General features: G+C 27.0%; 222 protein-coding genes, 10 tRNA genes, 1 rRNA gene and 8 pseudogenes (2 of these 241 only partly in view). 123 read left to right on the forward strand and 118 right to left on the reverse strand.

Features of this window, described 5'->3' with window-relative positions; genetic code table 11:
• Positions 1-239: the end of a hypothetical protein gene (locus CCANL266_RS06895; protein ID WP_172233266.1), read on the forward strand. 940 nt of this gene lie to the left of the window's left edge; the window shows 239 of its 1179 coding nt (coding positions 941-1179); its start codon lies off the left edge, out of view; it ends in the stop codon at positions 237-239.
• Between the two features lie 3 nt (positions 240-242).
• Here the strand turns inward: CCANL266_RS06895 and CCANL266_RS06900 are convergent, their stop codons facing one another.
• The 6 genes from CCANL266_RS06900 to CCANL266_RS06925 all read right to left on the reverse strand — a co-directional run bounded on the left by CCANL266_RS06900 (position 243) and on the right by CCANL266_RS06925 (position 5500).
• On the reverse strand, positions 243-1307 hold the full coding sequence (locus tag CCANL266_RS06900) for a GGDEF domain-containing protein (protein ID WP_172233268.1): 1065 nt from the start codon (positions 1305-1307) through the stop codon (positions 243-245).
• Positions 1304-2404: a GGDEF domain-containing protein gene (locus tag CCANL266_RS06905; RefSeq protein WP_172233269.1), complete on the reverse strand. Its 1101-nt coding sequence runs from the start codon at positions 2402-2404 to the stop codon at positions 1304-1306. The genes CCANL266_RS06900 and CCANL266_RS06905 overlap by 4 nt, the downstream gene beginning before the upstream one ends.
• Positions 2388-3464, reverse strand: coding sequence for a GGDEF domain-containing protein (locus CCANL266_RS06910; RefSeq protein WP_172233270.1), 1077 nt, complete (start codon positions 3462-3464; stop codon positions 2388-2390). The genes CCANL266_RS06905 and CCANL266_RS06910 overlap by 17 nt, the downstream gene beginning before the upstream one ends.
• A 10-nt stretch (positions 3465-3474) precedes the next feature.
• The gene (locus CCANL266_RS06915) at positions 3475-4527 is read right to left on the reverse strand and encodes a GGDEF domain-containing protein (RefSeq protein WP_172233271.1); all 1053 of its coding nucleotides are present in this window, start codon (positions 4525-4527) and stop codon (positions 3475-3477) included.
• A 14-nt stretch (positions 4528-4541) separates the two neighbouring features.
• Positions 4542-4640, reverse strand: a tRNA-Sec gene (locus CCANL266_RS06920).
• A 17-nt stretch (positions 4641-4657) separates the two neighbouring features.
• On the reverse strand, positions 4658-5500 hold the full coding sequence (locus CCANL266_RS06925) for a Ppx/GppA phosphatase family protein (protein ID WP_172233272.1): 843 nt from the start codon (positions 5498-5500) through the stop codon (positions 4658-4660).
• Between the two features lie 72 nt (positions 5501-5572).
• Here CCANL266_RS06925 and CCANL266_RS06930 point away from each other — a divergent pair, with 72 nt between their 5' ends.
• The gene (locus CCANL266_RS06930) at positions 5573-7069 is read left to right on the forward strand and encodes an inorganic phosphate transporter (protein ID WP_172233274.1); all 1497 of its coding nucleotides are present in this window, start codon (positions 5573-5575) and stop codon (positions 7067-7069) included.
• 210 nt (positions 7070-7279) lie between these two features.
• Positions 7280-8602 (forward strand): Na+/H+ antiporter NhaC family protein, encoded by a 1323-nt coding sequence (locus CCANL266_RS06935; protein ID WP_224316020.1) that lies wholly within the window; start codon positions 7280-7282, stop codon positions 8600-8602.
• Positions 8603-8622: 20 nt separating this feature from the next.
• On the opposite strand, the pseudogene CCANL266_RS06940 reads toward CCANL266_RS06935, so the two are convergent.
• Positions 8623-8826: pseudogene (locus CCANL266_RS06940) on the reverse strand (Rdx family protein); the annotation flags it as partial.
• Positions 8827-8975: 149 nt separating this feature from the next.
• Between CCANL266_RS06940 and CCANL266_RS06945 the strand changes: the two are divergent.
• The 8 genes from CCANL266_RS06945 to CCANL266_RS06980 are packed head-to-tail and all read left to right on the forward strand — an operon-like array spanning position 8976 to position 15749.
• Positions 8976-9383 (forward strand): Fur family transcriptional regulator, encoded by a 408-nt coding sequence (locus CCANL266_RS06945; RefSeq protein WP_172233278.1) that lies wholly within the window; start codon positions 8976-8978, stop codon positions 9381-9383.
• Between the two features lie 24 nt (positions 9384-9407).
• Entirely contained in the window at positions 9408-10190 is a 783-nt protein-coding gene (locus CCANL266_RS06950; RefSeq protein ID WP_172233280.1) for a hypothetical protein, read from the forward strand.
• 2 nt (positions 10191-10192) lie between these two features.
• Entirely contained in the window at positions 10193-10879 is a 687-nt protein-coding gene (ubiE, locus tag CCANL266_RS06955) for a bifunctional demethylmenaquinone methyltransferase/2-methoxy-6-polyprenyl-1,4-benzoquinol methylase UbiE (RefSeq protein ID WP_172233283.1), read from the forward strand.
• A complete protein-coding gene (gene xseA, locus CCANL266_RS06960) occupies positions 10879-12306 on the forward strand; it encodes an exodeoxyribonuclease VII large subunit (RefSeq protein ID WP_172233286.1) in 1428 nt (475 codons plus the stop codon). The genes ubiE and xseA overlap by 1 nt, the downstream gene beginning before the upstream one ends.
• A complete protein-coding gene (serC, locus tag CCANL266_RS06965; RefSeq protein WP_172233289.1) occupies positions 12293-13366 on the forward strand; it encodes a 3-phosphoserine/phosphohydroxythreonine transaminase in 1074 nt (357 codons plus the stop codon). The genes xseA and serC overlap by 14 nt, the downstream gene beginning before the upstream one ends.
• The gene (locus tag CCANL266_RS06970) at positions 13363-14313 is read left to right on the forward strand and encodes a type II secretion system protein (protein WP_172233292.1); all 951 of its coding nucleotides are present in this window, start codon (positions 13363-13365) and stop codon (positions 14311-14313) included. The genes serC and CCANL266_RS06970 overlap by 4 nt, the downstream gene beginning before the upstream one ends.
• A gap of 9 nt (positions 14314-14322) precedes the next feature.
• A complete protein-coding gene (locus CCANL266_RS06975) occupies positions 14323-15315 on the forward strand; it encodes a type II secretion system protein (RefSeq protein WP_172233295.1) in 993 nt (330 codons plus the stop codon).
• Positions 15312-15749: a hypothetical protein gene (locus CCANL266_RS06980; protein WP_172233298.1), complete on the forward strand. Its 438-nt coding sequence runs from the start codon at positions 15312-15314 to the stop codon at positions 15747-15749. Before CCANL266_RS06975 ends, CCANL266_RS06980 begins: the two co-directional genes overlap by 4 nt.
• Positions 15750-15754: 5 nt before the next feature.
• Here the strand turns inward: CCANL266_RS06980 and rdgB are convergent, their stop codons facing one another.
• A complete protein-coding gene (gene rdgB / locus CCANL266_RS06985) occupies positions 15755-16360 on the reverse strand; it encodes an RdgB/HAM1 family non-canonical purine NTP pyrophosphatase (RefSeq protein WP_172233301.1) in 606 nt (201 codons plus the stop codon).
• Between rdgB and CCANL266_RS06990 the strand changes: the two genes are divergently transcribed.
• The gene (locus CCANL266_RS06990; RefSeq protein WP_172233304.1) at positions 16336-17520 is read left to right on the forward strand and encodes an aminoacetone oxidase family FAD-binding enzyme; all 1185 of its coding nucleotides are present in this window, start codon (positions 16336-16338) and stop codon (positions 17518-17520) included. The genes rdgB and CCANL266_RS06990 overlap by 25 nt on opposite strands.
• A gap of 27 nt (positions 17521-17547) precedes the next feature.
• On the opposite strand, the gene copM is transcribed toward CCANL266_RS06990, so the two are convergent.
• Entirely contained in the window at positions 17548-17994 is a 447-nt protein-coding gene (gene copM, locus CCANL266_RS06995; RefSeq protein WP_172233307.1) for a CopM family metallochaperone, read from the reverse strand.
• A gap of 121 nt (positions 17995-18115) precedes the next feature.
• Between copM and traT the strand changes: the two genes are divergently transcribed.
• A complete protein-coding gene (gene traT / locus CCANL266_RS07000) occupies positions 18116-18766 on the forward strand; it encodes a complement resistance protein TraT (protein ID WP_172233310.1) in 651 nt (216 codons plus the stop codon).
• A 22-nt stretch (positions 18767-18788) separates the two neighbouring features.
• On the opposite strand, the gene gpmI is transcribed toward traT, so the two are convergent.
• Entirely contained in the window at positions 18789-20219 is a 1431-nt protein-coding gene (gene gpmI, locus CCANL266_RS07005; RefSeq protein WP_172233313.1) for a 2,3-bisphosphoglycerate-independent phosphoglycerate mutase, read from the reverse strand.
• Positions 20220-20322: 103 nt separating this feature from the next.
• Between gpmI and CCANL266_RS07010 the strand changes: the two genes are divergently transcribed.
• From CCANL266_RS07010 to fliS, 8 genes are read left to right on the forward strand one after another with little or no spacing between them, the layout of a single operon-like run.
• A complete protein-coding gene (locus tag CCANL266_RS07010) occupies positions 20323-21117 on the forward strand; it encodes a DnaJ domain-containing protein (RefSeq protein WP_172233316.1) in 795 nt (264 codons plus the stop codon).
• Between the two features lie 10 nt (positions 21118-21127).
• Positions 21128-21466, forward strand: a complete 339-nt coding sequence (locus CCANL266_RS07015) for a heat shock protein transcriptional repressor HspR (protein ID WP_172233319.1) — start codon at positions 21128-21130, stop codon at positions 21464-21466.
• Positions 21463-23064 carry a cation:proton antiporter gene (locus tag CCANL266_RS07020; RefSeq protein ID WP_172233322.1) on the forward strand — a complete coding sequence of 534 codons (1602 nt, stop codon included), beginning with the start codon at positions 21463-21465 and terminating at the stop codon, positions 23062-23064. Before CCANL266_RS07015 ends, CCANL266_RS07020 begins: the two co-directional genes overlap by 4 nt.
• 9 nt (positions 23065-23073) lie before the next feature.
• Positions 23074-24015, forward strand: a complete 942-nt coding sequence (gene hemC / locus CCANL266_RS07025) for a hydroxymethylbilane synthase (protein WP_172233325.1) — start codon at positions 23074-23076, stop codon at positions 24013-24015.
• A complete protein-coding gene (locus tag CCANL266_RS07030) occupies positions 24012-25832 on the forward strand; it encodes a menaquinone biosynthesis decarboxylase (protein ID WP_172233328.1) in 1821 nt (606 codons plus the stop codon). Before hemC ends, CCANL266_RS07030 begins: the two co-directional genes overlap by 4 nt.
• A 44-nt stretch (positions 25833-25876) precedes the next feature.
• On the forward strand, positions 25877-26236 hold the full coding sequence (locus CCANL266_RS07035; protein WP_172233331.1) for a flagellar protein FlaG: 360 nt from the start codon (positions 25877-25879) through the stop codon (positions 26234-26236).
• 15 nt (positions 26237-26251) lie between these two features.
• The gene (fliD, locus tag CCANL266_RS07040) at positions 26252-28528 is read left to right on the forward strand and encodes a flagellar filament capping protein FliD (protein WP_172233334.1); all 2277 of its coding nucleotides are present in this window, start codon (positions 26252-26254) and stop codon (positions 28526-28528) included.
• Between the two features lie 8 nt (positions 28529-28536).
• Positions 28537-28914 carry a flagellar export chaperone FliS gene (gene fliS / locus CCANL266_RS07045; RefSeq protein ID WP_172233337.1) on the forward strand — a complete coding sequence of 126 codons (378 nt, stop codon included), beginning with the start codon at positions 28537-28539 and terminating at the stop codon, positions 28912-28914.
• 167 nt (positions 28915-29081) lie between these two features.
• Here fliS and CCANL266_RS07050 read toward each other — a convergent pair whose 3' ends face one another.
• Positions 29082-29741 (reverse strand): hypothetical protein, encoded by a 660-nt coding sequence (locus CCANL266_RS07050; protein ID WP_172233340.1) that lies wholly within the window; start codon positions 29739-29741, stop codon positions 29082-29084.
• Positions 29742-29913: 172 nt separating this feature from the next.
• On the opposite strand from CCANL266_RS07050, the gene CCANL266_RS07055 reads away from it, so the two are divergent.
• Positions 29914-31362: a DASS family sodium-coupled anion symporter gene (locus tag CCANL266_RS07055; protein ID WP_172233343.1), complete on the forward strand. Its 1449-nt coding sequence runs from the start codon at positions 29914-29916 to the stop codon at positions 31360-31362.
• A gap of 9 nt (positions 31363-31371) precedes the next feature.
• Here CCANL266_RS07055 and CCANL266_RS07060 read toward each other — a convergent pair whose 3' ends face one another.
• The 8 genes from CCANL266_RS07060 to modA are packed head-to-tail and all read right to left on the reverse strand — an operon-like array spanning position 31372 to position 37996.
• Entirely contained in the window at positions 31372-32313 is a 942-nt protein-coding gene (locus tag CCANL266_RS07060; RefSeq protein ID WP_172233346.1) for an asparaginase, read from the reverse strand.
• The gene (gene hemE / locus CCANL266_RS07065; protein ID WP_172233349.1) at positions 32306-33313 is read right to left on the reverse strand and encodes a uroporphyrinogen decarboxylase; all 1008 of its coding nucleotides are present in this window, start codon (positions 33311-33313) and stop codon (positions 32306-32308) included. Before hemE ends, CCANL266_RS07060 begins: the two co-directional genes overlap by 8 nt.
• Before the next feature lie 16 nt (positions 33314-33329).
• Positions 33330-33857 (reverse strand): YqhA family protein, encoded by a 528-nt coding sequence (locus CCANL266_RS07070; protein ID WP_172233352.1) that lies wholly within the window; start codon positions 33855-33857, stop codon positions 33330-33332.
• 43 nt (positions 33858-33900) lie between these two features.
• Positions 33901-34683 (reverse strand): YihY family inner membrane protein, encoded by a 783-nt coding sequence (locus CCANL266_RS07075; protein WP_172233355.1) that lies wholly within the window; start codon positions 34681-34683, stop codon positions 33901-33903.
• Positions 34680-35963 carry an MFS transporter gene (locus CCANL266_RS07080; RefSeq protein WP_172233358.1) on the reverse strand — a complete coding sequence of 428 codons (1284 nt, stop codon included), beginning with the start codon at positions 35961-35963 and terminating at the stop codon, positions 34680-34682. Before CCANL266_RS07080 ends, CCANL266_RS07075 begins: the two co-directional genes overlap by 4 nt.
• A gap of 38 nt (positions 35964-36001) precedes the next feature.
• Positions 36002-36643, reverse strand: a complete 642-nt coding sequence (gene modB, locus CCANL266_RS07085; RefSeq protein WP_172233361.1) for a molybdate ABC transporter permease subunit — start codon at positions 36641-36643, stop codon at positions 36002-36004.
• The gene (locus tag CCANL266_RS07090) at positions 36643-37311 is read right to left on the reverse strand and encodes an ATP-binding cassette domain-containing protein (protein WP_172233364.1); all 669 of its coding nucleotides are present in this window, start codon (positions 37309-37311) and stop codon (positions 36643-36645) included. The genes modB and CCANL266_RS07090 overlap by 1 nt, the downstream gene beginning before the upstream one ends.
• A complete protein-coding gene (gene modA, locus CCANL266_RS07095) occupies positions 37298-37996 on the reverse strand; it encodes a molybdate ABC transporter substrate-binding protein (protein WP_172233367.1) in 699 nt (232 codons plus the stop codon). The genes CCANL266_RS07090 and modA overlap by 14 nt, the downstream gene beginning before the upstream one ends.
• Before the next feature lie 141 nt (positions 37997-38137).
• On the opposite strand from modA, the gene CCANL266_RS07100 reads away from it, so the two are divergent.
• The 19 genes from CCANL266_RS07100 to CCANL266_RS07190 all read left to right on the forward strand — a co-directional run bounded on the left by CCANL266_RS07100 (position 38138) and on the right by CCANL266_RS07190 (position 55101).
• On the forward strand, positions 38138-39307 hold the full coding sequence (locus CCANL266_RS07100) for a glutathionylspermidine synthase family protein (RefSeq protein WP_224316012.1): 1170 nt from the start codon (positions 38138-38140) through the stop codon (positions 39305-39307).
• Between the two features lie 2 nt (positions 39308-39309).
• Positions 39310-40242, forward strand: coding sequence for a D-2-hydroxyacid dehydrogenase (locus tag CCANL266_RS07105; RefSeq protein ID WP_172233373.1), 933 nt, complete (start codon positions 39310-39312; stop codon positions 40240-40242).
• Entirely contained in the window at positions 40239-40700 is a 462-nt protein-coding gene (locus CCANL266_RS07110) for a hypothetical protein (protein ID WP_172233376.1), read from the forward strand. The genes CCANL266_RS07105 and CCANL266_RS07110 overlap by 4 nt, the downstream gene beginning before the upstream one ends.
• A 54-nt stretch (positions 40701-40754) precedes the next feature.
• Positions 40755-41024 (forward strand): NifU family protein, encoded by a 270-nt coding sequence (locus CCANL266_RS07115; RefSeq protein WP_172233379.1) that lies wholly within the window; start codon positions 40755-40757, stop codon positions 41022-41024.
• Positions 41021-42358 carry a UDP-N-acetylmuramoyl-L-alanyl-D-glutamate--2,6-diaminopimelate ligase gene (locus CCANL266_RS07120; RefSeq protein WP_172233381.1) on the forward strand — a complete coding sequence of 446 codons (1338 nt, stop codon included), beginning with the start codon at positions 41021-41023 and terminating at the stop codon, positions 42356-42358. Before CCANL266_RS07115 ends, CCANL266_RS07120 begins: the two co-directional genes overlap by 4 nt.
• The gene (locus CCANL266_RS07125; protein ID WP_172233383.1) at positions 42351-42653 is read left to right on the forward strand and encodes a YbaB/EbfC family nucleoid-associated protein; all 303 of its coding nucleotides are present in this window, start codon (positions 42351-42353) and stop codon (positions 42651-42653) included. Before CCANL266_RS07120 ends, CCANL266_RS07125 begins: the two co-directional genes overlap by 8 nt.
• Complete coding sequence (locus CCANL266_RS07130) at positions 42650-43681, forward strand: DUF7488 domain-containing protein (RefSeq protein ID WP_172233385.1); 1032 nt, start codon at positions 42650-42652, stop codon at positions 43679-43681. The genes CCANL266_RS07125 and CCANL266_RS07130 overlap by 4 nt, the downstream gene beginning before the upstream one ends.
• A 1-nt stretch (position 43682) precedes the next feature.
• Positions 43683-45548 carry a transketolase family protein gene (locus tag CCANL266_RS07135; RefSeq protein ID WP_172233387.1) on the forward strand — a complete coding sequence of 622 codons (1866 nt, stop codon included), beginning with the start codon at positions 43683-43685 and terminating at the stop codon, positions 45546-45548.
• Position 45549: 1 nt separating this feature from the next.
• Positions 45550-45972 carry a ribose 5-phosphate isomerase B gene (rpiB, locus tag CCANL266_RS07140; RefSeq protein WP_172233389.1) on the forward strand — a complete coding sequence of 141 codons (423 nt, stop codon included), beginning with the start codon at positions 45550-45552 and terminating at the stop codon, positions 45970-45972.
• Entirely contained in the window at positions 45969-46301 is a 333-nt protein-coding gene (locus CCANL266_RS07145; RefSeq protein WP_172233391.1) for a hypothetical protein, read from the forward strand. Before rpiB ends, CCANL266_RS07145 begins: the two co-directional genes overlap by 4 nt.
• A 9-nt stretch (positions 46302-46310) precedes the next feature.
• Positions 46311-46841, forward strand: a complete 531-nt coding sequence (locus tag CCANL266_RS07150; RefSeq protein ID WP_172233393.1) for an adenine phosphoribosyltransferase — start codon at positions 46311-46313, stop codon at positions 46839-46841.
• Between the two features lies 1 nt (position 46842).
• On the forward strand, positions 46843-47496 hold the full coding sequence (locus tag CCANL266_RS07155) for a DedA family protein (protein WP_172233397.1): 654 nt from the start codon (positions 46843-46845) through the stop codon (positions 47494-47496).
• On the forward strand, positions 47480-48889 hold the full coding sequence (locus tag CCANL266_RS07160; RefSeq protein ID WP_172233400.1) for a leucyl aminopeptidase: 1410 nt from the start codon (positions 47480-47482) through the stop codon (positions 48887-48889). Before CCANL266_RS07155 ends, CCANL266_RS07160 begins: the two co-directional genes overlap by 17 nt.
• The gene (gene ychF, locus CCANL266_RS07165) at positions 48889-49992 is read left to right on the forward strand and encodes a redox-regulated ATPase YchF (protein ID WP_172233404.1); all 1104 of its coding nucleotides are present in this window, start codon (positions 48889-48891) and stop codon (positions 49990-49992) included. The genes CCANL266_RS07160 and ychF overlap by 1 nt, the downstream gene beginning before the upstream one ends.
• Positions 49993-50003: 11 nt before the next feature.
• Positions 50004-50828 (forward strand): NAD(+)/NADH kinase, encoded by an 825-nt coding sequence (locus CCANL266_RS07170; protein ID WP_172233408.1) that lies wholly within the window; start codon positions 50004-50006, stop codon positions 50826-50828.
• Positions 50821-52338, forward strand: coding sequence for an AAA family ATPase (locus CCANL266_RS07175; RefSeq protein WP_172233411.1), 1518 nt, complete (start codon positions 50821-50823; stop codon positions 52336-52338). Before CCANL266_RS07170 ends, CCANL266_RS07175 begins: the two co-directional genes overlap by 8 nt.
• 108 nt (positions 52339-52446) lie before the next feature.
• Positions 52447-53166 carry a gamma-glutamyl-gamma-aminobutyrate hydrolase family protein gene (locus CCANL266_RS07180; RefSeq protein WP_172233414.1) on the forward strand — a complete coding sequence of 240 codons (720 nt, stop codon included), beginning with the start codon at positions 52447-52449 and terminating at the stop codon, positions 53164-53166.
• The gene (locus CCANL266_RS07185) at positions 53163-54551 is read left to right on the forward strand and encodes an APC family permease (protein ID WP_172233417.1); all 1389 of its coding nucleotides are present in this window, start codon (positions 53163-53165) and stop codon (positions 54549-54551) included. The genes CCANL266_RS07180 and CCANL266_RS07185 overlap by 4 nt, the downstream gene beginning before the upstream one ends.
• A gap of 31 nt (positions 54552-54582) precedes the next feature.
• Positions 54583-55101, forward strand: a complete 519-nt coding sequence (locus tag CCANL266_RS07190) for a hypothetical protein (protein ID WP_172233420.1) — start codon at positions 54583-54585, stop codon at positions 55099-55101.
• 33 nt (positions 55102-55134) lie between these two features.
• Here CCANL266_RS07190 and miaA read toward each other — a convergent pair whose 3' ends face one another.
• Entirely contained in the window at positions 55135-55995 is an 861-nt protein-coding gene (gene miaA / locus CCANL266_RS07195) for a tRNA (adenosine(37)-N6)-dimethylallyltransferase MiaA (RefSeq protein ID WP_172233423.1), read from the reverse strand.
• Between the two features lie 52 nt (positions 55996-56047).
• Between miaA and CCANL266_RS07200 the strand changes: the two genes are divergently transcribed.
• The 11 genes from CCANL266_RS07200 (at position 56048) to CCANL266_RS07250 (ending at position 64405) form a co-directional block, all read left to right on the forward strand.
• Entirely contained in the window at positions 56048-56917 is an 870-nt protein-coding gene (locus CCANL266_RS07200) for a UbiA-like polyprenyltransferase (protein WP_172233426.1), read from the forward strand.
• Entirely contained in the window at positions 56910-57377 is a 468-nt protein-coding gene (locus tag CCANL266_RS07205; RefSeq protein WP_172233429.1) for a hypothetical protein, read from the forward strand. Before CCANL266_RS07200 ends, CCANL266_RS07205 begins: the two co-directional genes overlap by 8 nt.
• Entirely contained in the window at positions 57374-57892 is a 519-nt protein-coding gene (locus tag CCANL266_RS07210) for a helix-turn-helix domain-containing protein (protein WP_172233432.1), read from the forward strand. Before CCANL266_RS07205 ends, CCANL266_RS07210 begins: the two co-directional genes overlap by 4 nt.
• A 9-nt stretch (positions 57893-57901) precedes the next feature.
• Complete coding sequence (gene moaA, locus CCANL266_RS07215; protein WP_172233435.1) at positions 57902-58861, forward strand: GTP 3',8-cyclase MoaA; 960 nt, start codon at positions 57902-57904, stop codon at positions 58859-58861.
• Entirely contained in the window at positions 58861-59571 is a 711-nt protein-coding gene (locus CCANL266_RS07220; RefSeq protein WP_172233438.1) for a 7-carboxy-7-deazaguanine synthase QueE, read from the forward strand. The genes moaA and CCANL266_RS07220 overlap by 1 nt, the downstream gene beginning before the upstream one ends.
• On the forward strand, positions 59568-60146 hold the full coding sequence (locus CCANL266_RS07225; protein WP_172233441.1) for a 6-pyruvoyl trahydropterin synthase family protein: 579 nt from the start codon (positions 59568-59570) through the stop codon (positions 60144-60146). The genes CCANL266_RS07220 and CCANL266_RS07225 overlap by 4 nt, the downstream gene beginning before the upstream one ends.
• Positions 60147-60521, forward strand: coding sequence for a hypothetical protein (locus CCANL266_RS07230; RefSeq protein WP_172233444.1), 375 nt, complete (start codon positions 60147-60149; stop codon positions 60519-60521).
• Positions 60505-61164 (forward strand): RsmE family RNA methyltransferase, encoded by a 660-nt coding sequence (locus CCANL266_RS07235; protein ID WP_172233446.1) that lies wholly within the window; start codon positions 60505-60507, stop codon positions 61162-61164. The genes CCANL266_RS07230 and CCANL266_RS07235 overlap by 17 nt, the downstream gene beginning before the upstream one ends.
• 172 nt (positions 61165-61336) lie before the next feature.
• Positions 61337-62590: a coproporphyrinogen III oxidase family protein gene (locus CCANL266_RS07240; protein ID WP_172233448.1), complete on the forward strand. Its 1254-nt coding sequence runs from the start codon at positions 61337-61339 to the stop codon at positions 62588-62590.
• The gene (locus CCANL266_RS07245; RefSeq protein WP_172233450.1) at positions 62587-63285 is read left to right on the forward strand and encodes an AMIN domain-containing protein; all 699 of its coding nucleotides are present in this window, start codon (positions 62587-62589) and stop codon (positions 63283-63285) included. Before CCANL266_RS07240 ends, CCANL266_RS07245 begins: the two co-directional genes overlap by 4 nt.
• Before the next feature lie 10 nt (positions 63286-63295).
• Positions 63296-64405, forward strand: a complete 1110-nt coding sequence (locus tag CCANL266_RS07250) for an NAD(P)/FAD-dependent oxidoreductase (RefSeq protein ID WP_172233452.1) — start codon at positions 63296-63298, stop codon at positions 64403-64405.
• A 100-nt stretch (positions 64406-64505) separates the two neighbouring features.
• On the opposite strand, the gene CCANL266_RS07255 is transcribed toward CCANL266_RS07250, so the two are convergent.
• The 4 genes from CCANL266_RS07255 to CCANL266_RS07270 all read right to left on the reverse strand — a co-directional run bounded on the left by CCANL266_RS07255 (position 64506) and on the right by CCANL266_RS07270 (position 65305).
• Positions 64506-64582: transfer RNA gene (locus CCANL266_RS07255), tRNA-Asp, on the reverse strand.
• Positions 64583-64598: 16 nt separating this feature from the next.
• A tRNA-Val gene (locus tag CCANL266_RS07260) sits at positions 64599-64674 on the reverse strand.
• Positions 64675-64678: 4 nt separating this feature from the next.
• Positions 64679-64754 (reverse strand) — tRNA-Lys (locus CCANL266_RS07265).
• 41 nt (positions 64755-64795) lie between these two features.
• Positions 64796-65305 carry a rhomboid family intramembrane serine protease gene (locus tag CCANL266_RS07270; RefSeq protein WP_172233454.1) on the reverse strand — a complete coding sequence of 170 codons (510 nt, stop codon included), beginning with the start codon at positions 65303-65305 and terminating at the stop codon, positions 64796-64798.
• 74 nt (positions 65306-65379) lie between these two features.
• On the opposite strand from CCANL266_RS07270, the gene CCANL266_RS07275 reads away from it, so the two are divergent.
• Genes CCANL266_RS07275 through CCANL266_RS07285 form a run of 3 tightly spaced genes read left to right on the forward strand, consistent with a single transcriptional unit; the run spans position 65380 to position 68193 of the window.
• Entirely contained in the window at positions 65380-66120 is a 741-nt protein-coding gene (locus CCANL266_RS07275) for a (Fe-S)-binding protein (RefSeq protein WP_172233456.1), read from the forward strand.
• Positions 66117-67547: a LutB/LldF family L-lactate oxidation iron-sulfur protein gene (locus tag CCANL266_RS07280; RefSeq protein WP_172233458.1), complete on the forward strand. Its 1431-nt coding sequence runs from the start codon at positions 66117-66119 to the stop codon at positions 67545-67547. The genes CCANL266_RS07275 and CCANL266_RS07280 overlap by 4 nt, the downstream gene beginning before the upstream one ends.
• Positions 67540-68193 carry a LutC/YkgG family protein gene (locus CCANL266_RS07285; protein WP_172233460.1) on the forward strand — a complete coding sequence of 218 codons (654 nt, stop codon included), beginning with the start codon at positions 67540-67542 and terminating at the stop codon, positions 68191-68193. Before CCANL266_RS07280 ends, CCANL266_RS07285 begins: the two co-directional genes overlap by 8 nt.
• Positions 68194-68207: 14 nt before the next feature.
• Here the strand turns inward: CCANL266_RS07285 and CCANL266_RS07290 are convergent, their stop codons facing one another.
• Positions 68208-68720, reverse strand: a complete 513-nt coding sequence (locus CCANL266_RS07290; protein WP_172233462.1) for a YagU family protein — start codon at positions 68718-68720, stop codon at positions 68208-68210.
• A 146-nt stretch (positions 68721-68866) separates the two neighbouring features.
• On the opposite strand from CCANL266_RS07290, the gene ilvA reads away from it, so the two are divergent.
• The 6 genes from ilvA to CCANL266_RS07320 are packed head-to-tail and all read left to right on the forward strand — an operon-like array spanning position 68867 to position 75082.
• Complete coding sequence (ilvA, locus tag CCANL266_RS07295) at positions 68867-70063, forward strand: threonine ammonia-lyase (RefSeq protein WP_172233465.1); 1197 nt, start codon at positions 68867-68869, stop codon at positions 70061-70063.
• Positions 70063-72060, forward strand: coding sequence for a glycine--tRNA ligase subunit beta (gene glyS / locus CCANL266_RS07300; RefSeq protein WP_172233468.1), 1998 nt, complete (start codon positions 70063-70065; stop codon positions 72058-72060). The genes ilvA and glyS overlap by 1 nt, the downstream gene beginning before the upstream one ends.
• The gene (locus tag CCANL266_RS07305; protein ID WP_172233471.1) at positions 72053-72775 is read left to right on the forward strand and encodes a DUF815 domain-containing protein; all 723 of its coding nucleotides are present in this window, start codon (positions 72053-72055) and stop codon (positions 72773-72775) included. Before glyS ends, CCANL266_RS07305 begins: the two co-directional genes overlap by 8 nt.
• 9 nt (positions 72776-72784) lie before the next feature.
• Positions 72785-73429 (forward strand): endonuclease III, encoded by a 645-nt coding sequence (locus tag CCANL266_RS07310; RefSeq protein WP_172233474.1) that lies wholly within the window; start codon positions 72785-72787, stop codon positions 73427-73429.
• Positions 73425-73991 carry an NUDIX hydrolase gene (locus CCANL266_RS07315; protein ID WP_396021582.1) on the forward strand — a complete coding sequence of 189 codons (567 nt, stop codon included), beginning with the start codon at positions 73425-73427 and terminating at the stop codon, positions 73989-73991. Before CCANL266_RS07310 ends, CCANL266_RS07315 begins: the two co-directional genes overlap by 5 nt.
• 8 nt (positions 73992-73999) lie before the next feature.
• Positions 74000-75082, forward strand: a complete 1083-nt coding sequence (locus tag CCANL266_RS07320) for a linear amide C-N hydrolase (RefSeq protein ID WP_172233480.1) — start codon at positions 74000-74002, stop codon at positions 75080-75082.
• Between the two features lie 747 nt (positions 75083-75829).
• Here the strand turns inward: CCANL266_RS07320 and CCANL266_RS07325 are convergent.
• The 15 genes and pseudogenes from CCANL266_RS07325 to CCANL266_RS07385 all read right to left on the reverse strand — a co-directional run bounded on the left by CCANL266_RS07325 (position 75830) and on the right by CCANL266_RS07385 (position 93804).
• A complete protein-coding gene (locus CCANL266_RS07325; protein WP_172233483.1) occupies positions 75830-76849 on the reverse strand; it encodes a lysozyme inhibitor LprI family protein in 1020 nt (339 codons plus the stop codon).
• Positions 76850-76862: 13 nt separating this feature from the next.
• Positions 76863-77816: a lysozyme inhibitor LprI family protein gene (locus CCANL266_RS07330; protein ID WP_172233486.1), complete on the reverse strand. Its 954-nt coding sequence runs from the start codon at positions 77814-77816 to the stop codon at positions 76863-76865.
• Positions 77816-78796 (reverse strand): lysozyme inhibitor LprI family protein, encoded by a 981-nt coding sequence (locus CCANL266_RS07335; RefSeq protein ID WP_172233489.1) that lies wholly within the window; start codon positions 78794-78796, stop codon positions 77816-77818. The genes CCANL266_RS07330 and CCANL266_RS07335 overlap by 1 nt, the downstream gene beginning before the upstream one ends.
• A 172-nt stretch (positions 78797-78968) precedes the next feature.
• The gene (locus tag CCANL266_RS07340; protein WP_172233492.1) at positions 78969-81794 is read right to left on the reverse strand and encodes a VWA domain-containing protein; all 2826 of its coding nucleotides are present in this window, start codon (positions 81792-81794) and stop codon (positions 78969-78971) included.
• Positions 81791-82822 carry a lysozyme inhibitor LprI family protein gene (locus CCANL266_RS07345; protein WP_172233495.1) on the reverse strand — a complete coding sequence of 344 codons (1032 nt, stop codon included), beginning with the start codon at positions 82820-82822 and terminating at the stop codon, positions 81791-81793. The genes CCANL266_RS07340 and CCANL266_RS07345 overlap by 4 nt, the downstream gene beginning before the upstream one ends.
• A gap of 144 nt (positions 82823-82966) precedes the next feature.
• A complete protein-coding gene (locus CCANL266_RS09695) occupies positions 82967-83089 on the reverse strand; it encodes a hypothetical protein (protein WP_263450553.1) in 123 nt (40 codons plus the stop codon).
• 20 nt (positions 83090-83109) lie between these two features.
• Positions 83110-84138, reverse strand: a complete 1029-nt coding sequence (locus CCANL266_RS07350) for a hypothetical protein (RefSeq protein WP_172231725.1) — start codon at positions 84136-84138, stop codon at positions 83110-83112.
• A gap of 199 nt (positions 84139-84337) precedes the next feature.
• Complete coding sequence (locus CCANL266_RS07355; protein ID WP_172231718.1) at positions 84338-85399, reverse strand: hypothetical protein; 1062 nt, start codon at positions 85397-85399, stop codon at positions 84338-84340.
• A 312-nt stretch (positions 85400-85711) separates the two neighbouring features.
• Entirely contained in the window at positions 85712-86731 is a 1020-nt protein-coding gene (locus CCANL266_RS07360) for a lysozyme inhibitor LprI family protein (protein WP_172229934.1), read from the reverse strand.
• Between the two features lie 399 nt (positions 86732-87130).
• Positions 87131-87207: transfer RNA gene (locus CCANL266_RS07365), tRNA-Ile, on the reverse strand.
• Positions 87208-87328: 121 nt separating this feature from the next.
• Positions 87329-88837: ribosomal RNA gene (locus tag CCANL266_RS07370) — 16S ribosomal RNA — on the reverse strand.
• Positions 88838-89366: 529 nt separating this feature from the next.
• Positions 89367-89864 (reverse strand): annotated as a pseudogene (locus CCANL266_RS09855) (methyl-accepting chemotaxis protein); the annotation flags it as partial.
• A 408-nt stretch (positions 89865-90272) separates the two neighbouring features.
• Positions 90273-91046, reverse strand: a pseudogene (locus tag CCANL266_RS09815) (cache domain-containing protein); the annotation flags it as partial.
• A 230-nt stretch (positions 91047-91276) separates the two neighbouring features.
• Entirely contained in the window at positions 91277-92632 is a 1356-nt protein-coding gene (gene mgtE, locus CCANL266_RS07380) for a magnesium transporter (RefSeq protein WP_172233501.1), read from the reverse strand.
• The gene (locus CCANL266_RS07385) at positions 92632-93804 is read right to left on the reverse strand and encodes a peptidoglycan DD-metalloendopeptidase family protein (protein WP_172233504.1); all 1173 of its coding nucleotides are present in this window, start codon (positions 93802-93804) and stop codon (positions 92632-92634) included. Before CCANL266_RS07385 ends, mgtE begins: the two co-directional genes overlap by 1 nt.
• 95 nt (positions 93805-93899) lie before the next feature.
• Between CCANL266_RS07385 and CCANL266_RS07390 the strand changes: the two genes are divergently transcribed.
• From CCANL266_RS07390 to asd, 5 genes are read left to right on the forward strand one after another with little or no spacing between them, the layout of a single operon-like run.
• Positions 93900-94565: a plasminogen-binding N-terminal domain-containing protein gene (locus tag CCANL266_RS07390; protein WP_172233507.1), complete on the forward strand. Its 666-nt coding sequence runs from the start codon at positions 93900-93902 to the stop codon at positions 94563-94565.
• 42 nt (positions 94566-94607) lie between these two features.
• Positions 94608-95081: an LPP20 family lipoprotein gene (locus CCANL266_RS07395; protein WP_396021585.1), complete on the forward strand. Its 474-nt coding sequence runs from the start codon at positions 94608-94610 to the stop codon at positions 95079-95081.
• The gene (locus tag CCANL266_RS07400; protein ID WP_172233510.1) at positions 95057-95449 is read left to right on the forward strand and encodes a hypothetical protein; all 393 of its coding nucleotides are present in this window, start codon (positions 95057-95059) and stop codon (positions 95447-95449) included. The genes CCANL266_RS07395 and CCANL266_RS07400 overlap by 25 nt, the downstream gene beginning before the upstream one ends.
• The gene (locus tag CCANL266_RS07405; protein ID WP_172233513.1) at positions 95446-96741 is read left to right on the forward strand and encodes a sigma-54-dependent transcriptional regulator; all 1296 of its coding nucleotides are present in this window, start codon (positions 95446-95448) and stop codon (positions 96739-96741) included. Before CCANL266_RS07400 ends, CCANL266_RS07405 begins: the two co-directional genes overlap by 4 nt.
• On the forward strand, positions 96738-97769 hold the full coding sequence (asd, locus tag CCANL266_RS07410; protein ID WP_172233516.1) for an aspartate-semialdehyde dehydrogenase: 1032 nt from the start codon (positions 96738-96740) through the stop codon (positions 97767-97769). Before CCANL266_RS07405 ends, asd begins: the two co-directional genes overlap by 4 nt.
• Positions 97770-97795: 26 nt before the next feature.
• On the opposite strand, the gene CCANL266_RS07415 is transcribed toward asd, so the two are convergent.
• The 3 genes from CCANL266_RS07415 to CCANL266_RS07425 are packed head-to-tail and all read right to left on the reverse strand — an operon-like array spanning position 97796 to position 100457.
• Entirely contained in the window at positions 97796-99130 is a 1335-nt protein-coding gene (locus CCANL266_RS07415) for an alanine/glycine:cation symporter family protein (protein WP_172233519.1), read from the reverse strand.
• Positions 99127-99564: an SsrA-binding protein SmpB gene (smpB, locus tag CCANL266_RS07420; protein ID WP_172233522.1), complete on the reverse strand. Its 438-nt coding sequence runs from the start codon at positions 99562-99564 to the stop codon at positions 99127-99129. Before smpB ends, CCANL266_RS07415 begins: the two co-directional genes overlap by 4 nt.
• 8 nt (positions 99565-99572) lie before the next feature.
• Positions 99573-100457: a hypothetical protein gene (locus CCANL266_RS07425; RefSeq protein ID WP_172233525.1), complete on the reverse strand. Its 885-nt coding sequence runs from the start codon at positions 100455-100457 to the stop codon at positions 99573-99575.
• A gap of 51 nt (positions 100458-100508) precedes the next feature.
• On the opposite strand from CCANL266_RS07425, the gene CCANL266_RS07430 reads away from it, so the two are divergent.
• Positions 100509-101570 carry an Mrp/NBP35 family ATP-binding protein gene (locus CCANL266_RS07430; RefSeq protein WP_172233528.1) on the forward strand — a complete coding sequence of 354 codons (1062 nt, stop codon included), beginning with the start codon at positions 100509-100511 and terminating at the stop codon, positions 101568-101570.
• Between the two features lie 12 nt (positions 101571-101582).
• Here the strand turns inward: CCANL266_RS07430 and der are convergent, their stop codons facing one another.
• From der to CCANL266_RS07470, 8 genes are all read right to left on the reverse strand, one after another.
• Positions 101583-102962: a ribosome biogenesis GTPase Der gene (der, locus tag CCANL266_RS07435; RefSeq protein WP_172233531.1), complete on the reverse strand. Its 1380-nt coding sequence runs from the start codon at positions 102960-102962 to the stop codon at positions 101583-101585.
• A gap of 8 nt (positions 102963-102970) precedes the next feature.
• Entirely contained in the window at positions 102971-104821 is a 1851-nt protein-coding gene (gene flgK, locus CCANL266_RS07440; RefSeq protein WP_172233534.1) for a flagellar hook-associated protein FlgK, read from the reverse strand.
• Positions 104822-104891: 70 nt separating this feature from the next.
• A complete protein-coding gene (locus CCANL266_RS07445; RefSeq protein WP_172233537.1) occupies positions 104892-105998 on the reverse strand; it encodes an SLC13 family permease in 1107 nt (368 codons plus the stop codon).
• Positions 105985-107178: a UDP-N-acetylmuramoyl-L-alanine--D-glutamate ligase gene (gene murD, locus CCANL266_RS07450; protein ID WP_172233540.1), complete on the reverse strand. Its 1194-nt coding sequence runs from the start codon at positions 107176-107178 to the stop codon at positions 105985-105987. Before murD ends, CCANL266_RS07445 begins: the two co-directional genes overlap by 14 nt.
• Before the next feature lie 4 nt (positions 107179-107182).
• The gene (mraY, locus tag CCANL266_RS07455; protein WP_172233543.1) at positions 107183-108220 is read right to left on the reverse strand and encodes a phospho-N-acetylmuramoyl-pentapeptide-transferase; all 1038 of its coding nucleotides are present in this window, start codon (positions 108218-108220) and stop codon (positions 107183-107185) included.
• A gap of 27 nt (positions 108221-108247) precedes the next feature.
• The gene (locus CCANL266_RS07460) at positions 108248-109402 is read right to left on the reverse strand and encodes a hypothetical protein (protein WP_172233546.1); all 1155 of its coding nucleotides are present in this window, start codon (positions 109400-109402) and stop codon (positions 108248-108250) included.
• Positions 109399-109767 carry a YbgC/FadM family acyl-CoA thioesterase gene (locus CCANL266_RS07465; RefSeq protein ID WP_172233549.1) on the reverse strand — a complete coding sequence of 123 codons (369 nt, stop codon included), beginning with the start codon at positions 109765-109767 and terminating at the stop codon, positions 109399-109401. Before CCANL266_RS07465 ends, CCANL266_RS07460 begins: the two co-directional genes overlap by 4 nt.
• A 95-nt stretch (positions 109768-109862) precedes the next feature.
• Complete coding sequence (locus CCANL266_RS07470; RefSeq protein WP_172233552.1) at positions 109863-111290, reverse strand: alanine/glycine:cation symporter family protein; 1428 nt, start codon at positions 111288-111290, stop codon at positions 109863-109865.
• A gap of 293 nt (positions 111291-111583) precedes the next feature.
• Here CCANL266_RS07470 and CCANL266_RS07475 point away from each other — a divergent pair, with 293 nt between their 5' ends.
• A complete protein-coding gene (locus CCANL266_RS07475; RefSeq protein WP_172233555.1) occupies positions 111584-112327 on the forward strand; it encodes a TSUP family transporter in 744 nt (247 codons plus the stop codon).
• Between the two features lie 27 nt (positions 112328-112354).
• On the opposite strand, the gene CCANL266_RS07480 is transcribed toward CCANL266_RS07475, so the two are convergent.
• The 12 genes from CCANL266_RS07480 to CCANL266_RS07535 all read right to left on the reverse strand — a co-directional run bounded on the left by CCANL266_RS07480 (position 112355) and on the right by CCANL266_RS07535 (position 121125).
• On the reverse strand, positions 112355-113287 hold the full coding sequence (locus CCANL266_RS07480) for a tetratricopeptide repeat protein (RefSeq protein ID WP_172233558.1): 933 nt from the start codon (positions 113285-113287) through the stop codon (positions 112355-112357).
• A gap of 42 nt (positions 113288-113329) precedes the next feature.
• On the reverse strand, positions 113330-114085 hold the full coding sequence (locus CCANL266_RS07485; protein WP_172233561.1) for a rod shape-determining protein MreC: 756 nt from the start codon (positions 114083-114085) through the stop codon (positions 113330-113332).
• Positions 114075-115112, reverse strand: coding sequence for a rod shape-determining protein (locus tag CCANL266_RS07490; protein WP_172233564.1), 1038 nt, complete (start codon positions 115110-115112; stop codon positions 114075-114077). Before CCANL266_RS07490 ends, CCANL266_RS07485 begins: the two co-directional genes overlap by 11 nt.
• Positions 115109-116326 (reverse strand): ATP-dependent Clp protease ATP-binding subunit ClpX, encoded by a 1218-nt coding sequence (clpX, locus tag CCANL266_RS07495; protein WP_172233567.1) that lies wholly within the window; start codon positions 116324-116326, stop codon positions 115109-115111. Before clpX ends, CCANL266_RS07490 begins: the two co-directional genes overlap by 4 nt.
• Positions 116316-117107, reverse strand: a complete 792-nt coding sequence (lpxA, locus tag CCANL266_RS07500; RefSeq protein WP_172233570.1) for an acyl-ACP--UDP-N-acetylglucosamine O-acyltransferase — start codon at positions 117105-117107, stop codon at positions 116316-116318. The genes clpX and lpxA overlap by 11 nt, the downstream gene beginning before the upstream one ends.
• Positions 117107-117550 (reverse strand): 3-hydroxyacyl-ACP dehydratase FabZ, encoded by a 444-nt coding sequence (gene fabZ / locus CCANL266_RS07505; protein WP_172233573.1) that lies wholly within the window; start codon positions 117548-117550, stop codon positions 117107-117109. Before fabZ ends, lpxA begins: the two co-directional genes overlap by 1 nt.
• 133 nt (positions 117551-117683) lie before the next feature.
• The gene (gene rplS / locus CCANL266_RS07510; protein ID WP_172233576.1) at positions 117684-118040 is read right to left on the reverse strand and encodes a 50S ribosomal protein L19; all 357 of its coding nucleotides are present in this window, start codon (positions 118038-118040) and stop codon (positions 117684-117686) included.
• Complete coding sequence (gene trmD / locus CCANL266_RS07515) at positions 118040-118741, reverse strand: tRNA (guanosine(37)-N1)-methyltransferase TrmD (RefSeq protein ID WP_172233579.1); 702 nt, start codon at positions 118739-118741, stop codon at positions 118040-118042. The genes rplS and trmD overlap by 1 nt, the downstream gene beginning before the upstream one ends.
• Positions 118738-119247 carry a ribosome maturation factor RimM gene (rimM, locus tag CCANL266_RS07520; protein ID WP_172233582.1) on the reverse strand — a complete coding sequence of 170 codons (510 nt, stop codon included), beginning with the start codon at positions 119245-119247 and terminating at the stop codon, positions 118738-118740. The genes trmD and rimM overlap by 4 nt, the downstream gene beginning before the upstream one ends.
• A complete protein-coding gene (locus tag CCANL266_RS07525; protein ID WP_172233585.1) occupies positions 119240-119479 on the reverse strand; it encodes a KH domain-containing protein in 240 nt (79 codons plus the stop codon). Before CCANL266_RS07525 ends, rimM begins: the two co-directional genes overlap by 8 nt.
• Entirely contained in the window at positions 119479-119703 is a 225-nt protein-coding gene (rpsP, locus tag CCANL266_RS07530; protein WP_172233588.1) for a 30S ribosomal protein S16, read from the reverse strand. Before rpsP ends, CCANL266_RS07525 begins: the two co-directional genes overlap by 1 nt.
• A gap of 87 nt (positions 119704-119790) precedes the next feature.
• The gene (locus tag CCANL266_RS07535; protein WP_172233590.1) at positions 119791-121125 is read right to left on the reverse strand and encodes a signal recognition particle protein; all 1335 of its coding nucleotides are present in this window, start codon (positions 121123-121125) and stop codon (positions 119791-119793) included.
• Positions 121126-121202: 77 nt separating this feature from the next.
• On the opposite strand from CCANL266_RS07535, the gene CCANL266_RS07540 reads away from it, so the two are divergent.
• The 3 genes from CCANL266_RS07540 (at position 121203) to rplT (ending at position 123042) form a co-directional block, all read left to right on the forward strand.
• Positions 121203-122351 carry an MFS transporter gene (locus CCANL266_RS07540; RefSeq protein ID WP_172233592.1) on the forward strand — a complete coding sequence of 383 codons (1149 nt, stop codon included), beginning with the start codon at positions 121203-121205 and terminating at the stop codon, positions 122349-122351.
• 52 nt (positions 122352-122403) lie between these two features.
• The gene (rpmI, locus tag CCANL266_RS07545) at positions 122404-122598 is read left to right on the forward strand and encodes a 50S ribosomal protein L35 (protein WP_172233594.1); all 195 of its coding nucleotides are present in this window, start codon (positions 122404-122406) and stop codon (positions 122596-122598) included.
• 87 nt (positions 122599-122685) lie between these two features.
• The gene (gene rplT, locus CCANL266_RS07550) at positions 122686-123042 is read left to right on the forward strand and encodes a 50S ribosomal protein L20 (RefSeq protein WP_172233596.1); all 357 of its coding nucleotides are present in this window, start codon (positions 122686-122688) and stop codon (positions 123040-123042) included.
• Between the two features lie 28 nt (positions 123043-123070).
• Here the strand turns inward: rplT and CCANL266_RS07555 are convergent, their stop codons facing one another.
• From CCANL266_RS07555 to CCANL266_RS07565, 3 genes are all read right to left on the reverse strand, one after another.
• The gene (locus CCANL266_RS07555; protein ID WP_172233598.1) at positions 123071-123358 is read right to left on the reverse strand and encodes a hypothetical protein; all 288 of its coding nucleotides are present in this window, start codon (positions 123356-123358) and stop codon (positions 123071-123073) included.
• Positions 123359-123430: 72 nt separating this feature from the next.
• Positions 123431-125377 (reverse strand): LTA synthase family protein, encoded by a 1947-nt coding sequence (locus CCANL266_RS07560; RefSeq protein WP_172233600.1) that lies wholly within the window; start codon positions 125375-125377, stop codon positions 123431-123433.
• Between the two features lie 72 nt (positions 125378-125449).
• A complete protein-coding gene (locus CCANL266_RS07565) occupies positions 125450-128017 on the reverse strand; it encodes an ATP-dependent Clp protease ATP-binding subunit (RefSeq protein WP_172233602.1) in 2568 nt (855 codons plus the stop codon).
• A 173-nt stretch (positions 128018-128190) separates the two neighbouring features.
• On the opposite strand from CCANL266_RS07565, the gene CCANL266_RS07570 reads away from it, so the two are divergent.
• Genes CCANL266_RS07570 through CCANL266_RS07590 form a run of 5 tightly spaced genes read left to right on the forward strand, consistent with a single transcriptional unit; the run spans position 128191 to position 132923 of the window.
• Entirely contained in the window at positions 128191-129447 is a 1257-nt protein-coding gene (locus CCANL266_RS07570) for a S41 family peptidase (RefSeq protein ID WP_396021584.1), read from the forward strand.
• A gap of 32 nt (positions 129448-129479) precedes the next feature.
• Positions 129480-130592, forward strand: coding sequence for an SH3 domain-containing protein (locus CCANL266_RS07575; protein WP_216657291.1), 1113 nt, complete (start codon positions 129480-129482; stop codon positions 130590-130592).
• Positions 130576-131244 carry a lysophospholipid acyltransferase family protein gene (locus CCANL266_RS07580; RefSeq protein WP_172233606.1) on the forward strand — a complete coding sequence of 223 codons (669 nt, stop codon included), beginning with the start codon at positions 130576-130578 and terminating at the stop codon, positions 131242-131244. The genes CCANL266_RS07575 and CCANL266_RS07580 overlap by 17 nt, the downstream gene beginning before the upstream one ends.
• Before the next feature lie 6 nt (positions 131245-131250).
• A complete protein-coding gene (locus CCANL266_RS07585) occupies positions 131251-132357 on the forward strand; it encodes an exo-alpha-sialidase (RefSeq protein WP_172233608.1) in 1107 nt (368 codons plus the stop codon).
• Positions 132357-132923 (forward strand): hypothetical protein, encoded by a 567-nt coding sequence (locus CCANL266_RS07590; RefSeq protein WP_172233611.1) that lies wholly within the window; start codon positions 132357-132359, stop codon positions 132921-132923. Before CCANL266_RS07585 ends, CCANL266_RS07590 begins: the two co-directional genes overlap by 1 nt.
• Here CCANL266_RS07590 and CCANL266_RS07595 read toward each other — a convergent pair.
• From CCANL266_RS07595 to nadD, 8 genes are read right to left on the reverse strand one after another with little or no spacing between them, the layout of a single operon-like run.
• The gene (locus CCANL266_RS07595) at positions 132892-134658 is read right to left on the reverse strand and encodes an N-acetylmuramoyl-L-alanine amidase family protein (protein WP_224316044.1); all 1767 of its coding nucleotides are present in this window, start codon (positions 134656-134658) and stop codon (positions 132892-132894) included. The two genes, CCANL266_RS07590 and CCANL266_RS07595, sit on opposite strands and share 32 nt — an antisense overlap.
• Positions 134651-135742 carry a nitronate monooxygenase gene (locus CCANL266_RS07600; RefSeq protein ID WP_172233614.1) on the reverse strand — a complete coding sequence of 364 codons (1092 nt, stop codon included), beginning with the start codon at positions 135740-135742 and terminating at the stop codon, positions 134651-134653. Before CCANL266_RS07600 ends, CCANL266_RS07595 begins: the two co-directional genes overlap by 8 nt.
• A 2-nt stretch (positions 135743-135744) precedes the next feature.
• Complete coding sequence (tyrS, locus tag CCANL266_RS07605) at positions 135745-136953, reverse strand: tyrosine--tRNA ligase (RefSeq protein ID WP_172233617.1); 1209 nt, start codon at positions 136951-136953, stop codon at positions 135745-135747.
• Between the two features lie 10 nt (positions 136954-136963).
• Entirely contained in the window at positions 136964-139135 is a 2172-nt protein-coding gene (locus tag CCANL266_RS07610; protein ID WP_172233620.1) for a RelA/SpoT family protein, read from the reverse strand.
• A 15-nt stretch (positions 139136-139150) separates the two neighbouring features.
• The gene (locus CCANL266_RS07615; protein ID WP_172233623.1) at positions 139151-139363 is read right to left on the reverse strand and encodes a DNA-directed RNA polymerase subunit omega; all 213 of its coding nucleotides are present in this window, start codon (positions 139361-139363) and stop codon (positions 139151-139153) included.
• A gap of 15 nt (positions 139364-139378) precedes the next feature.
• On the reverse strand, positions 139379-140092 hold the full coding sequence (pyrH, locus tag CCANL266_RS07620; RefSeq protein ID WP_172233626.1) for a UMP kinase: 714 nt from the start codon (positions 140090-140092) through the stop codon (positions 139379-139381).
• A 34-nt stretch (positions 140093-140126) separates the two neighbouring features.
• Complete coding sequence (gene rsfS, locus CCANL266_RS07625) at positions 140127-140435, reverse strand: ribosome silencing factor (protein WP_172233629.1); 309 nt, start codon at positions 140433-140435, stop codon at positions 140127-140129.
• Positions 140425-140970, reverse strand: a complete 546-nt coding sequence (gene nadD / locus CCANL266_RS07630) for a nicotinate (nicotinamide) nucleotide adenylyltransferase (RefSeq protein WP_172233636.1) — start codon at positions 140968-140970, stop codon at positions 140425-140427. Before nadD ends, rsfS begins: the two co-directional genes overlap by 11 nt.
• Before the next feature lie 58 nt (positions 140971-141028).
• Between nadD and gap the strand changes: the two genes are divergently transcribed.
• The 5 genes from gap to CCANL266_RS07655 are packed head-to-tail and all read left to right on the forward strand — an operon-like array spanning position 141029 to position 146319.
• Positions 141029-142030: a type I glyceraldehyde-3-phosphate dehydrogenase gene (gap, locus tag CCANL266_RS07635; RefSeq protein WP_172233639.1), complete on the forward strand. Its 1002-nt coding sequence runs from the start codon at positions 141029-141031 to the stop codon at positions 142028-142030.
• Positions 142027-143220 carry a phosphoglycerate kinase gene (locus CCANL266_RS07640; protein ID WP_172233642.1) on the forward strand — a complete coding sequence of 398 codons (1194 nt, stop codon included), beginning with the start codon at positions 142027-142029 and terminating at the stop codon, positions 143218-143220. Before gap ends, CCANL266_RS07640 begins: the two co-directional genes overlap by 4 nt.
• On the forward strand, positions 143217-143897 hold the full coding sequence (locus CCANL266_RS07645) for a triose-phosphate isomerase (protein WP_172233645.1): 681 nt from the start codon (positions 143217-143219) through the stop codon (positions 143895-143897). Before CCANL266_RS07640 ends, CCANL266_RS07645 begins: the two co-directional genes overlap by 4 nt.
• Positions 143894-145672: a bifunctional tRNA (5-methylaminomethyl-2-thiouridine)(34)-methyltransferase MnmC2/FAD-dependent 5-carboxymethylaminomethyl-2-thiouridine(34) oxidoreductase MnmC1 gene (mnmC, locus tag CCANL266_RS07650; protein ID WP_172233648.1), complete on the forward strand. Its 1779-nt coding sequence runs from the start codon at positions 143894-143896 to the stop codon at positions 145670-145672. Before CCANL266_RS07645 ends, mnmC begins: the two co-directional genes overlap by 4 nt.
• The gene (locus CCANL266_RS07655) at positions 145669-146319 is read left to right on the forward strand and encodes a nitroreductase family protein (protein WP_172233651.1); all 651 of its coding nucleotides are present in this window, start codon (positions 145669-145671) and stop codon (positions 146317-146319) included. The genes mnmC and CCANL266_RS07655 overlap by 4 nt, the downstream gene beginning before the upstream one ends.
• Before the next feature lie 24 nt (positions 146320-146343).
• Here CCANL266_RS07655 and CCANL266_RS07660 read toward each other — a convergent pair whose 3' ends face one another.
• Positions 146344-147273 (reverse strand): ribose-phosphate pyrophosphokinase, encoded by a 930-nt coding sequence (locus tag CCANL266_RS07660; RefSeq protein WP_172233654.1) that lies wholly within the window; start codon positions 147271-147273, stop codon positions 146344-146346.
• A gap of 172 nt (positions 147274-147445) precedes the next feature.
• Between CCANL266_RS07660 and CCANL266_RS07665 the strand changes: the two genes are divergently transcribed.
• From CCANL266_RS07665 to CCANL266_RS07690, 6 genes and pseudogenes are all read left to right on the forward strand, one after another.
• On the forward strand, positions 147446-149113 hold the full coding sequence (locus CCANL266_RS07665) for an L-lactate permease (RefSeq protein ID WP_172233657.1): 1668 nt from the start codon (positions 147446-147448) through the stop codon (positions 149111-149113).
• Positions 149110-150031 (forward strand): annotated as a pseudogene (locus CCANL266_RS07670) (DMT family transporter). The gene CCANL266_RS07665 and the pseudogene CCANL266_RS07670 overlap by 4 nt, the downstream one beginning before the upstream one ends.
• Complete coding sequence (kdsA, locus tag CCANL266_RS07675) at positions 150028-150912, forward strand: 3-deoxy-8-phosphooctulonate synthase (RefSeq protein ID WP_172233663.1); 885 nt, start codon at positions 150028-150030, stop codon at positions 150910-150912. The pseudogene CCANL266_RS07670 and the gene kdsA overlap by 4 nt, the downstream one beginning before the upstream one ends.
• Positions 150913-150914: 2 nt before the next feature.
• Positions 150915-151373: a 6,7-dimethyl-8-ribityllumazine synthase gene (ribH, locus tag CCANL266_RS07680; protein ID WP_172233666.1), complete on the forward strand. Its 459-nt coding sequence runs from the start codon at positions 150915-150917 to the stop codon at positions 151371-151373.
• The gene (nusB, locus tag CCANL266_RS07685; RefSeq protein WP_172233669.1) at positions 151373-151753 is read left to right on the forward strand and encodes a transcription antitermination factor NusB; all 381 of its coding nucleotides are present in this window, start codon (positions 151373-151375) and stop codon (positions 151751-151753) included. Before ribH ends, nusB begins: the two co-directional genes overlap by 1 nt.
• 122 nt (positions 151754-151875) lie before the next feature.
• Positions 151876-152640, forward strand: coding sequence for a 5'-methylthioadenosine/S-adenosylhomocysteine nucleosidase family protein (locus CCANL266_RS07690; RefSeq protein ID WP_172233672.1), 765 nt, complete (start codon positions 151876-151878; stop codon positions 152638-152640).
• A gap of 552 nt (positions 152641-153192) precedes the next feature.
• Here CCANL266_RS07690 and CCANL266_RS07695 read toward each other — a convergent pair.
• From CCANL266_RS07695 to CCANL266_RS07705, 3 genes are all read right to left on the reverse strand, one after another.
• Positions 153193-153269: transfer RNA gene (locus CCANL266_RS07695), tRNA-His, on the reverse strand.
• Between the two features lie 23 nt (positions 153270-153292).
• Positions 153293-153370 (reverse strand) — tRNA-Pro (locus CCANL266_RS07700).
• Complete coding sequence (locus CCANL266_RS07705; protein WP_172233675.1) at positions 153347-154471, reverse strand: tyrosine-type recombinase/integrase; 1125 nt, start codon at positions 154469-154471, stop codon at positions 153347-153349. The genes CCANL266_RS07700 and CCANL266_RS07705 overlap by 24 nt, the downstream gene beginning before the upstream one ends.
• Before the next feature lie 93 nt (positions 154472-154564).
• On the opposite strand from CCANL266_RS07705, the gene CCANL266_RS07710 reads away from it, so the two are divergent.
• Positions 154565-154655 (forward strand) — tRNA-Ser (locus CCANL266_RS07710).
• 21 nt (positions 154656-154676) lie between these two features.
• Positions 154677-154753 (forward strand) — tRNA-Arg (locus CCANL266_RS07715).
• Between the two features lie 597 nt (positions 154754-155350).
• Here CCANL266_RS07715 and CCANL266_RS07720 read toward each other — a convergent pair.
• The 7 genes and pseudogenes from CCANL266_RS07720 to CCANL266_RS07750 all read right to left on the reverse strand — a co-directional run bounded on the left by CCANL266_RS07720 (position 155351) and on the right by CCANL266_RS07750 (position 165694).
• Positions 155351-155542 (reverse strand): hypothetical protein, encoded by a 192-nt coding sequence (locus CCANL266_RS07720; RefSeq protein ID WP_172233678.1) that lies wholly within the window; start codon positions 155540-155542, stop codon positions 155351-155353.
• 94 nt (positions 155543-155636) lie between these two features.
• Positions 155637-155972, reverse strand: a complete 336-nt coding sequence (locus CCANL266_RS07725; RefSeq protein WP_216657292.1) for a hypothetical protein — start codon at positions 155970-155972, stop codon at positions 155637-155639.
• 2051 nt (positions 155973-158023) lie between these two features.
• Positions 158024-161101: a carbamoyl-phosphate synthase large subunit gene (gene carB / locus CCANL266_RS07730; protein WP_172233681.1), complete on the reverse strand. Its 3078-nt coding sequence runs from the start codon at positions 161099-161101 to the stop codon at positions 158024-158026.
• Positions 161098-162363, reverse strand: coding sequence for a dihydroorotase (locus tag CCANL266_RS07735; RefSeq protein WP_172233684.1), 1266 nt, complete (start codon positions 162361-162363; stop codon positions 161098-161100). Before CCANL266_RS07735 ends, carB begins: the two co-directional genes overlap by 4 nt.
• Before the next feature lies 1 nt (position 162364).
• Positions 162365-163216: an aspartate carbamoyltransferase catalytic subunit gene (locus CCANL266_RS07740; protein ID WP_172233687.1), complete on the reverse strand. Its 852-nt coding sequence runs from the start codon at positions 163214-163216 to the stop codon at positions 162365-162367.
• A 124-nt stretch (positions 163217-163340) separates the two neighbouring features.
• Positions 163341-164138: pseudogene (locus CCANL266_RS09860) on the reverse strand (mechanosensitive ion channel family protein); the annotation flags it as partial.
• A 917-nt stretch (positions 164139-165055) separates the two neighbouring features.
• Positions 165056-165694: a carbonic anhydrase gene (locus tag CCANL266_RS07750; RefSeq protein ID WP_172233693.1), complete on the reverse strand. Its 639-nt coding sequence runs from the start codon at positions 165692-165694 to the stop codon at positions 165056-165058.
• A 111-nt stretch (positions 165695-165805) separates the two neighbouring features.
• Here CCANL266_RS07750 and CCANL266_RS07755 point away from each other — a divergent pair, with 111 nt between their 5' ends.
• The 13 genes from CCANL266_RS07755 (at position 165806) to CCANL266_RS07815 (ending at position 175318) form a co-directional block, all read left to right on the forward strand.
• The gene (locus CCANL266_RS07755; RefSeq protein ID WP_172233696.1) at positions 165806-166480 is read left to right on the forward strand and encodes a Bax inhibitor-1/YccA family protein; all 675 of its coding nucleotides are present in this window, start codon (positions 165806-165808) and stop codon (positions 166478-166480) included.
• Between the two features lie 86 nt (positions 166481-166566).
• Positions 166567-166887 (forward strand): preprotein translocase subunit SecG, encoded by a 321-nt coding sequence (secG, locus tag CCANL266_RS07760; protein WP_172233699.1) that lies wholly within the window; start codon positions 166567-166569, stop codon positions 166885-166887.
• Positions 166887-167444 carry a ribosome recycling factor gene (gene frr / locus CCANL266_RS07765; RefSeq protein WP_172233702.1) on the forward strand — a complete coding sequence of 186 codons (558 nt, stop codon included), beginning with the start codon at positions 166887-166889 and terminating at the stop codon, positions 167442-167444. The genes secG and frr overlap by 1 nt, the downstream gene beginning before the upstream one ends.
• A gap of 3 nt (positions 167445-167447) precedes the next feature.
• Positions 167448-167858, forward strand: coding sequence for an RDD family protein (locus tag CCANL266_RS07770; protein WP_172233705.1), 411 nt, complete (start codon positions 167448-167450; stop codon positions 167856-167858).
• Positions 167855-168877, forward strand: coding sequence for a ribonucleotide-diphosphate reductase subunit beta (locus CCANL266_RS07775; protein ID WP_172233708.1), 1023 nt, complete (start codon positions 167855-167857; stop codon positions 168875-168877). Before CCANL266_RS07770 ends, CCANL266_RS07775 begins: the two co-directional genes overlap by 4 nt.
• On the forward strand, positions 168867-169502 hold the full coding sequence (locus CCANL266_RS07780) for a protein-L-isoaspartate(D-aspartate) O-methyltransferase (protein ID WP_172234433.1): 636 nt from the start codon (positions 168867-168869) through the stop codon (positions 169500-169502). The genes CCANL266_RS07775 and CCANL266_RS07780 overlap by 11 nt, the downstream gene beginning before the upstream one ends.
• A complete protein-coding gene (gene lgt / locus CCANL266_RS07785) occupies positions 169503-170309 on the forward strand; it encodes a prolipoprotein diacylglyceryl transferase (RefSeq protein ID WP_172233711.1) in 807 nt (268 codons plus the stop codon).
• Positions 170296-171699, forward strand: a complete 1404-nt coding sequence (locus CCANL266_RS07790; protein ID WP_172233714.1) for a PepSY-associated TM helix domain-containing protein — start codon at positions 170296-170298, stop codon at positions 171697-171699. Before lgt ends, CCANL266_RS07790 begins: the two co-directional genes overlap by 14 nt.
• Positions 171683-171874, forward strand: coding sequence for a hypothetical protein (locus CCANL266_RS07795; RefSeq protein ID WP_172233717.1), 192 nt, complete (start codon positions 171683-171685; stop codon positions 171872-171874). Before CCANL266_RS07790 ends, CCANL266_RS07795 begins: the two co-directional genes overlap by 17 nt.
• A complete protein-coding gene (locus CCANL266_RS07800) occupies positions 171871-172092 on the forward strand; it encodes a type II toxin-antitoxin system Phd/YefM family antitoxin (RefSeq protein WP_172233720.1) in 222 nt (73 codons plus the stop codon). The genes CCANL266_RS07795 and CCANL266_RS07800 overlap by 4 nt, the downstream gene beginning before the upstream one ends.
• Positions 172079-172825 (forward strand): alpha/beta fold hydrolase, encoded by a 747-nt coding sequence (locus CCANL266_RS07805; RefSeq protein ID WP_172233723.1) that lies wholly within the window; start codon positions 172079-172081, stop codon positions 172823-172825. The genes CCANL266_RS07800 and CCANL266_RS07805 overlap by 14 nt, the downstream gene beginning before the upstream one ends.
• 7 nt (positions 172826-172832) lie before the next feature.
• The gene (locus CCANL266_RS07810) at positions 172833-173996 is read left to right on the forward strand and encodes a cation:proton antiporter (RefSeq protein WP_172233726.1); all 1164 of its coding nucleotides are present in this window, start codon (positions 172833-172835) and stop codon (positions 173994-173996) included.
• 74 nt (positions 173997-174070) lie between these two features.
• Positions 174071-175318: a citrate synthase gene (locus tag CCANL266_RS07815; protein WP_172233730.1), complete on the forward strand. Its 1248-nt coding sequence runs from the start codon at positions 174071-174073 to the stop codon at positions 175316-175318.
• A gap of 290 nt (positions 175319-175608) precedes the next feature.
• On the opposite strand, the gene CCANL266_RS07820 is transcribed toward CCANL266_RS07815, so the two are convergent.
• Positions 175609-175959, reverse strand: a complete 351-nt coding sequence (locus tag CCANL266_RS07820) for a hydrogenase maturation nickel metallochaperone HypA/HybF (protein WP_172233733.1) — start codon at positions 175957-175959, stop codon at positions 175609-175611.
• Positions 175959-176942: a hydrogenase expression/formation protein HypE gene (gene hypE, locus CCANL266_RS07825; RefSeq protein WP_172233736.1), complete on the reverse strand. Its 984-nt coding sequence runs from the start codon at positions 176940-176942 to the stop codon at positions 175959-175961. Before hypE ends, CCANL266_RS07820 begins: the two co-directional genes overlap by 1 nt.
• A gap of 117 nt (positions 176943-177059) precedes the next feature.
• Here hypE and CCANL266_RS07830 point away from each other — a divergent pair, with 117 nt between their 5' ends.
• Both CCANL266_RS07830 and CCANL266_RS07835 read left to right on the forward strand, forming a co-directional pair.
• The gene (locus CCANL266_RS07830) at positions 177060-177458 is read left to right on the forward strand and encodes a MarR family winged helix-turn-helix transcriptional regulator (RefSeq protein WP_172233739.1); all 399 of its coding nucleotides are present in this window, start codon (positions 177060-177062) and stop codon (positions 177456-177458) included.
• Between the two features lie 15 nt (positions 177459-177473).
• Positions 177474-178673, forward strand: a complete 1200-nt coding sequence (locus tag CCANL266_RS07835; RefSeq protein ID WP_172233742.1) for an MFS transporter — start codon at positions 177474-177476, stop codon at positions 178671-178673.
• Between the two features lie 9 nt (positions 178674-178682).
• Here the strand turns inward: CCANL266_RS07835 and CCANL266_RS07840 are convergent, their stop codons facing one another.
• Positions 178683-179084, reverse strand: coding sequence for a DUF1090 family protein (locus CCANL266_RS07840; RefSeq protein WP_172233745.1), 402 nt, complete (start codon positions 179082-179084; stop codon positions 178683-178685).
• A complete protein-coding gene (locus CCANL266_RS07845; RefSeq protein WP_172233748.1) occupies positions 179081-180070 on the reverse strand; it encodes a PLP-dependent cysteine synthase family protein in 990 nt (329 codons plus the stop codon). Before CCANL266_RS07845 ends, CCANL266_RS07840 begins: the two co-directional genes overlap by 4 nt.
• 99 nt (positions 180071-180169) lie before the next feature.
• On the opposite strand from CCANL266_RS07845, the gene CCANL266_RS07850 reads away from it, so the two are divergent.
• The 8 genes and pseudogenes from CCANL266_RS07850 to CCANL266_RS07880 all read left to right on the forward strand — a co-directional run bounded on the left by CCANL266_RS07850 (position 180170) and on the right by CCANL266_RS07880 (position 188391).
• Entirely contained in the window at positions 180170-180391 is a 222-nt protein-coding gene (locus tag CCANL266_RS07850; RefSeq protein WP_172233751.1) for a hypothetical protein, read from the forward strand.
• A 35-nt stretch (positions 180392-180426) separates the two neighbouring features.
• The gene (locus CCANL266_RS07855; protein WP_172233754.1) at positions 180427-181530 is read left to right on the forward strand and encodes an AAA family ATPase; all 1104 of its coding nucleotides are present in this window, start codon (positions 180427-180429) and stop codon (positions 181528-181530) included.
• Entirely contained in the window at positions 181524-183245 is a 1722-nt protein-coding gene (locus tag CCANL266_RS07860; RefSeq protein ID WP_172233757.1) for a selenocysteine-specific translation elongation factor, read from the forward strand. Before CCANL266_RS07855 ends, CCANL266_RS07860 begins: the two co-directional genes overlap by 7 nt.
• Positions 183246-183278: 33 nt before the next feature.
• Positions 183279-184010: a thioredoxin domain-containing protein gene (locus CCANL266_RS07865; RefSeq protein ID WP_172233760.1), complete on the forward strand. Its 732-nt coding sequence runs from the start codon at positions 183279-183281 to the stop codon at positions 184008-184010.
• A 330-nt stretch (positions 184011-184340) separates the two neighbouring features.
• A pseudogene (locus CCANL266_RS09820) lies at positions 184341-184958 on the forward strand (PDC sensor domain-containing protein); the annotation flags it as partial.
• A gap of 735 nt (positions 184959-185693) precedes the next feature.
• Complete coding sequence (locus CCANL266_RS09825; protein ID WP_425321184.1) at positions 185694-186134, forward strand: methyl-accepting chemotaxis protein; 441 nt, start codon at positions 185694-185696, stop codon at positions 186132-186134.
• An 888-nt stretch (positions 186135-187022) separates the two neighbouring features.
• Positions 187023-187313 carry a hypothetical protein gene (locus CCANL266_RS07875; protein ID WP_172233766.1) on the forward strand — a complete coding sequence of 97 codons (291 nt, stop codon included), beginning with the start codon at positions 187023-187025 and terminating at the stop codon, positions 187311-187313.
• Complete coding sequence (locus CCANL266_RS07880) at positions 187306-188391, forward strand: restriction endonuclease subunit S (protein WP_172233769.1); 1086 nt, start codon at positions 187306-187308, stop codon at positions 188389-188391. Before CCANL266_RS07875 ends, CCANL266_RS07880 begins: the two co-directional genes overlap by 8 nt.
• Positions 188392-188454: 63 nt before the next feature.
• On the opposite strand, the gene CCANL266_RS07885 is transcribed toward CCANL266_RS07880, so the two are convergent.
• The 6 genes from CCANL266_RS07885 to CCANL266_RS07910 all read right to left on the reverse strand — a co-directional run bounded on the left by CCANL266_RS07885 (position 188455) and on the right by CCANL266_RS07910 (position 194640).
• On the reverse strand, positions 188455-189036 hold the full coding sequence (locus CCANL266_RS07885) for a LysE family transporter (protein ID WP_172233772.1): 582 nt from the start codon (positions 189034-189036) through the stop codon (positions 188455-188457).
• A 2-nt stretch (positions 189037-189038) separates the two neighbouring features.
• Positions 189039-191099 carry a polyribonucleotide nucleotidyltransferase gene (locus CCANL266_RS07890; protein ID WP_172233775.1) on the reverse strand — a complete coding sequence of 687 codons (2061 nt, stop codon included), beginning with the start codon at positions 191097-191099 and terminating at the stop codon, positions 189039-189041.
• Positions 191077-191772, reverse strand: coding sequence for a phosphoribosyltransferase family protein (locus CCANL266_RS07895; protein WP_172233778.1), 696 nt, complete (start codon positions 191770-191772; stop codon positions 191077-191079). Before CCANL266_RS07895 ends, CCANL266_RS07890 begins: the two co-directional genes overlap by 23 nt.
• Positions 191750-193732, reverse strand: a complete 1983-nt coding sequence (locus tag CCANL266_RS07900; RefSeq protein WP_172233781.1) for an LPS-assembly protein LptD — start codon at positions 193730-193732, stop codon at positions 191750-191752. The genes CCANL266_RS07895 and CCANL266_RS07900 overlap by 23 nt, the downstream gene beginning before the upstream one ends.
• A 62-nt stretch (positions 193733-193794) precedes the next feature.
• On the reverse strand, positions 193795-194310 hold the full coding sequence (locus CCANL266_RS07905; RefSeq protein ID WP_172233784.1) for an RDD family protein: 516 nt from the start codon (positions 194308-194310) through the stop codon (positions 193795-193797).
• A gap of 254 nt (positions 194311-194564) precedes the next feature.
• Positions 194565-194640, reverse strand: a tRNA-Phe gene (locus CCANL266_RS07910).
• A gap of 252 nt (positions 194641-194892) precedes the next feature.
• Here CCANL266_RS07910 and CCANL266_RS09830 point away from each other — a divergent pair.
• The 3 genes and pseudogenes from CCANL266_RS09830 to CCANL266_RS07920 form a co-directional block, all read left to right on the forward strand.
• Positions 194893-195564, forward strand: a pseudogene (locus CCANL266_RS09830) (cache domain-containing protein); the annotation flags it as partial.
• A 402-nt stretch (positions 195565-195966) separates the two neighbouring features.
• Positions 195967-196470: pseudogene (locus tag CCANL266_RS09865) on the forward strand (methyl-accepting chemotaxis protein); the annotation flags it as partial.
• 134 nt (positions 196471-196604) lie between these two features.
• On the forward strand, positions 196605-197465 hold the full coding sequence (locus tag CCANL266_RS07920; RefSeq protein ID WP_172233790.1) for an EamA family transporter: 861 nt from the start codon (positions 196605-196607) through the stop codon (positions 197463-197465).
• Here the strand turns inward: CCANL266_RS07920 and CCANL266_RS07925 are convergent.
• The 21 genes from CCANL266_RS07925 to topA form a co-directional block, all read right to left on the reverse strand.
• Positions 197454-198449, reverse strand: a complete 996-nt coding sequence (locus CCANL266_RS07925) for a DNA adenine methylase (RefSeq protein WP_172233793.1) — start codon at positions 198447-198449, stop codon at positions 197454-197456. The genes CCANL266_RS07920 and CCANL266_RS07925 overlap by 12 nt on opposite strands.
• A complete protein-coding gene (locus CCANL266_RS07930) occupies positions 198446-199132 on the reverse strand; it encodes a restriction endonuclease (protein ID WP_172233796.1) in 687 nt (228 codons plus the stop codon). The genes CCANL266_RS07925 and CCANL266_RS07930 overlap by 4 nt, the downstream gene beginning before the upstream one ends.
• Entirely contained in the window at positions 199129-199926 is a 798-nt protein-coding gene (locus CCANL266_RS07935) for a TRM11 family SAM-dependent methyltransferase (protein ID WP_172233799.1), read from the reverse strand. The genes CCANL266_RS07930 and CCANL266_RS07935 overlap by 4 nt, the downstream gene beginning before the upstream one ends.
• A 5-nt stretch (positions 199927-199931) precedes the next feature.
• Complete coding sequence (locus CCANL266_RS07940) at positions 199932-201872, reverse strand: BCCT family transporter (protein ID WP_172233802.1); 1941 nt, start codon at positions 201870-201872, stop codon at positions 199932-199934.
• A gap of 75 nt (positions 201873-201947) precedes the next feature.
• Positions 201948-202799, reverse strand: coding sequence for a pyridoxal-phosphate dependent enzyme (locus tag CCANL266_RS07945; protein WP_172233805.1), 852 nt, complete (start codon positions 202797-202799; stop codon positions 201948-201950).
• Complete coding sequence (locus CCANL266_RS07950; protein ID WP_172233807.1) at positions 202796-203632, reverse strand: GHMP family kinase ATP-binding protein; 837 nt, start codon at positions 203630-203632, stop codon at positions 202796-202798. Before CCANL266_RS07950 ends, CCANL266_RS07945 begins: the two co-directional genes overlap by 4 nt.
• Complete coding sequence (gene csrA, locus CCANL266_RS07955) at positions 203629-203859, reverse strand: carbon storage regulator CsrA (RefSeq protein ID WP_172233810.1); 231 nt, start codon at positions 203857-203859, stop codon at positions 203629-203631. Before csrA ends, CCANL266_RS07950 begins: the two co-directional genes overlap by 4 nt.
• A complete protein-coding gene (locus CCANL266_RS07960; RefSeq protein WP_172233813.1) occupies positions 203853-204653 on the reverse strand; it encodes a pseudouridine synthase family protein in 801 nt (266 codons plus the stop codon). Before CCANL266_RS07960 ends, csrA begins: the two co-directional genes overlap by 7 nt.
• The gene (locus CCANL266_RS07965; RefSeq protein WP_172233816.1) at positions 204650-205030 is read right to left on the reverse strand and encodes an META domain-containing protein; all 381 of its coding nucleotides are present in this window, start codon (positions 205028-205030) and stop codon (positions 204650-204652) included. Before CCANL266_RS07965 ends, CCANL266_RS07960 begins: the two co-directional genes overlap by 4 nt.
• Positions 205027-205581, reverse strand: a complete 555-nt coding sequence (locus tag CCANL266_RS07970) for a TlpA family protein disulfide reductase (RefSeq protein WP_172233819.1) — start codon at positions 205579-205581, stop codon at positions 205027-205029. Before CCANL266_RS07970 ends, CCANL266_RS07965 begins: the two co-directional genes overlap by 4 nt.
• Entirely contained in the window at positions 205578-205907 is a 330-nt protein-coding gene (locus CCANL266_RS07975; protein ID WP_172233822.1) for a hypothetical protein, read from the reverse strand. Before CCANL266_RS07975 ends, CCANL266_RS07970 begins: the two co-directional genes overlap by 4 nt.
• Position 205908: 1 nt before the next feature.
• The gene (murC, locus tag CCANL266_RS07980) at positions 205909-207213 is read right to left on the reverse strand and encodes a UDP-N-acetylmuramate--L-alanine ligase (RefSeq protein WP_172233825.1); all 1305 of its coding nucleotides are present in this window, start codon (positions 207211-207213) and stop codon (positions 205909-205911) included.
• 7 nt (positions 207214-207220) lie between these two features.
• A complete protein-coding gene (locus CCANL266_RS07985) occupies positions 207221-208054 on the reverse strand; it encodes a DMT family transporter (protein WP_172233828.1) in 834 nt (277 codons plus the stop codon).
• On the reverse strand, positions 208051-208704 hold the full coding sequence (locus tag CCANL266_RS07990) for a HesA/MoeB/ThiF family protein (RefSeq protein ID WP_172233831.1): 654 nt from the start codon (positions 208702-208704) through the stop codon (positions 208051-208053). The genes CCANL266_RS07985 and CCANL266_RS07990 overlap by 4 nt, the downstream gene beginning before the upstream one ends.
• Positions 208701-209471, reverse strand: coding sequence for a carbon-nitrogen hydrolase family protein (locus CCANL266_RS07995; protein ID WP_224316081.1), 771 nt, complete (start codon positions 209469-209471; stop codon positions 208701-208703). The genes CCANL266_RS07990 and CCANL266_RS07995 overlap by 4 nt, the downstream gene beginning before the upstream one ends.
• Entirely contained in the window at positions 209468-209692 is a 225-nt protein-coding gene (locus tag CCANL266_RS08000) for an exodeoxyribonuclease VII small subunit (protein ID WP_172233834.1), read from the reverse strand. Before CCANL266_RS08000 ends, CCANL266_RS07995 begins: the two co-directional genes overlap by 4 nt.
• Positions 209689-211140 carry an IMP dehydrogenase gene (guaB, locus tag CCANL266_RS08005; RefSeq protein ID WP_172233837.1) on the reverse strand — a complete coding sequence of 484 codons (1452 nt, stop codon included), beginning with the start codon at positions 211138-211140 and terminating at the stop codon, positions 209689-209691. Before guaB ends, CCANL266_RS08000 begins: the two co-directional genes overlap by 4 nt.
• Positions 211141-211149: 9 nt before the next feature.
• On the reverse strand, positions 211150-212814 hold the full coding sequence (locus CCANL266_RS08010; protein ID WP_172233841.1) for an ATP-binding protein: 1665 nt from the start codon (positions 212812-212814) through the stop codon (positions 211150-211152).
• Between the two features lies 1 nt (position 212815).
• Positions 212816-214288 carry a long-chain-fatty-acid--CoA ligase gene (locus tag CCANL266_RS08015; protein ID WP_172233844.1) on the reverse strand — a complete coding sequence of 491 codons (1473 nt, stop codon included), beginning with the start codon at positions 214286-214288 and terminating at the stop codon, positions 212816-212818.
• 11 nt (positions 214289-214299) lie between these two features.
• Positions 214300-215955 (reverse strand): OmpP1/FadL family transporter, encoded by a 1656-nt coding sequence (locus CCANL266_RS08020; protein WP_172233847.1) that lies wholly within the window; start codon positions 215953-215955, stop codon positions 214300-214302.
• Positions 215956-216050: 95 nt separating this feature from the next.
• Positions 216051-218249 (reverse strand): type I DNA topoisomerase, encoded by a 2199-nt coding sequence (gene topA, locus CCANL266_RS08025; RefSeq protein ID WP_172233850.1) that lies wholly within the window; start codon positions 218247-218249, stop codon positions 216051-216053.
• Between the two features lie 85 nt (positions 218250-218334).
• On the opposite strand from topA, the gene CCANL266_RS08030 reads away from it, so the two are divergent.
• Both CCANL266_RS08030 and CCANL266_RS08035 read left to right on the forward strand, forming a co-directional pair.
• On the forward strand, positions 218335-219180 hold the full coding sequence (locus CCANL266_RS08030; RefSeq protein ID WP_172233853.1) for a flagellar hook capping FlgD N-terminal domain-containing protein: 846 nt from the start codon (positions 218335-218337) through the stop codon (positions 219178-219180).
• Complete coding sequence (locus CCANL266_RS08035; RefSeq protein ID WP_172233856.1) at positions 219177-220721, forward strand: flagellar hook-basal body complex protein; 1545 nt, start codon at positions 219177-219179, stop codon at positions 220719-220721. The genes CCANL266_RS08030 and CCANL266_RS08035 overlap by 4 nt, the downstream gene beginning before the upstream one ends.
• A 29-nt stretch (positions 220722-220750) precedes the next feature.
• Here CCANL266_RS08035 and groL read toward each other — a convergent pair whose 3' ends face one another.
• Positions 220751-222391, reverse strand: a complete 1641-nt coding sequence (groL, locus tag CCANL266_RS08040; RefSeq protein ID WP_172233859.1) for a chaperonin GroEL — start codon at positions 222389-222391, stop codon at positions 220751-220753.
• Between the two features lie 10 nt (positions 222392-222401).
• The gene (gene groES, locus CCANL266_RS08045) at positions 222402-222659 is read right to left on the reverse strand and encodes a co-chaperone GroES (protein ID WP_172233863.1); all 258 of its coding nucleotides are present in this window, start codon (positions 222657-222659) and stop codon (positions 222402-222404) included.
• Between the two features lie 145 nt (positions 222660-222804).
• Here groES and CCANL266_RS08050 point away from each other — a divergent pair, with 145 nt between their 5' ends.
• The 6 genes from CCANL266_RS08050 to CCANL266_RS08075 form a co-directional block, all read left to right on the forward strand.
• Positions 222805-224970 (forward strand): hypothetical protein, encoded by a 2166-nt coding sequence (locus CCANL266_RS08050; RefSeq protein WP_172233867.1) that lies wholly within the window; start codon positions 222805-222807, stop codon positions 224968-224970.
• Entirely contained in the window at positions 224967-226259 is a 1293-nt protein-coding gene (purB, locus tag CCANL266_RS08055; RefSeq protein WP_172233870.1) for an adenylosuccinate lyase, read from the forward strand. The genes CCANL266_RS08050 and purB overlap by 4 nt, the downstream gene beginning before the upstream one ends.
• A 167-nt stretch (positions 226260-226426) precedes the next feature.
• The gene (locus CCANL266_RS08060) at positions 226427-228394 is read left to right on the forward strand and encodes a dynamin family protein (protein WP_172233872.1); all 1968 of its coding nucleotides are present in this window, start codon (positions 226427-226429) and stop codon (positions 228392-228394) included.
• On the forward strand, positions 228391-230163 hold the full coding sequence (locus CCANL266_RS08065; protein ID WP_172233874.1) for a dynamin family protein: 1773 nt from the start codon (positions 228391-228393) through the stop codon (positions 230161-230163). The genes CCANL266_RS08060 and CCANL266_RS08065 overlap by 4 nt, the downstream gene beginning before the upstream one ends.
• Before the next feature lie 163 nt (positions 230164-230326).
• Positions 230327-230515 carry a hypothetical protein gene (locus CCANL266_RS08070; protein ID WP_172233876.1) on the forward strand — a complete coding sequence of 63 codons (189 nt, stop codon included), beginning with the start codon at positions 230327-230329 and terminating at the stop codon, positions 230513-230515.
• A 142-nt stretch (positions 230516-230657) separates the two neighbouring features.
• Positions 230658-230686: the 5' portion of a hypothetical protein gene (locus CCANL266_RS08075; protein ID WP_172233878.1), read on the forward strand. 763 nt of this gene lie beyond the right edge of the window; only the first 29 of its 792 coding nucleotides appear in the window; its start codon is at positions 230658-230660; its stop codon lies beyond the right edge, outside the window.

Raw genomic sequence — 230686 nt, forward strand, 5'->3', positions numbered from 1 at the left:
ACTTTGCAAATTCAATTGGAAAAATTGAGCCTATCTTAGAATACTATAATAATTTACTAGGGCAAAATATAGCTTATAACTGGATAGCTTATTCTACTAGCGTTGGGCTTGATTATTTATTTAATGAAACATACAATAGTGATAAAAAATATTTTGATGAAGACTTTATAAACAACCAAATATATTACAAAATAAATATTATGAATGCTAAAAATTCAAAATTTACACAAGTAAGATAGCAACTACATCTTACTTGCGTTTAATTCATCTTTGTGTTGCTTTGATAAATATAAATTTTTATTGATTTCTGTAATTATATTTTCAAGCTGTAAAATAGAAAATTCTCCAATAATACCAACACAACCAATTGAAACCGTTGCTCTATAAAAATTATCTTTTAACTTAAAATTAAAAGCCTTAAAATAATTTCTAAATTCATCAGCTTTATTCACAAAATCTTGATTATTTAGCGTTGTATTAAAAATAATAAATTGCTCTGATGACCATCTACAAACTAGGCTGTTATGAAAGGTTTTTTTAAGTAAATTTGCGCTTTTAATCAAAAAATCATCTCCACATTCAAAACCAAAATTACTATTTACATACTTAAAATTATCAATATCAATTAAAGCAAAATTAACATTAATTTGAGTATTATATTTTTCCAGTTCTGCTAAAAAGCCCCAGCGGTTAAAAAGCCCTGTTAGATAGTCTTTTGAAATATTTTCTTTTAATAAAATTTGAGTAAAGTGCTTTTGTTCTATATTTGTAATAATCTTTTTTCTCATAAACAATAAAGCACCGATAAAATTTAAACATAAAAAGGCAAGATTGAAAATTAAAAAATATAAACGGTATTGCTCAACTTTTTCATAATAAATTGCATTAAAAACTTCAAATAACTCTGCATAATATAATAACAAATAAATAAAAGTACTAATTCCCAATAAATAAAAAATTGATAATTTTCTTTTAAAATTACCAACATAACAATAAGAAATATTTATAAGCAAAAATAACTCAAAACCAAAGCCATTAGAAAAAAATATATTAGCTAAAATAGCAATGGCGATATTGTTAAAATGAAAGAAAAAAATACATAAATTAACATATCTTAAAATAGAAATAAGTAAAGCAGCACAATAAGATAAAAGCAAGGCAAAAAAAACATAAAATGCTACATAGCAATCAAATGCTAAAACCAGTAAAATTAAAAAAGATAAATAAATACTATTTATTAAAAACAATCTTTTAAAAAATACTATATTTGAATTTGCTATTTTTAAATTACTTGTTTTTGCAATCATTCTATAACCTCGCTAGTTATTTGATTTTTACCATTTTGTTTGCTTTTTAGCAAATTATCTGTTGTCTTACTAAGAAGAGTGTCAATATCAACAATACCATTAGCATAGCATAAACCAACAGAGATTGTACATTTTTGCAAATGATATCCATCTGAATGTGAATAATTTGCTATATGATTTTTAATAAGCTCTAGTGTACTTTCTACTTCTTTCATAGATGAATTTGTAAAGAATAATAAAAATTCATTTCCACCCCATCTTGAAATAAAAACATTTTTATTATTATCTAAACTTTCTTGTAAAATATTTGCAATATTTTTTATAACCGTATCACCAAAATTATAACCATACTTTGTATTTACATCATAAAAATTATCTATATCAATTAAGGCTGCTGATATTGATAAATCTCCAATATTATCTACTTCTTGAATTTTATAGGCAATTATATTTATCATTGCTTGTCTGTTTAAAAGCTGCGTTAAATGGTCGTATTTATTTTCTTGATTTAAAACTAAATTCATATCTTCAGCACTTCTTTCTTGAATAATATGAATACTATCGGTAATAATCGCATAAAAAATAACAATTATTACTAAAAATATAAAACCACTTACATAAATTATTTGCGCAAAAACACCATCAGGAATTTGCGTATCTCCAAAAATATAAACTCCAAGCGTAATAGCAATACTTTCAAAAATAGACAATATTATAGGTACAGCTTGATTTTTATAATTGTGAATATAACCTAAAGAAAGCATTAATATCATTATACATAAAAAGCCATAGTTAAAGCCAAAAATATTCATACAGTTAAAACAAGCAAACATAATATTAAAATGAATATAAGCAACGAAAAAATTATAAAATTTCTTAGTAGAAGTCCAAATGATAAACATACTAATAGAAATAAATAATTCTACTACCTTAACCTCAAATATCTCACTTTTATTGAAAAAATAAAAAACAATGCAATAAAATATATGTCCTAAAATCGCAACCATTAAGGTAATAGTAATTAGGGTATCAAAATTACCAATCTCTTTTAAACTTGCGTCTTTTTTTGATAATAAATTCTTAATTTTGATATTCATATTCTTTAATTAATACAGAATTTTTGCCATTATTTTTTACATAATACAAATTATTGTCTATAAGCTGTATGTATTTATCAAAATCGTTGTAATTAAATACAAGTTTAAATACAGCAGCACCTATTGAAACACTTGATAAAAATTGCCCTTGATAAAATGGGTATTTTGCAAATTCTTTTCTAAAATTATCACATTTTTCATAAAAGTTTTCTTTATCAAAACGAGTAGAAAAAACAATAAATTCCTCTCCACCCCATCTACAAACAATATCATCACTAAAATTTTTATTAAGCAATGTTGCACATACTTTTAATACCTCATCTCCTGCGTTATGTCCATAATTATCATTAATTTTTTTAAAAAAATCTATATCCATAATTGCAAAGCAAAAATTATTTATATCTTTTTGCTTTTTTATTTTTTCAATAAAGGCTCTTCTATTTAATAAAGCAGTTAGCGAATCTATTGAGGCATTGTATTCTAAAACCAAATTAGTTTCTTCTTTATCTTTAATAGAAATTGTAAGTCTAATTCTTAATAAATACATAGCTAAAAATATAATTGAAGTAGCAATAAATGAATGTCCTATGTAAAAGATTTCATCTAAATTCTTACCATTTACAACAAAGTTATAATTAAAACCTATATTTTTTACTTCAATTAAATAATATAATAATTCAAAAACAAAGGTTTGAATAAAGGCGATTAAATATACAATCTTACTACTTTTATAATCACCAACATAACAAAACGCAATACAAGGCAATAAAAAGTATTCCGCACCAAAATCCCAGCCAAAATAAAAATTCATACTACAAGCATACAAAATACAAGCTGTGTGAATAGCAAAGGCTATTACATTTATATTATCTTTTCTAACTGCTTTAAGTACAATAATATACATAGCACTTATAAAATATGAAACCATAGCAGGAATTACAAAACTATAATGCCATAAAATAATACCTAAAATAATGTGTAGAACACAAAATAAAACACAAATAGCCTTACCTATTTTTAATGCCATTTCTAAATCTTGCTTGTTCAAAAAAGTTCCCATCCTACTGCTCTTAAATATTTACAAATATTGCTTGATTTTTTCCATTATTCTTGCCATTATACAAAGCACCATCAGCCTTAGTTAACATACTATCAACATTAAAAATACTGTGAGTAAAAGCTACTCCTAATGTGATTGTTGCACTTATATTATTTTTTAAATCTTTGTGCTTGTATAAAGAATAATTTTTCACAAAATTATCACTCATTTTTTTTACATCATCAAAAGAATAATTAATAAAAGCAATTAAAAATTCTTCTCCGCCCCATCTTGAAATATAAATATTTTTTTTGTTTAAATGCTGCTTAAAAACATTAGCAGAATTTTGCAATACTACATCTCCAAAATTATGTCCATAAGTATCATTTATATTTTTAAAATTATCAATATCAGCTATTGCAATCGCAAAAGAATTAATTTTTGAATTTTTAAATTTATTTGAGCTTTCTTCTAAAATAATATTCATAGCTCTACGATTTAAAAGACCTGTAAGATAGTCGTTTTCAGCTTTGTATCTTAATATATTTTGTTGTTCGTTTAAATCATCTAAAATTTGAATATTTTGTCTTTCATAAAATTTAGTATAAATTACTATTACAATAAACATTCCTAAACTATTTAAAATGTTAATATAAACCATATAAGGGCTTGGATAATTTGGAGTATCTTTTGTAAAATAAAATGTTATAAAAAACAAAATCATCTCAGTTATTCCAACTACAAGCGGTAAAGTAGATGAGCGTATATCTTGCATATAACCTAAAGAAAGTAATAAGACAATAATAACGCTAAAACCGTAACCCCAACCTAATTTATAAGTGCAATAACAGCAAGTGAGCATAATTACAATATGTGCAAAAATTGTTGCTAAGTTATAAAGTATCTTTTTTATAAATACAAAATAATATAAACTTGCACAAATAAAAATTTGCATTATAAAAAAATCTTGTAAAATATAAATTCCAAAAAAATAAAAACCACACAAATATGCAATATGAGTTACCAATAACATTACAACGGTATATTTTACAAAACTATCTACATCATTAATTTTACCTTGCAACTCATCTCCTTTTTTGGCTAGAGAGTAGAGGAATCGAACCTCTCGCAACATAGTCAACTATCCTGCCTAATGATTTGAAGTCATCGGGCTACACCAGTAGGCCAAACTCTCCATTAAAATTAAAAAAATCTTATTTTAAAATATTATGTTTAATAAGCAAAGCTTCTTTTATTGAAAATGAACTTATTATAAAAGTATCTTCTTTAAATAAAAAATTTAGCAAATAACAAGCAATTAAAACAGCGAATTTTCTGTTCTTTCCAATTATAAATTCAATTTGTTCTTCGTTACTTGTTTCTAAAAAATTACTTAGATTTATAATTTCATCTTTATTTATTAATTGTTTATGATAAAGAGTATCATCAACATCTTTATAATATTTATTTTCCTTTAAACTTTTTGCAAAAATAGCACTTTTGCTTGTTAAAACTATTTTTAAGCCTTCTTTTAATTTAAAATTATTTATTTTTTTATTTAAAAATTCTTGCACAAAATCTCTTAAATTCGCTTTACTTTTTTTATATTCTTCATAAATACTAAGTAAGCCAAAATCAAAATAAATTTTTTCATCATTTGAAGTAATTTCACAAGAATTTCCGCCAATATCAACTAAATAAAAATCATCATAGCCTAAATTTTTATTAGCTAATCTTGTTAAAGCAGCTTCTTCTTCTTGAGTTAATATTTGCACCTTTAAATTAAATTTTTTATATAAAAGCTCTAAAATCTCTTTTGCATTATTTATTCTTCTAAAAACTGCTGTACTAAGCGCAAAAGCATTCTTTAAATCAAAAATAGTGCTTAAATAAGTAAATTCATTTATTAAAACTTTAATTCCATCAGCATTTAAACAATTATTTTGCACAAACAAAGCAAGGTTTAAAACCTTTTCATAATTTTTTAATTTATTATTTTTTAAATATGCTATTTTTAAAGTATTTGAGCCTATATCAATGGCTGCATTTTTAATCATTTTTTTCCTTTTTAAAAATAATTTAAGCTAATTTTATAACAATTTCACTTCAATTTTAATAAAAGGTGATAAATGTCAAAAGATAATATTTTTATAGGTATTGCATACGCTTTAGTCTGCATTGCTTTTTTATATTGGGGTTATTCTTACACAAACGCATATATTTTTTTCATAATAGCTGCAATTTTTGGATTTTTCCTAGCTTTTAATATTGGTGCAAATGATGTAGCAAACGCTTTTGGAACCAGTGTTGGAGCAAAAACTCTTACAATAAAACAAGCTTTAATAATAGCTGCGATTTTTGAATTTAGCGGTGCTTTTTTTGCTGGCGGAGAAGTAACATCAACAATTAAAAGTGGAATAATTACAAATGGTGAGAGTATGCAAGCAAAGTATTTTGCCTTTGTAATGATGAGTGCTTTAATATCTTCTAGTATTTGGATTTTTATAGCAACTTTTAAAAGCCTTCCAGTAAGCTCAACTCACTCAATAATTGGTGGTATTTTAGGAGCTGCTTTATGTTTAAATGCAATAAACATAAATCCATCAGCAAACATAGATTGGAATGTTATTTTAACTATTGTTTCAAGCTGGGTTATTTCTCCTTTAATGGGTGGAATTTTAAGTTATATTATTTATGCTTTAATTTTTAAATTTATTCTAGTTCCAATCAAACAAAAAACAATAGAATTAAAAAATATTAAAAAAGATAAAGAAAATTACAAAAAAGATTACATTGATACTTTTATGCAAAGCGATAAATCCTATCAGCATAGCGAACTTTATGGAATTTTACTTAATCAAAACTCTACTTACAACGAAAAAATGAAAGAATTTAACAAAGCAGAAAAAAACCTAAATATAAATAAACTTTTATCATCAAGAATCCCGCTTTTAGCATCTTTAATTGCTTTGGTAATCAGCACAATGCTATTTTATAAAGCTTTAAAAAATGTAAATACAGGACTTAGCAATTTTAGTACTATTTTAGTTATTTTAATAATTTGCGTAAGTGCTTATATTTTAAGCAGTGGGATTATAAATATTATGAAAAAAGGAGAGCCAAAAAAGGCTGTAAATCGTATTTTTTCTTGGTTTCAAATATTTACTGCTTGTACTTTTGCCTTTTCTCACGGTGCAAATGATATTTCAAATGCTGTAGGTCCTTTTGTTGCAATTTTAGACTACTTGCACGAAAATACTATAAACGCAAAGGCTGCTGTGCCTACTTTTGTTATGCTTGTTTTTTCTTTTTCTTTAGTTTTAGGACTTTGGTATTTAGGTAAAAGTGTGATTAAAACCGTAGGAAAAAATCTAGCAAAGATTAAACCAACTACAGGTTTTAGTGCTGAATTTGGTGCAGCAATAGTTATTTTACTTGCAACTGCATTTGGAATTCCAATTAGCTCAACTCATGTTTTAATAGGTGCTGTTCTTGGGATTGGTGTATTTAATAAAAATGCTAATTTTAAAACTATGAAGCCAATAGCTCTTGCTTGGGTTGTAACCCTACCTGCTAGTGCTTTTATTAGTGCAATTGCCTTTGTGCTTTTATATAACTTTTTATAATTTTATAAAAATAAGCTTATTTTAAGTATAATTTAAGCTTATTTTTCATAATATAAAACTTTTAAATTCAAAAAAAGGAAATGCAATGAAAAAGATTTTTCAATTCTCATTTAAATACTCAAACTTTTTCTTGCATCTACATTAATTCTTAAAACTTATTTAATTTTTTCAATTTTTTTATTTTTATTTTTATAAATTATTTTTAAAAGGATAACTATGTTAAGTAACCCTGTTTTAATAAGCGTTTTTATAATGCTTTTACTTTGTGTTTTAAGATTTAATGTTTTTTTAGCGGTCTTGGTTTCAGGACTTTTAGCTGGAATGATGAGTGCAAAATTTTCTAATTTTAGTGAATTTTTTTCAAGCTTAAATGATGTTATGAATAATTTTATTACAGGAATGCACGCTAATTTAGAAACCTCACTTTCTTATGTTTTAGTTGGTGCTTTGGCTATTGCGGTTGGTAATAGCAATTTAACTGCTTATTTAGTGAAAATAATTAGCAAATATTTATCAAACAAAAAAGCATTATTATTAATAACAATTGCGTTTTTTTCTTGCTTTTCGCAGAATTTAATACCAATTCACATAGCATTTATACCAATTTTAATACCACCACTTTTAAGCTTATTTAATAAACTTAAAATAGATAGAAGAGCAGTTGCTTGTGCTATTACTTTTGGTATTACAACTCCTTATATGACTATGCCACTTGGTTTTGGACTAATATTTGCTAATATAATTACAAAAGAATTAAATAATTCAGGTGTAACAACTGTTTTAAGTGAGGTAACAAGCGTAACTCCTTATTTATTTATACCTATGATTTTTGGTTTAATTTGCTCTTTAGCTTTTTATTACAAACCTAGAGAATATAAGCAATTAGAAGTAAAATATAAGGATTTAAGCAATATTCAATTTACAAAAAAAGAGCTAAGTGTTAGTTTTGGTCTTATAATAACTCTTATTATGCAATTATTAATAGGCTCTTTACCATTATCAGCACTTTTAGGATTTTTAGCAATTTGCCTTACTAAAGGAATTGATTATAAAGAAATTAATAATATTTTTAAACAAGGTTTTGAATTAATGGGCTATGTAGCATTTATAATGTTAATTGCTGCTGGTTTTGGAAGTATTTTAAGAGCTAGTGGTGGTATTAGTCAAATTGTAGAATTAGCAACAATACTAACTCAAAATAAAATTATTATTGCCTTTATAATGATGTGTGTTGGTTTGTTAATTACCTTAGGAATTGGTTCATCTTTTGGAACTATACCTATTATTGCTACTTTATTTATACCAATTTGTGTTGAATTTGGCTTTAGTAAAGAGGCTATTATTTTCTTAATTGCTGCTGCTGGTGCTGTTGGGGATACTGGTTCTCCTGCTAGTGAGGCTACTTTGGGTGTTGATGTTGGGCTTAATGCTGATGGGCAAAACGACCACATAAAAGATGTTTGCATACCTACTTTTATATTTTATAACATACCTTTAGTTGTAATTGGGACAATAATTACTGTCTTATTGTAAGAAAAAAAGGATTTAAGAAATTAAATCCTTTTATAAGCTTTAATAAGCGATGTGATTTCATTTTCATAAGGAAATCTTTCGCTATCACAAGCGATTAAATCCTTTTTAGAATAAATAACCTCTGAATCAAGCATAATTATAAAATCACCCTTAGAACCAATTTGAAATTCAACGCTTATTCCATCAAAAGAACCTATGAGTTCGTCTGCAAGCCTTGCAGCATGCGGTTCATAATTTCAAGCGTTACAATAAATAATTTTTGCTTTCATTTTTTCTCCTTTTACTTAATTTATGAAAAAAATGTAAATATTTATTTTCATCATGTATTATTTTCTAATAAAAAATATTATCTAATAAAAAGGATTTTAAAAATATGGATTGTCTTGAATTATTAAAAGAAAAAAAATTAAAAGCAACACCACAAAGACTTAGTATCTTAAACATATTGCTAAAACACGAGCATCCAAATATTGATGAATTGTACGAGCAAATAAAGGCTAAAAACCCTACAATATCTTTAGCAACCGTTTATAAAAATTTAAATACTATGATTGAAGAAGGACTAGTAATTGAAATAGCAGTTGCAAATAAAAAAACAAGATATGATATTTATGAATACGAGCATATTCATTTAATTTGCAAAAATTGTGGGCATATTTATGACTTAAATAAAGAAAAAGCCTTTTTAAAAGAGTACGAGCAAATGCTTGCAAAAGAAGTAAAAAGTAAAATTAATGAAATAAAAGTTGTAACATATCTTGAAAATTGCTCTAATTGCTAATAAAATACAAGCAAAGGAGATTTTATGAATCATTATTTACAATTATCGTTTAACGATGAAGAATTTAAAAATATTAAAGAGTATTTTATTAAAGATGAAAAAGAATTTTACAAAATTGATATTTGCGATGATAAAATTACTTTTTTACAGGCAAATTGCGATAATTGTAATGATATAAATTACAAAGAATTTAATTATAATAGCCCTACTTTTAAAGAAAAATCTCTTAAAATAAAAAGAAGTATAAATGATGATTATATGCTTGAAAAAATAAATAATATTTATTTAAAAAGCACCTTTTTAAAAGATGAAAATTTATTTATTTTTAACGAATATGAAAGATTAAAAATTACTAGCATTTATGGTTTAAAAAGTCTAAATTACGGTATTAAACTAAGCACCGCTTTTAGAATTTATTTATATTTTTTACTTGAGCAAAATTCTTTATTAAAAGCAAGAATTTTATTAGATATTTTTGCTTTTTTACTTGATGAGAACATAATAAATAGCTTAAAAAACAAACAAGATAGCGATGATTTATATTTAATAGCCTTTGATAATTGCAATTTTTATTTAAAAAAAGATAATTTATTCTTTTTTACACTTGCAAAATTATTAAGATTTTATATTTTAAAAAGTTATAAAAATAAAGATTTTATTGAATATTGCATACTTTTATGCGATTTTATAGACTTTTTTAAAAGCCACAAAAAAATAAAAAAAATTAAAGAAAAAATATGTAAAATCTCAACTTTAAAAGATATTAAAAATCTAAGCTTAATTAGCAAAAAATATTATTTAGGATAAATATGCAAAAACAAGAAAAAATAGTACAAATGTTTAATGAGATTGCTCCAAGCTATGATAAAGCAAATAGAATTTTAAGCTTTGGAATAGATACAAAATGGAGACAAGATGCAATAAAAAGAGTGCAAAAGCACATAAATAAAGACGATTTAGTAATTGTTGATGTTGCTTGTGGTACTGCTGATATGTGTGCTTTATTAAAAAATATAAAACATACAAAATTAATAGGAATTGACCCAAGTGAAGGTATGCTAAAAATAGCAAAACAAAGATTTAGCGATATAGATTTTAAACAAGCTTACGCTACTGCTTTAGGACTTGATGATGAAAGCGTTGATTTAATCACAATTAGCTTTGGTTTTAGAAATGTAGTTGAAAAAGAACAAGCTTTAAAAGAATTTAAAAGAGTGCTTAAAAAAGATGGAATTTTATTAATATTAGAATTTTTTAAAAGAGAAAAAGGTGGTTTTATAGCAAAAATTAGAGATTTTTATTTAAAAAATATCCTACCTAGCATTGGGGCTTTAATTAGCAAAAACAAACAAGCTTATGAATATTTACCAAATTCTATTGATGATTTTTACTCAAATAACGAGTTTAAAGAAGAGTTAAAGCAACTTGATTTAGAGCTTTTAGAATTTAAAACTTATTCTTTTGGTGTAAGTTCTTTGTTTATAATTAAAAAATAATGCAAGTTTTAAACCAAGATTTAAATAATTCATACTCGGTAAGCCAAATAAATGATTTAGTTAAAAACTATCTTGAAAGAGACTTTTTAAACATCTATATTCAAGGCGAAATTGATGAATTAAAATCTTATGCAAGTGGGCATTGGTATTTTAAATTAAAAGAAAGTAAAAATAATGTTATTTATTCTATTTCTTGTGTTATGTTTGCAAACGCAAACCAATTTGCACCAAAAATATCAAATAACAATTCAGTAATTTTAAAAGGAAAATTAAGCCTATATTCTCAAAGCGGCACATATCAATTTATATGTACTCAAATAATAATTAAAGATATTTTAGGCTTATTGCAACAGCAATTTGAGCAACTTTATAAAAAGCTAAATCAAGAAAATCTTTTTAATAAACAAATACCATTAAAAAAATTTATTAATAAAATAGCTATTGTAAGTGCTTTAAATAGTGCTGCAATGCAAGATATGCTAAAAGTTTATCGTAATAAAAAAGCCTTCTTAAGCCAACTTTATTTATTTGATTGTTTAGTTCAAGGCGATATGGCAGCAAAAAGCATAATAAAAGCCTTAAATAAGGCAATTAGCATTAATCCTTGTGTAATTATAATTGCGAGGGGTGGTGGCTCTAAACAAGATTTATTTTGCTTTAATGATGAAGAATTAGTGCGTTTTATAGCTAGTGTAAATATCCCAATAATAACAGGAATTGGACATCAAATTGATACTCATTTAAGCGATTATGCTGCTAGTTATCATTGCGCAACCCCTACTGCTGCTATGGAATTTGTACTTTACGATAAGGCTAACTTAATACAAAATTTAGATGATAAAAAAGAAAAGCTAAAAAATATTTTTAGCAAAAAAATAGCTTATTTTGAAAATCAGCTACTTTTTTATCAATCAAAATTTTCAAAAACTCAAATTATGAAAAACTATGAAAACTATGAAAAGGGCTTAAATGCCTTTATTCAACTTTTCAAAAAAGAATTTAACAATAAAATAAACACTTATTCAAAAGACTTATTAAATAAAGAAGAAAAATTAAAGCAAAAAATACAAGCATTTTTTGAATCAAAAAATAATCAATTACAAAAACAAGAAAGTAACATAAATATTAAAAATCTATTAACCAAAATAGAAAAATCCTTCCTTCATCTAAGCTCTCAAGAAGAAAAATTAAAACAAAGTTTTGCCTTTAAAATGCAAAAAGAAGAGCAAAAGCTAAATTATTTTATAAAAATATTAAATTCTCAAAAAGAATTTTTTGAAAATGTCGCTTATTATGTTAAAATCACAAAAGACAATAAAATAACAAAATTACAAGATTTAAAAGAAAATGATTTTATAACTCTAAGCAATAACGAGTGTGTAAAATACGCCCAAATCTTAAAAAGGAGCAAAAATGAGAATTCATAATTTTAGTGCAGGTCCAAGCCAATTACCCTTAGAAGTATTAAAACAAGCCCAAGATGAGCTTTTAAGCTATCAAAACAATGGTTTTTCAATTATGGAGATTTCTCATCGTAGCAAATATTTTGAAGACTTATTAAACGAAGCAAAAGAAGATGTAAAACAATTATATAAATTAGATGATAATTATGATGTTATTTTCATTCAAGGCGGAGCTAGTATGCAATTTAGCTTAATTGCTATGAATTATAGTCTTGATAATCTTAGTTGTGCTTATGTAGATACCGATGTTTGGACACAAAAAGCATTAAATGAAGCAAAATTAGCAAAAATAAATGCTCAATTTGTAGCATCATCAAAAGACAGTGGCTACAAATTTATTCCTAAAATACCTGAAGATATTAATGCAAGTTATCTTTATATTTGCTCAAACAATACCGTTCAAGGCACACAATACAAACAATTACCAAAAAGTAAAAGTCCGCTAGTAGTTGATGCTAGTTCTGATTTTTTTTCAAAAGAGCTTGATTTTTCAAATATAGCGGTATTATTTGGTGGGGTGCAAAAAAATGCTGGTATTGCTGGTATTGCTTGTATGATTGTAAGAAAAGATTTTTATGAAAGAAGCAAACAAAAAGAACTTCCTTTAATGTTTAAATACTCAACCTATGTTGATAATAATTCTTTATACAACACTCCATCAAGCTTTGCAATTTATATTTTTGCCTTACAAATGAAATGGCTAAAAAAACAAGGTGGCTTAAACAAAATAAACGAATTAAACACGCAAAAAGCAAAAATAATTTATGATATTTTAGATAATAGTAATTTTTACACTTGCAAAGCAGCTAAAGAAGATAGGTCTTTAATGAATGTTTGCTTTAAAACTCCTAACGAAGAGCTTGATTTAAAATTTCATACCCAAGCAGCAAAAGAAGGTTTAATAGGCTTAAAAGGTCATAAAATAGTTGGTGGTTTAAGGGCAAGTTTATATAATTCTTGTGATTTTGATAAAATAAATGCTTTAGCAAATTATCTAATTAAATTTGAAAAGGAAAATAGATGAAAAAGGCTTTTTCATTAATAGAACTGGTTTTTTCTATTGTGATTATAGGATTTTGTATAGCAGCCATTCCTAGAGTTTTAAATATGGCAGTTTTAGCTGATGCAACAAGTATTAAACAAGAGCAAACAAATGCTTTAAAATACTTTTACGGGATTTTAAGTGCTTATCCTTACGATATGAGCGCTAATGGAAATTACTGCAAAGATGATTATAGAAAAAATAGCTGGTATTCTCAATTTTGTGCTACAGAAAGCTTAGCAAACCTAGATACAACCACAGCAGCTTTAACATCAGCAAGTGCATCAGTATCTACAACAACACCATCTACAAGGGCTAAAACAACTCAATTAAAAGATATTTTAAAAGATGTTTCGGAATTAAATATCACAAATAGATTAGGAAATATGAACCATCAAATTTTAAATAGTGGTAATAAATTATATTTAAACACAGCAATAGGTACAAATACTAGCTTTAAAACACCAAGTGCAAGCTCTATTAGAATTAATCTTAAAGATATTTACACAGGTAGCAATATAAATACAGGTTCTTATAATCCACAAGATTATAGCGATTTAACAAAACTTAGTCATTTTGAAATCGCTTGTGAAGATAATTATTTTAACGGCTTTAAAGCAGAAACTAAAGTGTTAGCAACAAATGAAGGCATTGCTTCTACTTACACATCACAAGCAATTGACACAGAAGGCTTTTTACAACGCTCTATGGTTTTATGCCGTGTAGCAGTATTTAGAGCTAATGAATTAATCACATCTTTTTATACTTCATTTCCTTTATACGGTAGGGTTGAGAGTGCTTTTTCTCCATATTTATTAAAGGTTCCTAGCGGCGCTTCAATTAGCAATGAAGATATTATGAAAAAACTAAAAAACATTTCTGGCTTAAGTAAGACTACAATCAACACTAATTATAGTGATTGGCAATAAGGATAATTAATGAATAAAAAAGCTTTTACGATGATAGAATTAACCTTAGTAATAGTTGTTTTAGCTATTGTGAGTGTGGTTGGGGTGCAAGTAATTCGCTTTACCTACGAACAAAGAGTTAGAACTCAAATCTTAAACGATTTAGAAGTGCAATCTCAAGTTGCAATTGATTATATTAGCAAAAATACAAAAAATGCGATAAGAAATTCAATTAGAGTAAAAAAAGACTACACATCAAATTGTAAAAATTCAACTGATTGTAAATTTGTATATAACATAAACAACGATTTTAAAACATACAAGGTTTTAGAATGGGCAAATATTGATATTGATAAAAAAAGAGCGGGATGGTGGGATGGTATAAATAGAACCAAATGTGTGATAGCACAAACTTTAAGAGCTGATACAACAGGAGTTTCCAAAGATTTTAGCACTGCAACAGGTGGTACTGCTACGCCTGAACCAAAATGTTTTGATGGTTCAGATAGTGGTCAATTTTTATGTTTTGCTTTTAGGCACGATGTGAGAACTTGCAATAAATATATGTTAAAACCAGGTAGAAAATACAATAGAGGAATATACTTTTTAGGAGATAATATTACAAACTCAAATGCCTTTATTGAAAACGACTTATTAAATCTTGAAGTAAAGGACGATACAAAAACTTCAAAAATTTCTTTTGATACAAAGGTTAAGAATTTTACAATTACAAATGCCTATGTTTTGGTAGATAGAATAAATGGTGTAAAACTAGACAATAATGAATTAAAATTTTATACACTTGAGTGGGATAAAGACATTTGGAGTGGAACAGGTAAAAAAAGTATCAGTGTAACAAATAAATATACCTTAGTAAAAAATGTAAAAAACTTTAATATTCAATCTTTAGGAGATAGCATAGCCTTTACCTTGTGTTTGGAATCTAAAAAAGAAGTTAGCACCTCTTTATTTGGTACTAGCAAAACAAAAATTAGCGTTTGCAAAAGTGGGGTAATGTTATGAAAAAGGCCTTTTCAATGATTACAGCAATTATTTTTATAATAGTTTTAGGACTTTCATCTACGGTTATTTTAAGCACTTCTTTATCTACGCTTTCTTTGTCTCAAAGAACATATATTAAAGACCAAGCAGAGATATTTTTAAAAAGTGCTAGTCAATACGCAATAGCTTATTGGCTAAGCAAAAACGATAAAGTAAGTGATTTAAATAATAAAGTTATTACCCTTTATTATCCTGATGAAACAAATCCATCTTATAAAGCAAAAATAATGTATAAATGGGTAGACAAAGATTTTACAGGTCTATCAAACAATAGCGGCGGAATGCTAAATTATGATGATAATACAGTAAGGGTTATTGTAGTTCTTGAAACAAGCGGAGTTGTTAAAGACTTAGCAAATATTAGATTAGTAGATGATTTTACCTTAGGCAACTAAGCTTTTTAAAAGCCTAGTTGTTTAATTAAATCGCTTAAAGCTAAATATCTATGAGAAATTTTATTTTTTTCTAAAAGACTAAGCTCGGCAAAACTTTTAGAAAAATTATTTGCATAAAACATACTATCGTATCCAAAACCATTCATTCCACTTTCTTCTTTGCTAATAACCCCATCGCAAACTCCTTTTGCAAAAAGAATTTTATCTTTATTTATAAAGCATAAAACACAAATAAAAGCAGCCTTAGAATAATCAATTTTTAATCTTTTAAACTCATCTTTAATTTTTTGTCTATTAGCTGCATCTATATCGCCGCTACTTGCATTTGCGTATCTTGCACTATAAATACCAGGTAAATTATCTAAGGCTTCAACACACAAACCGCTATCATCGGCTAAGATACAATATTCATCTTTAATTTTTTCATCTAAGCTATCATAAAGTGCTTTTGCCTTTATTTTTGCATTTTGTTTAAAAGAATTTCCATCTTCAATAGGATTAAAATTATCAACAAAATCGCTTGCTAAATGTACGCTTATATTAAACTCATTAAAAAAAGAAGAAAATTCTATTAATTTTTTCTTATTTGAACTTGCTAAAATTATTTTCATATTTCACCTCGTTTTTTAAGGATATTATTATTAAAGTATTTGACATTTTAGTAATTGGCGCTGGAGCTAGCGGACTTTTTTTAGCAAATCAAGTAAAAAATACAAATATAGCAATTCTTGAACAAAATGAAAGCATTGCAAAAAAATTATTAATTAGCGGTGGAAATAAGTGTAATTTTAGCAATGATAATATAAATAAAAACAATTATTTATGCGATGATTACGAGTTTTTAGATGAAGTGTTAAAAAGCTTTGATACTAAAAAATCTTTAGAATTTTTTTCACAAATCCCCTTTGTAAAAATTAGAAAACAACAATATTTTGCAAGAAGTTCAAAAGATGTTTTAATGCAAATTACAAAAAATATAAAAGCAAAAATATTTTTAAATCAAAAAGTTTTACAAGTAAGTAAGCAAAATGATATTTATAAAATAAATACGAACAAGGCTGAATTTTTTGCTAAAAATCTTGTCTTTGCAAGTGGGGCTATTTCTTTTAGCGAACTTGGCGTAAGCGATATTGCTTTAAATATTGCAAAAGAATTTAATATTAAATATTTAGACTTTAGCCCTGCTTTAGTGCCTTTTACCTTGCAAAAAGATGAATTTTTTATGAAAAATCTTAGTGGAATTAGCCTTGATGTAATTATGAAAGTTAATGATAAAAGCTTTTGCAATTCTTTGTTATTTACACATAAAAGCATTAGTGGTCCTGCGGTTTTAAGTGCATCATTATTTTGGAAAAAAGGTAAAATTAGTATTGATTTTTTAAATTCTAAAAAGATTGATTTTAAGAGCAATACTAGCTTTATAAATTCATCATTACTTGCAAAAAATATGGCTAAAGAATTTTTAAAAGCCTTTAATTTAGAAAACAAAGCTTTAAATAAATATACAAAAGATGAGCAAGATATTTTAAAGCGTTTAAGCGATTATTCTTTTGCACCAGCAGGAACTCTTGGCTTTAATAAAGCTGAGATTTGCAAAGGTGGAATTTTATTAAAAGAATTAAATACTAACTTTGAAAGCAAGGCTCATAAGGGTTTGTTTTTTATAGGAGAATGTCTTAATGTGGGTGGAATTTTAGGTGGTTTTAATATTCATTTTGCCTTTGCAAGTGCCTTTGTTTTAGCAAAATATTTTAATAAAGATTATATTTAAGCTTAAATTAATAAGCTTAAATATTTATTATTCTTCTACTTTGTGTTTAGGATCGTGTTTAGATTCGTGCTTAGGTTCGTGCTTAGGTTCGTGCTTATGCTCGTGTTTAGGATCGTGTTTAGGATCGTGTTTAGGATCGTGTTTTTTAGGCTCATCTTTTGGATATTTAAAGCCTTTTTTATCTAAATACGCTTGCATAAATTTAATTTCTGCTTCTTGCGCCTTTATGATTTGCTTAGCTAATTTTTTAAGCTCTTCATCTTTTCCGTATTTAAGCTCAATTTGCGCCATTTCAACCGCACCAATATGATGAGGCAACATACCTGCTACAAAGGCTAAATCAGCATCTTTTTGTTTAATGCCATAATCCATATCTTTGTGCATTTTATGCATACTTTTATTAAGCTCATCGTGCATTAAATCATTTGCACTTAAAGCTAAACTTAATGCTAGTAAAGAAAATATTTTTTTCATTCTTTCTCCTTATAAAAAAAGAAAAATCATATTTGCTTTTAGTAAATCAAAGTTATTTTAAGATTAGTTTAAGTCCCCCCCCCCAATTATAATTAAAAATATTTTTTTTTAAAGGATTATTATGAAAAAATTTTATTATTTAACATTATTTTTTGCACTATTTTTTAGTGCTTGTAGCACTACCCATGTAGTTCAGGATAGTTTTTCTTCTAAAATATCTAAAGCTATTTTTCTTGAGCCAGTTTCAAATAATGACAAAATTATTTATATATCTTCTCGTAACTCTAGTGATTGCAATATAGATATAAGCAATTGGTTAAAAGATAACCTATCACAAAAAGGCTATAGCTTTACAACAGATGCTACAAAAGCAAATTTTGTTTTAACAGCAAATATAACTAAATGTAGCAGATTAACAGACCAAGAAATAAAAGTAGCAGATTTAGAAGCATTATCTGGTAATTTAGGTGGTTTAGGAGCTTTAATGACATTAAACCAAGCAAACTCAAGCACTTCTTACATTGATAGAATAACTGGTATTTATTACACTATTCGCACAGTAATTGATATAAATATAAGACAAAAAAATGCAGGCAGGGTAACAGTAAATAACTCGGAAAATATGACAAAAACACAAAATTATCAAAGTGATTATATAAATAACAATACCACATTAACACTAAGTGTAAGAGGAAAAAATATTACTTTTGAAGATGTTAAGGATAAATTAGAAAAAAATATTTCACTTAAAATTAGTGAATTTTTCTTTTAACAATTATATAAATGCAAAAAGCTTAAAATAAAGCTTCTTGCATTTGTTCTGGTTTTGGAATTTGCATTATTTTTAAAATGCTTGCTGCAATATTTGCTAAAGAACCATCTTTTAAATTAACATCTTTTTCATAATTATAAAGCCAACAACCAACATCAAAAGTTGTGTGATTTGTTAAAATATTGTTATTTTTATCCATCATAGCTTCACAATTTCCGTGGTCTGAACATAAAAGCATTGCATAATTTTTATCCTTGCAAGCCTTAATTATTTTTCCAAGACATAAATCAACACATTCAACTGCTTTTATACTAGCATTAAAATCACCTGTATGCCCTACCATATCGCCATTTGCAAAATTTACAACAATAAAATCATAATCTAAATTAATAGCATTAAGCACCTCATCGCAAACCTTAAAAGCACTCATACAAGGTTCTTGATTGTAACTTTCAACCTTTGGACTTGGTACTAAAATTCTTGTTTCGTTTTTAAATTCTTTTTCAACTCCACCATTAAAAAAGAAAGAAACATGGGCGTATTTTTCGGTTTCTGCGGTGTGAAATTGAGTTTTATTGTGTTTTGCTAAAACTTCGGCTAAAACATTATCTAAACTTTCTTTTTCAAATATCACATCAAGTTCTAGTTTTTCATCATATTCACACATACATAAAACATTTTTACCTAATTTTTCTTTTAAACTTTGTGCTAATTGCCTTGCTCTATCTGCTCTAAAATTTACAATTATTACACCGTCTTCGCTGCTAATTCCATCAAATTCACTTGAGACTGGCTTTAAGAATTCATCAAAAACATTATTTTCATAATTATTTTTTATATACTCGTTAAAAGATAATTTATTTGTATTTTTACTAAAAAGCATATTTATGTATTCATTTGTTCTATCATAATTTTTATCCCTATCCATAGCCCAAAATCTACCTGCAATTGAACTAATTTTTGCTAAAGGTGGATTTTTGCTTATGAAGTCTAAAAAGTCTTTTTGCCCAACATCTCTTCCATCGCTAATTAAGTGAGTAAATAGCTTGTTATTATTTTGTAAAACAATTTTTTCTAAAGCTTGTAAATGTAAATATGATGAATGCACACCGCCATTACTGTAAAGACCGATTAAATGGATATTTTTACATCTTTTTAAAAGGCTTTGTAAATTTTTGTTATTTTCTAATTCTTTATTTTTGATTGCATTATCAATTTTTACAAGGTTTTGATAAATAACTCTACCACTACCAATACACATATGCCCTACTTCTGAATTACCCATTTGCCCATCAGGCAAACCAACTGCAAGACCTGAAGTTTTTAATTTGCAAAATTTAGCATTTTTATTTAAAAAATCATAATTATCTTTTTTTGCATGAAAAAAAGCATTATAAAAACTATCATTATTTATTCCTATTCCATCGGTAATTACCAAAACACATTTTTGCATTTTTTCTCCTTTAAGGTTTTTTTAAGACTTGATACTCTATGTTATAACTTTATTAAACAAAGCTAGTTAAGATTTTTAAAAAAAATATTATAGGATTTTAAAGATGACAAAAGATTATTATGAAATTTTAGGTGTGAAAAAAAATGCAAGTGCAGAAGCTATCAAAAAAGCTTACAGAACCCTTGCAAGAAAGTATCATCCTGATGTTAATAAAGAAAAAAATGCAGAAGAAAAATTCAAAGAAATTACAGAAGCTTATGAAGTTTTAAGCGATGAGAAAAAAAGAAAAATGTATGATATGGGCGGCTTTAGTGGCTTTAACTCAAGTTCGTTTAACGCTGGTGCTGATTTTGATATAAATGATATTTTTGGCTCATTTTTTGGAAATAAAAGCTCATTTAATTCTTCTTTTAGCTCTTCTAATAATTTTCATCAAAGCAGAAATAATAACGATATTCAAGAATTAGAGCTTAGCTTTTTAGAAAGTATGTACGGCAAAGATATTCAAGTAAATTATAATTCTACACCTATTTTAATAAGAATTAAAGCAGGTGTAAAAGACAATCAAATAATAAATGAAAAAAATGTAAAACTAAAAATAAAGGTAAAAAAAGATAATGTTTATACAAGAGATGAAGATGATTTAATTAAAGAACTAGAAGTACCTTTAAAAATAGCCTTACTTGGTGGCAAGGTTGAGTTTGATACACTAAATGCAAAGGGTAAAAAAATAACCATTAAAGAAAATACACAAAATGGAATTTTATTAAGGGTTAAAAATGAAGGTGTAAATAATGAATATACAAATAACAAAGGCGATTTATATTTAAAAATAAAGGTTGTTTTACCAACTAGCATAAACGAAGAATTAAAACAAGCCTTAGAAAAATATTTATAAAGGAGAAAAAATGAATTACGATGAGCCTGTCTTTTTAATTTCAGTAGTATCAAAGCAATTAAACATTCATCCACAAACCCTAAGGCAGTATGAAAGAGAAGGCTTAATAGAGCCAAATAGAACTGGTGGTAAGGTTAGAATGTATTCTCAAAAAGATATTGATAGAATTAAGATGATTTTAAGATTTACAAGGGATTTAGGGGTTAATCTTGCTGGTGTTAGCATTATTTTAGAGCTAAAAGGGCAAATTGCAAAATACGAAGAGCAATTAAATAAAGGTAAAAAAAATGCACTTATAAAGCAAGTTAGCAAATTTGATGTAGCTATTTATGATAAGGCAAAAAGGTGAAGGGATTTTTAGAAATATTTTTAATTACAGCTGCTATTGCTATTGTGTTAAATGTTGTGCTAAAAAAATTTAGCATTCCAACAATAATAGGATATATTTTTACTGGCTTAATAGTGGGCTTGTCTTTTAACATTCACACAAACCCTGAAATAAACCACATTGCTGAATTTGGAATTGTGTTTTTAATGTTTAGTATAGGGCTTGAGTTTTCTATTAAACACTTAATGACTATGAAGACTGAAGTATTCTTAAACGGTGCTTTGCAAATGTGCTTAAGCGGCTTAATTTTTGCTGCATTAATTAATTATTTTTTTAATATCAATGAAAATACTTCTTTAATTTTAGGCTTTACCTTAGGTCTTAGCTCTACTGCTATTGTGTTAAAAATTCTTAATGAAACAAGCGAGATAAATCAAGTATTTGGTAGAAAGACTTTAGGGATTTTACTATTTCAAGACATTGCTGTAATCCCACTTTTATTGATGATTGATATTTTTAATTCAAGCGATTCAGCTTCAAGCTTAATTATAAAAACCCTAGTTTCAGCTATTATTGTTTTAAGTTTGTTATTTTTTATTGGAAAATATGTTTTTAACAGAGTTCTTTATTATGTAATCAAAACAAAATCTCAAGAAATCTTCATTGCAACAATTTTATTTACAATAGTAGGAGCGTCTTATTTAGCACATATTTTTGGCTTTTCATATTCACTAGGAGCATTTATTGCAGGAATGCTAATAGCAGAAACAGAGTATAAACATCAAATTGAAGCAGACTTAATACCTTTTAGAGATTTATTACTAGGCTTTTTCTTTGTAACTGTGGGCTTACAAATAGATGTATTTTTAATAATTAAATATTGGTATATAGTAATAATTTTAACCTTTGTTATTATGAGCATTAAAGCAGCTGTTGTTTATATGTTTTTACAATTTACAAATACAAAAAGCAATTCTTTTAAAACTGCACTTTGTCTTTGTCAAATAGGAGAATTTGCACTTGCCGTTTTTGGGCTTTTAAGCTCACATAAAATGATTGATGATGTTAATTCTCAGTTATTTACCTTAAGTGTAATTTTATCTATGATTATTGCACCATTTATAATTAAAAACAATAAAAAGCTATCATCTTGGGCAAATGACGAAGTTAGCACCGTAGCACCTAAAATACAAAGCCTTAGCAATCATTTTGTAATTTTTGGTTATGGCACATTGGGTCAAGAAGTGGTTTTAAAATTAAAAAATCAAGGAATTCCTTATTTAGTAATTGATTCTGATATAAATTTAGTAGAACTTGGACAAAAAAGAGGAGAAAATGTTTATCAAGGAAATGTTGAGCAAGATTACACCTTGCAAGCTGCAAATATTAAAACCTGTGCTGCAGTAATAATAACTGTTAGCAACGAAACAAGATTAGAATTAATAAGCAAAAAGGTTGTAGCTTACTCGCCTGAAACTAATGTAATTATGAGATTTAGCAAAGATGAGCATAAAATTTTTGATGACTTTTCTCAAAAAGTTGTACTCATAAAAGAAGAAAAAGTAGTAGCAAAAACAATGCTACAAGAAGCATTAAAATGTAGAATAGCAAATTCATAAGGAGAAAAAATGACTTTAACAATAGCAACTAGAAAATCGCTTTTAGCACTGTGGCAAAGCGAATTTGTAAAAAACGAATTAAAAAAAATTGATAATACTTTAAATATAAATTTACTTGAACTAAATACAAAAGGAGATATTATTTTAGATACTCCCTTAGCAAAAATTGGTGGTAAAAACTTATTTATAAAAGAACTTGAAAATGCAATGTATGAAAAAAAAGCTCAAATTAGCGTACATTCTTTAAAAGATGTTGGTGCAAACCTTGCTTACGATTTTAAATTATCAGCAATTTTAAAAAGAGAAGTTTGTAATGATGTTTGTGTATTTGCAGGCAAAGAAAAATCATTAAGCGAATTAAAAAAGGGTGCTGTTATAGGAACTACGAGTTTAAGAAGACAAATGCAGCTTAATTTGCTTAGAGATGATTTTAATATTAAAAGTCTAAGGGGCAATCTTCAAACTAGGTTAAATAAGCTAAAAAATAAAGAATTTGATGCAATAATCTTAGCTTATGCAGGACTTAAAAGATTAAATATTTTAGACGAATTAAATTATGTATTATTAGATACAAAAGAAATGATTCCAGCAGCAGGACAAGGTGCAGTAGCCATTGAAAGTATTAATGATGAAAATATTTTATCTTTAACAAAAAAGTTAAATTGTGAAAAAACAGCTATGCTGTGTAAGATTGAAAGAGATTTTACAAAGACTTTAAATGGTGGTTGTGGCGCTCCTATTGGAATAAATGCAGCTTTTATAAATGAAAATGAAATAAGAATTAATGCAATAGTAGGCTTAGTAAATGCAAAAAAAATAATAAAAATGCAAAAAACAATTAAAATACAAAATGCTGATGATTATGGCGAAATTTTAGCTAAAGAATTTATAAAAGAAGGTGCTTTAAATCTTTTAGCAGAAAATGAAGAATTATTAAAGACAATGCAATGAAAAATTATATAGAAAAATTAAAAAAACACGATTTAATAAAAATAATTGATGATGAGCTTGATGTTGATTTGCAAATAGCTCATTTAGCCTACATTGAAGCAAAAAAAGAAGATTCAAAGGTTTTATTATTTACAAATCCTATCAAAAATAAAGAAAAGTTAAACATTCCGGTAATTATGAATATTTTCGCTAATAAAAAGGCCTTAGAATTAGTTTTAGGAAAAAGTGCTGATGAGATTGCAGATGAAATTCAAAGCCTTTTAAATATGCATATTCCAAAAAATTTTAGTGCAAAACTTGACTTATTTTCAAAATTATTTAAACTAAAAAACATAGCACCAAAAAGAGTTATAAACAAAAACGCAGCTTGCAAGCAAAGGCAGTATTCATTAAGCGAACTTCCTATTTTAAAAACTTGGCAATATGATGCAGCAGCATTTATTACAATGGGGCAAGTTTATACAAAAAGTCTTGATAATAAATCAAATAATCTTGGTATGTATCGTTTGCAAGTTTTAGATGAAAATCATTTAATAATGCACTTTCAACTGCACAAAGATGCAAATAATTTCTTTTACGAATACAAAAAAGCAAATAAGAAAATGCCTGTTGCAATAGCAATAGGAGACGACCCTTTACATATTTTATGCGCTCAAGCACCACTACCTAAAGGGATTTTTGAATTAATGCTTTATGGTTTTATAAAAAAGCAAGGTGCAAAATTAGTAAAATGCGATACAAATGATTTATATGTGCCGCAAAATAGTGATTTTGTAATTGAAGGCGAGATTGATGTAAATAATTTTGCTGTAGAAGGACCTTTTGGAGACCATACAGGTTTTTATACCCCACAAGGCTATTTTCCTGTGATGACAATTACAAAAATAACAGGAAAAAATGATGCAATTTATAATGCAACTGTAGTTGGTAAGCCACCTTTAGAAGATAAATTAATGGGCTATGCTACTGAAAGGATTTTTTTACCTTTACTAAAAACAAGTGCTGCGAATTTAATTGATTATAAAATGCCTGAAAATGGAGTTTTTCATAATTTAATCTTAGCAAAGATTAAAAATGATTATGCAGGTTGTGCTTTAGCCTTAGCTCATACTTTTTGGGGAGTTGGTCAAATGGCTTTTGTAAAAAATGCTATTTTTGTTGATGAAAATGCACCTAATTTAGATGATTATGAAAATTTATCTAAGTATATTTTAAATAATTTTAATCCTAAAAATATTTTAAAAAGTTATGGTTTAATTGATGAGCTTGACCATTCAACTGAAAAAATTGGTTTAGGCGGAAAACTCGCCCTTGATGCTTGTAAAGATATATCTTATAAAGCTCATACTTTTAAAAACGAAAATAATTTTATTGAAAAAAAATCTTTTAAGGTTGATATTCAAAAAATTTTAGCTTTAAAAGAAGAAATTGGATATGTAAATCACAAAACATATTTTGATGAATGCTCAAGTAATATTTGTATTGTTCAAATTAAAAAAGATAAAAGTAATGCTAAATTAATAGAACTTTTAAAAGATATTCTTAGTGGAATTTTAATATTAATTGATACAGATACTAGCTTAGATAATGCTTATATGCTTGTATGGAGAATTACAAATAATTTTGATGCTAAAAGCGATGTATTTATAAACGATGATGGTATTTTAATAATAGCTTGTAAAAAAGATGAAAAAGATGGCTATTTAGATAAATGGCCAATGGATACAAAATGCAATGAAGAGGTGATTAAGCACTTAATTTCGCTTAATTTAGTAGAAAATAATGAAGAATTTTTTAAAAAGTATGAAATTTTTTAAAAAATTGCCGATTTAAGTACAAAAGTTTTTTAAAGGAGTAAAAAATGGAAATTTTTAAGGCAGCAAGTGCGCATTTTGACAATCAAATAAGAACCCATCAAAATGAAACTGCAAGAGTGCGTCCTGTTGAGCAAACACAAATTGAAACTAACAACGCAAAGGAAAGCAATAAAGAAGTTTCAAAAGAGCAACTAGATGATGCAATCAAAAAACTAAACGAACATATGAAAGAACTAGGTACTGATATTAGATTTGGCTACAACGACAAAATCAATACAATGTATGTAAGTGTTATTGCAACTAAAACAGGTCAAGTAATTAGAAAATTCCCAACCGATGAAGCAATGAGACTTAGTGAAAGTATGAAAGAAGCAATTGGAATTATTTTTGATAAAAAAAGCTAAGAAAGGAGTTTAATAATGGCAAGTAATTTAGGTTTAATTGGCTTTGGCAGTTCTAGTACTTGGGATTTTAAAGGAATCTCTGATAAGCTAAAAGCAGCTGAACAAGGTTCTAGACTTTCTTTACCTAAAAAACAATTAAGTACAGCTCAAAATCAACAAAAAGATATAACAACTTTAGTTACTTTATTAAACACATTTAAAGCGAGTGTAAAAAATTCAATTGAGCAAACCACAGTTGGCAAACAAACAATTAAAACAAATGGAGAAAGTGCTAGTTTAAGCTTAGTTGATGGTGCAAAGCTTGATGATTTTACCATTGATGTAAAAAAACTTGCTACAAAAGACGCCTTTCAAAGTAAAGCTGTAAAAAGTGATTCACAAAGCTTATTTTCAGATATTAAAATAAAAAATAAAGATAATGAAGAGCAAGTATTTAAAGAAGGTTCTTTTAAAATTATGATTGGCAAAGAAGAATTTAATATAAAAGTAAATTCTAACGATACAATGCAAAGTTTAAAAGAAAAGTTAAATGAAGCTACAAGCACAAATTCAAAAAAACTTTCATCTTTAATTAATGTAAAGGTGCTTGATGTTGGTAATAATAGTAGCTCATTAATGATTACAAGCAAAAAAACAGGGCTTGATAATGCGATTTCATTTGATATTGTTAGCGATGAAAATAATGAAGATGCAGCAAAATTTTCAAATGCAATTTTAGAAAAATTAGGCTTTTTAGAAAATAAAAAGGTAAATGACTTAAAAAAAGATTTGCAAACAAATAAAGATAATTTAGAAAATATAAATCAGCAATTAGCAAATAATGCTTATGATGTTAAATCTTGGATTAGCTCATTAGAAAAAGAAATCAGCCTAGATGATGGTACTAAAATTAACAAAGATAGCAAGCTATCAAGTTTAAGCACTGAGCAGCTTGATAAATTATTTGATAAATTTAAAAGTGAAACTTCAAAAAACCAAGAAGAAGATGTTAAAAATTGGTTAGATGCTTTAAAATCAGGCTTTACAAAAGTAGAAATAACTTATAAAGATGGTGAAGAAAATAAAACAATTGATTTATCAAAAATAAGCGAAGAAGATTTAGCTAAAGAAGAGGTAAAAAAAGCAATTAATGATAAATTTAACGAATTACAAAAGTCAAGCTTTAACACTCAAGCTAAAATTGATAGTCTTGATGATAGTATAAAAAATAATGTTGATGTAAATCATGTTCAATATGCTCAAGATGCTTTATTTATTTATGATGGTGTAGAAGTTAGCAGAAGTTCAAATGAGATTGATGATATTAGCGTGGGTGCTACAATCAACCTTAAAAAAGAAGGAAAAACCGATTTTAGAATGGTAAATGATAATTCATCTTTACTAGAAGCTTTAAAAGATTTTGCGGATAATTACAATACCATTATAAATAATATGTCTACTTTAACAAGCTATGATGAAGAAACAAAAGAAGCAGGAGCTTTGCAAGGAATTTCAGAAGTAACAAATCTTAAAAATCAACTTTCTGCTTTAATTACCGATGTTGATTCAAAAACAAATCTTAGCCTGTCAAATCTAGGTTTTACAGTAAATAGAAGCGGGATTTTAGAATTTGATGAAAGTGTATTTAAAAAGGCTTATACTGCAAACGAAGATACTATTAAAAACTTTTTAATGGGCGAAGATGTTTATCAAAAAAACACAGTTTTAAGTCAAGAAATTAGCTTAAAACCTGATTTAAGTGATGGCGATTTAATAATAAATGGCAAAAGTATTGTTTTTAGCGATGACTTTAAAAAAAGATTAGAAGATAAAGAAAAGCCAGTTGAGCAAAAAGAATATCTTGAAGAATTAGTAAAAAGTATTAATGATGCAAAGATTGAAGGAGTTAATGCTAGTTTAATTGAAAAAGACAATAAATTTTATTTAAGTATAGCTTCTAATGGAAAAACTGATTTTACAATAAGTGGAGATTCATCAAAACTAGCTAATTTAGGCTTAAAAGAAGAAAAATTCATTTCATCAAAAACAACAAATATAGGTGTCTTTGAAAAAATCAAAAATAGCCTTGATTTACTTATTGGAAACGATGGAACCTTTACAACCTTAGAAAAAGATTATAAAGATAAAATTGACAAATTAAATAAAGAAATTGAAAAAACAACTAAAGATATAGATACGAAATTTGAAACTCTAAATAATAGATTTTCGCAATATGATGCTATGATGGCTAAATTAAGCTTACAAGAAAATCAAATTAAACAAATTATAGAGCAATCAAATAAAAAAAGTTAAGGATTAAAATGACAAGTAACGCATATTCAACTTATTCAGCAAATCATCTAGCAATAGAAAACAATGAAAAAATGATAGAAATGTTATATGAGGGCATATTAAGATTTTGTTCTCGTGCAAAAAAAGCTATTGAAAAAGATGATGTGGAACAAAAATGTATAAATATCCACAAAGCTAGTGTTATCTTTGTGGAATTATTAAATTATATTGACTTTTCTCAAGGAGATGTAAGCTATTATTTACAAGGCTTGTATTCTCATCAAATATCAACATTAAGTAAATGTATGATAGACGCAGATACTGCAAAACTAGATGAAGTTATGAAGGTTGCAAGCGGACTTTTAGAAGCTTGGCGTGAAGTAAATAATCTAAACTTAAACAACTAAAATAATCTAAGTACTACACTTAGATTATTTTGCAAATTCTAAAATATTATTTATGTTTAAAATATACAATTTAAAATAAATTATCTTAAAAATTAAAAATAAAATTACACCTATTTGCATAAAATAAAAATATTTTTACCCAAAACTTTTAAAAGCTTGGGTAAATTTTAAAATTTATAGCTTAAGGCAAGTCCTGCACTACCGCCTTTTACAATATCATTAATATAAGCAATTTTTAACCCTGTATAAATATTATTTGCAAAAGTATAACCTAAAGAAATATCAAATTCTGAAATCAACTTTTCATCTATGATGTTATTAAAATAATATTTTAAATACACACCGCCACTCATTGTAAAATTATTCTCAAACTGTTTTCTAGCAGCAAGACCTGTCTTTAAAAGCATTGAATTATTGCTGTCGTTACTTTTATCTATAATGGTATTATAGTATTTAGCTTTAGAATTTATACTAGCATAACCAAAACCAGCTAAAAATGATAAAGATACATCATTGCCAAGCAGCATTCCATAACCACCAAGAGCTGAAAAAGAATTAAAATTAGTTTTAATTCTTCCATTAATTTTTTGTAATTTAACATACATATCAAAATCACTATCAAATTCAGTATGAATAAATCTAACATCATACACAAAATGACTTTCTTCGTTTGTATAAAATTTATTTACATACAAATCAGCTCTACTAGCAAAGCTATCATCTAAATTAAGTGTATCATCAGCCACCCTACTTCCATAAATATCCAAACCAACAAAAGAACTCGCAAAAGCATTTACACAAATTAACGAAAAAGCTAATTTTTTCATAATATCTCCTAAAATAAAATAATTTGAATAATACCCCCCCAATTCTTAATAACTGCTTAAAAATAAAAATAAATATTATTAAATGGGATTAAAAGATATTAAAATTTTAATAATTATTAATTTAATCTTAAAAAAAATATATTATTTTTCTTTTTAAGAAAGTGAGGGAAAAATGCTTAAAAAATACTATAAATTTATTTTACCTATTTTAGTTGCATTAATCATATTAATAATACCTGCACCGCAAGGTTTAAGCATTAATGCGTGGATATATTTTGCTGTTTTTATGATGGTTGTTATTGGCTTAATTTTAGAGCCAATTCCTGGTGCTTTAGTTGGCTTGATTGGAGTTGGAATTTTAATTTGGTTAAAAATTGGCCCTAAGGGTTCAGGCGATGTAAATCATATTATTAGTTCAAAAGAAGCGGTAAATTGGGGTCTTGCTGGTTTTTCAAATTCTACTGTGTGGCTTATTTTTGCAGCTTTTATGCTAGGGCTTGGATACGAAAAAAGTAATCTTGGAAGAAGAATAGCATTGCTATTAGTAAAATATCTTGGCAAAATCACTCTAGGGCTTGGCTATGCTGTAGCTATTGCTGATTTAATTTTATCGCCATTTATTCCATCAAATTCAGCAAGAAGCGCGGGGATAATTTATCCTATTGTTTCAAGTATTCCACCTATGATGGGTTCTTATCCTAATGATGGAGCAAGAAAGATTGGCTCTTATTTAGTTTGGGTTGCACTAGCAAGCACTTGTGTAACAAGTTCAATGTTTTTTACTGCACTTGCACCAAATTTATTAGCTATGGAAAGTGCTGTAAAAAGTGGTTTTAGCGGAGTTACTTGGCTTGGTTGGTTTATAGCATTTGCTCCTTGTGGAATAATCTTGTTTTTGCTAACTCCGTATTTAACTTATGTTATTTATCCACCACAAATAAAAGGCTCAAAAGAAGCATCAAAATGGGCAAGTTTAGAACTTGATAAAATGGGAAAAATGAGTAAAAAAGAATACTTAATGCTCTTTTTAGCATTATTTGCTTTATTGTTTTGGATTTTTTCTAGCGTTGATGCTTGTGCTGTAGCTTTAAGTGTAATGATTGCTTTGGTTATTTTTAATATCATAACTTGGAACGATTTACTATCAAATAAAGCAGCTTGGAATATACTTGCTTGGTTTGGCTCACTGATAACTCTTGCTGGTGGCTTGAGCAATGTTGGATTTTTATCTTATATTAGTTCTATTTGTGCTGATGTTTTATCTCATTTTAATAGCAATATTGCCTTTGCTGGTATTATAATTTTATTTTATTTGTTACATTATTTCTTTGCTAGTACAACTGCTCACGTTAGTGCTTTATTGGCTTTATTTATTGCACTTAGTGCAAATATTAGCGCTATTAATCTTGATGAGATTGTTTTACTTATGTTACTTTCTTTAGGAATTATGGGAATTATTAGCCCTTATGGAACTGGACCTAGTCCTGTTTGGTTTGGAAGTGCTTACATTAGTAGTAAAGACTTTTGGAAGCTTGGCTTTATTTTTGGAATGATTTATTTAATTATATTTTTAATTATTTGCATTCCTTGGGTTAGTTTTGCGCATTCTATTATTTTTTAAGCTTTATGCTTAAAAAATAATATTATCTTTAGTAAATAACTCTTTTAAATCTATGTTATTTTCTAGTGCTAAAAGAGTTAGAATTCTTGCTTTAACATCACTTATAAAAGCACTCATAATAACCCCATTTTCTCTTAAAGATATCTCAGCACCCAAATAAGCGTAAGTATTAAAGCCTGTCTTTCCACTCTCGCAGCGACTTGCCATTATTAAAGGTTTTTTAATATTTTTTATATATTTCATATGTCTTTGCATAAGATGCCCTGCTCCATAACCGCTAAAAACTAAAGCATCATAATTATTTAAATAATATTCTAAAATATCATCATCACAATCAAGGCATAGCTTTAAAAGCCCTACTTTTTTGCTAATTTTTTTAGGGCTATTAAATAAATATCTTTTAATATTATCCTTATAAAAATAAGCCTTACCCTCAATAACCTTCCCAACTAAACCAAAATCAAAAGAGGTAAAGGTATCAAGGCTAAAAGTATTACTTTTGTGTATAAAATTTGCTGAATGTATGCAAGAATTTAAAACACAAAGCACACCTAAATCTTTATTTATAGCGCTTTTTGCAGTTATAATTGCATCATTTATATTTGCTAAACAATCACTTCCAAGTTGGCTTGAATGCTTCATTGCAGCACAAAAAACAATAGGAATTTTACTTTTCCAAAGTGATTGTATAAAAAATGCACTCTCTTCAAGGGTATCAGTACCTTGAGTTATAATAATTGCCTTTGAACCTTTATTTACTTCTTCTTTAGCAAGTTCTAAAAGCTCTAAAAGCATAGAAAAAGTTATATTAGGACTTGCTATATTGCTAAAAGTAATTGCTCTTATATCTTTGAATTCTTTTGCTAAATCTTGAGCATTTAGGCTTGGCAAAGCACCATTTTTATCACTTGTCATTGAAATGGTGCCACCTAAAGAAATTAAACTAAGCATTTCTTACTTGCTCTATTAAATAATGCACATTTTCAATAGGGATATCAGGTAAAATTCCATGACCTAAATTAAAAATATGTGCTTTATTTTGTTCTTTTAAAGCATTTTTAATAGCTAAAACTCCATCTTTAATTGCTTGTTTGCTATAAAGTCTGCAAGGCTCTAAATTGCCTTGTAAAACACAGTCTTTTTTAAATGCAAGTTGTAATGGTGTACTCCAGTCAATTCCTAAAACATCAATATAAGCAGTATTTAAGCATTCAATAAAGCCTCCAACTCCTTTTGGAAAGGCTATTATTGGTATTGATGGATTTTTTTGCTTTAGGCTTTTTGCTATTTTTTCAATGTAAGCCCAAGAAAATTCTAAATAAGCACTAGGCTCAAGCGCACTTGCCCAGCTATCAAAAATCTGAATCGCATTAGCACCAGCGTCAATTTGCTTTTGTAAATATTCACATAAAACAATACTTATTCTCTCAAGTAAGGAGTGCATTAATTCTGGGTTTTGATAAAGCATTTTTTTACTTTTTGTATAAGTTTTACTTCCTTTTGCTTCTATCATATAAGTTGCTAAGGTCCAAGGTGCGCCACAAAAACCTATTAATGCTTTATCTTTTGCTAGGGTATCTCTTGTAAGTTTTATTGCATCATAAACATAAGTTAATTTATTTGCAGCGTTTAAATCAAGCTTATTTACATCATTAATATCAGTAATTACATCATTAAATACAGGTCCTTCACCAGCTTGAAATTCCAAAGAAAGTCCCATTTCATTAGGTACAACTAAGATATCAGAAAATATAATAGCAGCATCAAAGTCAAAACGAGTTATAGGTTGAATTGTAACCTCACTAGCCTTTTTATAATCTTTACATAATGATAAAAAATCTCCTGCTAAATTGCGTACTTGCATATATTCAGGTAAATATCTTCCTGCTTGACGCATAAGCCATATTGGCATAATTTGTTCTTCATTAAAACAAGCTTTAATAAAACGCATTTTCTCTCCTTTTTAATTATTTATGCTTTTCTTCTTTTTTATGGTCGCTTTTGTGTAATGCCCATAAACCAACGCATACTACTAAAATACTTAAAGCTAAATATAGCATATCCATTGTTGATGCAAATTTCAAATTTAAAGCGTGTTGAAAAAAATTAACTATTAAAACCATAATAATTACTTTGCCAAGCTTATCTTTTAACTCATCTAAACTATGAACTTCTAGTACTCTGCTTTGCTTGTATTGTTTAAATTCTTCAACCTCGCTAATAAATAATTCGTAAATCCCAAAAGAAAAAATATAAAAAACTAAAGCCATTAAATACAAATCCACAGCTCCAACAATCTTACTTACAGCAACTTCATGTATATCCATATCAGCAGGATGTTTTGTGTAATAAACAATAACATCTTTAATTACAGAATAAACATCAAAAGATGCAATAAAAAACAAAACAAAGGCTCCAATTAAACCAAATATTACTGGTAAAATAGTAATAAGCCTACTTTTAATTAGTAATTTTTCAAAGTATTTTTCAATCATTTTCTTCCTTAAAAGTTATTAAAAAAACACATTATAAAAACTTTTATTTAACATTTTGACTAAAAATACTACATACTTTTATGCCATTTAAATAAATAATCCAAGAAAAATAAACCCAAATAAAAAAGAATAATAATGCTGCAAAACCACCGTATAAACTAGTATAAACTTTATTGTATGAAACATAAATAATAAAGGCATTTTTAAAAATATACCAAATGCTTGAAGTTGCCAAGCTAACAATTAAACTTACTTTAATTTTAATTTGTTTATTTATTGAAATATGAAAACACAAAAAAAACATAAACCATATAATCAAAAAAGGCAAAAAAGATAAAAAATTAAAAGAAATATTTAATATATCTAAATAATTTTGAATTTTATAAGAAAGAAAAAAAGAAGCAAATAATGCAAGTGGAGCAAGGGTTATTAAACTCCAATAAATGCTAAGACAAGCAAAAAAGCTTCTTTTTGTACTATTTGAAATTTTTGAAATAATGTTTTCATAAGAATTAAAAAAAACAAATAAAGCAAAAACCATAGCAATGATACCAAAGGCATCAAGCTTATTAGAATTTGCTAAAAATTCTTGCAAATAGGCTATATTTACATTTTGTTCATTAGGTAAAATTAACTTTATTAAAAAAGTGCTAATTTGTGTGCTTTGTTCTTTGTAATTTGGTAAATTTGCAAAAATAAAAAAACTCAAACTAAGCAAAGGAACAATATTTAAAATAGTATAAAAAGATAAAGAACTTGCATAAGTTAAAATGCTTTTATCCTTAGTTGCAAATAATAATTTAAATAATTCTATAACTTTTTTCACTTTACTAGCCTTAATAACTCTTCACTTGATATTTTCTTACTGTTATATTTAACAAGATAGTAATCATTCTTAAAATTAACATCTATTACAAATTCATTATTTTTTATCTTGTCATTTATTTTATCTATTTTAAGATTTTTAAAGTCATTTGGATTATCCATAGAGCTTAATAAATAAAACCAAACAATGCAAAATATAATTTCAAGTATTAAAAATAATTTAAAACCTAAAAAGTCAAAATGTGTAAAAATACCAGCAAATAACGCTCCGCTAAAAGAGCCAAAATACCCGCACGAATTTGCAAAACCTAAACACAAACCCTTTTGCCTTGCTTTGCAAATTTTAGATATTGAGCTTTGCATAATAGGTTCGTGAATGCAAAAAGCACAAAAATACACAACAACAGCAAGTAAATAAAAAATAAAGTTATTAAGTAAAAACAAGGCTAAAGAAAGTATAAATAAAGCAATTCCGCTAAGCAAAATTGTCTTACTTTTACCCTTAGATTCGCCAACAACTCCACCAACTCCCATAGCTAAAAAACCAAAAAATATTGCAAGTACATAAAGCATCCATAAATTATTTTTATCTTGCGAGTAAGTATTTACAAAGGCTAAAGGGATATAAAAAAATGTGCTTGAACTTAGCATTTTTTGCAAATAGCATGTAAGATATAATTTATTTAGATTTTTACTTGTAAAGGCTAATTTAAAGGGGATTTTTTCAGCAATGATTATTTGTTTTTCTTTAGGTAAAATAAATAAAGCAAGTATGCAAAGTATGCTTAAAATAGCACTTAAATCAAAAAGTGATTTTAAGCCAAAAAACTTAGCCATTAAAGGTCCAACAACCATTGCAGCAGCAAAGCTCATACCAATAGCACCGCCCATAATAGCCATTGCTTTTGCTCTATCCTTTTCGCTTGTTAAATCAGCTATCATAGCAGTAGCAACACCACCAATAGCACCAATACCTTGTATCATTCTACCAAGTAACATTGTATAAATATCATCAGCATAAGAGCAAATAAATGAACCAATTATAAATATAATTAAACCAAGCAGCATAGTTTTTTTTCTACCTATTTTATCGCTTAAAGTACCAAACGGTAGTGAAAAAATCATTTGAAAAATAGCATAAATACCAACTATTAAACCTGTGCTAAATTCACTCGCTCCTTTTAAGCTAGAGCTATAAAGTGATATAACTGGTAAAACAATAAATAAACCAAAAAACCTACTTGCAATAATCAAGCTTAAAATAATAGTATTTTTATTCATAACCTAATTTCCTTTCGGTTAATTTTAATCCTATTTCTTTATTTTTTAATAAACTGCATTATAAAAAGAATACAAAATGATATTAATAATAATATTAAAGCAATATCGTTTGCCCTTGCATAATCAAGGTTTTCAATGGCTTCAAAAATCTCAATTGAAGCAACCTTAGTCTGCCCTACTTTAGAGCCACCAATCATCATAATAACGCCAAATTCGCCCATTGTGTGGGCAAAAGACATAACAATTGCACTAATTAAACTCCTTTTTACACAAGGCAAACAAAGTCTAAAAATAATTAAAGAAGTGCTTTTACCCAATAAAAAAGCTCTTTCGTATAAAGATTTAGGCAATTGAGAAAATGCTGAATATAGTGGATTAAACATAAAAGGTAAAGAATAAATACAAGATGCAAATAAAATAGCCTTAAAATTAAATACAAAACTTATGTCAAAACTTGCTAAAAACCTTCCTAGTGCATTGTTTGGAGAAAATAAAATAAGTAAATAAAATCCTAAAGCAGTAGGCGGCAATACTAAAGGCAAAGAAATAAAAGCTAAAAATACTTTCTTTAAAAAAAATTCCTTCCTTGCTAAAAAATAAGCAGGATAAATACACAAAAATAGCAAAATCAAAGTACTTAAAAAAGCTAATTTTAAAGATAATAAAATACTTTCATACATTATATTTTTCCTATTTTTTCTTTTTTAAATTCTTGCTTTGTGTAAGTTTTTTTATTTTTTCCATCTTCTATTTCATAAATCACATCTGCTAAAGAATAAATCTCGTATTTTGAATGAGATACAAAAATTATTTTATTTTTAAATTCTTTATTAATTTTTACAATAAATTTCATTAAAATTTCTTTATTATCATCATCTAAAGCGCTAAAAGGCTCATCAAGTAAAATAAATTCGCTATTTTTAGCCAATGCACAAAGCAAGGCTAATCTTTGTCTTTGCCCACCGCTTAAATTCTCTACCTTTTCATATCTTAAATGTCTTAAATTTGCTAATCTTAAAAGATATAAAAAATATTTTTTTTCCTTAAAACTTAGATATTTTTTCAAATAATATTTAATTTCATCTTTAAGCGTTTTTGTGGTTGAAAAGACAATATTTTCCCAAACATTAAAATTAGTAAACACACTATTATCTTGAAATAAAAAAGCAAGTTTTTCTTTATCAATTAAAGCCTTAGAATTAAGCCCAGCTAAGGCTCTTAAAACAGTACTTTTACCGCTACCACTTCTACCAAAAATACACACAATTTGTGCATTTTTAATAGAAAATGTAAAATCAACATCAAAATTAGAAAAAGAATGCTTTATGTAAAAATTATTTATATCCATATTCTTTAAAAATCGCCTTTGCTTCTTTGCTTAAAATAAAATCATAAAAATCTTTAGCACTTTTATTATCGCTTATAACAATCATTGATTGAAGGATAGGAGTATATAATTTTTCATCAACAATTAACATATTTTCATCTTTATAACCCATTTTTAATAATTGCTTTTTACTTGATGCTGCTATAAAACCATACTCACAAGCTGATAGTGTTTGAGATAAGGTATTTGCTATTGAACTTGCATAAATTACGCTTTTTGTATAATCAAAATTTAGCTTTTTTAATACTTCTATAGCAGCAGCTCCATAAGGCGCACTTTTAGGATTAGCAACAGCTATACACTTAGCATTTTTTAAGTCGTTTAAACTAGCTTTTTTATTTGGTGCAAATAGCATTAAAAGCCCTTGCGTATAAATACTTGCTTTATTTTTAGTAAGTCCTTCTAAATCTTTTGCAAAATCACTATTTGCTGATAAAAAAATATCAAATTTTGCGCCATTTTTTATTTGTGAATTAAATGTACCTGATGAGCCTGTATTTACTTGTATTTTTACATCAGGATAATGTTTTAAAAAGGCGTTTTTTATATCTTCTAATGGATAAGAAATATTAGCAGCTGCAGCTACGCTTAATTCTTGTGCTAAAGCAAAAGCACAAAAAACAACACTTAATAATATTTTTTTCATTTTTTCTCCTTTTAATATATAAAAAATTATATAATAATATCTATTAATATTTAGTATTATTTTAAAAATAATATATATTTTTTTATATAAAGTATAAATTATTTTGTTTTTTATTCCTTGTTATAATATTTTAAATAAGGAGTGAAAATGAAAAAAATACAAATTTTTAATAAAGAAGAATTAGAAAATATGGGGCTTACTTGGCATACAAATGCCGATAAAAGCAACTATTTAAGCGATAATCTAGTACAAATTACACCTAAAGAAGCGAACGATTTTTATGAAGCAGCAAACACTTTATATGATATGTATTGCGAGTGTGCTCAATATATTTTAGATAATGATTTATTAGACGAATTACAAATTCCTGTTTCTTTGCAAGAAGTTGTAAAATTATCTTGGCAAAACGATGTGCATTGGCATTTATATTCAAGATTTGATTTTGCAGGTGGTGTAAATAATATTCCAATAAAACTTTTAGAATTCAATGCAAACACCCCTACAAGTTTATTTGAAACCTTAATAATACAACACGAATTACTGAAAAAAAACAACATAAATCCTGATTTACAATTTAATACAGGCTATGAAGCTATTTGCAATAATTTTAAGCGTTTAGTAACATTAGATGAAAGTGTTGAAGAATTTGATAAATTATATGATGGGTGGAAAATACTTTTTACTAGCGTAAAAGATAGCGAAGAAGAACTAACTACAAGATTATTAATGCAAATTGCAATAGACGCTGGTTTTAAATGCGAATTTTCTTATATTGAAAATGTGCAATTTAGCGAAGAAGGTGTATTTTTAGATGATGAAAATTACGAATTTTGCTTTATGTTAATTCCTTGGGAAAGTATTGCAATTGAAGAAGATGAATTAGCATATTTACTAACAAAAATGATAAAAAATCAAAAAGCAATAATCTTAAATCCAGCTTATACTTTAATCTTTCAAAGTAAGGGAATTTTAAAATATTTATGGCAATTATTTCCTAATCATCCTTTATTGCTAAAAGCTGATACAAAAATGCTTGAAGGAATAAAATGTGTAAAAAAACCATTCTTTGGTAGAGAAGGAGCAAATGTTACGATTTTTAACGAAAAAGGAGAAATTATAGCAGAAAATGATGGAGAATACGAAAATAATGCTTTTATTTACCAAGAATTTGCAGATACATTAGAATATGAAGGTCAAAGCTATCAAGCAGGAGTGTTTTTTGCTTATGAAGCTTGTGCTTTAGGCTTTAGAAAAGGTGGAAAAATTATTAATAATTATTCATCTTTTGCAGCTCATATGATAAAGGATTAAAAATGAAAATTGTATTTTTAGATGCGGCAACCTTAGGTAAAAGCGACATTAGTGCTTTTAAAGAATTTGGTGAAGTAATAAGCTATGATTTAACTAAAAAAGAAGATGTTTTAAAAAATATCGCTGATGCTAGTGTAATAGTTGTTAATAAGGTAATAATTAATGAAGAAATTATGCAAAATGCAAAGAATTTAAAACTTATTTTAGTTAGTGCAACTGGTACAAATAACATTGATTTACAAGCAGCAAAAAGATTAAATATAAGTGTTAAAAATGTAGCTGGATACAGTACAAATAGTGTTGTGCAGCACACTTTTGCCTTATTATTTTCTTTTTTAAATCACATAACTTATTATAATGATTTTACTAAAAATAAAAAATGGTGCGATAGCGATATATTTTGTGATTTTTCAAGAAGAACTAGCGATTTAAACGGTAAAAATTATGGAATTATTGGACTTGGAAATATTGGAAAAAAAGTTGCTAGTATTGCTAGCTGCTTTGGTGCTAATGTGTTTTATACAAGTCTTAGCGGACAAAATAACAATAGCGATTACAAGCAAGTTAGTTTAGAATATTTACTAAAAAATAGCGATATTATAAGCATTCATAGTCCTTTAAATGAAAAATCAAAAAATCTAATTACAAAAAAAGAATTTGACTTAATGAAAGATGAAAGCATTATTTTAAATCTTGGTAGGGGTATGATTATAAATGAAGCTGATTTAGCTAAGGCAATTGATAATAAAAATATTAAAGCAGGATTAGATGTATTAGAATACGAACCAATGGATAAAAACAACCCTTTATTTAACATAAAAAATAAAGAAAATTTAATCATAACTCCGCATATTGCTTGGGCAAGCATTCAAAGTGTTGATAGATTAATTGCTATGATGGTTGAAAATCTTAAAGAATTTTTAAAAGAACAATGAAGTATTTTTTAGTTTTTTTACTTATATTTTTTAGCGCTTGTGCAAAAGAAAGCACAAGCCTAAAAACCAGCACAGCTAAAGTTATTTTTAAATCTCAAAATATAAAATTTAAAGGCTCAAGCTTTATTAATGAAGATAAAAAAAATTATATTTTAGATGTTTATTCAAGCTCTAAGGCAATTGCAAAGATAAAAATTAACAATAAGTATATTTGCTTTAATGATAAATGTTATTTAAAACATAGCTTTAATTTGTATTTTTTTAAATACAATTTTTACGATGAATTATTAGAAGATATTTTAAAATGTAATAGTATTTTTTATAAAAAAAATATAACTTATAATGAAAAAGATTTTGTACAAAAAATAAAAGTAGATAATACTTATTTAGATTTTAAAAAAGAAAAAAACACTTGTGAATTTTCTTTTAAAGATATTTATATAAAAATGATTTATTAATATACATAATTAAACATTTATTTTAATTTTGCAAAATAACAAAAAGGAAGCAAAATGATATTTAGTGATGAAGAATTATATATGCCTTGCAAAGCAGTTTTAGATGATTGCTTGCATATTTTACATAAAGATGGCGGTGATTTAAACTTTTTAGGTGTTAAAAATCAAGTAGTTTATATTCAATTACTTGGAGCTTGCAATGGTTGCAGTGCAGCAAATATAACATTAAAATTTAGTTTAGAAAAAGCCTTAAAAGAGCAAATTAGCAACGAGCTTAGCATTGTAAATCTTACAGGTGGTAAAGAGGAGTTTGACGCTTTATGAAAGTACAATTAGAAAATAATTTTATTAGCGACAATTCAAAAGAATGTGAAAAAGGCTGTTATTTTTTATTAGATAACAATAATAAAGCATATCTTGATGAAGCAAAAGCAAAAGAAGCAATTATTATTGATGAAAAAAAAGCAAGAGAGTTGTTAAATATAGATGAAAATATAAAAATAATTGCAATAACTGGTACAAATGGTAAAACCACTTCAGCCGCTTTAATTTACTCAATGCTTTTAGATTTAGGTTATAAAGTATTTTTAAGTGGGACTAGAGGTGCATTTTGTAATGATGTTCAAGTAGCACAAAAAAAATTAACCACTCCGTTTTTACTTGAGTTTTTATACTTTTTGCAGATTGCAAGTAAAAATCACTGTGAATATTTTGTAATGGAAGCAAGTTCTCATTCTATTGCACAACAGCGTTTTGCAGATGCAAAATTTTGTGCAAAGATTTATACAAATTTAACTCAAGACCATCTTGATTATCACAAAAGTTTTGAAGAATACGCAAGGGTTAAAGCATCTTTTTTTCAAGATGATTGCTTAAAAATTATAAATAATGACGCTTTTAAATTTACTTATAATGTAAAAAATTCTATCACTTACGGCATTGATAACCCCGCACTTTATAGCGTTAAAGCTTATAGTATAAAAGATAAAATAACTGCAATAATTAGTAAAAAAGATGAGCTTTTTGAAATATCATCTAATCTTTGTGGTTTATTTAACTTATATAATATTTTATGTGCTTTTGCTTGTGTTAATGAGCTTACAAAAGAAGGAAAAAAAGCAGCTCAATATATAAATAACTTTCTAGGAGTAAAAGGTAGAATGCAAGAAATTATTCATAATGATGAAAATCGTGGAAAAATAATAATTGATTTTGCACATACTCCAGATGGAATTAGCAATGTATTAAGCGCATTAGCTACAAAAAATATAATTTGCGTTTTAGGCGCAGGTGGAAATAGAGATAAAAGCAAAAGAAGCCCTATGGCTAAAATAGCTAGTCATTTTAGCAAAAATGTAATTTTAACAAGCGATAATCCAAGAGATGAAGAACCGCTTTTTATAATTTCTGATATGCTTAGTGATTTAGATGAAAACGAATTAAAAAACATAAGCGTTTGCATAGATAGAAAAGAAGCTATTTACAAGGCTTTAAGAATGCAAAATGATGAAATTGTAATGATTTTAGGTAAGGGAGATGAAAGCACTCAAGAAATAAAAGGTATAAAATATGATTTTAGTGATGAAAATGAAGTGTATAATGCCTTAGAAAAAATCAAACTTGAAGAAGAAAAAAGAAAGGAAAAAGGTTATGTTTAAAGATTTTGATTTATCTAAAATGCAAGAAATGCTTGAAAATGTCCAGCAAAAAGCAAAAGAATTTGAAGATGAATTAGAAAAAAAAGAATTTTGCGCAAGTAGCGGTGCTGGAATGTGCAAAGTAAAGGTAAATGCGAAATTTCAAATCTTAGATATAAGCATTGATGATGAGCTTTTAAACGATAAATCTTCAATGCAAATTCTCTTAATTTCAGCATTAAATGATGCGTTAAAACAAGCTTCTAATAGTACAAAAGATATGGCTACAAATATGTTTTTTAAGGCTGGGCAATGAAAAAGTTGATTTTTTTACTAAGTTTTAGCTTTCTTGCTTATGCTGTTGAAAGACCAACCTTTAATGATTTTTTAGCTTGTTATGAAAAAAATAAAGCCGCTGAATTAACTTATGAAGGCTTGCCTGCTTTTGTACTTGATGAAAACCTTTTAGCAGTAGTTAAATTAGCAAATACAAAATTAAATTCTTATGTAAAATACGACCCTTTTTTAAACCTTTACTTAGTTAGAACTGATTTTTCTTTAATTAAACCTGAATTTGGCGATGAAAATGAAAAAAACAGAAATGATTGGCTAGGAATTTTAGATGCAAAAAAAGAATATATTGGGCATTTAAAATATTTAGGACTTGATTTAAGTGAAAGAGACAAATTAGACTTTAAAAGCAAAATCGGCTTACTTAGCTCTCCTTGCTGCAAAATTATAGGAATTGCTTTAAATAATGGTGATTTCATTGGCAATAGATACTTAAATCACTTTAAAAAATATAATGAAGTGTATTGGGGTGATATTGGTGCAAGTTTTACACAAAAAGGAGATAGATATTTTGTTTCATCAGTTACAACTAATACGAGTTTTCGTATAAATGATGAAATTTTAAGTGTTGATGATAAGCCTGTAAATTCATTAAGAGAACTTAATGAAAGAGTGCTTTTTGCACCAAATCAAAGTACTATTTATTTTAAAATTTTAAGAGATAATGAAGAAATTAATTTAAGCATCTTAGTAAGTCCTAAAATTTATAAACAAGAAGTTTTAAAAACTGTAAAACAAGTAAATAAAGCACAAGTTTATAATTCTTTAGGAATAATTTTAGATAACAATCTAAAAGTAATAAAAAGCAATAATGCTAATTTTAAAATAGGAGATGTAATTTTAAGAGTAAATAATATCTTAGTAAATAATAAAGAACACTTTGCACGATTAAGTGCTATGAATAATCCATTAAATATCTTAATTTCAAGACATATTCAAGATGAAGATAAAATGGGAGATTTTCAATTTTTTATAACTATAAACAAGGACTAATATGAATTATCAAAAAATTTCTAACAATTTAAAATTTTTAAGCGTTGATATGATTAATAAGGCAAATAGTGGTCACCCAGGTGTGTGTATGGGACTTAGCGATATTTTAAGCGTTTTAAGCACTCATTTAAATATAAGCAAGGATTATCCAGAGCATTTAAACCGTGATAGATTAATATTTTCAGGCGGACATGCAAGTGCATTGCTTTATTCATTTTTACATCTTAGCGGATTTGATATTAGCTTAGATGAACTTAAAAATTTTCGTCAATTAGGCTCAAAAACACCAGGTCATCCTGAAATAACAACCCAAGGTGTAGAAATAGCAACAGGGCCACTAGGTCAAGGTATTGCAAATGCTGTTGGTTATGCTATGGCGATTAAATTTATAAATTCACAATTAAATCAGGCTTTAAGTTCTAAAGTTTATTGTCTTTGTGGAGATGGAGATTTACAAGAAGGTATTAGTTATGAAGCACTTTCTTTAGCTCAAAGTCAAAAATTAAATAATCTAATTTTAATTTATGATTGCAATAAAATAAGCATTGAAGGTAAAACAAACATAACTTTTAATGAAGATATAAAAGCTAGATTTAGTAGCATTGATTTTATGGTAATTGAGATAAATGGACACGATTATGAGCAAATAAATCAAGCCTTACTCAGTGCAAAAAATGCTAACAAGGCTGTTTTAATCTTGGCAAATACAAACATAGCAAATGGAGCTTTAGAACTGCAAGGAAGTGAAAAATCGCACGGAGCACCTTTAGGAGAAGAATTAAGCATTAGAGCAAAGCAAAATGCAGCTTATCCTGTAGAAGAATTTTATATTGATTTAGAAGTAAAAGAAGAATTAGCAAAAATGAGCGCAAGAGCAAATGAAATTTTTACTAATTTTAAAGTAGAAAATAATGATTTTTACAAAGCTTTAAACGGAGAAATTAAATACGATTTAAGCAAAATTGACTTAAATAAAATGGATGCAACTAGAAATACAAATGAAATTATTTTAAACGAATTAGCAAATTCTATCCCTACTTTTTTAGGTGGAAGTGCTGATTTAGCACCATCTAATAAAACAAATTTAAAAGCCTTTGCAAGCTTTAACGAAAATGGTAAAAATATACATTTTGGTATTAGAGAACACGCAATGGCAGCTATTATAAACGCTTTTGCAAGATGTAATCTATTAGCCTTTTGTGCTACTTTTTTAGTATTTAGCGATTATTTAAAACCAGCTTTAAGACTTAGCGCTTTGATGAAACTTAAGAATTTTTATATTTTTTCTCATGATAGTATTGGAGTTGGAGAAGACGGACCAACACATCAACCAATAGAGCAATTAAGCACCTTAAGAAATATCCCTAATTTACTTACCTTCCGCCCTGCTTGTATGGCTGAAAATATTGCAGCTTGGCAAATTGCACTAAAACATCAATCTCCAAGTGCCTTTGTACTTTCAAGGTCAAATACAAATTATGCGATAAATTACATTCCTGATATTTCAAATGGGGTTTATTTTGCTTATGAAATAAAAGATTATACGCATTTAATTATTTCAAGCGGTAGCGAAGTAAAACTTGCTATTGATGTTGCAAAAATTCTTAATGAAAAAGGTATAAAAACAAGTGTTTTATCTATGCCTTGCTTTAATTTATTTGATAAAGCTAGTTGTGAATTTAAAAATAAAATTTTAAAAGATAAAAAGGTAATAGCAATAGAAGCTGCTGCAAGTAATGAGCTTTACAAATATGCAAGCAAGTGCTTTTTAATGCAAAGTTTTGGAGAAAGTGCAAAAGAAAAAGATGTGTTTAAACATTTTGGTTTTGAAGCAGATAAAATTGCTAATGAAATTATAAAGGCATAAAATGAGATTATTGTTTGCAAACGACCACGCAGCAAGTGAATTAAAAATGCAGCTTATTGAATATTTTCAAAAAGACTATGAATGTATAAATTATGGAACAAACGATAATAATAGCGTTGATTATCCTGATTACGCACAAAAAGTATGTGAAAATATGGATGAAAACAGTATTGGGATTTTACTATGCGGTAGTGGAATTGGTATGAGTATAGCAGCAAACAAGCACAAAGGCATAAGGGCTGCTTTATGCCATTGTGTTGAATACGCAAAACTAGCAAGAGAGCATAATAACGCTAATATTCTTTGTATTGGTGCTAGATTTTGTGATTTTGAACTAGCAAAAGATATGATAAAGACATTTTTAAATACAACTTTTGCAGCTAATAGGCATACTATTAGAGTTGAGAAATTGGATAAATTATGATTTTACCTTGGTTTATAACTACAATCTTAGTATGTATTAGCATATATTTTATAGTAATGACTTATTATTACAAAGCATTACTAGAAAAAGAAAGAGTATCAAAAACGCTATTAAATAATAATTTTAGCGATACTGAAGTAGTTATGAGAAAGTTACAAACTCAATTGCAACGCTCTTTTGGAAATATTGATATTTTAAATGATGAATTAGATAAGGCTAAAAACGAGCTTACAAGCTTAAGAACAAGAAATTCTCAATATCGTATGGAAAATAATAAACTAAGTTCTAAGATAAAAGAACTAGAAGCAAAAATTGAAAGCTTATTATAAGGATAAAAGATGGATATAAAAAAAGCATTGAATGAAAAAATAAAAAGATACCCTAATTTTCCTAAAGAAGGTATTTTATTTGCAGATATTAGCACTTTATTAGCTGATGAAGAAGGTTTTAAATTATTAAAAAACGATTTAAAAGAGCATTATAAAAATCATAATTTTGATTATTGTGTAGGGATTGAAAGCAGAGGTTTTATCTTTGCTAGTATTTTTGCTAGTATCTTTGATATACCTTTAATTTTAATTAGAAAAAAGGGTAAATTACCAGGAGAATGCTACACACAAGAATACGAACTTGAATATGGTTTTGATTATTTACAAATAAAAAAAGATGTTTTTTCAAACAAAAAAGCAAATGTTTTATTTATGGACGACTTACTTGCAACAGGCGGCACAGCAAATGCAGCAATAAAACTACTAAAACAAGCAGGTGCAAATAAAATAAGTGCTTATTTTTTATTAGATATAAACTTAAATGGACTTAATAAAATCAAAAATGAGTGCGAAGAAGTTTATTGTGTTTTAAAGGATTAAAATGGATATAATCATTAACTTTTTAACCGATTTTTTTGCAGACCCTGAAAACTTTCTTACGACCTTATTCTCAGAAAAAATAATTCTAGCTTCAATAATTATATTTTTATGGTGTATGCTTGAAGGAGAAAGTGCTTTAATTTTAGCTGGTTTAGCAGCTCATGGCGGACATATTCATATAGTTTTAATAACATTTATTGCAGGTTGTGGCGGATTTATTGGAGATCAGATTTATTTTTATATTGGAAGGTATTCTAAAAATTATATTAGAAAAAAACTCTCAAAGCAAAAAAGAAAATTTGCTATCGCTCAACTTTTATTACAAAAATATGGATGGCCAATAATCTTTATTCAAAGATATATGTATGGTTTTAGAACAATTATTCCTATGAGCATTGGTTTAACAGGTTATAGTTCAAAAAAATTTGCTCTTATTAATTTTATAAGCGCTCAAGTTTGGGCAGCAATTACAATTACCTTAGCTTATATTTTTGGAAATGAAATTTGGATTATTATAAATTGGGCAGCAGAACATTGGTATTTAGCAATAATTATAATTGTATTATTTTTAAGCAGTATAATTTATGCTTTTAAAAAACTAGAAAACAGATTATTAAGAAAAGAAAGGAAAGAAAAAAATGAAAGTAGAATTTAATAAAAAAGCAGATTTTGAAATAATATTTTTAAACGATGAAATCAAAAAAGAAAAAAAAGATTTTTTTAAACTAATGCAATATGAGCATAAAGGAACTTGCCTTGATATTGCAAATTCAAAACTTTATTTAGCTCTAAGTCCTAAATTAACTTACGCAGCTCTTACAAGCACGATAGCTCAAGCTATAAAGCAAATAAGATACTTAAATATAAAATCAGTAAAAATTGATTATATAAATATTGATTGCCATTTTAACAGTGTTTATTCTATTATTTATGGTGCAATCAGTGCTTTATATGAGTTTAATAAATATCAAAAAGAAAAGAAAAAAATAAATATTGAAAAAATCATTCTTAATACACAAGAAGATGAAGATAAAAAAGAAGGAGCAAATCTTGCTTTAATACTAGCTGATTCAAGTGCTTATGTAAAAGATATTGTAAATGAAATTCCAAGCACTTACACCCAAGAAAGCTTTGAAGAAGATGCTAAAAAACTTGCAAAAGAAAATAATTTAGAACTTAAAGTTTATAAAGACGATTATCTTAAAAAAGAAAATATGAATGCCTTTTTAGCAGTTAATCGTGCAAGTGCTTATGAAGCAAGATTAATTCATTTAACCTATAAGCCAAAAAAAGCTCTTAAAAAAATAGTTTATGTTGGAAAGGGCTTAGTTTATGATACAGGCGGACTTAGCTTAAAACCAGCTGATTATATGCTAACAATGAAATCAGATAAAAGCGGTGCAGCTGCTGTTTTAGGAATTATTAAAGCAGCAAGCCAACTAAAATTACCTTTTGAAATTCACGCTATCATCGGAGCTGCACAAAATTGCATAAGTGAAAAAGCTTATATGCCTGATGATGTAATTATTAGCCGTGAGGGAGTAAGTATTGAAGTAAGAAATACTGATGCTGAAGGTCGCTTAGTTTTAGCTGATTGTCTAAGTTATGCGCAAGATTTAAAACCTGATTATTTAATAGATTTAGCAACCTTAACAGGAGCTTGTGTTGTAGGGCTTGGAGAATACACAAGTGCTATTATGGGCTATAATGAAGATTTACAAAATGAATTTTATGCTCATTCAAAAAGAAGTGGAGAATATGCTTGCATTTTACATTTTAACCCGCATTTAGCAAGTTTAATCAAGAGTAAAATAGCAGATATTTCAAACACCTCATCATCAAGATACGGTGGAGCAATAACAGCTGGATTATTCTTAGGAGAATTTATTAAAGAAGAATATAAAGATAAATGGCTGCATTTAGATATTGCAGGACCTGCTTATGTTGAAAAAGACTGGGGAGAGAATTCTTATGGAGCTGGTGCTGCAGGGCTTAGAATGTGTATAATTGATTTATTAAACATTAAAAGAAAAATGGAGAAAAAATAATGGGACTTAGTGTAGGAATTGTTGGATTACCTAATGTTGGCAAAAGTACAACCTTTAATGCACTTACAAAAACGCAAAATGCACAAGCTGCAAACTACGCATTTTGCACCATTGAACCAAATAAGGCTAGTGTAAATGTGCCTGATGTAAGACTAAATGAATTAGCTAAAATTGTAAAGCCTGAAAGAATTATGTATTCTAGTGTTGATTTTGTTGATATTGCAGGGCTTGTAAAAGGAGCTAGTAAAGGAGAAGGTTTAGGAAATAAATTCCTTGCAAATATTAGAGAATGTGATTTAATTTTACACATTATAAGATGTTTTGATGATGATAATATAATTCATGTAGAAAACAGTGTAAATCCAATAAGAGATATTGAAATTATAAATCTTGAATTAATCTTAGCTGATATAGAGCAACTTACTAAGAAAAAAGATAAATTAGCAAAAGAAGCAAAAGCAAATGTAAAAGGTGCAAAAGAAAGCTTACAAATGCTTGAAGATTTGCTTATTCATCTTGAAGAAGGCAAATTAGCAAGTGAATTTGCAAATAAAGATTCAAATGAATTTATAGCTTTAAATAAAGAATTAAGACTGCTTAGTGCTAAAGAAGTAATTTATGGTGTAAATGTAAGTGAAGATGAGCTAACAAGCGATAATGAATATGTAAAGCAAGTAAGAGAATATGCAAATAAAAGCAATCACTTAGTGCTAAAATTATGCGCTAAGCTTGAAGAAGACTTAATTGATATGCCAAGCGACGAAGCTAATGAGTTTTTAAAAGAATTAGGTGTTGAAGAAAGCGGACTTGATGCTATAATTAAAGCATCTTTTGCAAAATTAAACCTAATTTCATATTTTACCGCTGGTGTGCTAGAAGTACGCTCTTGGACTATTCATAAAGGTGATAAAGCCCCTCGTGCTGCTAGTGTTATTCATAATGATTTTGAAAAAGGTTTTATTAAAGCAGAAGTTATTAGCTATGAAGACTACATTAATTGCGGTGGTGAGAGTAAGGCTAAAGAAGCAGGAAAATTACGCCTTGAAGGCAAAGATTATGTAGTTCAAGATGGTGATGTAATGCATTTTAGATTTAATGTTTAAAAAGAGAATTTATGCAAGTAAAAAAAATAATTCTTTTTTATAAACAAAGTCTAGAAGATAGCCCTTATTTAAAACTAATTTGTGAAATTTTAAAAAGTGAAAAAATTGATTATATTTTGCAAAAAAACACAAATACAATACAAAAATTTGACCTAGAAAACATAGATTTAGTAATTTCTGTAGGCGGAGATGGCAATTTAATCTCTGCTTGTAGAATGCTTGCTAAAACAAATATACCTGTTTTAGGAGTTCATTGTGGTAATTTAGGCTTTTTAACCGAGGTTGAACTTTGTAATTTAAAAGATTTTTTACTTGATATAAAAAATAATAATTATAAAATTGAAAGACCATTTTTATTAAGTATTTTTATTTATTTAAACAATGGGCAAGTAATACAAAGATATGCTTTTAATGATGCTGTACTAAATAGAGAAGAGCATTTATTATTGGCTGATATTAAAGCAAGTTTTAAGGATAAAATTTTTAATTCTTATCACGCTGATGGTTTAATTATTAGCACGCCAGCTGGTTCAACTGCTTATAATCTTAGTGCTGGTGGTGGGATAATTTATCCGCAAAGTAGAGTTTTTAGCCTAACTCCAATTTGTTCGCATTCTCTAACCCAAAGACCAATAATTTTACCAAAAAGTTTTTTTATAGAATTAAGCAGCAAAAACTGCTCTTTAAGTATTGATGGGCAAGAACTTTTTAAGGCTAATGAATTTTATAAAATATCTTGTGGCTTAAGCAAAACAAGAGCGAATATATTAAGAGCAAAAAACCGTTCTTATTTTCAAGTTTTAAAAGATAAGCTAAATTGGGGTGAAAATGATTGAAAGAATTTATTTTAAAGATAATTTAAGCTTTAAGAATTTAAGTTTAGAATTTAAAAATGGCCTAGTGTGCTTTAGCGGAGTTAGCGGAGCTGGAAAAAGTGTGATTTTTAAAAGTATTTTAGCAGCCTTTGCAATGGCAGAAAGCAATGCTGCTTTACTAGAAGTAAGCGTAAATGATAAATTAAATAGTGATTTAATAGATAGTGATGAAATAAATGTTTTTAGAGTAAAAAAAGATAAACAAACAAGGTATTTTATCAACGAACAAGCAGTTAGCAAAAAACTAATTAATGAAATTTTGGCCAATAAAATTCGCTATTTAAGTGCGAGAAATTATGATGATTTTGAGCCTAATTATTTACTTGCATTATTAGACAAATCAATAGCAATTAAAGATAGTGAATTTAATAAAATATTAAATGAATTTAAAGAAGATTTTTCAAAATTAAACGAGCTAGAAAATAAACTAAAGCAATTAAGCGAAGATGAAGATAAAATAAATGACTTAAGAGACTTTTTAAAATTTGAAATTGAAAAAATAAAAAAAATAAATCCAAAAGAAAACGAATATGATGAACTACTAGCCATTAAAAGCAAATTATCAAAACAAGATAAAATAAGTAATATCCTAGAGCAGTGTCAAGGAATTTTACACTATGAAAATAAGGTAAATGAGCTTTTAAAATTACTTGATATTGATAATGAATTTTTTCAAAATACAATGTATGAATTAAATAACATTTTTTATGAAGCAGAGCAAATTAATGATGAATATGATATTGAATATATTTTAAATAGATTAGAAGAATTAAATTATATTATCAAAAAATACTCAAGTATAGAAAATGCAAAAGAAGTACTAGCAAAAAAACAAGAAGAACTACAAGAATATGAAAATATAGAAGAAAATATAGCCTTATTAAAAAGCCAAATAAAGCTAATAAAAGAAAGTTTAAATACCCTTGCTAATTATTTACACGATAAAAGAAGTAAAGAATTAATTTTAATAGAAAAAGAAATAAACGATATCTTAAAGGATTTATTTTTAGAAAGCCTAAAATTAAACCTTACAAAATGTACTTTAAATAGCACTGGTTTAAGCCTTTTAAATATTGATTTAAAAGGTGCTGGCTTTAAAGAAGTTAGCTCAGGGGAGTTAAATAGATTAAGGCTTGCATTTTTATGCGTATTTGCTAATAGATTAAGCGAATTTAATGGTATTTTGTTTTTAGATGAAATTGATGCAAATTTAAGCGGTAAAGAAGCAGCAAGCATAGCAAATGTCTTGCAAAAACTTGCTAATAATTTTCAAATTTTTGCAATTACTCATATGCCATATATTTGCGCTAAGGCTAATCAGCATATTTTAGTTAGCAAAATAAACGATGAAAGTTCTGCAAAAAGCATTCAAGGCGAAGAAGTGCAAAAAGAATTAGCTAGAATGATAAGTGATGGAAGTTTAGATAAAGCCGCCTTAGAATTTGTAAAAAATCTCTTAGAAAAAAAGTAAATTTGTAACATTTTTAAACATTTTTTCATAAAAATGGTAAAAATTATAATATTTTGCAAAAAAATCCATTACAATATTTAGCTTATTAAAATCGCAAAAGGGGTGAAGATGAAAAAACCAATAATAGCAATAAGCTCTAATATTTTAAAAGATAGTAGCGGCAACTTTGCAGGTTATGAAAGAACTTATATTAATAGTGATTATATTTCGTCAATAGAAAAAAACAATGCCTGTGCAATTATTCTTCCAATAGTTGATGATGAAGAAAGCATAAAAACCCAAATTAGCATAGCTGATGCTTTAATTTTATCAGGCGGGTATGATGTAAATCCAAAATTCTACAATGAAGAAGCAAGTAAAAATCTAGGTCAAATATGTACAAAAAGAGATGAGTATGAATTAAAATTAATAAAATATGCCATCTTAAAAAATATACCTATTTTAGGTATTTGCAGGGGGTTGCAAATTTTAAATGTTTATTTTGGCGGTACTCTTTATCAAGATATAAATTCCCTTGAAAACACCATAAAGCATTCTCAAGATAAAGACCCAAAAGAAGAAATTCATAGTGTAAAATTAAGCTCAAAACTACTAGAAATTTTTGGACAAGATGAAATTATGGTAAATTCATTCCATCATCAAGCAATCAAAGAACTAGCTAGCAATTTTGAAGTATGCGCTCTAGCAAAAGATAATATTATTGAAGGGGTTTTTAGCAAAGAGCATGATTTTATTTTAGCCCTTCAATGGCACCCTGAAATGTTGCATGAAAGCAATATTAATATGAATAAAATTTTTCAAACATTAATACAAAAGGCAAAAAAATGAGTAATGAAAATGCAAAAAAATTAGGATTTTTTTCTATTGTTTTACTAACAATAAATTCAATTATTGGTTCAGGAATTTTTCTTTCTCCTTCAGCTGTTGTTTTAAGCTCTGGAAAATACGCTCCTGTTGTTTATTTTGCTGCTGCTATTTTTGCTGCTATACTTGCAATTAGTTTTGCTAGTGCTGCAAAATATGTAAATAAAGCAGGTGCAGCTTACGCTTATGCAAAGGCTGCTTTTGGTGCTAATGTTGGCTTTTATGTTGGTATTACAAGATTTTTTGCAGCTGCTATTGCTTGGGGAGTTATGGCTACTGCTGTTGTAAAAACCGTACTAGGATTATTTATCGAGAAAAATTATTTAAATGAACATAATTTTTTTCTTGTAACTGTAGGTTTTTTAGTTTTAATGTTTGTTTTATTTTTAATAAATATAGCAGGCAGTAAAGTTTTTAAATTTATAAATAGCCTTTCAGCAATAGGTAAAATTTTAGCCTTAATAGTTACTATCGCAGTTGGTTTTATAGCTATAATGCTTGGAGCGCCTAATCATTTTAATGATATTGAAAGCATTGTAAATCCTAAAACAAATGAATTATTAAAAATTGATATGGATGTAGAATTATTTGTTGGTGCGATGATTGCTGCTTTTTATGCTTTTACAGGTTTTGAATCAGTTGCTAGTGGTGCTAATGATATGCAAAAGCCTGAAAAAAATCTCCCAAAAGCAATACCACTTGCTATTTTAATAGTAGCTTTTATTTATATTGGAATTATTTTAGTATGTTTAATGCTAAATCCAAAAGATTTAATACAATCAAATGAGACGGTGGTTTTAGTATCTGTTTTTGAAAATGAGCTTATTAAGCAAATTATTTTTTGGGGTTCTTTGGTTTCAATGTTTGGTATTAATGTTGCGGCTTCCTTTCACACGCCACGCATACTTGAAGCAATAGCTAATGAAAAACAAATTCCTGATTTTATCGCACAAAGAACTAGCAATAATTTCCCACTAATAGCCTTTGTAATTACAATATTTTTAGCTATTTTAATACCTATTTCTTTTGCTTATAATATCGTTAGTATTTTAATTATTAGCTCTATTTCTCGTTTTATTCAATTTTTATTAGTTCCACTTGGTGTAATTATGTTTTATTATGGAAAAAATAAAGAAGAAATTATTAAAAGTGCTAAAAAGAATTTTGTTACTGATGTGCTAATTTCTATTTTATCTATTGCCTTATCTATATTTTTACTAATAAAATTTAATTGGGTAAAACAATTTAGCATAGATAACTCAATTAACTACTACGCAATCATTTCTATGATGTTTGGATATGTATTTATGCCTGCATTGTTATTTTTTGTTAAAAATAAAAGGGAATAATTAACAAATTATTTACAAGAAGGAGTAAAAAATGAAGCCAAGTAAAGAAGAGCTAATCGCTCAACAGCAAAAAAACCTCACAATAGCAGCTATTAAAGAAGCTGATAGACAACTTAATTCAAACAACCCTAGGATAAAAGCCAAAGGAGAAGTTAGGAATGTAAAAAAATTACTAGGCTTAAAAACACATCAAGAACTCTGTGATTTGTTAAAGCAAAAATATGGTTTTTCATTGCAAACAACAGCAATTGCAAGATGGATTACTCGTGGTATGATTCCTAGCAAATATGTTGATATTTTTAATGAATTAATTGATGAAAAGCTAATTAAAGAGCAAATTAATAAATCAAGACATAATGCTAATTTAACTTCTACTAGCTTTAATCAAGTAAATACACCAGTAAATACACAGGTTAATCAAGTTAATAATTTGCATTTTTGCTATGAAGATACATTTGAATTATTAAAATACATAACCCCTGAAATTGAAAAAGATTTAAGAAATAAATTAATACAAATTAAGAATTTTTCTTTAGCTTTAAATAAATAAATCTGCAAGAATTTTAAACTAAGTTTAAAATTCTTATATGTATTTGTATATTTGCTGCAAGTCTTTTTCTGATTTAATATTTAGTTTTGTTCTTAGGAATTTATTGTTAAAAGTTCTTTGTCTTTTTGCAAATTGTCTTGTGTGAATTACGATTAATTCTTTTAATTCATCAATGCTTTTTATTTCTTTTTTGTAATATTGTATTATTTCTTTTGCGCCAATACATTGTAATGCCTTTACATCTTTATATTCTTTATAAAGATTTATAACCTCATCAAGTACATTATCATCAAACATTTTATTTGTTCTTTGCACTATTCTTTCATTTAAAAGTTCTTTTTCCCAGCATAATTCAAAAATATCAATATCGCTAATTAAAGCTTTTTTAGTATTATTTTTTAGCCAAAGGCTTGGAATTTCATTTGTGCGTTTATAAATACTATACCACTTAAGTAATCTAAAATTATCGTTTTTTAAAATCACACTTTCTTTATCAAGCTCTTGCATTAAATTATAAATTTCATCAAAGCTAATATCAATTTTTACATCTTCAATTTTAGGCGCTAAACCCTGCATTAAAGCATACAAATAAAAAGCACTTCCGCCGCAAATTAATAAATCTTTATTATGTTTTATACAATGCTCTTTAGCTTTTAAATATTCATTAAAAAATAAAGCTACATTAAATTCGCTATCAAGATTAATAATATCAATTCCAAAATAGCTAAGCTCATTTAGCATTTTTTTATCAACCTTAGCACTAACAATATTTAATTGTTTATAAATACATAAACTATCAAGGCTTAAAATCGCCATATTATTTTTTAACGCTATTTCGTGGGATAAAGCACTTTTAGCACTTGCAGTTGTTCCTAAAATAGCTATTGTTTTCATTAAATGCTCCTTAATTAATTTTGTATAAACTAAACCTTTTAAAGGATTTTATATGCAAAAATTTAAAAATATTTTGGATTTAATAGTGTTTAAGCATAGCATTTTTGCGTTACCGTTCTTGCTAGTTTCTATGCTTAGTGCTATTCGTTTATATGATTTAAGTTTTTTTAATGTTATTATACCTTTTATTTTAGCTATATTTTGTGCAGTTTTTGCACGCTCATATGCTATGGCTTTAAATAGATTTTTAGATGCAAATATTGATATTTTAAATGAAAGAACAAAAAATCGCCCAAGCGTAGATGGTAGAATAGGAAGATTTAATCTTTGTATTTTTATCTTTGTAAATGCTTTTTTATTTATTGTTTTTTCATATTTTATAAATATCACTTGCTTTTATTTGTCATTTTTTGTGTTAATACTACTTGCAAGTTATTCTTTATTTAAAAGATTTAGCTATTTAGCACATATTATTTTAGGCTTATGTCTTGGCTTTTCTTGTATTGCAGGAGAATTGGTATTAACCTCAAGCATAAGCGTGTATTCACTTGCATTGTGTTTTGCTGTTTGTTTTTGGACTGCTGGATTTGATTGTCTTTATGCTTTGCAAGATATGGAATTTGATAAAGAGCATAAACTATTTTCCATTCCAGCTTGTTTTGGTGCAAAGGCTACTTTGTTTATAGCTGCTATATTTCACTTACTTGCAGTTTTATTTTGGTTATTATTCTTTGTAAGCATTCATTCAGGAAAGGTTGCTTATGTTGGTTTAATGATAATAGCATTACTTTTAACTTTAGAGCATCTAATAGTTAGAAAAGATACAAAACATATTCAAAGAGCCTTTTTTGATATTAATGCTTTAGTTAGTATTTTATTTTTAATAATATTTTTACTTGATTGGAAACTTTTTAATGTATGAAGCAAGAATAAAAATTGACTTAAATATTGACGATAATGAACTTTTCTTACAAGAATTTAATAGTGTTAATTATCAAAAAGGTTTAAAAGAATTTATGCACAAAGCAGCAAGAGTTGAATTTAGCAAAGAAGAAGCCTTGCTTTTTGAGCTTTTATGTGATATCAAAAAAGACCTATCAATGATAATTGATGTTAAAAATAATAATTTTATAAAGCTAAGCACTACTACCATGAGTGTTCAGCTTGATTATGAGCAAATTAAAATACAAGATGAAGTAAAAATAGATAATAACTATTATTTAAGATTATATTTAAATGATATAGTAATTTGTATTTTTGCAAAAGCAATTAGCACTAATGTATTAAAAATAACTAAAATTAAAAGATATGATGCAGAGGTTTTGGATAGATTTGTAGCAGATGTGCAAAGAAGTATAATTTCAAATAAGGCAAAGCAATGACAATTGATATGATAATATATTTTATTTTTATGGTTTTAATAGCTGTTTTATTCTTATATTTAAGATTAATAAATAAAGATTACGAAGATAAAATTGAAGGAATTTGTAAAACTTTAGATAATAATTTAAAAAACATACATAATTTAAAAAAAGAATTAGAATCTTTAAACACAAACATAAAGCTATTACAAAATAACTCAAAAAATAAATTTGATGATGATATGATTAAAAATTGTGAATACTTAATTCACTCAATAATAGATGAAAGATTAAACGATATTGATTATAGCTTAAATGGTGTTTATAAAGCAGTTAGCGATGTTGAAAAAAATCAAGTTGAAACAAATGATACAATAAATCAAATTCGTAATTCTTATTCAAGTTTAAAGGTAGATGAAGAAGAAGATAAAATTCTAGCTTACAAACTGCACCAAGAAGGTAAAAGCATAGAAGAAATAGCTAAGATTTTGAGAAAAAGTCCGCAAGTAATTAATATAATCTTAAAAACAATTTAAAGGAAATAAATGCTAATTGATGGATATGGAAGAAAGATTAATTATCTTAGAATTTCTTTAACTCAAAGATGTAATTTTAGATGTTTATATTGCATGCCTAAGGTGCCTTTTACCTATCAAGCAAAAGAAAATTTATTAAGTTATGAAGAATTATTTTTATTTGCAAAATTATGTATAGATAAAGGCGTTGATAAAATACGCTTAACTGGTGGAGAACCGCTTGTTAGAAGTGACTTGGAAATTTTTATAAAAATGCTTACTGATTATAAAAGTGATTTAGATTTAGCACTTACAACAAACGGATATTTATTAAAAGATAAAGCAAAAGCCTTAAAAGATGCAGGTTTAAAAAGAATAAATGTATCCTTAGACACCTTAAAGCCTCAAAGAGCGAAATTAATATCTCAAATAGATATGCTTGATGTGGTTATTGATGGAATTAATGAAGCATTAAAAGTTGGCTTAAAAGTAAAACTAAACTGCGTTCCTTTAAAAAATATAAACGACGATGAATTGTGTGATTTATTAGAATTTGCAAAAAGTAAAAATATGCAAATAAGATTTATAGAATTTATGGAAAATGAACACGCTTATGGGCAATTAAAAGGCTTAGATACTGAAGAAATAATTACTATTTTAAAAAAGAAATTTAATTTTACCCCAAGTTTTAAAGAAGCAAATTCTCCTGCGAGTTTATTTTGTTTAGATGATGGATATATTTTTGGTATTATAAATCCTCATAAACACGATTTTTGTGAAAGTTGCAATAGAATTAGGCTTAGTGCAGAAGGTTTTTTAATACCTTGTTTATATTTTGATGAGGCAATGAGTATTAAAAACGCAATTAGAAATAATGATATAAACAAAGCCTTAGAAATTTTAAACAATGTTTTAGAAAACAAGCCTGAAAAAAACCGCTGGCAAAGTAATATAAAATCAGCTCGTTCTTTTTCTCAAACGGGTGGCTAATGAAAGTAGTTGAAACCTTTTTAAGCATACAAGCTGAAGGAATGTTTAGCGGTAGATATGCTTTTTTTATTCGCTTTGCAGGTTGCAATTTTAATTGCACTGGTTTTGGTGTAAAAAAAGATAATTTTATAGGCTGCGATACCATTAAAGCCGTGCAAACTAAGGCTTACTTGCATACTTATTTTGATTATAACGCAGATGAACTTATTGCTTTGGTAAAAAAACAAAAATCCAATCCTTTAATAGTAATTACTGGTGGAGAGCCTTTACTTTTGCAAAATGATAAAGAATTTGTAAAATTGCTTTCTTTTTTAACTTTAAATTACGATGTGCAGTTTGAAAGCAATGCTAGTATTAAATTAAAAGAATATGATTTTTACAAAAAATGCTATTTTGCAATGGGGGTAAAATTAGCAAATTCTGGAGTTAAAAAAGAACTTAGAATTAATAAAGATGCGATTTTTAGTATAATTAAAAACTCAAAAAAAGCCTTTTTTAAATTTGTAATTAATGATGAAAAAGATTTAGATGAACTTTATGAAATTATTAATGATTTTAAAGATACTAGTGTATATTTAATGCCGATGGGCTCAACTAATAAAGAGCTTAGTTTAAATGCAAAAAAGGTTTTTGAACTTTGTGTAAAACATAGTTTTAATTATTCTGATAGATTGCACATTAGAATTTATGATGATAAAGAGGGCGTATGATAATAGGAAAATTATTTGAATTTGAAAATGCACATATTGTAAGAAATTGTAGCTCAAAACGCTGTAAAACAAGCATTCACGGGCATTCTTACAAATTATTACTTTGCCTTAGCGCTAAAAGGCTTGATAATGCTGGAATGGTTTATGATTTTGGCTTACTAAAAAAAGAAATAAAGCAAATTATTGACGCCTTTGACCATAGCATTTGCCTTTGGGAAAATGATGATATAAATTACATAAACGATATTAAAAAACATTCATTAAGATGGATAAGTTTGCCTTGCAATATTAGTGCTGAAAATTTAAGCATTATTTTTTATGCACTTATTTATAAAATTTTACAAAATACTAAAACTCAAAATAATGAAGACAAAATAAAAATAAACTCAATTAGATTAAACGAAACAAGAACTGGCTTTGCACAGTGCGAATTTGATGATGTGTTTGATGAAAATGGCGAATGCGTTTATGATTTAAATAAAATTAAATTTAGCGATGAAATCAATCAAGAAAACGATAATTTATTAGCAAAAATACTAAATTCAAATAGCTTTATTAACCCTAAGGAAGTATAAATGAGCGATTTTATTAGCATTCACATATTTTTTGTATATTTTTTACTTTTTTTAGAGTTTTTATATTTGTTTTTTACTCAATATTTTAAAGATGCACATTCTTATATTTTTAGAATTAGAGTATTTTTACCGCTTTATTATTCTGTTTTAGCGGCTTGTTTTTTTACAGGAATTTTACTTGAAGCATTTAAACATTTTGATAATTATTCTTTTAAATATAGCTTAGTTTTTATATTAATTTTGCTTTTAAGTATTTATGAATTTATTCTTTTTAAAAAAACAAGAAAGCAAAAAAAAGTAAAGGATTTTAAAAAATACGCCTTAATTATTGAATTTATTAAATTATTAGGAAGCATAAGTGTTATTTTATTATGATGAAAATGCTGGAAATGAGCAAATAATAATAAAAGAATTATCTCATTTTAAAGCAAGAAGACAAAAGGTAAATGATATAGTAAATATAAGCAAATTAGATGGTTTTTTATACTCATATAAAATTATTAATTTTGAAAAAAGGCAAATCATTTTGCAGCTTCTTAGTAAAAAAGATTTTGTAAATAATAATGCTTTTACCCATCTTGCCTTAGCTATGATTGAGCTTGATAGCTTGTATGAAATTTTGCCTTATTTAAATGAGCTTGGACTTAGCAAACTTTATTTAGTTTATTGCGATTATTCTCAAAAAAACATTAAATTTGATGAAAAACAACAAAATAAAGCAAAAAGAATTTTAATTAATTCTAGTATGCAGTGCGCTAGAGCTGATATTTTAGAAATTGAAGTTTTTAAAGATTTAAAAAGCTTAAAAGATGCTAAAGGCGAGCTTTGTTTAATTGATTTTAGTGCTAATGAACTTTGCGAATTTGATAATAAAAAACTTTATGTAATAGGCCCTGAAGGTGGATTTTCTAAAAAAGAACTTAGCGAATATAAGCTAAAAGCATTAAATACAAAGTTAATTTTAAAAGCAAAAAATGCTGCACTTTATCTTAATTCAAATATACAATCACGCTTGTAAGGAATTTAATTAAGCAAATAAACATTAAAGGCTAAATCATTACAATTAATACTATTTATATTTAAAGTGTTTTATTATTTAAGGCAAATAAATACACTTAATCATATAAAAGAATTGTTTATTTGATTTATTTTGTTATAAATCTTTTTTTAATCTTTTTTAAGGAAATCTTATGAATTTGTTGCAAAAGTCTATAATTTCTTATTCAAGTTATTACATTAAAAAACAATTAGAAAAAAAATTTATTTTAAAAAATGATGTGATGATTGAAAAGCAAGCAAGCAAAGATACTATGCTTTACATTCATATTCCCTTTTGTCATACTTTTTGTACTTATTGTTCTTTTCATAAATTTGCTTATGAAGAAAGCAAGTGTAAGCAATATTTTAAAATTCTAAGAAAAGAGCTAGAACTTTTACATTCTTTAGGTTATAGCTTTAATACGCTTTATGTTGGCGGTGGTACAACCTTAATTAATGAAGAAGAATTATTAATAACTTTACAATTATGCAAAAAATTATTTCCTATTAAAGAAATTTCTTGTGAAAGCGACCCAAACCACATTGATGAAAATAAACTTCAAATGTTTAAAGGTTATATTGATAGATTAAGCTGCGGAGTACAAAGTTTTAATGATGATATTTTAGAAAAAACTTCTCGCTTAGCTAAATTTGGTAATTCAAAACAACTTATTAAAAAACTTGAAAAGGCAATAGGAATTCTACCTACTTTTAGCATTGATTTAATTTTTAATTTTCCTTTTGAAAATGAAGAAATTTTATTAAATAATATAAATATTGCAAAAAGTTTAAATCCTGAGCAAATAACATTTTATCCGCTTATGAAATCAAATATAACAAAAAAGGCAATCGCAGCAAAATTTGGACAAGGTGCAAAGGATAATGAATATTTATTTTATAAAATAATTTGCGATGAATTTAGCGATTACAAGCAAAATAATGCTTGGTCTTTTTCAAAAAACAAAAACTCTTTTAATGATGAATATGTAAGCACTCATCATGAATATATTGGAGCTGGAAGTGGAGCATTTAGCTTTCAAAACAATAAATTATTAATTAATGCTTTTTGTCTTGATGAATATGAAAAACTAATAAACACAAAGCAAAATGCAAATATCTCTTATATTGATTTTACAAATGAAGATGTGATTGATTATGTATTTTTAAGTGAATTTTTTTCAGGTAGTGTTGATATTAATAAATTAAATAAAGCTTATAATTGCGATATTATCAAGCATTTAGGTATAAATTATAAAGCTCTTGAGTTTTTAAATATAACAAATACTAAAAATAATATAATAAACACTACATTTTTTGCTAGATATCTAGCCTTAGTGTTAATGAAAGAATTTTATATTAATATGGATAAATTAAGAGAACATTTTAAAAAGGCGATAAATCAATGAAAAAAATATTTTTTTTAATAATGCTTAATATCTTTCTTTTAGCTAGAGAAAACCCTTTTTCACCTATAATTTTTTTAAACAAACCTAGTATGATTGAAAATAAACAATTTTTAAATGAAATTAATTTTTCTTTCCCGCAAGATGCAAGAATTTTAAAAAGCATTACTTTTAACTATATTGACCTAAACGCCAATGAAAGAAACTTTAAAATTAACATAAATGAAAGTGTTAATTTTAATGAAATTTATTCTTTAATCAATAAAAATAATTATGAAAAATCAAGAAATATTAAGCAAAATAAAGAAAATGATAAAGAATTATTACAGGAAAAAATAATCAAAGATGAAGATAATTTACAACAACAAACAATACAAAATAAAGCAGATAAACAAAGTGATTTTACTTATATGAACAATGCAATGTCTTTAGAAATAAAAGATAACATAATAACAATTAATTCGTATTTTAAATTGCTAAGAAGATTTATGCTAAAAAATCCTAATCGCTTAGTTTTTGATTTTCAAATAACAACTACTCTTAAAAACGATAGTAAAATTTTAGAAAATAACTTGTATCTTAAAAAGATTGATTTTGGCGTACATCAAGACTTTTACAGGGTTGTTTTTACCCTAAATGGCTTGTATGATTACTCTTTAGATATAAATAAAAACATATATAAATTAGAATTAAAATAAAGGAGAAAAAATGCAAAAAATTATACTACTTGGAGCAGGATATGCTAATTTATCATTGATTAAAAGTTTAAACGAATATAGTCTTGATAATGCTGAATTTATTTTAGTAAATAATAATTCTTATCACTATAAAACTACAGAATTGCACAAAATTGCAGCAAAGGAAGAAGGAAAAAATATAAAAATTGAATTAAATAAAATTCTTCCTGCTAAAGTCAAATTTATTCAAGATGAAGTAATAAGTATTCAAGAAGATAAAATTATTTGTAAAAACAACGAGCTATCATACGATAAAGTTGTCGTTGCGCTAGGAGCAAATAAAAATACATTTGGTATAAGTGGGCTTGATGAATGCTATGAAATTTCAGATTACGAAAAAGCACTTTTAACACAAAAAACAATTTATGAAAATATACAAAAAGATGAACAAAGTTATAAAAATATCGTAATTTGCGGTGCTGGTTTTAGCGGAATTGAGCTATGCGCTTCTCTTGCAATTATGTTAAAAAATCAAGCAAATATTTATATAGTTGAGGCTATGGATGAGATTTTACCTATGTATCCAAAAAGTTTAGCACAAGTTGCAAGAAAATACCTTGAATCACTAGGGGTTAATATTTTAAGCTCTCATAAAATCATAAAAAAAGAAGGAGATAAATTATTTTTAAATGATGAAAATAATTTTATTGTATCAAAAAATATAATCTTTACAGCTGGTGTAAAAGGAAATGAAGTTATAAATAACTCTTTTATGGCAAGCAAAAATAATAGAGTTTTAGTAAATAAATTCTTACAATGTGAAGAAAACAAAAACTGCTATGTAATAGGCGATTGCTCACTAATAATGAATAAAGAACGCCCCTTTGCACCAACAGCACAAATTGCCTGCAAACAAGGAGAATACTTAGCAAACTGCATTAATAAAATTCTTTTAAACAACGAAAACGAAATTAAAGAATTTAATTATATTGATAAAGGTAGCGTATGCTCACTTAGCAATCAAAATGCAATTGCATATATTTTAGATAAAGAATTTAGTGGTTTTAGTGCAAAATTACTAAAAAAATTCACAGAAATAAAATGGAATTTTAAATTAGAAGGTCTTAAATCTTTATTTTAAATAAAGATTTTAAGCTTTTACAACAAAAGCAAGAAAAGTAAGTCAAGCTTATTTTTCATTCTACTTTATGTTATGATTATTTAATTTTAAAAAGCTTAAATGGCGCGGCGGACGGGGCTCGAACCCGCGACCTCCGGCGTGACAGGCCGATATTCTAACCAGCTGAACTACCGCCGCAACCAAAATAAAAGAATGGTGGTCGCTATAAGACTCGAACTTATGACATCCACCTTGTAAGGGTGGCGCTCTACCAACTGAGCTAAGCGACCTAAGTGGTGTCCTGTGTTGGATTCGAACCAACGACCCCTTCATTAAAAGTGAAATGCTCTACCGACTGAGCTAACAAGACAAATTAAAAAGCTGTAATACTAGCTAAAAAATTTTCCTTTGTCAAGGATTTTTTAATTTTTTTTGCAAAAATGCACATAAAATTCCAAAAAAAGCTCCATAAATATGCGCACTCCAAGCTACATTATCGTTTAAAATTATACTTACAAAAGAAAGCAATAAAATTGCAAATAAAAATCCAATTTCACGCAAAATAAAACTTGCATAAGCAATAATAGCACATACACCAGCACTAGCACCAAGCATAATAAAATCATTATGAAGAATATGCACATTTACAAAATAATACACAATAGCAGCACAAATTAATGAAAAAATATATACAAAAACTAAAACTTTTTCTTTTACAAAATATAACAATTTATAAAAGGCAAATAGCGATGCCATATTCATAAATAAATGTTCAAAATTTGAATGAAAAAAAGCATAAGTAAAAAAAGAATAAATCTTAGGATTAGAACTTAATAATAAACTATATTTAAACACTGAAAAAATTCCAAATAAATCTAGTGTAAAAACTACACAATTTATAAAAATAATAAAATAAATCATACAATTTCCTTTTATTTTAAGCTTAAAAAAATATAATGACTTGATTATTAATTTAAAAAATAAAAGGAAGGTAAATGCAAAAAAAAGTTTATTTTTACGCTACTTGCTTAGGTACAGCGGCAATGCAAAAGATGGTTTTAAATTCCATTAAACTTTTAAGAGCTGCTGATGTTGAAGTTGTTTTTAAAAAAGACCAAACCTGTTGTGGACAACCAAGTTACAATACAGGATATTTTAACGATACTAAAAAAATTGCACTTTATAATGCAGAAGTTTTTCAAGGAGATTTACCTATTGTAATTCCTAGTGGAAGTTGTGGTGGAATGATGAGCCATGACTACTTAGAATTATTTAAAGATGATGTAAATTATGAAAAAATTAAGCAATTTAGTTCAAGAGTAATAGAGCTTAGTCAATATCTTGATGCTATAGGTTTTAAACCTGTTGATAAAGGTGAAAAAATCAAAGTAACTTGGCATAGCAATTGCCATGCTTTAAGAGTACAAAAAAGCATAGAAAGTAATAAAAAATTACTTACAAGTTTAAGCAATGTAGAAGTTGTTTATTTAGAGCATGAAGAAGAATGCTGCGGTTTTGGTGGAACCTTTAGTGTAAAAGAACCTGAAATTTCAAATGCAATGGCAAAGGCAAAGGTAGAAGATATTATAAAATCAGGTGCAAGTGCTGTAATATCAGCTGATGGTGGTTGTTTATTAAACATAGCAGGAACTCTTAGCAAATTAGGTTATAAAGATGTTAAAGCTTATCATTTATATGATTTTTTAAGTGCTAGAATAAATGGAGAAAAACTATGAAAAATCACAGTGAATTAATTAATACTAAATTAGCAGATACTCAAATGAGGGCAAATCTAGATAGTGCAATGCACGCTTTACAAGATAGAAGACTTGCCTTAATCAATTCTAAATTCAAGCAATGGGAAGGGCTTAGACAAAGAGCAAAAAATGCAAAAGATAATGCATTATTTACTCTAAAAGATAGAGTTTTAGAATTTGAAAAAAACGCTACAAAAAATGGAATGAAAGTTCATTATGCTTCAATCTGTGAAGATGCTTGTGAGATTGTTTATAATCTTATGATTGAAAAAAAGATTTCAAAAGTATTAAAAGGTAAGTCTATGGCTAGTGAAGAAATAGGCTTAAATCACTATTTAGAAAAAAAGGGACTTATTGCTACAGAAACTGACTTAGGGGAATTAATCTTACAATTAGGCAATGAAACTCCTGTACATATTGTTGTTCCTGCTATTCATAAAAATCGTTATGAAATTGGAGAATTGTTTGCAGAAAAACTAGGTGTTGAAAAAGAAAGCGAACCTGAAAAACTAAATGCCATTGCAAGAGTGCATTTAAGAAATGAATTTGAAAATTTACAAATGGGGCTAAGCGGTGTTAATTTTGCTATATCAAGCAAGGGTGCTATTTGGTTGATTGAAAATGAAGGCAATGGTAGAATGTGCACAACATCACCTGATATTCATGTAGCAATTTGTGGTATTGAAAAAATCGTAGAAAGTTTTAATGACGCTGCAACAACCGATACACTATTAACTCCATCAGCAACTGGGCAATTTATACCTGCTTATAATAACATCATAACAGGACCTAGAAAAGAAGGAGAGCTTGATGGACCAAAAGAAGTTCATATAATTTTATTTAATAATCATAGAACAAATATTTTAAGCAATAAAGATTATTATGAAGCCCTACGCTGCATTAGATGTGGTGCTTGTATGAACTTTTGCCCTGTTTATGATAAAATTGGTGGGCATAGTTATGATGCTGTTTATCCTGGTCCTATTGGAGAGGTTATTTCTCCACAATTATTTGGTATGAAAGAACATAGTGATATCTTAAGTCTTTGTTCTTTATGCGGTCGCTGCTCTGAAGTTTGCCCTGTTAAAATTCCTCTTGATTCAATGATTAGAAAACTAAGAAGAGATAAAATAGGCGAATATGAAGAAAATGCACCTTTAGGAGCAAGTGAATTAGAGCATTCAAGCTTAGAAAAAGGTGGCTTTAGCGCATTTACAAAAATGGCTACAAGTGCAACTTTATGGAGAACAGGTCTTGCAAATGCAAGCAAATTTAACTGGTTTGTACAAAGTTTTGGTGGGCATATTCCTGTTTTAAGTCGCTGGGCAAAATATAAAGATTTACCTAAATTAGAAGGTAATTTATATAAAGAAATAAGCAAATTAGATGGAGTTAGTTATGAGTAAGATTAATGAAATTAGCAAAAGAAGTAAAGAAGAAATCTTAAACGCTTTAGAATTTGGAATTAAATATGAATTAAAAGAAAAGGCAAGCGACCCAAGTGTGCATATAAAGCAAAGCGAAAATCCACTTGAAGAAACTATGCAAAAAATGCAAGAAAATAAATTTGAAGTACATTTAGTAGAAAGTAAAGAACAAGTAATTGACGAAATTAATAAAATTAGTGCTATTTATAATGCTAAAAGCCTTATTTACCCAAGTTCTTTAAGTGTAGATGTAGAAAAAGTAAATGCTGAAAAAAAGGTATGCTTTAATAAAGAAATTGAAGAATTAAGAAAAGAAGTTTTTCATAGTGATTTTAGTATTATTGATGTTGATTTTGCTTTAAGCTCTCACGGTGTTGCTTGTGTAACTTCTAGTAAAACACAACCAAGAATGTTATCTTTAGCACCAACTTTATGTATTATGTTGCTTGATAAAACAAAGATTGAAACTTCTTTAGCAAGTGGTTTAGAAAAAATTTCTAAAGAAAATGAAGTTTTACCAACAAATATTTTATATATAGCAGGACCAAGTAGAACTAGCGATATTGAACTTGTAACTGTTTTTGGTGTGCATGGCTCACAAAAAGTACATATTATATTTTACTAATAAACTTGTCTAGCTTAGCTAGACAAGAATCTTTTAAACTGCACTTTTAAATCCCTTCTTACTATCTCAATAGAATAAAGCCAAATAATATGTCCAAAAAACTCGCTTAAATGCTCATCAAATGGAATTTGCGCTAAAGGTGGTACTTCTTTAATTAATGGCATTACAATAACATGAGCTAAAATATCTACAACAATCCCAAACACAGCACCATAGCACATTGTAACCTTAGCATAGCGTTCAGCTAAAAGGCAATAAAACACAGCAAAAACAATAGCAAAAGATATATGCACAATGAAAATTGAAAGTGGCAATTCAACACCCGAAAAAGTATAAACCCAATCAGTAGGCAAATTAAGTTGTTCTAAAAAAATTTTTGGTGGCGTAGTTCTTTCTAGTGCATCAACAGGCCAAGCAACATTTGGATTTCTTGGCGGAAAAGGCACTTCCCATCCCCATTTTACAATACCTGAAAAAATCCCTGCAATAATCCCTATTACAACAATTACAAAAGTATTTTTCTTCATATTTACTCCTTAAATAATTTAAAATAGTTTTATACTTTTTTTATTAAAATTTTACATAAATTTTTACTAAATTTTTTTTATATTTTTACTTAGATTTTTAGTATTTAGTTGTGATTTTATGTTATTCTTTAGCATTGGAGTTAAAGATGATAAAACTAAGTGAAATTTATGCAGCAAAAGAAAAAATTTATGATGTAGCTATTAAAACACCTTTTACTTTTTCAAGGTTTTTATCAAATGATGAAAAAAAAGTATGGTTAAAATGCGAGAATTTACAAACCATAGGTGCTTATAAAATTAGAGGTGCTTATAATAAAATCTCATCTTTAAGCGATGAGCAAAAAAAGATTGGTGTAATTGCAGCAAGCGCAGGTAATCATGCGCAAGGCGTTGCCTTTAGTGCAAATTATTTTAAAATCAATGCAAATATAATAATGCCTGAAAGCACACCGCTTACTAAGGTTGAAAATACGATGAAATTAGGTGCAAATGTAATCTTAAAGGGTGATAATTTTGACGAGGCTTACGCTTATGCAAAAGAGCTTGAAAAAGAAAAAGGCTATTGCTTTATTCACCCATTTGCTGATAATTTTGTAATGGCTGGTCAAGGCACTATCTTTTTAGAAATGATAGAAGATTTAAGTACAATTGATTACATAATCGCACCAATAGGCGGTGGTGGCTTAATAAGTGGCATAGCAAGTGCAGCAAAGCAAATTAATCCGAATATTAAAATAATTGGCGTTCAAGCAAAAGGTGCAAACGCTATGAAAACTAGTTTTTATAACAAAAAAATTACAAATTCTAAAGGCGTTAAAACCATTGCCGATGGGATTGCAGTTAAAAATGTAGATGATATTTGCTTTAAACACATACTTGAATGCGTTGATGAAATAGTAGAATGCGATGAAGATGAGATTGCTAATGCAGTGTTATTTTTATTAGAGCAACATAAAATGGTTATTGAAGGAGCTGGTGCAATTAGCGTAGCTGCTATTATGCACGAAAAAATAAAGAATTTAAAAGGCAATATAGCCTGCATTTTAAGCGGTGGAAACATTGATGTAACAATGCTTAGTAATATAATTGAAAAAGGCTTAGTAAAATCATATAGAAAAATGCAAATAAAGGTTACTTTAGTAGATAAAGCAGGAGCATTGCTTGATTTAACAAAGGCATTAAAAGAAGCAAAAGCAAATATTATTAAAGTAGATTATGATAGATTAAGTGCTGATTTTGGTGATGCAAATATAACAATAACTATTGAAACAAAAGGAAAAGACCACCAAGAATTAGTTTGTAAAACTTTAAACAAATACTCTTTTATATTTAAGGAACTTTAATGAAAAATATTTTAATTCAAATATGCACAGAAGAATTACCAGCAATACCATTTTTAAATGAGTTAGACAACATAAAAACAAAAATGATGAATGTTTTAGAAAAATACAGCGTTGAATTTTCTAATTTGCAATTTTTTTATACTCCAAGACGCTTTGTGTTTTGCTTTAACGCTAAAGAATTTTGCAAAGATACAAAATTAGAATTTATAGGCGCACCAAAAGAATTAGCTTATCAAGATTCTAAATTAAGCAAGGCTGCTTTAGCCTTTATGCAAAAAGCACAAATTAGCGAAGATGAGCTTAGCTTTAAAGAAATTAAAGGCAAAGAATGCTTATATTGTGAAAAAATTCAAAAAGGAAAAGCTTTAAGAGAAATTGCAAAAAATATAGTAGATGATTTTTTAGCTTCTTTAAACTTTGGAAAAAGTATGAGATGGGCTGCTTTTGATTTTACTTTTATTCGCCCTATTACAGCTATAAGCTTTTTGATTGATGATGAAAATATTAATTTTAACTCTTATGCAATCAATAGCTCAAAAAGCACTTTTGTACATAGAAATGTATCAATGCAAGCACTTACTTTTAATACCCAAAATGATTTTTTCACTCTTTTAAAAAATTCAAAAGTAATTTTAAATCAAGATGAAAGAAGGCAAATGGTTTTAAATCAAATTGCAAAAATTGAACAAGAAAATAATGTTAATGTTGAACTTGATTTAGAGCTTTTAGAAGAAGTTGTGGCTATTACTGAATATCCAAATGCGCTTTTAGGTTCTTTTGATGAAGAATTTTTAAAAATCCCACCTGAAGTAATAATTACATCAATGAAAGACAATCAAAGATATTTTGCAGTAAGAAAGAATAATAAATTATCAAATCACTTTTTAGCAGTTAGTAATTCTTTTAACGATGATTTAAGCTTAATTACCAAGGGTAATGAAAAGGTTTTAAGGGCAAGATTAAGCGATGCTTTATTTTTTTATGAGCAAGATTTAAAATGCGGTTTAGAGCCTAAAAAACTTGAAAATACAATTTATTTAAAAGAGCTTGGCAGCATAGCTGATAAAAGCAAAAGAGAAGAAGAAATAGCAATAAGATTAGCAAGATTAATTAATTATCAAGACGATAAACAAATAAGCATAGCAATTAATTTAAGCAAGGCTGATTTAAAAACTCAAATGGTTGCAGAATTTCCTGAATTACAAGGAATTATAGGTTCATATTATGCTAAGGCTATGGGATACAATGATGAAATTTCTTTAGCAATTTATGAGCAATACTTACCGCTAAAAGATAAAATGCCAAGTACAAAATTAAGCACAATCGTAGCTTTAGCAAGCAAAATTGATACTTTAATGGCATTATTTAGTATAAATAAAATTCCAAACGGCAACAAAGACCCTTATGCCTTGCGTCGTGCTGCTCTTGGTGTTTTAAAAATTATTTTACACAATAAATTCTCTTTTGATTTTAAAGACTTTATGAATGAGCTAAAAGACTTGTATTCTAACTTTAATATAGAAAATCTTTTAAACTTCATTAAAGATAGATTTTATGCTTTATATGATGTGAATAATTCTTATATTAAAGCAGTTTTAAACACAAATAATAATAATTTTGTAAGCTTAGATGAAAATATAAAATCTTTAATTTTTATAGCAAATTCTGATGATTTTAAAACCAATCTTTCTACCTTTAAAAGACTTGTGAATATAATTAAAGAAGAAATAAATTATAAAATTGATGAAAGCTTATTTGAACAAGAAGAAGAAAAAAACTTATTTAAAGCTTTTAAGAATGTTAATTTAAATTCAAGTAGCGAAGAAAGATTAAGAGAGATTTTTAGCTTAAAAGATAAAATTGATGCTTTCTTTGAAAAGGTAATGATTAATGTTGAAAATGAAAAGATTAAAAATAATCGCCTAGCCTTAATAAACGAAATTGCTAAACCAATTTTACAAATAGCAAACTTAAAGGAGATAAGCTACGATGATTAATTTATCACAATTTTTTGCCGCAAGTTATCGCAAAAAAACTAATTCTTATAAAGGTATTACAAGGCTTGATTTTCCATCTAAAAAGGATTTACTCTTTTTAGATGATGAATTTGATATTTTAAAAGACAATTTAAATAATTTTATTTCCAATAAATTCTTTCACCATTGCTTACTAGCTGGTGCAAAAGGTTGTGGTAAAACTAGTTTAATTAAGGCTGTTTTTAAAGAATTTATAGGAACAAAATTAAGAGTTATTGAGCTTTTTAAAGATGATTTATCAGAATTAAGATATATTTTAGATGAACTTGAGCAAGAAAATTATAAAATAGTAATTTTTATTGATGATATTTCTTTTAATACTCACGATAGTGATTACAAGAACTTAAAACCATTGCTAGAAGGTGGTTTAGAAAGTCTTAGCAATAATATTTTATTTATTCTTAGCTCTAATTATAAAAATTTAGTAAAACACACGCACAACAATGATGCTGATTTTATTGATGAAGCCGATGAAAGATTTGCTTTAAAAGAAAGATTTGGCATTTGGCTTTATTTTTATCCTTTCACACAAGAACAATACTTAAAAATAGTTCAACTTTATTTGGGTTATATTGATGAAAATATTAAGAAAAAAGCCTTAGAATTTTCTAATACAAAAGGTAGTAGAGATGGTAGAATCGCAAGACAATTTGCTCTAAGTTACAAAATTTATTAGGATTTTTTTATGATTAAAGATTTTTTTTTATATTTAATTAAAAATTATGAAATAAAAGAAGATAAATATGAAAATGATTTTTATAATTTACTAGCAATTTTTATAAAACAAAATACAAAAGATGCAAATGTTATAAAATGTTTTAATAATATTAAAAATGCAAATATTAATGATATTAATTCTTTGCTTTTATGTGATGATTTAGGGCAATTAATTAAGGCTAGCGGTTTTTACAATACAAAAGCAAAAAGAATAAAAGACTTATGTACAGCAATAAAAAATGATTTTGATAGCTTAGAAAATTTTAAAGAAAATGCAAGCTATGAATGGTTAATTAAACAAAAAGGCATTTCAAATGAAAGCGCTTGTATGATTTTAAATATTTTTTGCAATAAAGCTTATTTGATTGTTGATACAGCTATTTTAAAAATTCTAAAAGAATTAAATTACGAATTTGAAAATTACGAAGATGCACAAAATTATATTAGCAATCATATCAACAACGATGAACTTTACAAGGCTTTAAACAGTGATGATTTAGCTTATTTATATTTATCTTTTTATAAATATATGTCTTATTTTTATAAAAATTTCTTCTCATCAAAACAAAATATCATAAAAGCAAAGGAGATTTTAAAAAATTATGAATATTGATGTTCAAGATTATAAAATAATTGAATTTTCTAATCCTATTTACATAAAACCAAAAAAGGCTACATTTAAACTAAATGGCAAGGAAGTTTTTTGGGAATTTAGCGAATGTTTTGATTGTGTGAGTGTATTTTTATACCATAGAAAAAAAGACTCTTATTTATTTGTAGAACAATTTCGTGCAGCACTTTATTACCATCAAAAATGCAAAAACATAAAAGATGGTATAAGTATAGAATTATGTAGCGGTATTATTGATAAAGATAAAGATATAGAAGAAATAGCAAAAGAAGAATGTATTGAAGAATTAGGAGTTTGTCCTAAAAAATTGGAATTTATTGATAATTATTTTACTGGTTTTGGAAACGGGGTTAGCTCTCAAAGCCTTTTTTATGCTGAGATTGATGATGAGGATTTTATATCAGCAGGTGGTGGGGTTGATGATGCAGAAGCAATTAATCCTGTATGGGTAAAAAGGCTTGAATTTGATACATTTATGAAAAAACACAAAAAAAGTCCATTAATTGAATTTGCTCATCTATGGTTTTTAAAAAATAAATTATAAGGTAAAATATGAAAAAAATACTATTATTCTTATTAGCTTTTACTAATCTTATGTATCCTTGCACTGGTATTAATATTAGCAGTGCTGATGGTGCTTTTATTAGTGCAAGAAGTATTGAATATGCAGAATCTAATTTAAATAGCAAGTTAGTTATAGTTGGTAAAAATCAAAATTTTGTTTCTTTATTGCCTAATACAAAAGAAACTGGGCTTAAATATAAATCAAAATATGCCTATGTAGGAATTAGCGTAATGGATGATAGATTTATCGCTGAAGGCATAAATGAAGCTGGTTTAAATGCTGGTTTGTTTTATTTTCCACATTATGGCTCATTAAAAAGATATGATAAAAAATATAAAAATAAAAGCATAATTGATATGCAGCTTGTTTCTTATTTGTTAGCAAATTATAAAAATGTTGAAGAAGTAAAAAAGGCTATAAAAAACATAATAGTTTTAAATATAGCCTATGATGAAAATAATAATCCATTACCAACCGCACATTATAGAGTTAGTGATAGCAAGCAAAATAGCATAGTAATTGAAATAGTAAATAACGGAGAAGTAAAAATATATGATAATAAAGTAGGAATTTTAACTAATTCTCCTGACTTTGAATGGCAGGTAAAAAACCTAAATAATTATATAAATTTAAAAGCAGGAAATGCGCTTAATGATTTAGAAGACGAAAAATTATTTTCCTTTGGAGCAGGAACTGCGGCCTTGGGTCTTCCAGGAGATATCACCCCTCCATCAAGATTTGTAAGGGCATTTTTTTATAAAAGCACAATGCCAAAACCAAAAGATAACATAAGTGCAATAAATAACGCCTTTGTTATATTAAATAATTTTGATATACCAGTATGGATAGAATATCCTAAAAATGCACAAGAACATATCCCAAACAATTTAAAAAGTGCAACTCAATGGACAAGCGTAAGCGACCTTACAAATAAAGTATTTTATTATAAAACTATGAATAATTCTCAAATTAGAAAAGTTGATTTAAATAAAATTGATTTTAATAACATAACTTATAAAATCTTAGAACTTGATGAAAAAGAGAGCATAAAAGAGCTTAAAATAAATTAAGCTCTTTTATATTAAATATAATTAATGCTAAACTTAATAAGAAAATAAGTTATTTTTTATATTCATATTCATCAAATTTATTAGGAAGGTACAATTATAAGTTACATATATCTTATCTTTAAAATTAAAAGCTGTAACTGTATAATTTAATTGAAATAAAACTACTAAACTTACTAGGTATTTTATATCTTTATATAACATATATTTATAATTTATAATGCTGTTAAAAGTATTTTTATAAAGAATATTTTGCATATTTATTACTCTACAAAATCATCAGTTACTATTCTTTTATAACGCTCATCTTTAAACAATGCTTTACCTTCTTCTAAACAATAGTTTTATTAATATTTTCATAACTTTTATTTAAGTAATTATAAATAACTCTTAAAAATAACTACACAATGAAAATATTATTATAGTTATTATAAAAAGCCAATTCTTTACTAAATTTATTTTTAAAATATAAAAAATATCATAAAAATAATTATTATTTAACTTATGTTTTTAAAATAAAACTATTAACTAGTAAAAACAAATAAAAATTACATTAAATATGTTTAAACCATAGCCAATACTACAAATAGCACTAATAAAAGAAACTTTTTATAATTTGTTACTTTTTATAATAATTTTAAATATAAATAAAATTTTACTTATTTTTTGTGTTATTTTTTATAAATTTATGTAGCTTTTAGTTAGCTGTGTAATGTAAGCCTGTAAGCTTTATTTGTTTTTCGTTTGCATTCATTTATTCTCCTTTTTTAAATTTGTTTCACATTGTAAAGATACTAATTTAGTAAATGTATAAGGATACGACCTTAAGTAAAGATAATAAGCATTAGATACCATATTTTGGATACTATGTATATAAATTTTATATGTTGGATATGTGTCATAATAGTGAATCCTATAATTTAAAATATAATCTTTTCCTTTATAGTTTATAGCAAAAATATTTTTTGTATGCTCATGAAAATCAGTTGTTAGTTTCATTTTATTAGATTTTCTTAAAAGGTCTAATAAATCCTTATTTTTCATAGGATAATTACAAAAATCTTTTTCTATAAATAGTATATCTCCATATTCTCCTGAAAGAGCTAGATAGTTTTTATCATCTAAAAGAACATCACTTATAGTTATGCTTTTATACCTTTCTATATATTTTTTACCTTTAATTTTACTTATAAAATAAAGTTTTCCATTCTTATCAACTTCTATAAAATGATAATCCACATCATTGTCAATACCATCTATATTATCACGCCCTATAACTTTTAAAATACTCCTATCAAGCCCTAAGTCCCAACAATATTTAAGAGTATCTTTTACTTCCTTACTAGAATAAGGTTTAGCATCTACAATTTTTGGCTTAATTTTTACATCTTTGTATCTAAAAAAATCTTGCCAAAAATTATCTATAGTTATACCTTCACAATCTATTGTAGTACATTTATTTTTATTACATTCAGTTGAGTTTTCTTGAATTGTTTTTATATGTTCTATTAGCTCTTTAGGATAAGTTTTTGAATTCTCAAGACTAGTGTTAAGCTCTTTTATTCTAGCTTTATAAGAACTTATAATGCAATTATTATCATCTTTGCAGTTATTAATGCTTTTTAGAAATTCATCTTGGTCTTGTTTTATTTCTTTTGTAATATAAGGAAGAGTGTTGTAAATTTTATTTAATTCTAAGCTTAAATCATCAATTTCACTTGCATTTATATTTAGTATTAATAATAATGATATGCTTATTTTTTTAAACATTTATTTTCCTTTTTTATTTCATTTCATGCAATAAATATTTTAATTCAGCACCTTTGTATGGATAATAATATATATTAGAAACCATATCTTCAACACTATCAATACCTATAATATATGATTTAAATATATAATAATAATTTAAAATATAATCTCTATCTTTATAATTTACAACAAAAACATTTCTTCCAATTATTTTAAAGTCGGTTGATAATTTGATACTATTAGATTCATATAAAAGTTTTAATAAATCCTTATTTTTTATAGGATGATTACAAAAATCTTTTTCTATAAACAACATATCTCCAAATCCACCTGAAAGAGTTAGATAGTTTTTATCATCTAAAACCACTTCATTTATAGTTACATATTTATGTATTTTTATATCTTTGTAATCTTTAATTTTATTTGATGAATATGGTGCTCCAAACCTATTAATTTCTAGAAAATAATAAATTACATAATTTGGCTCTATAGATTTTAAAACTCTCCTATTAAGCCCTAAGTCCCAACAATATTTAAGAGTATCTTTTACTTCTTGGCTAGAATAATCTTTGTCGTCTACTATTTTTGGCTTAAATTTTAAATCTTTGTATCTAAAAAAATCTTGCCAAAAATTATTTGTGGATATATTTTCATAATCTATTGTAGTACATTTATCTTTATTACATTTAGTTGGATTTTCTTGAATTGTTTTTATATATTCTATTAACCCATCAGGAAAGCTTTTTGAATTCTCAAGCGATAAGCTAAGCTCTTTTATTCTAGCTTTATAAGAACTTATAATGCAATTATTATCATCTTTACACTCATTAATAGTTTTTATAAATTCATCTTGGTCTTGTTTTATTTCTTTTGTAATATAAGGAATATTGTTGTAAATTTTATTTAATTCTAAGCTTAAATCATCAATTTCACTTGCATTTATATTTAGTATTAATAATAATGATATGCTTATTTTTTTAAACATTAGTTCTCCTTTGTTAAATTTATTTCACAACGTAAAGATTCTATTTTTCTTGCAAGATAAGAACAACTTTCAAAACTTGTATACAAACTAGACATCGTATCATACATACTATTGATACTTATACTATAATATGCATTGTATCTATTGTAACTTAGAATATAATCATCACCTTTATAATAAATAATAAAAGTGTTTTTTGCATATTCTCTAAAACAATTTGACATTTGTATTGCTTTATAATTTTCAAAAAGCTCTAATAGATTGTTATCTTCCATAGGCCCATTACAAAAATCTTTGTATAAAAATAACAAATCACCATATTCCCCTGAAATAACTAAGTAATGTTCATTATATACAACCATTTCACTTATAGTTATATTTTTGTGTCTTTTTATATATTTTTTACCCTTAATTTTACTTGCAAAATATGGTTCTCCATCCTTATCTACTTCTACAAAAGAATAAACTGTATCTGCTGGTTCTTGATAATTTACAACCTTCCTATCAAGACCTAAGTCCCAACAATATTTAAGAGTATCTTTTACTTCTTTACTAGAATAAGGTTTAGCATCTACAATTTTTGGCTTAATTTTTACATCTTTGTATCTAAAAAAATCTTGCCAAAAATTATCTATAGTTATACCTTCACAATCTATTGTAGTGCATTTATTTTTATTACAATTAGTTGAGTTTTCTTGAATTATTTTTATATGTTCTATTAGCTCTTTAGGATAAGTTTTTGAATTCTCAAGTGATAAGCTAAGCTCTTTTATTCTAGCTTTATAAGAACTTATAATGCAATTATTATCATCTTTGCAGTTATTAATGCTTTTTAGAAATTCATCTTGGTCTTGTTTTATTTCTTTTGTAATATAAGGAATATTGTTGTAAATTTTATTTAATTCTAAGCTTAAATCATCAATTTCACTTGCATTTATATTTAGTATTAATAATAATGATATGCTTATTTTTTTAAACATTTATTCTCCTTTGTTTATTTTTCTTATTATAGCATTAATTTAAATAAAAATATTAAAAATCTTTATTATTATTTATTATTTTTTATAATTTGTTACTTTTTATGATATTTTTAATAATAAGTTAATTTTTTTATAAATAATAATTACCCTAAGTTAATTTAGGGTAAGCGATTTAATTCCAAGCGTTCATATAGATTTGATTTAGTCTTTCATCATTTATATTGTTTATATTTTGCATATTTATGCCATTATCTTTTGCAAAGGCATTTGTTTGTTCTATTAGTTTATCTATGGTTTTTGAGTTTATAAATTTGTTATCATCAAGTTCAATTGTATTTATTTGATTATGGTAACCAAACTTCCAAGCAAAGTGGTCTTTTACTCTTATGCTATTTGCGTTATCTTCTTTAAACTTAATTAATAAATCCTTATTATCTTTTATGAAAAATATTTCATCCGCTTTTAAATCTTGTAATTTTAAAGCATCCTCTCCACCATCATCATATATTAAATCATTTCCATCGCCTTTTTTATAAACATATATATCATTTCCAAATCCACCATATAGCTTATCATCTCCTTTACCACCTATTAAGGTATCATTTCCTAATTTACTTGATATAACATCGTTTTTATTACTTCCTATTATTACATCATCTTTATAAGATGTGCTTATATTGCTTGCGTTGTCTTGATGAGCTACTACAAATGTTGATGTAGCAAAATTTAAAAAAGTAAAATCTTTTTCTTTTAAAAATACTATTTCATCTTTATTTGTTTGCATACTAGCACTTCTTTTAATAGCTAGTTCATCTAATGTAACATCACTAAAGCTTATACTACTAATTTTACTTTCATTATTGGTATTATAAAAATCTTTTATTGTTACGCTATTATCTTTATTAAGAATGATTTTTAAGTTGTTAAAGTCTTTTTTAAATCTTACATCTTTATAACTTAGATTTTTAAAAATGATTTTATTATTATCAATATTATTTAAATTGCTTTCTATTATTGTATCATTACCAAAATTATTTCCTATAAATGTATAAGTATCACTTCCTGCTTTACCTATTAATGTATCATCTCCACCAAAGCCATTAAGATTATTATCCTTATCATTACCTTCTATTACATCATTACTTGAGGTTCCTATATTGCTTAATTCAAATAAAGCATCACTAAGTTCTTCGCTTGAATTTGAAGTAAAATACATTCCATTAGTGCTAATAGCTAATTCTTTAAAATGCTCAAACTCATCACGAATAGCAATAAAATTAATTTTTACTGAAGTATCTTCGTATTTATTAGTATTATTAATACTTCTAAAGCCTACTGAAAGGTTTTTAGCCATTCTTTGTACTTCATCTCTTCTATGATTGTCATCTCCGCTCTCATCTGTCATTACATATACTTCTTTGCTTAGATGATTGTTTGGACTAAAATTACTCATTCCTTCTAAGATAGCTGCCATTGTGTATTCTGTGCCGCCATATTGCAAATTAACACTATTTATTCCGCTTAAGAAGCTTTGATAATTTGTATATGTTCCTATTGTTTTTATATCATTATCATTATAAGTAACTATTGATATTTTAGAATAAAAATTTTCTTTAAAAATATTACTAGCAATAATCTTTGCATTTGCTTTGCAGGTTGCTATATCATCTCCCATAGAACCTGTTGTATCTATTATTATAGCTACTTCTTTACCAGGCTTATCTTTTAAATTAATGTTTAAAAAACCATCTTCATTTTTATTAAAATTACTTATAGTTATACTGCTGTTATCTTTTCTTACTATTAAATCATTATTGTCTTTAAGCTCATATGTAATACTTGTATCTTTTGCATCTACATATGCTTTTTTATCTTCATCATAAGAGCCACCTTCTAATGTAGAGCCATTAAAGATAATTTTACCTTTGCCGTCTTTATCATCTATTCTAACCTTACCACTACGAATATAATAAATATCATTACCACTTATATCGCTAATACTATGTTCTCCGCCATCAATGATAATTAAATCATTTTTATCTAATTTTGTATTTTTACCCAATTCATTATGAGTATTATCAAGCAATACAATATCCCCACTAATTATATCTTCGTTAGTAAAATGCTTAATGGTTGTAGAGATTTGACTTTTAAAGCTGTTTTCGCCTTGATATGCATCTTTGATTGTAAAGCTAGATTTTTTACTAGATTTTTCTTTGCTGGTTTCTTCTTTTATTATTTTATTTTTTGAATCAGCATACATTCTAACTACTTGCATATGATATTCTTCATCTATATTACCATCAGGATAAAGTCCAAAAAGATTAGAAGTTCTTACTCTTCTTTGTGCAATTCCATAGCCACCAGTTTCTCGAGAACTCCCACCATTAGAATTATATCTTATCTCAAACCAAGCTTTTGCTCTATCGCCTTCTTCAATTGCTTTAGATAAACTAGGTCCTATAATTTCAGGACCGCCATTATATACCAAATCAACAAGGGCTATTAATTCTTTGCTATTTTTTAAACGCTCAAAACTTTCCTTGCTAATTCCTAGCTCAGAATTTTTGTTTTTTTTAATAAGCATTCTTTCATATTTAGGCAACAGTTGTTCAAACAACTTTGTTGCTTGTTCTTCTGTAAATTTTAAAGTGCTTACTTTATTATAATTTTTAAGTTTGTCATTTATTTTTTCTTCCATAACCTCAGAATTTAATGTATTATCAGCTTTTATATTTAATACATAAGATATAATTTCATTTATTCTTTTTTCATCTTCTATAGAAACTACTACTCCAACATTTTTCAAATCTTCTTTCCATTCGCTTTTATGTGTAATAAAATCATAACCAATGCCAATTGCAGGTCTTAATTCGCTATCAACATAAACTTTCAATTCTTTACCTTCATTGTTTTTTATAAATTCGTATAGCTTTTTATTATAATTATCTGTGTAATGTAAGCCTGTAAGCTTTATTTGTTTTTCGTTTGCATTCATTTATTCTCCTTTTTTAAATTTGTTTCACATTGTAAAGATACTAATTCAGTAAATGTATAATGATACGACCTTAAGTAAAGATAATAAGCATTAGATACCATGTTTTGGATACTATGTATATAAATTTCATATGTTAGATAGGTTGTTGGATATGTGTAATAATAGTGAATCCTATAATTTAAAATATAATCTATTTCCTTATAATTTATCACAAAAATATTTTTTTTAAATGTGCTAAAGTTGGTTGATAGTTTCATTTTATTAGATTTTCTTAAAAGGTCTAATAAATCCTTATTTTTCATAGGATAATTACAAAAATCTTTTTCTATAAATAAAATATTTCCAAATTCTCCTGAAAGAGCTAGATAGTTTTTATCATCTAAAAGAACATCACTTATAGTTATGCTTTTATGCCTTTCTATATATTTTTTACCCTTAATTTTACTTAAATCATATGAATCTCCATTTTTATCAACTTCATAAAAAAAATAACTCACGTCATTATCAATACCATCTATATTATCACGCCCTATAACTTTAAAAACCCTTCTATCAAGCCCTAAGTCCCAACAATATTTAAGAGTATCTTTTACTTCTTTACTAGAATAAGGTTTAGCATCTACAATTTTTGGCTTAATTTTTACATCTTTGTATCTAAAAAAATCTTGCCAAAAATTATCTATAGTTATACCTTCACAATCTATTGTAGTACATTTATTTTTATTACATTCAGTTGAGTTTTCTTGAATTGTTTTTATATGTTCTATTAGCTCTTTAGGATAAGTTTTTGAATTCTCAAGACTAGTGTTAAGCTCTTTTATTCTAGCTTTATAAGAACTTATAATGCAATTATTATCATCTTTGCAGTTATTAATGCTTTTTAGAAATTCATCTTGGTCTTGTTTTATTTCTTTTGTAATATAAGGAAGAGTGTTGTAAATTTTATTTAATTCTAAGCTTAAATCATCAATTTCACTTGCATTTATATTTAGTATTAATAATAATGATATGCTTATTTTTTTAAACATTTATTTTCCTTTGTTTATTTTTCTTATTATAGCATTAATTTAAATAAAAATATTAAAAATCTTTATTATTTTTTATAATTTGTTACTTTTTGTGATATTTTTAAATTCTTACTTAAAATTATCATAATTTTTAAAAGAATTTGATTAATAATTAGAACTTTTATAATTTGTAACTTTATATTTATTTAGAGCTTTTTGTCCCCATAAGTATAATGATAATATTTCGCTTGTAAAATCACCATTTAAATCTAATCTAAAATTTGCCATGTTTTCTCCTTTTTATAATTTTAAATACCATTATAAATCTCAATTGCTTCTTTTTCTGGATCAAAGTTTGAATAACCACAATTATCAAATTTGCGTATATAACTACGTTTTTCCTTTATATCAGCTTCGTATGATAAAAGCTGATGATTAAAAACTCTAAGTCTATATTTATACTCTTTTTCTTTATCTTCACGCTCATCAAATTTATCAATAAGATAAAAGCTATAGGTTCTATATGTATTATCTTTAAATTCAAAGGCTATATCCGTATAAACTGTAATTGAAACAGAAGCACCCCATCCAAGTAAAATAATAGGCTTAGTAAATCCAGCTGTATTATTTTTAACTACTAAATATTTAGTGTAATCAACCGGTTCTAATTCTTTATAATTAACATATTCTTTAGAATAAACATTTTTTCTTAAGTAATCTTTGTAATTATCTAGATTAATATCTTTATGTATCTCGTATTTATGACTTGTAATGCTATTATAAATCATTTTATAAAGATTATCTTGACATACTAATAACTTTGTAAAATCATCAATCACTACTCTTTTATAAAGCTCATCTTTAGGTAGTATCCTATCTTCTTCTAAACAATAGCCTTGCTGATATTTTTTATAACCAATTAAAGTTACTGTTTTTTCGTGAGTTTTACTTGAGTAATCAGGAACAACTCTTAAAAAGGAAATATCTAATATAAACATTATTATCATAGGAATTATGCTATATTTAAAAGCTATTTTGTTATTAAATTTCTTTCTTAATTTAAAGAAAAGTATTGTAAAAAATATGATTATAAAAACTTTAAAATAAGTTAGTGGATAAAGTATAAGTCCTTTATAAAATAAAACTATTATTTTAATTAAATATTCATAAATACAAACATTTGCCACAAAAAAGCAAACAAGCATCCAAAATATATCTTTTTCTGGTTTTCCTCTGCCAATAGTAGGGCCTACAACAACTGAACCAATAGCAATCATTATTTCAATTATTATAAAAATTATAAAAAGTATTTTTAGTATTTTTAATACTTTTTTCATATCATACCTTTGTTATTTTTCTTATTATAGCATTAATTTAAATAAAAATATTAAAAATCTTTATTATTTTTTATAATTTGTTACTTTTTATGCTAATTTTAATAATAAGTTAAATTTTTTATAAATTATATAAAATCTAAAATAAAGACTTAAATATATTTATAACTTTATCTCACTATATGCTTTTAATTTAGAAAAATCACTCATTTCTTAGCTCCTTATCATTAATAAAATTTTCTATAAATATATTGCGACATTCGCTATCTGAATAAACACCAACATTTATGTTTTTATTGCATAATTTTGTAGAACCATAAAGAACTTCAGGTGGGGCAGTAACTTCAGCTATTGTGCTATATAAAAGAAAAGGTTTGCCGGTTTTATAAGTAAATATACTCTGAGCTATTTTTTTATTATTATTCCTATCTTTTATGTAAGCAAAGTATTTAAATTTAGCCCAAGCTTTATCCTTTATATCAGGATAATCGCATATATATTCATAATCAGAATTAGTGCATTCTACATATTCATATCTTGATACTTCATTTTTATCTATTTGAACTCTTGCTATGCATTTATTTTTGTAGAATTCTTCAAATTTTGTTATCATCCTTATATAATCTATTTTCATTGTTTTAATTAAATATCGTACTCTATCTAATGGCATATTATGTTTTTGTATTAAATATGTTATTAATTCTTTTATTTCAGTAGGAATTTTTTCATGAAAGATATTGTTATCTAAAAAATAATCCCAATAAGCATAATATTTATTATAATTTTCTAAATATTTTTTATAATATTTATTGTACAGTTCTAAAAATTCATCATATTCAATAAAACCTTTAGTTCCATCGTTTTTAACATAACTTATCGAAAAAAACAGTCTAGTTTTTAACTCTTTTGATGCTACACAGTTTTTATCATCTTCATTGCTTGAATATAATCTAAAATATTTTCCATTGTTTATAGGATGCTCACTTACTTCTTTATATTCAATATATTTTATTTTATTATCTAAAAGTAATCTCGTATAAAAATCTGGCAATATAGAGTTTGGCCATCCTCCAATATAATATTCACTTATTTTGCTTACTTTTTCACCTGACAACCAAACCTTATGCTCACCTAAGTATAATGAATCTCCTTTAAAAGGCTCAAAGTATGTGTTTCTAGCATATTTATAAGCATTATAATAAAAAGCAACATATCCTATAAATATATCACCAAAACAAACAAAGAACCAAATGATAAACCACATTAGCTTTTTTTTAAAACCTTTTGGTTTAATTAAAGCAATAAAAAGTGTAACAAGTACAGCGACATGTAGTAGAAAAAATTCCATTTTATTCCTTTGTTTATTTTTCTTATTATAGCATTAATTTAAATAAAAATATTAAAAATCTTTATTATTTTTTATAATTTGTTACTTTTTATGATAATTTTAAATATAAATAAAATTTTACTTATTTTTTGTGTTATTTTTTATAAATTTATGTAGCTTTTAGTTAGCTGTGTAATGTAAGCCTGTAAGCTTTATTTGTTTTTATTTATTTTTAGTTATTCTCCTTTTTTAAATATAACAACCAAAAATTTTAAATTTATTACATCTATCAATTTCTTCTGAATAATTTTGATAAATAATATTAGATACCATATCTAAAATATCAATAAAAGTAATACTGTAATAATTGTTATGTCTCTTATATTTTAAAATATAATCACTACCCTTATACTCTATAATAAAAGTTTCTTTTGTTTCTTCATAAAAATTATTTGATAGTTTCATTTTATTAGATTTTCTTAAAAGGTCTAATAAATCCTTATTTTTCATAGGATAATTACAAAAATCTTTTTCTATAAATAGTATATTTCCATATTCTCCTGAAAGAGCTAGATAGTTTTTGCCATCTAAAAGAACATCACTTATAGTTATGCTTTTATGTCTTTCTATATATTTTTTACCTTTAATTTTACTTATAAAATAAAGCTCTCCATTCTTATCCACTTCTATAAAATGATAATCCACATCATTGTCAATACCATTTATGTTATCACGCCCTATAACTTTTAAAACCCTTCTATCAAGACCTAAGTCCCAACAATATTTAAGAGTATCTTTTACTTCTTTACTAGAATAAGGCTTAGCATCTACTATTTTTGGCTTAAATTTTAAATCTTTGTATCTAAAAAAATCTTGCCAAAAATTATTTAGCTTTGGTAATTTTCTGCATTTTTCTGGCTCATCAGTAAATCTTCCATGTTCAAATCTCATGTAGTTATATTTATAACATTCAGTTGAGTTTTCTTGAATTGTTTTTATATGTTCTATTAGCTCTTTAGGATAAGTTTTTGAGTTTTCAAGACTAGTGTTAAGTTCTTTTATTCTAGTTTCATATAAAGTTTTAATGCAATTATTATCATCTTTGCAGTTATTAATGCTTTTTAGAAATTCATCTTGGTCTTGTTTTATTTCTTTTGTAATATAAGGAAGAGTGTTGTAAATTTTATTTAATTCTAAGCTTAAATCATCAATTTCACTTGCATTTATATTTAGTATTAATAATAATGATATGCTTATTTTTTTAAACATTTATTCTCCTTTATTCTTAATAAATATATACTACTAATATTAACCTAGAATATTTATTAAAAATACTAGCAAATATTATTAGCACATAATAACAATCATAATTTATGTTAGATTTAAAAATACAAAGAGAAAAACATAGTAAAAGATAATGTTAATTATTAAATTAAAAAACAAATAAAATAAAAACTAACATTATTCTTGTTACTTTATGCTTACTTTAGTTTTAATATTATATAAATATTGAATTAATTATTGACTAAATAAGTTAATAGCTAACAAACAAAAAAAATATTTTATATTTTTTAGCAAATAAAAAATTATTACAAAAATAATATACATAATAATCAAGCACTTAAAATACTATAAAAATAAAATGGGAGAATAAGACAAAGTTAAAAATGGTGGGCCTAACAAGACTTGAACTTGTGACCTCACCCTTATCAGGGGTGCACTCTAACCAGCTGAGCTATAGGCCCATTAAAGATATAAATATCTAATAAGCTCTTAAAACAACATCAACATTTCAACCTTTGATATCCAAACAAGGACAAGAGATAAATGAATACTCTTTTGTGAGAAAGAGTATTTGTACTCTAGAAAGGAGGTGATCCAACCGCAGGTTCTCCTACGGTTACCTTGTTACGACTTCACCCCAGTCGCTGATTTTGCTGTGGACAGTAACTATTTTAGTATTCTGGCTTAAAGCACAATCAACTCCCATGGTGTGACGGGCGGTGAGTACAAGACCCGGGAACGTATTCACCGTAACATAGCTGATTTACGATTACTAGCGATTCCGGCTTCATGCTCTCGAGTTGCAGAGAACAATCCGAACTAGGACATATTTTATAGATTTGCTCCATCTCGCGATATTGCGTCTCATTGTATATGCCATTGTAGCACGTGTGTAGCCCTAGGCATAAGGGCCATGATGACTTGACGTCGTCCACACCTTCCTCCTCCTTGCGAAGGCAGTCTATTTAGAGTGCTCAGCCAAACTGTTAGCAACTAAATACGTGGGTTGCGCTCGTTGCGGGACTTAACCCAACATCTCACGACACGAGCTGACGACAGCCGTGCAGCACCTGTCTTATGGTTCTAGCAAGCTAGCACCCTCTTATCTCTAAAAGGTTCCATAGATATCAAGCCTAGGTAAGGTTCTTCGCGTAGAATCGAATTAAACCACATGCTCCACCGCTTGTGCGGGTCCCCGTCTATTCCTTTGAGTTTTAATCTTGCGACCGTACTCCCCAGGCGGTATGCTTAATGCGTTAGCTGCATTACTGAAATGACTAGCATTCCAACAACTAGCATACATCGTTTAGGGCGTGGACTACCAGGGTATCTAATCCTGTTTGCTCCCCACGCTTTCGCGCCTTAGCGTCAGTTAAGTTCTAGCAGATCGCTTTCGCAATTGGCATTCTTAGTAATATCTACGGATTTTACCCCTACACTACTAATTCCATCTGCCTCTCCCTTACTCTAGACTATCAGTTTCTTAAGCAGTTTAATGGTTAAGCCATTAGATTTCACAAAAGACTTGATAATCCGCCTACGCGCCCTTTACGCCCAGTGATTCCGAGTAACGCTTGCACCCTCCGTATTACCGCGGCTGCTGGCACGGAGTTAGCCGGTGCTTATTCTTACAATACAGTCAGTATTCTTCTTGTAAAAAAGGAGTTTACGCTCCGAAAAGTGTCATCCTCCACGCGGCGTTGCTGCTTCAGGCTTTCGCCCATTGAGCAATATTCCCCACTGCTGCCTCCCGTAGGAGTCTGGACCGTGTCTCAGTTCCAGTGTGTCTGATCATCCTCTAAGACCAGATATGCGTCATAGCCTTGGTAAGCCATTACCTTACCAACTAGCTGATACAATATAGCCCTATCCCTTACCGAAAAACTTTCCCACCTTAACTTATGTTAAAGCGGAGTATAGAGTATTAGCAGCCATTTCTAGCTGTTGTCCTCTTGTAAGGGGCAAGTTAGCTATACATTACTCACCCGTGCGCCACTAATCCGTCTAGCAAGCTAGACTTCATCGTTCGACTTGCATGTGTTAGGCACGCCGCCAGCGTTCACTCTGAGCCAGGATCAAACTCTCCATAATTTTATGAAGTGTTTAAAAGAAATGCTATTAAATAAATAATAGCTTTTGTAACTAGCTCTTGATCACTTGTTTAGATATCAAAGATTGACGTTGAAAAATGTTTTAACAAAAATAAATAAAAATAACGATATTTAATAACAATAATAAAAGTAATAAAGAAAATTAAAAACTTTTTATAAAGCTTTGTTTATGGCTTATATATTAAGTTAATTTGATTTATTCTTTCTATGGTTAAAAAACATAAAGATGAAATAATACATTGTTAAGCTTAAATAAAGCTTAAATTATAAAATAAATTTTTATTTGACTTAAAAAGTATTTGTATTATTTAAATTTAATGTCTAAAATCAGTTTTTGTATTAGTTGTAAATTATTTTTAAGAAGATGAAAATATCAATTATTTATAAATTTTATCTAATAAAGTATTAATTGTAACTTTTTGTACTTTTTAATACTTTAAACAATCTTAATTAAAAAAACAACCCAGCCTAAGCACTTATTGCCTAAGCTAGGTTTTTAGAATTTAAAATCAAGTTCTAAATTCATTTAGCTTTTTGTTAAGATTTTCAGTCATTTCACTTAAATGGTTTGCAGCTCCTGCTATTTCTTCAACGCTTCTTGCGTTTTCATTTGTAATTGTGTTCATATTATTTACACCATCTAAGATTAAGCTCATATCTTTACTTGTGTTAATATAATCACTTACAGTTCCTTCGCTTATCTTAACAGCTTCGCTCATTATCTTACCCATTTCATTGATTGTGTTTTGAGTATTTGATGCAACGCTTGTTAGATTGCTAATTTCTTTAGAATTATTACTCATTTGCTCACTTGCATCTTTAATACCTTGAACAATTACGCTAATAGTTGCATTAATTTCACTTAAGCTTTTTTGTGTTCTTTCTGCAAGACTTCTTACTTCATCAGCCACAACTGCAAAGCCACGACCATGTTCTCCTGCACGAGCTGCTTCAATAGCTGCATTTAAAGCTAATAAATTAGTCTGATCAGCCACATCATTAATAATTTCTAAAATAGATTTTACATTATCAGCATCACGGCTAAGTTGTTCTATCTTACTTGCTAATTCACTTTCAGTTGAAGCACTGTGATTGATTTGATTTGTAAGTTGGTTAATAGCATTGTTTGCTTCAATGATATATTTAGAAGCGTTTTGTAATTCTTCTTTACCTTTTTGAGCTTGTTTTACGCCTACATCAAGATTGCCCTTAGTATTTGCTCCTTTGCTTGCTACTTCATTAATAGTAATTGAGCCTTCTTCAGCACGCTTTCCTGTTTGCATAGAAGTATGGCTTAATTCATTTGCAATTGATGCGTTTTCATTTGAGATATCTTTTGCTTGTGCTATTAATACTCTTACTTTTTCTAAGAATTCATTAATTGCCATTGAAGCTTGTGCTATTTCATCTTTGCCTTTTACTTCTAGTTTTTTGGTTAAATCCCCATCTCCGCTGCTTAGTTCAATTGATTTGTTTGTAAGTGCGTTTAGTGGGTTTGAAACTTGCTTGATTACAAAGATAATCATAGCTATTAGGATTATTATTGAAAGGATTATTGCTGTAAGTATAAATTTATAAATTGAGCTTGTTACAAATTCATCAATTTTATCTTCGGTAGCTTTTATATCATTATATGCACTATCAATATCCACTGTTGTTCCATAAATTAAATCAAGATAACTATCTTTTTCAACATATATAATTATATTTCTAATATTTCCGTCAGCACCCTTGATTTTTGCTTTTACATATCCACCGTTTTTACTAACATTAACTAAATCTTTTACATAATATTTTCCGTTTAAATCAGGGGAATTTAACATATTTTCATTTATTAAGTTTTTATTGTAATGGTCTAAATAAACACCATTTGAATTCATAACAAAATTATGTACTGCGGTATTGTCTAAATTGATATTTTTCACAAGAGCAAAAACTCTATTTATAATTTCAGCATGAGTAGCACCGCTATTTTTTAAATCTTCATAAGCTTTATCTGTAAAATGATTTATTGCCTTAACAACACTTTTTGCTGTTTTCTTTGCATCATCTACTGCCAATTCTTCAGTAGTGTTAAATGACAAGCTTTCAACTTTATGAACAAGACTTCTAGTGCTAACAATCAAAGTAAATGAAAGCACTGCTAAAGCAACTAAAATACATAATGAAATTTTGTAAGATATTTTCATTATAACTCCTTAAAAATAAATTCTTAGTGTTTATTTTGAATAAAAATAACAATTATTAATTAATCATTGTATTTAGAAAAAAAAAAAAAAACAACTAATTAATAAAGATTATATTTTGTTAAGTTAATGATGATTAATGTATAGTTTTTTGTATATTAACTAAATTGCTAAAATAACTAGGTAACAGAGATAAAAAAAAATTTTATAATAACAATTATTAAAATGATTTTTTACAATAAAATTAGTTTTGCAAGCAATAAAAAAGAGAAAAATCCTAAAGCATCAGTTAAAGCAGTAAGTAAAATTGAGCTACCAATAGCTGGGTCAAAACCACATTTTTTAAGTAATAAAGGTATAAAAGAACCAATAAAACCTGCTATGCCTAGATTTAAAATCATAGAAATAAATATAACAAGCGATAACATAGGCATATTAAACCACACATAAGCAATAAAACCCATTAAAATTGCAAACACGCTAGCATTCATAAAAGATATGCTTATTTCCCTAAAAATAGTTTTTTTAGCCTTTGCAAAATCACTTTCGCCTAAGGCTAATTTTCTAATTGTAACCGCAAGGGCTTGCGAGCCTGTATTTCCGCCCATTGATGCTACTATTGGCATTAAAGCTGCTAATGCTACAAGCTTTTCAATAGCATCAGAAAATATACTAATTACATGTGCTGAAATAAGAGAGGTACAAAGATTTACTATAAGCCAAGTAGCACGAGATTTTGCTGCTTTAAATACACTTTCATCTTCACTATCAATATCTCCAACCCCTGCAAAATTATAAATCTGCTCTGTTGCACTATCTTGCAATAAATCATGGATATCATCGTGGGTTATTCTACCCAATAGCTTATTATTATCATCAACTACAGCAATAACGCTTAAATCATAATCTCTTACTAAAATAATTGCTTCATCAATGTCTTCATAATCTTTTACAAAATGCAATTCTTTTGATAAACTAGGATTATTTTGTAAAATATCAGAAAAAGTAGCGTTAAATTCATATAAAATCATATCCGCTACTGGTAAAGAAAATTGTAATTTACCTTCATCATCAACAATAAAAAGCTCAAAAATATGCTCTAATTCTTCTTTTACTTTTAATTTTTTATACGATTTTATGGCATCTGATAAAGTATCGCTTAACTTCATTTTAAAAAGTTCTGTTTGCATATAAGCACCAGCTTTATCATCATCATAACGCTTTAAAAATAAAATCTCATCTTGTTCTTGTTTGCTTAAATTTGCAAAGATTTGATTAGCTTTTTCATCACTTATTTCTTCAATGCTTTGCATTAAGTCAGTTGCGTCATCGCTTTCTAATTCGCCTATTGCTAAGGCTATTTTTTTACTAGAACTAAGCTCTAAAACATCGCTTAACATATGCTCTGGCATTAATGATGCTATATTTCCTAAATCTTCATCATCAAGGCTTTTTAAAATATTTTCATAAGCTAAAAAATCATTCTCTTTAATAATTTTTAATGCTTCTAATAATTCAGCATAGCTAACATCTTTTTCATCTAAAAATTCTTGTACGATTTCAAAAGCTAGTGCTGTATTATTAAGCATTATTTAAGCTCCACAATATTTTCAAATTGACTTTCTAAAACTGAACTTTTATTTTCTGCAATTGCTTTTGCTAAATCTTTTTCATATTCTGCTGCAACTTGCATAAATTGTTGTCTTTCTTTGCCTGTTAAAGAATCTTTTACAACTCTTACAATTTTTGCTGGGTTTATAGCTGTGTTATTTTTATACATACCAAAATGTAAGTGTGGTCCCGTGCTAAGCCCTGTTGTACCAACATAAGCAATAACTTGACCTTGACGAACATAATCACCCACCTTATATTTGCCAAAACGACTTAAATGCGCATAAAGGGTCATATAACCGTTATTATGAGAAACTTGAATTACATTTCCATATCCGCCTTTTACACCTCTAAAAATAATTTTTCCTGAACCTGCTGCTTTAACTGGAGTACCAATAGGTGCAGCATAATCAATACCTAAATGCGCTCTATATTTTTTTAAAATTGGATGAAATCTACCTGGATTAAAAGGAGATGAAATTCTTGCATTTCCAACTGGTAAAATAAAGGTATAGCTTTGCAGTTGTCTTGCATTTTTATCATAATAATCACTGTCTCCGTATTTAAAAATATAAAAAGGTTTTTTATTCACCTCAACCATAGCAGCCTTTATATCTAAATCTCCATAAACCTTACCTAATCTGCGTTTTTGAGAATAAATAATAGCAACCTTATCATCTTTTTTCATACCTGTATAATTTATTGTATTTGCATAAGCTTTAAGTAAAGCACTAGCTAATTTTGGATTTTGAGTATTATCAACTATATCTTGATAAACAGATTTACTAACCTTAAAAACTAGACTTTCATTTTCAATATTATATGAAATTGGAGAAAATAATATTTTAAATTCATTGTTTGTATCTTTATAAAGTTGTATTTGCAAATCTTCACTAATTGGTATTAAAATCTGCTCTATCTCATCATTTTCATCTCTTAGAATTTGATATTTTACACCTGCTATAATTTCTGCTGTTAATTCTTTGTCTTCTTTATCTAAATTATGATATAAAGAAAGTGGAATTTGATTTTTACTTAAAAAATATAAAAAACTATCTCCTCTTTCCCAAACTAATTCTTCCATTTTTAGCTCTTTTGCAAAAGAAAAAATATTAAAAATAGTAAAAATTAGCAATAAAATTCTAAACATATTCCCCTACCTAAAATATAAAATTTATAAATAAAAAGGCGATAGTTTAATGTTTTTTGCTTATAATTTAGTAATTTTTATAAAAAAGGAAAAGAATGAAAAAAATTTTATTTTTATGTATTTACTCAATATTTTTAAATGCCTATAGCATTGTTAGTATTGATAAAGATTATGCTTATGTGCAAAAAAATCCTGAGGCTAAAATAAATTCCAGCGGAATTATTGTAAAAAATTTTCAAAATAATAAATATATTATAAATAATTTTATTGTAGTTGATAATTCTTCAGAATTTACAAAAATAAAACTTTTAAAAAGCAAAAATAACATAAATAAATTTATGCCAAGTATAGATGCTAAAGCACAAGTAGATGATGAAGTGGTTTTTGATTACTTAAGTAAAAATGCTATTTTACTTGCTAAAAATCAAAAAGATTATATGCAAATTACTTCTATGCTAAGCTCTAAATTTGATTTTATAAATCCTGATTTACTTGCTGCTTATTTACAAATTAATAAAAAAGAATTGCCTAGCATAAACGATTTAGAAGAATTTTGTTCTTTATACGCTCTAAATTCTATAATTTTTGAGCTATCAAATAAAATAAAAATTATTGATTGTATAAGTCTTAAAAAAGTTGATGAAATAGACTTTTTAAATGATTATAACTCTAATATTAACTTTTATTCAAATATAAGTAAAGAATTAAAAAAAGAAAATTTTAATTCATATTATGAAAAATTAATGCAAAAAATGGAATAATAATTGCTAATAAAATTACAAATTACTAAAAAAGGATTAAAAGTGAAAAAAATATCTATTATTTTTATGGCATTATTTTTAGCAGCTTGCACTAGCCCAAGAGATGCTAATGCTAAAAATGAACAAGTAAAAAAATTAGAAGTAAGAAAGGCTTCATACCAAGAACCTGTTTTAAGCCCTGAAGAAGAAGCAGTAAGGCTTATGATTTTTAGTGCTATTGGAGAAGGAATTCCACCACAAAATACAGTTTCGCAAGCACAAGCTCTAGCACTAGCAAAAAGAGCAGCAATAAGTGATGCTTATAGACAACTTGCAGCAAAACTTTATGGAGTAAGAGTAAATTCTAGAGAAAATGTAAAAGATGCAATGCTAAGAAGCTCTTTAATTACAACCTATGTAAATGGACTTATTAAAAATGCAAATATTACAGGAGAAGGCTTTAAAAACGGACTTTATACTGTTGAATTAGAATTAAAAATTGACAAGTATAAATGGAACGAACTTTTTTCTTATTAATTTTTTCTCTTTGCATTCTTAGTGCTAAGGAGCCTGATTATATTTTTTGGGCTAAACTTAACACTAAGAATTTAATATTAAATTCTTCTGAATTTCATTTATCTCGTGCAATGAGTATTAATAAAAATGCAAAATATGAATACATTTGCGAGATAAATTCAAATAACATAAAAGACACTTATAAAGCTTTAAAATTAAACAAAGAACAATTACTTGAATGTATAAATAAGGCTAAAATATATGATTATACAAAAAGTGAAAAAAATATTATAAATACTAGCACTCATCTTGTTGTTTTTCCGATGTATTTTAAAGCTAGTATGAGTATTGATGGAAAAATATTAATTTTTAGAAGGAATGATATATGAAAATAGCTATAGTTGAAGATGATATTAATATGAGAAATTCATTGCAACTTGCTTTAAGCGATGAGTATGAATTAACTTGTTTTAAAAATGCAATTGATGCTTTAAAAGTAATTGATGATAGTTATGAATTAATAATCAGCGATATTAATATGCCTAAAATGGATGGACTTGAGTTTATAAAAGAATGTCTAAATAAAAAAATCAACGCTGAATTTATAATAATAACAGGCAATGCAACCTTAAATAAAGCTATTGAATCACTAAGACTTGGTGTAAAAGATTTTTTAACTAAACCTTTTGATTTAGATAAATTAAAAGAAGCAATAACTCGTGCAAAAATTATAAAAGAAAAAACAAGTAAGATAAAAAAAATAAATAAAGAAAGCAAAAATGATATGTTTTTAGCAAGTTCTAAAAAACTTGAAGAGCTAAAAGCTTTAGCATTAAAAGCAGCAAAAACTGATGTTAGTGTAATGCTTAGCGGAGAAAGCGGTGTTGGAAAGGAAGTTTTTGCTAAGTTTATTCACGAAAATAGCCCTAGAAAAAATGAAAAATTTGTAGCAATAAATATGGCTTCAATTCCTGATAATTTACTTGAAAGTGAATTATTTGGCTATGAAAAAGGTGCATTTACCGATGCAAGTGCTACTAAAATTGGGCTTTTTGAACTAGCAAATAATGGCACTTTATTTTTAGATGAAATAGGAGAAATGAGCATTGCTTTACAAGCAAAACTGCTAAGAGTTTTACAAGATAAAACAATAAAAAGAATAGGTGGATTAAAAGATATTAAAATAAATGTAAGAATTATAAGTGCAAGTAATATTAATATAAATGAAAACATAAAACAAGAAAAATTTAGAGCTGATTTATTTTATAGATTAAATACTATTTTATTAAATATAGCACCCTTAAGAGAAAGAAAAGAAGAAATCTTACCACTAGCAAATGCAATTTTGCAGCAAAGTGTAAAAGAATATGATTTAGAAGAAAAAGAATTTAGCAAAGAAGCTAATGAATGCTTATTAAATTATAATTATCCTGGTAATATTAGAGAGTTAATTTCCATTGTTCAAAGAGCTTGTATTTTAAGCGATGGCAAAATAGTTCAAAAACAAGATTTACATTTAGCATTTGAAGAGAAAAAAAGTATTGATGATATGCAAAAAGAGCTTATAATACAAGCTTTATCTTATACGAAAGATTTAAAGCAAATTGCTAAAATGCTTTCTATGAGTGAAAAAAAATTAGAAGAAAAAATTAACAATTACAATCTTAAGGAGTATTTATGAAAAACTATGCGGTAGTAGGTGCAAGCGGTGCAGTTGGCGAAGAAATATTAAAAGTCTTAGATGAATTAGATGTAAAAGTAAATGAATTATATTTATTTGCTAGCAAAAACAGTGCTGGAAAAAAACTAGAATTTAAAAATAAAGAATATACAATCTTAGAACTTACAAAGGATAGTTTTAAAAATAAAAATATTGATGTAGCCTTTTTTTGTGCAGGTTCAAATGTATCTAAAGAATATGCTAAATATGCAGTTGATGAAGGTATAATTGTAATTGATAATACAAGTTATTTTAGAATGAATGAAGATGTACCTTTAGTGGTGCCTGAATGCAACAAAGAAGATATTAAAAAGCATAAAAATATAATCGCAAATCCAAATTGTTCAACAATTCAAATGGTGCATATTTTAAAACCACTTGATGATGCTTTTGATATTAAAAGCGTAAATGTAAGCACCTATCAAGCAGCAAGTGGTGCAGGAAATATCGGTATGCAAGAGCTATTACATAATTTTGAGCAGATTTTTTCTTTTAAAGATGTTGAAGTAAAAAAATTCTCTCATCAACTTGCATTTAATCTAATTCCACAAATTGATGATTTTACAGAAAGCGGCTACACAAAAGAAGAGTTAAAAATGATAAATGAAACTCAAAAAATTATGCACAAAAAAATGCAAATTAGCGCTACTTGTGTGCGTGTTCCTGTGCTTAGAAGCCATAGCGAAAGCATAAGTATAACTTTTAACAAAGAAGTAGATTTAGCAAAGGCAAAAGAACTCTTAAAAAACGCTCCTAGCGTTGTTGTAATTGATGATGTGAATGCAAAAGCACAAAATGAAGATAATTTTGATGAAAACAATATGCGTTATCCTATGCCACTTTTTACAAGCGATACAAATGAAACTTATGTAGGTAGAATTAGACTTGATTTAAACTGCCCTAAAACCTTGCATTTATGGTGTGTAGCTGACCAAATAAGAGTTGGCGCTGCAACAAATGCAGTAAGAATTGCAAAAAATCTTGCATAAAAAAATCTTCCTTTTTTTAAGGAAGATTAAAAATTATTCTTTTTTAATTCTTGTTTTACAACCTTTGCGAGTAAAAATAAGGCTATTGCATTAGGTAAAACCATTAAAGTATTGCATAAATCTGATAATTCCCACACAAATTTTATCTCAAGTAAAGAACCAAAAAATATACAAAAGACAAAAATTGCTTTAAAATATTTTAAAGCTTTAGAATTAAATAAATAAAGCACATTAATTTGTGCAAAATAATACCAACCAATAATAGTGGTAAAAGCAAAAAACACTAAGCAAATAGCAAGTAGTTTTACTCCAATATCTCCAAAAGATAAATAAAACGCTTGAGTGCTAAGTAAAATTCCACTTAGTTTTAAATCAGCCCCACTAAGCAAAATGATTAAAGCAGTTGCTGTGCAAATAAAAGCAGTATCAATAAAAACAGCAAGCATTGCTACAAAACCTTGTGAAACTGTATTTTTAGTATGTGCACTTGCGTGAGCGTGCGGGGTTGAACCCATACCAGCCTCGTTTGCAAAAAGTCCTCTTGCAACCCCGTATCTAATAGCTTCTTTTATTCCAATTCCTGCTGCACCGCCGATAACTTCTTCTAAACCAAAAGCTTGTTTTACTATGCTTGATAATACATCTAAAATATGTGAATGGAATTTTATCATTACAAAAATAGCCACTAAAACATAACAAATTGCCATAAAAGGCACAACAATTTCAGCAAATCTTGCAATACGCTTAACGCCACCAATTACAACAAAGGCTGCAACAATTGCCACAACAATTCCGCTTATGTAATTTTCAATATTAAATGCTTCTTTTAATGCTCCTGCAATTGAATTGCTTTGAGTCATTTGCCCAGCACAACCTAAGGCAATAATAATTGCTATTGCAAAAAAAACTGATAAAGCATTTGCTACTTTTTTACCTAAAATCTTTTTTACACCTAATTTTATGTAAAATGCAGGACCACCAATATAATGCCCGTCTTTTCTTACCTTATATTTTTGCGCTAAAATACCTTCTGCTAAAATAGTAGCCATTCCAAAAAAGGCACTAACCCACATCCAAAAAATAGCCCCTGCTCCACCTAAAGAAATGGCCGTTGCAACACCTATAATATTACCAGTTCCAACCTGTGCTGAAATAGATATCATCATAGCTTGTAAAGCACTTATACCATTTTTTTTATCTTTAGAGAATAAATCTTGAAAACTTTCTTTTATGCTTTGTTTAAAATATTTAAATTGTGGTAAAGCAAGGTAAATTGTAAAAGTAATTCCAATTGCAATTAACACAAAAACAAGCACATAAGTAACTAAAAAATTATTTATTGTATGTATAAATTCATTCATTGATAAGCCCTTAATTCTCTATTTAAATCTCTTTGTTTAATACTCATTCTTTTATCGTGTAGATTTTTTCCTTTAACTAAGGCTAAAGTACCCTTTAAAATTCCTTTACTAAAATAACAATTAAGAATAACCATACTAAGCCCACCTACACTAACTTTGCCTAATAATTTATCAATTTGTTCTTTATGTAAAAGTAATTTTCTAGCCCTTCTTTCATCGTGATGAAAATATTTATTTGTAGTCTTTAAATGACCAATATGCGCATCAAGTAACCAAGCTTCGCCTTTAATAATACGCACAAAAGAATCTTTTAAATTAATCTTTCCTTGACGAATAGCTACAACTTCACTTCCAAGCAACACAAAACCACATTCATAAGTTGATATTACGCTATAATCAAATCGTGCTTTTTTATTATCTGCAATAATTTTCATCTTTATCCTTAAAATTTTAAAAAAATACCGATTTTAGCAGATTTTTTATTTATTTTAAGGCTTGTTCTAAAACTTTTATAATCATATAAAAATTTTATGTTAAAATCTTTTTTATTAGCATATAAATTTATTGATGAATTTGTAAAATTATAAAAATATCCACCTGCTAAAGCATAATTATCAAAACCTAAAAAAAATCCTTTATATTCATAACCAAGAAAAAAATTAGAATTAGCTCTAAACTTATAATCAATACTAAAATCCAAAGAATAAGAAAAATTATTAAATTCACTTATTTTAAAAAACAAAAATCTATTTTTATCAATATTAAATAAGGTTAAATAATGATTAAAACTATGATTAAATTCTAATAAAGTTAAACTAGGATTATAAGATTTAGTTTTAAAATCATAAAAAAATGCAATATGTGAAAAATAATGTTTGTAATTAGTATTTTTTTGCATTAAAGCTTGTGGGATAATTGAATTTTTAAATTTGATATTATTTTCTTTTGCTAAAAAATAAAGCGCACTTGAGCAATTTTTATAAAAAAATGAATAATAATCTTTTTTATCCTTAAATAAAATTGATAAATCTTCATCAGTATTTATATTTTCACAAAAGACTTTTCTATTATTGTTATTATAAAATTTTCTTAATTTATTTTCATCTACAAGCTCGTAAAGTGCTTTATTTTTATAAAAAGATTTTAAAGCTTCAACTAAGCTAACATTGTATGTATCAATACTAAAATGTAGGGCTTTATTTTTATGTTTTAAATAAATATGTCCAAAAATTTCATCAAAATTTTTATAATTTTCTTCAACAAAACAAAGCTCAAACTCACTAGCAAAAGCAAAAATACTAAAAAATAAAAAAATAAACTTCTTCATACATTTATTTTACAATATTTGTTAATATTTACAATTAAAAAAGGAGAAAAAATGAATGATTTAATGTCTTTATTTAAAGAAGTAAAATATCCAAATTTTCAAAAAAGTCTAATTGACTTTGGTTTTATTCAAAAATGTGAATTAAACAATAACACAATTTCAATGTTAATTCAAATCCCTGCAACAAGTCCTAAAATTGCAGAGCAAATTCGCAACGAATGTGAAATTATTGCAAAGAAAAACAATTACGAGCTTGATTTAATTATAAATCAACCAAAAGCTCAAGAACAAGAGCCTGTACGTGCTAAAATTAAAAACCTTGCACCGCAAATTAAACATTTTGTAATGGTTAGCAGCGGTAAAGGTGGGGTTGGAAAAAGCACTACTACTTTAAATCTAGCTATTTCATTAGCAAAACAGGGTTTAAAAGTTGGTTTGCTTGATGCTGATATTTATGGTCCAAACATTCCAAGAATGCTTGAGAGTTTAAACGAACGCCCTGAAGTTGTAGCAGATAAATTACGCCCTTTATCAAAATACGGAATAGAATTTATGAGTATGGGGAATTTAATTGAAGATGGGCAAAGTATGATATGGCGTGGTGCTATGATTATGAAGGCTATTGAACAATTATTAAAAGATGTATTGTGGAGTGAATTAGATGTATTATTACTTGATATGCCTCCAGGAACAGGCGATGCACAACTTACTTTAGCTCAAAGTGTGCCAGTAAGCGCTGGAATTTGCGTTAGCACTCCGCAAAGCGTTAGTTTAGATGATAGTAAAAGAGCTATTGATATGTTTAATAAATTAAATATAAAAATAGCTGGAGTTATTGAAAATATGAGTGGTTTTATTTGTCCAGATTGTGAAAAAGAGCATCCTATTTTTGGAAAAGGTGGTGCTGTTAATTTAGCAAATGAATATGATATTGATGTTTTAGCTTGTATTCCGCTTGATATGAGTATTAAAAATGGAGGAGATGATGGAAAGCCAGTTAGCTATTTTCAACCAAATTCTTTAGTTGCTAAAAGATATGATGAAGCAGCTTATAAATTAATTCAATTTTTAAAAGACATAAAGGCTGATAACTCAAGCATTCAACCAAGATAAAAAGAAAAAGATTTATTCTTCTTCTTTATTTTTACCCTTATTTTTAGGCACTAAAACTAAGGGTACTCCACTAAAATCATAATTTTTTCTAAGTACATTTTGTAAATAACGATTATAAGAAAAATGCAAAGCCTTTGGCTTGTTCATAATTAGTGCAAATTTTGGTGGTGCTATGCTAAATTGCGTTGCATAATATATTTTTACTAATTTACCTTTATCGTGCGGTAAAGGATGTTTAATAATAGCTTCTTGGATAATTTCATTAAGCTTTGAAGTAGGAATTTTTTGAGTATAATTATCAAAAACTTTTAAAATTAAATCTAATAAATTCTTTATTCTTTTTTTGCTTAATGCACTAACGCTAATTATTGGAGAATGTGCTAAAAATTTAAATCTATCTAGCCTTAAATGTTTGCATACTTCATCAAATTCTTTATCGCTTTTTCCACATAAATCCCACTTGTTTAACACAATTATACTTGCTAAATTATTTTTATCTAGTAAGCCTGCTATTCTTTCATCTAGCTCGTTAAAACCTTCACTAGCATCTAAAACTAATAAAGCAATTTGAGCATTTTCTAGCATTTTTTGGGTTCTTAATAGGGCAAATTTTTCAATTCCTACTATTTTGCTTTTTTTTCTAATACCTGCGGTATCAACAAATTCTAAGGTTTTATCTTTATAAACTATACTTTCATTTACTGGGTCTATAGTTGTACCTGCAATAGAACTTACAACGCTTCTATTATCATTAACTAAAGCATTTAATAAAGAACTTTTTCCAACATTAACCCTACCCAAAATTGCTATTTTCATATGAGCTAAATCAATCTCATCATTTGCAACTTTTTCATCATTTTCTAAAAAATCTTCTAAGCTAAGCTCATCATCTTCTACTAAATAATTTTGAGTTAAATTAGAAGCACAAAAATCTATTAATTCATCTATTCCGCTTGCGTGAGAAACACTTATATTAAACACATTTTTAAAGCCGAAATTAATAAATTCATAAGCCCTAGCTTCATCTTTTTTACTATCAACTTTATTAATTACAAGAGCAGTTTTTTTTCCGAGTTTTAATAAATCATAAAAATAAGCTCTATCATCATCATTGCTGCCTAATTTTGCATCAACCATATAAAGTAAAATATCACAATCTTTTGCCACTTCTAGGGTTTTTTTCTTTACATTTATAAATAATTCATTACTATCATCAAGCCCACCGCTATCAATTAGCATAGCTTCTTTACCGTTTAATTCAACCTTTGCTATATTTGTATCTCTTGTTGTTCCTGCAATATCTGAAGTAATTGCTATTCTTTGTCTAGCTAAACGATTAAATAAAGAGCTTTTACCCACATTTGGCTTACCAATTAATAAAATTTTTTGCATTATATTCCTTATTGTTTTAATCCTAATAATGTTTCTAGCATTTTATCAACAGTTGTAATTATTTTAGCACTTGCACCAAAAGAAGCTTGAAATTTCATTAAATTTGCTAATTCTTCGTTTGTATCAACCCCGCTAATAGATGCAAATTCAGATTGAACATTTTCTAATAAAACCTTATTTGTATCATTTAAAGAATTATTATTTTGTGCTTTTGCTGCTATATCGGTTGTTAATTGTCTAAAAAATCCTTCTATTGTATTTGTACTTACACTATTTCCATTGTAAAATTCTATTTCATTATATTGCATTTGGTTTAACTCATTTGCAACATCATTATTACCATCAGTTCCTGAACTACTTGCTTTAAGTGTGCTTGGGTCTTGCCTTAAATTAGTATCTACATTAATACTTTGCGCATCATTGCCTTCAAAAAATTTACCTAAACCAAAAATTCCCGCAATATTTGTACCATTATCAGAGATTGCAACCTTATAGCCATCTTGTTTTGATGCTAAAGAAAAAGCTCCTGTTTGTGTTTTTTCATCATAACTATATTGAGCTTGAAAAAAATCATCAAAGTCATTAAGCCCGTTATTATCGTTGTTATCGTCTGTATTTGAGTTTATTTTTTCTATTAAACTTGAGGTTCTTCCATTGCTTATCATTGATGTGCTTGAATCAATTGTTATTGTTTTTCTAGCTACTTCTTTTCCTTCATTATCATAAACAATTAAATCAAAACTGCCTTGCTTTAGTCTATTATCATGTGTCATTAAAGTATCATCTGGTTTTAAATTATGAATAGGTTGAGAAATTACTTTATCTTGTGCTGCCTTTGCATAAATATTATTTGTATTTACAATAATTCCTTTTGCAAAACTATTCATATTATCTATATAACCTTGCAAAATCCCATCAGCAAATTCTCCTTTTTCGTTATCAAAAAATCTTCCTCTTAAATCAAGTTGAGCTCCTAGCTGTCCGCCATTTAATTTTGTTGTAAGGTCTGCTGTTGTTCCGTCTTGAAGCTCATAATAAACCCTAGTAAAATCCGAACCACTTGAAACGCTTGTTAGTTTTAAAGGGTGGAAGGTTTCTCCATCAACTATTGAAAAACCTTCAATATTTAAATGATAATTAAGTCCGCCATCTTTAATAGGAGTATCAAAGCTAACATCTTGAGTTATATTTTCTTTAAAAACTTTAGCATTTACTAATTTCATAATCCTAAGCTCAAGCTCATCTCTTTGGTCTCTTAAATCGTTTGCGTGAGAATCAGCAACACTTTCAATAGCACTAATTTTTGCATTTAAATTCGCAATATCCTTACCTAAACGATTTATTTCTTCAATGCTTAATTCTATATCAGTATTTACAGTTTTTTGCATTGTTTTTAAGTCGGTTGTTGTTTTACTAATATTTGTAGTTAGGGTTTGTGCTTGTTGAATAAGGTTAATTTTCATACTACCATCAGCAGGATTGCTTGCGAATTTATTCCAAGCTACTTGATAGTTTTTTAAATCATATAAAAGTCCTGTATTTTGCTTTAAATCAGGAAATCTTTGTGCTGCTTCTTCTAGTTTTGTTTTTAAATATTTAGTTTGTTCGTAATTGCTTGTATTTTGTTGTAATTTTGCAAAAACATATTCATCGTGAATTCTAACAATGGTCTTAACCTTAGTACCAAGACCTATATCTCCTGCTGGAACATGCAAACCCTCTCTTGCTTGTTGAACCACTCTTTGCCTTGTATAATAAGAATTATTCGCATTTGTAAGATTGTGTCCTGTAGTTGAAATTTGCACTTGTGCAGCATTCATCCCTGTAACACCCGTATTTAAAGTTGAAAAAATACTCATAAATTAACCTTTTAAATTTTTATAAAAATTAGCAATAATTATTCCAAAATCGCCATTTTTTTAAAAAAATTTAGATGTAATAAAATAAAATTAAAAGAATAAAAAAAGCTGTACTAAAATAAGTATAACTTAATAAATAATTTTTTTTATTACAATTTTTTTGTGTTAAATAGAATTTAAAAGCAATTAAATTAGCCATTGAGCTTATTAAACTTGTACAAGCTGCTATATTTACACCTAAAAAAATATCTTTAAAATCATTTGTAAAATTACTTAAAAATATACTAGCACTAACATTAGAAATAAAAAAAGAAAGAACAATTGAGCTTATAAAAATATTTTTTATCTCATAATTTATAATCTTTGAAAGAAAAAATACCGCTAAAAATAGATTAATAAAGCTAAATAATAGAGCATAATCAAGCTTTAAAAAAACTTCTTTTTGAGTAAAAAATAAAATTAAAATTACTACAAATAAAACAAAATACAAATTTAAAAAAGAAAAAATACAAAGCAAGGCTAACAAAAACAAAAATAAATTTAAAAAGATTATTTTTTTATTAATTTTAATATCAATTTTAATATGAGGAATTTTTTCATTTTTTACAAAGCAAAAAATACAAATATTAAGCAAAATAAACGCTAATAAACAGTATTTAAAGGCTGTTTGAAAAAAGTCATTAAAACTTAAAGAATAATGAGTAAATAAAAACATATTCTGCGGATTACCAAAAGGAGTAAGCATAGAACCTAAATTAGCTGCTAAGCTAAGCATTACAAGAGTAAAAATTATTATTTTATCTGCCTTTATTTTATTTAGTAAAATAAGTGCAAATGGAACAAAAGAAAGCAAAGCAACATCGTTTGTAATAAACATTGATAAAAAAAATGTAAGCATAACTAAAAGCCATATTAAAGCTCTTTTGTTATTTATTTTTTTTAAGCATAAATAACACAAAAACTCAAGAAAATTTGCATTTTGCAAAGCACAAATAATAAGCATAAATAATAACAATAAAAATATTGTTTTAAAAGATACAGCATTAAAGCAAGAATATAAAAAATCATAATCAAGGCTTATTTTTGCATAAAAAATCATTATAAAAAAACATAAAAATGCAAAAATAAAGCTGCATACAAAAAAACTATCAAAAAATATTTTTTTAATTATTGTCATTTTCTTGCATATATTGAATAAATAACTCGCCTCTTTGCTTATAAGAGCTAAATTCATCTAAACTAGCACAAGCAGGGCTTAAAATAGCTATTTCATCTTCTTTTAAATCTTTATAAATTAAATTGACCGCTTCTTTTAAATTGCATCTAATAGCATTAAATGAACATTCTTTTGCAAGGGCGCTAAAGTCTTTTTTTCCTATTAAATAAAGCTTTGTATCTTTTGCTAAATATTTAAAAAATTCTCTTAAATCTTGTCCTTTTTCATCTCCACCTGCAATTAAGTGTATTTTTTTATCTTTATAAGAATTAATGCAAGCTAAAGCAGCGCTAATATTAGTTGCTTTGCTATCATCTACCCATAATCTATTTTTTTTATCATAAATTTCTTGACATTTGTGCTTGTCAATTACAAAGGAATTTAATTTTTCAATACTTAGTTTAGAAGTAATTATTCTTTCACAAGCAAGTGCTAATAAAGCATCAAGTAAAAATGGTGCTTTGTGTTTTATTTTATTTATATCAATATTAAATTGCTTAGCAATATCTAATTCATTTTCATAAAAATATTTTTTGCATTGTGCCTTGCTTAAATATTCTTCATATTTTTTTGGAACTATGCAACTTGCTGTTTTATTCATTCTAAAAATAAGCTCTAATTTTGCTTTTTCATATTCTTTAAAAGAGCCGTGCCAACTAATATGGTCATCTAAAATAGGTAACAAAACATAAATCTCAGGTCTTGCTTTTTTTGTATAATGAAGTGCAAAAGAGCTCATTTCAAGCACAATTAACTTTGCTTTTAAATCCATATTACATAAAGCAACGCCTATATTCCCACCAGCTTGAATATTTAATAAATACGCTATCATTTGAGTAGTAGTGGTTTTACCATTTGTTCCACTAACCCAAATACTAAGCCCTAAACTATCATAAAAATAATCTATTTCACTAGTTAAATGTAAGGCTTTTTTAGCTAAAGCATTGCTAGGGCTTATTGCGGGGCTTATTATTTCAAGCTCACTTTTTAAAGGCTCAAACATACTTGAAGGTAGTAAATTATTATTAAATTCATCTTTAGAAGCTTTTAAAAACGCATCATCATAAATATTCCAAGTTCCTGCTTGAATTTTACTTGAAATTGCCTTTGCAATTATTCCATATCCAAAAATTGATTTCATTTTTTTACCTTATTTTAATTGTGATTAAAGCAAATAAACAGCATAAAAATGCTATCATCCAAAATCTAATTATTATTTTATTTTCACTCCAACCAATTTGCTCAAAATGATGATGAATTGGAGTCATTTTAAAAATTCTTTTTTTAAATATTTTAAAAGATGAAACCTGTAAAATCACACTAATTGTCTCTATTACAAAGATAAAACCAATTAAAATTAAAAGAATTTCATTTTTTGTAATTATAGCTAAATAGCCAATAAATCCGCCTAAAGCTAAAGAGCCACTATCACCCATAAAAATTTGTGCAGGGTGGCAGTTATACCACAAAAAACCAAGTAAAGAGCCAATTAATGCAAGGGCTAAAACACAGCATTCTTCAATATTTGCAATCTTTGGAAGTAATAAATAATTTGCATAAAGTGCATTTGAGCTTAAATACACAAAAACACTAAGGGTAAAAATTGAAAAAATACTAGGAACACAAGCAAGTCCATCTAAGCCATCAGTAAGATTAATTGCATTTGCACTAGAAATTAATACTAAAATCCAAAATAAAAAAGCAAAAATACCCATATCAAAAATAGCATATTTAAAAAATGGTAAATAAAAATTAGTATCAAAAGAAGCAAAATAAAGCGGAGACAAAGTTAAAATACTTGCAATTATTAATAAAAGCATTTTTGCCTTAGCACTTAAACCAGCTTTATTTTTTTTATGCAATACCTTTTTTAAATCATCAATAACACCAATTAAAGAAAATAAAATTAAGCTTAAATATGCTGCTATTACATACTCGTTAATTTTGATAAAACAAAAAGAAGCAATCAAAGTTGTAAGCACAAAAACTATTCCGCCCATTGTTGGAGTATTTTTTTTACTTTGATGAATGCTAACATCTTCTAAAATAGGTTGATTTGCGTGTGTTTTTGCCCAAGCAATAAAAAGTGGCATTATAAAAACACTAAGCAAAAAAGCAAATAAAAAAGCTAAAAAAGCCCTAACGCTAATGTAATTAAATAAATTTACATCAATATTAAACATCTAAATTCCTAAAAGTTTTTTTAAAGATTAATTATATTCTTTTTTTTCACAAAAATAAAAAGTATTGAAAAAAAAGTTTATTTTAATATTTGAATTTTTACAAAGATAAATTCTTTTGCAAACTTTTTCTTTGCATTCTTTTAAACCATAAAATTGCAAAATTGCAAAATTGTCAGAATTTTTGCTAATTTCATTTATATTATTTTCTTTTAAGCTTTTTGCTAGTTCTTTATTTAAATGATAAGCTCTTGCAAAATGTTCACTTTTATCAATATAGCGATATAAAATTGGATTAAAAAGCACAAATAAATAGCTAAAAACGAGGCTAAATAAAGTAAAATACAACATAATTTTATACTTTAATCTAAATTCTGGTAAATGCACATAAAAGCTTGAGATAAATTCTTTTACCACTAATGGTATTGCTATTATTAAAAATGGTAAAAAATCTTCTATTTGCGTTTTTTGCCTAAAAGAAAGAGCAAGACAAAGCAAAAAAGAACTAGCACTTACAAAAAATAATAAATCTTTTTTTCTTTTAAAAGCAATATCATAAATGGTATAAAAATAATACAAAAATAAAGGTGGTGTAAAAACAGTTGCACATATTGCTAACATATCAAAAAAATACGCTCTTGGTCTTCCAGAAACATCAAAACCATATTTATTTAACGAAAGAAAAAATAAAAACAAGCAATAATAAAATAGATTTTTCTTTCTTTTATTATAACTATAAATAAGCAAAGCAAAAGCAAAAATCATCATTGATGGAATAAAATAAATACTTAAACTAAGAATTATATAAAAAATTAAATTCTGTTTTTTTTGCTCTAAATAAATAAGCAAAAGACTAATAAAAATCACTAAACCAGCATAATTAATGAGTAAGCTAGAAGCAAGCACACCTGGGCATAAAATAAAAATTATTAAGGCAATATAAGCTCTTTGTTCTAAATATTTTTTAGAAATTAAATAAAGCAAAATACAACTTAAAATATGTAAAAAAATAAAAAATACTCTTATGTATTCACTGCCTAAAATACTTAATAAATATTGCAGTAAAATAGAAAAAGCACTATTAAAATTAATTTCATTAATCTCGTAAATACTAAGGCTTAAAAAAGCATTTTGCCAAAGTAAAATACAAATATCAAAGAATAAAATTACACAAATTTTTTTCATTTTTCTTTAAATAAGGAAAGTATTTTATCATCAATTGCAAATAACTTATTGTCTTTAGTAACAGCTAATTTAATCTGCGCTTTAAATAATAAAAGCTGCTCTTTATAAAGTTCTTGTTCAAGGTAAATACAATATTTATCATAATTTAAATATTTTGTTTTTACATCAATTAAATCGCCTAAGCGAGCAGGAGATTTAAAAACCGCTTTTACTTCTCTTAAAACAAAATTATATTCTTCTAAAAATTCTTTTTTATCGGCGCTAAAAAACATTTCGCTTCTTGCTCTTTCACAATATTTTAAATAATTAGTGTGATAAACAATACCCATACAATCAGTATCTTCATAATAAATTCTAATTTGCATTTAAACTCCTAGTTTTTTGTTAATAATAACAATTTTTACTAATCTTTAATGCAAAAATAATGCAAATTTATAAAAGGAAAAATCCTTTTATAAATTTAATCCCAGCATTCTGCGTTTTTAATATTTAATTTTTTAGCACTAAAACTTGGGTCTAAGCCTTGTTTTTTTTGCATATCATAATCTTTTAATACCTTAATTAATACAGGGCTTAGTAATAAAATAGCAACAATATTCATTGAAGCCATACAAGCCATTGTAATATCAGCTAAATCCCAAGCTAAAACTAAATCAATTCTTGAACCTACAAAAACCATAACAACTGCACTTATTTTAAAAAACATATCCGCCATTTTGCTTTTTGTTAGATTTTTAATATTTGCGTCAGCATAATAAAAGTTACCGATTAAAGATGTGATTGCAAATAAAACTATTGAGATAGTAATAAAATGAATTCCTAAACTTCCAAAATATTCATTCATAGCGTGCTGAACCATAGGTAAGGCTGTTATTTCTTTAGTACCTGCGCTTAATTGCTCAATATAAGTTTTAGAAAATAAAACTAAAAATCCAGAGCAAGAGCATATAATTAAATCTAAAAATACAGAAAAACTTTGAATAATACCTTGTTTTACAGGGTGGGTTGTAAAGGCTGAAGCTGCTGCATTTGGCGCACTACCCATACCTGCTTCGTTTGAGAATAACCCTCTTTTAATACCAATTACAATAACGCTTCCTGCAAAACCTGCTGTAATTGATTTAAAATCAAAAGCACTATCAATTATTAACTTAAAAACACTTGGAATTGCTTCATAATTCATAATAATTGCAATTACACTTAAGCCAACATAAATAAATGCCATAATAGGAACCACAATTGAGCTTATCTTCCCTAAACTTTTTGTGTCTGAAAAAAATAATATAGCAGCAAGAATAGTTAAAGCAATACTAATGTTATATGAGCTAAAAATACTGTATTTTTCTGAATATATTGTAAAAGCTGAAGTCATTGTGTAAGATTGCAAACCATTAAAGCCGTAAGCATAAGTTATAATTAAAATAATTGAAAAGGCAATACCAAAAAATCTAGAACCCAAGCCCTTTTCAATATAATATGCAGGACCGCCACGGAATGAATTTCCATCTTTAACCTTATAAACTTGAGCTAAAGTACTTTCAGCTAAAGCACTTGCGCCACCAATAAAGGCTACCACCCACATCCAAAACAAAGCTCCAGCACCACCAAATACAACCGCAGTTGAAATTCCTGCAATATTTCCTATACCAACTCTTGATGCTGTTGAAATCATAAGAGCTTCAAATGAGCTTATTTGATGAGCTTTTTCTTGTTTTTCTTTTAAAAGGCTTATAACATCTTTCATTAGTCTAAATTGTGAAAATCTAGTTTTAATAGTATAAACAAGACCAACAATTACTAAAGCATACACTAAAAAATATGTGTATAAATAGCCATTAATAAAATCCAATACATTATGTATTTTTAAATACAATTCACTTTCTTGCATACATCTCCTTTTTTTAAAATCAAGTACTGATTATATAAAAAAAATTAACGAGAGTATAAAAAAAATATTATTTTTTTGATAATTCGCAAGAAAAAATTAATCTCTTAAAAGGATTTTTAGCTTTTTGCTTTGCTTGAATTTCAATTTTATCTTCTTTTAAACTTTTCATCTTATTATCCTTAAAATAAATTAGCATTTTTATTATATCATATATAAAATAAAAATCAATATCAAAATATAAAAATTTATTTGTTACGATTTGTAACACTTTAGGATATAACTAGGAGTAAATAATGCAACTTGATATACTTGAATATATTTTAGCTTTTTTCGCAGCATTTTTTGGTGGCTTTATTGATGCAATTATTGGTGGGGGTGGCTTAATAACCTTACCAGTAATTTTAGCTATAGGTTTAAACCCTACCCTAGCAATAGCCACAAGCAAATTACAAGCAAGTATGGGTGCTTTAAGTGCCTTATTTGCTTTAAGAAAACAAATTCAATTTAAAAAATTAAGCTTAGGTATATTATGCAGTGCAATTTTTGCTGCTCTTGGTTCATTTACAGTGCTTAAAATAGATTCGTCAATTTTAAAACCCATTGTAATATCTTTATTAGTACTTGTTTTTATTTATACAATTTTAAAGCCTGATTTAGGGCAGTACAATAAACAAGCTAAGATGAAAATGAGTGTTTTTTTACTTATTTTTGCATCAATACTTGGTTTTTATGATGGTTTTATTGGACCTGGAACTGGTTCTTTTTATATTTTTGCCTTTGTTAGCATTATGGGATGCAACATAAAAGAAGCTTCAATAAATACAAAGGCTTTAAATGCTACTAGCAATATTGTTTCTTTAATATTTTTTGCATTCTTTTACGAAATTCTAATAAAACTTGGCTTGATAATGGGAATTGGTGGGATTTTAGGAGCTTATTTTGGTGCAAAGATGTTACTTAAAGTAAATATAAATATTGTAAAAAAATTATTTTATTTGATTGTTTTTGCAACCATAATAAAATTAATATTTTTTTAGCAAAAGTAAAAATACTTTTGCTAAACATTATTTGCAGTCAATTTTGCCACTTAATATACACAGTTTATTTTCAAGATTTTTGATTTGATTTTCATCATAACTTAGATTTTTAGAATTTTTGTACATATAAAGCAAAGTTGAACAAGCATTAGAATTATTTAACTCGCAAGCTTTAGTAAAGTATTTTATAGCTAATTGATTTGAGTTTGCATCTTTTATTAAAGAATTTGCATACATTGAAGCAAGGTTATTACAAGCAATTGCACTATTTAAATCACAAGCTTTAGTAAAGTATTTTTTCGCTTGATTGTAATCTTGTTTTACATCATAAGCTTTAAAATAAATAATCCCTAAAGAATTACACGCATCATTAAATAAACCTTTTTCACAAGATATCTCAAATAGGTTTTTTGCTTTTGAGTAATTTTGCTTTACTTCTTTTCCTGTAAAATACATCTGAGCTAAATTATCACACGCTATAAAATCTCTTTTTTCACAAGCTAGGGCGTAATAATTTATAGTTTGTTTATAATCTTTATTAACCCCATAACCATATCTGTACATATTTGCTAAAGAATTACAAGCATGTGCAATATTGCTATCACAAGATAATTTATAAAGCTTATAAGCTTTTTTGAAATCTTGTTGAACCCCTGTTGCTTGTTCATAATATAAGCCTAAATTATAACAAGCCTCAACCGATTTTAACTCGCAAGATTTTTTCATAAATTCAGCTGCATTAATATTACTCTTTGCAACGCCCTTAGCATCTTTGTACATAATAGCTACATTAAAACAAGCATTAGCAAGACCTTCTTTGCATGATTTATTAAAATATTCAAAAGAATTTTTAAAATCATTTTCTTGATAAAATTTTACTGCCTTATTAAAATCCTCTGTAGCAGCATTATTAGCAAATAAAAATGAACTTAAACTTAAAGCTAAAAGTGTTTTTTTCATATTAAACCCCTATAAAATACTCTTAAATAATTTATGTATATTTTATTTAGATTTATCAAATAACTGAATAACAAATAAAAAATAATGTGGTAACAATTTTACATTAGTATCTAAGATTGCTTTTTTATAACCTGTTTCTTCAATAATATCTACTATCTTTCCAACATAAATTCCACTAGTAAAAATATTATCAAGTCCGCTAGTATAAACACTATCACCTATTTTTATATCAGCATATTTATTTATATAATCTAAATATAAACCACTTGATGAACCTCTTGCAATAGCCTGATAACCATTAGCTAATACAGAAAAAGCACAATCGCTATCATTAACACTTATAGCATAGGCTCTATTATCTTTTTTATACATAATTCCACTAACTTGGTCGTTATACACCAAACCATAAGTTACATTATCTTTTATATCTTTATAATCAAGCCAAAATCTAGTATAAACGCCTAATTTTTCATAAGATAAAATTCTTGCTAAATGTACTTTTACATTGTAATTTTCTAAATTATTTAATTCTGTAATTTTGTCTAATTTGAATTTAGCATCTTTGTATAAAATTTTGTAGTGTTCTAAATCCTTATTTTTTAAACTTAATTCTTCTATACTTTTTGCTTGCTGAAAATATTTTTTAAAAAATAATTCTATATTATCAGCACTAGTGTAAATATTTATTAGTGTAGTATCATTTATTTTTAAAATATAAGATTTAATATCAGTTGAAAATAAATACGATACTACAAATAAAATAGTAGCTAGTAAAAATACCCTAAGCTTATTCCTCATTTTGTAATTGTCTTAGTAAAGAAATATCTTCTAAAGCCTTTTCAGTACCTCTTGCTACTGCTAATAATGGTTCATCAGCCACATACACAGGTAGTTTTACAATATCACTTAAATATTTATCAATACCTCTAATTAAAGCTCCACCACCAGTTAAAACAACACCATTTTCAACAATATCACTTGCTAATTCAGGCTTTGTGTTTTCTAAAACAAATTTAAGCGCATCTGCTATTTCTTTTAAAGGTTCTTTAATAGCTTCTCTAATATCTTCGCTACTTAATTCTACCTTGCTTAATAAGCCTTTAACTTGGTCTTTACCTTTTACAACTATTGTTAATTCTTCTTGTAGTTGTATAGCAGAGCCTACTTTAATTTTAATATCCTCGCTAGTTCTTTCTCCAATAATTAAATTATATTTTTCTTTTACATAGCTAATAATTGCATTATCTAGCTTATCACCTGCTGTCCTAATGCTTTTTGCAGTGTGTAATCCTCCTAATGTAATAACACCTATTTCAGTAGTTCCACCACCAATATCAACTACTAAAGAACCTACTGGCTCTTGCACAGGAAGATTTGCACCAATAGCAGCAGCCATAGGCTCTTCAATTAAAAACACTTCTCTAGCTCCAGCACTTAAAGCACTTTCTTTTACTGCCTTTCTTTCTACTTGAGTTAAACCATAAGGTACTGATATAACTATTCTTGGGCGTAAAAAACTTTTTCTACGGTGAGTTTTTTCAATAAAATATCTAATCATTTTTTCAGTCATATCAAAATCAGCAATAACACCATCTCTCATTGGACGAATCGCTTGTATATCGCTTGGGGTTTTACCAAGCATTTCTTTTGCATCTTTACCAACTGCTAGAATTTTATTTTTTCCATATTTTGTGTACTGTATCGCAACCACACTTGGCTCGTTAATTACAACACTTTTTCCTTTTACCATTACTAATGTATTTGCGGTTCCTAAGTCAATCCCCATATCAATTGAAAATAAACCTACAATGTGATCTAAAATCATTTTTTTCCTTTATCTTTTATAAAAATAGCCTTGCCTGTATTTTCTACAAATTCCTTTGTAATTATTATTTCATAATCTTTATACTTGTCTAATTCAAACATTAAATCAAGCAATAAAGACTCTAAAATACCTCTTAAACCTCTTGCGCCTGTTTTTCTTTCTATCGCTAAATTTGCAATTTTTCTTAAAGCGTCATCGTTAAAAGTTAATTTAACACCATCAATTTCAAACATTTTTTGATATTGCTTAATGATTGCATTTTTTGGTTGAGTTAAAATTAACACCATTTCTTCTTCTTTAATTTCATTTAAATTAGCAATGGCATGTAATCTGCCTACTAATTCTGGTATTAATCCAAATTTAACTAAATCTTCAGGTTCTATATTAGAAAATAATTCTTTTTCATCAAGTTTATTTGTATTTGTATCAAAACCAATTACATTTTCACCTTGTTTATTTTTTAAAATTTCTTCAATACCATCAAAGGCACCACCGCAAATAAATAAAATATTTGTAGTATCAATTTGAATAAATTCTTGATTTGGATGCTTTCTACCACCCTTTGGTGGTACATTTACTAAACTACCTTCTATTATTTTTAATAAAGCCTGCTGTACGCCTTCGCCACTTACATCTCTTGTAATTGAGCGATTTTCACCCTTTCTTGCAATTTTGTCAATTTCATCAATAAAAACTATTCCGCATTCAGCTTTTTTTAAATCATAATCAGCAGCTTGTAAAAGTCTTGTTAAAATATTTTCAACATCTTCACCTACATAACCTGCTTCGGTTAAAGAAGTAGCATCACATATTGCTATTGGTACATCTAAAGCCTTTGCCATAGTCTGTGCCAAAAGAGTTTTACCGCTTCCTGTTGGACCAACTAATAAAACATTTGATTTAGATAGCTCAACATCGTTTTCATCTATTGTGTTTGTGCTTAATCTTTTATAATGATTATGAACGCTAACACTTAAAACTTTTTTTGCCTTATCTTGACCAATTACATATTTATCTAAATGCTCTTTAAGCTGCTTAGAAGAAAAATCATCAATATGAAATTCTACATTTGATTTATTTTGGTTAACAAGCTCATCAAAATCATAAAGATTATATATTGAATAAACACAATGAGGGCATATACTAATATCACTCTCATTTGGTGCTGTAAAAATCGCTTGTTTATATTCAGTTCCACAAAAACTACATCTCATCTTTATCCTCTTTAGTTGGTATTCCTCTTTTTGTATTAATTATAAAATCACACAAATCAATAATATTTTGATTTTTACTTACATTAATTAATTCTTTAGCACTTTGTGAAGGGGTGCTTTTTTTATTTCTAAATAGCTCATTAAAAGCTTGTTTTAAGATATCTAAATCATCTTTTGAAAAATGTCTTCTTAAGCCAACTAGATTTAAACTTCTTACATAAGCTCTATTACCTTCTGCAAGACAAAAATGTGGTAAATCCTGAGATAAAGCTGAAGCTCCAGCCAACATACAATACCTGCCTATTTTAACAAATTGATGAACAGGTGTTAAACCACCTATAACGCTATAATCACCGACTTCAACATGTCCTGCAAGAGTAACATTATTTGCAAAAATAACATTATTAGCAATATTACAATCATGTGCAATATGCACATAAGCCATAATAAAAGCATTATTGCCTATTCTTGTATATCCATCGCCTTTTTTAGTACCTGAATTAATAGTACAAAATTCTCTAATGGTAGCATTATCACCAATTATTAATCCTGAAAAATCATCATTTGTATAAGAAATATCTTGCGGAATATCACCTAAAATAGCATAAGAAAAGATTTTACACTTATTACCTATTTTGGTATTTCCAACTATTTTAGCACCACTTTTTATAAGGCAATCATCTCCAATTACAACATTTTTACCAATATAGGCAAAGGCTTCAATTACTGTATTTTTTCCAATAATTGCACCTTGTTCAACAACCGCTAAAGGACTAATCATTATTTATCTACTATCATAGCTTTCAATAAAGCTTGAGTGCATAAAACACCATCAACATAAGCTTCGCCTCTAAAAATCCATAATGCTCCACGATTTTTTTCAACACACATTTTGTATTCAAGTCTATCACCTGGTTTTACTGGATTTTTAAATTTAACCTCATCAATACCTGTAAAATACACAACTTTCTCACTAGGATTAACCTTATCATCCATTGATTCAAAAGCCAACACTCCACCTGTTTGAGCCATACCTTCTAAAATTAAAACACCTGGGTAAATAGGATGGTCTGGAAAATGTCCTACAAATACATTATCGCTAATACTAATATTTTTATATCCTATAATAACACCTTCTTCTTTATTAATTTCTGTAATTTTATCAACCAATAAAAAAGGATACCTATGTGGTAAAATTTTTTGAATTTGAGTTACATCCATCATTGCTTATCCTTGTTAATTTACAACTTAAAAAAGTGTAATATATAATAAAAAGATTAAAAATTATTTTGAATAGCTAAAAAAAGAAAATAAAAATCATAAAACTACATAAAAAAGTAGTTTTATGTTTCAAGGATTATTTTTTTAATTCTCTAATTCTAGCAGCTTTGCCTCTTAATTTTCTTATGTAGAATAATCTAGCTCTTCTTACCTTACCTTTTCTTACAACTGTAATACTTTCTAAGCTATCTGAATAAATTGGAAAAATTCTCTCAACTCCAACACCATTTGCTCCTATTTTGCGAACCATAAAAGTTTCACCAACTCCGCTACCACGGCGAGCAATACAGATGCCTTCAAAATTTTGAATTCTTGATTTATCACCTTCTTTAATGTGAATAGCTAATTTTAGCGTATCTCCAGCACGAAAATCAGGAACTTCTTTAGCATTAATTTGACTTTGTTCAAACTGCTCTATATATTTATTTCTCATTATATATCCTTAAAATTTGATGATTTTGCAAGTAAATCAGGTCTATGAAATTTACATTTGCAAAGTGATAATTGATTTTTTAAAATTTTTATTTTAGCGTGATTACCCTTAATCAAACTTGAAATTGAATAAAATTTTTTTCTTTTTTCTTTAAATTCAAATTCAAAAGGCTTAGTAAATGCAGGTGCTTCTAAAAAATCATCTTCAAAGCTTTCTTCAATCAAACTTTCTTGTTTAATTACATTAGGGATATTTCTTGCTATTGAATCACACAAGCATAAAGCTGCTAATTCTCCACCTGTTAAAATATAATCTCCTATGCTAAAAACTTCATTGGCAAAATATTCTATAACTCTTTCATCTATACCTTCATATCTACCACATACAAAGGTAATTTCATCTTTTAATGCTAGTCTTTTAGCATCAATTTGCTTAAAACTTTTAGCAACTGGAGATAAAAAAATAATATGAGAATTTTTATAGTTTTTTAAACAATCAAACAAAGGTTGAGCGCTCATAAGCATTCCAGCGCCGCCACCTATTTTATAATCATCTACTTTTTTGTGTTTGTTTAAACTATATTCTCTTGGATTATCACAATGAATTTCAAGCAAATTATTATTTATTGCATTTTTTAAAATGCTAGCATTAAAATATGGGCTAATTAGTTCAGGAAATAAAGTAATAAAATTAAATTTCATAAACTTTCTAAAAGCATTTTAGAATTTTTTACATAAATTTTATCATCAATTTTATCAATAAAATTATCATTATAAGGTATGTAAAATTCTTTTGCCAACCCTTCTAAATTACTATTTGTATTTACTAAAAACAAATATGTACTTCCAACTTCTAAGATATCTGTAACAATGCCTAAACTTTCACTGTTTTCTATAATTTCTTTACCTATAATATCAAAATAAAAAAATTCATCTTTTTTTAATTTTAATTTTCTACTATCTTCTATAGTTGAATAAAGCTGCATATTCACTAAATTCTTTGCACTATTTATATCTTCATAACCAACAAACTGTACTAAAGAATTTACACTATCAAAATGTTTAATAATAAATTTCTCAGCTTTATTATTGTAAAAAATTTTATTAGCTTTAAATTGTTCGTAAAAATCGCTTTTATTATGTAATTTTAAATAACCTAGCAAACCGTGAGTTTTACCTATCTTTGCTACAAAAACTAAATTATCCAATTGCTTTTACCGTAATTTGATAATTTGTTTTATCACTATGTTTATTTGTAGATAAATTTTTAATAGCATTAATTACCTTGCCACTTTTACCAATAATCTTGCCTGCATCTCCTTTGTTTGCAAGCATATCAATTATCACAACATTAGCACTAGGACTATTAGAAGATAACTCTAATAGCTCTGGCTTTTGTGAAATTGCTTGCGCGTAACTTAATAAAAAATCTTCAAGCATTATTTTGTAAGTCTTGCTACACGCTCGCTAAGTTTAGCACCAACACTTTTCCAATAAGCTAAACGCTCAGCATCAAATTTTATAACTTCTGGCTCAACCATAGGATTATAATATCCAATACTTTCAATCCAACCACCATCTCTTCTTTTGCGGCTATCTGTTACAACGATGCGATAAAAAGGTTTTTTCTTTCTTCCCATTCTTGTAAGTCTTACAACTGTCATTTTTTCTCCTTAAAAATTAAAATTTTTTTATAAACAAAAAATTGTCTATAAAAAAGCTTTAAAAAGGCTTAAATATAACAAAAATTCCTAAATTTTAGGAAAATTTGTTTGATTTAGCATTCCACCAAGCCCCTTCATACCGCTTTTTGATAACTTTTTTGCAATTTTTGAAGCATTATCAAATTGCTTTAAAAATCTATTCACTTGCATCTGGTCAAGCCCTGCACCCTTTGCAATTCTTTGTTTTCTTGAATTATTTAATAGGCTTGGGTTTTGTCTTTCTTTAAGTGTCATTGAAGAAATCATAGCTTTAATATGTATCATTTCTTTTGAGCTATCTAAGTCTAAGTCCTTTACTTTATTTGCAACCTGACTCATACCTGGAATCATACCAACTAAAGAACCTAAATTACCTAATTTTTTAACACTTTCAAGCTGATTTAAAAAATCATCAAAATTAAACTCACCCTTTTTTATTTTTTTACTTAAAACTTTTGCATCTTTTTCATTAAACACTGCTGAAGTTTTTTCAATAAGAGTAGCTAAATCGCCTTCTCCCATAATCCTACTTACAATTCTATCAGGAACAAAACTTTCAAAATCTGCTACTTTTTCTCCAATACCAACAAATTTAAGTGGCAATTTAAGCAATTTTGCTATTCCTAAAGCAACGCCACCTTTAGTATCAGCATCAAATTTACTTAAAATAACTCCGCTTATTCCTATTTTTTCATTAAATATTTCAGCGGTTTTAACACCTTCTTGACCACTCATTGCATCAGCAACATAAAAGCTTTCAAAAGGTTTTATGATATTTTTTACTTCTAATAATTCTTGCATTAATTTTTCATCTATTGCTAAACGCCCTGCTGTATCTACTATCAATACATCGTACATAGATTTTTGTGCATGTTCAAGTGCTTTTTGTGCAACTTCTTGTACGCTTGCATTTTGCATTGAGAATAAATCAATTTCATTAGCCTCACACAGTTGTCTTAATTGCTCTACTGCTGCAAGTCTTTGCAAGTCGCAAGCTGCTACTAAAACTTTCTTTTTTCTAAGTTTTAGATAATTTGCCAATTTTATTGTACTTGTGGTTTTACCACCACCTTGCAAACCCATCATCATAACACAAGTTAAATTCTCAGGGCTAAAACGAAATTCGCTAACTTTATTTTCTGGAGTTAATATTTGAGTTAAATTATTTTTAATAGCATCTAAAAAATGCTTTTGTCCAATGCCTTTTGCCTTAACCTCATTTTCTATAAGAGTTAATAATTCCTTTGTAACCTTAAAATGAACATCAGCCTTTAAAAGTGATTTTTTTAGCGTTTCCATAGCGTTTTTTAACGCTTTTTCATCATCAATAGTTTTTAATTTATTTACTGCTTGTCTAAAAGAATCGCTTATTAATTCAAACATATATTACCCTTATTATAAAATTACAAAACATTAATTTTATATTCTTAAGCTTTATTTATTTTTAAAAGGCGTAAAAAATGAAAAAAAAGTATTTTATATTGAGTATTTTGTGTGTAATTTTTATATCACTAAATCTAAGAGCACCAATTACTACAATAGGTCCTATTGTTAATGAATTGATTAAAGAATTTAATCTTACAAATACTCAAATTGGGATTTTAAGCTCGATTCCTTTATTTTGTTTTTTTATTTTTTCTCTAATTGCACCTTTGTTTCAGGCTATAAAATCAATATTTATAGCTTTATTTATTCTTGCATTGGGCTTACTTTTAAGAATAGCTTATGATGTGAATACTCTTATGCTAGGCAGTGTTTTTATAGGTATTGCTATTGCAATTTTAAATGTTTTAATGCCATCTTTTATAAAAAGCAAATTTAAAGATAGCACTAAAATAATGCCGCTTTATGGATTATTTTTAAGTATTTCAAGTTTAATTGGGGTTTTTGGATACTATCTGCTTACATTAATAAAAGTAAAAGGTGTGCTTGTGTTTTGGATAATTTTTACCATTGCTGCTTTTATTGTGTTTTTACCTTTTATAAAAAATAATAGATTAAAAAGAAAGTATGATAAAAAGCAAAATTCTAATTTTCTTTCAATCTTTAAAAATAAAAAAGCTTGGATAATAACACTATTTATGGGTTTGCAAAGTTGCGTATTTTATACAGTTATTTCCTTTTATCCATCTATTTTAGAATATAAATTACATTCAAGCCAGTATGCAACTTTATTAACATTAATTTTTCAATTTGTTGCTTTATTTTCAGCTTATTATGTTCCTTTATTTGCAAACAAAAGCAAAAATCAATCTTTATTTTTAAGTCTTGTATGTTTTTGTAATATTATTGCTTTTACGCTTTGTCTTTTTAGTTCTAATTTATTTTTATTAGGATTAAGTGCTATTTTATTTTCTATTCCTGTTGGAGGAATTTTTGCTGTTGCTTTAAGTATGATAGCAAGCAAAACAAAAGATGTGCAAAGTACAATATATCTTAGTTCAATGGCACAAAGTTTTGGTTATTTAATAGCAGCTATTGGACCTATAATTTTTGGTTATTTAAAAGATTTAAGTTCTAATTTTAATCTTTCAATAATTTTTATGCTAATAATTTCTACACTATTATTAATTTTTTCTAAGCTTAGTTCAAAAATAAGCTTTATATAAGCATTTTATTGTAAAATGAATGCTTTTTTATTTTAATTAGAAAGGATAGCATATGCCTAAAATGAAGAGCGTAAAAAGTGCTGTTAAGCGTTTTAAGGTTGGTAAAAACAAAATTAAGCGTGGTTCAGCATATAGAAGTCATATTTTGACTAAAAAGCCTAGTAAAAGAATGCGTGATTTAAGAACTGCTAAATTTGTTCATGCAACAAATGAAAGCCGTGTTTTAAAAATGCTTTGTATGAAATAATAAGTTTTTGATTTTTATCATTTAATTACCCCCTATTTTGGGAAAGATTTGCACTTTTAGCAAACGCCATTTTAAAAAGGAGACAATATGGCAAGAGTAAAAACAGGTTTTGTTCGTCGTAGAAGACATAAAAAATTATTAAAATTAGCTAGTGGCTTTTATAGTGGTCGTAGAAAACACTTTAGAAAAGCAAAAGAACAATTAGAAAGAAGTTTGGTATATGCTTACCGTGATAGACGCCGCAAAAAAAGAGATTTTCGTCGTTTATGGATTATCAGAATTAACGCAGCTTGCCGTTTAAATAACATCAGTTATTCACAATTTATGAACGGATTGAGAAAAGCAAATATAGTTCTTGATAGAAAAATCTTAGCTGATATGGCTATGAATGATATTAATTCTTTCAACCAAGTTGTAAATAAAGCTAAAGACGCTCTAAAATAATTTAAAATTCCTTTCTTTTTGAAAGGAATTACTGCCTATTTTTCTCAAAAGCATCAACGATTTCTAACCAGCGATTGTATTCGTGGTTTGCACTCAAAGAATATTTAAAACTTAACAACAATAAAAATACAGGTAAGGCTAATAATTTTACACTAAGTAGTGTTAGATTAAATGTCTTTACAAGCTTTAAAATTTCTTCAATATTTATAAGCAAATAAGCTATGCAACAAATAAATAAAATACTTGATAACAATTTAAATAAAATAAATTTTGCTCTATGCATTTGTGCATTTTGCACTGAATATTGTTCAAACATTTTTCTTCCTTTTAAAAAATTAAAAAAAACAATTTTAATATATTTTTTTAAAAGCAAGATAAAAATTAATTATTAATCCATAAGCCGATAATTTATTTCATCAAAATATATTTTTTTGTATAAAGTGCTAAATTGTTTTATTTTTTCATCATAATAAGAATCTTTTGTATTTTTTGTACAAAGTAAAAATTCTATTTTACCCCCCCCCACACACTTGTCAAGCTTAAAACTAGCTACATTATTAAAAGAAACATTATTATCTATATAAAAAAGCTCATTTATGCCAAATTCTAATTTTTGATTTTTTACCTTTGAAAGCATATTTTTTCCGCCTATATTTAAATATTTTGCATCGCTTAAACTAAGCTCATACAAAGTTGGAAAAATATCTTTATGAGAACCAGCTCTTTGCTTATCGTAATAAATATCTTTTTGATATTTTTTAGGTATATAAATATAAAAAGGAACTGCATAATCATTTGCTAAAAAATCATTTTCTGCTGCATCCATATCTCTATTTTTATGGTCTCCGCTTGCTGCTATAATGGTGTTATCAGCTAAAGGACTAGATTTAATTTTACTTATAAACTTCCCAAAAGCATCATTTGAATAAGCATAAGCTTTTAAAGAATTTTTTAAATATTCTTTATCATCTTTTGAGTTTAGTTTATTTAAAATCTCATCATATTTTATATTTTCTTTAAAATCTGTAGGAATTTTAAATGAAGGATGATTAGATATGCTAAGCATAGCAATAAACAATGGTTCTTTAGCCTTGCTTAAAAGTTCATAAGCTTGTTTATACATAAACTCATCAGCAACTCCATAAGCATTTAAACTCTCTTTTGCTTTAGGATATTTTAGTAAAAAATCACTCATATCATAAAGTTCATCAACGCCTTGAACTTTTAAATATTCACTTAAATTTTGCCAAGCGGAATTTGCACTAGTTATAAAAATAATTTTATAACCTGCTTTTTTATAAACATCAAAAACCGTATAACTAAGTTTTTTGCTTTTTTTGCTAGAGAAAAATAAATTAGAATAAGGGCTAAGCAAATACAAACCACTAAATGATGGTGCTGTGCCATTATGCGAAGATAAAAATCTTGTAAAAACAAAATCTTGTTTAAAATGTTCTTTTAAAGAGCCTAATAAATCGTGCTTATCATCGTGCAAACTAAGCATATTTATACCAAAGCTTTCCATTAAATTAAAAACAACATGTGCTTTATTTTGCTCTAAAAACTCATCTTTTTTAGTGCTTTTTATAATATCTTCATCAAAGATATTTTTATATTCTTTATTTAAATCTTCAAAATTAATATTATAAAACTTACTTTGATTTTTGTAATGCTTATATGCCCAAGTAAAAGCTAATGCAGGATTAGCGCTAAGGTTATTAAATGCACTAAACTTAGAAAAATTTAAATCAGCTTCCTTTAGCGGAAAAGTATTTATAGAACCACGACAAGCTAAAAAATAAACAAATAAAAATAATAAATTCAAAATAAAAATAATGAATTTTTTGTTTATTTTAAACAATCTTAATGTATTAATTTTATAAAAAAAGTATGTAATAAAAACAGCATTTGCAAAAGTTAAAAATAACATAGTAAAAAAAGGATAATTATTAATAATAATTTCAAATAAAGCTGCCTTATCATCATTGATTGCATTGAAAATAAAAATATCAACCTTGCTCTTGTAAGCTTCATAATAATAATATCCAAGTACTGCAAAAATTGATAGTAAAAATGAAATTATAAAAGTATAAAATAAGCTTAAAATTCTAAAAAACTTATCAGAAAAATATCTTAAATATTTAAATATAATTAAAGGTGCAAAAGAAATAAAAACTGCTCTAAAATCGTACAATAAAGAATGCTTAAAAAACATAAACAAATCATATTTATAAAAAAGTATATCATTTAAATTTACAAGATTTTTTAAAGCAAGTATTCTAAAAATGAAAAAACAAAAAACAAAATATAAATTTATAAAAATTATAGCTAACATTTTCTTCCTTTTATAAAATATTTATTTTAAATAATTAAATAAATGTTAGCTAAATAATTTTAAATATTTTTTCTAAAAAGTAAAAATAAATTCATCGTTTTTAAAATCAACAAAGGCTTTATCTTTATACTCGCCTTTTAAAATATACTCACTTAATTTACATTCAACTTCTTGATAAATAATTCTTTTTAAAGCCCTAGCCCCATATTCTTTAGAAAAACCAATTTTTAGTAATTCATTTTTTGCTACCTCGCTAAGCTCTAATTTAAGAGTAAGTTCTTTTAGCTTTTGCTTTGTTTTATTTAACAAGATTTCTAAAATTTCTTTTGCCATCTCTTCATTAATTGCATTAAAATTAACAACTTCATCTAATCTATTTATAAATTCAGGCTTAAAGTATTTTAATAATTCTAAATTAGTCGCCTTTAATCTTTCTTTATAATCACTAATTTCGCTTAATTTACTTGCACCAATATTACTTGTAAAAATAATAATACAGTTTTTAAAACTAACCTTAAAACCTTTATTATCAATTAAATGCCCCTCATCAAGCATATTTAAAAATATATTAAAAATATCAGGATGTGCTTTTTCAATTTCATCAAATAATAAAACACAATAAGGGCGATTTTTCACAGCTTCAGTAAGCTGCCCGCCTTCATCACTGCCAACATAGCCAACCGCTGAACCTATTAAATTTGATACTCTATAACTTTCTGCAAATTCATTCATATCAAATCTAATCAATGCTTTTTCATCATCAAATAGTTCTTTTGCTAATTCTTTTGCTATTTGGGTTTTTCCAACCCCAGTTGGACCTAAAAATAAAAAGCTACCAATAGGACGATTTTTATCATTTAAACCAGCTTTATTTGTACAAATTGCTGAACTTAACGCCTTAATAGCTTCATCTTGACCAACTACACTTTGTTTTAAATTATTAGCAAGATTTAAATATTTATCTTTTTCAGCACTTAGTAATTTATTTACTTTAATACCTGTCATTTTTGCAAGAATTAATGCGATTTGCTCTTCATCAACTTCATTTTTAAGTAAGGTTCCACTACTGCTTAATTCTTGCCAACTTTCTTTTGCTTTTTCTAAGGCTTTTTCGCTTTGTGGAATTTTGCCATACTCAATTTCCCCTGCTTTTTGATAATCTCCCTTGCTTTTTGCTATATTTGCTTCATTTTTTAAATTAGCAATCTCATTCATTATTTTAGAAATTTCATTAAAGGTTTTTTGCTCATTATCGTATTTGCTTTTTAACTTAATTTCTTCTTCTAAAGCATTGCTTAATTCTTTATCAATTTCTTGCAATCTTTCTTTATTTTTTTCGTTATTCTCCATTAAAAGCGCTTCTTTTTCTACCTTTAAATTTGTTATTAGATTTTTTATATTTCTTAAAGCATTTGGCTCACTTTCAATTTGCATTTTAAGTTCCGCTGCTGCTTCATCAATTAAATCTATTGCTTTATCTGGCAAAAATCTACCTTGAATATATCTATCACTTAGCTTAACAGCTGCTACTAAGGCACTGTCTGTAATATTAATATTATGATGTGCGCATAATCTTTCTTTTAAACCTCTCATCATTGATATTGCATTATTTACACTAGGTTCATCAACTATAATAGGTTGAAAGCGGCGTTGCATAGCTGCATCTTTTTCAAAATATTTTTTATATTCTTTTAAGGTTGTAGCACCTATTGTTTTAAATTCACCTCTGCTTAAAGCAGGTTTTAAAATATTTGCTGCATCCATTCCGCCTTCACTATTTCCAGCTCCTAAAATAGTGTGAATTTCATCAATAAACATAATATAATTTGGATTTTCTTTTACAATTTTTATTATATTTGTAAGTCTTTTTTCAAAATCACCACGATACTGCGCTCCTGCAACTAATCTTGCTAAATCAAGCATAAAAATTTGCTTATTTGCCAATGAAGATGGCACTTTATTATCAGCAATTGCTTGTGCAAGAGCTTCAACTATAGCAGTTTTTCCAACACCTGGTTCGCCTAGCAAAATAGGGTTATTTTTACTTTTTCTAATTAGAATTTGCATTAAGCGATTTAATTCTTCATCTCTTCCTGTAATTGGATCAAGCTTTTGTGCTTTTGCAAGTTCAACTAAATTTGTACAATATTCACTAAGCTCTTTATTATCTTTTAAATCTTGTTCTTTTTGAGTAATTTTTTCATCTCCTCTTAAAGCTAAAAGTTCACTTTTTAAAACCAATAAATCTATAAAATCTTTTAATTCATTGCAAATTCCATTCTTTTCGCATTCGCTTAAAAGCCACATATCAACTGCTAAAAAGCTATCTCCTTTGCTAAGCGCAAAACCTAAAGCCTTTTCAATACTCGTTAAACACTCGTTGCTTAATTTTATATTTGCTGCATTTGCACTTTCACTTTTAACAAGATTATTTGCTCTTGATTTTAAATGTAGCAAAATCGCTTCTTTATTTATTGAAAGTTTATTAAAAATTTGTACTAAAATTGAACTTGAATCGCTAGCAATAGCCCATAAAATGTGCATTGTTTCTAAGGTTGAATTTTTATTAAAAACTGCTAAAGAAACTGCTTGATTTAATGTATTGCTAAATTGATTTGTTAATTTATCTTGAATATTCATTTTATCTCCTTTAATTTTTGTATATGTAAAAATTATAAGACTTTAGTGAGTTAATGTCAAGTATTTTTTTTAAATTATCACTTAAAGTATAAAAGTGCTAAAAAATAATAAACTAAATTTTTACTAAAGCTTGATAAAATCGCAATTTTTATAAATTAAATACTGGAGTTAATGTGAAAAAAATAATCGCTTCTTTATTGCTTGCAAATGTGCTTTTTGCACAAAATACAAATAGTGCTGAAGAAGAAAAAAAAGCACTTTCAAAATTAATACAAACTTTTAGAATGATACAAGCAAATTATGTTGATGAAATTAGTATAAATGACTTAGTTGATAAATCTTTAGAAGGTTTATTAAGCAATCTTGATGCGCACTCAGCATTTTTAAATGAAAAATCTTTTAAATCTCTGCAAGAAAGCACAAATGGAGAATTTGGCGGACTAGGAATAACTCTTGGTTTAAAAGATAACGCTCTTACAATTATTGCTCCAATTGAAGGCACACCTGCTGATTTAGCTGGAATTAAAGCTGGTGATGTAATTTTAAAAATTGAAGATGAAAGCACTTTAGGAATGAGCTTAGATGATGCTGTTTCAAAAATGCGTGGAAAGCCAAAAACAAAAATAAATATTACAATTTATAGAGCAGGAGAAAAAAAACCTATTGTATTTAATATAACAAGAGATATAATAAAGGTTCAAAGTGTATATACTAAAAAAATACAAGATTCAAATGACTTATATATAAGAATTAGCTCTTTTGATAAAAATGTTGTTAGCGAAGTAAAAAAAGCTTTAAAAGAAAATCCTAAAGCTAGCGGCATTGTTTTAGATTTAAGAAATAATCCAGGAGGATTATTAAATCAAGCTACTGATTTATTAAATTTATTTATTGATAAAGGTGTTTTAGTAACACAAAAAGGAAGAGATGAAAAGGCAAAAATTGATACTTTAGCGTTAAAACAAGCTGCGTTAAATACTAAAATTCCTATTGCTGTATTGGTAAATGGCGGGAGTGCAAGTGCTAGTGAAATTGTAAGCGGAGCTTTACAAGATACAAAAAGAGCAGTTATTGTTGGAGAAAAAACCTTTGGTAAGGGTAGTGTTCAAATGATTAAAGAAATCAATAACAAAGAAGCACTAAAGCTAACAATAGCAAAATACTACCTACCAAGTGGGCGTACTATTCAGGCTGTTGGTATTACTCCTGATATTGAAGTTTTTCCTGGCAAGGTTAATACTACAAGCAATGAATTTAGCTTAAAAGAAAGTGAGCTTAAAAAACATTTAGAAAATGAGTTAATAAAAATAGATAATAAAAATGTTAAAAAAACTGATGAAAAAAATACAATTACACTTGAAAATATTAATAACGATATTCAGCTAAAAACCGCTATTGATGTGTTAAAAGTGCTGAAGATTAAAGGATAAACTTGAAACAAATAATATTTTGCGTCTTCTTTTTGCTCAATGCTCTTTATTCTCAAGAAGTATTAAGCAATCAGGACGCACAAGTTTATAATAACCTTTCGCAAAGCGATGAAGTTAGCGTTTATGATGAAAGAGATTCTATTTTAAATAAAGTAGAATTAGCAATTTCAAGTACTTTTAGCAAAAATGATGTTTATGTAGGAGAGCTTTTTTATATTGATGTAGATATAAAAAGCAATTCTACAACCAATTATAATGCACAAATAAAATTAAATTCTATGTCTGCAATAAATGTTTTAAATAAAAAAATACAAGTAAATGCAAAGAATGGTCAATATTCAGCAAGAATATATTTACAAGCACAAAATATAAATGCAAAGCTTGGAAATTTAGAAGTTTTATTGTTAAGAAATAATGATGTAATAGCAAATTCAAGCATAATTTTACCAAGGCTTAAAATTAAGCAAATTCCTTTTGATAAAGATTATTCGTTTGTAGTTGCAAGTGATTTAAAAATATCTAATTTAAAATGCGCTGAGTATGATAATGAAAAAATAATTTGTAGCTTTGATGCAAGTGCTAAATTAGCTAATTTATCTACTTTTTCGCTAAATAAAGTTTTAGAACAAAAAATAAGTAATCAAAATAATGATTATGAAAATAACGCCTGCTCTATTTCTCTTTTACTTTCAAAAGATAGTAAAAAAATTGTGTTTTCTTATTTTGATTTAAATAAAAATGATTTTATACTATTAGAAAATAATATTATCTTAGATAATGCGCAAATAAGTACGCAAAGCGATATTAATCCTATAAATAAGCAATTTGATTTTTATTTACAGATTGCAGCTTTATGCTTTGCTGTTTTATGTTTGCTAGTAATTTTAATTTTTAAAAGATTTTATTTTTTAGGAATTTTTGCTTTTTGTGCAATTATTTATGGCTTTTTTGGCTTTAATTTTAATGATAATAGGTTATTAAAAGCAGGGGCTATTATTAGTATTTTACCTATTGAAAACTCAACTATTTTTTATGAAAATACAATAGAAAAAAAAGTAGAAGTATTGCTTGAGCAAAAAGAATTTAGTAAAATACTTTTTGATGAAAATAAAATTGGGTGGGTAAAAAATGAATATCTTAAATAAAATCATTACTTTTTTTTATGCTCTAATTATTGCTATTAGCATTGCTGTAGTAATTATTTTATTTTATATCTTCCCTCAAAAAAATTGGCAAATTAGAAAAACTTGGGCGAAATTTATAAGAAAAATTTGTTTTTACAAAATTGAAATTATAGGTGAATTTAGTGAAGATACTAAAATGATTATATTAAATCACCGCTCTATGCTTGATATTATTGCACTTGAAGATGTGTATCCTAAAAATTTATGTTGGATTGCTAAAAAACAAATTGGAGATTTATTTTTTTATGGGCAAATAATTAAAAAACCTAAAATGATTTCTATTGATAGAGCAAATGCAAGAGACTTTGTAAATGTTATAAAACAAGCTAAAGAAAGACTTGAAGATAACAGAGTTATTTCAATCTTTCCTGAAGGTACAAGAAACGATACTTATAATTTATTAAGATTTAAAAGTGGTGCAAGTAAAATTGCTGAAAAATTAAACATTTCTTTTCAGCCTATAGTTTTAATTGGAGCTAAAGAGATTTTAGATAGCAAAAAAATCAAAATATCTTTTTTTAAAACATTAAAAATAATAATTTTACCGCCTACCAATGATATTGAAGAAGCAAAAGAAATGATGCAAAAGGTGTTAAATGACAATACAAGGTAGTTGTAAATGTATTTTATAATCACCTTGTTTTTAATAAATATTCTTTTTTTCTTTAACAATATAAAAAAAGATAACTTTCATTTTAAAATTAATAATAATCAAATCATCAATCAAACAACTACTCAATATAATTTATACTTAAATACACCAAAACAAAGCAAAAGCGTTCATTCTTCAACTATAGTAAAAATAAAAAATAATATTATTGTTGCTTATTTTGCAGGTAGTCGTGAAGGTGCTCAAGATGTAGCTATTTATGCTAACAAAATACAAAATTTTTCAAGTTCTAAAGCTATTTTATTACTAGATAGATACAAGCTTATGCAAGATAGTTATGAATATATTAAAAAATTAGGTAATCCACTTTTTGTAAAAATAAATAATAAAGTATATTTATTTGTAGTCGGAGTTAGCATTGGTGGCTGGTCTACTTCTAAAATTTATTTATATGAAATTGATGAGAATTTAAAGTTAAAATATAAAAATAAATTAATTTTATCTCCCTTTGCTAACCTATCAAACCTAATAAGAACTAAGGCTAGTATTATTCAATTTACTAACAAAGAAAATGGATTTATTTTGCCTATTTACCACGAGTTAGCTAAAAAATTTCCTATCAATTTACTTTTTGATGAAAATGCGAATTTGCTTGATATATCTTTAATTAATAATTTTTACAATCTACTTCAACCTGCCTTAGTTGCTATAAATGATACAAATTGTTTGATTGCATTTAGAAATTCTCACAATGAAAATAATAAATTAAAACTACAAAAATGTGATAATAGCTTTAACTATAAAAAAATCATTACTACAAACTTAGAAAATAATGATGATTCGCTAAATCTTTTTGAAATAAACAATAAAATCTTTTTAATTAATAATAAAGGTGCTGAAAATAGCAGAGAAAAATTAAATTTATACGAGTTAAATGATAATGAATTTAAAAAAATAAGCACAATAGATTACACATTGCTAGAAAAAGGAGAGGTTTCTTACCCTTCAAATTATGTAGATTATGATAATGAAATGGTGTATATTTCCTATACAAAAGATAGAAAATATATAATTTTTAAAGCAATACCATTTTCTTATTTTATCAAGGATAAATAATGTTATCACATCACTTTGTTTATAGTTTTTTATTTTCTTTTATTTTTTCTATATTTTTTAAAACTTATAAATCTAAATTAATAATAATGATATTTTTCTTAGTATTTTTCAATATAAAATTATTTTTTAATTTTAGCTTAAGTATTAATGATTTTTTACTTTCATTTTTAGGAAATATGAGTTTATTTAGTTTGCTTAATTTAATCATTCTAACTTTTTGCAAAAAATTTTATGTAAAAAAAGAAATATTCTTTATTTTTCTAATTAATCTTTTATTCTTTTTTGCCTTTTTAAATTTAATTCCAATTAACATTTATTATCAAAGCACTATTAATTCATTACTTATTATAAACACGCTTATAGTTTTTACATATTTTGTTAGCAAGAAAATTGCAATATTATATTTATTTTGTTTTGTTTGTTATGCTTTTTCTCCAAGAGAAATCATATTTAATTTCTTTTTTGATGCTAATTCTTTAATAATATTTTTTGCTGCTAGTATTTGCGTAATAATTTGCTGTATTATAAATAAAATTAAAACTTATTTTTCTCAAAATAATTATTAATTCCATTTACAATACCTTTTACAATGTATTGCTGATATGTAGGATTAGCTATATTTTTACCTTCAACTGGATGAGTTATATAACCAACTTCAATTAAAACAGCAGGCATTAAAGCACCAACCAAAACCCAAAACGGAGCTTCCTTTACCCCACCATCTTTTGCCTTGTAGCTTTTTGGAATTGCACTTAAAATACCGCCTTGAATATCAATTGCAAGTTTATTTGAAGAAATAATCTTTTCTCTATTTAAAAAATTTAAAAATGTTTGTTTAGAAAAATAATTCATCTCTTCTACATCACTTTTATTTTCAATAGCAGCAGCATTTTTACTCCTTTCACTTCTTGCAGGAGATAAAAAATAAGTCTCAATCCCATAAACACTATTATATTTGCTTTTATCAGCAAGAGAATTTGCGTGTATGCTTATAAATAAATCGCTTTTTTTATCATTGGCTAGTTTTGTTCTTTGTCTAAGACCTATGTAAGTATCATCACTTCTTGTTAAAAAAACCCTATAACCATTATTGCTAAGTTCTCTTGCTAGTTGCTTTGCTATTGCTAAAGTAATATTTTTTTCAAGTAGTTTATTTGCACTAGCACCACTATCTTTACCGCCATGCCCTGCATCAATAGCTATTAAAAAATTCTTTTTAAATAAATCATTATTTTTTACATAGATTTTCATTGTATTTTCGCTAAGTTCGTAATCTAAATTTTGTTTAGAATTATTTATTATTCTTATTGTGTCTTTATTTAGATTATAAATACTAATTTTATTATTACTTACATTAAAAGTATTTTTCTTAAAAGCACTACTAGCTTTTATATCAATATAATTAGCCTTATTGCTAATATCTGTTAGTTCATCTGAAAAAGTTAGCAAAATATAATCACTTGTAGGGCTAATTTTATTTAATTTTACTTGTTTGCTAATACTTTCTTTGCTTTTTACTTGTTTTGTTTTTACTACATTACTTGCTTGTGTGCTAGTGCTTGTTTTTGTGTTTTTTATATAATAAAAAATAATAGAATTATTATTTACTTCATAATTAATTTTTTCTTTTGCGTTTGTAAAGACAACTCTTGCTGTACTTGGATTAAACTGCGATACGCTAACATCACATTCATCAAGCTTAAAAGAGCTTTTTTTTGTATCTAAAACAGCAGTAAAATTAAATATATCCATATTCTTAAATTTACTTTCTTTTATTTCTTCTTCTAATTTAGAATTGGTTTTTAACATTACTCCTATTTTTTCTTTGTTTTGATATTTTAAAACCGAGCTTATGTATGTTTTTTGTTTTATGCTTTCTTGTGTTTTTTCTTGTTTTTTTACTACTTTAGCCTTATTTTCATTGTTGATATTACTAGCATTTTTTATAATTTTATTTTGCGTACTTGCTGTATTTTGCTTTTCTTTATCTTCTTTTTTTATTTTAACACTATCTTTTAAAGTATTAATTGAGATATCTTTAACACCTAATTGATTTAGTTCTTTTTCATAACCTGCATAGCTTAAAGATAATTTTTTTGAACTAATTATAATTCTTTTTAATGCTTGAATTTTATCTTCTTTATTATCACTAATAATGCTTTTAATATAAGCAGCTTTCATCTTTTGATGTAAGGCTAGCTGCTCATTTTTATTTAAGGAAAAGAATTTCTCATCAAATTCCTTAAAATCATTAGCAAATAAACAAATCAAACAAAAAAATAAAATTATAATTTTATTCATCATTTACAAGCTTATTGATTAATTCTTTTACACTTATTAATTTATCTAATCTATAGCCATTTGCACCAGTAAAGAATAAGCCGCTTTCTGTTTTTCCACTATAAGCATCATAAAGTCTTTCAGCAATACAATAGCCAACTTTTTTAGCTTCAATTCCACGCTGACAAGGTGCAACACAATTTGCAACACAAGAAATTTTAGGAGCATTACCTTGCTCTATCATCTTTTGAAGATTAGTTTTTATACCCCTTGCAGGATAACCAACTGGGCTTTTTAATAGCTCAATATCTTCTTTTTTAGCATCAAGCAATACTTGTTTAAACTCAGGTGCAGCATCGCATTCAAATGTACCTATAAAACGAGTACCCATTTGCACACCATTTGCACCAAGTTTCATAGCATTTAAAATATCTTTATGATCCCAAATTCCACCTGCTGCAATCAATGGAAAGTCTCCCCATTGTTTTATTTCTTCTTTTACTTGTGGAATTAAACTTTCTAATTGATATGCTTCATTAAAACATTGCTCATAAGTAAAACCTTGATGACCACCACTTTTTGGACCTTCAAGCACCACTGCATCAGGTAAGCGGTTGTATCTTTGAGTCCATCTTTTACAAATTATTCTTAAGGCCTTTGCAGATGAAACAATAGGAATTAAAGCTACATTTGGAAAGTCTTTTGTAAATTCAGGTAAATTCGTTGGCAAACCAGCACCACTAATAATAGCATTAAAACCTGCTTCACAAGCATCTTTTACTATTCTTGCATATTCATTACTTGCGTGCATAATATTACAGCCAAGTGGAGCATCTTTGCAAATTTTTCTTGCATTATTAATAACTGCTTTTAATCCCTTTGTACTATAAAAATTTTCACTTCCATAAGGCTTACCATTTAACTCTTTATTAATATGTGCTCTATTTTCATAAAAACCCGTTCCAACTGATGAAATAATTCCTAAAGCACCATTTAAACTAACATTTCCTGCTAATTTATCCCAACTAATTCCAAGCCCCATTCCGCCTTGAAAGATAGGCACTTCTAAAGTAAAATCTTTTATTTTTAATGAAGGTAAGCTCATTTTTATCCTTTTATAATAATTTTTGCGAATTTTCTTTTACCAATTTGTAAAATATATTCACCTTGTTGTAATTTTAATTGCTCATCATTAATCTTTTGTTGATTAACTTTAACACTTCCTGCTAAAATCATTCTTCTTGCTTCGCTACCGCTGCTAACTAAATTACATTCTTGCATAGCTTTTACAATCCAAACTTCATTTTCATTAAAGCTAAATTCAGCAATATCGCTTGGCAAAGCATTGTTACTATGGATATTATCAAATTCTTTTTTTGCATCTTGTGCTGCTTTACTACCACAAAATCTTTCACATAATTCTAATGCTAAATCTTCTTTTGCCTTTTTAGGGTGAAGTTTATTTGCCTTAATATCATCAAAAATCTGTTCAATCAAATCTGTGCTTTTAAAAGATAATAAATCATAATAAACTCTCATTAATTCATCGCTTATGCTAAGAATTTTTGCATACATAACATTAGCTTCTTCATTAATTCCTATATAATTTTGCAAACTTTTACTCATTTTATTTACACCATCAAGTCCAACTAATAAAGGCATCATAATAACTGCTTGTTCTTTATTTGTATTGTAGGTTCTTTGTAATGTTCTTCCCATTAGAAGGTTAAACTTTTGGTCAGTTCCTCCCATTTCAATATCGCTTTTTAATGCAACGCTATCATAGCCTTGTAGTAATGGATATAAAAATTCACAAATTGAAATTGGACTTTGCTCTTTAAATCTTTTTGTAAAATCATCTCTTTCAAGCATTCTTGCAACGCTAAATGTTGATGTTAGCTCTACAATTCCAGCAGCTCCTAATTCATTAAGCCAAGTTGAGTTAAAAGCAATTTGAGTTTTTTGTTTATCTAAAATCTTAAACACTTGCTCTTCATAAGTTTTAGCATTTTTTAATACCTCTTCTTTACTTAATTTCTTTCTTGTAACACTTTTTCCTGTAGGATCGCCAATTTGTGCTGTAAAATCACCTATTAAAAATATAACTTTTGCGCCGTGTTCTTGTAAAAATCTCATTTTATTTAAAACAACACTATGACCTAAATGTAAATCAGAAGCTGTTGGGTCAAAACCTGCTTTTACAATAAAATTTTCGCCTTTTTCATAATAGTTTTTAATTAAATTTTTTATCTTTTCTAAATCAATAAACTCGCTAACTCCACGCTCTAAATCTTTATAAATAGCTTCTAAATTCATTTATTTCTCCTTAACTTTTACTATAAGCATCACTAGATGATATAAAATCATAAATTTTACATTTATATTTTAACTTCTCTTTTATAAACTCAATTTCTTGCTCTTCAGCAATTTCTAATCTCATATCAAAGTATTCAAGCAAATTATCGTTATTTTTTTCAATATTAATGCTTAAAACATTGATATTTAATTTTACCAACTCATTTAACAAAGATGCTAATGCACCCTTTTTATTTTCTAAAGAAAAAATCATTTTATAATTTTTAGGTATAAATTTTGACCATTTTATAAAAACAACCTCAACACTATCATCGTCTAAAAGCTTGTTAGCTCTTTCACACAATTTATTATGCACACTTACACAATGATTTTTTTTAATAGCAATAATATCATCGCCTCTTTTAGGATTGCAGCAATAATCAAAATCTATATTTGTTATTTTGTAATTTGAATAAATAACAAGATTTTCTAATCTTTGCTTTTTAAGTTCGTAATTTCTTCCTATCCAGAATTTTTTAACATTTTTTTGCAAAGTTTGTACTGTGTGAGATAAAATTACATTATCATTAGCACATTTTTTTAGATTTTTGTTTAAATTATCTTTGCTTACCCATTCATTTATCTTATCTTCGCTAACTTTAAAAATAGTTTGTAATAACTTTGTAGCTAATTTTTGCTCTACTGCCAACATTCTTTGTTTGTAATGAGTTTTAATCATAGCCTTTGCACGAGCCGTTTTAACACTATCTAGCCAAGAAAATTTTGGTTTTGCATTATCATCAATTTCTATTCTTACAATATCCCCATTTTTTAATGTAGTTAGCAAAGGAGATTTTATACGATTTATATAGGCTGATTTAGCTTTTAATCCAATTTGAGAATGCACTTCAAAGGCAAAATCAAGCGCTGTTGAACCTCTTGGAAGAGTAAAAATCTCGCCCTTTGGAGAATAAACTGCAATATCTTCTACATATAAACTATCTTTTGCGTATTCATAAAATTCTAATTCGTCATCTTTTTCTTGATTATCTTTAGCTAAATCACTAACCCAACCAACAGCTTTATAATCTTCTTTATCATTTTTGTACTTCCAATGAGCTGCTATGCCAAGCTCTGCAGTTTCGTGCATTTTAAAAGTGCGAATTTGCGCTTCAATAATGCTTTGAGAATCAAATAAGGTTGTATGCAAAGTTTGATAACCATTTTGTTTTGGTAAAGCAATATAATCTTTAAATCTTGAAGCAAGTGGATTAAAATGTACATGCAAAATTCCAAGTACAATATAACAATCTTTAATCTCTTTTACTAAAATTCTAACGCCTAATAAATCAAGCACTTCTTCAATGCTAATTCCTTTTCTTTGCATTTTTAAATAAATTGAATATGTGTGTTTTATGCGTTTTTTTATTACATAATCTTCATTTTCAATGTAATTATTTTCTCTTAATAATTCTTTTATTTTATCAATAAAATCATTTAAAGTTAGCTGTAGCTGCATATTGTTTGCTTTTAGATAATATGCGATTTGATTGAATTCTTCTGGCATTAAATATTTAAAAGATAAGTCTTCTAAATAATCTTTTATGCTAGAAATTCCTAAACGATGGGCAATCGGTGCATAAACCATTAAAGTCTCTTCTGCTATTCTTTTTTGCTTTGCTTCTTTTAAAGCATCTAAAGTTAGCATATTATGCAATCTATCACATAATTTAACTAATAAAACCCTACTATCTTCAATACTAACCATAAGCATATTTCTAAAAGTTAGTGCTGATTTTCTTAATTTTTCATTAGAATTTGAACTTGCAAGATTATCTCCACGAATTTCAACAATCTTAGTAAGCCCTTCAACAAGCACTCCAACCGAATGACCAAACATAGTAATAAGTTCTTCTTGAGTACATTCAGTATCTTCTACAACATCGTGTAATAAAGCAGCTAAAATCATACTCTCATCTTTTGCAAAATAAGCCACAAAGCAAGCAACTAAAATAGGATGAACTGAATATGGTTCTCCACTTTTTCTAAACTGCCCTTCGTGCATTTTTATGCAATAATCAAGCGCTTTTTCTAGCATTGGTGTGCTAGAAAATAATTGATATAATATCTTCTTAGCGTTTATTACATCAGTACATAGTTTAATGTCTTCTAATAAGGTTTCAAAGCTTAAAGTGTTTTTCATAAAATTTCTTTAGTTTTATTCGCTAACACCTTCAAAAACTATTTTTTCTTCAGCAATTTCCATTAGAGCAATGTCTGTGAATTTATAGGTGTTTTTACTATCTAAATTTATTAAAACACTAGCTCCTTCGCTTAATTCTTTAGCTCTTTTAGCAACCATAATTGATAAAATATATCTATCATTTCCAACTTTTTCTAGTGCTTTTGCAGCGATTTGTTCTGTTCTCATTTTTATCCTTTTTAATTAATTTTTAACTATTGAACAATTAGAAAAATCATCATTCATAATTTTTAAAATATTGCCTTCTTTAAACATATTGCAAACAATAATAGGAAGTTTATTATCTTTTGCTAATGCAATAGCAGTATCGTCCATTACTTTTATATTGTCTTGTAAAGCGGTTTCATAACTTAAAGTATCATATCTTTTTGCATCGCTAAATTTTGCTGGGTCTTTATCATAAACGCCATCAACCTTAGTTGCTTTAATAATCATATCAGCACTAATTTCAATAGCTCTTAAAACAGCAGCTGTATCGGTTGTAAAAAATGGATTTCCAGTTCCTGCAGCAAAAATAACTACTCTATTTTTTTCAAGATGTCTTTGCGCTCTTCTCATAATATAAGTTTCACAAAATGCCTCCATAGCAATAGCACTTTGAACACGAACGCTAATTCCACAGCTTTCAAGTGCTTCTTGCATAGCAATTGAATTAATCACCGTGCTAAGCATTCCCATATGGTCGCCACTAGTGCGTTTTATAATACCATCTTTTGCAGCGCTAACTCCACGAATTATATTTCCGCCACCAATTACAATACCGATTTCAACCCCTGCATTTGAGATTGTTTTAATTTCGTTTGCAATAAATTTTAAAATATGCGTATCTATTCCAAAGCCTTGCTCACCAGCTAAAGCTTCACCTGAAAATTTAATTAAAACCCTTTTTTTCTTCATATTTGCTCCTTATTTTCATACTACAAAAAAAGCCTTAACGCTTAAACTCTAATAAGAATTTTTCAATTTCGTATTTATCTCTGTATTCAGGACTCATTAAATGAATTAAACCATCTGCTAAATCTAAAATACTCCACTCATCAGAAAGCTCTTCATAATAAACTTTAGTATTATGTTCTTTTAATAGTATTTTAATCTCATCAATTAAGGCTAAAGCCTGTTTAGAAGAAAATACATTAGCAATAATCACATAATCAACAAAATACCCACTGCCTTTTAAGTCAATATACTCAATTTGTTCTGCTTTTTTACTATCTAATAAAGCTATAATTTTATCCTTCAATTTTTACACCTTTCTTATAAAATGCTTTTACATCTTCTTTTATTTTATCATTAACCTTGCTTAAATCTAAATTATTTCTTATAAACGATGATGAAATATCAACATTTACATTTAATGTTTTAAACTCGCTTGGAATTTTAATATTATCCCTTTTTGCAATCACGAATTCTACCATCGTTTTTAATTTTTCATACTCGTGCCATTTATGTAAAGTTTTTAAATGGTCAGCGCCTATTATAAACAAAATTTTCTCATCTTGAAAGCATTTTGAAAAATATTTTACAGTATCAATACTAGGAACTGGGCGATTTTGCTTAATTTCATAATCGCTAATTACTATTCTTTCATCTTCTAAAAGCACCATTTTAAGCCATTTTATTCTTTGATTAGGACTTGCATAAAAAGATTTTTTAAATGGATTAATAAAGGTTGGAACTATAAAAAGCTTTTTCACATCTAATTTTAATATTTCTTTAATTACTTCTTCATGCCCTAAATGAATAGGGTCAAAACTTCCACCAAAAATTGCTATCAAATTTAATTACCTTTTTTTATTAATATTTAAAACTAAAATCTTAAATAAAGGGTAAAAAATGGCAACAAAAGTAGCGATTAATGGTTTTGGTAGGATTGGTAGATGTTTAGCAAGAATTTTGCTTGATGATAAAGATTTTGAACTCGTAGCGATAAACTGCTCTTATGGGGCTAATAATATAGCTTATTTATTAAAATACGATTCAGTTCATGGTCGTTTAAATAAAAAAATAAACATAATTGATGAGAGTAAAATAGAAATTGACGGCAAAATAATAAACATCATCGCGCAAAGAGAAGTAGAAAAAATGAATTTTATTGATTTTAATACTGAAATTGTTTTTGAATGCACAGGAGCCTTTTTAACAAAGGAAAAAACTCAAGCATTTATTGATAGCGGTATTAAAAAAGTGATTTTTTCAGCACCTGCAAAAGATGATACTGCAATGTTTGTAATGGATGTAAATCATACAACTTATAATAATGAAAATATAGTTTCAAATGCGAGTTGTACTACAAATGCACTAGCACCTTTAGTAAAAGTTTTAGATGATAATTTTAAAATTCAAAGTGCGTTAATGAATACAATTCACGCATATACTGCTTCTCAGGCTATTGTTGATACAAATGATAAAAAAGATTTAAGAAGAGGAAGGGCTGCTGCATTAAACCTTGTTCCTACAAGCACAGGTGCAGCAAGAGCAATAGCTAAAGTTCTACCACATTTAAAAGGTAAAATTGATGGTCAAAGCATAAGAACAGGTTTTGCTAATGTTTCTATGGTTGATTTAACTGTAAAATTAAACACAAAGGTTACAAAAGAACAAATTAATGAAGCCTTTATTAAAGCAAGTGAAAATATGCCTATTTTAGGAATTGATTATGATAAATGTGTTTCAAGTGATTTTATAACTAGCACTCAAGGTAGTGTTTTTATTCCTGATTTAACCCAAGTTGTAAATGATGATTTTATTAAAATTCTTGCTTGGTACGACAATGAATATGGCTATTCATACCAGTTAAAAAGATTAGCAAAACACATTATAAAGGCTTCAAAATGAAACTAATTAGCATAAAAGATATTAATATTGAGAAAAAAAGAGTATTGATAAGATGTGATTTTAATGTACCGCAAGATGAATTTTTAAATATAAGCGATGATAGAAGAATAAAAGAAGCTCTAGCAACAATTAAATACTGCCTTGATAATAATTGCAAAATCATACTAGCGTCTCATCTTGGTCGCCCTAAAGAATTTAATTCAAAATATTCTTTATTACCTGTTGCAAAAAGGCTTTCTAATTTATTAAAAATGGATGTAATTTTAGCAAATGATGTAATTGGAAATGATGCAAAAACTAAGGTAGATAATCTTAAAAATGGTGAAATTTTATTACTTGAAAATTTGCGTTATGAAAAAGGCGAAACTAAAAATGATGAAGAATTAGCAAAGCAACTTGCTTTATTTTGTGATGTTTTTGTAAATGATGCTTTTGGGGTTTGCCATAGAGCACATGCTAGTGTTGAAGCAATTACAAGATTTTGCAAAGAAGTTTGTGCTGGATTTTTACTTCAAAAAGAATTTAATTTTGCTCAAAATTTATTAAAATCTCCTGCTAGACCTTTTGTAGCTGTGGTTGGTGGTAGCAAAGTAAGCGGTAAATTACAAGCTTTGCATAATCTTCTACCAAAGGTTGATAAATTGATAATTGGTGGGGGAATGGCTTTTACTTTTTTAAAAGCACAAGGATTTAACATTGGTAATTCAATAGTTGAAGATGATTTAATTGAAGATGCAAAAGCTATCTTGCAAAAAGCAAAAGAAGAAAATGTAAAATTATATTTGCCAGTTGATGTAGTTGCTGCTCAAACTTGCTCTAATGATAGTGTAATTAAGCACATTAGCATTCAAGAACTTCCTAATGGTTGGATGGGGCTTGATATTGGTCCTGCTAGTTCAATATTATTTAAAGAAGTTTTAAGCGATGCTCAAACAATATGGTGGAATGGACCTATGGGTGTTTTTGAAATTGATAAATTCTCAAAAGGTAGCTTTAAAATGAGCCATTACATAAGCGATTCTTATGCTACAAGTGTTGCTGGTGGTGGAGATACGGCTGATGTTATTAATCGTGCTGGAGATAGCGATGAATTTACTTTTATTTCAACAGGTGGTGGAGCTAGTTTAGAATTAATTGAAGGCAAACAACTACCTGCTATAAAACCACTTTTAATAAAGGATGAAGATTGATAATAGCTGCAAATTTTAAATGTAACCACACAAGAAAATCTTACGCTCAATATGCACAAAAATTAAATGCATTTTTAAGATTTGAAAATAATAAAAATATAAAAGTTTATGTTGCACCAAGTTTTAGTGCTTTTTTAGATAGCGAATTTGCTTTTAAGCAGTGTGCACAAAATATTTATCCTGATTTTAAAGGAGCATTTACAGGAGAAATAGGCTTAAATCACTTGCAAGAATTTGGAATTAAAAGTGTAATTTTAGGGCATTGTGAAAGAAGAACTTTAGGAGAAAATGACGAATTTTTAGCTAAAAAATTTGATTTTTGCAAGGCAAATGATTTAGAAATAATTTATTGCATTGGAGAAGATTTTGCTACTTATGAAAAAAATAAAAGCATTGAATTTTTAAGCGAGCAAATAAAGTATATTGATTTAACATATTCTAAGTTAATCTTAGCATACGAGCCAATTTATAGCATTGGAAAAAGTGCTGCAAAAATTGAAGATATTCAAAAAATTATGGCTTTTTTAAAATCAAAAACAAAACAACCTATTTTGTATGGTGGAAGTGTAAATATGGACAATATAAAACAAATAAGCACTTTATGCGATGGTGTTTTAATTGGAAGTGCTAGTTTAGATGTTGATAATTTTATACATTTAATAAATAAAACAAAATGAACTTAGCTAAGACTATTTTAAAATCTGGTGAATTTTTTTCACTAGATTTTGATGATTTTTATTACAACATAAAAGACACGCTAAAAGAAAGAAATGAAATTTATGTAAATAATGCTTTTGATACTGATAAAAGCCATATTAATATTTTAGAATTTGGCTTTGGCTTGGGGCTTAATTTTTTATTGTCATTAAAAAAAGCTAAAGAGTGCAACAAAACTTTTACTTACACAGCAATTGAAAATTACTATCAAGATATAAACACCTTAAAAGATGTAGCTAAAAAATTTAATCTTGATTTAGCAGATGAATTTATACAAAACTATCCGCTAGCTCAAAAGGGTAGCTATTTAATACAAATAAATAATACAAGGCTTAATTTGATTTTTGCTGATATAAATGAAGCTTTAAATAAGATTGATTTTTGTTTTGATGTTATTTTTGCTGATGGTTTTAGCCCTAATAAAAACTCGCAAATGTTTTCAACAAACACAATAAAACAAGCAAAAAAATGTTTAAAACAAGATGGAATTTTACTAAGTTATAGCTCAAACAGCGCCTTTTTAAAAGCCCTAGAAGAAAATGATTTTTTAATAAAAAAATTTAGTATAGGCTTAAAAAGAGAAAGCACAAAGGCAATCTTAAAAAGCAAAGATGATAAAAATTTAACTAATTATTTTGCAAAAAATTATCTTAAAGTGCAAAATATTGCAATTATTGGAAGTGGAATTTGCGCTGCAAATCTTGCTTATGAATTAAGAGATTTTAATGTAAGCATTTTTGAGAAAAATAGCACTATTGCAAGTGCTGCTAGTTCAAATAAAATTGGTAATTTAAGTGCTTTAATTCAAAACCCTGCTTCGCTTTTAGGCGAATTTTCTTTTTTTGCATACTTGCAAAGTAGTGCTTTTTATAAAAGTTTAGGGATTAAACTAAATGGAATTTTAGAACACGCTTTTAATGATGAATTAAAAAAAAGATTTTTATTGCAAAAAGATAACAAATATATAAAACATATTTTTGATTTTGCTTATTTAAAAGATGGCGGAAGCATTAGACCACAAGAGCTTTGCAAGATGTTAATAAATCTATCTAAGGCAAAAATCTTTTTAAATACTTATATTTGCAATGCAAAAGAAGATAACAATCAAGTAATTTTAACCGATAGCAATGACAATAAATATTATTTTGATGCTGTTATCTTTGCTAGTGGTTATGAAAGTATGTATTATTTTAAATCTTTACCGCTGTCTTTTCAAAGAGGGCAAGTAAGCTATGTAAAAGATGAAAAACAATGTAAAATTGCCCTAAGCTCAAAAGCTTATTTAAGCACTGCAGCTAATGGTATTAGAGCATTAGGTGCAACTTATTTAAGAAATGAAATTAAAAGTGCAAATGATGAAGATGATTTAATAAATAAAAATAATCTTTTAGAATTCTTTGATAGAAAAATAAATATTATTGATAATAATGTAGGTTATAGGTCTTATTCTAGCGATAGATTTGCTATTGTTGGAGCATACTTAGATGATAGTGAATATATAACAAAATATAAAGATTTATTTTGGACAAAAAATAAAACTCAAGAAAAAATACAACAAAGTAGAATTTTTGTTAATATAGCACACGGCTCAAGAGCTTTTAGCACTTCTTTATGCTGTGCAAGATTAATTTCATCTTATTTTAAAAATACACCTTCTTATATGTTTAGCACTTACGAACACGCTTTACACCCTGCAAGATTTATAATTAGAAAATTAAAAAAAGGATTAATATGAATTTTGATGATTGTCTTAAAAATAGATTTTCTTGTAGAGATTTTTGCAAAGATTTTAGTTTAGATAACGATACTTTAACAAAACTTTCAAAATTAGCTTATTTAAGCCCTAGTGCTTCAAATATGCAAGAAGTAAAATTATGTTTTGTATCAAATAATATATTAAAAACACTAAAACAAGAGCTTTTAAAAGCCTTTTATGAAAATAGTAAAAAGAGTGCTTTTTTAAACTTTTACCCAGCTAATCTTGCGCAAAATTACAAAGATAAAAGATTTTTAAATGCTAGTAAATTGTACGGTCTTTTAAATATAAACAAAGATGATAAAAATGCAAGGCTAAAACAATGGGCAAAAAATTACGAATTTTTTAATGCAAATAATGCTGCATTTATTTATATTGATAAGGATTTAGACAATGGAGCTATTTTTGATGCAGGTATTTTTAGTGCCAATTTAATAAACGCTGCAACAAGTTTAAACATAAATACTTGCTTTCAAGCTAGTGTGTGCGAATATAACGATATAATTTCAAATGTTTTAAATATAAATAATGTCAATTTTTTATGTGCCATTGCGTTAGGTAAGGCTACAAAGGATAAAATAAATTCATTTAGAAGTGAAAAAAGGGCAGAATTTAAAATATTTTAATGCCCTTTTTCTAAAGAGCATAATTTAATTAAATAAACCATTTACACTTTCATTATGATAAACACGGCGAATAACTTCACCAAAAATTGGAGCAACGCTTAAAACTTTAATTTTATCAATTTCTTTTGCTAAAGGGATAGTATCAGTTACTATTAATTCATCTAAATTACCATTTTCAATTCTATCATAAGCCTTACCGCTTAAAACAGGATGAGTACAACAAGCAATCACGCTTTTTGCGCCTTGTTTTTTAAATACATCAGCAGCCTTTACAATAGTTCCTGCAGTATCAATCATATCATCAACTATAATCACGTCTTTACCAGCAACATCGCCAATTACATTCATAACTTCGCTTTCATTAGCTTTTTCACGGCGTTTATCAACTATTACTAAATCTAAATTTAAAGTCTTTGCAACCGCTCTAGCTCTCATAATACCACCAACATCAGGACTTGCTACAACAGCGTTTGATAAATCTCTTTGTCTTAAAAAATCATTAAAAATAATACTTCCATATAAATTATCTACAGGAATATCAAAAAATCCTTGAATTTGCCCTGCATGTAAATCAATAGTAGCAACACGGTTAATACCAGCAGTTTGCATTAAATCAGCAACTAATTTTGCACTAATTGGCACTCTTGGAGCTGCTTTTCTATCTTGTCTTGAATAGCCAAAATAAGGAACAATAGCAGTAATTGAGTTTGCAGAACTTCTTTTTAAAGCATCACTTAAAATTAACAATTCCATTAAATTATCGTTTGCAGGTGCGCAAGTACTTTGGATAATAAATACATCTTTTCCACGCACACTTTCTCCAATTTGAACGCTAATTTCCCCATCGCTAAAGCGTTTAATACCAGCATCACTTAAATTACAATCAAGTCTTTTTGCTACATTTTTTGCAAATTCGGTATTTGCAGAACCAGAAAAAATGGTGTAACCTCTCATTTTATACCCTTCTTAAAATATTTAATATATTGTTTTTTATTTTACTTTTAAAAAATTAAAAAATAAAATTATTACAAAAAGTTACATTTTAGAATATTTTTTACTTAAATCAATACGAAATTAAACAATTTTTACTAAATTAATAAGCTAATTTAAAAAAAAAAGGATTTTTATGGAGTTCATACCACAAATTAACCCATTGGGTAATATTTGGCTTAGTGCCTTTGTAGCTCTTTTGCCTATAATTTGTTTTTTCTTATGTCTTATTGTTTTTAAAACTAAGGCATATACGGCTGGTTTTTTAACCGTTATTGTTGCTACTTTAGTAGCTCTTTTTGTGTATAAAATGCCTTTTATTGGTGCAATTACAAGTATATTTTTAGGCTTTCTTACTGGACTTTGGCCTATTGCTTGGATTATTATTGCTGCAATCTTTTTATATAAATTATCAATTAAATCAGGTCAATTTGAAATAATTAAACAAAGTGTTATGTTAATTACGCCTGACCATAGAATTCAAGTAATTTTAATTGGTTTTTGTTTTGGGGCGTTTTTAGAAGGAGCTATTGGTTTTGGTGGTCCTGTTGCTATTACTGCTGCATTATTAGTTGGCTTGGGTTTAAGACCACTTCAAGCAGCTGGATATTGTATGATTGCAAACACTGCTCCTGTTGCATTTGGTGCTGTTGGAATTCCAATTATTGCTATGGCACAATCTGTAGGCTTATCACCTGATCAAATCGCTGCTATGGTTGGTAAAATTTTAACTCCACTTTGCTTTATTGTGCCATTTTTTATTATTTATTTAATGGACGGAATTAAAGGTATTAAAGAAACTTTTCCTATTATTTTTGTAGCGGCTGCTTCTTTTACCATAGCTCAATATCTTACATCAAATTTTATTGGTGCTGAATTACCTGGAATTATCTCAGCTGTATTTAGTTTAATTTGTACAACTATTGCAATTTCAATGTTTAAAATTAAAAACATAGTAAGATATGATGGAAAAACCGACTTTAACGATATAGAAAAACTAAAATTAGGTAAAATTATTTATGCTTGGTCTCCATTTATTTTATTAATTATCTTTGTTGTTATTTGGTCTAATCATTCATTCCAAGTTTTTGTGAAAGAAAATTTAGCATTTACAAATCTTAAAATATCTTTTAGTGCTTTAACAGGAGATTTACAAATCTTTAAGCCATCTTTAGTTGTAGAAGGTCAAAAGAGTGGAGTTCAAGCTTTATTTATGTCAATTCCACTTATATCAACTGCTGGTACTGCGATATTTTTTGCTGCTATTTGCTCAATTTTTGTTTTAAAAGTAAAGCCAAGCGATGCAGTATCTTGCTTTAGCGCAACTATTAAAGAAATGGCTTTACCTTGCCTTACAATAGGCTTAGTTGTTGCTTTTGCTTATATTACAAACTATAGCGGTGCTAGTTCAACCTTAGGTTTAGCTTTCTCTCAAACAGGAAAAGCATTTACATTCTTCTCACCTATTATTGGTTGGATTGGAGTATTTTTAACAGGTTCTGATACTAGTGCGAATTTATTATTTGGTGCTTTACAACAAGCTACCGCTATTAAACTACAAATGCAAGATACTTTATTCTTAGCTGCAAATAGTACTGGTGGTGTTGTTGGAAAGATGATTTCTCCACAAAGTATTGCGGTTGCTTGCGCTGCGGTTGGTCTTGTTGGTAAAGAAAGTGATTTATTCAAATTTACTATAAAATATTCAATTATTATGATTATTTTAATTGGACTATGGATAAGCTTTATTGCTTATTTTATGCCAGCAATTATCCCTGATAGCGTTGCTGTTAAAATATCATGAAGCAAGTAATTAGAAAAAATCTTGGAATTTATTTTATGATTCTTGCAAGTTTTGCATTCTCCCTTATGGGGAGCTTTGCAAAACTACTATCAAATGAACTTAATAGTATTGAGATTATGTTTTTTAGAAATATAATTGGAGTGTTTTTTTTATATTATTTATACTATAAAATTCCACATAAAAAAAGCGGCGGAAAGCCTTTATTATTAATATTAAGGGGTATTTTTGGCACTATTTCTTTATACGCTTTTTTTTACAATGTTTCTAATATTTCTTTAGGCGGAGCCTTTGCCTTTCAAAAAACAAATCCACTTTTTGTAGCTTTAATAGCCTTTTTATTTTTAAATGAAAAATTAAGTCTTAAAGCTGTACTTTGCTTATTTATTAGCTTTATTGGGGTTTTATTGATTGTGCAACCTTTTGCACCAGAGCAATTACATAGTGGCTTTGATTTAAAAAATTCACTTTTAGGGATTGCAAGTGGCTTATTTGCTGCTTTAGCTTTAACTAGCGTAAGAGAGCTTGGCAAGGTTTATAATACTGAAATTATTGCTATTAGCTTTTTTTTAAGTGGCTCATTGCTTCCTATTTTTTCAATGCTTGCTGTTGAGTTTAAGCCTGATTTAATGCAATACGATTTTGCCTTTAACGCCTTTAAAATGCCTAGTTTTTTAGCCTTTATTTACATAATTTTTATGGGAATTTTTTCTTGCTTGTATCAACTTTATGTAACTAAAGCCTACAAAGCAGCTAAAAAAGCTGGAATTGTAGCAGGGGTTGGATATTTAGATGTTGTGATTACTTTATTAATTGGATTATTATTAGGCGATGATTTGCCTAGTTTTTTAATTTTTTTAGGTATAATTTTAATTTTATTTGGTGGGATTGGTTTAAGTTTATTTAAAAGGTAAAAAATGAGAAAAATTATATTATTTGCAGGTCCTTGCGTAATAGAAAGCGAGGAAGTAATTTTCAAGGTGGCATCAAGACTAGAAAAGATTGCTAATCATCCACAAATTGATTTTTATTTTAAATCAAGTTTTGATAAAGCGAACCGCACTAGCTTAAATTCTTTTCGTGGTCCTGGCTTAGAAAAAGGTTTAAAAATCTTAGAGAAGGTAAAAAAAGATTTTAACTTTAAATTAATTACAGATATTCACGAGTGTTATCAAGCACAAATTGCTGCAGAAGTTGTTGATACTTTGCAAATTCCTGCATTTTTGTGCAGACAAACTGATTTATTAGTAGCAGCTGCAAAAACAAAGGCTATTATAAATATTAAAAAAGGGCAATTTTTAAATCCTGCTGATATGAAATATTCAATAGCAAAAATTGCTCAAACTCGTGGATATGATTACAATATAGAAGAAGAAGGATTTTTTGATTGTAAAGATTTAGGAGAATTGTCTTTTAAAGATTTAAAAGATGAAGATTTCTCAAAAGCTCATCAAATGGCAAAAAAAGCAGGAATTTTAGCTGTTGAAAGAGGGGCTTCTTTTGGCTATGCTAATTTAGTTGTTGATATGAGAGCACTTAAAATTATGAGAAATTACGCACCTGTTATTTTTGATGCAACACATAGTGTGCAAATGCCTGGTGGAGCTGGTGGCAAGAGTGGCGGAGATAGTTCTTTTGTATTACCATTAGCTCGTGCTGCTGCTGGGATTGGTGTTGATGGATTTTTCTTTGAAACTCACTTTGACCCAAAAATTGCTTTATGCGATGGCCCTAATATGGTTGCTGTTGATTTATTGCTTGAAAAAGTGAATTTATTATTAAATATTTTAAATAAAGGATAAAAATGAATATTATTGAAGGAAAAGTAACTTTAAATGGAGATGAAAGATTTGCAATAATTTGCGCTAGATTTAATTCTTTTATTACTGATAAATTAGTTGAAGGTGCAAAAGATGCCTTTATTCGCCACGGTGGAAATGAAAAAAACTTAGATTTAATTTTAGTTCCTGGTGCTTTTGAATTGCCTTTTGCCTTAAAACAAGCACTTAAGAAAAATTATGATGCTATTGTGGTTTTAGGCGCTGTTATTCGTGGCGATACACCACATTTTGACTATGTTGCAGCTGAATGCACAAAGGGAGTTGCAAACATTACTTTAGCTAATGATATTCCTGTTTCATTTGGTGTTTTAACCACAAACACAACTGAACAAGCAATGGATAGAGCTGGTATTAAAAGTGGTAACAAAGGCTTTGAGGCTATGCTTACAAGTATTGAAATGCTAAATTTAAAGAAGTTGTAATGGCTACTCGTCATCAAGTTAGAAAAAGCATAATTAGTATTTTATATTCTCAAGAATTTGTACAAAATGATAAATTTTTAGAAGATTTTTTAGAAGAACATAAAATAAGAAATGCGATAAAAGATTGGGCAATTGAGTTATACAATGGAATAAATGTTAATTTAAAGGCAATTGATGAAAAAATTGCTTCCTTGCTAGATGGGGAGTTTAATAAATTAGCAAATATGGAAAAAGCTATTTTAAGACTTGGAGTTTATGAATTACTTTATACAAACACAGACAAAGCAATCATAATAAATGAAGCTATTGAACTTGCTAAAGAATATGCAAGCGATAACGCTCCTAAACTTATAAATGGGGTTTTAGATAAGATTAGATAATCTTATCTTTAGCCTATATATAACTTATATTTTTCTAAAAATAATTTTTAATTTACTTTTTATAAGATTTTTAAAGATAAAAACTATAAAATAAAGGTCTAATTTTTAAAAAAGGAGACAAAGTGAAAAAGTTTTTATTAGTAGTTTTTTTAGTAAATTCACTCTTTGCTAAAATCTTAATTCAAGGTGCAATGCCGATAGAAGTTGATACTCTAGTAGCAAATTTAAAAGACAAAAAAGAAACAAAAGTAGCTTCTTATTTATTTTATGAAGGCAAGCTAAACGGTAAAGAAGTAGTAATTCAAAGAACTTTAAAAGGCTTAACAAATGCTGCTGCAGCAACGGCTATTGCTATTGAAAGATTTCATCCTAGCATTATTATTAATCAAGGTACAGCTGGTGCTATTGTTGAAGGCTTAAAATTTGGCACTATTGTAATAGGAGAAAAATTATATAACGCAGGTTCGTATAGAACTGATTTTAGCGAATATACAATAAATCCGCTAGGTCGCCGTCCTATGAAAGGCCCTTTAGAATTATTAGACGATAATAATCAAAAACAAGTAAATGAGTATTTTACATCAGATGAAAAATTAGTAAAAAAAGCTTTAGAATTTGGCAAAAAATATAAAGTGCAAAAGGCAGTTATTGCAAGTGCAGATGCTTTTAATAAAGAACTTTTATGGCTTGCTTACTTAAATAAAACTTACAATGCTAATGTAGAAGAAATGGAAAGTGTTGCAGCAGCACAGGTTGCCTTTGCTTACAAAATTCCATTTTTATCTTTAAGAATTATGTCTGATAATATGGTTGAAAGAGTTGAATACGACCCAAAAATAGCAATTAAATTACAAGAATTTATAATTAAATTTGTAAAAGAATTATAAAAAACAACTTTTAGGCTTAAAAAATTAAGCCTAAAAGTATTTTAAATTTACTATTCTTGCTAACTTTTTTTGTTAATAAAGCTTGAAAGTTTTATTTATAGGCTTTTAAGAGCTTTTAGATTATATAAAAACAAGCTATATCAAGTACAAAATTTACAAAAGGCACAAAATAAATTAATCTTACAATGCCCTTAGATTTTCATACTTTAAGTTTTTAAATAATATTAAAATAAACTTAAAAACACTATTTCTATGAAGTTTCAAGCCATTTTAAAAAAACTTAGTTTAAACTTTAAATTCTATATAAAATAAAGGTAGTTAAAACGCATAAAATAATATTACTTAACATAAAAGCTCCTTGTTATTAATTGCGTTTTAAGAGCTTTTAGCTACTTTGCTTATTAAGCAAAAATTAAAATAGCAAATTCTTTTTTTAGAACTAGCATTAAAAAAATTATTATAAATTAATTTTGCTAGTTTTAAAATTTGTATTAGAAGAATAACTTTAACTGTTTTATACTGATTTAATGATATGAAAACTTTTGAAGTAAATGGGGTGAGTGATGGGAATCGAACCCACGACCCTCAGGACCACAATCTGATGCTCTAACCGACTGAGCTACACTCACCATAAATAAAAGTGGATAAAAAGTGGTCGGGGTGAAAGGATTCGAACCTTCGGCCCCTTGGTCCCAAACCAAGTGCGCTAACCAGACTGCGCTACACCCCGTAAATTAAAAGATGTAATCATACTATATTTTTTGTTAAATGTAAAGAAAAATTTATATTTTTCAAAATATTTTTTTATTTTTGTAATTTTTTCTTTATCTTCAAGGTAGCTAATATAATATTTTAGCGTTGTAGTCATCTTACTATGACCTAATTGATTAGAAATAAATTCCAAAGAATTTGGTACTTTATTTAGCAATAAAGTAGCATAAATATGCCTAGTTTGATAAAAAGTAAAATTATAAATTCCTATACTTTTTAAAATATCATTCCATTTTTTACTAAAACAATCAGCCCTTGTGTAAGCCTTTTTATATTTTGTTACAAAAATCCACTCATCATGGAATTTATATTCTTTGTAAAGCGTCTTTAAAGCATTTAATGCTGGTTTTAATAAATGAATAATTCTAGTTTTTTTATTTTTTGTACTGCTTAATTTGCCAAAAACTATATTCTTGCTTATTATTAAAGTTTCACTTTTAAAACAAACATCGCTCCATTTTAATGCTATTAATTCACCATTTCTAATACCTGTAAAAATGCAAAGTGCAAAAACTTGTTTGTAAAAATGCGGACTTTTATCCAAAATTTCTTTTACTTTATTTAACGGCAAAGCTTTTATTTTACTTAATTCAATATTGTTATTTTTTAATTTAGGTAAAGAAAAATTATCAACAAGTTCATCATCAATTACCGACAGTATCAAGGCTTTAAAATGCGTATAAATATGTGTTTTTGTTTTAAAACATATATTTTTATTGTTTAAATAAATTAAAAAATTTTTACAAAAATCTCTATTTATATGCCTTATTTTGCAATTTTTAATAAAAGGAAAAATATGATTTTTAAATAAATTTGCTACTATTTTTTTAGTTGAATCTTTATTTAACATATTTTGACTTAATAAAAAATCTTGAGCGTAAATAAACAAAGAAGAATTGTTATCTTTTTTATCTTTAAATAAAATTTTTTCTTCTAACTTCTTTAAATTTTGTTTTACATATAATAAATTTTCCTCGTTTGCAACAAGCCCTGTAGATTTGCGAATTCGTCTATTATTAGATGAAAAACTAAGATAAATAATGTTGTTACGAATATACATTCTAACTCCTTTTGTAAAAAAAATTAAAAATATTTATTTTTTTAAGCTAAAAATAATATTTCTAAGCTAGAATACAATTTTTTATTTCAATTTGGACAGATGGGTGAGCGGCTGAAACCACACCCCTGCTAAGGGTGCAGATCTTAATCGGGTCTCGAGGGTTCAAATCCCTCTCTGTCCGCCACTTCTTTTTTTATTATTTTCAGCGCTCGTAGCTCAGCTGGATAGAGCATTTGATTGCGGTTCAAAAGGTCAGGGATTCGAATTCCTTCGGGCGCACCATTTACCACAAATATTTTTATAGTAAATAACTAAAATAACAATTAAAAATGTTTTTGTGCTAGGCTTTTTATAGCACAAAATTTTTAAACTTATTACACTAACTAAAACACAAAAACCAATTAAATCATATTAGTTAAAGATACATAGCACCTTAGCAAATATCAACTTTAACTTATCTTTAATAGCACAACATTTTTCAAAGTATCTAAACATAAATCTTTACCCTACTTACCAATACAATTTAGCTATAATTAAATACTTTTTTATACTTTTCATCTAATTTAATTTTACAAAACTGTAATTAAAAAATTTCATTAAAATATTTTTAAAGGCTAAAATGTTTATATACGATGGAGTAGATAATCTATGCAATAAAGTAGAATATTTTTAAATTTTTATAATATATTTTAATCCAATATTAATTAATAGTATTTTGTATTAGCTTGTAGTGAGCAAATAAAATGATAAAATGAGCATTGAGCTAATTTTATATGCTTTTATCGTGAAATATTTAGCTTTAGAAAAAATAAAATAACACTTAGTATAAACAGGTAAAAACAAGTAATAAACTTAAAAATACATTAAATTAAGTTTTATTTAAGCCGCCAACATCTGCAACATCTGCAACATCTGCAACATCTGCAACATCTGCAACATCTGCAACATCTCCAACATCTCCAACATCTCCAACATCTCCAACATCTCCAACATCTCCAACATCTCCAACATCTCCAACATCTCCAACATCTGCAACATCTCCAACATCTCCAACATCTCCAACATCTGCAACTCTTCACAACCCTTCTAACTATTCACAATGCTATAAAATCAATCTCACACTTTTTTTACTATAAACTTAAAAATATATTAAATTCAGTTTTATTTAAGCTGCAGCCTTCCAAACCTTCCAAACCTTCCAAACCTTCCAAACCTTCCAAACCTTCCAAACCTTCCAAACCTTCCAACCTTCCAAACCTTCCAAACCTTCCAAACCTTCCAAACCTTCCAAACCTTCCAAACCTTCCAAACCTTCCAAACCTTCCAAACCTTCCAAACCTTCCAAACCCTTCCAAACCTTCCAAACCTTCCAAACCTTCCAAACCTTCCAAACCTTCCAAACCTTCCAAACCCTTCCAAACCTTCCAAACCTTCCAAACCTTCCAAACCTTCCAAACCTTCCAAACCCTTCCAAACCTTCCAAACCTTCCAAACCTTCCAAACCTTCCAAACCCTTCGTAATACTGCTAATTTAATCTTGTACTTTTTACTATAAGCTTAAGAATACATTAAATTAAGTTTTATTTAAGTTTGTAGTTAGGGTTGTTGATTGTTTTTTTTGGGGGGGGATAATAAAACCAAAAGAATTTAGAAAAACAAAAATGGTTAAAAAAGGGAGAGATTAATTGTTTTTTTGGTGGTAGTACACTTGTGATGAGATGTTGTAAAAGATATTTTAGGGTATTGATAAGCAGAGTAAAGATTGATTATTGGTAGTAGCGGGGCTAAAAATTGTAGTTAAGGGGTTAGTAAATGTTGGCAAGCCCCATTTCAACCAGTCTAAACCTTCTAACCATTTTAAATCTTCTCAACTCTTCACAATGCTATAATTTTATCTCACGCTTTAGCTATTAGCTTAAAAATACATTAAATTCAGTTTCATTTAAGTTTGTAGTTAGGGTTGTTGATTGTTTTTTTTGGGGGGGGGGTAATAAAACCAAAAGAATTTAGAAAAACAAAAATGGTTAAAAAAGGGAGGGATTAATTATTTTTTTGGTGGTAGTACACTTGTGATGAGATGTTGTAAAAGATATTTTAGGGTATTGATAAGCAGAGTAAAGATTGATTATTGGTAGTAGCGGGGCTAAAAATTGTAGTTAAGGGGTTACAGCCCCATTTCAACCAGTCTAAACCTTCTAACCATTTTAAACCTTCTCAACTCTTCATAATGCCATAATTTTATCTCACGCTTTAGCTATTAGCTTAAAAATACATTAAATTAAGTTTTATTTAAGCTTATAGTTGGAATTATCAATTATTTTTGGTAGTAGTGCTTAAGAATAAATTAAATATTGGTGCTTAATCGTTGATATTAGGCTTAAGGCTTGGTGGTTGTTTAGTTGTAGAAGGATTAAAAGTTGGCGTGATTGAATAATGATTTGTTGTGTTGTGGAGGGGGTGGTAAAAACTGATGATATGCAGTGTAAGAATGGTTGGCTTGTTGTGTTAAAGGGAGCATCAGTAAGTGGAGTAAGAATTGATTGTTGATGTGGTAGAGGGGCTAAAAATTGGTAGGGTTAAATGATGATTTGTACTTAAAAAATATAGTGGATAAAGTTGAGTGTTCTCCAACTCTTCACAACCCTTCTAACTATTCACAATGCTATAAAATCAATCTCACACCTTTTTTACTATTGGCTTAAAGATATATAAATTAAGTTTTATTTAAGCTTATAGTTGGGGTTTAAGATAGATGCTGGGTAGTTGTTTTTTTGGTGGTGGTGGGGGTAAAGTTTAAGTGGTTGGATAGTTGTGCGGAGATAAAAACTGATGATGATATGCAGTGTAAGAACAATTGGCTTGTGTGTTAGATAGAGTATTGCTAAGTGGAGTAAAAATTGATAATTGATAGGGTTGAATGATAATTTGTAATTAAAAAAAGCAGGAGGGGGTAAACTAATGATAAGGTATCATAAAAGAATGTTTATGATATTGCTAAGCAAAGTAAAGATTGATGTTTAGTAGAGCTAAACGATGATTTAATGCGTTAGAATATAAAATCATTTAAATTCTATGTTTATTGAGAATAAATTAAAAATTAGTGCTTAAATGGTGTAAAAATTAAAAAACTAATTTTAATATGAGTCTGCTTATTAAGATGAATTAAAAATTAGTGCTTAGCTAATGCAATAATGATTGCTTTGGCGTGTTAGATGAAATATTTGTAAGCAAAGTAAATATTTATGCTTAGTTGCCTTAAAAGACATTTTATAATGTTAGACTGGACAAGCTAAACTAGCTATTTATAAGCTTCGTAATCTTTGCAATCTTTCAAAGTTTGAAAAAATAAGATTATATAATAAACATAAACTATGCCTATAAATTCGCTAAGTATTTAACAAGATGAAAGAAAGTTTTTAATCTACTGCAAACAAGTTATTTTATTACTAACGCTGCATTTTAAAAAAAATTTTACTTTAAAACTATTGAGCATTTAAAAAATACAAGCTTAAATATAATTAGCACTAAAATATTTAGTGCTAATTTATTATTTTACAAAGCATTAATACATAAAGTCATTTCTTTTATAGCGTCTAAATAAGCTTTTGCACTATCTAAAGAACTAATGCAAGCAACTCCGCATTCACTAGCACTTCTTCTAATTAAAAAGCCGTCGTTTTGAGAATTTGCATTACTTGGGGTATTTATTACCAAATTGATTTTACCCTTGCTTAAATGCTCTAAAATTTCATTATTTTGTGCAAGTTTATTTAGTTTTGTACATTCAAGATTGTTAATTTTAAAATACTTGCTTGTATTATTTGTGGCATAGATTTTAAAGCCTAAAAGTGCGAATTCTTTAGCTAAATATAAAGCATTTGCCTTATTTTTATCATCAATACTAAATAAAACTCCTCCATTTTCTTTTATGCTCATTCCACTTGCGATTAGGGCTTTTAAAAGTGCTTTGTTAGGATTTTTATCACTACTTGCTACTTCTCCTGTTGATTTCATCTCAGGTCCTAAAACAGGGTCAACCAAGCTTAATTTAGCAAAAGAAAACACAGGTGCTTTTACGCTAAAATGTTTTTTATTATGAAAATAAGTTGTTTTATTTAATTTTTCTCCTAACATACAATTAATAGCCATTTTTACTAAATCCATATCATTTGCCTTGCATAAAAATGGCAATGACCTTGAAGCTCTTAAATTAACTTCTAAAACATAAAGTTCATTTTCATAAAGTACAAATTGGATATTCATAAGACCTTTAACATTTAAGCCTTTGCTTAATGCCTTTGTATAATCAATCGCTTTTAAAATTATATTTTTTTCAATGCTAAGTGGCGGGGTGATTGCAATTGAATCTCCACTATGAACCCCTGCTCTTTCAATAAGCTCTAAAATACCTGGTATAAATACATTTTCTCCATCACAAATCGCATCAAGCTCTAGCTCTTTTCCTTCTAGGTACTTATCAATCAATAAAGGTTTTTGAGTGCTTATTTCATCTATGGTTTTAATATAATCATTCATAGCATTCTCATCAACAATAACTCTCATAAACGCACCGCCTAAAACAAAAGAAGGTCTTACAATTACAGGATATTTAATTTCATTTGCTTTAGTTAAAATCTCATCTTTTTTACTTGCATAAGTTGCCTTTGCTTGTTTTATGTTTAATTTATCTAATAATTTTGAAAAATCTTGCCTATTTTCTGCGATATTAATACTCTCTAAGCTAGTGCCTATTATATTTACATTATGTTTTGCAAGCTCGCAAGCAAGATTAATTGCACTTTGCCCACCAAAACTAACAATAACACCAAGTGGCTTTTCAAGCTCAATTATAGGTAAAACATCACTTAAGGTTAATGGTTCAAAATATAATTTATTTGCAATGCTAAAATCTGTTGATAAAGTTTCAGGATTATTATTAATAATAATTGCTTCATAACCTAAGCTTCTTAAAGCCATAATAGCCTTAACGCTAGAATAATCAAACTCAATCCCCTGCCCAATTTTAATAGGACCACTTCCTAAAACTATAATTTTTTTCTTACTCGTGCTTATAATGTTTTCATCCTTGCATTCATCGCTAAAGCTTGAAAAATAGCAAGGAATTTTATTATTATGATTTAAAAGTGGTACTTTATATTTTGCTTTTAGCTTAAAATCTTTTTTACAAATATTTTTTATAAATTCATTGCTAAAACCAATTTGTTTTGCTTTTTTAAACAATTTTTCATCAACTGTATTATTTTCTAATTCTTTTTTTACTTGAGAAATCTTTTTAAATTCATTTAAAAAATACTTATCAATCTTTGATAACTCATAAACTTTTTCAACGCTCATACCAAGTTCAAACGCCCTTAAAATATAATAAATTCTTTCATCGCTCGGATTTTTTATATTTTCTTCAATTTTATTTTCATCAATACTAACTTTATAATCAATACTTCTTAAAGCCTTTAAAAAGCTTTCGCTAAAACTAATTCCAAGCCCCATTGCCTCGCCTGTTGATTTCATTTGAGTTGTTAAGTTCCTGTTAGCATTTTTAAACTTATCAAAAGCAAATCTTGGCATTTTAGTAACAATATAATCAATATTATTATTAAATTCTAAGCAGTTTTGCCCGTTTTCTAAATAAATTTTATCTAATGGTTTTTTTAATGCAATTTGTGCTGCAACTTGTGCTATTGCAAAACTTGTAGCCTTTGAAGCAAGCGCACTTGACCTTGATAATCTTGGATTTATTTCTATAATAAAATATTCTTTTGTTTGTTTATTATAAGCTATTTGAACATTGCAAGAGCCTTTAATATCAGCACTTTTAGCTATTTTTAAAGCCACATTACACATTCTATCAATTTCACTTTTTTCTATACTTAAAATCGGTGCAACCACCATAGAATCACCCGTATGAACTCCTACTGGGTCAATATTTTCCATACCGCAAACTACGATAGCATTATCAAATTCATCTCTTAAAACTTCAAATTCTAATTCGCTAAGCCCTAAAATACTTTGCTCAATTAAGCATTGTTTTATTGGAGAATAAATTAAACCTTCTTTAGTAATTTTAATAAGCTCTTCTTCACTTCTTGCTATTCCACCGCCAAGTCCACCCATTGTATAAGCTGGACGCACAACAACAGGATAAGAATTTTGTTTTGCAAAATTAAGTGCATCTTTAATGCTTGTTGCTATTGTTGAGCTTGGAATTGGCTCATTTATCTTATTCATCAATTCTTTAAAGCTTTTTCTACTTTCAGCTAATTTTATACTTTTTAAGCTTGTACCAATTACTTTTACTTTAAATTCTTTTAAAAGAGCGCTAACTTCAATAGCAATATTTAAAGCATTTTGCCCACCACAAGCAGCAAATAAATAATCAGGTTTGCATTTTCTAATAACCTTGCTTACAAATTCAGCATTTAGTGGTTCTAAATAAATCTCATCAGCTATATTTTTATCAGTCATAATTGTTGCTGGGTTTGAGTTAATTAAAATAACCTTTAAACCTTCTTTTTTAAAAGCTAAACAAGCTTGAACTCCTGCATAATCAAACTCAGCCGCACTTCCTATTACAATTGGACCGCTACCTATTACTAAAACACTTTTTTTCATTCATTCTCCTTATAAACTATTTTTCCATCTACTATTGTTAATATTACTTTTGAATGTAATTTTTCGCCTAAATATGGTGTGTTTTTACTTAAGCTTGGGATTTTATCTTCGCTTAAAATCCATTCTTTGTTTAAATCAATTACACAAATATCAGCAAAACTGCCTTCTTTTAATTCTCCGCATTGTTTTAGATTAAACCTTTTTTTCACATTTGCACTAAAGGCATTTAAGATTGTTTTTAACTTTGTTTTTTTCTTTAAAACCAGCTTTGTATAAAGTAAAGAAAAGGCAAAAGATGAACCAATTATTCCAAAATAAGCCTTGTTAAAACCGCCTTCTTTTTCGTTTTTTGCGTGTGGAGCGTGGTCGGTTGCTATTATTTCAATAGTGCCGTCATTTAAGCCCTTTAATAATTCGTTTTTATCTTCTTTTGCTCTAAGCGGTGGGTTCATTTTATAATTTCCATCATCATTTAAAATATCATCTTCACAACTTACTAAATGATGGGCGCTAACTTCGCCGCTTACATTTGCACCTAAACTTTTAAATAATCTTAATAAATGCACACTTTCTTTAGCACTCATATGACAAATATGATACTTACAAGCTGTTTTGTTTGCTAATAATAAATCTCTTGCAACTTGCACACTTTCACTTTCTGAACTAATTCCTGCTATGTTTAATCTTTTACTTACTTTACCATCATGACAATGCCCATTATTTACTAAATCAAGCTCTTCACAATGACTAATTATTGGAATATTAAGTTCTTTTGCTTCTTGCATTGCCTTTAGCATTAAAGCATTGCTTTTAAGCCCTCTTCCATCATCGCTAAAGGCAAAAATTCTATTTTTAAAATCTTTTAAATTCACTAACTCTTCGCCTTTTTGACCAACAGAAATAGCAGCATAAGGCAAACTTTTAATCACACTTTGTTTTAATAAATCTTCTAAAAGCTCTAAGTTTTGTAAATTATCAATTACAGGTTTTGTATTTGGCATAAGCCCAGCACAAGTAATCCCGCCACAAGCTGAACTTAAACTAGCGCTTAAAATCGTTTCTTTATGAGAATAACCTGGCTCACGCCAATGCTGATGAATATCAATAAAACCAGCACTTACAAGATTGTTTTTGCAATCAATTATATTTTCGTCTTTTTCTTTTATATTTTTTTGAATTTTTACAATTTTTTTGTCCTTTATTAAAATATCGGTTTTAACAAACTTATCATCAATAAAGGCTAAGCAATTTTTAAGTAACATTTTAACCCCTTAAACAATAATCAAGTATTGCCATTCTAGCAAATACACCATTTTTAACCTGAGTATTAATACGCATTTTTTCATGATTAGCTAAATTAGCACATATTTCAACTCCCCAATTTACAGGACCTGGATGCATAATAATTGCATTGTCTTTTAATCTTTTTAGCCTTTGTTCGTTTAATGAAAAATCTTTCATAGATAAATTATTTACATCGCTTTTTTCATGTCTTTCATTTTGCACTCTAAGCATAATTAAAACATCAATTTCATCAATAATCTCATCAAAATCATTAAAAATAAAATCCTTGTTTTGATAAAGTAAAGGAGCACAAAAATATGTTTTTATGCCTAATTTATCAAACATAGCCTTATTGCTCTTTGCAACTCTTGAGTGAGCAATATCGCCTACTATGGCTACTTTTAACCTTGATAAATCTTTAAAATTTTCATAAATTGTAATTAAATCTAAAAGACTTTGAGATGGATGATGATTTTTACCGCTACCTGCGTTTATAATTGGAATATCTAAAGAAAAATCAATTTCATCATCTTTTGTACGAATGATTAAAGCATCAACGCCTAAACTTTCAAAGCATTTGCAAGTATCAAACATACTCTCACCTTTGCTTAAAGATGATGTAGCGCTATCAAAATTAATACATTTTAATCCTAATTTTAATGCAGCCATTTCAAAACTATTTTTTGTTCTTGTTGAATTTTCAAAAAACAAATTAGCAACTATTTTTTCTAGTGGAACAATATTTTTATTTGATTTAAATTCTAAAGCCTTATCAACTAAGTTTAAAAGCTCATTTGTATTTAAATCTTGTATTTTTAAAAAACTTTTCATCTAACCTCCTTGCTCCACGAGCCTAAGGTATAAACGCTGAAAATATATTAATAAAGTTGGAGAATAATTTATAAAGAAAGATAAAAAAATCTGTCAATAATAACAGATTTTTTTTAAAAAAAAATTAATTTTTTAAATTAATTTCAGGCATTTTTTCAATATAAAGACTTTGTGATGGAAAAGCAAAACTTAAACCATTTTTTTCTACTATCTTCATAACTTCTAACATAATTTGTGATTTTGCTTGATAATAATCAATTGAAGCAATATTTTTAATATAAAAATATAACTGAATATTAATACTGCTTGCAGCAAAATCATCTATCCATACATATAAACTTGATTTAAAACCTTCTAAATCATTTACACTAATAATATCTTGTTTGTAATAGTTTTTATGTTTATGATAAAAAACATCATCACTTGAATGAGAAACCAAATCACTATTTAAAAGCATATCATGTAAATCTTTTACTACTTTATCAAGTTGCGCTCTTGAAGCATCATAAGTTACGCCTACGCATAATTTTACTCTTCTTCCGTATTTTCTTTTAGAATAATTTTTAATAGTTCCGCCTAACATTGTTGAATTTGGAATAAAAACTAAGCAGTTATCAAAGGTTCTAATAGTAGTCTTTCTAAGACCTGTTTCTACTATTGTTCCTTCAATAGAGCCAACCTCTATCCAATCTCCTTGAGAAAAAGAATTATCAAAAAGCATTAAAATTGAAGCAAAAAAGTTAGCAATAATGTCTTTAGCAGCAAGTGCAACCGCTAAACCACCTATTCCTAAAGAAGCAACAATAGCGCTAATATCAAAGCCTACCTTTGCTAAAATTATTAAAATTGCAATTATTACAATAATAAAATATATAATTTTCATCATTAAATTAATTACTTCTTTTCTACCGCTTTTTTTAGCTAATTTTGATAGTAAAATAACACCATAACCATTTAAAACAGCAATAATCAACCAAGTAAATAAAATAGTATTGATAATTGCAAAAATCTTAATAATAGCAGGTAAAATCGGTGCTGGATAAAAAGATACTAAAAAACAAAGCCAACAAGCATAAGTATAAAAAATACAAAATAAAGGTTTTGTTAGACTTTCTAAAAAGTGTAAAAATACATCATTTTTTTCTCTTTTAAAAGCTTTTATAACAATGAAAAAAATAATTTTTAAAAAAATATTTTTAAATAAAAATACTAAAATTAAAATTAATATACAAATTGCTATTTTTCCTATATTTAAATATTTTAAAATATTATCTGGAATAAAACCATTAATGTATGAAATAATCTTATTTGCATCTAATTCTTGAAAAATATAATTATTTTGAAAAATATCTGTATTAACCCTTAAATAAGTAAGAATTTCAATTAAACTTTCTACATCTATTTTATTTTCTTCTTTTAATTCAATAGCTTTTAATTTGTTTAAAGTATTATCAATTATGCTTTTTATAGCTGAGGTATTATCTTCTTTATTTGATTTTAAAAAAGTATTTTTTATATCATTTAAACTCTCATAAAAAGATAATTTTGCATTCTTTAAAACTGTATTTTCTTTGCTTTTTTTTAATTGAGTAAATAATTCATTATTTAAGTTATTATCATTTATTTGCACACTAAAAACACTTAAAATTTGATGTTTTGAATTTTCATATTCTTTAATTTCAGCATTAATTTTAAGATTATTTGCATCCTTTGCATCCTCACTTAACAAAGATGATGATTCTTTTATTTTATGATTAATTAAAATCAATTCATCAACGCTTTTTGTAAGTTCGTTTGCATAAATAAAAATAAATACAAACATTAATAATAAAATTTTTTTCATTTTTTCTCCCCCAAAGGCATAAAATGCCCATTTTCTTCACAATATTCAAAAATTTCACCAGTTTGAATTAAAAAATACCAAGCTTTAATACTTAATTTTTTTTCTTCTACCATTTGCCTTACATTAGGATATGTTAAAAGATTGTTGTAAGAATTTATAATATTTGCTTTTTCTATCATCCAAGACCTAAGCCCGTGCTGTCCTTCATAGTGATTTAATTCTAAAGTAAAATCAACTTGTTGCTTTATTTCATCAAGTTGGCTTACCCATTTACTAACATTTGGCAATAATTTTGCTTTTTCTTGGTTTATATCCTTGCAGCCACCACAATTACTATGACCACAAATAACTACATTTTGTACCTTTAAAGCATATAAAGCATATTCAATTGCAGCTGTTGAAGCTAGATATTCATCTTTTATACGATACGGTGGAATAATATTTGCAATATTTCTTACAACAAATAATTCTCCTGGCAAGGTTGAAGTAATTAAATTTGGTAAAACTCTTGAATCAGCACATCCTACAAATAAGGTATGCGGATTTTGCTCTTCTTTTAAATTTTCAAATAGATTTTTATGTTCATTAAATCCTTCTTGCATAAACTGCAATGCACCTTTAATTAACTTATCCATATATCTCCTTTAAAAAAACGAATTATTAAAAAAAAAGTTGAATACAGCATTAACCATATTAGTTATAATTATTCAACGCCTTTGAGCGGAATTTAAAATAAGGAAAAAAATATGAATCTATACGACAGAAGTTATGAAAGTTCTAGCGTTCGTTCAGATGCTGGTGTTTTTGTAAGAGATACTTATATGTATTTTGCATTATCGTTAATAGCAGCGACAATCGGAGCATTTTTAGGTACAACTTATTTAGCACCTGTACTTGTTGGTAATTTAATGGCTAATATTATTATTTTAATAGCTGAAATAGGATTAATTATGTTTTTAAGCAGAATGCAAGTAAGTACTTTAGCTAGTTTTTTATTGTTTGTATTTGCCTTTATTAGCGGCTTAAGCTTAACAAGTATTATTTTTATAACTTTACAAAGTGCTAATGGTGCTACAATTATTGCACAAGCTTTATTTTTAACAACTTTAGCCTTTGCAGGACTTAGCGTATTTGCATTTACAACTAAAAGAGATTTTAGTGTATTTTCAAAAATCGCTTTTATTACTTTAATAGTTGTAATTGGTGCTTCTTTAGTTAATTTATTTTTTCAAAGTAGCTTATTAAATACTATAGTTTCTTGTGTTTGCGCTTTATTATTTAGTTATTTTATTATCTACGATACTCAAATGATTATAAGAGGCGCTTATAGAACACCTATTCAAGCAGCTATAGCTTTATATCTTGATTTTATCAATTTATTTATAAGCTTATTAAATATTTTAAGAAGCGTAAGAGATTAATTTCTAAGCCCTTTATCTAAGGGCTTAATTAAAATTTAAATTTTTAATAATATAATACAAATTTTATTTTTAAAGGAAAACACCCGATGAATACAATTTTTATCATATTACAATTTATTTTAGTGATTATAATTTGTGCTTGTGTTTTAATGCAAAAAAGTTCAAGCATAGGTTTAGGTGCTTACAGTGGTTCAAACGAAAGCTTGTTTGGAGCAAAAGGTTCAGCAGGATTTTTAGCTAAATTTACCTTTATCGTAGGCTTTTTATTAGTATTAAATACCATTTATTTGGGTTATTCATACAATAAGCGTCAAGATTCTTTAGTTGATAAATTAGAAGAATATCAAAATAAAACAATCTTACCAAAATCACAATTACCAGCAAATAATGAAAATAAGGATAAATAATGCTAACTGATATATATACAAAACAAAAAGAAAATAATGAAAAAGCGTGCAATGCACTAAAAAAAGAATTTCAAACAATTAGAAGTGGTAAGGTAAATATATCAATACTTGATAATATTATGGTTGATTATTATGGCAGCCCAACTCCACTTAATCAAGTTGCTAGCGTTTTAGCTACTGATGCAACTACAATCACAATCAACCCTTGGGAAAAAAATATGGTAAAGGTGATTGATAGCGCTATTAAAGCAGCAAATATTGGAGTAAATCCTAATGCTGATGCTGATGGTATAAAATTATTTTTTCCACCAATGACAAAAGAGCAAAGAGAAGAAAATGCAAAAATTGCAAAAGCAATGGGTGAAAAATGCAAAGTAGCAATAAGAAACATAAGAAAAGATGCTAATGATGAGGTTAAAAAATTAGAAAAAGACAAAGTTCTAAGTGAAGATGAAGCAAAAAAAGCTTATGATGAAATTCAAAAAGCAACCGATTTAGCAATCGCAAAAACAGATGAATTAGTAAAAGAAAAAGAAACTCAATTACTAAAAGTATAAATTATGGCAAAAGTTAAATTTGCCACTATTTATGATAGATTTAAGGCAGGTATTATTGATTTATTTATGATAATGATGCCAATTCAGTATTTTTTTACGTACATAATTGCAGGCAGTGCATTTGAATATAGAAGTAGTCAAATGCTAATTGCCTATGCTAGTATTTTTTATATTTTTATACTTATATTATTTTTTTTATTTAAGGCTCAAAGCCCTGGGTATAAATATATGTTTTTACATTTAAGGGCTATTGATGGAAAAAAAGCAAATTTATACCAACTTGTACTAAGATTTATTATATTTTTAATAAGTTTTGCTTTTTTATTTGGAATTGTTTTTCCTTTTTTTAGAAAGGACAACAAATTTATACACGATATATTAAGTAAAACAATTGTTTTAAAGGAGTTAAAATGAATAGAAAAAGAATTTATAATCCACAAAGTAATGAAAACTTAACCGATAGAAGAGTTTTTAACGGTAATCCGCAAGGAATTTTAAATTTCACTAAAGCAAAATATGAATGGGCTTTAAAATTATGGGATTTAATGGAGGCTAACACTTGGTTTCCAAGAGAAGTTGATACTACAAAAGATGCTCTTGATTATAAATGCAATCTTACAAGTAGTGAAAAAAGAATGTATGATTTAGTTTGGAGTCAATTAATATCTATGGATAGTTTTCAAACAAACAATCTTGCTGATAATATAAACCCTTACATTACTGCACCTGAAATAAATGCAGTTTTAGCAAGACAAGCTTATGAAGAGGCAAATCATTCAAAATCTTATGCGGTAATGGTTGAAGCTATTTGTGAAAATACTGATTTAATTTATGAAATGGAAAAACACGACGCAACTTTACGCAAAAAAAATGATTTTATTTCAAGTCTTTATGAAGAACTCGCAGGAGATGTTACTGATGAAAAATTATTATTTGCAATGGTTGCAAATCAAATCTTAGAAGGGATTTATTTTTACAGTGGCTTTACAGCAATTTATGCTCTTGCTCGTGCTGGAAAAATGCTTGGCTCAGCTCAAATGATTAGATTTATTCAAAGAGATGAAATAACCCATCTTTTATTATTTCAAAATATGATTAATTCTGTTCGCAAAGAAAGACCTGATTTGTTTAATGATGCAAATATAGCTAAAATTTATTCAATGTTTGAAAAAGCTGCAGAGCTTGAAATTGAATGGGGTAAATATATAACTCAAAATCAAATTATGGGCTTTACTGATGATATAATTACTGAATATATTCATTATCTAGTAGATCAAAGACTAAGCGCAATAGGACTTGCAAAAAAATACAATGCAAAACATCCTATTAAATGGGTTGATGATTTTTCTAAATTCAATGACCAAAAAAGCAATTTCTTTGAAAGTAAAGTTACAAATTACAGCAAGGGAAGTTTAAGTTTTGATGATTTTTAAAGATAATTTTGAAAGAGAAAAATGTATAGAATTTGCAAATCAAATTAGCAAAGAAGTAAATCTAAGCAAAGAAGTAAAAGAAGCTTTTGCAAATACACCTCGTGAGATTTTTGTGCCAATTAGCGCTAATGCTTATGAGTTATTTGCAGCACCAATACACAAAAATCAATGGATTAGTTCTCCTATAACAGTTGCTAAAATGACTATGGCACTTGAATTAAAAAATGTTGATTGTATTTTAGAAATTGGCTGTGGTACTGGCTATCAAGCTGCATTATTATCTTATTTGGTTCGTAGGGTTTTTTCTCTTGAAAGAATTCAAAGTTTAGCCAATAATGCAATTAAAAATCTAAACGCAATCCAAGCAAAGGTTCAAGTAAGATATGCTGATGGTAATCTAGGCTTTAAAAACTATGCACCTTATGAAAGAATTTTACTTTCTGCATATACAAAAGAAATTCCTGATATTTTATTTGAACAACTTGAAGAAAACGGAATTTTAGTAGCACCAATTGGAGATGAAAACGAACAAGCAATAACAAAATTTACAAAAAGCAAAAATGGAATAAAAAAAGAAATATTAGATAAATGCGTTTTTGTACCTATGCTAAGTGGTTTAGAATAAATGCTAGAATTTTGGCAACATTTTTATGAAAATACTAATGTAGTAGCTTTTGATATTTTTGGTATTAAGGTTCGCTATTATGCGCTTTGTTATATTGTGTCGCTTTTACTTGCCTTATTTATAGCGATGAAAAATGCTAAAGATTTTTCTTTTTCTAAAAAAGAAATAGAAAATTATTTTATTTGGATTGAAATTGGTATTATTTTAGGGGCTAGACTTGGATTTGTGTTTGTTTATAGTGATTATAGATTTTATTACCTTACACATCCTTGGCAAATTTTTAATCCTTTTATGGGAGGTGAATTCGTAGGAATTGCTGGAATGAGTTTTCACGGTGCAGTTTTTGGTGCTTTTGTAGCTAGTTATTTATATGCAAAAAAACATAAAAAAAATTTATTTACTTTGCTTGATTTAGTTGCTTTTAGCGTTCCACTTGCTTATATTTTTGGAAGAATTGGAAATTTTTTAAACCATGAGTTGTTTGGAAGAAGCACTGAAGTTGCTTGGGGTGTTTATGTAGATGGCGTTTTAAGACATCCATCTCAACTTTATGAAGCATTTTGTGAAGGATTATTGGTATTTTTAGTAATTTTATACTTTAAAAAAAGACAAAAATTTACAGGTCAATTAATATGTATTTATGGGATTTCTTATTCTATTGCTAGATTTTTCTGCGAATTTTTTAGAGAACCTGATAGTAATTTAGGTTTGATTACTTTTTATTTATCAATGGGTCAAATTTTAAGTATAATAATGATTTTTATTTGCAGTATTGTTTATTTTAGGAGAAGAAATGAAAGTATTTAGAGTTTTTCATAGCACATTTGCGGTTGTGCTTTGTTGGTTTTTATTTTTTATAAGTTTTTTTGGTTGTGTGTCTTACATAAATGATTACACTAATTATTATATGCAGCCAAGCATTCAAAAAAATCATTCAAAAGAAGTTAGTCTTAATGATTGTATTGATTATGCGCAAAAAGAGTTTAAAGATTATGAGACAATAAATGTTGCAACACCAACTTTTTATAATAATTTATGTGAGATAAATTACTTCAATGCAAACTCAACTAAAGCTGAAAAAAAATCAAACATAGCATACTTTGATGGAGAAGAAAAATATACAAAAACCCCTACCTTAGGTGCTAAATTTTTATTTGGAATGCATTATAAAATTTTTCCTTTTAAAAGCACACAAAGCATTATTGAAGCACTTATTAGCATAGTTGCTTTTTGTATGTTTTTAATTATTCTTAGCGGTTTTTTTATTATTGGTAAGAAAAAAATATTTGAACTAAAAGGAAAAAATCCTTATGCTAAAAATTATGATTTTCATATCTTAGTTGGCACTTTTATTGCGGTGTTTTTAGGCTTTTTATCACTTAGTGGAATTGCTTTAAATTACGCAAAAGACATTGATAAGTTTTTTACAACAAAGGTTCAAAAAAAGCAAAGTAAAGAAAAAGTAAGTGTTGATAATTCTTATATTTTTGATACAAATAAAATATTAGAGTTTTACTCAACAGCAAGCGATAAACTTGGCACAAAAGAGCTAATAATCACACTAAACAAGGCTAAAAAACAAGTTCAAATAAGCCCTATTAAAAATATAAATTCATTAAAATCTTTTAATCAAAGTGCATCAAATAATATAGTTTTTGATGAAGAAAAAATGCTTGAAGATAAAAGTTTTAGTGTAAAAAATAACTCTTTTTGGCAAAGTGTTTATGAGATATCTTTTACTTTTCATAGAGTAAAATTTGCCCCTATTTATTTAAGTTTGCTTTTATTTGCTTGCGGAATTTTAGCTTGCGTATTTATCTATAAAGCAATGCAAATGTATGCAATTAAAAAGAAAAAAGCAAATTATCTAGCCTTAGCAAATTCTGCATTTTTTTCTTGTTTTAATGCAAGTATTGCTTATTTAATAGCAAATAAAATTCTTTCAGCGGATTTAGCAAATAGAGCTTTAATGGAGCAAAGTTTCTTTTATGCAATCTTTGTTTTAAGCTTTGCATTGAGTTTTATTTTTTATAAAAAGCAAAGTATTTTAAATTATTTTAGCATTGCATTACTTGTAATTTTATTGCTTTGTGATTTTATTTTTTCATATTATTCTATTGTAACCGTAGGTTTTAATATAATGTGGATAATATTTATAATATTTTTTGCAAGGAGAAAAAATGGTTTTGTTATTTAATATAATAGCTGCTTTATGCGTATTTTTTAACTATGCTAAAATTGCTTTAGCTATATTTGCAATTAGCTTTATAGCTATGTTTTTCACGCAATCTTTTGCTTTATCTTTTTTACTTTTTGTAGCTTCAATAATATTTTTTGTACCACTTAGCGTTTTATTTAAGGTAAAAAAATGAACTTAAGCCGTGATGAAATTTTTTCAGCTACAGATGTTGCAAGAAATTTCACAACTATTTTAAAAAAAATAGAAACTAATAAAAAGGTTTTTGTTATGAAAAATAATAAATTCCAATGCGTAATGCTAAGTATTAACGAATACGAAAAATTACAAAACGCCTTAGTAGTTCTTGAAGCAATTTATAAAGAAAGAAAAAAACAAAATGGCAAAGATTAAATTAAATGAAATCTCGCTTAGCTATCTTTTAGAAGATGGCTTAGCAAAAAATAATCATACTTGTTTAATCTTGCACGGTTGGGGTGCAAATAAAGAATTTATGAAAGATATTTTTTTAAAACAAGTAAAAAATAATTTTGAAAAAATAATATTTTTAGATTTGCCTGGTTTTGGAAATAGCAATGAGCCTTTAAAAAGCTTTGATAGCTTTGAATGCTTAGATATTGTTGTGGAATTTTTAAATAAAATTAATCTAAATATAAACTGTATTTTAGGGCATTCTTACGGGGCAAAACTAGCAGCACTTTATGCAAGTAAATATAAATTAGATAAATTAATCTTAATTGCTAGTGCTGGTATTGTGCTTAAAAAATCTTTTAAAACTAGATTAAAAATTAAAATTAGCAAGTGTTTAAAAATGCTTAAAATAAATAAAAATCCCTTTATTAGCAAAGATGCTATTAATTTAAGCAAAGTTATGTATGAGAGTTTTAAAAGAGTTGTTGATGAGGATTTTTCTTCTTATTTTTCTTCTATATCTTCTAAAACACTTATTTTATGGGGTAAAGAAGATGATGCAACCAAGCTTCAAGCAGGTAAAATACTACATTCTTTAATAAAAAATTCGTATTTTTTTGAATTTAGTGGTAATCATTTTTTCTTTATTCAAAATGATACATCTTTGATTATTAAAGACTTTTTAAATGATGAATTAAATAATAAAACATTCTAGGAAAACAATGCATTTTAATACTAATGATTTACATATTTTACTGTTTATTTCTTTTGTAATTTTTTGTTCTCCATATATTTCTAAGGTTACAAAATTACCCACTTTAGCAGTAGAAATAATCTTAGGTGCTATTGCTGGAGCATTTGGAATTATTAGTAAAACCCCAGCTTTTGAACTTGCATCTAGCATTGGTTTTTCTTATTTAATGTTTATTGCAGGACTTGAAGTTAGTTTAAGAGATTTTTTTAAGCTTAATCTAAAACAAGTAAAAGAAATTTTATTTTTTTATATAATTTTATATGCTCTTTCAACAATAATTGCATTCATTTTTAATCTTAGTTATATGATTAGTATTATTTTACCTATTATGAGTGTTGGTTTAATTAGTATTTTATATAAAGATTACAAAATAACACCAAACTGGCTGAATTTATCAATGATAAGTGCTGCTTTAGGCGAGGTTATTAGTATTATAATTCTTACTTTAATAAATAGTTTTTCAAGCTCTAGCGATACATTGCAAGTTATTTTATCTGTTTTATATATTTTGTTTTTTTTATGTGTATTTTTATTTATTTATTATATTTTTTCAGTTTTATTTTGGTGGTTTCCTGCTTTAAAAGAAGTAATAGTACCAAATTCAACCGACAAAGCTGAAAGAGATATAAGATTTAGTATATCTTTATGGATTGTTGCTGTTGCACTTGTAATATATTTTGATTTTGAAATAGCTTTAGGAGCTTTTTTAGCTGGAATTTTTATCTCAAGCTTTTTTGGGCATAAAAAAGAGCTAGAACATAAATTAAGCTCATTAGGGCATCCATTTTTAATACCTATATTTTTTATTTTTGTAGGTCTTAGTTTAGATTTTTCTTTACTTAATTTAGAGCTTATTTTACTTTCGCTTTCAATGGTTTTAGCTATGGCTATTACTCGCTTAATTGCTTCTTTTGTATTTTATTCAAGTTTAAAATTAGAATGTATTTTATTAGCTTTTAGTACCTGTATGCCGCTAACTTTATTAATAGCTTTTGCAACCTTAGGACAAAAATTAAAATTGATTGATTCTACTCTTTACATTGCTTTAATTCTTGCTGCATTAATTGAAGGAGTGCTTTTTATGTATTTAATTCCTAAGCTAGCGTTACTAATTGAAACAAAAAGAAAATAAAAATCACATTTTTGATACATTATTACTCATTTATAGATTATGATATAAATATCATTTATAAAAAGGAGTAAAAAATGACTAACAAAGCTAAATTAAGCTATGATGGAAAAGAGTATGAATTTGATGTTTTAGAAGGCACAAGAGGACCAAAGGTTATTAATATGTCTTCGCTTTATTCTCAAACTGGAATGTTTGCACTTGATGAAGGTTTAACCTCTACTGCAACTTGTAAGTCTGAAATAACTTACATAAATGGTGAAGCAGGAGAATTAAGGCATCGTGGTTATGAAATTGAATGGCTTGCTGAAAATAAAACATTCTTAGATGTTGTGCATTTGCTTTTATATAAAGAACTGCCAAGCAAAGAAAGATTAGATGCTTTTAGATATGAACTAAAAAAACGCTCATTTATTCACGAAGGTATGCATAAATTATTTGATGCCTTTCCTGATGATGCTCATCCAATGGCTATTATGCAAGCAAGTGTTGCTGCTCTTTCTACATTTTATCCTGACCATTTAAATATGGATAAACATGAAGATTATATGGAAATGGCTGCAAGAATAATTGCAAAAATTCCTACAATAGCTGCAAGTGCTTATAGATATAAACACGGTTATCCAATGGCTTATCCAAATCTTGATAGAGGTTTTACTGAAAACTTTTTATATATGTTAAGAACATACCCATACGACCATGTTGAATTAAGACCAATTGAGGTTAAAGCACTTGATACTGTATTTATGTTGCACGCTGACCATGAACAAAATGCCTCAACTAGCGTTGTTCGCTCTGTTGGTAGTACTCACGCTCATCCTTATAGCTGTATTTCTAGTGCTATTGGTGCATTATGGGGACATGCGCATGGTGGTGCAAATGAAGGTGTTATTAGAATGCTTGAAATGATTGCTACCCCTGATAGAGTTGATGAATTTATTAAAAGAGCAAAAGATAAAAATGACCCATTTAGATTAATGGGCTTTGGACATAGAGTGTATAAAAACTTTGACCCAAGAGCTAAGGTACTTAAAAAATTAAGAGACCAATTAGTAGATGAAATTGGCATTGATGCAAACTTTATGAAAGTTGCACAAAGAATTGAAGATATTGCTTTAAATGATGAATATTTTGTAAGTCGTGGTCTTTATCCTAATGTTGATTTTCATAGCGGTTTAATCTTAAAAGCACTTGGAATTCCTAATGAAATGTTTGCAGTTTTATTCGTAATAGGAAGAATACCAGGCTGGATTTCACAACTAGTTGAACAAAAAGAAGCTCCGTTAAAAATCGTTCGTCCTCGCCAACTTTATGTTGGAAAATAACTTTTTAAGGCTATTAAAACTAATAGCCTTTTTAAGCAACAAATACAACTTAATAAAAGTAATTTAGTACTTAATTTAGAGATTTTTTAAGCTTTTTAAATCTCATAACAACAACTTAAAATCAACAATCTTTTGCTTTTAAAACTAATTATTCTAAAAATTAAAACTATTTTGCACTAATTTTATTTGATAATTTAAATATATAAATTATTCAATCTAACTGCAAAAGCCTTAGTTTTAATTATGAAAATATAAGGCTATATTTAAATTATATAGCCTTAAAATATTAACTATACATCAAGCTCAATGCTATTTAAAAGCATTTCATCGCCTTTAAGCACCTTAACATTTACGCTAGAACAATGTTTGCATATAAATTCATTTTTTTCCTGAATACAATTTTTAGCACAATCAAAGCAAAATAATTCTAACTCGCACACACTTACATATAATTTTGCTTTATAATAAATACTATTTTCATCTTGCACAAAGGCATTAAAAGCTTCTTTAAAATAATGCTCTTCCACTCCGCTTAATCTACCTAGGCTGACATAAACGGCATTTATTTTTTTTGCATTCTTTTGCTTAGCAATTTTTTCGCATTCATTTAATAAATTATTAACAATAGCCATCTCATGCATTAGCAAATCCTTGGCAATAACTCGCCTTTTGGCGATTGCAAAACGCTTTTTAAGCCATAAGGGCTTTGTAAAATTACCGTAGCTTTATTTTTTTGAACTTCTCCTATTATTCTTGAATTAGGATTAAATTCTTGCAATTTTGCACAAAGCTCTTCAGCCTTATTAGCACTTGCAATGCAAACAAAGGTGCCTTCATTAGCTAAATCATAAGGGCTAAAGCCAAGCAATTCACAAAAAGCAAAAACCTCATCACTTACAATAATTTTTTCTTCTTCAATCAAAAATTCTAAATTACAAGCAAGTGATAGTTCATTTAAAACACTAGCAATTCCACCACGAGTAGCATCTCTTAAACATTTTACTCCGCCTATTTTTAAAATCTGGCTTACCTCATTTATTAGACATTTTGCATCACTTTTTATATTGCATTCAAAATTATTCCTATTTGCCATCACACAAGCTCCGTGCCTTGCAATATCGCCGCTTAAAATAATTTTATCTCCACTTTTAATTTCTTTTGGATTTATCGTATTTGTAAATGCACTAGCATCACCTATGCAAGTTGTGTTTATAAATATTTCATCACACTTACCCTTAGGTAGCACTTTTAAATCACCGCATTTTAATTTAACATTTGCTTGTTTTAGTTCATTTGCAAAAGAATTTAAAATAATTTTTAATTTTTCTTTACTAAAACCTTCTTCTAAAATTAAAGCTAAACTTATATATTTTGGCATAGCACCCATCATTAAAACATCATTTATTGAACCACAAGCTGCTATTTTTCCAATATTTGCTCCGTTAATAAAAATTGGGTTTAAAACAAAAGAATCAGTAGAAAAGGCTATGTTTTTAAAACCATCTTCAACAGCTGCATCATTACTTAAGCCATTTTCTTGCTCTAAAAAAAGATTTTTTAAAACAAAATTTTTTAAAAAATCATCCATTTCATATCCACCGCCACCATAACTTAGTAAAACCATTTTTTATCCTTTTTGTATTTTTTTAAGAATAGTAATTTTTTTTAAATATATACTTATATTTTTTTTCGTTAATAAAAAAGTTTTAAAATAGTTGATATTATCAAGTAAAGGAAAAAAATGTTTTATCAAAAAATTGCATATGCTGATAGAAAAATAATTCAAAAGATTAATTCAATTAGTAGCGAGTATAATCTTAATTTTAGTGATTTAAGAGTTTTTTCTTATCTTAGCAAAACTAAAGATTGCAACATTAGTTCAATTTGTGCATATTATGATTTAGATAGAGCCTTGCTATCAAGAACAATAAATAAATTAAAGCAAATGAAACTAATACACATTAGTAAAAATGAAGACAAAAGAGAAAAGATTATAAGTTTAAGCGCTAAGGCAAAAGAAATTTATTTTGATATAAACATAAAACTACAAGCTTTTGATGAAACATTGCTAAGTCCTTTAAATTCTGATGAAAAATATATGCTTTTTAATCTACTTGATAAAATCAATAAAAATCTTTAATTTTAGGAGAGCTTTATGGCTTTAAGTAAAAAATATAATTTATTTAATCGTGATTTTATTTGTTTATTTGCTATAAATTTTATAGCAACATTTGCATTTTATATGACTACAATTACAAGTAATGACTATGCTGTTAAAATATTAAATGCAGATACTGCAATGGCTGGTCTTGCTAGTGGAATTTTTGTAATTGGGGCTTTATTTGCAAGATTGTATTTTGGTTCTAAGATTGATAATATCAATATTAAATTATTAATTTATGTTGGCATTATTTTATACTTAATAGATACTTTATTTTATTTTATTGTAAAAGATATTTATGTGCTTATTGTAATCCGTTTTGTTGCAGGACTTTGTTATGGAATTTGTTCTAGTGCTTGCGGTGCTTTGATTGCTAGAATTATTCCTAAAAATAAAAGAGGAGTTGGAATTGGATATTATGCTTTAAGTGTTATTTTTTCTTCTGCAATTGGACCTTTTTTAGCTGTTTTACTTTCTAGCAAAAATACTTTTAATTTAAGCTTTTTAATTACTGCAATTAGTATTTTTCTTGCTTTAATTTTTAATATTATTTTAAAGGTTAGAAAATTAAAAATAAGCCATCAAAAACAAAAAGCAAAAGGTTTGTTTGCTTATATTGAAAAAAGCTCTTTGGGAATTTCAAGCGTGGTTTTTGTTCTTGGAATTTGTTATGGAGCTATTTTAATTTTTATGAGTGCTTACACTCAAGCACTTGATACAATCAACAATAATTATATTTTTAAATTCTCTCAAGCTGGTGCTGTATTTTTTATTTGCTATGCCATTGTTAGTGTCTTTTCAAGACCTATTGCTGGAAAATTATTTGATAAATATGGAGCAAATTTTGTAATACTTCCATCATTAGTATGCTTTGTTTTTTGCCTACTTTTACTTGCTAATGCCTTTCATCCTAGTTTAATTTTACTTTCTGCTATTTTTTGTGCATTGGGCTATGGCGTTGCAACTTCAAGCGCACAAAGTTTAGCTATAAAATTAGCACCTGTAAATAAAGTTGGCTTAGCAAGCACAACCTTTTTTATTGCACTTGATTTAGGAATAGGTTTAAGCCCATATTGTTTAGGCAAACTTGAGCCAATCTTAGGCTATGCAAATTTATTTAATATTTGTGCTGTGTTAGTAGTATTTTCTGTATTTTTATATTATTTATTTGTAATGAAGAAAAATAATCCTTAAAAATAAGGATTATTTATATTGATTTTTTAACTCTTCTTTTTTAATTTTATATTCATTTTTAATTTGCTTTTTATAGGCTTTTAATTCTTCTTTTTTAGCCTTATATTCGCTTTTACTCATAGAATCTTTTTTAGCATCAAGCTCTTTTAGCTTACTTTCAACTTGTAAAACTTCGCTTTCTTTTTTATTTTCTAAACTTTTTTTAGCCTTATTTAATTCTTGCTCGTAATTTGGATTTTTATTACACCTTGCTTTAACATCTGCTATGGCTTTATTTAAACCATTAATTCTATTTGTATTTGAGTATTGTTTTGCATACTCTAATTCATTTTGTAGTTTTTGTAATTTTATATTACAATCAGCTTGCAAAAAAGCACAAGCGCACATACTTAAAATAAATATTTTTTTCATTTTAATACCTCGTAAGAAATAATATCAATTTTTGAGCTTAAAAATTTATCACAAGATTTTAAATTTTCACATAATTTTGTGCTTAAATATTTTTTAGAACAATCAGCAAAAACACTTGTTACTATGCAATCTCCATAAAGCTCTTTAGCCTTAATTGCTGCTAAGAAATTCGCACCTGAGCTAATTCCTACTCCAAGCCCACTTTTAGCTAATTTTTGCGCCATAATTACACTATCTACATCATTTACTATAATAATATCATCTAATTCATCTAATTTTACAATACTAGGCACAAAGCCATCGCCTATTCCTTGAATTAAATGTTCAGCATCTTGCCCAGGATAAGTCATACTAGCGCAACCTTCAGGCTCAACAGGGCAAACTTTTATATTGCTATCATAAGCTTTTAAAGCTTTTGCAACACCCATAATTGTTCCACCCGTACCAACACCTGCAACAAAACAATCTGCTTTTAAATTAATCTTTTGCAAGTCATTAATTATTTCTTGCCCTGTTGTAATATGTGCTTTTACATTGCTTAAATTATCAAATTGTTGAGGTCTAAAAGCATTTTCTTTACTAGCTGCAATATCAGCAAGTCTTACACTGCCACTAAATCCACCTTCTTCTTTGCTAACTTCTCTTAATTTTGCTCCATAGCTTAAAATTAATTTTTTTCTTTCTTCGCTCATCCAAGATGGCATAAATATTTCAACCTCACAGCCTAAATAAGCACCTAAAGCACTAAAAGCAATTCCTGTATTTCCACTAGTTGCTTCTTTTATACCCATTCCTTCTTTAAAACTTTTATCCTTGTAAGCATCTTCAATAATATTAATTGCCATTCTATCCTTAATTGAACCACTTGGATTAAAGCATTCTAGTTTAAAAAAAGCAAAAGACTTTTTGTTGTTAAAGCTATAATTTACTCTTACTAAAGGAGTATTTCCTACCAGCTTTTTATAATTTTGAATTTTGTTTAACATAATTTTTCCTTGTTTAAAATTAAAAATATTCTAACATAAAAAGTGTTATTAATTTTTTTTGATTACAATAAATAAAATTGTTATCAAAAAGGTGAAAAAATGTTTTCTTTTTTTAAAAAATGCTTTTGCTTTGTGAAAAATCTTTTTTCAAAGAAAAAAAGCAAAACAAATAAAATTAAAAGTGTTGTTTTAAACTTTGTTGGTAAAAAAGAAAAAGAAAAAAATGAATTTTTACACAACTTAGTTGAGTTTGTATTAAATGAATTTGGTTTTGCAAAATATATTAAATTGTATTCTCTTTTTACTAAGGCTTTAAGTTAAAATACTATTATGTTTTCTTTTTTAAAAGGAAGAAAATGTTTGTAGGACAAGAGCATATACAAGAGTTGTTTGATAAATTTATTGAAAATAAAGAAATTCCACATTCATTTTTTTATGGTCCAAGTGGAGTTGGCAAAACAACTTATGCAAAAGAAATTGCAAAAAAACTAAACACTTCATTTTATGAATTTGACGCTGCTAATTTTAAACTTGATGATTTAAGAAAAATCAGCCTAAGTGATAGCATTTTTAAACCTATTATTTTCATTGATGAAGTTCATAGATTAAATAGTACAAATATGGACGCACTCTTAAAACCACTTGAAAAAAATACTTTCTTTTTTATCTGTGCTAGTACGCTTAATCCTTACTCTGCTATAAATAGCGCTTTGCGTTCAAGATTATTATTTTTTGAGTTCAATCCATTAAGCGATGAAGATTTAGAAAAAATTCTTGATAATTTAGATAATAATCTAAGCAAAGAAATAAAAGAATTTTTAATTAAATCAAGTTCATTTGATGCAAGAGCTATGATTAACCTTTTAGAAAATGCAAAAAAATTAGGAGAGCTTAGCTTAGAAAATTTAAAAAAAATAAGAGCGCATTTTATTAGTAATCAAAACGATGCTTTACTTACTTCTGCTTTTATTAAAAGCTTAAGAGCAAGTGATACAAATGCTGCATTGCTTTATTTAGCAAGAATGATAAATGAAAATTATGATGTTTTATATATTGCAAGAAGATTAGTAATTTTTGCAAGTGAAGATGTATCAAATGCCAATCCTAACGCACTTTTACTTGCAAACGCTTGTTTAAATTCTGTAAAACAAATTGGCTATCCTGAAGCAAGAATAATACTTTCTCAATGTGTAGTTTTTTTAAGTAAATGCAAAAAATCAAATGCAAGTTATTTAGCGATAAATAAAGCACTTGATTATGTAAAAAATAATAAATTAAGCCCTATTCCAAAATACTTAGATAATTATAGCCCTTTTAAAAAAGATTATATTTATCCGCACGATAATCCGCATAAAAAGCAAATAATGGCAAATGATTGCCCTATTTTTTATAAAGATAATGCAATTGGTTATGAAAAAAATTTTGAAATTTGGCAAAAAGAAGGACTTTATAAATGTTAATAATAAACACAGCAGGTCATATTGACCACGGCAAAAGCTCAATTATTAAAGCATTAAATGGTTTTGATGGAGATAGCACACAAGAAGAAATAAGAAGGGCTATTACTATTGATTTATCATTTTCTAATTTAGAAGATGTATCTTTTATTGATGTTCCAGGACATGAAAATTTGCTTAAAACAATGGTTTTAGGTGTGCAAAGCGAATACGCAATGCTTGTAGTTGATATAAACGAAGGTTTAAAAGAACAAAGCAAAGAACATATATTAATTCTTAAAATTTTAGACGTTAAAAATATAATTTTAGTTTTAAATAAAATTGACTTGTGTAAAAATATTGATGAAAAAAAAGCTGAAATTTTATCTTCAATTGATTTTAAACCTTTACAAACTTTTTTAGTAAGCGCTAAAACAAATGAAGGAATTGATGATTTAAAGCATTTTATTTTAAATCTTAAAAGACCACAATATATTGAAGATGACTTTGTGAGAATTTTTATTGATAGGGTCTTTAATGTAAAAGGTCAAGGTAATGTTGCTACAGGAATTTTACGCAATGGAGCAATAAAAGAAAATCTAAATTTAGTAAATGAAAACAATGAAAATGTACAAATAAAGCAAATTCAAGTGCAACACAAAAATACAGATTGTGCTTATGCGCTTAGTAGAGTTGCCTTTACTTATAAAGGCAAATTAGAAAAAAATCAAATTCTTGCAAAAAAAGGTTATTTAAGAAAGACAAAAACAATTTATGCAAGTATAAATACAAAATTAAAACATTTAGAAAAGGTTTTATTTTGTTGTGGTTCAAAGATAATTAATGCTACTTATTATGAATTTGGCGAATATGCTAGATTTGAACTTGAACAAGAATGTGCTTTTTGCTTTGATGATGCTTATATTGTTTTAAAAAATTCAAGATTTGCAGCAGGTGGAAAAATACTTTTAAGTGTTGTTGAGCCATTAAAAAAACAAAAATTATTAGAACTTTTAAATTTACTTAATAAAAAAGATTTTTATGAAGTTTTTAAATTTTTAAGCAAGGTTCATATTTTTGGTTTTGGTTTATTTTGCTCTAAGCAAAGATTTAATTTAGATTTAAATAAAGCTTTAAATATCGCACAAGAGCTTAATTTATTATTTGATAAAGACAAAGCTTGTCTTTACTCGCACGAAGCCTTAGAAAAAACAAGTAAAAAAATAAAACAATTGTTTGATAAAAACAAATACTCAATGCAAAGTGCAAATTCTCTTAGCAAAAGTTTAGAAATTGATAGTTTTTTGTGTGATATTGCTTTAAAAAATATGCAAGATTTAGAATGTAAAAACAAATTATATTTTAAAAAGGGCTTAGATTATGAAGAATTAAATCAAAATATAAAAGATATTTTATTTTCTAAGCTTGATTTACTTACCCCAAACGCTCCTTATAATATTTATGATGAACTTAACTTAGATAGAAAACAAGGAGATTTATTAATGAAAGAATTATGTGCAAGAAATCTAATAATAAGACTAGCTCATAATTATTTTTTAAGCAAAAGAGCCTTAGATGAATTTGTACAAAAACTAACACCATTTTTGAAAAAAGGTTTAGATGTGCAAGAATTAAAAAATAATTTTAATTTAAGTAGAAAATATGCAATTGCAATTTTAGATTATTTAAGCACACAAAAAAATATAAAAAATATTGATAATAAACGCTTTTTAATCTAAAATTTAGTTTTTTATATAAAACAAGGAGATAAAATGAAAAAAGTTATTTTATTAAGTGCAATTAGTGCTAGTATTTTAGCAAGTGAGATTTCAGATAAAGCTTTAGATTTAATTAAATCTATGATGCCAAGTGATAAAATTGAAATCAAATTAGAAAACACAGAAAAACTAGATGATACTGGCTTTGAAATGATAGAATTTGGCATTTATCAAGATGGCAATAAATTAGGAGAAGATATTGTCTTTTCAAACGGCGTTATTTTAAGCCCTGAAATTGTAAATATTAAAAGCTCTAAAAACTATAAATTAGAATACAGCCAAAAAAAAGAAGAGCAAAAAAAGGCTCAAATAGTTGGTAAAATTCCTAATTTTTTAAAAGAGCATAAAGACATTGTTATATTCTTAGGTGATTCTAAGGCTAGCGTTGCTGATGTTGTGTTTAGCGACCCTGACTGTCCATACTGTAGAAAACATTTAGAATATTTAATGCAAACAAAAGAAATAAAACCAACTGCATTTATTTTAACACCACTTCCAATGCATAAAGATGCTTTAGCTAAATCTGTATTAATTTTAGATGAGATTAAAAAGGCTAAAAACGATAAAGATAAACTAGAAGTACTTAAAAAATATTTTGCGCAAGTTGATTTTAAAGCTCCTGCAAATGACAAATTAGACAAATACAAAAAAGTAACTGATGTAATTTTTTATGATTTAGGAATTTCAGCTACACCAAGTATTTTTGAAAATGTAAAAATTAAATAATATTTTTTGGCTAATCTTTTAGCCAAAAAATACCTAAATCTAAACACAATCATAACTTATATATCTATTAATTATAAACTTTATGTTTATAAAAAATTCATAATATTTATATAAAATAAACATTTTAATTTATTTTTTTAAGGAAACAATATGAAACTATCAACCAAGATTCCTATTTTAGTTGCAATTCCTTTAATTATTTGCTTTTTAGTTTTAGGAATTGTTAGTTTTCAGTCGTCTAAATCTGATGCTTTATTTTATACAGATAAAGGTAAGGAAAATGGACTTGATGCCACTATGCTATATGTTGATGCGTTTTTTTCAGGAAAGATGAATTTCATTGACAAATTTGCGGTTATTTTATCTGAAAATGTTGATTTTAATAATAAGAATTTAACTGATGAAACTGTTAAAAATTATTTAAATAACTACTTAAATGTTTCAGGTTTTTCAGCTTTATTTGTTGGGTCTGCAAATACTGGAGCTTTTTATTATAAAAGTGTAGGCGAAGAACCTTACATCGTACCACACCAAGACGCAAGAGGTCGTGGCTGGTATAAAGATGCTTTAAGAGAAAATAAAACATATTTAGGCGGTGATGTTTATAATGATGAAAGATTACACGAAAAAGTTGTAACAATCTCAGCTCCAATTGTAAAAGATGGAAAGGTTGTAGGTGTAATTGGTGGAGATATGGCGTTTAAAAGTTTAAAGGATAATATCTTATCTCTTCATTTTTCAGACACAAATACAATTTTTGCTTACAATAGCGATTTAAAATTTGTTTTACACCCAAATGAAAAACTTGAATTGCAAGCTCATGATGTATTAAAAACAATTGATAGTGAATTAAAAAAGACAGAAAAAGATGGCAAATATCAACCAATAATTTACACCTTTGAAGGTGCTGAAAAAACAGCAGTATGTACAAATTTTTCTAAAACAAATTGGAAATTTTGTAGCACGAATTTAACAAGTGATTTAAATGCTACATTAAATGATATTTTAATGCAAAATATTTTGTTATTCTTGATTTCTTTAATTGTAATTTTAGCTTTTTTATGCTTTTTAATCAAACAAAGTTTAAATCCGCTAAATGCAATTATGCAAGGTTCAAAAATATTCTTTGATTTCTTAAATCATAAAATTAAAAATGCAAGTTTAATTGATGTTAATACAAAAGATGAATTTGGCTTTATGGCTAATGCGATTAACGAAAATATTAAATTAGTTGAAAACAACCTAAAACAAGACACAATAGCGGTAGAACAAAGCGTTCAAACTGCAAAGGCTATTGAATCAGGTGACTTAAGTGCAAGAATTACACAAATGCCTGCAAATCCACAATTAATTGAACTTAAAAATGTATTAAACAAAATGCTAGATACCTTACAAGATAAGGTTGGTAAAAATACAAATGAGATTGAAAAAATCTTTGATGAATATGCACAAAATGATTTTAGGCGTGAATTAATAAACGCTAAAGGTAGAGTTGAAATTGCAACAAATATGCTTGGTGAACAAGTAAGAAAAATGTTACAAGCTCAACTTGATAGCGCAAAAGTTTTACAAGAAAAAAGTCAAACTCTAAAAAGCTCTGTTGCAAAAATTAATGAAGGTGCAAGAGCACAAGCAAATAGCCTTCAAGAAAGTGCAGCTGCGGTTGAGCAAATGAGTGCATCTATGCAAGCAGTTAGCCAAAAATCAAATGAAGTTATTAAAAACGGCGAAGATATTAAAAATGTAATCACTATGATTAGAGATATAGCAGAGCAAATTAACCTACTAGCATTAAATGCGGCTATTGAAGCAGCTAGAGCAGGAGAGCATGGAAGAGGCTTTGCGGTTGTTGCTGATGAAGTTAGAAAACTAGCTGAAAACACTCAAAAATCACTAACAGAAATTGAAGCAAGTGTTAATGTTTTAACTCAAGGAATAAATGATATGAGCGAAAGCATTAAAGAACAAACTCAAGCTATTTCTCAAATTAACGGAGCAATTAGTGAAATTGATGAATTAACTAGAGAAAATGTAAGCGTTGCACAAAGCACAAACGATATTGCTAGTGATGTTGATAATATGGCAAGTAGCGTTGTTGAACAGGTAAATAAAAACAAATTCTAACACATTCTCTCCTTTTTAGGAGAGAATTTAATTAACAATATTTTTCTAGTAATTTTTAATAAAAATTAGTGCTATTTTAGAAACTAACAAAACATAAAGCATTTATTAAATTATAGCCTTAGCCATTCACTAAGCCAATAGTAGCATTAAGAATAGTTAAGCAAAAATCAACAAAATACCCCCCCCCACTTAGGCACTACACGAAATTTTTATATGAAAATATCTTAAAAGCCTATACTAGCTCTACTGAAGATTATTTGGGTAGATTTTATGCTAAATTATAAGTTATAGTGGTGAAGATAGACAAAACTTATACATAGTTTTAAATCCTAAACACATAAACGAGCTTTTTGCGATTTGCTAGAGTTAAAAGCCAAGCCATAGAGTGCTTTTATTGCTGTGGGACTGCTAGATTTTTAATAGCTGAGAAAAAATAAGCTCTTTGGTATAGAAGTACAAGGTTATATGTTTAGCATAACTAGAACAAATATGATTTTAGGAGTAGATAGCAAAAGCCACCTTGAAAAATTAGCACAAAACCATCAGAGTTACAACTTAAAAAAGGTGTAAAATAGCTATAATAAATCCATCTTATTCTATGGGAGATAAAAACAATCCTAGTTTATATGAAATAAACTTCATATATAATTTACTAAACTCAGTGCTAGAAAACGGCAAAGTAGCTGCCATAGTGCCACAAAATACTTTTACAGGTAAAACTAGTTTTAAGAAGTCTTTAAAAAATACACACTAGAAGGCGTAATCACGCTAAATAAAAATACCTTTTATGGAGTAGGAACAAATCCTTGTATAGCAATATTTACAGCTCATAATCCACACCCAAAAGATAAAATATGTAAGTTTATAAACTACGAAAACGATGGCTTTGTGGTAAGTAAGCATATAGGGCTTATTGATGATGGCTCAAACAAAGATAAAAAACAACACCTACTTGATATATGGTTTGATAAAGAACCAAGCACAACTAAGTTTTGTGTAAAAACTACCATAAAACACGATGATGAATGGCTTCATTCTTTTTATTATTTTAACGATGAAATCCCTAGCAATGAAGATTTTGAGCAAACGATAGCTGATTATTTGACATTTGAAGTAAATATGATAACTCATGATAGGGGGTATTTGTTTGGCTTAGATGAAAGGGTGGCAAATGAATAAGCTAAGCCTTAATAGTGTAGAGTGGAAAGAATTTATAATAGGGGATCTTTTTAATATATTTGCAACTTCTAGTGGTATAGATAAAAACAAGCTAAAGTTAGGAGATGGAAATATGCCTTATATAACTAGAAGTGATTTAAATAATGGTATAAGCTTGTTTATTCCATATAAACAAAATAATAAGTATAAAATAGATTGTGGTAATGTGATTACAATAGGTTTGGATACACAAACTGTATTTTATCAAAACTGTGATTTTTATACAGGTCAAAATATACAAATAGTTAAACATGACAAGTTTAATAAATACAATGCTTTGTTTTTTATTCCATTGATCAAAAAACAAATGCAAAAATTTAATTGTGGTGGAAATGGTGCAACATTAACAAGGTTGAAAAGAACTAAAATTTTGCTCCCTATTGATGAAAAAGGTGAGCCTAATTGGGAGTTTATGGAAAATTACATAAAACAGATAATAAATAGGCAAAAATCACAAATTATAAACTACTACAAATCGCAGTTAAGCGATATTGCTTATGGGGGGGGGGATTTACAAAATAGCGATATAGAATGGAAGAGTTTTAAGGCGTATGATGTGTTTTATACTTTTACTAATAAAAATAAACTTCAAACCCCGACTGGTTCTTATATCAATAAAACATTGTTGGAAAAATATAATATACCAAGAATTACCGTTAAGGGTATAAATAATGGGGTTGATAGTCTTTCAAGTTGTAAAAGTGAGAAAATAGTATTTTTTAGCAATTTTATAAGCGTGTCGTTTTTGGGTAGCGTTTTTTATCACCCATATAAAGCTTCAATAGATATGAAAGTTCACGCACTTATCCCTTTAAATATAGAACTGAATAAATATATTGCTAATTTTTTAATACCTATTATCAAAAATAATATAGCTTTCTCATCGTATGGTAATCAGCTTTCAAGTACTGATTTAGCACAATTAACATTAATTTTACCAATTGATGAAAAAGGTGAGCCTAATTGGGAGTATATGCAAAAGTACATAAAGCAAAAGTTTACTTTACAAGTAAAACAGATTATAAAATATTTTAAATAAATTTAGCAAAGTAAAAAGCATATTAAAAGTATAATAAATGTAATTTTTTTATAAAATTGCTTGTTAAATAGTACTTAATAAGATTTTAAAAGCAAAAAATTCTAAAACAAAAGCTGAAATAATATTTATAATTTTTAATATTTTTTGATTTAAAATTCTTGCGTATTTAGCTGAAAAAAATGCTAAAAACAATATCCATAAAAACACTGCTAAAAATAAAAATGTAACTATTATTAACATATATTCTTCTTTTTTTATGCTAGCCGTATATGAAAACCAAAAAATAATAACAAAAGGATTAAAAATATTAACAAAAGCACCCTTTAAAAAACTACTTATGGCTGTATTTGTAATTGCACTTTTTTGAATATTACTCGTACTTTTAAAAGTTAAAAACGCTAAATAAGATAAAAAGCAAAAAGAAAAATAAGATAAATACACAAAAAATTTTTCATTATTTAAAAAAGAAAAACCAAAATAACAAAGACTAAAATAACTAATATCAATCAATAAGGCTGCAAAACCTATCAAAAAACCATTTTTAAAGGATTTAACAGCATTATTTAAAATAAGAATATTTATTGGCCCAAATGGCACACAAAGGCTAAGCCCTAAAATAAATCCATTTAAAGCCGATAAAATCATAATTACACCAAGTTAAGCCCTACTTTGTTATCTTTAATCTCGCTTACTACAACATTTAATTCATCGCCTTCTTTAAGATTTAAATTCTTAATTTTACTTGAATGTAATAAGCCATCAACGCCATCTTTTAAACTAACAAAAGCTCCAAAAGGTGCTATCTTTTTTACAATACCTTTATATTCTTCGCCTACATTAAATTCTACTTTTTTTCTGTATTTTTTTAATACATTTGCAAAGATATATTCTTTTGCTTCTTCAACTTTTTGTCCGCTTAGGGTTACTTCTTCTTTATCTCTATCAATATCAATGCTAATTTCAAATTTTTCAATAATATCCTTAATAGTCTTTCCACCTTGTCCTATTAATTCTGGTATATCATTTGGATGAATTTTAAAAATGCTAAGCTTAGGTAAAATATCATAATTTACAACAATTTCATCATTTGCTTTTTGCATAATATCTAAAATATGCAGCCTTGCATTTTTTGCCTTTTCTAAAGCAAGTTCTAAAATATGCGGACTAATACCACCAAGTTTTATGTCCATTTGCATAGCTGTAATTCCATCTTTACTGCCTGCTACTTTAAAATCCATATCCCCATCATGGTCTTCTAAACCCATAATATCAGTTAAAACAGCAAAATTATCGTCTTCTACAATAAGCCCCATTGCCACACCAGCAACTAATTTTTTACTATCAACTCCAGCTGCTTTTAAAGCTAAAGAACCGCCGCAAACACTTGCCATTGAGCTAGAACCATTGCTTTCAAGTATTTCAGAAACCAATCTTATTGTGTGCGGATAATTTTTACTAACACTAGAACTTAAGGCTCTTTTAGCTAAATTTCCATGCCCTAATTCTCTTCTTGAAGGTGCTTTTAATGCACTAGCTTCTCCAACACAAAAACCAGGAAAATTATAATTAAACATAAATTTTTCTAAGCTTGAATTTTTTAAGGTTAAATTCTCAATAGTTTGAGCATCGTTTGCACTTCCTAATGTAGCTACAACAAGAGCTTGAGTTTGCCCTCTTGTAAATAAACAAGAACCGTGAGCATTAGGCAAGATATTTGTTAAAATACTTATTGGTCTTACCTCATCAAGCCCTCTTCCATCAGCTCTTATTTTTTCATTTAAAATTTGCTTTCTAACTATGCTTTTTTTAAATTTATGTAATTCGTAATTAAGCTCTTCAGGATTAAATTCAGGGTTATTTTGCAAAATTTCATCAGCAATTTTATTTAATTCGCTATTTCTTTCACTTTTAGCTAAATTATTAATAGCTTGTTTTACTTCTTTTAGATAATTTTTTTCTAAAAACTCGTAAATATCAGCATTTTGACTAGGTGCTTTTAAATCAAATTCAAAAGATTTTTTATGCTCATAAAATACTTTTTTATATTCAGCGCTTATTTTACTGATTTCATTTTTTGCTAAATTTAAAGCCTTTATTAGCTCTTCTTCGCTTAATTCGTTCATACTGTCGTTTGTTTCATTTGCCTTCATTTCAATCATTAAAAGCTCATCAGCAGCACCGCTTACAAACAAATCAAGGCTTGAATTTTCAAGTTCAGATAACGTAGGATTTATTATAAATTCGTTATTTGCATCTTTTGCAATTCTAATTCCCACTGCAGGATTTTTTACTTCAATATCACTTAAACTAAGCGCTGCACTAGCCGCATAAAGCGCTAAGGGTTGTAAATCTACATCTAATTCACAAGATAAAAGCATAACAACAATATGAGTTGGATATAAATAACCATCTGCAAATAAAGGTCTTAAAGTTCTATCTATTATTCTTGCTGTTAAGGTTTCTGCTTCGCTTGGTTTTGTTTCTCTTTTTACAAAACCACCAGGAATTTTGCCTGCTGCGTAAGTTTTTTCAACATAACTTACTGTTAATGGCAAAAAGTCTTCACTAACCTTGCTATCTTCTCTAGCCACACTAGCTAATAATACTGTTTTACCGCAAGTAAGCAACACACTAGCATTAGCTTGTTTAGCAACTAAATCTAAATCAAAAATCAATTCTTTATTATTAATAATAATGCTTTTTTTCATCTAACTCCTTTGTAATAAATGGCAAATAATAATTGCTTTCTTCTAAAATTTCTAAAGCAAACTCATTTGGTATATTTAAAGCTTCTTTGTAATAAAAATCTTTATTTATAAAATGGTCTAATTTATGTAAATAGTAGATATTATCAAATATTTCATTAAAATAATCATAACTTTGAGAAGAAATTATACTTGTAGCGTATTTTATACTTCTTACTCCTAAATTTATTAAACTTTTATGGCAAATATTTAAGGTAAGTCCTGTATTGCTACCTTGATCAAGAATTAAAATATCTTTATTTTTTAAATTTGAAATTGCCTTTTGCTTTCTAAAATATAATATTTTATTTCTTATATTTTCGTTGTATGCTAGTTTGATTTCATTATTTAAATATTCTTTTGAAATATTAAAATAATCAATTAATTCTTTTACATAAACTACCTCATCACTTTCGCTTACCTTAGCTAGTTGGCATTCTTTATTTGGGGTGTAAATTCCTTTTGTAAAAAGCATTTCATAATAATTGCCAGTAGCATTGGCAAAAGCATCTACAAAAGGTATGTTTTTAACGCTGTTGCAAATTATAATATGCTCTTTAATTTCATCTTGATTTATATTTTGTGCTAATTCATTTGCCGCTTGAATAGGGTTTTCAAAAATCGTAGTCATACTCATCTTTATTTCCTTGCAAGGTAAAATTATATTTTACTCCACCAATAGGATAGAGATTAAAAGAAAAATAAATACCTCTTTCTTTGTAAGAACGCACACCTTTTTGGGTTAATTTTGAACTTGTGCTTTCTTTAAAATCAATAGTAAAATTAATACATCTTCTTTTATGGATAAAACCTAAATTATAATTTTCTAATTTTTTTGTTTTTAGATTATACCAAGTATTTGCGTGAATGCTATTATATAAGTTAATATCATAATTTACTCCAAAGCTTAAAAATTTATCTAATTCATAATTGCTTTGTAAAATATCTTTTTTCTTATTAAAAAAATAACCTGCATTAATACTGTAATCTTTTCTATTATAACTTCCTTGTAAAAAGAAATTTTGAATTTTTTCTTCATCTGTATTAAAAAGAGTAGAATTAAATATAGAAAAATGTTTATTAAAATAAATATTCATTTCATTGCCAATAAATTTTAGTTTAGAATCTTGAGTATAAAATTTTAAAAAATGCTTAAATAATTTAGCTTGATTTTTATAAAGTAATTCAGAAAATTCAAAATAATAATTTAATTTTTCATTTTGTTCAACTAAATAAAAAGGATTTATAGTATCGTTATGACCATTTTTAAAATACAAATTAAAAGCAAAATTTATATTATGCAAATAGTTATTATACTTACTATACAAACTAGTATATAAACTTGCAGAGTGGGTAAAGTTAGATAAAAAATCATTATTTTTATGATTACTACTTAAATTATAATTTAATTCAACTTCTTCTTTTAAAAGCAAATTTAAGTAATTATTAAATAAACTTTTTTGAAAGAAAATAGGTAAATTTATATTAAATCTATTTAAAGTATAGTCATTTTGTCTATAATAGTAAGTAGAATTAAAATCTGCTTTATATAAAAATGGGGTTGAAAAAAACTTGGTTAAAAAATGATGATAATGTATGTTTGGTAATTCTTGTATTGTATCTTTTTGGTCTTCTTTTGATAAATCTTGATAATATTTAACATAAGCTCCATAATAATTATTATTTTGATAATAAAAATAATTTAATCTTGATGTTACAACAGAATCGCTAGTTTTATTATAAAAACTTGATAAATTTAAATAATCTATATCATTTAAGTATAAATAATTTAAATATAAACCTTCTTGATTATCTTGAGAATTATTAAAGATTTTATCACTAGCATAAACAAGATTTACACCAAAATGACTATCATATTTTAAATCTTCTTTAAAAACATAAGCTTGCCTTTCTTTAAAAAACCCACTGCTTAAATTAAATGAAGAATATTCACTATCAATTAATCTGTAATTAAAAAATAAACCATAACCACGATTAGTTCTAATTTGCGGTCTAAATTCTAAATCTTGTCTATGAGAAATAGCCCAAAAATACGGTTGTTCATAAAAAATAGCTTCATTTGACTTAAAGGCGATTTTAGGAGTTAAAAAACCACTTTTTCTTGTATTATCCATATTAATTCTTAAATACGGAAAATAAAAAACAGGGATATTTTTAATGCGAAAAATAACATTTTTTATGCTTAAATCTTTACTTTCTTGATTATATTCACCACTAGAAAATTTAAAACTCCAAATAGGATTATCAACCTCACAAGAGCTTAAAATAGAATTATCAACCTTTAAAACATTATTTGTATAGCAACTATGATTACTTTTTAACCATAATTCTAAAATTAAATCACTCAAAAATACATTTTTAAATTCAGTACTTTTATTTGCTAAATCAACTCTAGCGTAATCGCTAATTGAGTTTGCGTTTTGAGAATTTATAAAGACATCTTCAAATAATTCTAAAACCTTACTTTCTTCGTTATAAATAGCTCTTTTTGCCTTTGCAAAATAATTATCAGAAATTACAACAACATTATTATTTAAAAACAATAAATTATTATTTTTTTCAAAAGAACTTGCCATTATTTGTATTTTTTGCGCATTGACAAAAACACAAAAGATTAATAAGAATAATATTTTTTTAATCAATTATTTACTACCAGTGTATTGCTAAACATATCAGCAAAAGTCATTCTTAAAGGGTTTGCAAGAGCAAATAAAAATAAAATTCCTTGAAGTATCCAAGACATCATAGTAATAATTAAAGCTTTTAAAAAAGATGAAATTATATTTGGGCTATCTAAGCTTTCATTATCAATTGTTTTTATCTTTAAAATATACATACCAATAGTTGCAGAGCAATAGTAAAAACAAATAAAATAATAAACAGTTTGAAATATAAACAAAAAAACTATAAATTTAACAAAAGAACTAGTAATAGTAGTATATAAATTATCAGGGTCTATTGTTTCATACTCATAAATAAGCTCTCTTAATCTAATCAAAGTATCTTTATCAATAACAAAAGGCAAAAATATTGCACACGCAAACCATATAATAAATAAATCAATTATATAAGCTGTTATTCTTTTTTCAAAACTAGCTAATGATTTTTCTTCTTTTTCTAATTTTTCTAAGATAAGTTCATATTTATTTGCCATTATTATCCTTTTATAAAAAACCCAAGCAGGCGTTAAGAATTTAGGTCCTATAACCTAAAAAAATAGTGGAAGGAAAGCATTAAAGGCTGCAATTCACGATAAACGCATCACAGAACACATTTGCTTAAACTTAATCACATAAAAACTTTGTTGGACCAAATATATTTAACCCGCTTTGCTCAGGCAATAAAATATTACAAAAAATTTTTTAAAAAATCGTTAAAACATAAAAATAATTTTCTGGGAAAATAAAGTGGTGGTTAGAGGCAGAATCGAACTGCCGACACGCAGATTTTCAGTCTGCTGCTCTACCGACTGAGCTATCCAACCACTTGGAATAAAAAGTTGTTATTATATGGAGTAAAGCTTAAAAAATCTTTAAAAAATGAAAAAATTTTACATTAAAAAAACTTAATTTATATTTAAGATTATTTCATTAAATTTAAGTTTTATTTAATTTTTTAAGGAGAAAAAATGAAGATTTCATTTAAAATTGGTGTTTATGCGTTCTTGTCAATGCTTATTATAACTTTAAGCGCTATTTTTATTTCTTTATATGGCTTTAAGGGATTAAATCAAGAAATGAAAGATACTACAAACGAAATCGCAGTAAATAACGCAAAAGCAACCGCTCGTTCCGTATCAACAATGGCTTATTATATGGGCTATAAAATTCATGATTCTATGCTTAGCTTTAACTTTTCTTCTAAAGATTATGAAGAGCAAATTTTAAATGCTATTGATAAATTAGATTTAAAAAATAAGACGACTACCTTATTTATTATAGACAGTAAAGGAACTTATAAAGCTCATTATATCAACGGTCGTGTGGGTACAAATGCTATTGATAAAAAAGATATGAATAATAAATTTTATATAAAAGAAATTATTCAAACCGCAAAAAATGGTGGTGGTTATGTAACATCTCATATGAAGGCTGATAAAACTCGTCCTGAAAGAGATGTTGTATATTTTGCACTGGCTGATAAAAATGTAGATTTAATTTATGTTGCAACTGTAAATTTACTTGACGCTCAAGCTATTGTAACAGAAGCTCAAAATGATTTTAATAAAATAATTAATAAAACCTTGCTTATTTTTGCAAGTATTACTTGTGTAATTACTATAATTTTATTATTTGGTTGGGCTTTTTTTATAAAATTAAATCTTTCAAACCCACTAAACGCACTTACAAACAAATCAATTGAACTAAGCAGCGGAGATGGGGATTTAACCAAAAAACTAGAAGTAAAAGGCAAAGATGAAATAGCACAAGCTTCAATGGCAATTAATGAATTCTTAGAAAAAGTAAGAGTATTAATAGCACAAGCAAAAGATATCTCAAATGAAAACGCATCAATTGCAAATGAATTAAGCCATACTTCTATGCAAACAGGAAAGCGTGCTGAAGAAGGCTCAATTACTATTAATGAAGTAGCAAGCAAAGGAGCAAATACTAAGGGCAATCTTGATGTAGGCGTAAAACAAGCTCAAAAAGGTAAAGAAGAATTACAAAACGCTTCTAAATATATCATTGAAGCAAACAATGCTATTAACCAACTTACAAATCAAATCAATCACAGTGCTTCAACTGAAAGTGAATTAGCAAGTAAGATAGAACAACTTAGCCGTGATGCTGATAATGTAAAATCTATTTTAGAAATTATTAATGATGTGGCTGATCAGACTAATTTATTAGCTTTAAATGCAGCTATTGAAGCAGCTCGTGCAGGAGAACATGGTCGTGGCTTTGCAGTTGTGGCTGATGAAGTAAGAAGTCTTGCAGAAAGAACACAAAAAAGCTTAAGTGAAATTAATGCAACTATTAGCGTAATTGTTCAAGGTATTAAAGATGCAAGTGAGCAAATGAGTAATAATTCTAAAGAAATTAGCAATCTAACAAGCGTTGCATCAAATACTCAAAACACAATCAATGAAATGGGTAAGATAATGAGCGAAGCTGTTAAGATAAGCGAAGGAACTGTAAGTGATTATATTAACACAAGTAAAGATATGAGCTTAATCTTAGATGGTGTAAATAATATGAACACAATTACAAATGAAAACGCAAGAAGCGTTGAAGAAATAGCAGGAGCTGCAAACCATTTAAGTGAAATGACTGAAAATCTTAACAAAAAGCTAAATGAATTTAGAACTTGATTTTAAATTCTAAAAACCTAGCTTAGGCAATAAGTGCTTAGGCTGGGTTGTTTTTTTAATTAAGATTGTTTAATTAAGATTGTTTAAAGTATTAAAAAGTATAAGGGGTTTAATTTTATTTTTAGGGTTTTTTTATGTGGCAACTATCACTTACTACTATTATTTGGGCATTTTCTTTTCCTATTATTGGATATTTTATAAGCGGCAAAATGGATAGTTATTTTGCTATTTTAGTAAGGACTTTAATAGCCTTTTTAGTATTTTTGCCTCTAATAAATTATAAAATACAAAATAAATTAAAACTTATTTTTATGTGCATAGGAGCGCTTGAAATTGGAATTATGTATTTATTTTATTATAATTCTTTTTTATTTTTAAGTGTAAGCGAAGTTGCACTTTTTACTATTTTTACTCCTTTTTATGTGTCTTTATTTTATGATTTATTTTCAAAAAAATTTCGCTTTATTTATCTTATTAGCATTAGTATTAGCGTTTTTGGTGCTTATATTATTAAAGAAGGTAGCATAAGTGATAATTTTTTAAAAGGTTTTATTTTAATACAACTTGCTAATATAGTTTTTGCAGCAGGACAAAGTCTTTATAAATATATTAGCAACAAATTTAATATCACTTCTCATAAAGAAGTTTTTGGGTATTTTTTTAGTGGGGCTTTAATTTTTAGCTTAGCTGCTTTTATTTTTTTAGGTGATTTTAATAAAATTCCAAAAGATAGCACTTCATATTTTGCTTTAATTTATCTTGGCTTAATAGCTTCATCTTTAGGATATTTTTTATGGAATAAGGGTGCAAGTTTAGTAAATAGCGGGACTTTGGCCTTAATGAATAATGCAATAATCCCTGTCTCAATCATAATAAACCTTACTTTTTTTAAAATAGATATTGATTTAAAAAGTTTTTGTCTAGGCTCTTTAATTATGATTTTTGCAAGCTTTTTGCATTATTTTTTAAATAAGAAAAAACAATTATTTTATTAAAATATGTAAATACTCTATTGTTTTGCCTTGCTTTTGAACTCTATCGTTATCCGCTTTAAATCTTTGATAATCTTTACTGACATAAGAATATTTCCCATATTTAGAAAAGATATTTTTAATATCATTAAAACTAAGTAATCCTTCATCGTTATAGCTTAAAAAAATATATTTAAAATTAGCATTTTTAACTAGCTCTTCCAATTCATCATACACTTTAGCTTTTTTACACCAATTTGAACGAGTATAATCTCTTAGTCCAGTTTTACCTTTAGGAATAAATTCATCGTATTTTGCAATGGTATTTAGCAAATGATAGTTAGCTCCATATTCACGAGAATTATAAGGTGGGTCAAGATATAAAACATCCCCTTTTATCGTCTTTATAAGCTCATTTGCGTTTTTATTAAATACTAAATTGTTTTGATTTGTGGGTAAAAATTCTGCTTTTTCTATCACTAAATCCTTTAAAGCACTTTTTTTGATTTTTTTTAAAAACGCCCCATAAACTGATGCTGTGTTTGCTAATTTATCGGCACTTTCAAGCAAAGATGTTAATAAAAAATAATATTCTTTATCATTAATATATGAGTTTTCAAACCACTCTTCTATTGTTATTCTAGCAGTGTCAATTTTAATAGCGTTTTCATTTGTGAAATATTGTCTATTTGCAAATTCTGAATAATTATAGTAAATAAACCCATTTAATTTTTTTTCTAAAATCGCTTGGTTTAGCTCATTTATGAGTAAATTTGCTATATATTCATCAATATTGTTTTCTATGTAATTTTTAGCTAATACAAAGCTATAAAACTCCATATCATTTGAAATTATTTGTTTTACATATGGCTTAAAAGTTCTTGCCACAATGCTAGTTCCACTAAATAAATCACAAAAAACAAAATCTTTTAAATCCGTATTGACAACACTTTTAACTTCACTAAAAATAAAGCTTGATAATTTTAATTTTGAACCTATGTAATTCATAAATCATCATCTTTATAAAGTTTATTAAAAATAAATTCACTAGCTGCTTTTGAAGCTTCTTGGCTTATTTTCTTTACACTTTCTAATCTATATTCTACTGGATCATACTGATAACAACCCACACAGCCTAACTCATCGGTATAATTTTCATCGCCTTTATAAAAATCATAAGGATTACCTTTTATATTTTTAGCACTCCATCTTTTATTTGTTTCTTTGCAAACTTTACATATTTGTCTTTTTGCATCATTTGCTGCCTTGCATAATGGTTGAAAATCTTTTAAAATTTGTGTTTTAATATCACTTACTCTTAAATCATTTTTTCTACCATCTTTATGATCTATTTCTATTTTTGTATTTTCGCTATTACCATTTATTCCCAGCATTACACATTTTTGATTTTTATAATAATCTTTTATATCTTTTCTAATATTTTGATTAAAAATAGTCTTGGCATTAAAGCCGCTTAATCTTATTCTATCAATTGCATTTCCCTTACTAATACTTTTATCAAATTCTACATTATATTTTCTAGCTAAAGTACTACTTGCTCTACACCAACTCCCACCATTTCCAAGTTGCAATTCTTTATAAATACCAACAAATTCATCTACGCTAACCCAACGAGAAAAGCCGTTTTCATCTGGCTTTGCAAGGTTTATAAAAAGTTCTGTTTTTGTCATAAAAACTCCTTTTTAAATACAAAAATATATTCATGTTTAAAGATATAATAATCACTTCTAATTGCACGATATTGCCAAATAGAATTAACCCCTAGTTTACCACGATTTCCTTCTATGTTTTTTACAATAATTCCTTTAAGTTTTACTCTAAAATGTTTTTTAATTTCATTCATCAGTAAAAACCCCAAAGGTTTTACTTCGCTTTCTTTATAAACATCTCCTATAACTAATGCAAAATATCTATTTTTATCCAAAAATTGTAAAGCATTTTCACAAGTTTTTAAAAATATTTTTACAAAAGTCTTCAAATCGTTTATATTGCTTAAATCGTTATTGTGATTTGTAAATTTTACAATATCCAAATAAGGCGGATGAAATATAATAAATTGTGCTGATTTTGTATCTAATGCTTTTAGTTTTTCTTGTATTAAATAAACTATATTTTCATTTGTATTATCGTAATTTATTAAGCTAAATTTTGAACCATCAAAATCATTTCCCATAGTATTTAAAACATATTCATACATTTTTTCATTAATATCAATTCCTAAAAATTTTCTATTTAATTTTTCACATTCATAAAGGGTTGTTCCACTACCAAAAAATGGGTCTAAAATAAGCTCATTTTCTTTTGTATAGCGTCTAATTAGCTGATTTGGAATTTGTGGGATAAAATTGCCGTGATATATATTTTTGTGTTTACCAGAATTATCTCTATTTTGTATAAGCCATAGGCTATTTACATCAATATTTGCATTTTTCCAATCATTTAAATTTATATCATTAATATGCATTAATTTTAATAATCCTTAGTAAAAATTTCATTTTTATCATCAAATAATAACTGTAAATATCTTTCATATTGCTTTAAAATATCTACTATAATTTCTTGCTCGTTTAAGTATTCAATATTATAACCATTTCTTGAATCAATAAAAAAAGTTTGCGGCTCGTAAATAAATTCCTTAGAAAAAGTAGGCAATAATTTATCATCAACAATGCTTTTACTAGCGTGTTTTTTAACTACGCAAACCCCATAAACAAAGTCCTTTGTAAGCTCTTTTTTAATTACTAATTTTATTTCTTCATCGCTGCTAATAATTTGTGTGCTTAAACCATATATATCAAGTCTATTTTTTAGTTTCAGCATAGCGTTTTTAACCCTTGTGTGTAAGAATTTTTTTACATCGTTTTCTTTACTTTGCTTTAGAATTTGCGCTAAACGCTCTTGCCAAAATTCACCTGAAAAATACACAGTAGCTTGAGTTAGTTTTTTATAAGAATAATTTATATCAACAAGCAAACCTTTTAATAAAGAAAAGCACATAATAATCATCATTAAAGCATAAGGTAAAGCAACAATCATAGTAATATTTAAAATAGCATCTAAGCCACCTGAATAAAGCAAACTAGCAGCTAACACGCACAAAATAAATCCCCATAAAAGACTTTGCCATTTGTATGATTTTTCACTTCCAGCACTACTTAAAGAATTTAGCACAAAAATACCACTATCTGCTGAAGTAATAAAAAACAATGTTAAAACCACCATAGCTAAAATACAACTAAAATAAGCAAAAGGAAAATTTTCTAAAAAATGAAATAATAAATTTTCAGGAGAAGAGCTATAAGCACTTAAAATATCATTAAAAGTTAAAGCACTATTTCCAAATATACTAAACCACAAAATATTAAAGCTAGTAGGCACAACCAAAACACCAAAAATAAATTCTCTAAGGCTTCTTCCTTTTGAAATTTTTGCTATAAAAAATCCTACAAACGGAGCCCAGCTAAGCCACCAAGCCCAATAAAATATGGTCCAATTATTAAACCAAGATAAATACTCTTTTTCATAAGCATAAGTTTTAAAAGAAAGTAAGATTATATTTTGCAAATAATTACCTATATTTGAGCTAAATTTAGCTAAAAGTGCTGTAGTATCGCCTATAAACAAAACAAAAAGCATAAGCAAAATCGCTAAAACTAAATTAATTTCACTTAGGATTTTAAGCCCTTTTGTAAGTCCGCTGATAGCTGAAAGCGTAGCTAAAGAAATAATTATAAAAATAATCACACTTTGCTCTAAAAAGCTTTGAGAGTGTAAAATATTTAAATTAATTAAACCTGCATTAAGCTGTGAAGCACTATAACCTAAGGTTGTGCTAATTCCAAACACTGTTACAATTAAAGCTAAAATATCAACCAAATTTCCCCAAAAACCATAAATCTTATCTTTTAAAAAAGGATAAAAAGCACTCCTTAATGAAAGTGGCATTTTATATCTAAAACCAAAATAAGCCATAGCCAAAGCACACACTCCATAAATAGCCCAAGGATGAATTCCCCAGTGAAAAATAGTGTGCAACATCGCATCATTATCGCTCATATTTAAAGTTTTTTTGTGAATTATTGGCTCTGCAACACCAAAATACATAAGTCCAACGCCCATTCCAGTAGCAAAAAGCATAGCAAGCCAAGAAGAAAAAGAAAAGCTAGGCTTGCAATCATCATCGCCTAATTTAATATCACCAAATTTAGAAAAGGCTAAAATAAGCATAAAACATACAAAAAAACTAACACTTAAAATATAAAACCAAGAAAAATTTTTAAAAATATTGTTTTTTATAGATGTAATAAAACTATTTGTAACTTGTGGCATAAAAATACAACAAAGACTTAAAATTATTATTACGCTAATACTAGGCAAAAAAACTGATTTTTTAAAACTTGTTTTAATCATTTTTATCCTTTTTTTAATCTTTTTTAATTAAATAACATAAAAAAACAAATAAAATTTAACATACTTTAAGCCTATTTAAAGCAAATGAAAATTTTTCAAATATCTTTTACGCATTGTAATATTTCCTATGTTGCCGCCTTGATGAATATAAAAAATATCTTTTTTTAATAAAGATGAGTTTTGCAAAATCGCTAAAAAACCAACAGAATCATATAAATATTCAAACTCAATCTTACTGTGCAAATTAATATCATTTATTAGTAAAAAAAGCTCTTTATAAAGTTTTGCAAAATGATATTTTTTTTGAGTTTTTAAAATATTTAAGGCGGAATTTTTATTAAAAATTTCTTTTTGCTTTTGCAAATAAAGTTCATTTGCCACACAAGCAGTTGTAAAAACTCTAATTTTAGGATTTAATTTATGCAAATATTTTTCTAAATAAATAGCGCTAATACCAGTGCCACTTGGCAAAAATACATCAAAATCAATATTATTGTTTAAGTAAAAATCATAAATCTCATCAGCTAATTTTTTAAAACCAAATCTTGCAAAATCATCACAAACACCTTCATTTATGAAAAAACTATCCTTGTTGTTTTTAAAAAAATCAAAGGCAACTTGTTTTGGATTTTTATCATCTGTATAATAAATATTTGCCTTGTTTTCTAAAGCAAGAGCTAAATTCCCATCAATTTCACACCTTCTTTTACAAAAAAAGTGCAACTTCAAAGAGTGCTTTTTTGCATAAATTGACATTGCTAAAAGTGCGTTTGATTGGGTGCTGCCATAGCTTATTAATTCTTTATAAGGTAATTTAACTTGCTCTAAAAAATAAAGTTTTCTAGCTTTATTTCCATTAATTTCACCTAATAAATCATCTCTTAAAACATAAAAATTTTTATCAAAATAAGAAAAAGTGCTAATCATTTTATACTAAAAAACATCCCCCCGCTTCCACTTAAAAAATATTTTTTTTCAGCAAATTCTTTAGCTTTTGGGTAAAGTTGTGTGCAAGAAAATAATAAATCGTTTAAAAAATAATTATCATTTAAAAGCAATTCTTTGCTAGTTTTTAAATCTAAATCATCAGTATTTTTATAATAAATTGGATTTTTTGCAAAGTGATTAAAAACTTCTTTTGTACTACAAGGAGTGCTAAAATGCAAATTAACATCTAACTTTTCTTCTTTAAATTCTTTAATAATTTGCCCATAACCATAAACATTAGCACTAGCAAACTCGTTTATAAAAAAACTAACATCAGCGCCGCTTTTTGCAGCAATTTTGTCTTTGTCTTCATTACTTAATAAGCACAAATGTTTAATTAAGGTTGCAGCATTAGAACTAGCTGAAGCAAGCCCTGCAAAGGTTGGTATACGCTTATATAAAACTATTGCGTATTTATCTAAAAATTCTTTAATAAATTTAGGATTAAAATTATTAAAAACCTTATAAAAAATATGATTATTTGAATAAAAATTAGAAATTATATTATCATCAATTTTTATAAAATAGTCTAAAATGCAATCTTCTTTAAAAATAGTATTTTCTGCTGTTTTTAGACTAAAAAGTTGAGAAATATCTAAATTTTTGCAAGATTTATGCTCTAAGAATTTTGCTTGTTTTTTTTCAATAATTATAAAATCATCATATAAATTATCAATCTTTACAAATCTTGATAAAATCTCATGATAATCATTGCTTTTACCTGTAATTTTTAAAAGCACATTAATTTTTGCATAACATTTATCTATTGTCATTTTTTATAATTTTTCAAAATATCTTTTAAAGATGATAAATCAGCATCATTATTTGCGTGAATATTTTCATCTCTTACACAATTTATTAATTCTTCTCTTAAAACTAAAGTTTGCTTTGGAGCGTTTATTCCAAGCTTTACATTATCGCCTTTAATATCTAAAATCTTAATTTCGATTCCGCCATCAATAATCAAAGAGCTATCTATTTTTCTACTAATAATTAACATTTTTCTATCCTATTTAATTCATAAAAAATACTATTATTTTGCACTTTTAAAATAGCAAAATAATCTCCTAAATCAATTTTATAAAACCCATCTTCTCTTACATTAAAATCGTTTAAATCAAGTTTTTTTCCAAGCAAAATATCGCTTTTATCTTTACTATAAAAACATTCTTTTAAAGCAACACTTAAATAAGCATCATATTCTTTAAATTCACTAAAAGCACCTTCGCTTAGCCTTCTTAAAGCACTTAAAGTTCCTTTTATATTTAAAAATTCACATATTTTTTGTGCATAAGAACGTACATAAGCTCCTTTACTACACTCAAGTTCAAAGCTTAAAAATGGATAATTATAATTAAGAATTTTTGCTTTTACAAACATAGTGCTTTCTTTGAATTTTACTTCTTTATTTTCTCTTGCAAGTTTATATGCTCTAATTCCATTTATCTTTTTTGCACTAAAAATTGGTGGAATATAGTTTATTTGTCCTTGCAAAGTCAAAAAAGCATTATTTATCTCATCTAAACTAGGTCTTCTTTCATCGCTTAAGCTTATATTTTCATTATCTAAGCTAGGGCTACTTGCACCAAACCAAATACAAGCTTGATATTTTTTTGTATCAAGTGCTAAAAAACGAAATAATTTTGTATGTTTTTTACAAGCACAAAGCAAAGCTCCGCTTGCAAAAGGGTCAAGCGTACCTGAATAACCTAATTTTGTGTGCAATTGCTTTGATAGTTTGCACACAAAATTATTTGAGCTTATATTAATTGTTTTATTTGCCAAAAATATCATTTAAAAAGTATTTTCATTGCATTATTTTCTAAAAAAGAACCACCAAATTTTAAATCTTTTAAATTACTCAATACAAAGTCTTCAACCTTCATACTAGCAGCATCGCAAAGCATTTTTGTACTTGCAACCTTATCAAAAGAAAAACCATCTAAAAGCTCACCAAAAATTCTATTACAACCAACATAAAGACCAAATCTATTATTATCAACGCTAAAGCCCCAATTAGAACCAGCGTTATAAACTTCATTTGTTGTTTTGTTAATTATCTGAGCAATTTTATACTCTTTGTTTTCTGGTTTTAAAAGATTTAATGCCTTTTCTTTAGTACAAGCAGTAAAAATTAATGCACATAATGTAAATAATAATATTTTTTTCATTTTTTCTCCTCAATTTTATTAATGCTAGAACGCAATAAGCCCTCATCAGCCTTACCTAAAATAAAATAAGATTCATTAAATTTTTCATATTTTCCATCTTTAATCATTACTTTAAATGGTAGTTGAATTTGGGTTGTATATTTTATATCATTTGCTATTAACTCTACAATATCATCAGCTCTTTTATCGTTTGTTAAAAAATAATAAGCATTATAATTTTGTGTAAATTCTTTTAATTTTTCATCACTTACGCTTTCTGCGTAAGATAAACCTAAGATTATTAAAGAATCCTTTTTTGCTTGTTGTAATTCAAAAAGTGCTGGAGCTTCAGCCTTGCAAGGTGGGCAAAAAGTACCAAAAATATCTATTAATAAAATCTTATCGCTATTTAATAACTTAAAACCATTTTGAGTTCTTTGTAAAGTTATTTCTTGCTTATCCCAACTTTTTAATGTAATTTTATCGCCTACTTTTATTGTATTTTCACTGCTTTCATTATTACTACAAGCACATAAAAACACTAAGAAAAATAATATTTTTATAAATTTCATTCTTTCTCCTTTTTACAATTTTTTATATCTATTTTATGTTGTGGATTGATAAAAACAGAAGTTCCATTATCAAATTTAAAATCTTTATTACTAACAACTACCTTATCACATATTAAATTCTCGCCGTTTCTAAAACTTTGTATTAAATCTTTTCTATTTACCGCATAAGAATTATCAATGCTTGAATAAATAAAGGCAATTACAAAAGATACTATAATTAAGCTTAAAATAAAAATATATAATTTTTGATTCATTTTTTCTTTGTAATAAATACAAATTGCAATTAAAATAAAAAATAAAATTAAAAATATAAAAAATCTTAACATATCACTTCCCCCTTAATTTATATGTTAAATCACCTGCGTTAAAACCAATATATAAAGCATTATCTAAAATAATTTCTTCCTTATCTTTAAAGGCGATTAAATAATCATCTTTTCTTTTTATATCATCAATAAAAATAGCATTTTTAAAATGTTCTTTAAGATTTATACTTTGCTCTTTTTGACTAGCACTATAAACAGGTAAAATATAAAGTTTATTAAAACCATTAAAGCAAGTTTTAAATTCTTCTAAATTATCAATCAATCTTGTATATTTATGCGGTTGCCAAATTGCCACACATTCATTAATATTTAATTCTTTTGCATAAGCAAATACGCCTTGTTTTGTTTCATTTACTTCGGTTGGATGATGAGCGTAATCATCAATAATTATATTTTTTTCATTTGCAACTAAAATATCAAAACGCTTTTTTATACCGCAAAAATTCATTAAATTTTGCTTTATTTCGCTTAAACTAAGACCTATATTTCTAGCGCTTAAAATAGCTAAAGCTGCATCAACAGCAATACATTTACTATGTCCTAAAACGCTAAAAGTTCCATAATCTTTTAAATCAAAACTTATGTATGGTAGATAGTTTTTTACTTGTAATTTTAGATTTTTTATATCTTTGCTAGGATATAATTTTATATGTTTTGGATTATTAATAGTAGCTAAAAATTCATCTTCTGCATTTAAAACAACCACATTACTTTGATTTATAAAATCTAAATATGCTGTATAAAATTTATCTAAATTATGTTCATAATGTTCTAAATGCTCTGGTTCTGCATTAGTTACAATGCTTAATCTTGGTCTTAAATTTAAAAAAGAACTATCGCTTTCATCTGCTTCAAAAACTATATTTTCATTTTTACGATAAAGCATATTTTTTCCACTTCTTTTATCAACCGCACCTATTATAAAAGAGCTTTGTAAAATACTTGCAAGTATTGCACTAGTAGTACTTTTACCGTGAGCGCCTGCTACTGCAAAGATTTGTTTTTTATCTAAGATTAGCGGTAAGGCTTGTTTTCTTGAAAGGCATTTAATATTTAATTCTTTTGCCTTAACTCTTTCAGGGTTGTTTTCATCAATAACTGCTGAATAAATAAGTAAATCAGTATCATCGCTAAGATTTGATGCACTATGACCTATAAAAACTGCTATTCCTTCGGCTCTTAATTCTTTTACCAACTCACTTTCATAAACATCACTTCCATAAACAATATATCCTTGCTCATTTAAAAATCTAGCTAAAGCACTAAGTCCTATTCCACCAATTCCAATAAAAAAAATCTTTTTCATAAATCTCCTAACAAAAAGCTAAAGCTAATAGTATTAAGACAATACCAACAATTTGCAATTTTGTAAAATCTTCACCAAAATAATATCCTATAATTCCAGCACTAATTGGCTCTAATAACAATAAAATAGCTACAACTTGAGCTTGTAAAAATTTTTGTGCATAATTTTGTGCAAAAAAACAAAAAATAGTTAAAATCATAGCACTAATTATTATATAAATTAACGATTGCATATCTTTTAGTGGAGCTAAACTTATTTTATCTAAAAATAAGGCTGCAAAAAAGCAAACAACAGCACAAGCAAAAAATTGAAAAAATACAAAGGAATTTAAATCATTATCTTTTAAAAATTTTTCCACAAGCACGATTAATAAAGCAAAAAATAAAGCACAAGCAAGGCTTAAAAATTCACCTATATAAAAACTATTTATATTTGCATTTTGAAACAAATAAAGTCCAAAACAAGCTAAAAAACATAAAAAAATAGTTTTTAAACTTGGAATTTTTTTAAATAAAATTAATGATAAAAAAGGCACCATTATTACATTTAAGCCTGTTAAAAAAGCAACTGATGAGCTTTGAATATATTTTAATGAAAGAGTTTGCAAAATAAAAGCAACAGCCATACAAATTCCGCTTAAACTACCGCCTAAATAACTATTTTTGTAATTATTTTTTATATCTTTAAAAACTATTATAAAAAATAAAAAACTAGAAATTATGAATCTATAAAACAAATATTCATATACGCCACAAACTTCTAAAATAAGTTTAGAAGGTAAAAAAGAAGCTCCCCAAACAATAGCAGCAAAGGCTAATAAAAGAGTAGCTTTTATTTTCATAAAGTAAAATTATTAAAACTAACTTGCTCTTTTGATAAATCAAAATAATATAAATGATTTGTTTTTACTTCTAAATTCATAAGATATCTAAAAGCAAGTACGCTAGCATAAGAAGCAGCAAACATTACCATAGGCGGACATTGTGCCTTTAAGCCTTTTACATCGCCTACTAAGTGTAGTTTTGCACCAGTTATTAAAGCGCAAGAAGCATAAAAATCCTGTACTCCTGTGTAAAGCCAAGGGATATTAAAACTTTGTGAATAATTTTGTATTTCTTTTCTAACACTTAAATTATCAGTAGCATCAATAATTAAATCTATTTGCCATTCATTTTTTTCTGCTTGAAAGAAAAACTCTGCAGCACTCATAATAAAAGGACTTATTTTTGCATAAGACCTATTTTCTAACTTTTTAAAAATTACTGATTTTGGCAAATTTTCATCATCAAAATTAAACATAATTTGTCTTTGAATATTGCTAATTGTAACATTATCAAAATCAATTATATAAAGCTCATCAATTTTAATTGAAGCAAGTGCATAAGCAAATACGCTTCCAAGCCCACCAGCACCAATAATTGCAACTTTTTTTCCTACACAATTATCTTTATTTTTATCTAATAATAAATCCTGTCTTTCATAAAAATTCATTTTTTATTCCTTAGTTTTGCAAATTGCCATAAATCTGCTGCTTTGTTTCTTTTTTCTAACTCGCATAATAAAATTTCTTCTTCATTTGATAATTCTTGTTCTACTTGCCCATAAGAAGATACAAAACAAGATTTGCCATAAAATTCCCATTCAATAAAATCAACATTTACCTTACCAATTTGATTGATTCTTAAAATAGAGCTATGATTTAAAAAAGCACGCATTTTAACAAGTTCTAACCAGCGATTATTGCTTTCATAAGTATTTGAGCAAGGCAAAACAAGCAAATCAGCATTATAGTTTTTAAAAAATTCATCAAAATGTATTTCGTATCCAAACATTAAAGCAATTTTAAAACCATTTAAATTAAAACACATAGGTTTTAAATCTTTTTTAATATTTGCAAAAAAATTTGCTTCATTCCAATGCTTATAAGGTATTAATATTTGCTGATTGTAGCTTTTTATTTTATTTTTATAAATCACTGCGCAAGATTTATAAATTTTATCCTTTATAAATTTTATGTATGGTGCTATTATGCAAATATCTCTTTTATCGCTAAACTGTTTTAAAAACTGTAATTTTGTATCGCTTTGAATTTTAATTTCTTCCTTGCTCATTTTTTTTAATTCAGAAAAAAAAGGATTAATTACATATTCACTCAATGCAACTAATTTTACACCCTTTTGCTCACATATTCTAAGGTAATAATCTAGTCTAGAATTTGATAAATTCTGTGTTTGTAATTGTAAAGCTGCTATCTTCAAAATGGTAATCTTTCTTTATTTTGATTATTATCTATACTATCTTTTTCTATGCTCATAATTTGTTCTTTTGCAAATTCTAGCTTTGTTTTTGCACTGTTTATTAATTCTAAACTTTCTTTATAAGCTTGAACTAAATCAAATAAAGGAGTTTTAGGGTTTTCAACAATTTTCATTTTTTCATCTAAAAGACTGCAAAGCTCTTCATAAGATAAATCTTTCATTGATTTACCTTATAATTTGGAGCTTCAGCTGTAATGCTTACATCATGCACATGGCTTTCTTTTAATCCAGCTGCAGTAATTTCTACAAATTGAGCTTTATCTTGAAAATCTTTAATATTTTTTGCACCATTATAGCCCATTGAACTTCTTAAGCCACCTAAAAGCTGAAAAATCACATTTTTCATACTTCCTGTATGTGGAACTCTACCTTCAATTCCTTCTGGTACTAATTTTTCTTGTGCTGTTCCTTCTTGAAAATATCTATCAGAGCTACCTTTTTGCATAGCCCCTAAGCTACCCATTCCACGATATGTTTTATACTGTCTTCCTTGATATGTAAATAATTCTCCTGGACTTTCATCAGTTCCTGCTAAAAGTGAGCCAATCATAACACTACTTGCACCAACTGCTAAAGCCTTTGCAATATCACCAGAATACTTAATTCCACCATCGGCAATAATAGGAACATCAAATTCTTTTGCTGCAATCGCACATTCATCAATAGCGCTAATTTGTGGTACGCCAACTCCGCTAATAATCCTTGTGGTGCAAATACTTCCTGGTCCAATACCAACCTTGATTGCATCTGCTCCTGCCTTAGCTAAATCAATAACTGCACTAGCAGTAGCTACATTACCTACAATTACATCTACACTTAATTCTTGCTTAATTGCTTTTAATGTATCAATTATTCCTTTTGAATGTCCGTGTGCACTATCCATTACAAGCACATCAGCTCCAGCTTGTACTAAAGCTCTTGCTCTATCAAGTTGATTCACACCAATTGCAGCTCCTACAACTAATCTTCCTAAGCTATCTTTATTAGCAAAAGGGTATTCTTTTCTCTTTTTTAAATCTTTAATTGTAATCAATCCACATAAAACATTATTTTCATCTACTAAAGGTAGTTTTTCTACCTTATTTTTATTAAAGATTTTTTCTGCTTCATCAAGTGTGCAACCTTTACAAGCTGTTATTAAAGGCATTTTTGTCATTACCTCATCAACACTTAAAGAATAATCATTTTCAAATCTTAAATCACGATTTGTAAGAATTCCTAAAAGCTTATTTTCATTATCTACAACAGGCACTCCTGAAATTCTATATTCATTCATAATATTTAAAGCATCTTGGATTTTTGAACCACTTTTTACAAAAATTGGGTCATAAATTACCCCACTCTCGCTTTTTTTTACCCTTTGAATTTGTCTTACTTGAGAATTAATATCCATATTTTTATGTATTATACCAATACCGCCAAGCCTTGCCATAACAATAGCTGCACGATATTCAGTAACAGTATCCATAGCTGCTGATATAATAGGTATATTTAATTTTATATTTTTGCTAAGTCTTGTAGAAATATCAACTTCTTTTGGTAAAACGCTTGAGTATTGTGGTACTAATAATACATCTTCAAAGGTTAAAGCTTTTTTAATTATATTCATTTATTCTCCTTAAAATCCCATCTTAATTTCTTTAGCAAAATCGTTTTGCAATTCTTTTTTAATACTATCTTTAAAATCATCAATTCTAAAAATTCCATCACTTTGCGCCGTTTTAATTGCTGTATTTTTAACAATCATTTTAATTTGAGCGCCACTAAGTTCATAGTCTAAAAGCTCATTAATTGCAAAAGAGCTTTCAAATTCAGCATTTTTTGGAAGGTGTAATTTCCAAATCTTTTCTCTTTCTTCTTTGTTTGGATTTTGAAATTTAATTTTATACTCAAATCTTCTTGAAAATGCAGGGTCAAGACTTTCTAAGAAATTCGTAGTAGCAATTACAATACCATCAAACCTTTCTAGCTGCTCTAAGAAAATATTTTGCATTTGATTATGCATAAGCTCACTACCATTACTTGCAACACTTCTAGTACTTAAAAACTGGTCTGCCTCATTTAAAAGTAAAATTGGGTAATTTTGAGTATATTTTGCTATATCTTTATAATTATCAAAAATAGCACGAACATTCTTTTCGCTCTCGCCTACATATTTGCCTAAAACCTTTGAGCAATCAAGAGTGATTATTTCTTTTTTTAATACCTTTGCAATATACATTGCACTCATAGTTTTACCAGTTCCTGCTGGACCATAAAAAATAATATTTGCTCTTAAAATATCATCTTTTACAATACCCCATTCCTTAAGCCTTGCAGCTACTTGCTTTTTGCTTCTTTTTTTAAGACTTGTGCTAAGCTCTAAAATATCATTACTTACTATTAAATCAACATCATTTACATCTAAATAATCAAAAAACTGCATATTTTCAACATAATTTTTAAGATTTATAGCATTATTTTTAATAAAATATCTTAAAGCATTATCAGCAATAATAAATGAATTTTCATTGCCTTCATAAGTAATTAAATCGTTTGATAACAATCTTGCTTCTTCTCTTAAAAGCTCGTAGTTTTTAATCTTGTCAATTTGCCTTGTACTAATTGTATTTAATAATTCTTCATAATGAAGTGGCTTTTTTCTACCTGTTAGCTCTTCTTTCAATAAGGCTGCAATGATGATAATTTCATTATCATTTAAATTATAATCCTTTGCTAAAAGGGCAAAAGGATTTACAAAGTCATTTGAATTTTTTAAACGACTTTTTAAAAGATGTGTTTTTATTTCTGTGCTTAAATACTCACCTTTTTGCTTAGAATTTATTATTTCAAAATAGTCATTTAAAAAATTATAAATATCACTGTAAGGCTCACTTACAAATTGTTCTAATTCTTTAGAATCTACAATTTTTATACCATCAAGTTCTTTTGCAAGTTCAAAGAAAATATGTGCAAATCTGCTAAGTGCTATAAATTGAAATAAAAATAAACCAATATTATCTTTATAGTTAAAAGATTTTGCACTTGCTTCTTGAATAAATTTACTTTCATATAATTCTAAAAAATATGGTAGATATTCAATTTTTTTAGCATTATCTTCAATTAAAAAAGCATCTTTTACAATATTTGTAAATTTTTGTGCAAAGATACCACCAATAGTTTTTTTAAGCATAGCTCTTAAAATATTAATCGCTTCATTGCTAAGCTTAAATTCCTTTACTAATTTTTTATAATAAAAACTTCTTTTATAATTTATATCTAAAAAATTCTCAATTTTTTTCACTTTACAACTCTTTTTTCAATTCTTTTTTTAATACCTTACCAGCAGCATTTTTTGGCAATTCATCTTTAAAGATAAAAAGCTTTGGAATTTTATAATTTGCTAAATGTTGTTTTAAATATTTTCTTAACTCATCAGAGCTTATATTTTCATTTTCTTTTAAACATACAAAGCAAACTATACTTTCATCTAAATCGCTTTCTTTTTTGCCTAATACTGCACAACTATCTATTTTTGGATGAAAATATAAAATATCTTCAATTTCTCTTGGATAAATATTTATACCTTTTGAGATAATTAAATCTTTTTTTCTATCTATAATATAAATAAATCCATCATTATCAATTCTTGCTAAATCGCCTGTTTTTAACCAGCCGTTTTCTATAACTTCTTTAGTAAGTTCAGGCTTATTATAATAACCTTTCATTACGCAATCGCCATTTACTATTAATTCGCCTATTTCTCCACTTACTAATTCCATACCCTCATCATCAACCACTTTAACCTTATATGAATGTAAAGGAATACCAACAGAATTTATTTTTTGTGCATTTAATCTATTTACACTAACAATAGGAGCACACTCGCTAAGCCCATATCCTTCTAAAATAGTAGTGTTCTTAAATATTTTTTTATACTGAATTATGGTATTTTCACTTAAAGGGCTAGACCCTGAAATAATCACTCTTAATCTATGAAAAAATAAAAAATACCAAGGTAATTTGTGCTTTAAAATTGTATTTAAAATAACAGGAACACTAAATAAAACACTAACTCTTTTTAATAAAACCTGCTTTAAAACATTTGAAAAAGGTAAAATATTTTTACAAACAACTAAACTTTTACCTAAAATTAAAGGCAATAATACACAAGCAGTTAAAGTAAATGAGTGAAACATAGGTAAATATGCAATAAACCTATCATTATCGTTTATTTTAAAATCTAAATTAGCCATTTTTATATTTGATAAAATGTTTTTATAACTTAATACAACACCTTTTGCAACCCCTGTAGTGCCAGAAGTATAAATTATATGCACACTATCTTCTAAACTAGCATTGCAAACATAATCTTTTATTGCATCATAGTTTTTGTAATTTTTTAATTCTTCTAATTTTAGAGTTTTTACATCTACTCTTAACTTCATAGCTTCTTTTATTTCTTCATCAATAATTAATAATTTAGCATTGCTATCTTTTACAATATGTTCATATTCTTCAACTTTTAACATTGTATTAATAGGAATAGCAACTGCTTTTAAAGAAGTAATCGCAAAATATAATATTATAAATTCAACTGAATTTTGCATTATAAATGCAATATTATCATTTTCTTTAACACCATTTTCTTTTAAAAAGCTAATCATTTTATCAACTAAATTCTTTAATTGTTTAAAAGAAATTTTTTCTTTTTCATAAAAAATAGCTGTTTTATTTAATTTTGCATTATGTTGCAAATACTCATAATAATTTTGCATTTTATCACTTCCTAAAATTTATATTTTAAACCCATATTAAATATTATATTATATTGGTCTTTAAATTGACCTTTTGCTTTGATTAAAATATCATCAACTGCATTATTTTCTAAACCAATATCAGCATAAGCTTGGTACGCTAAGGCTGATTGGAAACTTAGATTTTTATTATATTTATAATCAGCACCTAAAGAATACATAAACACTCTACTATCTTTTGATAAAAAGGTTACATCTCTTCTACTAATTGGTGTATTTTCTGTTTGAAAACCAAACATCAAAGCTAAATCATCATTGTATTTATATCTATAACCAAGACTAATTAATAATGTATCTTTCCATTTTGTGTCTAGGTTTTGATTTAGCATAGTTGCTAAAAGATAGCTTTTTATTTTTTCATCTGCTAAAAGAGCTTGTATTGCTTGCGATGCACCACTTGCAGCTCTGCTTGCAGCAGCTGCTGCACCGTTTGCAGCTCCGTTTGCAGCGGCTGCTGCACCATTTGCAGCTGCATTAGCTGCAGCTAAAGTTTGAGAAGCAGTTGCAATTTTTTTCATATCTTCCGCAGATAATTCAGGCACTTGTGCGTTTAAATTAATACCATTAAACTTACTCCAAAAAGTATAACCTAAATTAAGTAAAAAATCGTGTTTGTCATACTCGTAAGCAAAACCTACATTCAAACTAGCAGGATAAAGCAGGTTAATATTTGTATTTCCATTATAAGTCATATAATTATTTAAAAAACTTGCTGGATTTTGCTGAAACACTCCTAACGCAGCTTGTAAAATAGGTACTAAAGCTTGTGGCAATTTACTCGTAACTAAAGATGGGTTTGCTGCCATAGTATTTTTAACAAAATCAAACATACCCCAAGTTAAAATGCGTACATTTAAATCACCTTCAAAATCATTATTATAAGCTGATTTATACACAAGGCTAAATCTAAATTTATTATCTAAATAATTTGGAACATAAGTAAGAGCTGTTTTAAAACCAAATTTTATATTATTATTTGCCTTAAACGAAGCATCATAAACCCAGTGTGGGGTATAGCCTGTAATATTGCTTGAATATCCTGGATTTAAAGGATAATCTTGATTTAAAGCATTGTCTTTTGTATTATAAAATTTTAATTTAGTATGATTAGCAAAAAGGCTAAAAGCTAAACTATATTCATCAGTAACCTTATAAGCATAAGAAAGTGCAAGTGTTCCGCCTCTCATATCAAGTTTTTTTACTAATGATTGAGCGTAATTTCCTTCCCAGCCATAAACCGCATCAAAATCAGTATAAGCTGCAAAGCCTAAATAATGTTCTTCATTAAGTGGTAAAACAAAAGAAAGTTCTGGCATACCAAAGTTAAAATTACTACCCCTATCATCCTTTGCATTTAAATATTCTTTGCCTTGAGCTTTACTTTCTTGTCTGTATTCATCAGTATATTTTGAACCGTGTATGTGATAATAATTAAGACTTAAATCAAGCTGTGCATCCTGCCCTAAAAATGCCATATTTGCTGGATTTATTACCGCAGCATCAGCACCATAACTCTTTGCTAGATTCGCCCCCGATAAAGCAATAGCATCAGAACTTAAATTTACTATACGATAGTTTGACGCTAATAAAAAGCTACTTGCTATGCAAGATAATAATATTTTTTTCATATATTAACCCTTATAAAAACTTTTTTTTAAAATTTTTTATTGTATATATTATTTTTAAATATTTTTATAATATTTCTTTACTAAAAAATAACTTCTCATATCTTATTTGTAAATTTACACTCCGTGCAATATTCAAAATTACCTTTTTTTAACTCTTTTAAAACTAAGGTATTTGAGCATTCAGGACATTTTTTATCCAAAACTTCATATTTACTTATAAAAGAACAAGTAGGATAATTTTTACACCCAAAAAAGGCTCCTTTTTTTGAAAATCTTTGCACTAAAACTCCACCACAACTTGGGCAAGGAACACTTAGTGTTTTTTCATTTTGATTTGCTTTTGAATCATTATTAATATTTTGAATATGAGTGCATTTTGGATAATTTTTACACCCATAAAATTCCCCTCTTTTTGACTTCCTAAGCACTAAAACTCCACCGCAACTTGGGCAAGGAAGTTCATTTGTGCTATCATTTTCTTTTGTCTTTTCTTCTAAATTTCTTGAATATTTACATTTTGGATAAGCACTACAAGCAATAAATTTACCAAACCTACCACTTCTAATTACCAAGCTAGATGAGCATTCAGGGCATTTTTCTTCAAGTTCAACTACTTCTTTTTGACTTTTTATATTTTTTCCATCATTGATTTTTGTAATAAAAGGCTCATAAAATTCATATAAAACCTCATTTAAATCTCTGCCATCTGTTGCAATCTCATCAAGCTTATTCTCCATATTTGAAGTAAAGTTAGCATCTACAATTTCTAAAAAATATTCTTCTAAAAAGTCAGTAATTTTTTCTCCACGCTCACTTGGAATTAGTTGTTTGTTTTCTAAATTTACATATTTTCTATCAATTAATAAAGAAGTTGTTGGTGCGTATGTGCTTGGTCTTCCTATGCCTAATTCTTCTAATTTTTTAATTAAACTAGCTTCATTAAATCTTGCTGGTGGTTCTGTTTTGCTTTGTTTTGATTCTAAATTTTGAATAAACATTGCATCATTTTTATTTAAATTTGGCAAAATTACATCTTTGCTTACATCATCATTTAATTTTAAATAACCATCAAATAGCATTTTTCTTCCACTAATTTTAAATACTGAGTTTTTACCTTTTACAATCACACTTTCATTTTCAATACTAGCATCAGCCATTTGCGTCATTAAAAATCTATCATAAATTAATTTATAAAGCTTGTATTCATCAGCTTTTAAATAATCTTTTGCAATTTTTGGAGTAAATTCTACATTGGTAACACGAATAGCCTCATGTGCTTCTTGAGCGCCTTTTGCCTTAGTAGTAAAAACTCTTGGCTTACTTGCTACATAGTCTTTTCCATAATCTTTTTCTATTTGATTTCTTGCTGCATTTATTGCTTCTGTGCTTAAATTTAAACTATCAGTTCTCATATATGTAATTGCACCCATAAAGCCTGTATGAGTTTGCACACCTTCGTATAAACTTTGTGCTAACATCATAGTCTTTTTAGGAGAAAAGCCTAATTTTGAACTAGCAGCTTGTTGTAAAGTTGAAGTCATAAAAGGAGCTTTTGGAGATGACTTTTGCTTTTTAGTGCTAATTTCGCTAATAAAAAAATTATCGTTTTTAATACTATCTAAAACATTTATTATAGTTTTTTCATCTAAAAAACTTAATTTTTCTACTTTTTCATTATTAAATTCTATAAGTTGAGCTTCTAAATTATCTTTAAAAGAACATTTTACTTCATAATAATCTACACTCTTAAAAGCTTTAATTTCTCTTTCTCTTAATACAATTAATCTTAAAGCAGCACTTTGAACCCTACCTGCACTTAATTTACTCTCAACCTTACTTGATAATAAATTTGATAATTTAAAACCTACTATTCTATCAAGCATTCTTCTTGCTTGTTGTGCATTTACGCTGTTTAAATCTATCTTTCTTGGATTTTTTATAGCATTTAATATTGCTGTTTTTGTAATCTCGTGAAAAACTATTCTATCATAACTTTTTACATCTTTACCTAAAATACTTGCAATATGAAAAGCAATCGCTTCTCCTTCTCTATCTTCATCGGTTGCTAATAAGACCTTTGAATCTTTTGCTAAGGCTTTTAATTCTTTTACAATTTGTGCGTGGTCTTTGCTAACTTCATATTCTGGAATAAAATGCCCATCGCTAATATTTATTCCTAAACGATTTTTAGGTAAATCTCTAATATGCCCTTTTGAAGCTATTACATTTGCATCTACGAATTTACTAATTGTTTTGGCTTTTGATGGGCTTTCTACTATAATTAGGGTTTTCATTCTTGCTCCTTTTTTTTCATTGTGCCAAATTTTTTTAAATATGGAACATACTTTGCTAAGTATTTTTAAAATTAAGGAGAAAATTATGGCAACAATTTCAAATTATAATAATACAACAACAAAGCACTTGTATTCAGCTCAAAATACAAATGCAAGGACAAATTCAGCAGCTATAAGTAGCTCTGATACTGATAATAATTTAGATAGTTTAAGCACATTTACTAAAGATAAAATAAATCAAGCAAAAATTGAAAAAGCAAGCAAAGATGCAAGCTCAACTCAAACAAACCCTTTAGCACAACTTGATAAAGACGCTTTTTTAAAACTCTTGCTTGAAGAATTAACCCATCAAGACCCAACAAGCCCAATGGATAGTGATAAAATGCTTACTCAAACATCACAATTAGCAGCTCTTGAAACCCAGCAAAAAACAAATGAAACCATGGAAAAACTAGCTACAAAAATGGAGCTTTTAAGCGATAGTGTTGGGATTGGTATGATTGGAGCAGTAGGCAAATATGGGGTTAGAAAAGATGCAGCTTACAAACACGATGGAAAAAATGTAAACCTTTCTTATAATTTATATTTTCCAAAAGAAGTTTTAGATAATAAAAGTGAAGATGAAAACATTATTGTATCAGTTTATGATGATAAAAATAATTATGTAGATAGCTTTTACATTGAAGGGGTAAAAGAAGGAAATAATAACTTTTTATGGGATACAAGATATGCTGATGGAAGCATAAGACCTGAAGGAAAATTTACCTTTGTAGCCCATATTAGCAATAAAGATGGTTCTGAATATGCAATTCCAAGCGGGTATTTTAAAATTGATGGAGTTAGATTTAAAGATGGTAAAACATATTTTAGCGCAGGAAATATGGATATTCCTTTTGATGATATTGCTGAATTTAAGGAGAGTTTAGTATGATGCGTTCATTTTACAACGGCATTAGTGGGGTAAAATCTCATTCTTATGGAATGGATTTATTAGCAAATAATATTTCTAATATAAACACCCCTGGCTACAAAGCTGCCGTTCCTGAATTTAAAGATATTTTTTATCAAACAAAGGCTACTTTAATGGGTAATGAACAGCAAATTGGTCTTGCTGCTAGTGCTTTATCTAGTGCCTTTTCTCAAAAACAAGGTTTTTTAGCAATAAGCGATAGAACTTTAGATATTGCAATTAGCGGAAAAGGTTTTTTTGGGGTAAAAGATGTAGATGGGCAAACCTACTATACTAGAAATGGTTCTTTTGGTGTAGATAGCGATTTTAACCTTGTAGATGATTATGGTCGCTTTATTTTAGGCACAATAAATGAAGGTTTTGCAAAAAGCACAATGCCAAATGGTGTAAAAGAAATGTTTGGAAAAGATAGCTCAAACACAAGTGAAGGATACACTTTAAGCGATATTTCTAATATAAATATTGCTCAAGTAAATAATCAAAGCCCTATTAAGTTACCTAAAACATTATTCATAAACGCTAAAGCAACCACAAATGTAGATATAAAAGCCAATCTTAGCAAGGAAGTAAAAGAAAAAACCGTTTATGAAGAATTTACCGGCGATGTGAATGTAGAAAAAATTCAAAATAAAAATCTTATTAGCTTACAAACTGAACCAAATCAAAAAGTTCTTTTAGAATTTGATAGCCAAGATGGCAAACAAAGAATTGAGATTGTGGCTGATGAAAATGGAAATATTTCAAAAAGTACTTCTTTTGATGTTAGCAATTTAAAAGCTTCTTTAGTAAAAGAAGTAAAAGAAGGTGCTATTAATAAATTTGAAACTTCAGTAATTGCAGCTGATGGAAGTGTACAAAAATTACAAGTTAATATTGAATATATTGATGAATTAAATTTTAAAGCAAATGCTTTTTTATTTAACTCTAAAAACGAACAAATAGGACAAGCAAGTGGGGATTTAAGCTTTAACCCAAACGGTTCTTTAAAAACTAATTCTTTAAAACAAATTAACGGAATTAATTTAAATTTAGGCGATGAAAATCCTAACAATGAGCCATCAAAGGGTTTTAATGGTTTAAATTGCCTTGATAATTCTAAAATAGAAAGGCAAATTACAACAGATGGTTTTGCAGCAGGTGTTTTAAAAAGCTATGCGGTTGATGAATTAGGAAATATTTTAGCCAATTTTACAAATGGCAAAACTCAAGCAGTTGCTAAATTGGCTCTTTATAATTTTATAAATGAACAAGCCTTAACAAAAATGGGGGAAAATATTTTTAGCGCTAGTGCTGATAGTGGAGCTCCTGTTTTTTTAACAGATAAGGATAATAATAATTTTAATAGTGCTAAATTTTTAGGAAATTATTTAGAGCAAAGCAATGTAGATTTAGCTACCGAGCTTACCCAAGTTATAATTTTTCAAAAAGCTTATGATGCAAATTCTAAAAGTATTACCACTGCTGATGCAATGTTAAAAAGAGCAATTGAAATGAAAAAATAAAAGCCCCGAATTTCGGGACTTTTAGTTGATTACATCATACCAGGCATTCCGCCCATGCCGCCCATGCCGCCGCCCATTGGCATTTCAGCTTTTTCTTCTTTAATATCGCTTATTGTAGCTTCTGTTGTAAGTAGCATTGAAGCAACACTTACTGCATTTAAAAGAGCAACTCTTTCAACCTTAACAGGATCAATAATTCCTGCTTCAAACATATCAACATATTTACCACTTGCAGCATCAAATCCTAAGTTTTCTTCTTTTGCATTTTCAACCGAATTTACAACCACACCCGCATCAAATCCTGCATTATCAGCAATTTGTCTTAAAGGTGCTTTAATAGCACGGCGAACAATATCAGCTCCTATTAATTCATCTCCGCTTAAATCTAATTTAACACGTCTTGTAGCATGAATTAATGCAGCACCTCCACCAATTACAATTCCTTCTTCAACTGCAGCTTTTGTTGCGCTTAGTGCATCATCAACTCTGTCTTTTTTCTCTTTCATTTCAGTTTCAGTTGCAGCACCAACCTTAATTAAAGCAACGCCACCACTTAATTTTGCTAATCTTTCTTGTAATTTTTCTCTATCATAATCGCTTGTAGTTTCTGCAATTTGAGCTTTAATTTGATTAATTCTAGCATCAATTGCTTCTTTACTACCTGCACCACCAACTATTGTTGTGTTATCTTTATCAATTACAATACTGCTTGCTGTTCCTAAATCTTCAGCACTAGCACTCTCAAGAGTTCTTCCCATTTCTTCACAAATTACTTGCGCACCTGTTAAAATAGCGATATCTTCAAGCATTGCTTTTCTTCTATCGCCAAAACCTGGTGCTTTAACAGCAGCAATGTTTAAAATTCCTCTTAATTTATTTACAACTAAGGTTGCTAATGCTTCGCCTTCAATATCTTCAGCAATTATTAAAAGCGGTCTAGCATTTTTTTGCGCAGCTTCTAAAACTGGTAATAAATCTTTTAAATTAGTGATTTTTTTATCAAATAATAAAACCAAAGGATTGCTTAATTCACAAATCATTTTATCAGCATTTGTAATAAAATATGGGCTTAAATAACCTCTATCAAATTGCATACCTTCAACAACGCTTAACTCATCATTAATTGATTTTGCTTCTTCAACAGTGATAACACCATCTTTGCCTACTTTTTCCATTGCATTTGCAATTAATTCTCCGATTTTTTCATCAGAATTTGCAGAAATTGTTGCAACTTGTGCAATTTGTTTTTTATTTCCAGCTACTGGTTTTGCTAAAGCTTTAAGTTCTGCAACTATTGCTTCGCAAGCCTTATCCATACCTCTTTTAACTTCAATTGGATTAGCACCTGCTGTTATGTTTCTTAAACCTTCTTTAAAAATTGCGTGAGCTAAAACTGTTGCAGTTGTTGTTCCATCGCCTGCTTGATCAGCTGTTTTACTTGCAACTTCACGCACTAAACTTGCACCCATATTTTCTAAAGTATCTTTAAGTTCAACTTCTTTTGCAACGCTAACGCCATCTTTTGTAATTGTTGGAGCACCAAAGCTTTTTTGAATTAAAACATTGCGTCCTCTTGGTCCCATTGTAACCTTAACTGCATCGCTTAATTTTTTTACACCTTCATATAATTTATTTCTTGCTTCATCAGAATAAAAAATTTCTTTTGCCATTTTTATCTCCTTATAAAATTCCTAAAATATCTTCATAACTTAAAATTAAATAATTTTCATTTTCTAGTTTTATTTCACTACCTGCGTACTTTCCAAATACTACCTTATCGCCCTTTTTTATATCTTGTATTTCACTTGCAACTGCAATTACTTCACCTTGTTGTGGCTTTTCTTTAGCATTATCAGGTATAATAATTCCTGAAGCAGTTGTTTTAGTTTCTTCAAGACGCTTTATTAACACACGCTTATTTAATGGAGTAAAATTCATTTTGTATCCTTTCTTTGTTTTTATCACTCGTAATAAATGAGTGCTAAGATTATAAGAATTTAAAGTTAATAAAATAGTATCTTGAGTGATTAAGACTAAGATATTTTTAGCTTTTTAATATCAAATTATTTAACAAAGGAAGTATATGAAAAAAATTGTATTTACACTAATTGCTATTGTTGTCTTGCTTTTAATAGCAGCATATTCGTTGTTATTTACATCATTTGGAAATTCAATAATAAAAGAATATGCACAAAAAAATATTAATAAAAACCCAAGCACTCAAATTCAAATTGATGATTTTTTACTCACTATGTCAAAAATTAAATTAAAAGCACAGTTAAATGGTTTAATAGAAATTGATTTAAACGGAGATTATTCTTTGTTTTCACAAAATATTAAAGATATGATGATAATTATCAGCAGTAAAGATTTAAGTATGTTAAACATAAAAGAAAAAATAAATATAAATGCAAATTTGCAAGGAAAATTTAATGATTTAACTTTAAATGCAAACGGAAATATCTTTAATGCGCCATTAAAATTACAAGCTAGTATAAAAAATTATTATCCTTATAAATTAAATTACAATACAAGCAATCTTGATTTAGAAAAAATCTTAAAAATCATAAATAAAGATTATTTAAGTGGTTTTGCAAATATTAATTTAGATATTAATGAATTTGACAAAAATGATATTCGTAAGTCAAAAATCTTAGCAAACATTTCAGCAAAAATAAAAGCAAAAGATAGTTTTAAAAAAGATTTTGGTATTGATTTAAAAAAGCTTGAAGAAATAAATATCAACTCAAACAACACTCTAGCTGATTTTAAATTAAAGCCTAATTTTACGCTAAATTCAAAACTACTTAACATAGATACAAATTTTGATGAAATTGATTTAAATAAATTAGATGCAAAAGGAATTATAAATATAAATATAAGCGATTTAAGCTTTATAAATGAAAATCTAAATTCAAACCTAAACACCAAGCTAAATGTAGAATACAAAGACAAAATTGTAAATATTTTAGCAGATGCAATTGGCAAAAATATTAGCTTAAAAAATATCAATCTTAATCTAAAAAATGATGATTTAAAGCTTAAAGCAAATGCTATTATAAATAGCGCTTTAATTAAATTAAAAAATATAGAACTTGCAAATGTAAATATTGATGCAAGCATAAACACAAAAACAAGTGATATAAAAGCAAATATAAACGGTGCATTACTTGATTCAAAAATCAATGCAAATCTAAATAAAAATGCTTTAAAAGCTGATATTAGCAATCTTTCAATACCTTTTGCTTTATTAGATTTAGAAAAAATGGCTACTTCAAAAATCAATGCAAATATTGATATAAAAGATATCTACAAAGTAAATGGACAAATTACATCAAATATCAATCTTAACACTATTAAATCAGTATTTAAGAAAAATTACGACCTTGATTTAGATGCTAATTTACTTGCAAATGCAAAAATAATTTTAAATTCAGCAAACGATATTTCTTTTAGTCTTGATGCAAAATCAAATATGCTTGATAATTTGCAAGCAAATGGAACTTTTAAAAATAATATTTTAAACTCAAATTTTAACCTTGATACAAAACTTGCAAACTACAATGAATTATTAAAGAAAAATATGAAAGGTCAAATAAAATTAAACGGCGATGCAAGTTTTAATAAAATACTTTTAGTAAATGCAAAAAGTGATGAATTCTTTGGTGGTAAATTAAATGCTAGTTTAAAGGCTGATGATTTTAATGCTAGTTTAACAAATGTTAGCGTTGAAGAACTTGCAAATTCTTTAGATTTTATTGATATTTACAAAGCTAGTGCCAATGCAAATCTTACTTATAATTTAAAAAGTGCAAAAGGTTTTTTAAAAGCTGATTTAGGTAAAGGCTCACTAAAACAGCATAAAGCTATAGTTTTAATAGATAAAATTACAAATATTTCAAAAATAGTTTTTGATAATGCAAATGTAAATGTTGATATGAATAAAAATCTTTACACAATAAATGCTAATGCCAATGCTAAAAACGCTCAAATACAAGTAAGTAACGCACTTTATAATCTTGATGAAAAAAGCCTAAATGCTCCTTTAAGCATTAATTTAAACAATAATATTGTAAAAGGCGTATTGGTGCAAAAAGGTGAAAATATTAGCTTTAATATTGATAAAAAAAATGCTGCTAATAATATTTTAAAGGCTGCTGATAAATTATTAAAGGTTGATGAAAATTCAAGCGATGATAAAAAGAAATTAAAAGGCTTTTTAAATAAACTAATCAAGGATACAAAATGATAGCAAGATATAGCAATGATGAAATTAGTAGTATTTGGAGTGAAGAAGCTAAATTTAATGCTTGGCTAGAAGTTGAACTTGCAGCTTGCAAGGCCTTTAATAAAATAGGTCTTGTACCTAGCATTGATTTAGAAAATTTGCTTAAAAATGCTAAGTTTGATATAGCAAAAATTAAAGAAATAGAAGAGCAAACAAAGCACGATGTAATAGCCTTTACAAGGGCTTTGTCATTAAATCTTGGCGAAGAAAAAAAATGGGTTCATTATGGCCTTACAAGCACTGATGTTGTAGATACCGCACAAGCTTTGCAGCTTAAAAAGGCCAATGAAATTATTCTTAAAGATATGCAGAATTTGCTTGATATTTTAAAAGATAAAGCAAATGAGCATAAATATACTATTGAAATAGGAAGAACTCACGGAGTTCATGCTGAGCTTACTACTGCTGGGCTTAAGTTTGCTTATTTTTATGAAGAAATTAGACGCAATTTAGAGCGTTTTAAGAATGCTTGTGAAGAAATTAGAGTTGGTAAAATTAGTGGCGCAGTTGGCACTTATGCAAATGTGCCAATGGAAATTGAAGAGCTAATTTGTGAAAGTTTAGGGCTAAAAGTAGCAAATATAAGCACACAAATACTACCACGTGATTTACACGCAAATTATATAAGCGTGTGTGCTTTAATTGCAAGTGCCTTGGAACGCTTTGCAACTGAAATTAGACACCTTGCAAAAACTGAATGCTTTGAAATGCTTGAATATTTTAGTGAAAACCAAAAAGGCAGCTCTGCAATGCCACATAAGAAAAATCCAATAGGCAGTGAGAATATTTGTGGTCTTAGCCGTGTAATTAGAGGGTATTTAATTACTGCTTATGAAAATATAAACCTATGGCATGAAAGAGATATTAGCCACTCAAGTGCTGAGAGAATTATGCTTCCTGATGTAACGATTTTGCTTGATTATATGCTAAAAAGATTTAGCAATATTGTAAAAAATCTAATTATTTATCCAGAAAGAATGCTTAAAAACTTAGAAAATTCTTATGGTCTTATATATTCTCAACAATTATTATTAACGCTGATAAATAAAGGCTATTCAAGAGAAAATGCTTATGATTTAGTACAAAGTCTAAGCAAAAAAGCATGGAGCAAAAAGCTTCAATTTAGCGAAGTAATAAACGAAAACGAAGAGATAAAAAAGATACTAAACGATGATGAAATAAAAGCCGTATTTAACAGTGATTATCATCTTAAAAATGTAGATAAAATTTATGAGCGTTTAGGACTTTAGAATTTAAAATTGGAATTTAAAATTAATATTTTAAATTCCATTTAGTTTTTAAAATCTTTGTGTAGTTTTTACACAAAAAAATAGATAATTTTTATCTTAATTACTATTTGTAACACTTTTTTAAGCCTTAAGAGTTAATATTGTAAAATCTTATTTAAAGGATTTTTTTGCAAGAGTTATTACAAGATTTCTGGGGCGATTTATTGGGCGTATTGGATTATAAATATAAAAATAATATTTTTAATCCTGAACTTGCAGCTTTAATTTTATGTGCGAATGAGCAAAATTATAAAGAATTATTAAGCTTAAAAAGTTACAAAGAATTTTTAAAAAGCGATAATTTTTATGAAATAAAAATGCTGCAAATTGGGGTTTTAAATTCTATTAAAGATAATTTATTAAATCCGAATGAACTTTGCTATTATCTTGAAAAATTAAAAGACTTAAAATTAAAAAATAGTATTTTTAGCTACTTAAGCACCGCAAAACAAGATGATAAAATTGAGCTTAGCAATCATTTTATTGATGAAAAAAATAAGCTACAAGACGCTTACAACGAGCTTAAAAATCTACTTAGCGCTGATTTAAAAAACAAACTTGATGAGTTTTACAAACAGCTTGAAAATAAAGAATTTAAAATTGCTTTTAGCGGTATTTTTAATGCTGGCAAAAGTAGCCTTATAAACGCCTTGCTAGAGCGTGATTTTCTGGGCGTTTCAAACGCACCTGAAACTGCAAATCTAAGCATAATTTCTTATGGAAATGAAAATATCAAGGTTAATTTTTATAATGAAAGCGAGTTTAACGCCTTAAAAACTCAAGCTAGTTTAAATGAAGAGCTAAATAAAATCTTTAGCGTGGATTTTAAGGCTTTTAAAAGCGTTGAAACTAATTTTAACGAACTTTATAATTACACAAGTGCAAATTCAAAAATGAGTATTTTTGTAAAAGATATTAATATTTATCTTGATAATGAATATCTTAAAAATAATATAAGCATTATTGATACCCCTGGTCTTGATGATGTAGTAATAAGTCGTGAACAAGCAAGTAAAGAATTTTTAAAAAAGGCTAATTGTGTTTTATATTTAATGAGCTCTACTCAAGCACTTAGTATAAAAGATTTAGATTTTTTAATAACTTATGCAAAAAATAACCCAAATTCAAAACTAGTGTTAGCACTTACAAAAAGTGATTTAATCAGCTTAGATGAGCAAATAAAATTAAAAGATTATGTAAAAACTCGCTTTAACAATGAGCTTAAAAAAGAAGATATTAATATAAACTATGAGCTTTTTTGTCTTAGTGTAAATGATTATAAAAAAGATAAGAAAAAAGGCGAAATAAATGCTTTAAAAGCTTATTTAAACGATGTTTGCTTTAACAGTATGAGCTCTTATGATTTTACAAAAAATATAGCTGATAAATTTATAAATTTGATAGATTTAGAGCTTCATTATTTAGAAAATATTAATAATTCCTTACTTTTAGATAAAAACGACTTTTTAGAAAAAATTAGACAAATAAAAGAAGAAAATCTTAAAAAAATAGAAGAAAAAAATAAACTTGAAAATAATTTAAATGATTATTTAAGTAAAAAATATTCTTTTAATTATTATGAGCTTAAATTCTTAGCAAAAAATCAAGCTTCAAGACTTTTTGATGAATTAAATTATGATAAAAATTATTCTAACGAGCTTGCAAAAAGAGTTATAATGCAGGGTTTTAAAGACCTTTTAAATGCAAGTTTTTCAAGTATGCAAAATATAATTTTAAATGATTTTAACGCAATAAAAGAGAATTTAGATATTAAAAAAGATTTTAAGATAACATTTGATAAATTAGCTTTAGAAGAGATTTTTGATGAACTTTCTAGCATATTAGATAAATTTTCTTTATTAGACAAGGAAAATGAAATAGAAAATAAACTTAATGCAATTTACACTAACATTAATTTAAATTTATTTAACTTTACGGATATAAAAAATAACATAAATAGCTTTTTGAAGGAAGAATTTTTTAATAAATATCATATTGAAGAAGTAAAAAATACAGATTTTGATAATGAAAATTTATTAAATATTAATATTAAAAAAATAGAAAAATTACAAGAAATAAAAGAGAAATTAAAATGATAAAAGAAGTATTAAATGAGTATAAAGAAAAATATAACCTTAGTTTTGAAAACAATTTTTTAGGTGATTTAAAAAGACTAGCTTTAAGTTTAAGCAATCCTAATTTGATGCTTAGCAAAAAATGTATTGATTTAATTTATAAAGAACAATTTCATTATGAAAAACCACTACAAGTAGGTGTTATTGGGCAGTTTAGCTCTGGTAAAAGTTCTCTTTTAAATTTATTGTTTAAAAAAGATATTTTAGCAACCGGTGCAAGACCTGTTAGCGTGGTTGCTACTTATATTAATTATGCAAAAAATGATTTAGTTTTAGCAGAATTTGAAAATAAAATTTGTGAATTAGATAGCTCTTTTGTAAATGACCAAAATGAAGATATTGTTGGTTTAAAGAGTATTAGTATTTATACAAATAACGAAATATTAAAAAATGTTACTTTAATTGATACACCTGGTTTAAATGCAAATAACAAAGATGAAGAATTTACAAAAGAACTTTTTTCTTCTTTTGATGCTTTAATTTGGCTATGTCTTGCAGAAAGTGCAGGTAAATTAAGCGAAGAAAAGGCTATAAAATCTTTAGAATCTCATATTAAAAAAATATGTTTGATTAATCAAAAAGATAAGTTAAATCAAGATGAGCAAGATAGATTAAAAAGCTATATGCAAAATGTTTTTTCTAAATACTTTGAAAAAATTGAGCTTATTTCTTGCAAGCAAGCAAGTGAAAATAATGCTAATTCTAACATAAATGCTTTTTACGATTTTTTATTATCTTTAAATAAAGAAGAAATAAAAAGAAAAAATATCACATATAATCTAAGTATTATAAAAGATGAGTTACTTTCTATAAGTAATAATATAAACAATAGTTTAGATGAATTAAAAAATAAAATTAAAAGTTACTTAGAGAATTCTAAAAATATTAATGCAAATTACGAAGAATTTAATAAAAATATTTTAAACGCCTTAAGCAGTATGGCAAAAACAATAGCAAATGAATTTGTAAATAATTTTAAAGAAAAAACTGCCTTTTTTTATACAAAAAAAGACTCGTTTTTGCATAAAGATTGCTTTAGTAAAAATGAATATTCATATAAAACACTCTTACCTGATGATACATTTTTAAATATTTTTTATAACAAAGATTTAATAAATAAACAATTTTTGAAAATTAAAAAAGAATTAAATGAAGAATTTTTAAATATTATTTTTAATTTTAAACAGCCACTAGAAAATATTATTTTAGAGCTAAATATATTGAAAACTAAAGAAATTAATAAAAATTATAAAGATTTAGTTAAAGCTGAATTTTATGCAATTAGTGATGATTTATTTAAGGCTTTAAATGAACTAATAATAAATGATTATGAAAAAGCCTTTTACAAATATGAACTAAGTTTAAATCAACTTTTTGAGAAAATTAATATAAAAGCTTTAAATAATTATGAAAATGCAACAAAACTTGCCTTATCGTTTTTTTATGAAAAAATTAATGCTAGCCGTGAATTTTACGAGTTAAACAGTAAAGAATTTAAATTATATTTGCCTAGTGATAATGAGATTTATCAAAGACTGCTAAATGATTGTTCTTTTTATGAATTTGAAGAATTATTAATTAACAAAAAACAAATATATAAACTAGAAAAAGAATATTTAAAAGAGCTTGAAGGGATTTTAAACAAGCATATAAAAAGTATAGAAAATAGACAAAACAAGGTTCAAAACATAGCAGAAAAAATACTTAATTGCTTTGTAAAATTTTTATAAATAAAATAATTTAAGGATTTTTTATACAAAAAACCTGCTTTTCTCAATATTAAAAAAACTTTATTTTCTTTATAAAATAACATTTTTTAAAAATAATTACTTTAAACTTTATAAAAGTAAGAGAGATGATTGTTAATTAATTTTATTTGCTATAATTTTTACTATGAAAGATTTATTAAAAGAATTAGGAAAACTTTCATTTGATTTTGCAAAGGTAATTTTTGCTCTAGCAATAATTACACCTGTTTTAAAAGATGAAAGTTTTAATTATTGGAGTATTACAGCAGTTATAATTTGTATTGCTATCGGTTCTATTTGTATTTACAAAGGAGGTAAAGATGGAAACGCTTGATATAATTTACAAAACAATTACTATAGGTGGAGCAATTTTAGCTATCGCTTTATGGTTTCTTATCCCAAATCCGAAAAAGGGAAAAAATAGTTAAATAAAATTAAACAATCATCTCTTAAAAATATTAAATTAGGAGATGATTATGTTACCAGTAGATTTAAAAACCACAGA

Source organism: Campylobacter canadensis (assembly GCF_013177655.1).
In the GTDB taxonomy this organism is placed as follows: domain Bacteria; phylum Campylobacterota; class Campylobacteria; order Campylobacterales; family Campylobacteraceae; genus Campylobacter_E; species Campylobacter_E canadensis.

Coding starts and splice junctions, on each gene's coding strand:
- CCANL266_RS06900 (WP_172233268.1), bottom strand. CDS start 1,307: ATGATTGCAAAAACAAGTAATTTAAAAATAGCAAATTCAAATATAGTA.
- CCANL266_RS06905 (WP_172233269.1), bottom strand. CDS start 2,404: ATGAATATCAAAATTAAGAATTTATTATCAAAAAAAGACGCAAGTTTA.
- CCANL266_RS06910 (WP_172233270.1), bottom strand. CDS start 3,464: ATGGGAACTTTTTTGAACAAGCAAGATTTAGAAATGGCATTAAAAATA.
- CCANL266_RS06925 (WP_172233272.1), bottom strand. CDS start 5,500: ATGATTAAAAATGCAGCCATTGATATAGGCTCAAATACTTTAAAAATA.
- CCANL266_RS06930 (WP_172233274.1), top strand. CDS start 5,573: ATGTCAAAAGATAATATTTTTATAGGTATTGCATACGCTTTAGTCTGC.
- CCANL266_RS06945 (WP_172233278.1), top strand. CDS start 8,976: ATGGATTGTCTTGAATTATTAAAAGAAAAAAAATTAAAAGCAACACCA.
- CCANL266_RS06950 (WP_172233280.1), top strand. CDS start 9,408: ATGAATCATTATTTACAATTATCGTTTAACGATGAAGAATTTAAAAAT.
- ubiE (WP_172233283.1), top strand. CDS start 10,193: ATGCAAAAACAAGAAAAAATAGTACAAATGTTTAATGAGATTGCTCCA.
- xseA (WP_172233286.1), top strand. CDS start 10,879: ATGCAAGTTTTAAACCAAGATTTAAATAATTCATACTCGGTAAGCCAA.
- serC (WP_172233289.1), top strand. CDS start 12,293: ATGAGAATTCATAATTTTAGTGCAGGTCCAAGCCAATTACCCTTAGAA.
- CCANL266_RS06970 (WP_172233292.1), top strand. CDS start 13,363: ATGAAAAAGGCTTTTTCATTAATAGAACTGGTTTTTTCTATTGTGATT.
- CCANL266_RS06975 (WP_172233295.1), top strand. CDS start 14,323: ATGAATAAAAAAGCTTTTACGATGATAGAATTAACCTTAGTAATAGTT.
- CCANL266_RS06980 (WP_172233298.1), top strand. CDS start 15,312: ATGAAAAAGGCCTTTTCAATGATTACAGCAATTATTTTTATAATAGTT.
- rdgB (WP_172233301.1), bottom strand. CDS start 16,360: ATGAAAATAATTTTAGCAAGTTCAAATAAGAAAAAATTAATAGAATTT.
- copM (WP_172233307.1), bottom strand. CDS start 17,994: ATGAAAAAAATATTTTCTTTACTAGCATTAAGTTTAGCTTTAAGTGCA.
- traT (WP_172233310.1), top strand. CDS start 18,116: ATGAAAAAATTTTATTATTTAACATTATTTTTTGCACTATTTTTTAGT.
- gpmI (WP_172233313.1), bottom strand. CDS start 20,219: ATGCAAAAATGTGTTTTGGTAATTACCGATGGAATAGGAATAAATAAT.
- CCANL266_RS07010 (WP_172233316.1), top strand. CDS start 20,323: ATGACAAAAGATTATTATGAAATTTTAGGTGTGAAAAAAAATGCAAGT.
- CCANL266_RS07015 (WP_172233319.1), top strand. CDS start 21,128: ATGAATTACGATGAGCCTGTCTTTTTAATTTCAGTAGTATCAAAGCAA.
- hemC (WP_172233325.1), top strand. CDS start 23,074: ATGACTTTAACAATAGCAACTAGAAAATCGCTTTTAGCACTGTGGCAA.
- CCANL266_RS07030 (WP_172233328.1), top strand. CDS start 24,012: ATGAAAAATTATATAGAAAAATTAAAAAAACACGATTTAATAAAAATA.
- CCANL266_RS07035 (WP_172233331.1), top strand. CDS start 25,877: ATGGAAATTTTTAAGGCAGCAAGTGCGCATTTTGACAATCAAATAAGA.
- fliD (WP_172233334.1), top strand. CDS start 26,252: ATGGCAAGTAATTTAGGTTTAATTGGCTTTGGCAGTTCTAGTACTTGG.
- fliS (WP_172233337.1), top strand. CDS start 28,537: ATGACAAGTAACGCATATTCAACTTATTCAGCAAATCATCTAGCAATA.
- CCANL266_RS07050 (WP_172233340.1), bottom strand. CDS start 29,741: ATGAAAAAATTAGCTTTTTCGTTAATTTGTGTAAATGCTTTTGCGAGT.
- CCANL266_RS07055 (WP_172233343.1), top strand. CDS start 29,914: ATGCTTAAAAAATACTATAAATTTATTTTACCTATTTTAGTTGCATTA.
- CCANL266_RS07060 (WP_172233346.1), bottom strand. CDS start 32,313: ATGCTTAGTTTAATTTCTTTAGGTGGCACCATTTCAATGACAAGTGAT.
- hemE (WP_172233349.1), bottom strand. CDS start 33,313: ATGCGTTTTATTAAAGCTTGTTTTAATGAAGAACAAATTATGCCAATA.
- CCANL266_RS07070 (WP_172233352.1), bottom strand. CDS start 33,857: ATGATTGAAAAATACTTTGAAAAATTACTAATTAAAAGTAGGCTTATT.
- CCANL266_RS07080 (WP_172233358.1), bottom strand. CDS start 35,963: ATGAATAAAAATACTATTATTTTAAGCTTGATTATTGCAAGTAGGTTT.
- modB (WP_172233361.1), bottom strand. CDS start 36,643: ATGTATGAAAGTATTTTATTATCTTTAAAATTAGCTTTTTTAAGTACT.
- CCANL266_RS07090 (WP_172233364.1), bottom strand. CDS start 37,311: ATGGATATAAATAATTTTTACATAAAGCATTCTTTTTCTAATTTTGAT.
- modA (WP_172233367.1), bottom strand. CDS start 37,996: ATGAAAAAAATATTATTAAGTGTTGTTTTTTGTGCTTTTGCTTTAGCA.
- CCANL266_RS07105 (WP_172233373.1), top strand. CDS start 39,310: ATGAAAATTGTATTTTTAGATGCGGCAACCTTAGGTAAAAGCGACATT.
- CCANL266_RS07110 (WP_172233376.1), top strand. CDS start 40,239: ATGAAGTATTTTTTAGTTTTTTTACTTATATTTTTTAGCGCTTGTGCA.
- CCANL266_RS07115 (WP_172233379.1), top strand. CDS start 40,755: ATGATATTTAGTGATGAAGAATTATATATGCCTTGCAAAGCAGTTTTA.
- CCANL266_RS07120 (WP_172233381.1), top strand. CDS start 41,021: ATGAAAGTACAATTAGAAAATAATTTTATTAGCGACAATTCAAAAGAA.
- CCANL266_RS07125 (WP_172233383.1), top strand. CDS start 42,351: ATGTTTAAAGATTTTGATTTATCTAAAATGCAAGAAATGCTTGAAAAT.
- CCANL266_RS07130 (WP_172233385.1), top strand. CDS start 42,650: ATGAAAAAGTTGATTTTTTTACTAAGTTTTAGCTTTCTTGCTTATGCT.
- CCANL266_RS07135 (WP_172233387.1), top strand. CDS start 43,683: ATGAATTATCAAAAAATTTCTAACAATTTAAAATTTTTAAGCGTTGAT.
- rpiB (WP_172233389.1), top strand. CDS start 45,550: ATGAGATTATTGTTTGCAAACGACCACGCAGCAAGTGAATTAAAAATG.
- CCANL266_RS07145 (WP_172233391.1), top strand. CDS start 45,969: ATGATTTTACCTTGGTTTATAACTACAATCTTAGTATGTATTAGCATA.
- CCANL266_RS07150 (WP_172233393.1), top strand. CDS start 46,311: ATGGATATAAAAAAAGCATTGAATGAAAAAATAAAAAGATACCCTAAT.
- CCANL266_RS07155 (WP_172233397.1), top strand. CDS start 46,843: ATGGATATAATCATTAACTTTTTAACCGATTTTTTTGCAGACCCTGAA.
- CCANL266_RS07160 (WP_172233400.1), top strand. CDS start 47,480: ATGAAAGTAGAATTTAATAAAAAAGCAGATTTTGAAATAATATTTTTA.
- ychF (WP_172233404.1), top strand. CDS start 48,889: ATGGGACTTAGTGTAGGAATTGTTGGATTACCTAATGTTGGCAAAAGT.
- CCANL266_RS07170 (WP_172233408.1), top strand. CDS start 50,004: ATGCAAGTAAAAAAAATAATTCTTTTTTATAAACAAAGTCTAGAAGAT.
- CCANL266_RS07175 (WP_172233411.1), top strand. CDS start 50,821: ATGATTGAAAGAATTTATTTTAAAGATAATTTAAGCTTTAAGAATTTA.
- CCANL266_RS07180 (WP_172233414.1), top strand. CDS start 52,447: ATGAAAAAACCAATAATAGCAATAAGCTCTAATATTTTAAAAGATAGT.
- CCANL266_RS07185 (WP_172233417.1), top strand. CDS start 53,163: ATGAGTAATGAAAATGCAAAAAAATTAGGATTTTTTTCTATTGTTTTA.
- CCANL266_RS07190 (WP_172233420.1), top strand. CDS start 54,583: ATGAAGCCAAGTAAAGAAGAGCTAATCGCTCAACAGCAAAAAAACCTC.
- miaA (WP_172233423.1), bottom strand. CDS start 55,995: ATGAAAACAATAGCTATTTTAGGAACAACTGCAAGTGCTAAAAGTGCT.
- CCANL266_RS07200 (WP_172233426.1), top strand. CDS start 56,048: ATGCAAAAATTTAAAAATATTTTGGATTTAATAGTGTTTAAGCATAGC.
- CCANL266_RS07205 (WP_172233429.1), top strand. CDS start 56,910: ATGTATGAAGCAAGAATAAAAATTGACTTAAATATTGACGATAATGAA.
- CCANL266_RS07210 (WP_172233432.1), top strand. CDS start 57,374: ATGACAATTGATATGATAATATATTTTATTTTTATGGTTTTAATAGCT.
- moaA (WP_172233435.1), top strand. CDS start 57,902: ATGCTAATTGATGGATATGGAAGAAAGATTAATTATCTTAGAATTTCT.
- CCANL266_RS07220 (WP_172233438.1), top strand. CDS start 58,861: ATGAAAGTAGTTGAAACCTTTTTAAGCATACAAGCTGAAGGAATGTTT.
- CCANL266_RS07225 (WP_172233441.1), top strand. CDS start 59,568: ATGATAATAGGAAAATTATTTGAATTTGAAAATGCACATATTGTAAGA.
- CCANL266_RS07230 (WP_172233444.1), top strand. CDS start 60,147: ATGAGCGATTTTATTAGCATTCACATATTTTTTGTATATTTTTTACTT.
- CCANL266_RS07240 (WP_172233448.1), top strand. CDS start 61,337: ATGAATTTGTTGCAAAAGTCTATAATTTCTTATTCAAGTTATTACATT.
- CCANL266_RS07245 (WP_172233450.1), top strand. CDS start 62,587: ATGAAAAAAATATTTTTTTTAATAATGCTTAATATCTTTCTTTTAGCT.
- CCANL266_RS07250 (WP_172233452.1), top strand. CDS start 63,296: ATGCAAAAAATTATACTACTTGGAGCAGGATATGCTAATTTATCATTG.
- CCANL266_RS07270 (WP_172233454.1), bottom strand. CDS start 65,305: ATGATTTATTTTATTATTTTTATAAATTGTGTAGTTTTTACACTAGAT.
- CCANL266_RS07275 (WP_172233456.1), top strand. CDS start 65,380: ATGCAAAAAAAAGTTTATTTTTACGCTACTTGCTTAGGTACAGCGGCA.
- CCANL266_RS07280 (WP_172233458.1), top strand. CDS start 66,117: ATGAAAAATCACAGTGAATTAATTAATACTAAATTAGCAGATACTCAA.
- CCANL266_RS07285 (WP_172233460.1), top strand. CDS start 67,540: ATGAGTAAGATTAATGAAATTAGCAAAAGAAGTAAAGAAGAAATCTTA.
- CCANL266_RS07290 (WP_172233462.1), bottom strand. CDS start 68,720: ATGAAGAAAAATACTTTTGTAATTGTTGTAATAGGGATTATTGCAGGG.
- ilvA (WP_172233465.1), top strand. CDS start 68,867: ATGATAAAACTAAGTGAAATTTATGCAGCAAAAGAAAAAATTTATGAT.
- glyS (WP_172233468.1), top strand. CDS start 70,063: ATGAAAAATATTTTAATTCAAATATGCACAGAAGAATTACCAGCAATA.
- CCANL266_RS07305 (WP_172233471.1), top strand. CDS start 72,053: ATGATTAATTTATCACAATTTTTTGCCGCAAGTTATCGCAAAAAAACT.
- CCANL266_RS07310 (WP_172233474.1), top strand. CDS start 72,785: ATGATTAAAGATTTTTTTTTATATTTAATTAAAAATTATGAAATAAAA.
- CCANL266_RS07320 (WP_172233480.1), top strand. CDS start 74,000: ATGAAAAAAATACTATTATTCTTATTAGCTTTTACTAATCTTATGTAT.
- CCANL266_RS07325 (WP_172233483.1), bottom strand. CDS start 76,849: ATGTTTAAAAAAATAAGCATATCATTATTATTAATACTAAATATAAAT.
- CCANL266_RS07330 (WP_172233486.1), bottom strand. CDS start 77,816: ATGTTTAAAAAAATAAGCATATCATTATTATTAATACTAAATATAAAT.
- CCANL266_RS07335 (WP_172233489.1), bottom strand. CDS start 78,796: ATGTTTAAAAAAATAAGCATATCATTATTATTAATACTAAATATAAAT.
- CCANL266_RS07340 (WP_172233492.1), bottom strand. CDS start 81,794: ATGAATGCAAACGAAAAACAAATAAAGCTTACAGGCTTACATTACACA.
- CCANL266_RS07345 (WP_172233495.1), bottom strand. CDS start 82,822: ATGTTTAAAAAAATAAGCATATCATTATTATTAATACTAAATATAAAT.
- CCANL266_RS09695 (WP_263450553.1), bottom strand. CDS start 83,089: ATGGCAAATTTTAGATTAGATTTAAATGGTGATTTTACAAGCGAAATA.
- CCANL266_RS07350 (WP_172231725.1), bottom strand. CDS start 84,138: ATGAAAAAAGTATTAAAAATACTAAAAATACTTTTTATAATTTTTATA.
- CCANL266_RS07355 (WP_172231718.1), bottom strand. CDS start 85,399: ATGTGGTTTATCATTTGGTTCTTTGTTTGTTTTGGTGATATATTTATA.
- CCANL266_RS07360 (WP_172229934.1), bottom strand. CDS start 86,731: ATGTTTAAAAAAATAAGCATATCATTATTATTAATACTAAATATAAAT.
- mgtE (WP_172233501.1), bottom strand. CDS start 92,632: ATGCTTAATAATACAGCACTAGCTTTTGAAATCGTACAAGAATTTTTA.
- CCANL266_RS07385 (WP_172233504.1), bottom strand. CDS start 93,804: ATGTTTAGAATTTTATTGCTAATTTTTACTATTTTTAATATTTTTTCT.
- CCANL266_RS07390 (WP_172233507.1), top strand. CDS start 93,900: ATGAAAAAAATTTTATTTTTATGTATTTACTCAATATTTTTAAATGCC.
- CCANL266_RS07400 (WP_172233510.1), top strand. CDS start 95,057: ATGGAACGAACTTTTTTCTTATTAATTTTTTCTCTTTGCATTCTTAGT.
- CCANL266_RS07405 (WP_172233513.1), top strand. CDS start 95,446: ATGAAAATAGCTATAGTTGAAGATGATATTAATATGAGAAATTCATTG.
- asd (WP_172233516.1), top strand. CDS start 96,738: ATGAAAAACTATGCGGTAGTAGGTGCAAGCGGTGCAGTTGGCGAAGAA.
- CCANL266_RS07415 (WP_172233519.1), bottom strand. CDS start 99,130: ATGAATGAATTTATACATACAATAAATAATTTTTTAGTTACTTATGTG.
- smpB (WP_172233522.1), bottom strand. CDS start 99,564: ATGAAAATTATTGCAGATAATAAAAAAGCACGATTTGATTATAGCGTA.
- CCANL266_RS07425 (WP_172233525.1), bottom strand. CDS start 100,457: ATGAAGAAGTTTATTTTTTTATTTTTTAGTATTTTTGCTTTTGCTAGT.
- CCANL266_RS07430 (WP_172233528.1), top strand. CDS start 100,509: ATGAATGATTTAATGTCTTTATTTAAAGAAGTAAAATATCCAAATTTT.
- der (WP_172233531.1), bottom strand. CDS start 102,962: ATGCAAAAAATTTTATTAATTGGTAAGCCAAATGTGGGTAAAAGCTCT.
- flgK (WP_172233534.1), bottom strand. CDS start 104,821: ATGAGTATTTTTTCAACTTTAAATACGGGTGTTACAGGGATGAATGCT.
- CCANL266_RS07445 (WP_172233537.1), bottom strand. CDS start 105,998: ATGACAATAATTAAAAAAATATTTTTTGATAGTTTTTTTGTATGCAGC.
- murD (WP_172233540.1), bottom strand. CDS start 107,178: ATGAAATCAATTTTTGGATATGGAATAATTGCAAAGGCAATTTCAAGT.
- mraY (WP_172233543.1), bottom strand. CDS start 108,220: ATGTTTAATATTGATGTAAATTTATTTAATTACATTAGCGTTAGGGCT.
- CCANL266_RS07460 (WP_172233546.1), bottom strand. CDS start 109,402: ATGAAAAAAATTTGTGTAATTTTATTCTTTGATATTTGTATTTTACTT.
- CCANL266_RS07465 (WP_172233549.1), bottom strand. CDS start 109,767: ATGCAAATTAGAATTTATTATGAAGATACTGATTGTATGGGTATTGTT.
- CCANL266_RS07470 (WP_172233552.1), bottom strand. CDS start 111,290: ATGCAAGAAAGTGAATTGTATTTAAAAATACATAATGTATTGGATTTT.
- CCANL266_RS07475 (WP_172233555.1), top strand. CDS start 111,584: ATGCAACTTGATATACTTGAATATATTTTAGCTTTTTTCGCAGCATTT.
- CCANL266_RS07480 (WP_172233558.1), bottom strand. CDS start 113,287: ATGAAAAAAACACTTTTAGCTTTAAGTTTAAGTTCATTTTTATTTGCT.
- CCANL266_RS07485 (WP_172233561.1), bottom strand. CDS start 114,085: ATGAGGAATAAGCTTAGGGTATTTTTACTAGCTACTATTTTATTTGTA.
- CCANL266_RS07490 (WP_172233564.1), bottom strand. CDS start 115,112: ATGATTTTAGATCACATTGTAGGTTTATTTTCAATTGATATGGGGATT.
- clpX (WP_172233567.1), bottom strand. CDS start 116,326: ATGAGATGTAGTTTTTGTGGAACTGAATATAAACAAGCGATTTTTACA.
- lpxA (WP_172233570.1), bottom strand. CDS start 117,107: ATGATTAGTCCTTTAGCGGTTGTTGAACAAGGTGCAATTATTGGAAAA.
- fabZ (WP_172233573.1), bottom strand. CDS start 117,550: ATGATGGATGTAACTCAAATTCAAAAAATTTTACCACATAGGTATCCT.
- rplS (WP_172233576.1), bottom strand. CDS start 118,040: ATGAGAAATAAATATATAGAGCAGTTTGAACAAAGTCAAATTAATGCT.
- trmD (WP_172233579.1), bottom strand. CDS start 118,741: ATGAAATTTAATTTTATTACTTTATTTCCTGAACTAATTAGCCCATAT.
- CCANL266_RS07525 (WP_172233585.1), bottom strand. CDS start 119,479: ATGCTTGAAGATTTTTTATTAAGTTACGCGCAAGCAATTTCACAAAAG.
- rpsP (WP_172233588.1), bottom strand. CDS start 119,703: ATGACAGTTGTAAGACTTACAAGAATGGGAAGAAAGAAAAAACCTTTT.
- CCANL266_RS07535 (WP_172233590.1), bottom strand. CDS start 121,125: ATGTTTGAATTAATAAGCGATTCTTTTAGACAAGCAGTAAATAAATTA.
- CCANL266_RS07540 (WP_172233592.1), top strand. CDS start 121,203: ATGAAAAAAAAGTATTTTATATTGAGTATTTTGTGTGTAATTTTTATA.
- rpmI (WP_172233594.1), top strand. CDS start 122,404: ATGCCTAAAATGAAGAGCGTAAAAAGTGCTGTTAAGCGTTTTAAGGTT.
- rplT (WP_172233596.1), top strand. CDS start 122,686: ATGGCAAGAGTAAAAACAGGTTTTGTTCGTCGTAGAAGACATAAAAAA.
- CCANL266_RS07555 (WP_172233598.1), bottom strand. CDS start 123,358: ATGTTTGAACAATATTCAGTGCAAAATGCACAAATGCATAGAGCAAAA.
- CCANL266_RS07560 (WP_172233600.1), bottom strand. CDS start 125,377: ATGTTAGCTATAATTTTTATAAATTTATATTTTGTTTTTTGTTTTTTC.
- CCANL266_RS07565 (WP_172233602.1), bottom strand. CDS start 128,017: ATGAATATTCAAGATAAATTAACAAATCAATTTAGCAATACATTAAAT.
- CCANL266_RS07580 (WP_172233606.1), top strand. CDS start 130,576: ATGAATATCTTAAATAAAATCATTACTTTTTTTTATGCTCTAATTATT.
- CCANL266_RS07585 (WP_172233608.1), top strand. CDS start 131,251: ATGTATTTTATAATCACCTTGTTTTTAATAAATATTCTTTTTTTCTTT.
- CCANL266_RS07590 (WP_172233611.1), top strand. CDS start 132,357: ATGTTATCACATCACTTTGTTTATAGTTTTTTATTTTCTTTTATTTTT.
- CCANL266_RS07595 (WP_224316044.1), bottom strand. CDS start 134,658: ATGAATAAAATTATAATTTTATTTTTTTGTTTGATTTGTTTATTTGCT.
- CCANL266_RS07600 (WP_172233614.1), bottom strand. CDS start 135,742: ATGAGCTTACCTTCATTAAAAATAAAAGATTTTACTTTAGAAGTGCCT.
- tyrS (WP_172233617.1), bottom strand. CDS start 136,953: ATGAATTTAGAAGCTATTTATAAAGATTTAGAGCGTGGAGTTAGCGAG.
- CCANL266_RS07610 (WP_172233620.1), bottom strand. CDS start 139,135: ATGAAAAACACTTTAAGCTTTGAAACCTTATTAGAAGACATTAAACTA.
- CCANL266_RS07615 (WP_172233623.1), bottom strand. CDS start 139,363: ATGAGAACAGAACAAATCGCTGCAAAAGCACTAGAAAAAGTTGGAAAT.
- pyrH (WP_172233626.1), bottom strand. CDS start 140,092: ATGAAGAAAAAAAGGGTTTTAATTAAATTTTCAGGTGAAGCTTTAGCT.
- gap (WP_172233639.1), top strand. CDS start 141,029: ATGGCAACAAAAGTAGCGATTAATGGTTTTGGTAGGATTGGTAGATGT.
- CCANL266_RS07640 (WP_172233642.1), top strand. CDS start 142,027: ATGAAACTAATTAGCATAAAAGATATTAATATTGAGAAAAAAAGAGTA.
- mnmC (WP_172233648.1), top strand. CDS start 143,894: ATGAACTTAGCTAAGACTATTTTAAAATCTGGTGAATTTTTTTCACTA.
- CCANL266_RS07655 (WP_172233651.1), top strand. CDS start 145,669: ATGAATTTTGATGATTGTCTTAAAAATAGATTTTCTTGTAGAGATTTT.
- CCANL266_RS07660 (WP_172233654.1), bottom strand. CDS start 147,273: ATGAGAGGTTACACCATTTTTTCTGGTTCTGCAAATACCGAATTTGCA.
- CCANL266_RS07665 (WP_172233657.1), top strand. CDS start 147,446: ATGGAGTTCATACCACAAATTAACCCATTGGGTAATATTTGGCTTAGT.
- kdsA (WP_172233663.1), top strand. CDS start 150,028: ATGAGAAAAATTATATTATTTGCAGGTCCTTGCGTAATAGAAAGCGAG.
- ribH (WP_172233666.1), top strand. CDS start 150,915: ATGAATATTATTGAAGGAAAAGTAACTTTAAATGGAGATGAAAGATTT.
- nusB (WP_172233669.1), top strand. CDS start 151,373: ATGGCTACTCGTCATCAAGTTAGAAAAAGCATAATTAGTATTTTATAT.
- CCANL266_RS07705 (WP_172233675.1), bottom strand. CDS start 154,471: ATGTATATTCGTAACAACATTATTTATCTTAGTTTTTCATCTAATAAT.
- carB (WP_172233681.1), bottom strand. CDS start 161,101: ATGAAAAAAAGTGTTTTAGTAATAGGTAGCGGTCCAATTGTAATAGGA.
- CCANL266_RS07735 (WP_172233684.1), bottom strand. CDS start 162,363: ATGTTACTTAAAAATTGCTTAGCCTTTATTGATGATAAGTTTGTTAAA.
- CCANL266_RS07740 (WP_172233687.1), bottom strand. CDS start 163,216: ATGAAAAGTTTTTTAAAAATACAAGATTTAAATACAAATGAGCTTTTA.
- CCANL266_RS07750 (WP_172233693.1), bottom strand. CDS start 165,694: ATGGATAAGTTAATTAAAGGTGCATTGCAGTTTATGCAAGAAGGATTT.
- CCANL266_RS07755 (WP_172233696.1), top strand. CDS start 165,806: ATGAATCTATACGACAGAAGTTATGAAAGTTCTAGCGTTCGTTCAGAT.
- secG (WP_172233699.1), top strand. CDS start 166,567: ATGAATACAATTTTTATCATATTACAATTTATTTTAGTGATTATAATT.
- frr (WP_172233702.1), top strand. CDS start 166,887: ATGCTAACTGATATATATACAAAACAAAAAGAAAATAATGAAAAAGCG.
- CCANL266_RS07770 (WP_172233705.1), top strand. CDS start 167,448: ATGGCAAAAGTTAAATTTGCCACTATTTATGATAGATTTAAGGCAGGT.
- CCANL266_RS07775 (WP_172233708.1), top strand. CDS start 167,855: ATGAATAGAAAAAGAATTTATAATCCACAAAGTAATGAAAACTTAACC.
- CCANL266_RS07780 (WP_172234433.1), top strand. CDS start 168,867: ATGATTTTTAAAGATAATTTTGAAAGAGAAAAATGTATAGAATTTGCA.
- lgt (WP_172233711.1), top strand. CDS start 169,503: ATGCTAGAATTTTGGCAACATTTTTATGAAAATACTAATGTAGTAGCT.
- CCANL266_RS07790 (WP_172233714.1), top strand. CDS start 170,296: ATGAAAGTATTTAGAGTTTTTCATAGCACATTTGCGGTTGTGCTTTGT.
- CCANL266_RS07795 (WP_172233717.1), top strand. CDS start 171,683: ATGGTTTTGTTATTTAATATAATAGCTGCTTTATGCGTATTTTTTAAC.
- CCANL266_RS07800 (WP_172233720.1), top strand. CDS start 171,871: ATGAACTTAAGCCGTGATGAAATTTTTTCAGCTACAGATGTTGCAAGA.
- CCANL266_RS07805 (WP_172233723.1), top strand. CDS start 172,079: ATGGCAAAGATTAAATTAAATGAAATCTCGCTTAGCTATCTTTTAGAA.
- CCANL266_RS07810 (WP_172233726.1), top strand. CDS start 172,833: ATGCATTTTAATACTAATGATTTACATATTTTACTGTTTATTTCTTTT.
- CCANL266_RS07815 (WP_172233730.1), top strand. CDS start 174,071: ATGACTAACAAAGCTAAATTAAGCTATGATGGAAAAGAGTATGAATTT.
- CCANL266_RS07820 (WP_172233733.1), bottom strand. CDS start 175,959: ATGCATGAGATGGCTATTGTTAATAATTTATTAAATGAATGCGAAAAA.
- hypE (WP_172233736.1), bottom strand. CDS start 176,942: ATGGTTTTACTAAGTTATGGTGGCGGTGGATATGAAATGGATGATTTT.
- CCANL266_RS07830 (WP_172233739.1), top strand. CDS start 177,060: ATGTTTTATCAAAAAATTGCATATGCTGATAGAAAAATAATTCAAAAG.
- CCANL266_RS07835 (WP_172233742.1), top strand. CDS start 177,474: ATGGCTTTAAGTAAAAAATATAATTTATTTAATCGTGATTTTATTTGT.
- CCANL266_RS07840 (WP_172233745.1), bottom strand. CDS start 179,084: ATGAAAAAAATATTTATTTTAAGTATGTGCGCTTGTGCTTTTTTGCAA.
- CCANL266_RS07845 (WP_172233748.1), bottom strand. CDS start 180,070: ATGTTAAACAAAATTCAAAATTATAAAAAGCTGGTAGGAAATACTCCT.
- CCANL266_RS07850 (WP_172233751.1), top strand. CDS start 180,170: ATGTTTTCTTTTTTTAAAAAATGCTTTTGCTTTGTGAAAAATCTTTTT.
- CCANL266_RS07855 (WP_172233754.1), top strand. CDS start 180,427: ATGTTTGTAGGACAAGAGCATATACAAGAGTTGTTTGATAAATTTATT.
- CCANL266_RS07860 (WP_172233757.1), top strand. CDS start 181,524: ATGTTAATAATAAACACAGCAGGTCATATTGACCACGGCAAAAGCTCA.
- CCANL266_RS07865 (WP_172233760.1), top strand. CDS start 183,279: ATGAAAAAAGTTATTTTATTAAGTGCAATTAGTGCTAGTATTTTAGCA.
- CCANL266_RS09825 (WP_425321184.1), top strand. CDS start 185,694: ATGCAAGCAGTTAGCCAAAAATCAAATGAAGTTATTAAAAACGGCGAA.
- CCANL266_RS07880 (WP_172233769.1), top strand. CDS start 187,306: ATGAATAAGCTAAGCCTTAATAGTGTAGAGTGGAAAGAATTTATAATA.
- CCANL266_RS07885 (WP_172233772.1), bottom strand. CDS start 189,036: ATGATTTTATCGGCTTTAAATGGATTTATTTTAGGGCTTAGCCTTTGT.
- CCANL266_RS07890 (WP_172233775.1), bottom strand. CDS start 191,099: ATGAAAAAAAGCATTATTATTAATAATAAAGAATTGATTTTTGATTTA.
- CCANL266_RS07895 (WP_172233778.1), bottom strand. CDS start 191,772: ATGAGTATGACTACGATTTTTGAAAACCCTATTCAAGCGGCAAATGAA.
- CCANL266_RS07900 (WP_172233781.1), bottom strand. CDS start 193,732: ATGGCAAGTTCTTTTGAAAAAAATAATAATTTATTGTTTTTAAATAAT.
- CCANL266_RS07905 (WP_172233784.1), bottom strand. CDS start 194,310: ATGGCAAATAAATATGAACTTATCTTAGAAAAATTAGAAAAAGAAGAA.
- CCANL266_RS07920 (WP_172233790.1), top strand. CDS start 196,605: ATGTGGCAACTATCACTTACTACTATTATTTGGGCATTTTCTTTTCCT.
- CCANL266_RS07925 (WP_172233793.1), bottom strand. CDS start 198,449: ATGAATTACATAGGTTCAAAATTAAAATTATCAAGCTTTATTTTTAGT.
- CCANL266_RS07930 (WP_172233796.1), bottom strand. CDS start 199,132: ATGACAAAAACAGAACTTTTTATAAACCTTGCAAAGCCAGATGAAAAC.
- CCANL266_RS07935 (WP_172233799.1), bottom strand. CDS start 199,926: ATGCATATTAATGATATAAATTTAAATGATTGGAAAAATGCAAATATT.
- CCANL266_RS07940 (WP_172233802.1), bottom strand. CDS start 201,872: ATGATTAAAACAAGTTTTAAAAAATCAGTTTTTTTGCCTAGTATTAGC.
- CCANL266_RS07945 (WP_172233805.1), bottom strand. CDS start 202,799: ATGATTAGCACTTTTTCTTATTTTGATAAAAATTTTTATGTTTTAAGA.
- CCANL266_RS07950 (WP_172233807.1), bottom strand. CDS start 203,632: ATGACAATAGATAAATGTTATGCAAAAATTAATGTGCTTTTAAAAATT.
- csrA (WP_172233810.1), bottom strand. CDS start 203,859: ATGTTAATTATTAGTAGAAAAATAGATAGCTCTTTGATTATTGATGGC.
- CCANL266_RS07960 (WP_172233813.1), bottom strand. CDS start 204,653: ATGATATTTTTGGCAAATAAAACAATTAATATAAGCTCAAATAATTTT.
- CCANL266_RS07965 (WP_172233816.1), bottom strand. CDS start 205,030: ATGAAAAAAATATTATTATTTACATTATGTGCATTAATTTTTACTGCT.
- CCANL266_RS07970 (WP_172233819.1), bottom strand. CDS start 205,581: ATGAAATTTATAAAAATATTATTTTTCTTAGTGTTTTTATGTGCTTGT.
- CCANL266_RS07975 (WP_172233822.1), bottom strand. CDS start 205,907: ATGTTAAGATTTTTTATATTTTTAATTTTATTTTTTATTTTAATTGCA.
- murC (WP_172233825.1), bottom strand. CDS start 207,213: ATGAAAAAGATTTTTTTTATTGGAATTGGTGGAATAGGACTTAGTGCT.
- CCANL266_RS07985 (WP_172233828.1), bottom strand. CDS start 208,054: ATGAAAATAAAAGCTACTCTTTTATTAGCCTTTGCTGCTATTGTTTGG.
- CCANL266_RS07990 (WP_172233831.1), bottom strand. CDS start 208,704: ATGAATTTTTATGAAAGACAGGATTTATTATTAGATAAAAATAAAGAT.
- CCANL266_RS08000 (WP_172233834.1), bottom strand. CDS start 209,692: ATGAAAGATTTATCTTATGAAGAGCTTTGCAGTCTTTTAGATGAAAAA.
- guaB (WP_172233837.1), bottom strand. CDS start 211,140: ATGAATATAATTAAAAAAGCTTTAACCTTTGAAGATGTATTATTAGTA.
- CCANL266_RS08015 (WP_172233844.1), bottom strand. CDS start 214,288: ATGCAAAATTATTATGAGTATTTGCAACATAATGCAAAATTAAATAAA.
- CCANL266_RS08020 (WP_172233847.1), bottom strand. CDS start 215,955: ATGAAAAAAATATTATTATCTTGCATAGCAAGTAGCTTTTTATTAGCG.
- topA (WP_172233850.1), bottom strand. CDS start 218,249: ATGAAAACCCTAATTATAGTAGAAAGCCCATCAAAAGCCAAAACAATT.
- CCANL266_RS08030 (WP_172233853.1), top strand. CDS start 218,335: ATGGCAACAATTTCAAATTATAATAATACAACAACAAAGCACTTGTAT.
- CCANL266_RS08035 (WP_172233856.1), top strand. CDS start 219,177: ATGATGCGTTCATTTTACAACGGCATTAGTGGGGTAAAATCTCATTCT.
- groL (WP_172233859.1), bottom strand. CDS start 222,391: ATGGCAAAAGAAATTTTTTATTCTGATGAAGCAAGAAATAAATTATAT.
- groES (WP_172233863.1), bottom strand. CDS start 222,659: ATGAATTTTACTCCATTAAATAAGCGTGTGTTAATAAAGCGTCTTGAA.
- CCANL266_RS08050 (WP_172233867.1), top strand. CDS start 222,805: ATGAAAAAAATTGTATTTACACTAATTGCTATTGTTGTCTTGCTTTTA.
- purB (WP_172233870.1), top strand. CDS start 224,967: ATGATAGCAAGATATAGCAATGATGAAATTAGTAGTATTTGGAGTGAA.
- CCANL266_RS08065 (WP_172233874.1), top strand. CDS start 228,391: ATGATAAAAGAAGTATTAAATGAGTATAAAGAAAAATATAACCTTAGT.
- CCANL266_RS08070 (WP_172233876.1), top strand. CDS start 230,327: ATGAAAGATTTATTAAAAGAATTAGGAAAACTTTCATTTGATTTTGCA.